The sequence below is a fragment of the Pantoea sp. SM3 genome (assembly GCF_000963995.1).
GTDB lineage: Bacteria > Pseudomonadota > Gammaproteobacteria > Enterobacterales > Enterobacteriaceae > Pantoea > Pantoea rwandensis_B.
In genome coordinates this window covers 57672-288357 of the sequence record NZ_JZRD01000008.1, presented here as the reverse complement: position 1 = coordinate 288357, position 230686 = coordinate 57672, and the positions used below count along the sequence as shown (strand labels likewise).

Here is a 230686-nt window from a genome sequence, read left to right as displayed (position 1 = left end):
AGCAATTCCCCCAAAATTGGCACCTGCGTCTTATCCCGGCACAGCACCAGCAGCGGTGAAGGGCAGGCGAGTTGCACCTGTTTCTTATTACTGGCGCGCCACACGCGGGCAATGGGCTGCACCTTCACAGGACGTTTGATTTTCAGTTTGGCATCGGCGGGCAGTGACAGGATCATGTCCAGCTCCTGCTGGACTTTCTCTGCCCACTGTTCGCGCGTCCAGGGCGATTGCGCACGGTTTGCCTTCAGGCTGCGTTCCAGTTGCTCGACCACGGCTTCACGCGTCAGGTTTTTAATGATGTTCTTGTTGGCCCAGCCAAAACGCAGGCTATCCGGCGCGTGCAGTAAGGTCACGCTACGGTAGGCGTTCAGAGTGATTAAACCGCGCAAATGCTGGTGAACAAACTCAAAGCGTGCCTCACTCGGCAGGCCTGATTCCACGGTAATCAGGTGCTCAAGGCGCAGTTTAAGCGCATTGATATCGGCCACCTGCTGACTGATGTGCTCGCTGACGGCTTCATCCGCTTCTATACAGATGGCGCCAGGCAAACGCACCGCAGCCTTGGTGCTGAGTTTTTCCGACTGGTGCTGCATAAACAGACGACAGTAGTGAGCCAGCGCCATGTCACGTGCTTTTTGCCCGAGATGTTGAGTGACGGCGATATGCTCAATCTCATCATTCTCGTGGCCTTTCTCGATTTCGGGCAAGCTGAATGCGCGCGCAATCAGCAACGGCTGTTGTTCGACCTGCTGGCGCAGAGTCGTTAGACCTTGTTCCAATGCGTTGACGCACTCGTGCAAATCAGCCACTAAATCATAGCGAGACATGTTACGCTCCGTAGTTACAACATACCATTTAACTTATCGTATTTGGTGCCAATCTTCCACTCTGTAAACGTGATTTCGCGAAGCAGGGCACACAAGCATTTTTCCAACAGGATGAACATGTTATAACAATGCTTTGCCTGCTAATGGAAACGTGTCGTGGAGCATCACCCTAAACCTGCGGTTCCTGCCATTGTGACATTGGGCGGGGTCCAAATCCTCTCATGGGGCGGATCCTTTTATCTCATGGCCGTGATGGCGAATCCGATTATCGCGGAAACCGGCTGGTCTCAGCAGTGGGTGTATGGCGCGTTGTCACTGGGCATTTTGGTTTCTGGCCTGTTAGCGCCCTGGAGTGGCCGCTTGATTGCTGGCAGCTATGGTCGCGTGCTACTGGCGTCGAGTGGAGCGATGATGGCATTGGGTTTGGTCATCATGGGATTGAGCCACCATTTACTGCTGTTTCTCTTTGCTTGGCTGATTATCGGCATTGGAATGGCGATGGGTTTATACGACGCCCTGTTTGCCACTCTTGGAACGCTGTACGGTGGACAGGCTCGCGGTGCGATCACCGGCATTACCTTAATCTCCGGCTTTTGCACCACGCTGGTGTGGCCGGGCACTGCGCTGCTGATTCACTGGCTTGACTGGCGTGGCGCCTGTTTCGCCATTGCCGCGCTGTTATGCCTCACCGTGCTGCCTGCCTACTGGTATGCCCTGCCTGCGCCAATTAAGCCCATCGTGAAAACGGCAACAAAGCAGCGTAACACCAGTGGTGATTTGGCACCCGCGCTGTTTTGGTTGTTATGCAGCATTTTTACCCTTGCTTCGGTGATCATGACTGCTATTTCGGTGCAGTTGATCAGTCTGTTACAGGCCAGCGGTCACTCGTTAACCGCCGCCTTGGCCACCAGCGCGATTCTGGGCCCTTGTCAGGTGGGGTCACGTATTGTGGATATCGCGTTCAAACGCGGACATCCGATCTGGACGACATTTTTCTCGGTGGGATTAGTGGCGATAGGGCTGCTGTTGCTGACCCTTTATCCTAAATTCGCACTGGTCAGCATGGTGCTCTATGGTGCCGGAAATGGCCTGCGTGCCATTGTGCGCGGAACTTTACCGCTAGTAATGGTCAAACCAGAGGCTTATGCCATTGTGGTTGGGCGCATGGCGCGCCCGGCACTGATTGGCCAAGCGTTAACGCCATTGGTAGGGGGATATGTTTTTCAGCAATTCGGCGCAAATGCCACACTAGGGTTGCTGTGCCTGCTGGCGATAATCAACGTGTTGTTGGTGGGGGTGTTGAAGCAAAAATTGCCTGCACTGAAGCCGAAAACGTAAAGGGGGGCGATAAACTAAGCAGCCTGTGCGCTTCTGCCTGATCAAATGATGAATACGTGCCTTGATCACAGTCGCTGGCTTCTAAAAAGCAACAGTGTTTGTTATATTTATTGCTCATTGATTACTCACTGTCGCGGTATGAAAACAATAAGATAGACCGCAAATCAGGATACAGAAATGCTAGATTACCGCTTCCCGACAGCTTTGCAGATGGTTTTGAGCGTAGCGATGGCGGAGCAACTGGGCAAACGCTCGACCAGTGCTATTTTGGCTTATGGTCTTGAAGCGAACCCCAGTTTCATTCGGAAACTGATGGTTCCGTTAACACGCGATGGCATCATCGTCTCTACGCTTGGACGTACCGGTTCGATTCATCTCGGTCGTCCAGCCGCGGAGATAACGCTGCGCGATATTTATACCTCGGTCATCGAAGATAAAAAACTCTGGGCATCACGCCCTGATGTTGCACCGCGCTGTCTTGTCAGTGCCAACTTGTGCTGGTATTTCAAGTCGATTGCCGAAGAAGCCGAAGAGGCTTCCCTAAAAGTGCTGGAAACCCGCACGGTGGCGGATGCACTGGCTGAGCTGAAGAAACACGACACCAGCAGTTGCGAAGAGTTACCCGAGCTTGAGATCGCGGAACTCTGCAAAAAAGCCCGCTGATTTACTTGGTGCGCCTTAGGGCGCATCTCAACCTATGCACTATCCTCCAGGTCGTCATTTTATGACGGCCTTTTTTGTTTCCACTACACAGGTAAAAATCTGGGATCAGTGGCCCGATGCTGTTCAGTTAAGCATGGGGTGATGACGCAGTCTGGCGCTGCTCAGGGGCTGGTGGTAGTGGTGATAATTTAGTCTGGCGCCGCTCAGAGGCTGGTGTTCAGGTGATAACGCAGTCTGGTGCCGCTCTGGGGCTGGCGGTAAAGTGATAACGCAGTCTGGTACCGCTCTGGGGCTGGCGGTATAGGTGATAACGCAGACTGGTGTCGCTCTGGGGCTGGCTGTCCTCGCGCCGCTGACGCGGTACCTTCACTTCACTCGTCCGCCTGACGGACCGGTGCAGACGTGACTTTCCCTGTCCCGGCTGCACCTTTCGCCAGCATCCATGCTGGCTCTCCTGGCTTCCTCATTCCGTTCAGCGCAGCGAAATGCCATCCCCAGAACGACACCAGTCTGCTTGCTAACTTCCGTTTACGCTGCTGGAAAGGGCACGATGACTCAGGCGATAGCGTTTTTACTGCTACAAAGGGCGAGATGGTTCAGGCGACAGCGCTTTTACTGCCCCAAAGGGCACAGTGTTTGAGGCCACAGCGCCTCTGATGCTGCAAGGGCTATTCGCAGCGCTGAGGCGGAGACGTTGTGCCAGGAGTCAGGCGCAGGGATTCGACAGGCAGTTCGGGTAGGCCAGGACGGCAGTACCCGAACGTTCCGGCCGGCACAATGTTGCAGCCGAGGGCACCGCGAAGCGGCGCGAGGACGGCCCGGCAGCAGCAGAGGTGGTGGGGCCCGCACTTAATCGCGCAAAAGAAAAGGCCGCCATCTTTAACAAAATAGCGGCCTTACCTGAACAGGACGTTAACTGATAACCCTTAGAGCTCAAGGCCCCATTGGTTTTTAACCACGATAAAACTACACTGTCTGCACTTCCGCATCCGGCTGTTTACGCGTGACCAGCTTACGCAACGTCACATAGAACACCGGTGTCAGGAACAGACCGAACAGCGTCACGCCCAGCATCCCGGAGAACACCGTAATCCCGGTAACACCGCGCACTTCCGCACCGGCACCTTCACCCAAAATCAGCGGAATGGTACCGGCGATGAAGGCGATGGAAGTCATCACGATCGGGCGCAGACGCAGGCGACAGGCTTCCAGCGCCGACTCGACAATCCCTTTGCCCTGCATCTCCAGCTCGCGTGCAAACTCGACGATCAGAATCGCGTTCTTACACGCCAGCCCCATCAGTACCACCAAACCAACCTGTACGAACACATTGTTATCGCCACCTGTCAGCCACACACCCACCAAAGCGGACAGCATGGTGACGGGTACAATCAGGATCACCGCCAGTGGCAGGGTCCAGCTCTCATACAGCGCCGCCAGCACCAGGAACGCCAGCAGCACCGCAACCGGGAACACGATAAACGCGGTATTGCCTTGCGTCGCCTGCTGGTAGCTCAGGTCGGTCCACTCAATATTCATGCCGTTTGGCAGTACCTGGCTCGACATCGCCTCCAGCTTTTCCATCGCCTGTGCCGAAGAGAGCACGCGTGGATCGGCATCACCAATCAGGTCCGCCGCCGGATAGCCGTTGTAGCGAATCACCGGATCGGGGCCGTAAGTGGTGGTGATGTTAACCATACTGCCAATTGGCACCATCTCGCCCTGATTGTTACGGGTACGCAGATTGGCAACATCCTGCACGCTGCTACGGAAATCACCGTCCGCCTGCGCCATCACACGCCAGGTACGACCAAACTTGTTGAAATCGTTGACGTAAGAGGAGCCGAGATACACCTGCAAGGTACTGAACAGGTCAGTCAACGACACGCCTTGCGCTTTGGCTTTATCACGATCAACCTGCACATCCAGTTGTGGCACGTTGGCTTGATACGAGGAGATCGGGAACATCATGCCCGGCGTCTGCATCACTGCACCGGAAAGGGTATTAATGGCGGTTTGCAACGCACCGTAACCTAAGCCCGCACGATCCTGCACATACAGCGAGTAACCCGAACCCTGACCCAGCCCCAGAATCGGCGGTGGCATAATCGAGAAACCAAAGCCTTGCTGGATTTTGGAGATTTTCGCGTTGATTTCAGCGTTAATCTCCGCAGCCGTACGGGTACGTTCATTAAATGGCTTCAGACCGAAGAATACGGTTCCGGTGTTCGGCGTATTGGTGAACTGCAAGGCATTCAAGCCGGGGAAGGCGACAGAGTAGGCCACACCTTCGGTGTTCATGCCGATTTCGCTCATCTTACGAATCACTTCATCGGTACGCGCCAGTGACGAACCTTCCGGCATTTTTACGCCGCCAATCAGATACAGCTTATCCTGCGTCGGAATAAAGCCGCCCGGCACGGTGTGGAACATAAAGCCCGCGCCCGCCAGCAGTATCACGTAAACGCCAAACACCGCACCGCGACGACGCAAGGTTTTGCCGACCATCGACTCGTAGCCATCCGAGCTGCGCTGGAAGAAGCGGTTGAACGGACGGAAAACCCAGCCGAGCAAGCGATCAATCAGACGCGTCGGCATATCTTTCGGTGCATCATGCGACTTCAGTAGCTTGGCCGCCAGCGCCGGAGAGAGCGTCAGTGAGTTAATGGCGGAGATCACCGTGGAGATGGCAATCGTCACCGCAAACTGTTTGTAGAACTGACCGGTTACACCGGACAGGAACGCCATCGGCACGAATACCGCACACAGCACTAACGCAATCGCGATAATAGGCCCCGACACTTCGCGCATCGCCTGATGCGCAGCCGCTGTCGGTGAGAGTCCCATCGCGATATTACGTTCGACGTTCTCCACCACCACAATGGCGTCATCCACCACGATACCTATCGCCAACACCAACCCGAACAAACTGAGGGTGTTGAGCGAGAAGCCCAGCAGGTAAAGCACGCTGAACGTCCCCACCACCGAAACCGGCACTGCCAGCAACGGAATGATCGATGCACGCCAGGTTTGCAGGAACAGGATCACCACCAGTACCACCAGTACAATCGCTTCAAACAGCGTTTGCACCACGGCACGGATCGAGTCACGCACGAACACGGTTGGATCGTACGGTGCTGCCCACTGCACATCATCCGGGAAACGAGTGGCCAGTTCGGCCATCTTGTCACGCACAGCATTCGACAAGTCGATGGCGTTGGCACCCGGTGCCTGGAAGATACCGATACCGACCGCATCCTTGTTATTCAGCTGTGAGCGCAGGGCGTAACTACCGGAACCCATCTCAATACGCGCCACGTCACGCAGGCGCACCAGCGAGCCGTCATCGGCGGTTTTCAGGATAATATTGCCAAACTGCTCTTCGCTCTCCAGACGGCCCTGGGTGTTGATCGACAACAGGAAGTCACTGGCCTTTTTGGTCGGCTCAGCGCCCAACTGACCGGCAGACACTTGCACGTTCTGTTCCTGCATGGCGCTAACCACATCCGAGGCGGTCATACCACGCGCCGCCACCTTGTTGGGATCAAGCCATACACGCATCGCGTACTCACCGGCACCGAAGATCTGAATCTGACCAACGCCCGGCAGGCGCGCTAGCTCATCTTTCACTTTCAGCGTGGCGTAGTTGCGCAGATAGAGTGAGTCATACTTGCCCTTCGGCGAGAACATGTGCACCACCAGCGTCAGCGTCGGTGACATTTTCTGCGTGGTCAAACCCAACTGACGCACTTCCTCCGGCAAGCGCGCTTCTGCCTGCGCCACACGGTTCTGAACCTGAACCTGCGCCTGATCGGGATCGGTACCCGGACGGAAGGTCACGGTGGTGACCAGCACGCCATCAGAACCGGCCACCGACTTCATGTACATCATGTTTTCGACCCCGTTGATCGCCTCTTCCAGTGGCGTTGCCACGGAATCAGCAATCACTTTGGGGTTGGCGCCAGGATATTCCGCGCGCACCTGCACGCTGGGTGGCACCACATTGGGGTATTCACTGATCGGCAGCAGCGGTATGGCGATCAGTCCGGTGGTAAATATCAAAATCGACAGTACCGCCGCAAAGATCGGTCGGTCGATAAAAAAGCGGGAGAAATCCATAACAGGCAGTCTCGATTATTATTGAGCGGAGCGCATTGCCACCGGCTGAGCTTTCACCGGCATGCCAGGCATGAAGACTTTCTGCAGGCCATTGACGATCACCTTGTCACCCGGCTTCAAACCGGATTGCACAATGCGCAGGCCATCAGCCAACTCGCCAGCCTGAATATCGCGACGCTCGGCTTTACCCTGCGCATCGACCACATACACGTATTTACGATCCTGATCGGTCAACACCGCTTTATCATCGATCAACAGCGCGTTAAACGCGGCGCTGCCGGGTAAACGCACGCGGGCAAACAGACCTGGGGTGAACTGACGTTCATGATTATCCAGCGTGGCGCGCATGCGAATGGTGCCAGTGCTGGCGGTCAGTTGGTTATCGAGGAAGTCAACGGTGCCACGATGCGGATAACCTTGCTCGCCGGTCAGCGCGATTTCCACCGGCAGCGAACCGCGATTTTGTCCCTGACGTGCCATCGCCTGATACTGCAGATAGGTGGCTTCATCGACGTCGAAATAGACGTACATACGATCCTGCGACACCAGCGTGGTCAGCACGCTGGCACTGTCACCGGCTGTCACCAGGTTACCGGTGGTGATCATCGCGCGGCTGGCACGGCCATCAATCGGGGCAGTGACGCGGGTAAAATCGAGATTCAGCTGCGCCATATCAACGGCGGCCTGCGCGGAAAGCACATTAGCTTGCGCCTGGTTTGCCGCCGATCGACGCTGCTCCCACTCTTCGCGTGACACCACATTGGTGCCAATCAGTTTATCGGTGCGCGCCGACTCACTGCGTGCCAGCGAGGCCTGACTGCGCGCGGTGGCGAGTTCAGCTTGTGCCTGCTCTAACGTCGCGCGATAGGTGCGGTCATCAATGGTAAACAGCACCTGACCCTTTTTCACGTCATCGCCTTCACGATAGTTAACCTGATCGATATAGCCGGAAACGCGGGGGCGCAGTTGCACACTTTGCACCGCTTCAAAGCGACCATTGAAGCTATCCCATTGGCTGACTTTTTGTTCGACCACCTGCGCGACACTCACTTCGGGCGGCGGTGGCGGGGCGTTTTGCGCCACACCCCGATCACAAGCGGCCAGCAGGCTTCCCAGCAACATCACTCCTGACAGGCATACTGCCCGACGAACCCCATATGTTTGCAGATGCATTGTTGTTATTCCGCGTTGGTGTGAAAAAAGAAAGGACATGTACGAAAAATCTGCAACTTTTAAGATTGCATTAAAACGCGATGAGTGTAGGCTGCTGCAAACTGCATCTGCAAGAATATCTGATACACTTTATGTGCTGTTTTGATCAATTCGTTTCAGAGGGGGGAAAGCCCCTACGGCGAGTGCGGCATTTAATGCAATAATAAAACTTGCATTAAATGTCATAGTCAGTCACCCTTAAAGTGTAATTGCAACTGATACTGATACTGTTCGTCAAGGCGACGGGAGAAAATGGGATGATGAGCGACGCATTTATTCACGATCTGATCGACTGGATTGATAACAACATTGAAGCACGTCTGGATCTGGACACCGTAGCAGGGCGCGCCGGTTATTCGAAATGGCACCTGCAGCGTATGTTCAAAGAGCACACCGGCTACCCGCTGGGTGAGTACATTCGTAATAAGAAACTGAAAAAATCGGCGGACCGTTTAACGACCACCAACGAACCTATCCTTAATGTGGCGATTTCACTGGGGTTTGATTCGCAGCAGTCGTTCAATCGCAGCTTCAAACGTCAGTATGGCGTGGCGCCAGGCGCATGGCGTCGACATGCCGTGCCATCAGCGAGTGCGATGCAGTAACACCTCCGCCAGGGCCAGCCATGCTGGCCCGCGTTCTTCTTCACGATAATCCTGCTATTATCGGCGTCCTGCACTTCGGGATGTCACTATGTCAAAAAAACTCTGGATTGGGCTCATTCTCGCGCTGGCCGCCACCTGGGCCGGGCTTAAGCCGCATTTAACCGGCAAAACCGCCACACACGGCACAGATATTGCCAAACTCACCGAAGCCCACACCGTGGCGCAGTGGTTACAGCAAAATCATCAGTTGCCGGATCTTTATCTCACCAAAAGTGAAGCACGCCGTCAGGGCTGGAACCCCAGCAAAGGCGACTTGTGCACGGTGTTGCCGGGTCGAGCCATTGGTGGCGATCGTTTTAGCAATCGTGAGCAACGCCTGCCAATGCAAGCGGGGCGGCAATGGTATGAGGCCGATGTGAATTACGATTGCGGCCACCGCGACGCCGATCGTCTGCTTTACTCTTCAGATGGACTGATCTTTCTGACTACCGATCACTATCGCAGCTTCAAACAGGTGAACTAACCATGTTGACGCTCTCTTTTGATTTCCAGCAATTGGCCAGCCGGCAGGCGTTCTACCGCGAGTTTGTGGCCCAAAGCGGCTGCAGCGGAGAGTTTGGCTGTAATCTGGATGCACTGTGGGATTGGCTGACGGGCGGGATTGCGCTGCCGGCTGAACTGCATTTGCATCATATTGCACAGGCGAACGAGGCGGAATTTGCACCGGTGCTGGCGCTGATGGAAGAAGCGGCGCAGCAGCTGCGAGGCGAGCTGCGCCTGATTCATGACTGATTACGCGTGCAGTGGCAGCAGTAGAATCGCCAGCATCTGACGGGCATTGGCGGGCAGGTCGCTGCCGCCGGTATAGCCGTTGTTTTCCACGATCACCGAATTTAATCCCACCAGCCAGTCATAAATATAATACGCGGTATGATTAGCGGGTGCGGCTGACAAACGCGTTAAACGCTGGCCTGGCGAGAAGCTCACGCTTGGCGCAGGCGGACGTGCGAAGATGGTTTGTCCGCGATTAACGCGACTCTCAGGCCGTTCACTCTCCGGGCGCTGCAGGAAGCCCAACCAGGCCACAAAATCCCCCAACACCGTCATCGCACGGGAAACCTGGCGATCGGTCCGCGCTTCATGCGCGCTGGCCTGAGCATCCGGTTCGTTAAGCGCGCTCTGCAGCTTGCTTAATACCTTCAGGCGGAAGCTGGCGGTAATCAGCTCTTCCACCAGCAATTCCATGGTCGGTTTATCCACGTTCAGCAGCGTCAGTAAACTCCGGCTCTCCGGCAACTGACGTAGGTGCTCAAGCCACAGCGCAAACACCTGCTGCGGAAATTGCTGATCGCGCTGGCCGCTGCCGTTACGCGGTTCCGCAGGGGCCACCGGTTCATCTTTAAACAGGTCAAACTCAAAGCCAATACCAAAATAGCTCTGCTCAGCCGCAGCGGTTTTCGCGCTGTGCTGCACGACATTGCCGCTGCTCTGGCTCAGCCACAGCTGGCGCACTGCTTCGCGCGAAGGCTGCAAGCGCTCCAGCAGTTCGCCGTGCAGGCCAGTGCGATGTTGCAGGCACTTCAGCAAGGTATCGGAAATCGCCTGCTTGCGTGCTGCCTGTTCTGGCGTGGCAGTGGATTCGGTCCACGGTTGCAAACGCTCCACCAGCTTTTGCTGCAAGGTGCTTAATTGCTGGGCCAGACGATCACGACGCACTTCTGGCTGCATTTCGTCCTGCAACCAACTGCCCATGCGATCGACACCGGCACGATCGAGTGCCAGCATGGAACCCCAGCTCTGTCCTGGTTGTCCGATCTGACGCTGTACGGCTTCATCCACATTAATCTGATGCTGCTGGTAACGCGCATCGTGCGGGGTAATCGCCCAAATCAGGCGGGGTTTTTCCCCGCTGGCGGCCACGGTTTGGTGGATATGCCATTCACGCAGCGCGTTAGCGGCAAGCTCGGTATCCTGACGCTGGCTGGCGGCAGTACAGATTAACATCAGATCGATACCCTGACGTGCGGCATACAGACCCGGCAGCAGCGCGCGTTTCTGCTCCAGCAGCGCAGCGCGCAAAGCATCGCGCTTGCGCAGTTGCGCTAAATCCTCTTGCTGGCCCGAATCAGCAGGCTGGCCGGGCGCAGGCAGTTCCAGCATATCGGCTTCATCATACAGCGCCTGACGCGGTGTCGAACTCAATGGAACGGTGATTTCCAGCGTCAGCAGCGCCAGTAAGCCCAGCGGCACTTGCTGCGGTTTGCCGACACGATTGGCGACGATCGGACAGACTTCAATCATTTCCTGCCAGTCGGCATCGTGGCTAATCAGTTTCTCCGCCGGCAGCGAGGCGTCATCGGTCAGCAGGCTGAGGGGGGCGAGCAGGCGCGGTGCCTGGCGCAACTGGTGACGCAGATGCATCAGATTGCGCAGCTGTTCGTTGAGCGCCACCTGGTTTGGCCACAGTAGCGCAAAAAGCTGAATGCGATCATCGACGTTTAACCACGGGGCGAGTTCCACCGCCTGCGGCCAGAAGTGGCGATCCATTACCTCGGCGTGACGATGCTGGCGGCGGCTCCACGCCCACAGTGTGATCAACGCATCGCTGTCGAGGCCTGGCTGCAGCTCGTCCTGGCGATGGCGCTGCAAGCGCTGCAGCGCAGCATCGATCACCGCACTATCCGGCTGCGCTTCGGTTTTGGCACAGGCCAGCACCAGACGAATCAGTTCTACGTCATTGAGCAGTGTCATTTCCAGCGGCCAGGCGCTGGACTGGGTTTCACGCTGGTGGCTGAAGCGGGTGGCAATAGCAAAATCGAGATTGCCGGGATTGATGTTCTGGAAATAGTTCACCACGCGATCGCCCAGACGCGCCATCAGCTGGCCCTGCGCATCGCCCACCATCTCACTTAACAGCCAGGCTTTGCCCGCCTGCGACTGGCCAAACAGCGCCAGCGTCACCGGACGCGCCAGTTGACGCGCCAGGGCGTGACTCTCCACGCGCGCGCGGCGCAGTTGCAGCCGCAGCGTATCCGCTTCCAGCGCCAGACGCGGTGCCTGCGCGTGGTGGTTTTCAATCCAGTTCAGTGCGCCATCCAGCGTCTCCTGCATCAGGCTCAGACGTTTGGCGGGCGTTACAGAGGTGGCTCTTTTGGCAGTTCTCATCGTTTGCAGACGCTCCCGCTGTCAATCCAATACTGCGCGTTGGCATTGCCGGTCGCAGACAGCGTGTTCAGTTTCAGACTCAGTTGCTCCAGTGGCACACGGGTGCCGTCATCCATACGGGCATCGCTCAGTACCAGACGCTCCGGGCCGAAGTTTTCTGGCCCCGGCTGCACCGCCAGCTTAATACGCAAGATGCTTTCGCCGGCGACTTTACGCGCCAGATGTGGGTCGGTGATGCTCAGACTGTAAAGGGGTGAAGCTGGCCAGCGGTCATTATCCAGCTGACGGAATCCGAGGCAGACGTTACCGCGAATGCGGAAGCTGCTTTTCCGATCCAGCGCGAAATCACCTTTATCGAGGTCAATCTCGCTGTAACACAGGTTGTCATCGCTCAGCGTGGCGTTCTCATCCAGCACACCCAGATAACGGATTGTGGAGTAAGGTTCGAAATCACCTGCACGGAACCAGAAGCTGCTGAGACGCAGATCGAGCGCCAGCAGACACAGCATCGCGCCCACGGCAGCAGTGGATTTCGGGTTATCAATGCGGCCTTGTTTGTTGAACGGATACCAGTCGCTGGTGTGATAGCCTTCCAGTGACAAAATACGGCTGCCCGGCAGCGGTTGCAGGTGACGCACCAACGCCTGAATGCCCGGGAAGCGCGAAGGACGGCCGGTCAACAGCAACACATCGCACTGATACAGCGACACCACTTCGCACATGGCGCGCAAGGCCGGGATGATCGCCATACGATGCTGCAGGAATTCACCGTGCAACTGCGCCATGCTCACCACCAAAGGCACATCAAGCAGATCGAAGCGGTTGTCGCCGCCCAGCGTGCGCTGGATTTCACCGTTTACAAACGCCAGCACGCTGCTGGCAGGCTTTTGCGGTACCAGCTCACCGAACAGCGCATTGATTTCGCTGTGGCTGTCGAGCGGGTCCCAGTTTTCATAACGCTCCAGTACTGCCTGTGCCAGCGGGATAAACAGCTGCAGGGTGACTTGCTGACGCAGCGTGGCTTGCCCATCCATGCGGCTGTCGTGACCGAACAGTTTGTTCATCAGCGGTTCGGCCAGCGTCAGGCCTGCTTTTTGCAGACTTTGTTGCAGCGCAGGCAGAATCCACAGTTGAATCACATCCAGCAGAATATCGTCGCCCGCGACTTTAAAGCCTTCACGGAACAGCAGGCGCGGGGTGATCTTGACGTTGTTGCCCTGGCCGTCATCAAGACGATATTGAGTGATCGCCAGATCGGTGGTGCCGCCACCGATGTCGATGGAAGCAATGCGCAGGCTTTTGCCCGGCACTTCGTCGGCTTCACGCGGACGATCCGGACGTGCCATGCTGCTGAAGAAATCTTCTGCACGCCCGGCAAAGTTCACCTGGGTTTCGTTGAACAGCCACACCATCTGTCCGCAGGTGGCTTCATCCCACTCCATCTGGACATCCGGCACCGGGCGCAGGCTTTTCGCCTGGCTTTGCATGCTGAAATCGTCTTCTGCGGGATGCCAGCCTTCAGCTTTCCACACCAGCGCGATGGCTTCCTGCATGCGGCGACGGAAAATTTCCCGTTCTGGTTTTGGCATCGCTGACGGCAGCGTGAGGATCACATGGCGCAACTGGCGCGGGGCCTGGCTCTGCGGCATACGCTGGCGCTGTGCCACGCTGTTCATCTGCATCATCGCCTGGGCCAGTAGCTCACACAGCATAAAAGTCATCAGCGAACTGCGGCTGTAGCTGGCAGAGAACACCGGCAGGCGATCGTCTTCAGCCAGCGCGTGCAACGGCTGGCCTTCATCGTTCAGCAGCAGGGTGAAAGGCAGCGCGGTTGCCTGTGGCTCGTCACTGCTGCCATGGGCGTTGAAGCGCCAGCCTGGCTGATAACGTGCTTCATCCCACAGATAACGGCGCGGGCTGGAGAGACCGGTGCTGCCCTCTGTGCCTGCGCGCAGCAGCGCAAGACGGCTGGCTTCGCGACCAACGCGCGTCAGCGATGGCCACATAAAGGCGTTTTCGCGGCCACTTTCCAGCGAGAAATTCGCTTTACCAAAGCGGGTTTCTGCGAATTCGAGACGGCTGTCAAACAGTTCGTTGTAGACCTGATGCGGTTCAGAGAGGTCGCGCAGTTGCAGTTCGTAAGTCTGGCGCAGACCGTTGCTCTCTTCGGCGTGGTCTTCTACCAAAATGCCGCAGGTGTGCGAGTTACCGACGTCAAGGATGATATCCACGTTCACCGCCGGGGTTTGCAGCGAAGTGGCCTGAATGTAGATCTCGGCCAGATCCAACTGCTCACCCAGCAGTTCCAGCAGGTTGAGATAGTGTGCCTGATACTCAAACTCACGCAGCGCCTGATTCAGCTCCTGCTCGCGGCGAGACTCCAGCGCGTTGACCTGCTGCGTAAAGGTTTCACGCAGCCAGCCATCCACCCAGGTGTGGTCCAGAAACTCACCCAGTTCATAGTTGTGCCAGGCAAGGGCGAAACTCACGCCGTTTTGCGCATCGGCTTTGCTCAGACCGTGCTGTTCGCCGCCGTCCTGTTCCGGCACGATGCGGGTATCAAACGCCAGCGTAATGCGATGGGTGTTACCTGCGGCATCAGGCTGTGCCAGCGCTGCCAGGTGCAGGCGCGCCCAGTTATCCGGGCCGCCGATAAAACGGCGACCGCTTGTGCAGCGCAGCACCGGCAGCGGCAGCCACTGGTGTGCCAGCAGCGTTAAGGAATCTGCCAGTGCAATGTCCGACTCGGGACGCACCACTTCTGCTGCACCGCCATCTTCGGGATAGAGCAAAAATTTGCCGCTGTTGCCGTCCACGTTCAGCCGCAGCAGCGGTCCGTTAGCGGTTTGACGAACGAACTGGCGGCGCGCCTGCAAGGCAGGCAGACGTAAGCCAAAATCGAGAAACTGCACACCGCTATCTTCAATCAGCGTGATTTTTTGTTTGTCATCGATGAGGGGAGCCAACATGTTTACTTACTCTCACGCTTAATCGTCAACGGGAAGACCTGATCTGCGCCGTACTGCGCAGTGCAACTGGCAATACCATCACCGGCTTTACACACCAGTTCCGGCATGCGGTAGCGCGATTTGTCGCTGCAGGTCGCAGTATAGCGGCTGCGAACCACCATGGTGCCGTCTACCGTCATCGCGGCAGTCACATCGGCTTTACAGCGGATGTTATCGCCCTGCGTAATGGTGGCGATGCCTTTACCGTTACGCAGCTGGTAACGCAGGCTCGGTGGCTTACCGGTTGGCAGGTTAGTTTGTCGTAATATGACGCGCCAGGTACCGTTGATAAACTTCACGGAGCCAATACGCGCATCTTCGGTGGTCATGACCAGGTCATCAGCCTTAGCCGGTTCCGTATGTTCAGCAATCACTTCTGGCGGGGCAGGTGGCGCGGCAGGCAACGGCGCGGCGCTGACGGTGGCCGTTTTTTGCGGCAGCGTCGCGGCCAGTTTTTCAGCTTTCGCGACCACCGGCGGTGGCGTGAAAACGGGTGCGGGTGCATCGGTAACCTGGGCTTGCGGTGCGGCTTCAGGCGGTGAGCTGTGCAGCCAGAACGCCACACCCGCTGCCGCCACGGCAGCGACCGGGAGCAGCAGCATCAGTGGACGCAGTGCGGAAGGGCGACGGACAGGGGGCTGCTCGACTTTCGGTTCAGGTGCAGGCACCGGCTGTGGCGCTTCAGGTTGAGGTTCAGGCTGGGCGATCTCGACGGGCTCTTCCACCACGGGTGCAGCAGCAACGGCAGGCACTTCAATCAAAGGCGCGATAACCGGTGCCACGATAACAGCGGCCGGTGGTTCAGGCAGCAACGGCGGTAAATCCTCTTCCAGGCTGTCGCGCAGGCAGGCCAGTGCGTCATCGCGTGAGCGCGCCTGCGGATCGACAAAGCCCCAGAAGGTGATGACGGGTTTGCCATCGACCAGATAAACGTACTGCTGATCCGGGAACTGCAGCGTCTTGCTCAGTAAGGCGCCAAACAGGCGCATCGCCGGATTCTCCGCGTCACGCGCGCGTAAACTTGCAGCCAGTAAATCCTGCTGATTGAGCGTCAGTAATTCCAGCGCTTTTTGTCGTTCGTGGTCGCTGGCGCCGCGCCAGGATTTCACTTTGCCGTTAAAGGGCGCATACCAGTCGAGGCGGTCACCACGCTCGTTGGCTTGGGGAATGGCGAGGCAGTTAGCCAGCGCCGTCTGGCGACGTAAACGCAGTGTTTCACGGATTTGCAAGGCAGAGGCCCAGACCGGCTGGCCGTTTTCACCCAGTGCCAGTACCGAATCCAGATTGCCGCTGCGCAGAAAAGTTTTTGCCACTCGTAGGGCCCTTATCGGTGGTTGCCTGAAGCAAAACAGTGTGTGTATTTGGCGATGCTGGTGATCTTAAGCCAAATGCAGGGAATCAAACGGCTGATAAAGGGGGAAAAACAGGGTGTTTTTCCCGCGTGTAGGCGTGAGTTGCTGAAATTTTAAGCGCGTGCGCGTTGGCTCAGGACCAAATGGGTGATCATCCCGCCAATTAATCCCCAGAAGGCAGAACCAATACCCAGCAGTGAGATACCACTGGCGGTGATCAAAAAGGCGACGATGGCGCTGTCACGGTGATCGGGTTCGGCGAGGGCGCGTTGCAGACTGCCGGAGAGGGTGGCCAGCAGCGCCAGACCGGCCAGCGTGGCGATCAGCACCTGCGGCAAGGCACTTAACAGAATGGCGATCAGCGCGCCGGTAAAGCCAGTCAGCAGATAGAAAATCCCGGCAATCGCGGAGGCCATCCAGCGTCGTTTCGGATCGGCATCCACATCGTCTCCCATGCAAATGGCAGCGGTAATGGCCGCAATGCACACCGAAAAACCGCCAAACGGAGACAAGACCAGCGCAATAAAGCCGGTCCAGCCAGTAAGAGCGGAAACCGGCGGTTGGTAACCATGTGCCTGAAGGGTCGCAATGCCCGGCGCATTTTGTGAAGCCATGGTGACGAGGAAATAGGGCAAACCCACGCCAATCAGCGAGGCCAGCGTAAACTGCGGCATGATAAATTCCGGCACGCTCAGCGTCAGCGCATGCGGTGGGAAGTGAATCGCCTGCTGACCCACCGCCACCAGCACGCCGGCGATCAGGGCCAGAATGATGGCATAGCGCGGCAGCCAGCGTCGGCTTAACAGCCACACCAGACACATACTGCCGCACAGCGCAAAGTTACCTTGTAAACCGGTGAAGGTGCCGATCCCGAAGCGCAGTAAAATCCCCGCCAGCATCGCCGCTGCCAAAGATTGCGGGATGTGGTTCATCAAGCGGGCAAAGAGTCCGGTCACGCCACTCAGTACGATCAGCGCATTGGTCGCCACAAACACGCCCACCACTTCATTCAAGGTCAGGCCCTGCACGCTGGTGGCTAACAGTGCCGCGCCCGGCGTCGACCAGGCAGCCAGAATCGGCATGCGTGTCCACACCGAAAGACCAAAAGAGGCGAGCCCCATGCCGATGCCGAGCATCGACAGCCAGCCGCCGATCTGTTCTGGCGAGGCGCCTGCGGCCTGAGCGGCCTGGAAAATCAATGCGGCAGTGCTGCTGTATCCCACCAGCACCGCAATAAAACCGGAAACCAGCATAGGGAAGGAGAAAGCATTGCGCGAAGTGGCGGTCATCATCGGATTGCATCCTGCTGTGCGTTATAGCGCACACTATTGCACGAGTGTGTTATAACGCACAAGTGCTACACTGCGCGCGAATTTGCCAGGAGATATCATGGAAAATCTGCATCAACATTTGAGTCAGGCGTTAAAACAATTGCGCCAGGCGAACGGCTGGAGCCTGACACTGGCAGCGGATCGCACCGGTGTCAGCAAAGCGATGCTGGGCCAAATCGAACGCGGTGAATCCAGCCCGACGGTGGCGACATTGTGGAAAATCGCCACCGGTTTCAATGTTCCTTTCTCGTTTTTTGTCCAGGGCAGCGATCAACCGCCGGGTAGCGCCGCGACGTTTAGCCAACCCAATGCGCAAATGCAGGTCAAGCCGCTGCTGCCGTATGATGCGGCGTTGCGTTTTGATCTGCTGGAAGTCACGCTTGCTGGTGGCGCGCAAAGCGATTCATCAGCGCACGAAAATGGCGTCATCGAGCAGGTGGTGGTGCTGGAAGGTGAACTGCTGCTGTGCGTGGAGGGCACCTGGCGTCGTCTGCAAAGCGGCGAAGCGCACCAGTTTGCGGCGGATGTCGCACACAGTTATCGTAATCCCCTCAGCACACCGCTGCGTTTTCACAGTTTGATTCATTATATCAAGCGGCCCTGAGTGCCAATTACAAATTGATACGAAGGTAAACTACACAGTTTGCCTTCGTATTTATATACTCGCGCTTCATCAGTAAGGAGAAGGTGCCATGAGCGACCTGAATAGCGCGGCTGCGACCTTACGCAGCGTGAATGGCAAACTGGCGCGACGTCTGCGCGAATCGGCCCCACCGGGCGATCTCACCTGGCCACAGGTTTCTGTGTTGGGTTATCTGGTGCGCGATGGCGCGATGACGGTAACAGAACTGGCCGGGTTAGAAGGCGTGCGCAGTCAGTCGATGGGCGCGACCGTGGCCAGCTTGCAGGCGCAGGGATTAGTGAAAGGGGAAGCCGATCCGCTGGATGGCCGTAAAACCCGTTATCTGCCGACGGAAAGCTGCCTGACGCTGATCGCCGCCAATCGTGCAAAGCGTGATGACTGGCTACTCCAGAGCATGGCAACCACGCTCAATAGTGCGGAGCAGAAAATTTTACTGGCCGCTATTCCCTTACTGCAACGTATCGCCGAACAATAATCCTGAGAGGAATTCCCATGGCTTTAACAACCTTAGACGCAAAAACCGCCCTGATTGTGATTGACCTGCAGCACGGCATTGTCCGTCTTCCTGTTGCGCCTTTGTCAGCCGATGATGTGGTTGAGCGTTGTGCACAGCTGGTTAAGGCGTTTCATGACAAAAACCTGCCGGTGGTGAAAGTGAATGTCGCCGGTGGCGCACCAGGCCGTAACGAGCAGGCACGCCACAGTGGCGAACTGCCAGCCGACTGGGCTGTGCTGGTGCCGGAAATGGCGCTGAAAGCCGATGAAATTGCCGTGACGAAAAAGACCTGGGGTGGTTTCCACAACACGGATCTGCACGATCAGTTGCAGCAGCGTGGTATCACTCAGGTGGTGGTGTGCGGTATCGCCACCAGCATTGGCGTGGAATCCACTGCGCGTCAGGCTTACGAGCTGGGTTACAACGTCACGCTGGCAACAGATGCAATGACCTGTCTGAACGCTGATACCCACCAAAACAGCGTGGAGCGTATCTTCCCGCGTCTGGGCGAAACGGGCTCAACGGCCGATGTGCTGGCTCTGCTGAAGTAATCTTCATTGCCATGGGCCTGCATTGACCGCGCCCGTATTGTCTCAATGGCATAAAAAAAGCCCTGCGATCTGAAGATGCTTGCAGGGCTTTTTCACAGGCGCGCGGTATCAGTTACTGAAACGCATAACTCACCGTCAGGCCAACGCTGTAGTTGCGCCCTGGCGCCGGTTCGTAATAGCGACCGTTGCTCTCATTGACGATCACAGAACCCACATAAGTTCGGTCGAACAGGTTATCTACGCGACCAAACAAGTCCAGTGTCCAGTTCTGTACCAGCCACTTATAACCCGAGTTCAGGCCAAATACGGTATAAGAGGGGGCTTTGACATCATTTTCATCGTCCGCTGCAATGTCGCTCATGTAGCGCACATCACCGCCGGCATACCAGCCTTGATCCGGCGCATAGGCTAATCCGGCATAGGCCATATTACGTGCGATGCCTGGAATACGGTTGCCGTCACAGCTGTCCGTGCCGCAGGCGTTGGAACGATAGCGCGCATCCAGCAGAGTCCACGCCGCTTTCAGGTGCCAGTCATAGCCAAACTCCTGATCCAGAGCCAGCTCCAGTCCGCGACGACGGGTTTCACCGGCATTTTTGTAGCTGGTGCGGCCTTCATAGCTGCTGTCAGAGACGATCTCGTTTTTGGTATCGGTCTGGAACACGGCTGCGGTGATTAAACCGTTACCAATACGTTTTTTGGTCCCGAGTTCAACGGTATCGCTGGTGGCAGGCTGGAGATTGAGGTTTAAACCAGACTGATCGGCTGAACGGTAAGACAACTCATTTAGCGTAGGCGTTTCAAAACCACGGCCCGCAGACACATAGGCATTCCAGCTATTATCAATCGCATATTTCAGTGAGGCAGCTGGCAGCCAGCGATGATAACGGCGATTACCGCTGTCATCGGGATCGCTTGAGGTGACGTAATAATCGTTGGAGTCGAAATTCACCGTACTCAAACGTACCCCAGCATCCAGTGACCATTTATCGGTGAACTGCCACGCTGTTTGCAGATAAGGATCGAGGTTCCACATCAGGTTGCGTTCATTGCGGCGCATATCACCCTGTACGCCATAGTCCGTCACGCCGTTGCTGGTGGTAAAGTTCTGATAGCCTTTACGCTTTTCGGTCATGGTTTCATAGTCGAGACCGGCAGTCAGCGTCACAGGAAGGGTGAACACCGTATCGCGATGCGTCCAGCGCGTATCAATGCCCTGATAGTGGCGTGCCAGCGAGATCACGCCGCCAGGGTAGCCCGCTTTCTGCTGGGTAGCCATGGGGATCGATTGATACTGTGTGGTTTCGCGCTCACCGGCGTACATCATCACGCTGAGATCGTCGTTCTCGCTCATCTGGCGCTGATAGTGCAGCCCAGCCTGCGTTTGGTCGACGGTTTTACGCGCGTTGTAGAGCGTCACGTTGCTGGCAACCTGACGCGGGTTATCTTTCCACTGCGCCTCGGTCAAACCGCCGGGATCCTGTGCATCCACGTGAACGCTGTTAAACAGCAGTGTCAGGGTGCTGACATCATCAATGCGCACCCCGAGTTTAGCGTTACCGAGGTTTTTCTGTGCCGAGCTGTGATCGCGATAGCCATGGGTGGTAAAGCGCGAAGCCGACACGGTGTAATTCACATCGCCTGCCTGGGTACCATCGCCGGTGGCCCCGCTGGCTTTGACGCTGTTGCGCCAGCTGCCATAGCTACCGTACCAGGTGCTGGCTTCCAGCGTGGTGGGTTGCTGACCGGTTTGGGTTTCGACATTAATCACACCACCCGACGAGTTGCCGTACAGGGCTGAGAAGGGGCCGCGCAGTACTTCAACGTGATCAATCGAACCAATGTCGATATTTGAGGTTTGTCCCTGACCATCCGGCATCGTGGCGGGAATGCCGTCGACATACAGGCGGATACCGCGCAGGCCAAAGGTCGATCGCGAGCCAAATCCGCGCACGGAAATTTGTAAATCCTGCGCATAATTTTGACGGTTCTGAATCTGCATGCCCGGCACGCTGGCGAGATTTTCCGAGAGGTTGACGCGTGGTGCCGCATGACGCATATCGTCACCGGACACCACACTCACCGCTGCGGGCGTATCCAGCTCTGACAAACCGGTGCCCGCAGGCGCGGCACTGACGACCATGGTATTGCTGGCATTATCCGCCGCCATCAGCTGCAAAGGGAATAATGCAGGCAGCATCAGCAACGGTGCCTGTCGCAGTAAAGCAATTTTCATTATGAAAGACCGTATAAAAGACGTGGAATGAACCAAGCGGAACATTAATCGCGCATATGTTAATAGTTTTGTCGATAAATGGTATTACATTTTCACGCTTTATATTAAATAAATGCTGTTATTTGACTGACATACTTCGGGCGGGGAGGTTGCTGTGACGTTGGGAGCGAATAGGCGGTTGGCTCACGGCTGTTTTCCTGGCAATGGGCTGAACAAGGTAAACATAAACGACTGAGCGGCCGCCTGGTAGATTCATTAGCCATAACGTTGGCGAAACTGCGATCACCTTGTCCTTACGCGTCTATCCCGTCAGTGTCATGGCGATAGTCGGTCTTATTAAAGAGACTTGGGTTGTCGGACAGGAGGATGGTCATTGAGCCATCGGCGAACAGCTTCGGTCTCTGATCCTACTTCTCGCACTGCCCGGGTAAGTCTTTCCTGCGTCGTATGCAGACTGAGCGTCCAGTAAGTGATTTGCCACTGTTCAGATAATTCTATTCGCGACAAATTTGACGGGATGCGGCGCTGTATAGGGTCTTTCATTTTTTATTATCCTCATGCCTTAATCATGGATTAAACACATAATTAATTCTTATCTGATGAGGGTGTGATTTTGTTTTTTTTCTGCGCCGGGGAAAGCAGATTATTCCCTATTACCTTGTTTTAGCCATTATTGGGATGTTTCTTATACAGAAACGAAAAAAATAAGCGTAACGGCAAGCCTTGGCGCAGGGTTTTATCGAATACAAGCAGGATGTCGGCGACACAAAACAGATGATTGCTCAAAATAGAGATATTAAAAGCAATCAAGCGGATGCGATTTTCATTTATAGTCTAACAAGACAACAGTTTTTTAAAAATATTTGAATAGTGCTTTCTAACTGATGATTCTTCAGTCTCATCCAGTTTTTTGAGCAATTCAAAACACAGTGTTTTACGACTGAGCGTTTTTCCCGCGCTTAGAATTTCGCCCACAATTCGCCCCAGGGCTTCCTCTTCTGAAATATCTATCGGTGATGTCATATTCTCCTCCATAACCGTTCTGTGACTCTTCGCTGCATCATTGATGCACATATCAATTCCTCTTAGGGATCACAGGCGTTCAGTGGAGCGCTATGATTAAATTTAATTAGGAAATGATTATTTCCTAATATGGCAAATAAACTAGTCCAGAACCTTCATCACCATAGTAATGGTTTTTTTCCCATTAGTCACATCCTGAACTTTACCCACCACACGCATGCCGAATGCTACGCACAGCAGTAAGCCTGCCGCAGTTTCAGCATCCAGTTGAGAGGAAATAGAACCGTCCTTCTGGCCTTCAATGATAAGCGAAACGAGAAAGTTTTGATTGCGCATCACGGCCTGCCTGACTAACTCTGACAATTCTTCATCCAGCGTTTGCAGTTCAACCGTACTCCCAACAACCAAACAACCTCTACGCCCTTCAATCTCAACCGCTGAGTCTAAATAAAATTGCAGTAATTCCTCAATCCGCGATCTGCCATCCGGGAAATGTTGCAACCGCTGACGTAAATCGGCATTACGCAGGGCAATGTAGCGTTCAAATACCCGCAAAAAGAGGGTGCGCTTATCACTAAACGCCTTATATATACTGCCAGCCGTTAAACTCATGGCTTCGCCCAGGTCGACTATTGAGGACGCGTGATAACCTTTCTTTCTGAATACTATCATTGCTTTATCTAAAACGTCGTCCATATCGAAGACGCGGGGTCTTCCACGTTCTCGAGTGACTTTTAAGCTTTGGTTTTCTGATGTCATCGGTAATTATTTATAGAGTGTTAGTTTCCCATTTATCATATGCGAACTTTTTCCAATAATCGAATAGCGATGAATACGAATGCTGGTGCCTTTGCCGCAATGATAAAATTAACCCGGTAAATTGTTATCCGATCCTCATTGCCAGGAAGGGCCCAGCGCTGTTTAAAAAGCATGCTGATTAACCCTGTATCTTGTTGGGGTTGAGATTAAAAAATCCCTTTCGGCGCACCTCTCGCCTGGCTGCGCGCAGAAATTTCTGTCAGTCTCACTGTTTTGTCTGAATGCATAAAAGGGAATCAAGATGAGTCAGCAACCCGTCGTGGCGGTATTAGGTTTGGGTGCAATGGGGCACGCGTTTGCCGCAAACTTACTGAAAAAAGATTTTGTGGTGCGCGGCTGGAACCGCACGCGTGCCAAAGGTGAAGACTTGCTGGATGCCGGTTTGCAACTCAGCGACAGCGCAGCGCAGGCCGTAGAGGGTGCCGATGTGGTGATCGCGATGCTGTCTGACGGCGACACCACGCGTCAGACCCTGACCGAAGCAAGCAGCGCATTGAAGCAGGGCGCGACCGTCTGCCAGATGGGCACCATTGGCGTGGAAGCTACTGATGCGCTGATCGCCGATCTGCAACACGCACGTCCGGATGTGCTCTTTATCGATGCCCCGGTTTCCGGTACCAAAGCGCCTGCCGAAAATGCGCAGATTCTGGTGATGGCCAGCGGCGATCAAAGCAAAGCGCAGGCCGCTGAGCAGGTGTTTGCGGCAATTGGTAAAGGCACACAGTGGCTGGGTGAGGCGGGTGCCAGCTCGCGTATGAAACTGGTGGTCAACAGCTGGCTGATTGGCCTGATGCAAAGTCTGGCGGAGAGTACACGCCTGGCGGAGCAGTTTGGATTCAGCACCGACGATCTGTGGAAAGTTCTGGATGGCGGCCCGCTGGCGGCACCGTACGCCAAAATGAAACTGGGTATGATCGCCAGTGGTGATTTCACCCCGCAGATGCACCTGGTATGGGCATTGAAAGATGCCAAACTGGCACTGGATGCGGCGGGTGAGAGCAAACTGCCCGCGCTGGAGAACATCGTCGATGTCTGGCAGCAGGCGGTCGATGCCGGTTACGGCGAGCAAGACCTGGCGGCGGTTTACCAATACCTGAAGCGCTAAATGAGCCAGCGCCTCAACTTCGATTTTAGCCAGCGTCCGCTGGTGCCTTATGCGCACGATTATGCGCACGGTGATGCTGAGTCGTGGCATCACCACGATTGTGCACAGTTAATCCATACCTTAAGCGGCGTAGTGAAAGTCGAAACCCGGCAGGGTAGCTGGATTGTGCCGCCGAGTCGTGGCGTGTGGTTACCGGCGGGCACCGGGCATGCACTGCACATAGTCGGAGCCGTGGCGGCACGCACGCTGTTTGTCGATCCGCTCGCACGAGCGGATCTGCCTGCCAGCTGTCAGGTGGTGCAGATTTCCCCGCTGCTGCGTGAGCTGATCGTCAGTGCACTGGCATTGCCGGACGCTTACGCCTCTGGCAGCCGCGCTGAACGCATTTATGAATTGATTCTCGATGAAATTCGCGTAATGGATGTGCTGCCGTTTGGCCTGCCGTGGCCGGAGAGTGAAAGGCTGCGCGCACTGTGCCAGCAAATTCACCAGCGCCCGGGCGAAAGCTGGACACTTGCGAGAGCAGCCAGCGAACTCTGTGTCGCTGAACGCACGCTGGCACGCCATTTCAACCGCGAAACCGGCTTGCAGTTCAGCGATTGGGTGCGTCGCGCACGCCTCAGCGTGGCGTTGGCGCGGCTGGCGCAGGGTGAAACGGTGTTAACGGTGGCGCTCGAACTGGGCTATGACAGCCCGAGCGCCTTCAGTGCGATGTTCCGACGCGTACTCGGCGTTACGCCGGCGAACTACTTTCCTGCGGCAGAAAAGCGTGGGCTGCGTTGAGTAGCGCCTGCAATGAGGCGCGTGTCACATCATTATCGATGCCCACACCCCAGGCACGTTCGCCGCGTGCATTGGTACAGCTAATGTAGGTGACAGAGCGGCTGTCGCTGCGTTTACCCAGCGTATGCTCGTGGTAATCCTCAATGCTGATGGCCAGATCATAGCGCTGACGCAGTGCCGCTACCGCTGCCGACAGCAGCCCGTTGCCTTTGCCCTCCAGCGTAAGCGTTTGTCCGCCATCCTGCAGCCGCGCTTTAAATCGCGTTTCACCTTTCTCATCGCTGTGGCTTTCCGCGTCCAGTAAACGACGCGCAGGCTGCGTTAAGCCGTAATGCTGGCAGAACAGTTGCCACAATGCGTGATGCGTCATTTCCTGGCCGTGCCCATCCGTCTGCTGCTGCACAATACGGCTGAAGTCTTGCTGCAGCCCACGCGGTAACTGCAGCCCATGGTTTTGCTCCAGCAGCCAGGCAGCTCCGCCTTTACCCGACTGACTGTTGACGCGAATCACCGCTTCATAACTGCAACCGATATCGACCGGATCGAGCGGCAAATACGGCATTTGCCAGATGGTTTCCTGACGCGCATTACGCTCGGCAAAGCCTTTACGAATCGCGTCCTGATGCGAACCCGAAAATGCGGTAAACACCAACTCACCGGCATACGGATGGCGTGGGTGAACCGGCAATTGGTTACAACGGGTCACCACTTCCAGCACCTGCTGGATATCGCTGAAATCGAGTTCCGGGGCCACGCCCTGGGTATATAAATTCAGCGCCAGCGTCACAATATCGACATTGCCGGTACGCTCACCATTACCAAACAAGCAACCTTCTACGCGATCGGCACCGGCCAGCATCGCCAGCTCGGCACAGGCCACGCCAGTGCCGCGATCGTTATGCGGATGCACACAAATCGCTACCTGTGAACGCTGGCTAAAGTGACGGCAGAAATACTCGATCTGATCCGCATAGACGTTCGGGGTATTCACTTCCACCGTAGCGGGTAGGTTGATAATCATCGGGCGATCCGGACCCGGTTGCCAGATCGCCGCTACCGCTTCACAGATCTCCAGTGCAAATTCCGGTTCAGTAAAGCAGAACGTTTCTGGCGAATACTGGAAGGTCCAGCCCGTATCACTTTGTACTTCACATTGGGCGCGGATTTGCCGGGCACCGGCGCAGGCCAGCTCAATGATCTCCGCCTTGCTCTGGCGGAATACGCGCTCGCGGAACAACGGCGCAGTGGCGTTGTACAGGTGAATAATCGCCTGCGGCGCGCCGCGCAGCGCTTCAAAGGTACGATCGATTAAATCGCTGCGTGCTTGTGTCAGCACCTGAATCGCCACGCCTTGCGGAATATGATGCTGTTCAATCAGCAGCCGTACAAAGTCGAAATCAGTTTGCGAGGCAGCAGGAAACGCCACCTCAATCTCTTTGAAGCCGCAACGCAGTAGCAGCTGCCAGAATTCCAGCTTGCGTGCGCTATCCATTGGCGTCGCCAGCGCCTGGTTACCGTCGCGCAGATCGGTGGAAAGCCAGCGCGGTGCCTGGGTGAGCTGGCGCGATGGCCACTGGCGGTCGGGCAAATTGATCACCGGGAAGGGGCGGTATTTTTCTGCAGCGTGGTTGAGCATGAGGTTCTCCTTATGGGTCTGTACTCAGTCTGGACCACATCGCCGCACGCTGCTCACGCATAACTGACAACTCGCGTTGCATAACTGACATATCGTTGTGAAGTTGCCGCAACAACCTGGCCCCACATTCTGTGAACCCTCTCTGTCCCAACCGTTCACAACAAATGTGGAGGGTGATGAGAATCGACGGCCAAAAGCGTTGTGCTGCTTATGCGCAGGATGATATTCCTCAGATGAAATCGGCATCTGGGCTTTTAGCACAACAGGGTAGTCTGGGGTTTTGCGCCAGAAGAGAAAATAGAATGAAAAGAACAGCTTTAGCCCTGTTTGTGATGCTTGCCAGTGGAACCGCTGCGGCGGAAACCGTCACACTGCGCATTGCCGACCAGAAGGGTAATATGCACGCCGAGATGGAAGCAGCGCAGCAGCTCAATAATCTCCATTATAAAATCGAATGGGCGGAGTTCCCGGCAGCGGCACCGCTGGCGGAGGCACTGAATGCGGGCGCCGTCGATGCGGGTATTATCGGTGACGCGCCGCTGCTGTTCTCGCTGGCGGCGGGTTCGCAGGTGAAAGCGGTGGCGGTAAGTATATCGGTGCCTGAAGGCTTAGCGGTATTGGTGAGCCCGGATTCAAAAATTAAAACTGTGGCTGATCTCAAAGGAAAAAATATTGCCACCGGGCGCGGCTCTATCGGCCATTTTGAAGCGCTGAAAGCACTGGAAAAGGCCGGTTTGACGGATAAGGACGTCAACTTTCGTTTCCTGACGCCCGCCGATGCGCGCATTGCATTGGCCAACGGATCGGTGGATGCCTGGTCAACCTGGGATCCTTACACCGCACTGGCGGAAGTGACACACACGGGCCGCGTGTTGATCAACGGTGTGGGCCTTTCCAGCGGTAACAGTTTCCTGGCGGCAACCGATGCAGCCCTTAATGATGAGGCCAAACGCGCGGCGCTGCAGGATTACGTTAATCGCCTTGCGGCGGCGGATCGCTGGGCGAACAGCCATGTTGATGCTTACTCCACCACGCTGGCGAAAATTATCGGCTTCCCAAAAGAAGCCGCGGCGAAGTCCTTTGCGCGGCGCAAGTCGCATTGGCAAGCTATCGATGATGCCACGATTGCGCAGCAGCAGGACACCGCCGACTTTTATCAAAAATATGGGCTGATTAAGCAGCGCCTCGACGTCAAACCTACCTTTTATCATGGCTTAAAGGTTGCACAGAACTAACGCTTTGTGCCCCTGTGTTTGGCGAATCAGCAGGGGGCGAGTAGCATAGCGTCCATGTTGTCTCGCTGTGTGACCCCCTATGTTATTTAAAACCTTCGATGGTCATAACGACCTGCTGCTTAACCTGTGGCTGCATCATCCTGATGATCCCGCTAATGCTTTTTTTGCCGGTATTGAGAATGGGCATCTGGATTTTCCGCGTATGCAGCAAGGCGGTTTTGCCGGTGGACTCTTTGCGCTCTTTGTTCCGCCGCAGCGCTACATCAATGAGGTCGCGCCGCAACGTGCAAACGAGCAGTGGCAGCCGCTCGATATTCTCTGGCAACAACTCGATATCCTCAAAACGCTGGCGGCACAATCCGCCGGGCGCGCCCGTTTATGCCTGACGACGGCGGATATTGCAGCCTGTCGCCACGAGGGTGTGCTAGCGATGGTCGCGCATATTGAAGGGGCTGATGGGTTCGATGCTGATGGCGAAGATTTGCATGCTTTCTATCAGGCTGGGGTGCGCAGTATCGGGCCTTTCTGGAATTTACCTAACCGTTTCGGTGAAGGGGTAAACGGCGCTTTCCCGCATTCGCCAGATACCGGAGCGGGCCTCACCACGGCTGGTGAGCAGTTGATCGCTGCCGCTAATCGCCATCGCATGATGATTGACGTGTCGCATATGAATGAGAAAGCATTTTGGGATACCGCGCGGCTCTCAAACGCGCCGCTGGTGGCCAGCCATTCTAATGCACACGCGCGTTGCGCGCAGCCGCGCAATCTTACCGACGAGCAACTGCGTGCCATTCGCGACAGCGGCGGAGTGGTAGGGATTAATTTTGGTAACGCTTTCTTACGGCCGGATGGCAAACGCGATAGTGATACGCCATTGATCGAAATTGTTAAACATCTGGATCATTTAGTTGAAATAATGGGGCCAGAAAACGTAGCATTTGGTTCGGATTTTGACGGCATCAGTGTGCCAGATGAATTGAAAGATGTGTCTGGGCTGCCGCGTCTGTATGCGTTGCTCACTTCGCTCAGCTATGATCAAACCATGATTGAGCAGTTTGCCTGGGGTAACTGGCAGCGAGTCCTGCAACAGATTTGGCAGGATTAGCACAATTCCCTTACCGAATCGGGGTTGATCTGACCGTTACATTGGCGCAACATCAGCCCGCGTCGTGCCTTGTTGCCAGAAAATTCGTTTCCTGGTGCAAGCATTTCCAGCAGAGCCTGCTCTGCGTTATTTGTTTTGAGGAAGAAAGTTATGTGGAAAAAACCTGAATTTGTTGACCTGCGTCTGGGCCTGGAAGTGACTCTGTACATCTCCAACCGCTAAGACTTTCTGCCCGCCACTCGTGCGGGCATTTTATTTTTCATTCTGGTTATCTCTCATGTTTATTAAAGTGCTCGGTTCAGCGGCAGGCGGCGGCTTTCCGCAGTGGAACTGTAACTGCGCCAATTGCAGCGGCCTGCGCAACGGTACGATCCAGGCTCAGGCGCGGACGCAATCCTCGATCATTGTCAGTGACAACGGCGAAGATTGGGTGCTGTGTAACGCATCGCCAGATATCAGCCAACAGATCGCCCACACACCCGAACTGAATAAAAAAGGGGTTCTGCGCGGCACCGCGATTGGCAGCATCATTCTTACCGACAGTCAGATCGATCACACCACCGGTTTACTCAGTCTGCGCGAAGGCTGCCCGCATCAGGTGTGGTGTACGCCCGAGGTACATGCCGATCTCACCAGCGGCTTCCCGATTTTCACCATGTTGCAGCACTGGAACGGCGGTTTGCAGCACCATGGTCTTACGCCCCTTGAACCGTTTCGCGTTGATGTGTGTCGCGACCTGCAGTTCACCGCTATCCCGATTCTCAGCAATGCGCCACCGTATTCGCCGTATCGCGATTGTCCACTGCCGGGGCATAACGTCGCGCTGTTTATCGAAAATACCGCCAATGGCCAGACACTGCTGTATGCGCCAGGTCTGGGCGAGCCCGATGCGGTGATCATGCCGTGGCTGGAAAAAGCCGATTGCCTGTTAATTGACGGCACCGTCTGGCAGGACGATGAGCTGCTTGCCACCGGCGTCGGTAAAAACACCGGCAAAGCGATGGGCCATCTCGCGCTGGCAGAGGAGCACGGCCTGATGGCGCTGCTGGCGTCATTGCCCGCACAACGCAAAATTCTGATTCACATTAATAACACCAATCCGATCCTCAACGAGCAGTCGCCGCAGCGTCAGTATCTGACGCAGCAGGGCATTGAAGTGAGCTGGGACGGGATGGCGATTCATCTGCAGGAGAGCGCATCGTGATCATTACCGAAGCCTTATCGCCGCAAGAGTTTGAGCAGGCGCTGCGTGCCAAAGGCGCGTTTTACCACATTCATCATCCCTACCATATCGCGATGCATAATGGTGAAGCGACCCGTGAACAGATTCAGGGCTGGGTCGCGAACCGCTTCTATTATCAGACCAATATTCCCCTGAAAGACGCGGCGATTATGGCGAACTGCCCGGATCCTGCAACCCGTCGTAAGTGGGTGCAGCGCATCCTCGACCATGACGGCAGCAACGGTCAGGAAGGCGGTATTGAAGCCTGGCTGCAACTCGGTGAAGCAGTGGGATTGGATCGTGAAGTCCTGCTGTCAGAAAAACTGGTGCTGCCGGGCGTGCGTTTTGCTGTGGATGCCTACGTTAACTTCGCCCGTCGCGCCAACTGGCAGGAAGCGGCCTGTAGCTCATTAACCGAGCTGTTTGCACCGCAAATCCACCAGTCGCGCCTCGACAGTTGGCCGCAGCACTATCCGTGGATCAAAGAAGAGGGTTACTTCTATTTCCGCAGCCGCCTGAGCCAGGCAAACCGCGATGTGGAGCACGGGCTGGCGCTGGCGCTGGAAGTGTTCACCACTGCTGAGCAGCAGAACCGCATGCTGGAGATTCTGCAGTTCAAACTCGATATTCTCTGGACGCTGCTGGATGCCATGACCATGGCGTATTCTTTGCAACGCCCGCCTTATCACACGGTCACCGATCAGGTGTCCTGGCACAGCACAAGACTGGTATAACATGATGAAAGATAATCTGATTCCGGCTTTCCGTCGTGGCTATCGCATGCAGTGGGAACCGGCGCAGGATAGCCATGTGGTGCTGTATCCCGAAGGCATGGCCAAGCTGAATGAAACCGCAACGGCGATCCTTGAACTGGTCACCGGCAAACAGGATGTGGCCGCCATCATCGCCATTCTCAACAGCCGTTTCCCGGAAGCGGGCGGCGTGGATGATGACGTGAAGGAATTCCTGCAATCCGCCGTAGAACAGAAATGGATCCAGTGTCGTGAACCTGAATAAAACTGCCACGCCGCCGCTGTGGCTACTGGCTGAGCTGACTTATCGCTGCCCGCTGCAGTGCCCGTACTGCTCGAATCCGCTCGACTTCTCGCAACAGGAGAAAGAGTTGACGACTGAGCAGTGGATCGACGTGTTCCGTCAGGCGCGCGCCATGGGCAGTGTGCAGATGGGCTTTTCGGGCGGCGAACCGCTGACGCGGAAAGATCTGCCCGAGTTGATCAAAGCGGCACGCGATCTCGGTTTCTACACTAACCTGATTACTTCCGGTATCGGTCTGACGGCGAAAAAACTCGACGCCTTCGCCGATGCGGGTCTGGATCATATTCAGATCAGCTTCCAGGCGAGTGATGAAACCCTCAACGCCGCGCTGGCCGGTTCGAAAAAAGCTTTCCAGCAGAAGCTGGAGATGGCGAAAGCGGTGAAAGCGCACGGCTATCCGATGGTGCTGAACTTCGTGCTGCATCGACACAATATCGACCAGATCGATAAGATCATCGACCTGTGCATCGAACTTGAAGCGGACGACGTTGAGCTGGCAACCTGTCAGTTTTACGGCTGGGCGCATCTTAACCGGCAGGGTTTGTTACCCACGCGGGAACAGATTGCCCATGCAGAAGCGGTGGTGGCCGAATACCGCGAACGTATGAGCGAATCCGGTAACCTCACTAATCTGCTGTTCGTCACGCCGGATTATTACGAAGAACGGCCCAAACCCTGTATGGGCGGCTGGGGCTCGATCTTCCTGAGTGTCACGCCAGAAGGCACGGCACTGCCATGCCACAGCGCGCGTCAGTTGCCGGTGGAGTTCCCGTCGGTACTGGAGCATAGCCTGGAAGACATCTGGTATAACTCCTTTGGTTTTAACCGCTATCGTGGTTACGACTGGATGCCGGAACCGTGCCGTTCGTGTGATGAGAAAGAAAAAGACTTCGGTGGTTGCCGTTGCCAGGCATACATGCTGACCGGCAATGCGGATAATACCGATCCGGTGTGCAGTAAGTCACCGCATCACGGTAAGATCCTGGAAGCGCGCCGCGAAGCCACCTGCAGCGATATCAAAATCGCCCAGCTTCAGTTCCGCAATCGCTCCAACTCTGAGCTGATTTTCAAGCAGCGAGTGACCTGATGACCTCGCGCCAGCTGGTGTTAGCCAATGGCTTGCGTTGCCACCTGCATCATCAGGCTGGTGCGCGTGATGCCGCCGCACTGATCCGCGTGCAGGCGGGCAGTTTGGATGAACCCGATCGCTGGCCGGGTCTGGCGCACTTGCTGGAGCACCTGTTGTTTTGCGGCAGCGAGCGTTTTAAAGATAGCGAGCGCCTGATGCCGTGGGTGCAACAGCGGGGTGGGCAGGTCAACGCCACCACGCAACTCAGTCACAGCGCCTTTTTCTTCCAGCTGCCAGCAGCGGATTTAGCTGAAGGTGTGCAGCGGTTAAGCGATATGATCGCCGCACCGCTGCTCGGCCAGCAGGCGATTCGGCAGGAAGTCGCGGTGATCGATGCAGAGTGTCAACTTCTGCAACATCATGCTGAAACGCTCAGCGAAGCCGCGCTGGTGGATACGCTGGGTGGGGCTTTTCAGCGTTTTCGCATCGGTAATCAACAGTCGTTTGGTGACAATGTCACTTTGTTGCAGACCGCGTTGCGCGACTTCCATCAGCGTTATTATCACACAAATACGCTGGAACTATGGCTACAGGGCCCGCAATCGCTGGATGAGTTGGCGCATCTTGCGCAACACTTTTCGGCGGTCAATTCAGAAAAAAACACCCCTTCATATGCCGCACCCACGTTGCCTTCGGGCGACGTGATGTTGCAGCTATCAGATAATGAGAGTTTCTGGCTGACGCTGATGTTATCGGGTGAGGAACCTGTTTTACGTGACAATGTCACCTTGCTCAGTGTGTTCTGGCAAGATGAAGCGCCGGGCAGCCTGTTGGCCGCACTCAGAGAGGCTGAATTGTGCGATACGCTGCAGGGACAATGGCTGTGGCAGGATAAGCAGCACGGATGGTTAGCGCTGCGCTTCACTGGGCCTAAAATCAGCGCGGAGCAGGCGCAACGCATTGAGCACTGCTTCTGGCAGCATTTAGCCGCCATCAAACTTTGCAGCCCTGAGCATCTCCAGCATTATTCCCAGCTGGCGCGGCACGATTTTGCCTGTCTATCGCCACTGGAGCAATTGCGTGGCCGGGCGCTAGGCTTTGCGCCTGCCGATTCCGTGCCGCAGGGTTTCAGCGCTTTTATCGCTGCGCTGGCGCAGAAGCCTTGCTCACGCTTGCTCACTCAGCAGCAACTGGACTCGCCAGAAAGCGTCCAGACGCAAGGTTTCACGCTGCGGCGCAAAAAAGGGCTGCCGCGCAGCCTGAGTACATTCTCAACGCCAGCATTTTCTTTCTATCCCGCTGCGCACCAGGCCGTATTGCCCACGTTGTCGCCGATAGCGATGCCTCTGCCGCGTATCGCGCCACGACAACAGGTTGAGACCTTGCTGTTGCGGCCGGCTTTTTATCACACGCTGAGTGACGAGGATGCGCAGGCGCGGCAAACACGGCTGCGTCCAGTGCTGGCGGCGTTGCGTCATGCCGGAGGAAGTGGCAGTTGGCAGCAGAAGCAGGGAATCTGGCAGTTGGTGCTGAATCTGCCTGTCTGTGAGTCACCAGCTTTGCTGGCCGTGCATCATGCACTTGAGGCATTGAATCTGGCTCCCGATGCAAAACCGCTGGCGCCTGCGCAAACGATCGTGATTCGACAGCTGCTCTCAGCCTTGCCTGTTCAATTGATTGCTCCCACCAGTGATACCCCATGGCTGGCGGCGTGGTGTGGCAAACACAGGCTATTACATCAGCGTGTGTCCCATCTGCTGAGCAACTTCGCGCCCGATTTGGTAAGCAGTGCACAGCCGCCGCGTTTGCAAAGAGGTATTAAGCCGATCCCTTGTACCGGAGGCGATCAGGCGCTGCTGCTGTTTATTCCGCTGCCGATTGCTGATGAACGGAATTTAGCGGCACTGCGCGCGCTCTCATTGTTTCTGGAACCGCGCTTTTTCCAGCGACTGCGGGTCGATCAGCAAATAGGCTATGTGGTGTCGGCGCGCTACCAGCGCGTGGCGGATGTCGATGGGCTGCTGTTGGCACTTCAGTCGCCGCAGGTTCCCTGGCAAACGCTGCTTGGACACTGCAAACGCTTTTTACGTGAGACCGTGGCTGATCTGGACGCTATCGCGCCGCCAACTTTCGCGGCCTGGCAAGCCACACTGCGCGAGCAGTGCGATATCCGCGATAACGCGGAAGCCGCACTGCAGGGGTTACGACAACAGCAGGCATTGCCGAATCTTACGCCTGATGCGATTGCATCCCTGACGCTGCCCCTTATCCAGCAGCTTTATCACCGCTTATTACGCGAACGCCGCCGCTGGCGAATACTGATTAATCAAAGTTGAAAAGCGATACCCTGCACCAGCGTCAGGATGCGTTTCAGCTAAAAATGAGGCGCTCTTTGGATCTGCCTTTATGCCCAATACTTCTTCTTACTGGTCTTGCCTACACCCGGATTGCAGCTGTTGGTCGGATCCAGTTGCTTCCAGTGCGCCACATGCTCGCACGATGCCTGATAGAGATGTCCTACATTATGCTCAGCCGGGTACTTCGCACCACGCTGTTCAAGATAGACTTTGACCGCTTCTTTAAACGCCTTCGCATCCACCCCTTCCTTCAGCACATAATCCTGATGATTCACATAACAGAAAAAGTGCCCGCAGCAGGAATCGACCTGCACCTGTGCGGCTAAGTGATCCGGCAAGGTTAAGCGCCAGGCATCGTCATTGCGGCGCAACGCCACGTCGAAGGCCACCAGCCTTTCGTTCGGGTTATAACCCAGCGCATCACAATAAGAGATGGTGCACCCGCCTACGCCAAAACGCACCAGAAATGCATCTGCGCCTTCGCGGGCATCGCAATGGAAAAAGCCGCCGGGATGTTCGGCAAAAAATTGCTGCAACAACGTCTGCAATTCGTTGGTCTGCTGCGCATCGACTTTGATCATCAGATGATGTTGATATTCGTCACGATAAGCCATGATGCGCGGGGCAATAAAGCTGGGTGTGAGCTGGTTAAAGCACTGCAGCGCCCGATCAACAAAATTGCGTGGCAGGAAAGGCAGATGACTGACACGGACATCCCATTTCGCTTTATTGCCCATCATTTTAGGAATGGCCTGTGGACCGAATTTACGGATCGCCAGATACATATGTTTGGCGTATCGCACGGTTAAATCGAACGCGTTACGATGAATGTACTCTGCCTGCAGCGGCAGTTCGCTCATTTCGGTGAGGAGAAAACGGCGTAACGCCACCAAAACACTCTCATCATGGGTGCCGACATAAAAGGTGTCGCTCCCCGCGCTCGCTTCAAAGGTGGGCAGCCGCACAGCAAACACCACCACTTTTCCTGCACTGCCAGAGCTGTCGTGCAGATAACGTAGGTCGCCGTTGAAGCGCGCAGGGGAATCAGCGCGGATATCCCGCAGACGGTCGGCGTAATCATCAGCCCAGATTTTGCCGTCCCAATCGGCCTGGTCGCCGGTCTGATACTGTTGCTCAGTCAGACTCTTCAGCATCGCCTCCGGCGTATCACCCAAATCGATACCAAGGTGATTGACCATCTCTAAGCGCCCATCATCATGGATACGGGCAAACAGTGATTTTTCAGTAAAGGCGGGGCCCCGGCGAATCAGTGAACCGCCCGAGTTGTTACAGATGCCTCCTACGACAGAAGCACCAATGCAGCTGGAACCAATCACCGAGTGCGGTTCGCGTCCCAACGGTTGCAGCGTGTGCTCCAGTTCGGTCAGGGTGGTACCGGGGAAGGCGATGACCTGTCGCGCTTGATCGATGACCTGTACGCCCTTGAGCTGGCGGGTGCTGATGATCACCACGTCGCGGTCATAATCATTGCCATCCGGGGTTGACCCGCCGGTCACGCCGGTATTCGAGGCTTGCATCAAAATAATGATGTCCTGTGCCACGCATACCTTTAGGCTTTGCCACAGTTGCAGCAAGTTTTGCGGCAATATCACTGCCAGTGCCTCACCGCGACCGACACGAAATCCCTTGGTGTACCAGGCTTTATCATCGGCATGGGTCAATACCTGTTTGCCGCCCACTATGCCAGCGAGCTGACGCAACATCTCCTGCGAGTTGGTCATGTTTTCTCTTCTTCGTCATTTATTTGCTGCGATATTGGACAGCCAGATAAACGTGACGTCAATCATTCATCGGTACTGATCAACAAATAACGCATTGAATCATTATCCCTTTATCCTTCATGGAGAAAAGTCGGCGAACTGATAAAAATGCGTGGGCAATCACAATTCAGATCGAAAGAAATTCTGATGAAAAGGCGATGGCAGGTTCGGTGCGTATTCTACGATTAAATAAATATAACCAAATGATTTTATTGGTTTTATTAAATAACGGCCAAAATTCGCAATGTGATTAATATCACAAAAAACAGCGCTTATTCATGCTTGTCAACGTTACGAGGAATGAAATACATGGCAAAAATGTGATCTTCGTTGCAAATAGAAAATCCGTTCACCGGAAGAATGAATGTCAGACGCGCAGCATACGGAGTGATGACAATGAGAATTGGCATAGTGATAAGCGGTGGCGATGTTACCGGAATAAATAACTTTGTGTTTCAGATATCACGTATGACGCAGGCGGATATGGTGTTATTTAATGGCGGCATTCCCGGTTTATTAGAAAATCGCCATCAGGAAATGTCGCAGCGCGATCTGGTGGATTATGCCATCACTTCAATTCCCGTGATGCAATCGGGACGAACCACGCGAAAATTAATTCGCCCTGAGTATGAGGTGATCGCCAAACAACTCAAATCGCTACGCATCGATGTATTAATTATGGCCGGGGGTGATGGCTCATTACAGTTTTTACATACATTAAGCGAATTCGGCGTGAATTGCTTTGGTGTAGGCATGACCATTGATAATGATGTTTTTGGCAGTGACTACACCATTGGTTTCTCTACCGCTTGTGAGCAAGTCTTAAAAGAAGTATCGAAATTAAGAAATACCGGCCGCGCGTTAACCGGTCGTGTATTTATGGTTGAGTTGCTCGGCGGCTATTGTGGCGAGTTGACGCTGCAATCGGCGATTAAATCGAATGCTGACTTCGCACTGATTCCAGAGTGTCAGATTCCGCCGCAGGAGCTGGCAGAACGCATCACGCAGCGACTTGCCGCGCAGAACAGCGTGGTGATTCTCTGCTCTGAAGGCTACACCCGCGAATACTCGCCGGGCTTTCAGGGCGCGATTGATACCTTAATTAAACAGATTGAGCCGCTGATAGGGGTACGAATTCGTAAAACTATTATCGGTTACGGCTTGCGTAGTGGTGACCCGACCTGTGAAGAGATTTATCAAGGCACCATTATGGCCAGTGAAGTTGCGCGCTGTATTCAGTCGGGGATGCGCAACAAAGCGGTGATTATTAATGGCAGTAATCGACCGATACCGATTGATCTTATAAGCATGAAAAAACGCCTGGTTGATACCGAAGGGCATCATTACAAACTCGCTAAACAACTGCATATTCTGTGAGGAAAACGCCATGCTGAAAATATTATGTGTCTGTGGATGTGGTCTGGGTTCTAGTTTCGCCATCGAAATGAGTGCCAAATCCGTATTAAAGAAACTCGAAATTGAAGCGGATATTGATCACACCACTATTTCAGAAGCCAATGCTTTTAAATCCGACATGATTCTCACGCAAAAAGCATTTGCGGATGTCCTTAACGCGGATGCCAGCCCGGAACAAATTAAACGGGTGATTATTCTCAACAAGCTGACCGATAAAGCTGAAATTGAGGAAAAAATCGTGGCGTTTATGAAAGAACGTAATCTGAAGGTTGCTAACCATGAATAGTGTGATCAACTTCCTGGTAAAAGACTTATTAGGGCAGGCATCAATTCTGATCGCCTTTATTGCTCTGATTGGTCTGCTACTGCAGAAAAAATCCGCAGGTAAGGTGGTGGAAGGCACCTTTAAAACCCTGCTGGGCTTTTTAATCATGATGGCGGGTATCAATATCATTGTCGGTACGCTGACCTTCCTGAATACCATCTTCACCCACGGTTTTGGCATGAAGGGCTATATCACCGATGTGGCCGCCATTGCCGGATTAGCAAGCCGCGAGTTGGGATCAGAAGTGGCGCTGACATTGTTGGTGATCTTTATCGTCAACATCATCATCGCGCGTCTGACGCCGTTCAAATACATCTTCCTCACCGGTCAGGCGCTGCTGTGGATGGCAACCATCGGAGCGGTGATTGGCTATAAAGCCGGGCTGACGGGTTTACCGCTGATCCTCACGGGCGGCATCTTCGGCGGCATTATGGCGGTCGTGATGCCAGCGCTGGCTCAGCCGGTGGTGCGCCGAATCACAGACTCTGATGACGTGGCACTGGGACACTTCTGCACCATCGGCTATCTGCTGACGGCGGCAGTGGCGAAGGTGGTCGGTAAAGGCTCGCGCTCAACGGAAGATCTCAAGCTGCCAGACAACTTCAAGTTCCTGCAGGACACCTATCTGTCGATGGCAGTGGTGATGGTCCCGATGTACCTGATCCCGGCAGTGGCAGCAGGCCCAGAATTTATCGGCCAGTACAGCAACGGCATGAACTACCTGATGTATGCCTTTATGCAGTCGATTCAGTTCGTCGCCGGCGTGTTCGTGCTGTATAGCGGCGTGCGTTTACTGCTCAACGAGTTGGTGCCAGCGTTCCGTGGCATTGCGATGCGCCTGGTGCCAGATGCAAAACCCGCGCTCGACTGTCCGGTGATGTTCCCTTACGCACCGAATGCCGTGATCGTCGGCTTCCTGGCGACAACTCTGGGTTCCGTGGTCGGTATGCTGGTGTTCCCCATGTTCGGTCTGGCGATGATTCTGCCTGGCCTGCTCACCAACTTCTTTGCCGGTGGCACCGCAGGTGTATTCGGTAATGCGCTGGGTGGACGTCGTGGAGCGATGATTGGCGGTTTTGTACATGGCCTGTTCATCACCTTCCTGCCGGCCATATTGGTGCCAATGCTCGAAAGCTACGGCTTCACCGGTGTGACCTTCAGTGACTCTGACGTCATCAGTACCGGATTGGTATTGGGCCATGCGTTCCAGGGCAACTGGTTGTTCGTCGCACTCTTTATTGTCTTCATCACTCTGATCGCCTGGTTTGTTAACGGAAAATCCCCTAAATCCCACGAGGAAAAGCTTCATGAAACTTTATAACTTTACCGATCTGTTACAGGTGGCTAAACAACGTGAATTTAAAGCGCTTGGTTCCTTTAATTTACACTGTCTGGAAATGTTACCGGCTTTTTTTAAAGCAGCAGAGAAAACCAACAGTCCATTAATGATTCAGATCTCAACCGGCACGGCGAAATATCTGGGACATAAATTATTAGTGGATGCGATTCGCTCCTTATCTGAAAGCCGTAATGTGCCAACGTGCCTGCATCTCGATCACTGTTCAGATCTCGATGCGATTCAAACGGCACTGGATGCAGGATTCAGTTCCATTATGTATGACGGCTCGCATTTATCGATCGAAGAGAACATTGCCAATACGCGTCGCGTGATTGATATGGCGCGCCCGTTGCAGGTCTCGGTTGAAGCAGAACTGGGTGCTATCGGTGGTTCAGAAGACGGTAAAGAAGTCGAAATGAACGATGCGTCCTTTACCACCGTAGATGATGCTAAGCGTTTCGTGGATGAAACCGGTGTTGATATGCTGGCCATCTCCATCGGTACCGTACATGGACTCTATACCGGTAAAGCGCATATTCAGCATCAGCGTCTGGCCGATATTACTGAAGCGACCAAAACCCCGTTGGTGTTGCACGGCGGTACGGGCGTGAGTGATGAAGACATGCGCCTGGCCGTGCGCAGCGGTATCGAAAAAGTGAACGTCGGCACGGAAATGAATGTGCAGTGGGTGGCAAACTGCAAGCAGACGTTTGAAAAAGGTAAAGTGAATGACAGCGTACGCAACTTCCTGGTGCCCGCTAATGATGCCGTCACCAATGTGCTGGTAGAAAAGATTTCACTGTTCCGTTAAGTACGACTCACTCATGACGTAATAAACCTGAGGTGCCCTGGCGCCATTCGGGGCAGGAGACGCTATGTTTGGATTCTTGAAAAAGGGCTCGGATAATAAGAGTCAGGATTCACAAGAAATAGATCTTCAGGCAGAAACCATCAGTGGAAAAATTAGCGAGCTGGAACAACAGCTCGCTATTAATCCGCAAGCGGTCGAAGCGCAGAAACAATTAATGCTGGAATATAATCGTGCATTAAATATCTTTGCGAAAAGCCGCCGTTTTCGTCAGGAAATTGATCCGCTGTTCGTTAAAATTGATGAACTGCGTAATACCATCCGCAAATCAATTTAAGGAGGCAGTATGAGTATTAAGCGACTGCTGCAAGAAGCGAATGCGATTCAGGTGGGGATCAGCGCCACGGACTGGCGCGAAGTGATCGCGCTGGCCGCACAACCGTTGGTGAGCGGTGGATATGTGAAGGATTCCTATCCGGAGGCGGTGATAGCCAATACCCTGACGCACGGCGCTTATTATGTGTTTGAGGAAGGGATAGCCATTCCGCATGCGCGTCCGGAAACGGGCGTGCTAAAAGATTGCTTCAGCATGATTGTGCTGGATGAGCCGATCTCTTTTGAGGGGAGTGACAAAGCCGATATCGTCATCATGTTCGGCGCGCGCGACAGCAATGCACACATCGAAGAGGGCATTCGCGCGATTGTCTCACTATTGGAAGATGAAGAGACGCTGGTGCGGTTACGTCAGGCCAGCAGTGTGGCGGAGGTGATAGAAATCCTATGACTTCTCACACTGAAGAAAAGATGGTGGTGCTGGTCAACGGCATTCCCGCGTCGGGGAAAAGCACCCTGACACGGGCTATGGCGGAACGGTTTGGTTTTCCGGTACTGACGCTGGACAGCCTCAAAGAACCTTTTATGGCCAGTTTCGCGCCGGTGGATCGCCTGCGTAACCGTCAGTTGGGTTGTGCGGCTTATCAGGCAATCTGGAAGGTGGTCGGGCAAGCTCCCACCTGCTGCGTATACCTGATTGACGCCTGGTTCGGCTTCCAGCCAAAAGAAGTCTTGCAGCAAGGATTAGAGCAAGCGGGTATCACTCGGGTGCTGGAGCTGTGGCTGGCGATCACCCCTGACGAAGCGGTAGCGCGTTATCAGTCACGACTGACCGATCGCATGCCGGGTCATCCAGGTGCCGAGTATCTGCCTGAGCTACGTAAGCTGGCGGAAACGGCGCAGCCGATGGCGCTCGGGCCGGTGTTGCAACTCAATGCCGCCGATCCGGATGAAGCGGCGGCGAGTGCCTGGTTGCAGCGTCAGCTGCGGCTGCCGGTGAGTGCTCAGCCCGCTTTGTCTGCATCAGGTTGAAAGAAGTCCGCCAGTAAGGCGCTGAACTGTTGATCGTGTTGGCGATCGTCAGCCAGCTGGCGGCAGATTTCCCCTAAGGCCCGATAGAGTTGATCGGTGGCCAGTTCGCCCTGATTAAGCGTGGCAATCTCATCCATCTCCGCCGCCCAGCGCCAGGCTTTTGGCAGCATATCCGGGGCGGCTTTTTCCATTCGCTTCAGTAACGCCTGCTGGCTCTCCTCCATCTCTTCACGCAGTGCATCGGCGGCACCCACACGGCTGGCATTGATCAGCATCGCTGAGGTCAGCAGAGTGATGCCTTTATTAATCCCGGCATAAGCCATCTTCAATGCTGAGGCGGCGCCGTTCTCAGCGCCCATCACCCGCACCCGCAACCCACAATCACTTAACTGCGCCAGTTTTTCGGCATGTGGTCCTGCAAACCAGAATCGCGGCCCGGAAGGATTTTGCTCGCCTGGTGGCAAGCCAATTATCGCCGCATCGACAAAAGGGGTACCGGTGCTTTCAATCACCTGAGCCACTCGTTTGAGCGTCTCCGGACTGATGGCGTTGCAATCCACATACAACGGTTTGTGCGCGGCGGCTTGTAAAAGCGGAGCCATCTGTTGTGCCCAGCTGAGTGCCGATTCGGGCGGCAGAATCGACAGAATCATATCGGCCTCACAAAGCGCCTGTGCGCTGCAGTTGGCGATATTGGCCTGTTGGGCACGCTGTTGTGACTGAGGTGAGCGTCCGTTCAGCGGAGCAATCACCCGCGCCCCATGCCGGGCAAGTACAGCACCGATGGCCGCGCCCATAGCGCCCGGTGCGGCGATAGCAATCGTCTTCATTACGGTCACTCCTTTAGGCATCAAGTTGTCAGTATGGATCGCGCTGAAGAGATTGTGCTTAGGGAAGTGCAAGCAAATACAACCGTCCACCTGCAGTAGTTTTGTCCGGCACGGTTATTGCTGCTGGCGGTGGCACAGCGGGTGATTTGGCGGGGCAGAAAGCAGGCCAGACACGCTTGTGCTAATTCACTGTCGTGATAATAACCGCATGATTTGACAAGGCATATTTCACACGCTCAACCAGGCTTGTTGAATGTTTTGCATGATATTGCCTATCCATCAAGGAGACTCTATGAACATTGATTTGCACGGTAAAACCGCGTTAGTGACGGCATCAACGGGCGGCATTGGTTTTGCGATCGCTCAGGGATTGGCTGAGAGCGGTGCCGAAGTGGTGCTTAATGGGCGCAGTGAAGACTCGGTGAGCCGGGCACGTGAGAAGCTGAATGGATTGGTGGTTGGCGCCAAAATTCATACTTTTATTGCCGATCTCGGCAGCGCACAGGGCGTAAAGCAATTGCTGAACGGATTGCCGCCCATTGATATTCTGGTCAACAACGCCGGAATTTACGGCCCGCAAGACTTCTACGCCACCGATGACGACACCTGGGAAGCTTACTGGCAGACCAACGTGATGTCGGGTGTGCGACTATCCCGCGCTTTGCTGCCGGAGATGGTGAAACGCGGTTGGGGGCGCGTGGTGTTTATCTCTTCTGAATCGGCGCGCAATATCCCCGCGGATATGGTGCATTACGGTGTGACCAAAACCGCGCAACTCTCCCTGGCGCGTGGGCTGGCGAAAGTCGCAGCAGGGAGCGGCGTGACGGTAAACAGCGTGCTGCCTGGCCCCACCATCTCAGATGGTTTTGCAGCAATGATGGAAGACGAAGTCAAACGAACCGGAAAAACGCTAGAAGTACTGGCGAAAGAGTTTGTGATGGCGCAGCGTCCGAGTTCGGTGATTCAGCGTGCAGCCACGGTGGAAGAGGTGGCAAATATGGTAGTATACGTGTGCTCGCAACAAGCTTCGGCTACCTCCGGCGCGGCACTGCGCGTCGATGGCGGAGTGGTGGATGATATTGTTTAATCCGCAGTAAATCGCCAGTCCGTGTCGCAGCGTAACGTATTACGTGCTTCTTAAGCCCCATGAGGGCTGAGTGGAGGGCATAGACTTCGCTGCGACAACGCCACGATTAACCTCAGCCAGACAAAAGTTTACACAGCAACGCTTGGTGTTTCTGCTGCATGTGCTTAAAATGCCCGCACTTTACTCTGGGGCGATGGCATGACCAAATCAGCACAACGCGCAAAATGGATTCTGGCACTGCTTTGTCTGGTGCTGGCATTTTGTCTCGCCCAGCGTAGCTTTAATCTGCCCAATGCTTCTCAGGCGCAGTTCAGCGCCTCGTCGTTCAGCGATCACGACCAAATCGGTGGCGAAAAAGTCTGTTCCATCAGCGCAAAATCACTCCACGCTGCGGCCCCGATTATCGACAGCGTCATGCCGTTTCTGTTGATGGTCATCGCCTTACTGACCACGCTCTTCTCGTCTAAATCCACATCAGGTTATCGTCGTGAGCCTCTCTTTCCGCCCGTACAGCGGCGGCATCTGACCTTCTGCGTCTTTCGGGAATAACGCTACGCATCCCATCGCGTAAACCTTGTTATTCACCGGAGAAAAATTGATGAATCTCTTTATCAGGAGCTTGTTGCTCCTGCTGGTCATATGCACGAGCATGGTGCACGCTGCCGACACAGGCTGGCTGCGTAATGCACAAAACAGCCATGCAGAAGTGCGCTTACGCAGCGCGAGTCATGGCGCTGATGCGCAAATATTACTGGATATCCGACTGGAAAACGGTTGGAAAACCTACTGGCGTTCGCCGGGCGAGGGTGGCGTGGCCCCGGAAATTCGCTGGCAAACGCCCGCCAGCAACGCCACATGGTATTGGCCTGCGCCTGCTCGCTTTGACGTGAGCGGGCTCACCACCCAAGGCTACAAAGGCAATATCACGCTGCCGATTGAGCTGAAAAAGGTGTCAGATAAAAAACTGGCCGGCACGCTCACACTCTCGACCTGTAGCGATGTCTGCATTCTGACCGATTTCCCCTTCACTCTGGATCTCGACCAGCAGGCTGCCCCCCATTTTGCCCGCGATTACGCCCAGGCGATGGGGCAGATCCCCGCTGAAAGCGGTTTGACCGATCAACTCGACGTCAGCAACGTCAATGGCGAACTCCAAATCCGCGCTCAGCGTCAGGGTGGATGGACTAAACCTGAGCTGTTCTTCGACTATCCACAAGGCAGCATGCTGGCTGCACCGCAGATCACGGTGAAGGGCGACATCCTCAGCGCGCGGGTTGCGGTCACCGATGAGTGGGGCGAAGCGGCAACCGATTTGCGCGGTAAAACGTTGTCGCTGGTGGTGGTTGACGCGGGTATTGCCCAGCAAAGTTCGGTAATCATCGGCGCTCAGCCCCTTGTCTCCGATAGCACATCACAAACCCTATGGTCAGTGATATGGCTGGCGCTGTTAGGGGGGTTGCTCCTCAACCTGATGCCATGTGTGCTGCCGGTGCTGGCAATAAAACTCAGCAGTCTGGTGCAGCAACAAGGCCAATCGCGGCGTCAGACCCGGCAGCAGTTTCTTGCCTCCAGCGCCGGAATCCTGTTCTCGTTCCTGCTGCTCGCGGCGTTGATGACCGGCCTGCGGCTCAGTGGCCAGGCGTTGGGCTGGGGCATCCAGTTCCAGAGCAGTGGCTTCCTGCTGGCGATGGTGCTGGTGATGTTCTTCTTCACTGCCAGTCTGTTTGATTTGCTGCATTTCCGTTTACCTTCAGGTCTTAACACCCGACTGGCAACGCAGGGCGGTAGCGGGCTGCTGGGGCATTTTGGTCAGGGGGCTTTTGCCACGTTATTGGCGACGCCGTGCAGCGCGCCGTTTCTCGGAACCGCAGTGGCCTATGCGCTTACCGCATCCTTGCCGCAGTTGTGGTTGCTGTTTGCCGCATTAGGTATCGGCATGAGCCTGCCATGGCTGTTGGTCGCGGCGTTGCCAGGTTTGGCGCGCTGCCTGCCTCGTCCGGGGCGCTGGATGGTTCATCTGCGTACCCTGCTTGGTCTGTTGATGCTGCTCGCCACTTTCTGGCTGGTCACACTGCTGATCCCACACTGGGGTGAATCTTTTGCCATGGTGCTGGGTGGTGTATTGCTGCTGGTGCTGTGTGGCTGGTTAATTCAGCGTCGGGCGCTGCAACAAGCCGGAGTGGTGTTTATCACCCTGACGTTGGTGGGGGCGGTATTCCTGATGATGCGCATTGAGCCAGAGGAGGAAACGCTCTACTGGCAGCCGCTGACCGAAGCGGCGATCAATCAGGCACTGGAGCAAGATAGGCGCGTGTTTGTCGATGTCACCGCCGACTGGTGCATTACCTGCAAGGTGAATAAATCCCGGGTGCTGAATCAACCTGACGTGCGCGCCGCGTTGAAAGCCGATGATGTGGTGCTGCTGCGCGGTGACTGGACTCAGCCTGACCCCGCGATCGGTGAATTCCTGCGCAAGCGCGACCGCGTTGCTATCCCTTTTAACCAAATTTATGGCCCGGCACTGCCGCATGGCCACATTTTGTCACCGCTGCTGAGTCGTGAAGCGGTGATTTCGACTCTCTCTGAGGCTAAAAAATGATGAAAAAATCCCTGTTACTGTCCCTGATGTTTCTGACCCTGCCTGCACTGGCGGCGGCACCGTTTACACCTGAACAAGAGGCACGCATCAAACAGCTGATTCGTGAAACGCTGGTGCAGAATCCGGCGATTCTGGCCGAAGCAGCTGATGCCTTTGATAAAGAAGCGGCGAAACAGCAGCAGAGCGTTGTCGCGCAGATGGTGAAGAAAAACCACGATGCCCTGTTCAATGATGCCGGCTCACCGCGCATCGGGGCAGAAAAACCGGCGCTGACGCTGGTGTATTTCACTGACTACAACTGCGTGTTCTGCAAGAAATTCGATGCGGATATTGAGAAGCTGCTGAAAACCTATCCACAGGTGGCGGTAGTATTAAAACCGCTGCCGTATCGTGCCGAAACCTCTTTGACATCCGCGCGTTTGGCATTGACGGTTTGGGAACAGCAACCTAAAAACTTCCTGAAACTCCACGAGCGCTTGATGGCGAAAAAGGGCAACCACGACGAAGCGAGCATTGCCGCGGCGCTGGATAAAACCGGTATCAAGCTGAAAGAACCCAGTAAAGCCAGCCTCGACACCATCAATGAGAATCTGACGCTGGCGCAGCAGTTAGGTGTGCAGGGCACGCCTGCTACGCTGGTGGGCAATGAGCTGATCAGCGGCGCGGTGCCTTATGCGCAACTGGAAGCCGCAGTGAAGGGCGCGTTGCAGGCGAAACCATGATGCGTCTCAAGCGCTGGCTGCGTGAAGCAGCAGTGCTGGTGCTAATCGCCGCGGCGATAATTTGGGGCATGGATTGGCTGCGCGCCCCGCAGCTGCCACCCGATCTGGCACAACAGCCGCTGACGACGATCAATAGCGAAGTTAACCTGGCCACGTTAAGTCAGGATAAGCCGGTGCTGGTGTATGTGTGGGCCACCTGGTGCGGGGTGTGCAAACTCACCACGCCCACGGTGGCTGCGCTCAGCCAGAACGGTAGTCAGGTGGTGACCGTGGCACTACGGTCGGGTAATGACCAGCGTGTCGCCACCTGGCTGGAGAAAAAAGGTCTGCAGGGCCCGGCGGTGAACGATGAAAACGGTGCAGTGAGTCAACGCTGGGATATCAACGTGACGCCAACCTTTATCGTGCTACAGCGCGGCAAAGTGGTCAGCACCACCACCGGTTGGAGCAGCGCCTGGGGACTGAAATTGCGGCTTTGGTGGGCGGAAAAATTTCACTAACGCGTAAGTGAGTGTCAGATCGCGCTCAGCAGCGTATTGACGCACAAATAAGGCTTTTGCTTAGTAAAGCTGTCACTTTTCGAAGTGGCAGCTTTTTTTTTGCGCACTGGGGCGGCTGCGATCTCGTCCATCCTGAGCTACCCGCCATATTTGTAGCCTTTTATCATCACGTACAGAAGTTAATGAGCGGCCCCAGACTGCGCTAACGCTGATCGTTTAACGGGCAAGCGGCAATCCAGCAGGCACGCATGCACTCTCCAGGGATGCAGCTGCATGTGTATCCGCTATCTACCGCGACCCGAGAAAATCCTCGCGCTGTGGCGTGAAGGTATCCAGCAGCGTACCCGCCTCCAGACAGACGCAACCGTGCACCACATTAGGCGCTTTATATAATGTGTCTCCCGCGCCGACTTCCTGCGTAACCCCATCAATCGTAAAAGCAAAACGGCCGGCCAACACATAGGTCAGTTGCTCATGGGGGTGATGATGCAGTGGCCCTACCGCATCCTTTTCAAAGGTCACTTCGACCGCCATCATCCGCCCCCCGTGGGCCATGACGCGCCGCGTCACGCCGTTGCCGAGGTCTTCTTTAGTCGTCGCGCTTTTATAAATAAACATCGGTTTTCCTCACCAGTGACTTCATCAATGTGTGACAGATCTCACATCGAAAGGGACATTTCAGGGCTGCATTTTAGCGCACCTTGATTAAAATGAAACGGTGTTTCAAATTAATCTGAGGATGGATCATGAAAATCGCTTTGATGATGGAAAATAGCCAGGCCGCTAAGAACGCAACCGTATGGAAAGAACTGCAAACTGTCTCGCAACCGCTCGGCCATCAGGTGTTTAACGTCGGCATGAGCGACGAGCAGGATCATCATCTGACTTATATTCACCTCGGCATCATGGCTGGACTGTTGCTGAACAGTAAAGCGGCTGACTTTGTGGTCGCAGGTTGTGGGACCGGGCAAGGAGCGTTGGTGTCGCTCAACCTGCATCCCGGTGTCGTGTGCGGCTACTGTATCGATCCCGCCGATGCTTATCTGTTCGCGCAAATTAACAACGGCAATGCGCTGTCGCTGCCTTTCGCCAAGGGTTTTGGTTGGGGAGCCGAGTTGAATCTACGGTTTATCTTCGAGAAAGCCTTCACCGGCGAAAAAGGTTTAGGCTATCCGCCAGAGCGCAAAGAGCCGCAGGTGCGTAATGCGGGCATTCTCAATCAGGTGAAAGCCACGTTGCTGAAAGAAGATTACCTTGATTCACTGCGCGCACTGGATCCTGAACTGGTGAAAGCCGCCGTTGTCGGTGCTCGCTTCCAGGCGTGTCTGTTCGAACACGGACAGAATCAGGACATCGTGCGCTTTGTTCGTGATCTGCTGTAACGATGGGCTGCGTTCAGCCGAGATAATTTTGTATCGGTATGCAGGTGTGATTAGTGCGGCCCTGTAAAATTTAACCCAGTATCTTATGACTGCTGCTTAGGGACTGGGGGTACAGATGATAACGCAGTCTGGTGCCACTCAGGGGCTGGCGGTCCTCGCGCCGCTGACGCGGTATCTTCACGTCATTCGTCTGCCTTTACGGACCGGTGGGGATGGAACATCCATGTTCCAGCCCCACCTTTCGCCCGCATCCATGCGGTCTCTCCTGGCAGACTCACTCTGTTCAGCGCTGCGAAATGCCCGCCCCTGAGTGGCACCAGCCTGCTTGCTAACATCCGTTTACGCTGTTGGGAAGGGCGCGATAGCTCAGGCGATAGCGTTTTTATTTTCACAAAGGGCACAGTGTCTGAGGCCACAGCGCCTCTGCTGCTGTAAAGGGCTATTCGCAGCGCTGAGGCGGAGACGTTGTGCCAGGAGCCAGGCGCAGGGATGCGACAGGCAGTTCGGGTAGGCCATGGATGGCCGTACCCGAACGTTCCGGCCGGCACGACGTTGCAGCCGAGGGTACCGCGAAGCGGCGCGAGGACGGCCCGGCAGCAGCAGAGGTGGTGCGGCCCGCACTAAATCGTGAAGGAAAAGGCTGTTATTCTTGAAAAACGGCAGCCTTATCCAGATAGAGTCTTAACTAACAGACATTACACCCTCAATAACACCCCATTATTTAAGCCCGGCTCGATTCCACCAGCATGCGCGTATAGGGCATCTGCGCACCATTCCCCACCAGGGTTTCCACATCTAATGTTTCTAACAGCTTGCCATGCTGCATCACCGCCACTCGATGACACAGATGCGCCACGACGCCCAGATCGTGCGTCACCATCATGTAGGTCAGGTTCTCCTGCTGCTGCAAGTCACTTAACAAGTTCAGAATCTCTGCCTGCACGGAGACATCGAGCGCGGAGGTGGGCTCATCCAGTAACAGCACTCGTGGTTCGAGAATCAACGCACGGGCTATGGCCACACGCTGGCGCTGACCGCCTGAAAGCTGATGCGGATAGCGGGTTTGCCAGGCACGATTGAGTCCAACCTTTTCCAACATGGCAATCACGCGTTGCGGACGTTGTCCGATACCGTGAATGTGCAACGGCTCTTCCAGGATGTCGCCAATGGTGTGGCGCGGATGCAACGAGCCATAAGGATCCTGGAACACCATCTGCACCTGGCGGCAGAGGGCACGGTCAATACGATGCTCCCGTTTTCGTCCTGCAATCGCGAGCTCGCCGTCCCAATGGGTAAACAGCCCGGCAAGACATTTCAGCACCGTGGTTTTCCCCGATCCAGACTCGCCGACCAGGCCAAAAATTTCTCCTTCACGCACCGACAAATTGACGTCATACAGCACCTGGTTGCGCTGCTCGTCCTCGCCAAAGCTGAGGTTGAGGTGACTCACACTGATCATCTCGGTCATGCTCTCTCCTTAAGGTTGTAACCAGCTGGCCTGGCGCTGCAGCACCGGTAATCGCGAGCGGCGTGCGTCCATATCCGGCAGCGAGGCCAGTAATCCCTGGGTATAAGGATGCCGGGCATGATCAAGCTGATCGGCGGCCAGCGATTCGACCACGCGGCCGGCATACATCACCAACACGCGATCGCAAAAACGTCGCACCAGATTGAGGTCGTGACTGATAAAGATCAGGCCCAGCCCGCGCTGCTGCACCAACTCATCCAGCAGCGTCAACACCTGCAACCGGACAGACACATCCAGCGCCGAGGTCGGCTCATCGGCGATCAGCAACTCGGGGTCGGTGATCAGCATCATGGCGATCATCACGCGCTGGCCTTGACCGCCTGAGATCTCGTGTGGAAAACATTGGTACACACGCTGTGGATCGCGAATCTGTACCACCTCCAGCATCTCCAGCGCCCGCTGGCGTGCCACCTCGCGCTGCCCCGGATGGTGACTGCGCCAGGCTTCGGCAATTTGTTCACCCACGCGTACCACAGGATTCAGTGAGTATTTAGGGTCTTGCATGATCATCGAAATACGTTTGCCGCGCACGGCACGCATTTGTGCAGGCGAAGCGCGTAGCAGATCGACATCCGCAAACTGCATGCGCTGAGCGGTCACTTGCGCGCTGCGCGGGTGCAGTTGCAACAGCGCCCGGCCGACCGTGGATTTGCCTGAGCCTGACTCACCGACAATTGCCAGCTTCTCTTTGCCTAACTGGAAGGAGATGCCACGCACCGCTGGCGTCATCTGGCGGCCATTGACGAAATTAACCTGAAGGTCCTGCACATCGAGCAGGGGAATAGCGCTATTCGCTACGGGGATCGAGGATGTCACGTAAGCCATCTCCTAAGAAATTAAACGCCAGACTGTTGATCAAAATCGCTAATCCCGGCACGGTCACCACCCACCAGCACTCCAGCATGTAAGTGCGGCCACTGGCGATCATCGCGCCCCATTCAGGATCGGGCGGCTGCGCACCCAAGCCAAGAAAACCGAGTCCGGCGGCGGTGAGAATAATGCCGGCCATGTTCATGGTGATGCGGATGATCACCGAGGGCAGACACAGCGGCACGATGTGTTTCCACAAAATGCGCAGGGAAGAGGCACCTTGCAGGCGCACGGCAGAGACAAAGTCCGCCTGACGCAGCGACAGCGCTTCCGCGCGCGCCAGGCGAGCAATCGGCGGCCAGGCGGTGAGGGTGATGGCCATCACTACATGTTCCAGGCCGGGACCCAGCGCCGCGACAAACGCCAGCGCCAGCACCAGACTCGGGAACGAGATGAAGATATCGGTGACGCGCATTAATACGCTGTCCACTTTGCCGCCGAAGTAGCCCGCAGTCACACCCAACAGCAGGCCTAATGGCCCGACGGTGATCGACACCAGCATGACGATGTACAAAGTAATGCGCGCCCCCCACACCAGACGACTGAAGATGTCGCGTCCAAACTCATCGGTGCCAAACCAGTGCTGTGCGTTTGGCGGCGTGAGTGCGTTATTCAAATCCTGAATCAGTGGATGGTAGGGAGCGATCCACGGTGCAAACAGCGCCACGATCAGCAGCAGTAAAATGATGCCCCCACCGATGGCCGTGAGGGGATTGCAGGCCATTTGCCACAGGAAATGGCCGATACGCGAGAGAGTACGGCGACAGCGTGCCACGCGTTCACGCGTGGTGCTGGCATGAAGCAGATCGAGAGAAACAGTCATACTTTGGTCCTCGGATCGAATACCTGATAAAGCAGGTCAGAGAGCAGGTTAAGCAGCACGAAAATCAGGCCGACCACCAATACGCAGCCCATCACCGCATTCATATCGCCGAGCATCAGGCTGCCCGTGAGATAAGAGCCAAAACCGGGCCAGGAAAACACGGTTTCAATCAATACCGCGCCTTCAAGCAGGGATCCATACGCCAGCGCCACCACCGTCAGCAGCTGCACCAGAATATTGCGGAAGGCGTGTTGCCAAATCACCTGCCACTCCGTCAGGCCTTTCACCCGCGCGGTCAAAATGAATTCCTGCGACAGCTGCGCCAGCATAAAGCTGCGCGTCATACGGCTGATGTAGGCGAGTGAATGGAAGCCCAACAAAGAAGCGGGCAAGATCAGATGATTGAGTGCGTTGCTAAACACCGTGAGATTGCCTGCCAGCAGCGCATCGATCAGCAACAATCCAGTGCGACGCGGCACAATGCCATCGAGACTGAAATCAACCCGACCGGCACCACCGACCCAACCCAGATGCGCGTAGAACAGCAGTAAACCGATCATACCGACCCAGAAAATTGGCGTGGAGTAGCCAGCCAGACTGATGATGCGCACCAGATAATCCACCACGCTGTTGCGCCGTGCAGCAGCCCACACGCCCAGCGGCACGCCCAGACCGGTGCCGAGCAGAATGGCGAGTGTGGCCAGTTCAACGGTGGCTGGGAACACACGCAAAATATCGTTGATCACCGGCTGTCCGGTGAGCAGCGCCAGCCCAAGATTGCCGTGCAGCAAGCCTTGCAGATAAATCCAGAACTGCACCCACAACGGTTTATCAAAACCCAGCTGGTGATAAACCTGCTGATAGGTGGCGTGATCGGCATCCGGTCCGACAATGGCCAGCACCGGATCCAGCGGCATCACGCGGCCAATAAAGAAAGTGAGTAGCAACAGGCCGAACAGCGTGATTGCGACCTGCAATACACGGCTACGCGCTCGCCGCCAGTGACGTTTGGTTAAGGTCATTGGGCACCTCCAGCCAGGCTGTCTGGCGTTTTCCACACATCGCGCAGGAAGGTGGTGGCGGAAGGGTGCGGCACATAATCCTGCACGCGATTGTTCACCACCACCGAATCGGTCATTTGAGAAATCGGCATCAGAGCCGGAATCAACTGGTCATAACGTCGTTGAATGGCAAAATAATCCTGCTGCTGCTTTTGTGTATCTCGTTCCAGCAGCGCCTGATCGATCATCTTGTTGAGCTGGGCATCGTAGAAACCGGTGCGCCAGCCTTGAAAATTCGTCAGCCGGGCACTGTCAGCATTATTCGGGTTGTACACCAGCGAACGCAGACTAGAGTGCGGGTGCGGTTCTACACCGCTGCCACCTCGACCGACCAGTAAATTAAACTGGCGTTCGCGCATTGCGCCATAAATCTGGTTACCGGTGCCGGTGATGATTTTGGCGCGAATGCCTGCCTGCATCAGTGTCGATTGAATGGCGATGGCGATGTTCAGGAAGGGTTGGTCGGCTAACACGCGCAAGGTGGTGTCGAAGCCATTAGGGTAGCCCGCAGCCGCCAGCAACGCTTTGGCGCGTGGCACATCGAGTCGATAGCCGGGATCGGGCAGTGTTTCAGGCATACCAGACTGGATCGGACGCTGATGCAAGGTGCCATAACCGGCCATCAGGGTTTTATTGATGCCCTGATAATCGACTAAGTAGCGCACGGCTTCGCGCACTTGCGGGTTGGCGAAGTGGTCATCCTTCATGCTCATTGCCAGGTAATAGAGCGTGCCTTTCTGCACCGCATCAATGCTGAGATCGGGATCGTGGCGCAGCGCCTGCACATCAGGAATGGCCATGTTACTGGCGATGTCGATATCCCCTTTTTGCATCATCAAACGCAGGGTTTGTGACTCCTGCAAATGGCGGAACACCACGCGGGTTAATCTGGCAGCGCCACGCCAGTAATTTTCATCCCTGCTCATGCGCAATACATCTTTGGCCTGCCACACATCAAGACGAAACGGGCCTGAACCGGCTTCGTGCGTGGTTAACCAGCGGTTGCCCCAGTCATTATTGACCGCATGTGCCTGCACCGTTTTGCTGTCCAGCACCACCATGCTGCCGAGTGCGGCCAGGGAATAGAGCACCAGCTGCGGATCGTTAGGCTTAGGCAACTGGATCACCACCGTGTGGGCATCGGGGGCAGTGATCATCTGATCCACATTGTCCTTGCTAAAGCCGTACGATTTCCACACTGAAGCTTGTGCCAGATTTAGATGCAGCACCCGACGCATCGACCAAATCACGTCTTCGCTCGTCAGCGGGTGACCGGAATGGAAATGCACGCCATCTCGCAGATGGAAAGTGAGTTGGCGATGATCGGCGCTGATCTCCCAACGTTCCGCCAGAGCAGGGCGCACGTGGGTGAGCTGGCGCGGGTCCAACTCGACGAGCCCATCATAGAGATTGACCACAATGCCCACCACTTCATTGCCGGTCATGGCAGCGGGATCGAGCGTCAATAGGTTGTTCATGTTCATGCCCACGATCAGCTGGTCGTCTGGCGTGGCGGCCAGCAGCGACGGGCTACCCGTGAGCAGCAGCAGCGTGGCACACCACGCTCTGCAATAACGAGAAATGTTCATAAGCAAAGTCCAGCAGGTCAGAGGTTTATAGTTGTTTGCCGTACTGCTTGTGTTCGACGCTTACCAGCGATTCACCGTATGCGTTTCAATCCAGCTGAAATTGATGTCCTCCCCGAGTCCAGGCCGCGTGGGTAGATGCACAAAGCCCTTGTCATCCATCGGATCGACCAGGCTGTTGAGATAGGCGGGCGGTTGTTCGTAATCGAGGAAAGGGTGCAGCAGTCCGCGCTCATACCAGCGGCAGTTACGAATCGCACCCACCACCGCGATGCTGGCCGCACCGTTGCCATGGACTTCACAATCCATACCGAAGGCTTCGGCCAGGCTGGCCACTTTCAGGGTGGCAGATATGCCACCGACACCGTTGGCCCCGGCCCGCAGGATGTCACAGGCTCCTGCACGCACCCAATCGGCACGGCTGTGGTGTTTGCCGCCGAGACTCTCCGGCCCAAGGACGTCAATGCTGAGGTTTTCCGCCAGCCAGGCATAGGAGGCCATGCTTTCCTCTTCCATCGGCTCTTCAAACCAGGCGAAGTTAAGCTTCTCCAGTGCTTTACCGATGGTGAGGGCCTCGCTGCGACTGTACCAGTGGTAGCCGTCCAGCATCAGGGCGATATCCGGACCTACCGCTTCGCGTACCGCGGCACAGGCTTTGATATCCATCGCGGTGCTGGGGGCAAATGAAACCGGCGGCATCCAGGTATGCAGTTTGATGGCTTGATAACCGCGTGCTACCAACTTCTCGGCAAACTGGGCGTACTCGTCCGGCGTTGAGAGGCCACCTTCAAGCTCATCGCCACACATGGTGCTGCCGTAAGCGGGGATTTTCTCGCGATAGCCGCCCAGCAGCTTATGCACCGGCTGTTTAAGTTTGCGGCCAATCAAATCCCACAGCGCTTGTTCCACGGCGGAGAGCGCTCGTTCGGTGAGCTGATGTGCGCTGCCGCGCTGCCAGTGCACCAGATCCTGCCAAAGACGTTCACGATCAAAGGCGTTTTGCCCAATCAGCACCTTACGGAAGAAGGCGTTGACCACGTGCGGCCGTATGACTTCTGCTGGCGCAAAGGCGTAACCACAATCGCCGTCTTCGCTGGTCAGGGTGAGCAGCGCCATTTGTGCATCGGTTTCTGCACCGGGATGGGAGTGCCCGGCGCTGTCGGAAACACGGCGCGTTGGGTAGGTAAAAAGAGTGACATCAATGGCGCTGATCTTCACGGTATGGCCTCCAGAACGATTTCCATGCTCAGGCTGAGCGTTATCTAAAAATTAAAACGGCGTTTCATTTCGTAATTTAGCCTTCACATTTTGTTTACGCATTAGCCAAAATGCGGGAAGAGCAGCCGATTAATTGGGCAGTTGCATGGCTTGCTGTGAGCATATTCACGGATGCGGGACGTTTTGTGAGCGATGGCACAGTGATGTGATGCGTTAACGGATGTAAAAAAATGTGTCCCAGGGGCTTTTCATTTCGCGTCTGCCAGGTAATAGTGACGCCGCGAAATTTTAATAATAATCATTATCATTTGTATGGGTAGACACAATGAAAAAATGGCTGTTAGCGCTGGGGTTACTGGCTGTGGCGGATTCCGCTTCGGCAAAAATCATCACTGACATTGCAGGACGTCAGGTTGAAGTTAAAGAGGAATCGAAACGCATTATTTTGGGCGAAGGGCGCCAGATGTATCTGTTGGCGGCTTTCGATACTGCTGCACCGTTCCATCGCGTGGTGGGCTGGCGTGATGACTTCCATAAGGCCGACTATGACGGTTATATGGCCTATGAGAAAAAGTATCCGGAAATTAAAAAGCTGCCGACCTTCGGTGGCGCAAAAGACGGTACCTTTAACGTTGAGCAAGCCCTGACGTTAAAACCGGATCTGGTGCTGATGAATCTGGAATCCAAAGCGGCGACGGATGAAGGCAAGTTGATTGAGAAGTTGCAGGCGGTTGGCGTACCGGTGGTGTTTATCGACTTCCGTGAGAAACCGATGGAGCACGCCGAGAAGAGCATCCGCATCATGGGCGAACTGGTCAATAACCCGCAGCGTGCTGAAGAGATCGTGGCTTTCCGCCGTGCGCAGATCGAAAAGGTGACCGATCGCCTGAAAAACTTCGCGGGTCCGCGTCCGAAAGTGATGATTGACCGTGCGGGCGGGTATACCGACGAATGCTGCATGTCGTTTGGAAACGAGAACTTTGGTCAGATGGTGGAACTCTCTGGCGGCAGCAATATCGCTAAAGATCTGATTCCAGGTACATTCGGTACCCTCAACCCAGAGCAAATCATTGCCAGCCGCCCGGATGTGGTGGTGGTGACGGGCGCAAACTGGAAGAACTACAACACCGTGGGTAAATGGGTGGGCGTGGGTCCTGGCGCTGATATACAAGAAGCCACGGCACGTCTGAAGTTGCTGATGATGCGCGATGCGTTTAAAACTTTGCCAGTAGCGCATAACGGTAATGCGCACGCCATCTGGCATCAGTTCTATGACAGCCCGTATCAGTTTGTCGCGATTCAGGCACTGGCCAAGTGGCTGCATCCGGACCTGTTCAAAGATCTCGATCCTGACGCCACCTTCCGCGAGTTTCATGAGAAGTTTCTGCCACTGCCTTATCAGCCAGGTTACTGGGTCACACTGCCGGCTGAGAAGTCATAATTTAGGCTATTTGCGGCAATAACGCGCATTACTCTTCATCTTTACTAATATTTTACAGGCGCCTGGCGGCGATTTCGGGGAAGCGAAATCGCCGCCATAGCCTGAATAATAAACGTAATAGGGAGAGTGAAATGTTGTATACCTCGGGACGTTCAGCGTTTGCTGTAGGGCTTTACGCTCTACTGGAACCGCTGCCGCTGGGCTTTTTTGTCGCCGCCTGGCTGTTCGATATCATCTATCTGCAAACCTTCGTCATCATGTGGACCAAATCAGCCAGTTGGTTGATTGCGATGGGTCTGGTGCTGGCGATCCTGCCAAGATTAATCAGTCTTGTTTACTTATTTCGCGGCCCTTATCCCAGTGAGAAGCTCCATTTCTGGCTGTCACTGCTGGCTATCCTCGTGGCTATCGCGAATGCCTTTATTCACAGTCGCGATGCTTACGCGGTGGTGCCACTTGGCGTCACACTCTCTACGGTGGTGGTGGCCTTACTGCTGGTCGCTAATCTGCAGCTCGCGCTGCGCGGACGCAGCACGTCAGGAGGTCGCGAATGAAGAAGATTCTTGGTGCAGTGACCCTGACAATGGTTCTGAGCGCCTGTGACGATGGTGCGTTGATCGATCCGCAAAAGCAAATTGGCCCCAATCCTGAGCTGCCGCAAGCACAAAACTTCTTTATGCCGCCGATGCAGGTGCCAGAAGCCATACCGTGGAAAGCGGGTGAAATGCCGAAGGTCGCGCAGGGGCTGAAAATTGAAAAGATCGCCGACAATTTGCAGCATCCTCGCCAGGTGCTGGTCCTTCCTAATAATGATGTGCTGGTCGCCGAATCCAACGGTACGCCGAAGCCGACCACGGCACCTAAAGATCTCATCACCGGTATGGTGAAAAATGCATCGGGTAAAGGCGGGGCTGGCGGAAACCGAATTACGCTTCTACGTAACGTGAACGGCAAATGGGAGCAACATCGTTTCATCGACAATCTTACCGCCCCCTTTGGCATGCAGCTGGTCGGAAACACGCTGTATGTCGCGAATGCCGATAGTCTGGTGAAGTTCCCGTATCAAACCGGGCAAACCGAAATTCACACACCGCCGGTGGAAGTTACTGAATTGCCTGGCGGGCCGATCAATCACCACTGGACCAAATCGCTGGTCGCCAGCCCCGATGGCAGCAAGCTGTATGTCGGCGTGGGGTCTAACAGTAATGTCAGTGAGAATGGCATTGGCGAAGAGTATCGTCGTGCGGCGGTACTGGAAGTGGATGCAGCCAGCGGAGCCAGTCGCATTTATGCCAGCGGTCTGCGCAATCCAACCGGTCTGCAATGGGAACCGCAAAGCGGCAAGCTATGGGCGATTGTCAACGAGCGAGACGAAATCGGCTCAGACCTGGTGCCAGATTACATGACATCAGTGCAGGAGAAAGGCTTTTACGGCTGGCCTTACAGCTATTATGGCCAACATATCGATGTGCGGGCGCAGCCACAGCGTCCCGATTTAGTCGAGAAGGCCATCAAGCCGGATTACGCGCTCAGCTCGCATGTGGCACCGCTTGGCTTGCTGTTCTATGGCGCAGATAACATGCCGCAGTATCGCGGAGGGGCATTTATCAGTGAGCACGGCAGTTGGAATCGTACGCCGTTGAATGGGTACCAGGTGGTGTGGGTGAAATTCGAAAACGGAAAACCGGTTGGACAGCCGCAGCCAGTCGTCACGGGATTCCTGACCGATGACCAAAAACAGGTACGAGGTTTGCCGGTCGGCCTGGCTTCAGACCAGCAGGGCGGTGTGTTGATCGCGGATGATGCCGGTAATGCCATCTGGCGTGTCAGTTCGGCAAACTGATTATCGCAGGCAATAAAAAAGGATTTGGCTATCACGCCAAATCCTTTTTTTATGTTCGCTAACTGGCTGGTAACCGCGCTGCGAACGGGGTGCTCAGCACTCCTCACAAAGCAAATCATAAAATGTGCGGGGGAATATTTCAAGTTTCGCAAAAATACTGTATGGTTATACAGGTGTTGAGTGGCGAGCGCAGTCTCATTGTTTTCTGATGACTCCCAGGGGCGCGGATTGTCAAATCCCGGCAGGTTTCAGGTGGTGCTGGCCTGTGGCTTCCACAATGAGTGGCGCTCAGCACTCCTCACAGCTGTGCTCAGGCCATCGGCGGGTGGAGTCAAAGCCCCGACGGCTGAAAGGCGCGCTCCTGTCAGAGGAGAAGGAAAGTGATGGAACTTGTTCGGTTACTCCTGGACCTGGTCCGGGTGATCCTGCAAATCATCGTTGCCCTTTTGCAACTGACCGGTCAGGCACATTGACCGGAACTTGAAGCAAGGCGGAGCTCACCCCTCCGCCTTTTTTCGTTCTTTGCCAGCAGTGATAATTTCGCCATATCCGTCGTTTCCTTCCGGTACTAAATTCTCTTTGCCAAACCGTGAAAATGTGATTATCAGCATAGCTAACTTATGTTATGAATTTAGCCTTAGAAAAATATAATCAGGTAAAGGTTTTATGTCGTCGCAAAAGTTATCCCATAACGTTAAACGCATTCATTCATCAGCCATTCGCGATTTATTGAAACACAGCAAAATGGAAGGGGTGATTTCACTCGGTGGTGGTATCCCGAATCCCGATCTGTTTGATACCGAAGGTCTGCGCATTGCCATGGACCGTGCGCTAACCCAGGATGGGCACAATGCGTTTCAGTATGGCTTGAGTGAAGGGGATCCGCTGTTACGTGAAGCGATCTGCCGCATTTCAGCCGATCGTGGTATCGATTGCACACCGGACGACGTTGTGGTCACTTCCGGGTCACAGCAATCACTGGATATCCTTGCGCGCGCGCTGATTAACCCAGGCGACGTGGTGGTGGTGGAGCGTCCGACTTATCTCGCCGCGTTACAGGTCTTCCAGTTGGCTGATGCGCAATTTAAGTCTGTGGGTACCGATGGCGAAGGCATGATCGTCGACGAGTTGGCAGAACTGGTCAAACAGACGCCAATCAAAGCCGTGTATATCGTTCCGACCTTTGGCAACCCAAGCGGTGTGACCTTATCAGAAGCGCGCCGTCAGCAGCTGGTTGCACTGGCGAAGCAGTATGATTTCCTGATTTTTGAAGACGATCCCTACAGCGAGATCAACTTCACCGACCAGACATTCCGCCCATTGAAATCCCATGCGCAAGCCATGGGTGCCAGTGAGAATGTCATTTATACCTCGACCTTTTCCAAAATTCTGGCGCCGGGTGCACGTGTTGGCTGGATTACCATGCCGGGTTGGTTGAAATCATCGGTGGTGAACCTGAAGCAGGCGACGGATCTGCACACCAGTGCCTTGTCACAATCCCTGACGCGTCATTATCTGGAAACCGGTCGCTTGCCGGAGCAGATTCGCTTGATCCGCGCGGCCTATAAGCAGAAGTGCGATGCACTGTGTGCAGCACTGGAGACGGAGTTGGGGGATAAGCTGCACTTCTATCGCCCGCTGGGTGGCATGTTCCTGTGGGCAACCTTCAAAGAAGCCTTCAACACCACCGAATGGCTGAAAACCACGCTGAGCAATGGTGTGGTGTATGTTCCCGGTGAGTTTTTCTACTGTGATAATCCGGATACTTCTACGCTGCGTATTTCGTATGCTTCAGTATCGGAAACCAATTTAGCTCTCGCAGCACAGCGTTTAAAAGCTTCGTTACCGCAGTAATCACCTGAAAGCCCTTGGTGACAAGGGCTCATGCTAGCCGTTGGCGCTGTCCAGCGGCCAGGATTCAAACAGGTAACCATCAAAATAGATGTCATCGACGTCTGAAAATTCCAGCAAGCGCTGTTTTACATTCTCCAGATGCTGCCACATGGCCTGCTTGGCGGCGCGTGCATCTTTCTTAATCAGCGTGGCGAGAATCTTCTTGTGGTCGTCCAGCCACTGTTTGCGGTAATGGGTGTTGACCAGATGACGATGCAGCTGGCTCCACATCACATTGTCTTCACGCCACTGCCAGGACTGCTTAAACAGTTCGACCAACATGCTGTTGTGGGTGGCTTCGGCAATCGCTAAGTGGAAATTACGATCGCCGTTCTCGCTCTCGTTGACCGCGCCAGAAGCGAGTTCTTTCTCTTCCAGTTCCAGCGCCTGTCGCATCTTAATGATGTCTTCACGGGTTGCCTGCAGCGCGGCAAACTCAGCAATATTGCTCTCCAGAAGCTGACGCGCCTGCAGCATTTCAAACGGCCCGGCATCATTGCAGGCCGCCTGCGCTGATGCTCGCGGTGTAGGACTGTCATTCACAACATAAATGCCTGCACCCCGGCGCACCTCAATCAAGCCTTCCAGTTCCAGCATAATCAGAGCCTCACGCACCAGCGTACGCGTGACATCCAGCAGCGCAGCCAGTTCACGCTCAGGCGGCAACCGCTCGCCCACGGCATACTGCTTTTGCGTAATCATGTTACGCAACATTTCCCCCACTTCCTGATAAGGGCGCTGTGCTGATGCTTGTGTTTTCATGAGCTCTTTTCTGCTGATTAAGAAGTTTACGACCACTGACGCTGCCATCAATTGCGCCCTGCACTATAGCACAGGGCGCAATTTTCAACGTGGATTGAGGGCAAAGTAGCGCTGTGCGTTGTTAAAGCAAATATCTTGCAGCATGCTGCCAAGTACGGCTTCATCGTGCGGCACAATGCCATCCTGCACCCATTGACCGAGCAGGTTGCACAGAATACGGCGGAAGTATTCGTGACGTGTGTAAGAGAGGAAGCTGCGTGAATCGGTCAGCATCCCGACAAACTGGCTGAGCAAACCGATTTGAGACAGTTGCTCCAACTGGCGCAGCATGCCATCGCGCTGATCGTTGAACCACCAGCCGGAACCAAACTGCACTTTTCCGGCGATGCCCGCACCTTGGAAGTTACCTGCCATGGTCGCCAGCACTTCGTTGTCACGCGGATTGAGGCAGTACAGAATGGTCTTTGGCAGTTGATCATTAACATCCATCGCATCCAGCAGGCGCGAGAGCGGCAAAGCAATATTGTTATCGCCAATGGAGTCAAAACCGCTGTCGGCACCGAGCAAACGGAACAGGCGAGTGCTGTTGTTGCGAATGGCACCGATGTGTAACTGCATCACCCAATCACGTCGTGCATATTCGGAACCCAACCAGACCAGCACCGCGCTGCTAAACTGCGCGATTTCCCGTTCGCTCAGCGTGTCGCCGTTGCGACGTTTCGCCAGAATGGCGTCCAACACGCTATCGTCGGGAACAGGTGCAAAGCGCAGCACTTCAATCCCGTGATCCGCTGCACGACAGCCATGGGCAGAGAAGTGATCTAAACGGCGTAACAGCGCGGTGCGCAACGCATCAAAGTCGGTGATCGCCACATCCGCTGCTGCCTCCAGCCGTCCCAGGTATTCAACAAAGCCTTCAAGCTCAATCTTGAACACCTTATCCGGGCGCCAGCTTGGGGCGACATCAATATCAAAGCTGCTGTCTTCAGCAATCTGACGATGATATTGCAGCGAATCAACCGGATCATCGGTGGTGCCAACCATACGTACATTCATTTGACGCATAATGCCGCGTGCAGAAAATGCCGGGGTTGCCAGTTTCTCGGCGCATTCGTCCCATACGCGTTGTGCGGTGTCCGGCCCAAATAACGTATTGGTGATGCCGAATGGGCGACGCAGCTCCAGATGCGTCCAATGGTAGAGCGGATTGCCCAGCGTTTTGGGCACGGTGTGGGCCCACGCGAGATATTTATCGTAATCGCTCGTAGATTTACCGGTGATCAGTGATTCATCCACGCCCGCAGCACGCAAGGCACGCCATTTGTAATGGTCACCTTCCAGCCAAATCTGACCGAGGTTTGCGAACTGACGATCCTCGGCGATCTCCTGCGGGTTGAGATGACAGTGATAATCGTAGATCGGCATATCGGCGGCAAAGTCATGGTACAAACGACGCGCAACGTCGCTTTGCAGCAGGAAATCGTCATCCATAAAGTGCTTCATTTCGGCTCCTGATTCAGGGATGCAACGGCGGCACGGGCACCATGCTGGCAAAGTTGCGCGTACACCTGTTGAAGATGGCTGACGAAGCCCGGATTGGCGGGCAAATCGTCTCCAAAAATGGTTCTCACGGCAAGCAGGGCGCTAACACGGGCATCGCCTTCTGGCGTGTGCTGGTTGATGTCTTTTAGCGTAGCAATTAATGGGTCAACCACATCAAATGCTTCACCTCGTTCATTTTGTCCGAGTACGTAACGCATCCAGCCAGCAATGCCCAGCATCAAGTGGCGATAGTCACTGCCCTGCAGCAAGTGATAGCGCACGGAATCGAGCCAGCGCTGTGGCAGCTTCTGACTGCCATCCATCGCAATCTGTTGCGTCCGGTGGCGCAGCGAAGGGTTGCTAAAACGCTCAATCAACTGGCTGGCATAGGCGTGCAGATCGATCCCCTCAGGCATCGACAGCGTAGGTGCCTGCTCTTGCATCATCAGTGCCAATGCCGCCTGGCGATAGGTCGGGAGTTGCATGGTTTCAGCGATGGTTTCACAGCCACCCAAATACCCGAGATAGGCAAGAAATGAGTGACTGCCGTTGAGCATCCGCAGTTTCATCATTTCAAAAGGCGCAACGTCGGCCACAAACTGCGCGCCAACGCGATCCCATTCTGGGCGACCGTTGACAAACTTATCTTCGATCACCCATTGCCGAAACGGCTCACAGGCCACGCCACAGGGATCGTCTACGCCCAGTAGCGCACGAATTTCCTGTTGAGTTTCGTCGGTCACTGCGGGAACAATGCGGTCAACCATGCTGCTGGGGAAAGTCACGTTCTCATCAATCCAATGCGCCAGTGCGGTATCGCGCAACTGCGCCAGGCCCACCACAGCGGCGCGCGCTACATGGCCGTTATCACGCAGGTTGTCGCAGGAGAGCACCGTAAACGGCCCAACACCGCGTTCACGACGAACACGTAATGCTTCGACGATGAAACCAATGGCAGATTTAGGCGTCGTGGGGTGCGCAATATCATGTTGTATCAACGTATTGTCAGCATCCAACTCACCGTTAGCACCTTGGGTGCAATAGCCTTTTTCCGTCACCGTCAATGAAACGATAGCGGTTTCCGGACGAGCCAGCGCGTCGATAATGCCGTCGTGTCCATCCAGCGCAGGGTGTAAGGCTTCTTTGATGGCCGCAACGAGGTGAACATCGTTCTGCTCGGCACCTTTTTCCGTCACGCTGTAGAGCAGATCTTGCTGGCGCAGTTGTTCGACCAACAGTTTGCCGCTCGCCGACATCAGGTTGACCTCACAAATGCCCCAGTCAGTGTCGCTGATTTCTAGCAGATGATGCAGATACAACGCCTGATGCGCGCGATGAAAGGCGCCACAGCCGATATGCACAATACGCGGTACCAGCCGCTGATGATTCCAGGCGGGGCGGGTGACGTTTAGCTCGCCATTGGCAAGGTTGTGTTCCATGTAAACTCCATTCGACCCGATGCGCATAAATGCGCACCCTACATCGGACCGATGCATGTAAGGGAGAGGCCCCATATGGCCTACCGGTGGATTTTGGGGGGATGTTCCCTACAGCCTACCGATGGATTATAGGGTCGCCATTTATGGCGACCACGACGGCGCTAAGCTTTCAGAAATAAGCGCGATGGATCGCCAGCTCCACACCGCGAATTTCCGCCAATCCTTTCAGACGACCAATGGCGGAATAGCCGGGGTTGGTTTTCTTTCTTAAATCGTCGAGCATCTGGTGACCATGATCAGGGCGCATCGGAATCAAATCCTCCTGACCGGCCGCTTTACGGCGATGTTCTTCTTCAGCAAGCGCTTTGATCACCGCGAACATGTCGACATCGCCGCCCAAATGCGCCGCCTCGTGGAAGGTGTTTGGATTCTCTTCGCGTTTGGTTGACCGCAAGTGCGCAAAGTAGATACGCGGACCAAAACGTTTCACCATGCCGGCGAGGTCGTTTTCAGCTAAGACGCCATAAGAACCGGTGCACATGGTGAACCCATTCGCCGGGCTCGGTACGGTATCGATCATCCACTGTAAGTCTTCTGCATGGGAGACAATACGCGGTAAACCAAGAATCGGACGAGGTGGATCATCCGGGTGAACAGCCATACGAATACCGGCTTCTTCTGCTACCGGAATAATGGCGCGCAGGAAGGTAGCGAAGTTTTCACGTAATTCAGCTTTGCCGATACCATCATAACGGGCTAATTGCGCACGGAACTGGTCCAGCGTGTAACCTTCTTCTGCACCCGGTAAACCCGCGATGATATTGCGCGTCAGGCGGGTTTTATGCGCTTCGCTCATGGTGGCGAAACGCTCAGCTGCCTGCGCTATTTCAGTGGCGCTGTAATCCTTCTCCGCACCGGGACGCTGCAAAATGTGCAGTTCAAACACGGCAAATTCGATCTGATCGAAACGCAGGGCTTTCGCGCCATCGGGTAACAGATATTCAAGGTCCGTGCGCGTCCAGTCGAGAATCGGCATGAAGTTGTAGCAAACTGTTTTGATACCGCATTGCGCCAGATTTCGCAGCGACTGCTGATAATGACTGATCCACTTCTGACACTCACCGCTGCCGGTTTTGATCTCTTCGTGAATCGGCACGCTTTCCACCACTGACCACACCAGACCAGCGGCTTCCACGATGGCTTTACGCTGCATAATTTCGTCCACCGACCACACTTCGCCGTTAGGGATGTGGTGCAGGGCGGTGACGATGCCGGTCGCGCCAGCCTGTCGTGCATCGGCAAGAGAAACGGGATCATTTGGGCCATACCAGCGCCAGGTCTGCTTCATGTTGTTACCTCTTCTCGGCCCTGAGATGAAACTCAAGACGATTCTTATATTGGTTGACCTATTTATCGGTTAGCGCACTGTTTATGACATGGATTGCGCTTTCAGGCCCTAAAATTCGACTCTTTGACAGCGGATGTCAACCTGGTTAGCCATTTTGGTTAACCAGATCACAAATGCGGCATCTTACTGGCGACCAGATTCAGCATCTGTGGTTCACTCCTGGCGGATGGTTAGAGATGACTTACTGAAGTCGCTCCTCAACAACAAGCAGCAATTCCTGTGCGGCAACCAGCGATATTTCCGGTTTATCAATAGCCCGCGCAAAGATCACAGGATTTGTAAGCTCATGATGTTAATAAAGATTGGAGAACCAGATGAACCGCAGTTTGAATCCAGGGATCGCTGCCGCTGGCAGCAAACGCACCTTCCGCAATTTGCGCTGGTGGGTATTGGTGTTGTTCTTAGCGGGCGTTACCGTCAACTACATCACGCGTAACTCATTGGGCATTCTGGCGCCTGAGCTGAAAACCAGCCTGGGCATCACTACTGAACAATATTCATGGATCGTCGGTGCGTTTCAGCTGGCGTATACCTTCTTTCAACCGATTTGCGGCTGGCTGATTGATGTGATCGGTCTCAAAGCCGGCTTCCTGATTTGTGCTTCGGTCTGGGCGGTTGCCTGTCTGTTCCATGCCGGGGCGGCGAGCTGGGTGCATCTTGCCATTCTGCGCTTTGTCATGGGTGGCGCGGAAGCTGCGGCAACACCTGCCAACGCCAAAGTGTTAGGCGAATGGTTCCCGAAAAAAGAGCGTCCGGTTGCAGCGGGTTGGGCCGGCGTGGGCTTCTCAATTGGTGCGATGTTGGCGCCGCCGATCATCTATTTTGCTCACGCTTCCTTCGGTTGGCAGGGCGCGTTCCTGTTTACTGGTTGTCTGGCGCTGGCGTGGGTGGTGCTCTGGTGGTTGCTGTATCGCGATCCGGAAATTCATCCCAATCTGTCTACATCGGAACTCGAATTCATTCGTCAGGATAATGAACCTCCCGCCGTCAAACTCCCTTTCTTCAAGGCACTGAAAAGCGTTTCAAAAAATAAACGTTTTTACGGTATCGCCATTCCTGCCTTTATGGCCGAACCGGCGTGGGGCGTACTGAGTTTTTGGGTGCCGCTCTATCTGGCGAAAGATCTCGGGATGGATCTCAAGCAGATCGCCATGTTTGCCTGGATGCCGTTCCTCGCTGCGGACCTCGGCAGTGTGGCCAGTGGCTATCTGACGCGTCTCTACACCCGTCTGTTTGGTTTTAGACTGGTCAACTCGGTGGTCGCCAGCTCGGTCACCGGCGCTTTCCTGATGCTCTCCCTCGCGCTGGTGGCGATGACCAAAGATCCCTACTTCGCGATTGCGCTGATCTCGATTGGCGGTTTCGGTCACCAGATCATCTCCTGCATGCTCAGCGCGCTGGTGGTGGAGAAATTCGATAAGGGCCAGATGGCCACCGTCAACGGTATGCGCGGTTCCTTCGCGTGGATCTCCAGCTTCCTGTTCTCACTGGTGATCGGCGTCACCGCCGACAAGATTGGCTTTAACCCGCTGTTTGTCGCCATGGGCTTCTTCGACCTGATTGGCGCGGTCTTCCTGATTGCATTTATTGCTGAACGTCGCGCCCAGCGCGCCTGAATAAAGTAGGTAACAATGAAAACCTTAAAAAATTGGTCACTCACACATTCTGATCAACACCATGTTGCATTAACCGTCGATGGAAAATACACGCTGAACCTGTATGTGCTGGAATCTGGCATGTTCCGTGTCTCGATTAAACGCCAAAGCGGCTATGCGCTGGACCGCACCTGGAGCATTGCGCCAGACAGCGATGTGCCGTGGGAAGGGCGTTCGCGTGACAGTCTGGCAGGCTTTACCCTGCCAGGATTCACCCTGGAAGAAGAGGGCGATACGCTGGTGGTCTCCACCGATGTGCTGCGCGTGATTGTCCATCAGCCGCTGGCGCTGGAGTGGCAACATCGTGATAGCGCTGGCGCCTGGCAACTGCTGACCTGCGACCGCCCAACCAGTGCCTATCTGATTAACGCGCACGGCGATGGCGTGGCGCACTACCAGCGTCGTATGAATGACGATGCCTATTACGGCCTGGGCGAGAAAGCCGGTGACCTGCAGCGCAATGGCAAGCGTTATGAAATGCGTAACCTTGATGCGATGGGTTATAACGCCTCTTCAACCGATCCGCTGTACAAACATGTACCCTTTACCATTACGCGCCGCAGCGATGTGAGTTTCGGCCTTTACTACGATAACCTCAGCAGCAGCTGGTTTGATCTCGGCAACGAGTTGGATAACTACCATCAGCCTTATCGCCGCTGGCAGGCTGAAAGCGGCGATATTGATTACTACCTGTTTGTTGGCAGCAAAGTGCTGGATGTCACCAAAGCCTTTGTGCGTCTGACCGGTAAAACGCTGTTTGGTCCGAAATGGAGCCTCGGCTACAGCGGTTCCACCATGCACTACACCGATGCACCGGATGCGCAAAATCAGCTGATGAACTTCATTCGCCTGTGTGAAGAGCACGACATTCCGTGTGACTCTTTCCAGCTGTCATCGGGTTATACCTCGATCAATAACAAGCGCTATGTATTTAACTGGAACTACGACAAGGTGCCGCAGCCGGAAGTGATGAGCCAGGCGTTTCACGATGCCGGTTTGCGCTTGGCAGCCAACATCAAGCCATGCTTATTGCAGGACCATCCGCGTTATGAAGAAGTTGCGGCGCAAGGCTTGTTTGTCCGCGATTCGGAACAGGATGCGCCAGAGCGCTCGGTGTTCTGGGACGATGAGGGTTCACATCTTGATTTCACCCATCCGCAGGCGGTGGCCTGGTGGCAGGAAAATGTCACCCAACAGCTGCTGGCGAAGGGCATTGACTCGACCTGGAACGACAACAACGAATATGAAGTGTGGGACGGCGAAGCGCGCTGCCACGGCTTTGGTACGCCCATCGCCATCAAGCATATTCGCCCGGTGATGCCACTACTGATGATGCGTGCGTCAATGGAAGCGCAGCAGCGTTTTGCTCCAGAGAAGCGTCCTTTCCTGATCTCGCGTTCTGGCTGCGCCGGCATGCAACGCTATGTGCAAACCTGGAGCGGTGATAACCGTACTAACTGGACGTCACTGCGTTACAACATCCGCATGGGCCTGGGGATGAGTTTGTCGGGACTGTACAACGTGGGTCATGACGTGGGTGGGTTCTCGGGTGATAAGCCGGATGCAGAATTGTTCGTGCGTTGGGTGCAAAACGGCGTGATGCATCCGCGTTTCACCATTCACTCGTGGAATGACGATCACACGGTGAATGAACCCTGGATGTATCCGACAGTTACCCCTGCGATTCGTGCTGCGATTGAACTGCGTTATCGCCTGCTGCCCTACCTCTATACCTTGCTGTGGCAAGCGCATGCTGATGATGAGCCGATGCTGCGTCCAACCTTCCTCGACCATGAGCAGGATAAACAGACCTTCGCTGAGTGCGATGAGTTTATGCTGGGTCGCGATTTGCTGGTGGCCAGCGTAGTGGAAGCCGGTCAGCGTGAACGCCGTTTGTGGCTGCCAGATAACCAAACAGGTTGGTATGACTTCGCAACGCAGCAGTGGTATAGCGGCGGCCAGTGGATCACCTTGCCAGCACCGCTGGAAACCCAGCCGATGTTGGTGCGAGCCGGCGCTGCATTGCCGCTCAGTCAGCGTTTGCGTCATGTGGATGCGCAAGCGGATGACCGCCGCACGCTGCAACTTTATCCATTACAGAGTAAAGGCGAGAGCAAAGGTCTGGTATTTGAAGATGACGGTGAGTCCTGGGGTTATCAGCAGGGCAACGCCTTGTGGTTAAGCTGGGAAATGCGCAGCGATGCCGAAGCGATTCACCTGAGCTTCCAGCGTAAAGGCGATTACCAGCCAGCCTGGGAAACGCTGCAGATCGCCTTGCCAGCCGGAGAACGACGCCAGCTTTATATTGATGGCGTAGCGGTTGAAAAAGCGGATGCGCAAAAGGTGATGGCGGACATCGCGAGTCACTAATTGCCAGCCTTAAGGAGGAGTGTGCAGCAATGCGCACTCCTCAAACTCACGGCGTCCGGCCTTAGCAGCGCGTCCTGGGAGTAACACGCAATAGCTTCATCAGTTCGCTATTCATAAACGGCGCCTCAAACTTAACTTTTAATTAATCTATCAACCCTTTCGCCCGCGCCAGCAAAAACGCGGTCACGGAGGTGGCATCGGTGACTTTCCCTGCCAACACCAGTTGCAGAAACTCGCTGATCTTCATTTTTCGCGCGGTCAGCCCAACTTCTTCCGCATCCAGGCTTTGTCCCTGATAGCGCAACTCGCTGGCAAGGTAGATGTGGTATCCCTGCGCTGAATATCCCTGTGCCAGTTTTTGATAGCCAACATACTGCCAGCGATCGGCAATTAACCCGGTCTCTTCTTGCAACTCGCCAGCGGCCAGCGCTTCGGGTGTGGCGCCAGGGTCGAGTTCCCAACTGCCCTGAGGAAGCTCAATGGTGCGTTCACTGATGGGATAACGGTACTGCTCCACCACGAAAATACTGTCCTGTTCTACCGGAAGAATCACCACAAAATCGTTCTTTTCAATCACTGAGTAGATGCCTTCACTGCCATCCGCCCGTTGAATTTTATCTTCTTTAAGGGTCATCCAGCGATTGCGATAGATTTCTGTCGATGCGAGGGTGTGAATTTCAGGTTTCAAGATGGGCCTCCATGAAGTGAATCATTGAATCAATGATTTAAGCCTATAACGGCGGCGCGAGAACAGGGTATTTATCTGTTTTTGTCCATTACTTGTTTCAGCGCATTAAGAAATACCGTCACGCGTGCGGGTAATTGTCGCGTGGTAGGGAACAGCGCCCAAACACCGAGCATCTGTGGTTGGGCATCGAGTAGATCGATGGCAACCAGTGTGCCTGCCGCCAGTTCTTCCCTTATGTCCCACTCGGATAACTGCGCAATGCCGCTGCCGGCCACACAGAGTGTACGCACACCCTCTACGTTACTGCCACTAAAACGCCCCTCCACGCTCAAGCTGGAAATATGTCCATCAATGATAAAGCTCCACTGCACCACACCGGAAAGTCGCAGGCAGTTATGCCTGTGAAGATCATTCAATGTCTGAGGCGTACCAAAGCGTTGCAGATAATCGGGGGAGGCGCACAGCATACGCGGGTTGTCAGCAAGACGATGAGCAACCAGACGGGAGTCACGCAGCGGTGCAATGCGAATGGCGACATCGTAGCCCAATCCCACCAGATCGGTCACATCATCACTGAGCTGAAATTCAATGCGCAGTTCGGGGTTCGCCTCCATTAAAGCAGGTAACAAAGGGATGATGGTGCGACGGCCAAATCCTGAAGGTGCCGTAATACGCAGTTGCCCGGTCGCACCTTGCTGGTGTGGGGAAAACAGATTGCGTGCGCTCTGCTCGGTTTCCGCCAGTGATTTAGCGTAAGGCAGAAACTCTTCCCCCTCTACCGTTAGCGCGATAGCGCGGGTGGTGCGGTGCAGCAGACGCACGCCGAGATCTTCCTCCAGCGAGGCCAGCCGCCGCGACACTGTCATCGGCGTGGTATTTAGCCGACGTGCTGCCTGCGTCAGGCTACGTGTTTGCGACACCATCAGGAAAACCTCAATATCTTTGGAATTCATCTTAACGATTTCCGTTATACAGACGTATCATCTTTGGCCATTTTTGCGCTTAATGCGACACACTATACTGCGCACTGACGATAATCAGGAAGCACAAGGCAAAATGGCCGATAAACACTTATTTCAGAGCGGCACGTTAAATCGCCTCGCATTGAAGAATCGCATCATGGTTGCGCCCATGACACGCATCTCTGCCACGGTGGATGGCGTGCCAGGCGAGCGTATGAAGCACTATTACACCCGTTTCGCTCGCGGCGGTTTTGGCACCATCATTACGGAAGGATTGTATATCGATGAAGCCTGGTCGCAGACTTACGCGTTCCAGGCTGGTTTGGTCAATAGCCGACAGGTCGCGGGCTGGCGTGCCATTACGGATGCTGTGCATCAGCATGGCGGCAAAATCATCGCGCAACTGATGCATGCAGGCGCGATTTCCCAGGGCAATATCTACCGACGCGATACCCTTGCCCCCTCAGCCGTGCAACCGCGCGGAGAACAGCTGGGCTTTTACCATGGTCATGGCGACTATGCGTTGCCGACAGAAATGAGCGAGGAGCAGATTCAGCAGGCAATTGACAGTTTTGCCGAGACTGCCGCGCGCGCGATTGGTGTAGCCGGATTTGATGGCATTGAAATTCATGGTGCGAATGGCTATCTGCTCGATCAATTCTTCACGGATTACACCAATCAGCGTCACGATCGCTGGGGCGGCGATATCACAGCACGCTTGTCGCTGACCCTGGCGGTGATCCGAGCGGTACGCCAGCGCATTGGTCAGGATGTCACCTTAGGTGTGCGTATTTCACAGGGTAAAGTGAATGATTTCCACCATAAGTGGCGGGAAGGGGAAGCGGGCGCAAAGCAGGTGTTCCGTCTGTTAGCGGAGTCGGGCATTGATTACCTGCACCTCACCGAATATGATGCGCTGCAACCCGCGTTTACTGACAATGCACGCTCGCTGGTGCAGCTTGCTCGCGAGGTGGCACCCAGTCTGACCATTGTGGCAAATGGCTCGCTGTCAGACTGCCATCGTGCCTCACAGGCACTGGAGCAGGGGGCTGATTTTGTGGCGCTGGGTAAAAGCGCGCTGGCCAATCCTGACTGGCCGATGCGTATCCGTGATACAGCGCCATTGCGTGAGTTCGATAAAAATCTATTAGCTCCTTCAGCAGATGTGAAGGATTGCGAGTTGGTGTAATTATTTAACCGCGCTAAAAGAGGGTGATAAGCACGGGTGTAATGCACACCCCGTGCTTGCCATTACTGTTTGAACGCCCAACCCAATTTGCCATCTTCAGAAATCAGCTTGTCCAATTTCTTCTCGTTCACCTTTTTCATTGCGCCGAGCTTTTCAGCGGTCAGCGCACCGCTATCGCTTTGCGCAATTACCGTGTCTTTGGGAATATCCGTGATTTTTTCGGCAATAGCACTCACTGCTTTGCCATAACCTTTGCGATCGTGCAGATCGAATGATTTCAGCGGCAGCTCAGTCTCCAGCCATTTACCCCAATAGAATTCAAGGAACGGCGGGGGATTGTCCTCTTTCTCGAAGCCGATATCGCGCACGAAATAGACCAGCGAACGATATTCGTCATCCTGCATATATTTACGGCCGAGTTCTTTCGGCAGGTCATGCGGGGTGATTTTGCCTTTGGGCGTATCCAGCCAGACCAGATGCGCGGCCTCCATTTGCTGCCAGAAAGCACTCATGGTTTTCAGATTGCGGAAATCATTGGTGATGCGCACCTGCACGCGTGTTTTCAAGCCACCAATGTCAGCAAAGTTACTGAAAGTGTGGTGACCATCCGTGAGGTAGAGTGCATTATCCGGGGCGATGACGGCGGTTTTCATCGGTCCTGGCTGCGCACCCACCGGGGTTTTACAGGTGAAGCTGTCTGGATCTGAGATGCGTGATTTGCTGTTGAACTTGTCTACGCCTTTCTGTCCCATGCTTTCACAAAAATCATCGAACAGCTTTTTGGGATCGGCCTGGTAACGGTGCAGTTTGTAATCCAACTGGCGGTACCCAATCGCGGCTTGCGTGGGATGCAATTGTGATAACTGCACCTGCACGATATCACCCGCTTTGATATCAGCAGGCAGTGCCGCTGACGCCTGACCAGAAGACCACAATAGTGCTAACAGTGACCACGGTGTTCTCATTCCCTTTCCTTAAATGGCCGATAACGAAGCCGCTACGATAGCATTTCTGTCATCTTGCCGCTTTAGTGTTGTGCTTCGCCGTTGACCTGATACATCCCGTTATCCAGACCTCTGACCACATTGGAGCTTGCTATGGCCCTTGCCGCTGTCCAACCGGCTAAACTGCAACACACCGTCATCGATCCTAGCGTGCGTATGCGCGAAACCCACATTGGTCAGCAATGTGAGATTCTCGCCGAAAGTTATCTTGAATATAGCGAATTGGGTGATTTTTCTTACCTGGGCGAGCACTGTTGTGTCGCTGATGCGCAGATTGGACGTTTCACCGCGATTGCCAATCAGGTGCGTATTGGGGCACCGAATCATCCGATGGATCGCGCCTCCCAGCATCGTTTTACCTACTGCCCGGAATATTATGACCCTCAGGCACAGCGTGATGCGGGTTTTTTTGCCAACCGTCGAGAGGACCGCGTCATCATCGGCAACGATGTGTGGATCGGTCATGGCGTGATTGTATTGCCGGGCGTGACCGTCGGCGATGGTGCGGTATTGGCTGCTGGCGCGGTGGTCACTAAAGATGTGGCACCTTACACCATTGTTGGCGGCGTGCCTGCGAAACCCATTCGTGGCCGTTTCACGCCGGACATCGCGGCTCAGTTGCAGGCGATTGCGTGGTGGAATTGGCCGCTGGAGAAACTGATGGCACATCTGGCGGACTTCCAGTCGCCAGACATTGCTGCGTTCTGCCAGCGGCACGCGGTATAGAAACTACATCGCCTGCGGTGCTGCTACTGCCGGTGCATCGGACTGCAGGCGTTTCTCGGGTTGCAACAGCGTCATCGCCAGCATACTGCCAAAAGCTATGCAGGCGGTGACGGTGAACATCGCGTTGTAACCGTAATATTCCGCTAACCAACCGCACAACATTGGAGAGATGATCGAGGCGAGATTGGCAATCGCCAGCGTCATGCCGCTATAAGCACCTACTGAGGCCTTCGGCGTCACATCAATCACTACAGACCAATACACGTTATTCACCAGCGCATTGAGCGCGTTACCCAGCGTCATCAGTGCGATGATACCTGTCGCTGAACTCATCCATGGAATCGCCATAAAACAACAGGCGGTCGCGCAGAGCGTGATGGCCGCAAAGACGTTCCTTGCGAGGCGAAGATTGTTAAAGCGTGCCAGCAGTCGATCGGCAATACGCCCGCCGAGCAGGACAGTGAAGCAGGCACCGCTCCACGGAATCATTGCCACGTACCATAACGAATGCAGATCGTAGTGGAAGTTATCCTGCAGATATTTAGGCAACCAGGTCACCAGGGTGAAGGTGATATAGAGGAAGCTGAAATAACCGAGCGCGTTGCACACCAGGGTACGGCTGGTGAAGAAGCGCCACCATGGCAGCGCGCCGTCATGTTGGTTTTCACGCTTTTGTCCATTGATAATCAGCTGCCGTTCAGCCACGTTGGCGCGCGGGTGCAACAGCGGCGTGTCAGTAAAGTTACGCGCAAACAACAGCATGGCCAGCAGAGAGAAAGCACCCAGCAGAATAAACATCATCCGCCAGTCGTTGGTTAACAGCAGCAGTCCTACGGCAATCGGGGCCGTTAACAGCGAACCGACCTGGGTGCTCAGCAAACCGATGCTCAAGGCAAAACCGCGTTCATTATCTGGCGCCCAGTGAGCAATGGTTTTGTTCATCAGCGCATAGGCTGGACCTTCGGAAAAACCAAACAGGATTCGTAACGCGGCAAACCCCATAATGGCTGAACCACCAAATATGGCCATGCCGACTTCTCCGGCCCATGCAGTAGCCATTTCCAGCAACGACCACAGGATGCCCGCCATCAGCCACACCTTTTTAGTACCAAGTCGGTCGGCAAGAAAACCACCACACAGCGAGCCAAACAGATAACCGAAACCGAAATAACTCAGCACCGCGCCCAGTTGGACTTTGCTGAAATGAAACTCTTGGGAGATGGCGTTAGCAGCAAAAGAGAGCGCGCCGCGATCAACGTAGTTAATCAGCGCGATCAAAAACAGCAGTGAAAAAATTGTGTAGCGAGTAGAGGATGCTTGCATAGCGCGACTCCTGAAAAAGAACACAGAAATCATTAAGCAAAGCTGATGCCAAAATGGTAAGGCTGCTAACAACTAGTGAGAGTCTGCAAGGAAAGCCCCAAATGTAATAAGGGTGATCAACAGGTTGCTCATGGTTAGACTCTTTGCACCAGCATGATCACATAAGCGTTCTTTTATAGTGCGGGGAGTCATCAATTTTTCATTTTTAAATGAATGCAATATTGGTAACCGCGCACTCTCTCAAGTAAACTCAAAAGTGACTATTTTTGAGATTGCTTGAGATGAGATTACGCCGCCCACCCAAACAACTGCTTGATACCCAGACCCACGCTGAGACAGTGGAACTGCTAAGCCGCTATGCTGAGTGGGATATGCGTTATCTGCATTTCGACGAGCTTAGCCGTCGTATCCGGGATGCTGATGAACGATTGGCCGCGTGGAGCGCGTTAAAATTTAAACGACAGAGTAGTGCTCAGCACTTCGTGATTGCGTCACAGGAAGTGAGTTGCAACTTTACCGCCAAAATTAACGCGGCCATTTCTCTGGTTGATCGCATGACCTTTGCGCGCAACGGTGAGCCGACTGATGAAGACGCGGCTTCCTACCTGATGTCCCAATTGATCATGGAAGAGGCGATTTCTTCCAGCCAGCTTGAAGGGGCCGCAACCACCTCGCGGGTGGCCATGGAATTACTGGCGGTAGGAAGGGAGCCCCGCAACGAAGATGAGAGCATGATCATGGGGAATTGGCGGCTGATGCAGCATATTGCCGCAATGGGCGAGGGGCCGCTGACCCGCGCCGATATCCTGCATATGCATCACATCGCCTGTTCCGGCATCAATGACGAAAAATATCGGCCCGGGGAAGTGCGCAGCAACAATGACGTATTTGTCGCCGGGCGAGATGGCGACATCATTCATCAACCGCCCGATTATGCCGCATTGAATGGCATGCTGGATGAGTTATGCGCTGAAGTTGAGTTTCTTGAACAGCAGGAGACACACCCGTTGCTGGTCGCGTGTATTCTGCATTTTGCCATTGGTTACATTCATCCCTTCAATGATGGTAATGGACGTACGGCTCGTGGCTTGTTCTATCATCATTTGATCCGTCGTGGCTATCACGCCTTTCGCTATATTTCGATCAGTAAACTCCTCAAGGCTGCCGCCGTTAAATACGGAATGTCTTACCTCTACAGCGAAACGGACGAGCTTGATCTTACTTATTTTGTCCAATTCCAATGTGAAGTCGTCATGCGCGCGGTGCACGCTTTCACAGAGCAAATTACCACGCTGCATCAGGAACGGGCGCGCCTGGTGCATTGGGTCGAAGAGAATATGTCGTTGGCGAAAGGTGAGCTGGATATCATGGCGATTGCGCTGCATGCGCCGGGTTCGCTGTTGAGCGCCGCAGGGGTCAAAGCAAGACTCGGTATCGCAGATAATACCGCGCGCAGTCGGTTAAAAAATCTGGCCGATCAAGGCTTATTGAGACCGATCAAAGAGGGTAAGGGCACGGTGTATCAAGCGCCGGTCTCCTTATGGAAACTCAAAGAGTGGCTGAAAAAACGTTGAGATATCGCAAGTAATCGCAAAAAGCATAACTTTTGCGATTGCTTGCGATCATCAGCGAACGTATCAATGAAAGCGATTAGCCGGCTTAGCAAGACCTAAACGTTCGCGCAGTGTGCCCGCAGCATAATCCTGATGAAACACCCCTGCATCTTGCAAACGCGGTACCACCTGGCTGAGGAATAGATCTTCATTTTCATCAATATAGGTGGGGAGAATGACAAACCCATCACAAGCCTGATGTTGATACCAATCGATCATCTGCTGCGCGATATGATCCGCCGTGCCAGTGGGTGAAGGGAACGACAGGCTCTCCGCATAACGTTTCGCCATCTCGCCAAGCGTCAGATTTTGCTCGATCGCGCTGGCAATGACATATTGGAAACGGCCTTTACTGCCGGTGATCTGTTCACGCAAATCGGGCACCGGTCCATCCACCGGATACTGTGACAGGTCGATATTCATGCTGGCAGAGACAAAACTAAGGCCGGATTCCACGGTGATCAGTGATTTGAGATATTCAGCACGATCGCTGGCATCCCGTTCGCTGTGGCCAACAATGGGCACTAAACCCGGCATGACACGGAGTTGATCGGGTTGGCGATGGTAGTGTTGCGCACGTTCTTTGAGGGTTTGATAAAATTGCTGCGCGCGTTCCCGGTTAGGTTGCACCACAAACAGCATCTCTGCATGTTGGGCGGCCAAATCGATAAAAGCCTCAGAAACACCGGCCTGAATCACCACCGGATGCCCTTGCGGCGGACGGGGCAGGTTTAGGGGACCCTGCACCTCAAACGATTCACCCTGATGGTCGAAGCGATGAAAACGCGCCGGGTCGGCAAAGCGTGCGCGGCTTTTATCTACCACCAACGCATCCTCTTCAAAGCTGTCCCAGAGGGTTTTCATCACGTCGATGAACTCTGCCGCTCGGCGATAGCGATCCTCATGGCTGAAGTGCTGGCTGCGGCCGAAATTACGTGCTTCGGCATGGGTAAGTGAGGTCACCACGTTCCATGCCGCGCGCCCATTGCTGATGTGATCGATGTTGGCCAACTGCCGCGCGGTGGTATAGGGTTCGGAATAGGAGGAGGAGACCGTACCGCCTAAGCCAATACGATCGGTGACTGCCGCCAGTGCGGCCAGTAAGGTGAGCGGCTCAGACCAACCCACCTGACGGTGCTGCACGGTATGTGCCAGATGTCCGCCATACACATCATCAATTGCTAACTTATCCGCCACAAAAATCATATCGAGTTTTGCCGCTTCCGCGCGTTGGGCAATTTTACGGTACAGCGGCCAGTTACGGCCGCCGGTCGTGGCGGCCTGCGGATGGCGCCAGCCCCCCTGATGAATGCCTGAGTCGAGATACAACGCCAGATTCATCATGGTTTAGACGCTCCCTGTTTTTCAAAGAATGATGCATCAACCAGGCTGCTTGCTTGCAGGCCGGGTTTGATTAATCCGCTGCGCGCGAAGGTATCAATGGCGGCCTGCTGGCGCTGTGCCACCAGCGCATAGTCTTCAACCGGGGCATTGTTTTCACGCTGAACTTTACTCAGGGCGACGTTATCAGGCAGGCGCAACAACGATGCGATGCCATTGGCATACTCCTGCGGGTGAGCCACGCCCCATGCGCGAGCGCGTATCAGGCGTTGCCGAAAATCACTCAGCTCCGTGCGTTTACTGCTGATCGCACTATCGGTGGCCACCAGATAGTTGGAGACGGGGGCCTCCTTACCGTCGATAGCGATGCGATCACCTGACTGAGCTACCGCAAAGGAGACATAGGGTTCCCATGTCGCCACGGCATCCACTGCGCCGTTATCCAGTGCTAATGTCGCTTCAGCAGGCGTGGTGAAAACAAAGTTAACGCTGTCATCAGGTAATCCGGCCTGGTGAAGTGCGTTGAGCACCATGTTTTGGCCTGATGAGCCTTTCACCGTGGCCACTTTTTTACCTCTGAGGTCGGCAATGTTACGAACAGTGCTGTCCTTTTTGACCAGCAATCCGTTGCCCAGATATTGCGAGGCCTGAATGGCGCGAATTTTAGCGCCTGCCGCTACCGCAAAAGCCAGCGGACCATCACCGACTAATCCCGCATCCAGATGCTGAGAATTGAGTGATTCAAGCAAGGGAGCGGCGTTAGGAAATTCGTACCATTTGATCTCATAAGGCAGATTGTTGAGTTCACCGGCGGCGGACATCACCGCTCGGGCGTTGCCTTTTTGATCGCCCACCACGAGTTCGGTTTTGGCAGCAAAAGCGTTGAAGGTGATGGCCAGCATTGCGCTGGCGATAAGCGTAACTTTCATCGTGTTTCCCTGAGAAAAAAGAAAACAGCGTAAGTTTTCCGCTACAGCAGGCGTAGTAACAAATCCGCGCAACGTTATGCAGTGAGCGCAAAAGCCGCAACGGGTAAAATATCACGCATCGGGCGTTATCAAAAAATGCGATTTATCCTCACTAATGATTAATTCTCACGACGAAAATTAAAACGTGATTTCAGTCACACATTGAACTCGGCGGGATTCATCAGTCATTAGCCCGGCTACATTCATAAGCGGAGCTAACGACACACTCAGCAACGGGTTTTTACTGTTCGATAACGTACGTTAAAATTCTGTTGAGTTTATGTAGGTTTATTTTGGGTGGTAATTGATGAAAAACGTTGAGGGATTGGCATGGTTAACAAATTAACCAGTATCGTGCTGGCGATTCTGGCATTAGCGCTGCTCTATATGGGCGGAAAATTGCTGATGCTGGGCGGCAGCGCGTTCTATGCACTGATGGCGGTGGGCTTGCTGATTACCGCTATTTTACTGTTCAGAAACCAGCGTAGTGCGTTGACGCTGTATGCGGTTCTGATGTGGATTACCCTGGCCTGGATTATCTGGGAAGTGGGCTTTGATAAATGGCAATGGATCCCTCGTGGCGATCTGTTTGGCGTGATCGGCCTGTGGCTGGCGATGCCGTGGGTGGTCAAACCGCTGTATCAGGGCGAACGCCACTTCCACTCCTTCCTGGGTGGCACCGTCATCGTGATGATTGTGGTGGTGATCGGTCTGTGCTTTTACGATCCGTTGCCGCAAGCGGGTACCATCAGCAATGCGCGTGAACAAGCCAGCGAGCAGGGTGCCGCTAACGACTGGACCGCATACGGCGGGACCACTGACGGTCAACGCTTCTCTTCACTGAATCAAATCACCAAAGAGAACGTGCAAAACCTCGAAGTGGCCTGGACTTATCACACTGGCGATTTGCGTCAGGATGCGGATGCCAGCGAATACACCTTCGAAGCCACCCCGGTGAAAGCCAATGGTATGTTGTACTTCTGCACGCCTCATAACGAAGTGCACGCACTCGATCCGGAAACCGGTGCGGTGAAGTGGAAGTACACACCAAATAAAGATCGTTCTTACCTGCAGCAGCACCAGACCTGTCGTGGTGTGAGCTATTACGAGCAAAGCCCGGTTGCTGCGCAAGATTCAGCTGCGGCTCCGGCTATCTGCCGTAAGCGCATCTTCAACGCCACTACCGATGCACAGCTGATTGCACTGGATGCCGATACCGGCAAACCTTGTGCTGATTTCGGCACTAACGGCGTGGTGGATCTGCATGCCAACATGGGCGAAGTGCGTCCGCATGCGTTGATGCAAACCGCAGCGCCTTTGGTGGCGGGCAAACTGGTGATTGTCGGTGGTTCAGTCATGGACAACGGCTTCAACAGCGGTAACCCGTCTGGCGTGATTCGTGCCTATGACGCCGAAACCGGTCGTCTGGTATGGAATTTCGATCCGTCGAACCCAGAAAATACTGCGCCAATCGCTGCGGGACAAAATTATCCGCAGGATACGCCCGTCGCCTGGGGCACGCTGAGCGCTGACCTGAAAAATGGTCTGGTGTATGTGCCGTTTGGTAACGCGTCTCCGGATGAAGTGGGTATCGAACGTGATGCCAACAGCAACACGGAGAAATTCCGTGATGCACTGGTGGCGCTGGATCTGCAGACCGGTGCGTTCAAATGGCGTTATCAGAGTTCGAACCACGATCTGTGGGATCGCGATAACCCATCGCAGCCGTCATTGCTGGATATCGATTATCAGGGCCAGAAACAGCCTGTGGTGATCCTGCCAACTAAAACCGGCAACCTGTTTGTCTTGAATCGTCTGACCGGTCAGCCGGTGTATCCGGTTAATCAGGTGAAGGTGTCCACTGAAGGCGGTGTGCCGGGTGAGAAGTTTGCCGCGACGCAGCCGGTTTCGAGCCTGAACTTCATTCCAGACCCGCTGACTGAGAAATCAATGTGGGGCATCACGCCGTTTGACCAGATGTCATGCCGCATGGATTTCCGTTCGCTGCGTTATGATGGCAACCCATGGACGCCAGCCACTGAAGCCGGTTCGCTGATCTTCCCGGGTAACATTGGCGTGTTCAACTGGGGTTCTGTGGCGGTTGATCCGCAGCGTCAGATGCTGATTGCCGCACCGGTGCGCCTGGCCTACAAATACAACCTGATCAAGCGTACGCCGCAGACCGAAACGCAGCGTCTGTTCACCAAAGATGGCCAGCCATACTGGAATGAAAACTTCCAGGGTGACTACGCGATTCACATTCAGCAGCTGGCGTCTGGCCTGGGTATTCCGTGTATTGCGCCACCGTGGGGTCGTATGGTGGGCGTAGACCTGAAAACCGGGAAAACCGAGTGGTTGCGCCGCGTGGGTGTGACTAAAAACCTGAAGACCAGCTTCCTGCCGGGTCGTTTCCTAATCGGCTTCCCGATGGGCATGGTGGCACACGGTGGCCCGTTGCTGACAGCGGGTGATCTGGTGTTCCATGGCGCAACCGCGGATAACTTCTTCCGTGCTTACGACAGCACCACCGGTGAGCTGCTGTGGCAGACCGAGCTGAGCGCGGGTGCGCAGGCCACACCGTCAACCTTTATGGGTAAAGACGGTAAGCAGTACGTGGTCATCGCGGCGGGTGGTCACGGTTCGCTGGGTACCCAGGCGGGTGACAGCGTGGTCGCGTTCCGTTTGAAGTAATGAAGTCGTTTAAAGGAGCGCACCTGTAAAGGTGCGCTTTTTTGTTTAGAGAAGGCTGCTTCTCCGTTGTCTTAAGGACTCCATCAAGCAGGGACGGAAAGCGCTTTTTGACTACGCGACCATACGCGATGAGCCTTCATTGCATCGACAAAGGCATTCAGTACCTTGTCGTCGGAAGTATCACCCTCCACGATCCCTTCTTCTTCTTCATCATCTTTGAGCGCGAATTGCGCCTTAAAACGACGAGCCTCTCCACTGAGGCCAATCACCTTAAGATGTTTATACGCTTCCAATAAGAAGTAGCGACTGTCTCCACTCAACAGCAGTGCATCAATGTTGCCATCTGGGACAAATACCGCATCAAATGTCAGTGAAGGTAGTCCAGCAAAAGTCGCGTCAATCGGTAACACTGACCCATCATCAGCACGAATCTGACCCATATGAGGTGCCAGTAATTTTGTGTGTACGCCAGCGGTTTTCAGTGTCTGCAATGTGGCCAGTACATCTGCCGATTTCACGCCATCGCTCAACAGCAGAGCAACCTGACGGCCTTTGATATCACCGTCGGGCACAGCATACAAACTCAGGCTACTGTCTTTCTTCAGGCCATTAACGTCTGGTGCGGGCGGCGTCTTCAATTGATCAGCCGTGAGGGCAATCCCGAGGTTATCGGCAACCCCTTGTGCTAAAGCGATATCAATATTCAACAGATGATCGACCACTCGCTCTCGAATGTAAGGGCGGGCAACTTTGCTCAACTCGAACGAATAGGCATCAATGATGTGCTGCTGCTCGACAGGCGTTTGGCTTAACCAGAACAATCTCGGTTGAGAGTAATATTCGCCAAAGGAGGGGCTGCGCTCCCGCACTTTATGTCCTTCCATTCGCTCCTGATAGCTGTCAAAGCCGCCACCTTCTGCTGCCGGCGGTGTTTCACGTGGCCAATTATCATTAATCGAGTTGGGCTCATAATTTGCTGGATTGGTATCAATGTCCTGACGGTGCATGCCTTGCCGTTGGAAATTATGGTAAGGGCAAACCGGACGATTGATAGGGATTTCATGGAAATTAGGCCCGCCCAGGCGGCTAATCTGCGTGTCGGTGTACGAGAATAACCTGCCTTGCAGCAACGGATCGTTGGAAAAATCCAGCCCCGGAACAATGTGTCCAGGATGGAAGGCGACCTGTTCCGTTTCTGCAAAGAAATTATCGGGATTGCGGTTTAGCACCATCTTGCCAACGATCTCTACCGGCACCAACTCTTCCGGAATCAGTTTAGTGGCATCAAGGATATCGAAATCGAACTTAAACTCGTCCTCTTCGGGGATAAGCTGCAGGCCTAATTCATATTCGGGGAAATCACCCGCTTCGATCGCCTCCCAAAGGTCACGGCGGTGGAAATCTGGATCACGCCCGGTTAATTTCTGCGACTCGTCCCAAAGTAAAGAGGCCTTACCTGCGACAGGCTTCCAGTGGAAGCGGACAAAAGTGGCTTTGCCTTCCGCGTTGATCAATCGAAAAGTGTGAATACCGAAACCTTCCATGGTGCGATAGCTGCGTGGAATCCCGCGATCGGACATCGCCCAGATGACGTTATGCAAGGTCTCGGGCTGCAGGGAAACGTAATCCCAGAAGGTGTCATGTGCACTTTGACCCTGAGGAATTTCATTGTGCGGCTCAGGTTTAACGGCGTGCACAAAATCCGGGAATTTATGGGCATCCTGAATGAAAAATACGGGGGTATTGTTACCCACTAAATCAAAAACCCCTTCATCGGTATAAAACTTAGTGGCGAACCCACGAATATCGCGCACGGTGTCAGCCGATCCGGCGCCGCCCTGGACGGTGGAGAAACGGACAAACACCGGGGTGATTTGTTCCGGATCAGAAAGGAAGTGCGCTTTTGTCAGTGCTGTTAACGCGTGATAAGGCTGAAAGTAGCCGTGAGCAGCAGATCCTCGGGCGTGAACGATGCGCTCAGGGATGCGTTCATGGTCAAAGTGCGTGATTTTTTCACGCATGATGAAATCTTCGAGCAAAGTGGGGCCACGTGTGCCCGCGCGCAATGAGTTCTGATCGTTGGCAATGCGCGTGCCCTGGTTCGTCGTGAGCGCCTGATGAGAACCGTTTTTACGGTTTATCTCCAATTGTTGGAGTTTGGCGCTTTGGGTTTCAGGCGTTTTGAGGCTGCCGGGTGCGGTAGGCTGTTTTCCAGGCGGTGTTGGTTCTGCGGGGGGTTGGTGCGAACCGTCTTCAGGCGCTAAAGATCCTAAACCGGGTTGGGATGATTCTGGCCCTTTAGTGGGGGCTCGATGGCTGAGTTCTTTTTTATTTGTTTCATTCGACATTGTTCCACTCCAGTATATGTTTAAAGACCTCGTTAAATATAGGACAACTAGAGAAATGGGCTGGGTTTTATTTAACCTATCGGTTTTATGAGGATTTTTCTTAAGAAGTGTATTTTTATGGTTAATTACCGTTTCGCTTGCGATGAGATTTAAAAATAAGCCAGGCGGCGCAGGTGTTGCTTGTTTTTAGTATCAAAGTGAGTAATTAGACTGCCATGGCCCATCACAAGACCATGGCAGTGGATAAAAGCTTTTACCCATTTCCCTTAATGGTGAACATTTTGGGTTAATACCTGACGTGGTTGTGTACGTCGAGCTATACGGCCAATAATAGCTGCCAGAACCGCTTCGATAAGTAATACAAAGAATGTGAACCAGCTTGCCTTGGCAGTGGCTGCGGCGGCTTTCTCTGCGGCCTCACGAGCCTTCTGTTCGGCCTGCTGTTTTAACTGCTGAAACTGTGCAACGGCTTTTTGATAGCTTTCGACCGTTTGGTTCACAATCTGGTCGGCTTCCTGATCGCTTTTTCCGGTGCGCGCTTTGATGATGTTCTTCAGTGCGTCCCGATCTGCGGCTTGCAGGGTATCAGAGTGACGACTCATCACGCCACGTACCCAGTTGATAATATCGGTATCGGCATTTTGCGGATTTTGCGCGGTATTGGCAGCCTGTTGCCTGGCCCCATTAGCCTCACTATTGACATCCTGTTGTAGATTTTCTGGCTGTAATTCTTGTTTTCCCGTTTGGCGCAAGGTGGTTTGTAATTCGTTTTGTAGCGAATCAAGATTGATGTTGTTTTCTTGCAACTTCTCTTTAGCCATATTCGCAACAGAAGGTGCAACAGCTGAGAGGCCATTTCCAACAACATTCGCTCCCGCACCAAGAATATTGAAGGCACCTCCTACCACTCCGCTGGCAAGCGAGAAAGCCAGCCAAAGCGTGATAAGCGTGCTCACACCAAACATAAGCAGTCCATGCAACGCACCTTCACGTTGCGCAAGGCGGCCTGCTACATAACTCCCCGCAGCAATGGCAATCAGCATACTTAAACCGGTCCAAATTAATACGCCTGTACCTAAGTGTGCCAGAGGGTTTTGATCTTGTTGAGGATCGATAACCGTCGCGCCAATTGCGGTTCCGAGTAACCCAAGGAATATATGGACAATAAGCGCAGCAATAACGCCTGCAAGAACGGCGCTCCAGGAAATTCGTTTTAATGGCAATCCAGTAACCGTTTCGGTTACGATCGCGGGATCGTTATTCCATGTTTCAGGCATCATCATTCTCCTCAAAGAAATAATGTTTTATGACGTCGAATCAGTCTTGATATAAATGAGGGTAGACTAAAAAAAGATTGCACATCATTTTTACGAGGAAATTATTTCCAATCTGTAAGTTTGAAAAGTAAATGATATTTTATTCAAGTAGAGTGACACCCCTTGAAAGGGTGGCTATTGGTAGTTTTGTGAGTCAGCTCTTAATTGTGGGGTTGATTTTGAGGGGTTAATGACTACGCGTTTATCTTTTATTAATACCTCGGAAATTGTTCTTTGTAATCATCACGGAAATCCTTTTAATGTCATAAAAAGCTGAACCAAATTGCTGATAGCAAAGAACACCAATATCAATCCCCCCCCGATATTGATGGCAATAGACAGCTTTCGAATATTGATTACTCGCGCCGAGGTCAGCAACGTAAAACAGATGATGACCAGCCACAGCGCCATGATGGCAACGTGTATGGAGGCCAGCAACAGATAATGCAGCAAGGCATGGTCGCGCCCGGCGAATTGCGATACCACGGTGAGATAGAGCATCACCGCTTTGGGGTTGAGCACATTGGCTAGCCAGGCATCTTTAATCCCCATGCGGGCACTGCGGTAAGAGGCGACAGGTTGGGAAATATGACGACCACGGCGCAACAGCTGTATGCCAAGCCACAGCAGATAAGCGGCACCCGCCACGCTTAACAGATTAAAGATAATAGGAGATCGCACTAACAGGGCGCTGATGCCCAAGCCAATCAGCAGCGCATGGGTATAAATACCCAGTGCGGTGCCAAGAATAATTGCCGCCAGCCCGCGCGTGCCTGCTACCAGCGTGTTGTTGATCGCGAGGGTGAAACTCGCCCCTGGCGACAAGGCCACCGGTAAGATCGCAATAATAAAGGCGAGCACGTGCAAGTTCATGAGGGTAACGGCTAAATATGTTAAATAATTTTGAATATTATTAGACGGTGAAGCAATAATCTACCACTGCAATCACGCCGCTGGGACTAAGCGGACTTTTCAATCGCACAACAATAAGGAAGCCCATGACCATCGCTTGCCTGCACACTGCCGCCAGCAATATCGCGCTGTTTGACCACGCGGCCCGATCACTTGAATTACCTGCTCATTCATTGAGTCATATCGTGATGCCGCACCTGCTGGCTGAAGCAGAGGAGAGCGGCGGAATGACGCAACAGCAGCAACAGCGTTTGGCACAGTTGCTGCACAGTTTCACTCCGTGGTTTGATGCGATAGTGATCACCTGTTCAACGCTGGGCCCCGTGGCCGACACCTTCATTCCACAGAACACGGGCTGCCCGGTATATCGCGCAGATCGGATGCTGGCAGATCAACTGCATCAAATGGCAGGGCCTGCATTGGTGCTCTGCGCGGCTGAATCAACTTTAGCGGCTACCCGTCTGTTGTTCTGTCCACCGACGCTGCCAGCGGATAAACAGCTGCAGGTCGCACTGATTCCTGACGCCTGGGCCGCATTTAAAGCGGGCGATCATCAACGCTATCACGCGCTCATCGCCGACGCGGTAAAACAGGGGCGCGAGCAGGGCGCACAACACGTAGCACTGGCGCAGGTCTCAATGGCAGCCGCCGCAAACAGCATGCCGGAGAGCGAGCGTCCATTGACGATACCGCAGCTGGCATTAGCCGCGGTGATCGCAAAGCGTTAATGTCGCGGAAGGGACGCCTGCACGTGGCGCCCTCCCTTTTTTACCCGCTAAATGGATAATCTCTTACGCTGTCGATACCAGGGAATGAAATAAATCAGCATGCTCCCCCAGAATATCCCCGCACTGATGCCGCTGATTGCACCGTGAATCAGATTAAATGACAGGGAAGCGATTAATTCTGAGTGCAAAGCCACAGAAACGGAAAGCGTATATTTGGCGGCAAAGCCTAATAACATAAATATTGTCAGTCTGTTACCACACGCCACGTCTATTATGCGCGTTGTAAAGCCATTAGTATCGCTATCGGCCTGTGTATTGGCATGTCGGGTTCCGCCGCCGCAAGAGCAACTTCTTTACTGATTCCCATATCAATTGCCTATTCGCCAGTTGCTTATAAGCACTCACGGAACTTTTTAAGCTCCCTGTTTGGCTCCGCACGTTTAGCTTAGCGCCGTTCTCTTTCTTTTCATTTTCCTGACAGTTGATCTATGGATGTTTTGGTAGACTGTGAGGTGAGAATGAACGTTCACTACAGGGTTATTCATGAAGAATTTTCAGCGCAGTGTGATCGCCGGACTGGTGTTGTTAGTCGCCGCTTGCGATCAAAGCAGCAATCAGCAAACCCACGCCACCACAACGGAAGTGGGTGTGAAAACGTTGCAAAACGAATCGGTTACGCTGGACAGCCAACTTGCCGGACGTGTGACCGGCAGTATGACATCCGAAGTTCGTCCGCAGGTTGAGGGCATTATCCTGAAACGCCTGTTTACCGAAGGCGACGAAGTGAAAGCCGGACAGGTGTTATATCAGATCGACCCGGCCAGCTATCAGGCCAGTTACGATCAAGCGCTCGCACAATTAAAGAACGCGCAGGCGTTGGTAAAAAGCAGCAAATTAAAAGCGGAGCGTTATGCAGCTTTGGTGAAAGAGAACGGCGTGTCGCGTCAGGATGCTGATGATGCTTTGGCAACCTATCAGCAAAACGTGGCATCGGTGGACCAATATCGTGCCGCTGTAGAAAGTGCGCGCATCAATCTGAATTACACCCAAATCAAAGCGCCGATCAGCGGTCGTATTGGCATTTCATCGGTGACACCAGGTGCGCTGGTGACCGCCAGTCAAACCACTGCGCTGGCGACGATTCGTGCTCTCGACCCAATTTATGTCGATCTGACGCAATCCAGCGTCCAACTGCTCAAACTGAAGCGTCAGCAGGCTTCCTTACAGCAGAGCACTGATGCCGTGCCTGTGACGGTGAAACTCGAAGATGGCAGTGCTTATGACCATCCGGGCAAACTGGAACTGACGGAGGTGTCGGTAGATGAAGCCACCGGCACCGTGACGCTGCGCGCTATCTTCCCTAATCCGCAACATGAGCTCCTGCCAGGCATGTATGTCCGCGCCAATGTGACGAACGGCGTAAAATCCGACGCAATCCTGGCACCGCAGCAGGGGATCACCCGTGATGCCAAAGGCAACGCCACGGCATTGGTGGTCGATAAAGAGAATAAAGTCGAAAGCCGTGAAGTGGTTGCCGATCGCGTGATCGGGAATAAGTGGCTGATCACCTCTGGCCTCAATAGTGGTGACAAGTTGATTGTTGAAGGCACGGGAAAAGTGCAGGCGGGCATGAGTGTTAAAGCCGTGGAAGTGACGCCAAACGATAAAGCCGCGACCAGCGAGGGTAACTGATATGTTGGCTCAGTTCTTTATTCGTCGGCCGGTATTTGCCTGGGTTATCGCCATCTGCATTATGATGTTCGGTCTACTCAGTATTAACAGCCTGCCCGTAGCGCAATATCCTGACGTCGCGCCACCGCAGATCAGTATTCAGGCAACGTACACCGGTGCGTCGGCGGAAACGCTGGAGAGCAGCGTCACCCAGGTGATTGAGCAGCAGCTCACCGGGCTGGATGGGTTGCTCTATTTTGACTCCACCAGCACGGCATCGACCGGGCAGGTAAAGATCAATGTGACCTTCCAGCAGGGCACCGATCCCGATATCGCCCAGGTTCAGGTACAGAACAAGGTTCAGCAGGCAGAGAGCCGTTTGCCTACCGCGGTCACCACGCAAGGTGTCACCGTGGAGAAAGCGCAGAGCGACTTCCTGCTGATTCTGGCGGTGTACGACAAAACCAATAAAAGCAGCTCTTCCGATGTCGCTGACTATATGGTCAGTAATATGGAAGATACGCTGGCGCGTGTTTCCGGCGTGGGTAGCGTGCAAGTGTTTGGTGCCGAGTACGCGATGCGCATCTGGCTGGACCCGAGTAAGCTGGCGTCCTATTCACTGATGCCGTCGGATGTCACTACCGCGCTGGAGAGCCAAAATACCCAGGTTTCTTCTGGGCAATTGGGCGCACAGCCAGCCAGCAAAGAGCAGCAGTTGGTGGCGACAGTACGTTCGCGTTCGCGTCTGCAAACACCAGAGCAGTTCCGCAACATCGTGCTTAAGAGTCAGTCTGACGGTTCGGTAGTGCGACTGAGTGATGTCGCGCGCGTCGAAATGGGCGATGAAGACTACAGTGCCAACGTGTTGGCGAATGGCCATCCCGCATCCGGTATCGCTGTGCAGCTGGCATCAGGTGCGAATGCGCTTTCCACCGCTGAGCAGGTGAAAGCCACCATCAATGAGTTCCGTAGCAGTATGCCGGCGGGCTACGAGATTGCTTATCCACTCGATAGCACCGACTTCGTCAAAATCTCGATTGAAGAGGTGGTGAAAACGCTGATCGAAGCGGTGATCCTGGTGGTTATCGTGATGTTCGTGTTCCTGCAGAACATTCGTACGACGTTGATTCCGGCGATTGCCGTGCCGGTGGTTTTACTGGGTACGTTCGGTGTGCTGTCGCTGTTTGGTTACTCGATAAACACCTTAACCATGTTTGGCATGGTGCTTGCCATCGGCTTGCTGGTCGATGATGCGATTGTGGTGGTGGAGAACGTTGAGCGCGTGATGCGCGAGGAGGGGTTACCGCCGCGACAGGCCACGGAAAAATCAATGAAGGAGATTACCGGTGCTTTGATTGGTATCGCGCTGGTGCTGTCGGCGGTGTTCCTGCCGATGACCTTCTTCAGTGGTTCAACCGGTGTGATCTATCGCCAGTTCTCGATCACCATTGTGTCGTCGATGGTGCTGTCGGTGATTGTGGCGCTGACACTGACGCCGGCACTTTGTGCAACTTTACTGAAACCTCATAACCACGAAAGCGGCACCCAAGGTTTCTTTGGCTGGTTTAACCGCAGTTATGAAAAAGTGCAGGGGCGCTATCAAAACGGTGTGGGCCATGTGGTGAACAGTTCAGTGCGCTACCTGCTGCTGTACGGCGTGTTGTTGATCGGTTGTGCTGTGCTGTATATGCGTTTGCCAACCGGCTTCCTGCCGACGGAAGACCAGGGCTATATCATGGTGCAGTATCAGCTGGCACCGGGTGCCACGGAAAACCGTACCAGTGAAGTCCGTCAGCAGGTACAGCAGTACTTTGCCACCAAAGAAAAAGATAACGTTAACGTTAGCATGCTGGTTAACGGTTTCAGCTTTGCCGGTAGCGGACAAAACGCCGGTATTGGTTTTATCTCGCTGAAAAACTGGAGCGAGCGTAAAGGCACGGAGAACAGCGCCGATGCCATTGCAGGCCGCGCGATGGCTGCGCTCTCCAGCATCCGTGACGCGCAGATCTTTGTACTTTCACCGCCTTCAGTATCGGGGTTAGGTCAATCGAACGGCTTTACCTTTGAATTACAGGCGCGCGGGGCCACCGATCGCGACCAACTGCTGAAAATGCGTAACCAGCTGATTGCCGAAGCCAATCAGGACCCGGTTTTGAGTGCGGTACGCGCGAACTCACTGCCAGATCTGCCGCAGTTGGATGTCAGTATTGATGATGCCAAAGCGCAATCGCTGGGGCTGACCATTAGCGACATTAACGACACGCTGAGTGCAGCGATTGGCGGGAGTTACATCAACGACTTCACCGATCGTGGTCGCGTGAAGAAAGTGTATATGCAGGGCGATCAACAGTTCCGCAGTAAGCCTGAAGATATCGACCAATGGTATGTGCGCGGAACGGATAGCAGCAGTAACACCACCATGGTGCCGTTCTCGTCGTTCGCCTCCTCAAAATGGGCTTACGGTCCAGATGTGTTGTCACGCTATAACGGCCTGGCTTCTTATGAAATTGAGGGATCGTCAGCATCGGGCAAGAGTTCGGGCGATGCCATCACCGCAATGGAAAAGCTGGCGGCCAAACTACCGGCTGGCACAACCTTTGCGTGGAGTGGACTCTCTTATCAGGAAAAACTTTCTGGCAACCAGGCGATGTCGTTGTATGGCATTTCCCTGATTGTGGTGTTCCTGTGTCTTGCCGCGCTGTATGAAAGCTGGTCGGTGCCGTTCTCGGTGATGATGGTGGTGCCGTTAGGGGTGATTGGATCACTTCTGGCGATTACGTTGCGCGGTCTGGAAAACGATGTGTACTTCCAGGTGGCGTTGCTCACCATCATCGGCCTATCCGCGAAGAACGCGATTCTGATTGTGGAGTTTGCGGAGGAAAATTACCGCAAAGGCGAGAATCTGGTGAAAGCTGCGATTCATGCCGCCACGATGCGTTTGCGTCCGATCATCATGACGTCACTGGCGTTCACTGCTGGGGTGCTGCCGCTGGCGATTTCTACCGGCGCGGGTGCTAACAGCCGTATTGCTATCGGGACAGGTATTATCGGCGGCACCCTGACAGCAACGTTACTGGCCATCTTCTTTGTACCGCTGTTCTTTGTTCTGGTCCGTCGCGTGTTTCCGGCGATTCCGCATGACGATGCACAGTCAACCGAATCAGCTGTGAAGGCGGAGGAGTAATATGTCTGCAAAATTATTAATGGTGTTGTTACCGTGCTTTCTCGCGGGCTGTGTGTCACTCGATCCGCACTACGATCGTCCCCATGATGCGGTCAGCACCAGCACGCCAACCGGCGATGCCTATCGTGGCTTGCAGGGCACGCCAGCGAATTATCGTGATATCAGCTGGCAGGATTATGTGCTGGATAGCAAGCTGCGTCAGGTGGTGGCGATGGCGCTGGACAGCAGCCGCGATCTGCGTGAAGCGGTCGCCAGTGTGAAATCGGCACACGCACAGTACGGCGAGCAGCGCGCCGATCTCTTCCCGACGATTAGCGCAGGCGTGAGCGGCACCCGTTCGCGTGCGTTGACGGGCGAGGGGAATCAAACCGCGCTCAGTAATACTTATTCGGCGGAAGGCAGCGTGAGCTCCTTCGAGCTGGACCTGTTTGGCAAGAATCAGAGTCTTTCGCGTCAGCAGTATGAAACCTATCTTGGTACGCTGGAGGGCGCTCGCAGCACGCGCCTGACGGTGCTGTATAACACGGTGGATTACTGGTTACAGCTGGCGGCGGATCGCAGTAATCTGGCGATCGCGAAAGAGACGGCAGAGAGTGCGCGTCAGTCGCTGGAGGTGACGCGCAAACGTCTGCAAAACGGCGTGGATTCGATGGTGGATGTGGCTTCAGCAGAAACGACTTATCAATCTGCACAGGCAGATGTGGCCAGCTATACCACCAGCGTGGCGCAGGATAAGAATGCGCTGGATTTGGTGGTCGGGAAGCGTGTGCCGGATAGCCTGTTACCCCAGGATATTGAGTCGATTGGCAATGCTTTGAAAACCGTACCTGCTGGCGTGTCATCGGAGGCACTGAACAATCGCCCAGACGTATTGCAGGCCGAGCACAACCTAAAAGCGGCCAATGCCAATATCGGCGCTGCGCGAGCCAACTTTTTCCCGAGCATTACGCTGACGGCAAGCGGAGGTGTTGGCAGTGCCGATTTGTCTTCACTGTTTAAAAACGGCGCAGGCATTTGGTCGTTTGCACCGAGCATTTCGCTGCCGATTTTCAAAGGTGGCTATAACGTTTCCTACCTGAACTACACCAAAGCGCAGAAAGAGTATTACGTTGCGGTGTATGAGAAGTCTGTGCAAACCGCTTTCTCTGAAGTCGCGGATGCGCTGGCACGACGTGGCACCATCAACGATCAGTTGACCAGCCAACGTAATAATGTTGCTGCATCGCAGACTTACTATCATTTGGCCGACCTGCGTTATCAGAACGGTGTTGATACCTATCTGAATGCGTTAACTGCCCAGCGTACGCTCTACACGGCGCGGACCAGTTTGGTCAGTGTTGAGCAGGCCTACTACCAAAACCTGAATACTTTCTACAAAGTATTGGGTGGCGGTACGGCATTGAAAGAATCTGAACTGAAACTGTAACGCTTTCCCGGGCCGGTAATGTATCGGCCCGGTGAAAAATGTAACCGGGTTTTTTATCACTATTTCAGTGAGAAACGCCTTCGCGTATCCTATGAAAAAACAATAATTACGCTGTGGACATTTTAGGAGTCATGATTGAGCAAATCAGAGAATGAAGAATTCTTTCAGCAACGACAGCAGCTGATTATTTCAGCGGCTAAAGTCTGCTTTAGTCAGTCGGGTTTTCATGGTGCCAGCATGGCGGATATTAGCCGTGAATCTGGCTTGGGAGCAGGGCAGATATATCGTTATTTTGAGAGCAAAGAATTAATCGTTAGTGAAACCATTAAGAGTATTGCTGTGAATTGGCGTCTGTTTCTGCAAAATAATCTTCCGCGTCAAAGTAGTACCGCTGATATTATCAATACGGAATCCGGCTTTTGGCAGGATTGGCCTTATCAGGATCGCTGTTTATTGCTGGAGATGTATTCGGAAGCATCGCGTAATCAAGCTGTGCGCGCAGTTCTGGCGCAGGAAGAACAATTATTAATTGCGGAGTTGGAGACATCATTATGCCAACAGAGCCCTGGCGTGAGTGATCAGCAGTGCAATGATCGTATTCAATTCTTATTGATGCTGGTGGATGGCGTTGCCTGTCGCGCCTTTGGCGATAATACCCTCGATCATCGGGAAAAAGGCAGGATCAATGGCATTCTTTCGCATCATCTGTTTGGCTGATATCAAACCTTATCATGTTGATTGATGTCACGTGTGATGGCATCGAAGAAAGGCATAAACCCGACAGGTACCTCACGCTGTTTCATGCAACGGCGGATGATCATGCCATCAATCACCAGTGAAATGATGTGCAATCGGGTATTGATAACGCTGGCATCCAGTGACGGATTAAGCGTCTGTTCCTGAGTAATAAAATTATTTTTCAATACCTGCCACGCATCATTCATAATCTGACGAATACGCTCATTACGTGTGGCTTCAGATGAGACTTCCATTAGTAAGACAATACTGTGCTCGACTTCAGGCGGCACAATGTCCTGCACCGAATGCGTCACGCCTCCTGCATGGGCAATTCGCTCAAAATCAGCATTTAATAATGCAATCATGCGTTGAACTACATTCGTTACCAACGCTTCAATAATGGCTTCTTTATTTTTGTAATATTTGTAGATTAAACCAATGCTAACGTCTGCCTGGCTGGCAATATTCTGAATGGAGGTTTGATGAAAACCTTTTAGGCGCATACACTGTTCGGCTGCATCAAGAATCTGTTCGCTGCGATTCATGTTATTTACTCATCACGGAAAAGTGTATTTTACGCAAAAATGTGCAGGCTGACTAACCCTGAATGCTGAAAGTTGGCGGTCTGAGTGATGTTTCTGTCTCTTATTATTGCTACGGGTTATTAATATTCAAAAATTTTGACATAAGCGAGCAAATCGAACACCTGTTCTGGGATTTTCTCGCCGCTATCATGATGTGCATAGCCACATTTTGAGGAGCAAACCATGAACGTGATGCGAGCCCAGCGCGACCAGTTGTTTGAATACGGTCCCTTTACCATCCGCCGGCAAAGACCCGGTGAGGCTTTTGGCGCGTTGGCGATTGTTGATCAGATGTCGTTGAAAATGGATGCGCGTATTCCGATGCATACACGGCAAGATGAAGAGATTTTTAGCTACGTCTGGCGCGGTTCCGCACAACACCTTGCTGAAAATGGCGACAAAATTGCGCTGAACGCCAAACGCGCCATGGTGGTGAGCGCAGGAAGTGGAGTGCGTTATGAAGAGTCTGCACCTTTTATTGAAACCGAGATGCTGCAGGCCTATATCCGTCCGGCTAAAAGCGGCGGTGCGCCACGCACCGTGGATTTCACTCGCGCGGATGGGTTGCCGCTAAACGCCTGGACTTTGCTGGCGGGGCCAGAAAGTAGCGATGCACCGTTGCCGTTGGGTCAGGACGTTTTTATTTATGATCTCAAAGTGGAGCGGGGCGCACAGGTTGAGGTGCCACATCTTGCCGGTTACTCAACCTGGCTAACATTACTGGATGGCATTGTGCGTGTTGGCGATGAGCGGTTGATGCCAGGGGATTCGATCAGTGAGCAGGGCGCTTTACCTGATGTGCGTGGCGAGCGTGACGCGATAGTGATCGCTTTTCTGGTGAGTGACGGTGTCACGTTGGGGTGAGCCTGGCTAGAAAAGGGCTCATGAGAAAGCGTGCTATGGCGAGGGCCATTAGGGCTCTTGGGTAGGGTTTGTTGTAGCAAATTGTTTGTTAAGGCGCATCCTAAGATTTTTGCCTGGTGTAAGGGCTGCCATTGATCAAGAAATGGCAGCCTTTTTTGTATGTGCCGGTGTGGGCCGTAGCACCGCTGCTGCTGCCGGGCCGTCCTCGCGCCGCTTACGCGGTACCCTCGGCTTCCACGTCGTGCCGACGGATCGTTCGGGTAAGGCCGTCCTGGCCAACCCGAACTGCCCGGCGCATCCCTGCGCCTGGCTCCTGGCACAACGTAAAAGCCTCAGCGCTGCGGATAGCCCTTGCAGCATCAGCGGTGCTACGGCCATTTAGATTATGCCCGCTTTGATAAAACCCATTGAAGGTATGGAACACCGGTCTGGATCATCACTAAACTCGGCAAACTCGGCAAACTCGGCAAACTCGGCAAACTCGGCAAACTCGCCAAACTCGCCAAAGTCGCCAAAGTCGCCAAACTCGCCAAATCAGCCAAATCAGCCAAACTCGCCAAATCAGACAAACCCACCCAGGAATCGTCATCTCCTGCGCAACCAAGTCTTCCAGCCAACCCCAAACTTTGTCATCCCCCCTTGGCTCGACCATAGGGCATTGCACCTTCAAGTCGCATGACAAATAAGCCATTGACAACCTACTTTTGGTAAGTTACCAATGGTAGGTCAATCAATCTCGGAGATGATTCCCATGCATACGCTTATCGTTACGGCCCATCCTGACAGCCATTCGCATACGCACGCTGTGGTCACACACCTTGCAGCAGGCATCACGGCGAGTGGTTTGCACAGTGTTGAAATCGCCGATTTAGCCGCTGAGCAATTCGACCCGCGCTTCAACCAGGCGGATTTCGATCAGTTCAAATCAGGCACTGTTTCACCTGCGGATGTGTTGGCTGAACAACAACGTCTGAACCGTGCGGATGCGCTGGTATTGGTGTATCCGATTTACTGGTGGTCGTTCCCGGCACAATTGAAAGGATGGATTGACCGCGTATTTACCCAGGGCTGGGCGTATGACGATACCGGTGAAAAGGTGATAAAGAAGTTGGGGCATCTTCAGGTGCATCTGCTGGCGCTGGGGGCGGCGAATACGCGCACGTATTTGCGACGCGGTTATTTCAGCTGTATGCGCAATCAGATCGATGAGGGGATCTTCGGCTATTGCGGCGCGCCTGTGATCACCAGCGAACTGTTGTTGCCGTCCGATGAGGTTTATCCTGATGCGCATTACGCGCTCGCCCGGCAGTTGGGACAGCGACTTTTCACTTTGAAGGAACCTGCATGAACTCACCAACGCGCCAGCGTATGACCTTTGACGAACGCCGCGAGCAGCTCATCAGCACGGCGTGGAACCTGGTGCGCTCGCACGGCAGTGATGCGCTGACCTTAGGACGGGTGGCGGTCGAAGCGGGTGTCAGTAAGCCCGTGGTGTATGAGCATTTTGGTACCCGACACGGATTGCTCGCTGCGCTGTATGAGGACTTTGACGTGCGGCAAAACGCTGTGATTGATGCGGCGATGGCAAAGGCGGGGGGCGAACTGACGGAACGTGCCAGCACGGTGGCGGCTTGTTATGTGAACTGTGTACTCACTCAGGGGCGCGAGATCCCCGATGTGCTGTCAGCGCTCAACAGCACGCCCGAATTGGCCGAAGTGAAGCGCAAATACCAACTCGATTTCATGGCGAAGTTTCGTTTGTGGTTTGCTGAGGCGAAGCTGCCGCAATCCAGCTTGTGGGGCTTACTGGGCGCGGCAGACGCCATCTCAAATGCCGTGGTGTGTAGCGATATTCGGCAACTGGATGGCGTAAAGGAACTGCAGGGACTGATTGAGGCGCTGGTGCAACGCCATCTTATCTGATGCTGTTCACCAGCCAGCTGGCCAATTCGTTGAGTTCCTTCTGTTGCTCCGGAAACGCCGCAATCAGTTCTTGCATGGCAGCCTGCAGGGATTCCGGGCGATACACCACACCTTGTAGCCTCATCGCCAGCGTTTCTAACGGTGCGGGATTAAGGCTATCGGTGAAAATCTGACTGCGGCTAATGGTGCCACGCTCAACATCAAAGTGCATTTCTACGCCGCCCCAGACAAAACGTTCCTGCAGCAGGTGCGAGAAATCCGGTGCCTGGCCAAAATTCCACTCCCAGCTGCTCTGTCGGGCAAACTGCTCCTTAAAGCCGGGAAGGTCTGGCAGCGCTTCAGGTGAAATATATTCGGGCTCGCAGGTTTCGCGGTAATGCGCGAAGTAGGCGGCAATCACTTCACGACGGATGTCAGCAAAACTGATCTCCGGGATAAAATCCGCAATATTAGCGACGCGTGAACGCACCGACGAGATCCCTTTAGCCTGAAGCTTTTTGATGTCCGGGTTAAGATAATCAGCAAGACGTGAAAGATCGGCGCTCATCAGGAAAGTGCCGTGGTGAAAACCGCGATCGGGCGTTTCACGATAGGCGGAACCGGAGATCTTGCGCATATCGCCATTCACATTGACCACGATGTCATTGCGACCGGAGGCTTCGGCGCGCATACCGAGCTTCTCAAGCGCCTGCAAAATAATCGCCGTCGAGACGGTTTTATCGTATTCAGGTTTACCGGCCATAAAGGTGAAACAAGCATTGCCCAGATCATGGAACACCGCACCGCCGCCGCTGCTGCGTCGCGCCAGTTTGATGCCATCTTCTGCCATCCTGCGCGTATTGCACTCTTTCCACGGATTTTGTGCGCGGCCAATGACCACCGTTTCGGCGTTTTGCCATAAAAACAACACGCGCTGGGTAGTGGGCATCTGGCGGAAGATGCACTCTTCCACCGCGAGATTAAACCAGGGATCGTGTGAGTCAGAGATCAGCAAACGTAGGGTGGACATGTTTCCTCCAGTTCCTTGAGAGAGGGGCGTAGCTTACGCGTTACGGCAAGGAAAGGTAAGAAAAACGCCCTTCCATTGAAGCGCGTTTTTTACCTCTTATGCCACCACTAAATCACTTAATGGCTGGCAAGAGCAGGCCAGCACATAGCCCGCAGCGATCTCTTGTTCGGTCAGGGTCAGCGTACTGCTGACGCTGTATTCACCGGCAAGCACCTGGGTTTTGCAGCAGCCACACACGCCTTCGCGACAGGCGGCATTTACCGCTACCTGATTGCTCTCCAGCGCCTGCAACAATGAGTCGCCATGGGCTGCAAAGAAGGTTTTCGCTTCAGACAGTTTGCTCACCTTCACGCCTTCACTCGCCGCGGGCGCCGCAGGGGTGAAGAAGGGCTCTTTAAAGACGTGTAAAACCCCCATTTCTCGCGCTGTGTTTTCTACCCATTCCATATAGGGTGCAGGACCACAGCAGAAAAGTGTCCGTTCGGCGAGGTCCGGAACGGCACTCAGCATCGCCTGTGTTAAACGCCCAGCCGCAAATCCTGCGCTTGCCTGATTCTCCGCCAACAGCGTCACGGGATAGTTCTGCCACTCATCTGCGAAAATCACATCCTGCGGTGAGCGCACGCTGTAGATTACCTGCACATCCACGTCAGGGCGATGAGCAGCCAGCCAACGGCGCATCGACATCACCGGCGTGACGCCGCAACCTGCTGCCAGTAATAGCAGTTTGTTGCTGGCGAGGGTGTCACAGGTAAATGTGCCCTGGGCATCCGATAGCCTCAGGTAGTCACCGCGTTTCACCTGCTGTGTGAGCCAGTTTGACCCAGCGCCGTTTTCAATACGTCTGACGGTCAGTGTGATGTATTCACTGACGCCCGGCGTTGACGACAGCGTATAGGCGCGCAGTGTCTCCTTTTGATGACCGATATTCACGAGGGCGTATTGGCCTGCGCGGTAGGGATAGTAATCATGGCATATCAGCGATAGCGTCCAGACATCAGGCGTTTCCTGGTAAATATGATGGACTTGCATGCGCCATGGGCACAGTGGGGTTGGCATGGTCATGGTGTCTCCTATGCGCTCAGCATCTGTTGCATATCTTGCTCAACGGTGGTGACCTGGCGCAGGCCAAATTTCTCATTCAACACGGCAAGCAGGTCCGGTGTCAGGAAGCCGGGCGCAGTGGGGCCGGTGACAATATTAGTGACACCCAGAGACAGCAACGTCAGCAGAATCACAATCGCCTTTTGTTCAAACCAGGACAGCACTAGCGAGAGTGGCAGTTCATTGACGCCGCAGCCCAGTTTCTCTGCCAGGGTTACGGCCAACATGATGGCTGAATAGGCATCGTTGCACTGTCCGGCATCCACCAGACGCGGTAAGCCTTCAATGTCACCGAAATCGAGTTTGTTAAAGCGATACTTCCCGCAAGCCAGCGTTAAGATCAGGCAATCTGCCGGCACCTGGGTGGCAAAATCCGTGAAGTAATTGCGTTCACCGCGTGCACCGTCGCAGCCACCGACTAAAAATACGTGGCGCAATTTTTCCCGGCTGACGAGGTCGATCAGCGTATCGACCGCGCCGAGCAGTGTTTGTCGGCCAAAGCCCACGGTGATGAGATGTTCAATCTCACTGTAAGGGAAACCGTTGAGCTGCAAGGCTTGTGAAATCACAGGGCTGAAATCGTCACCTTCCAGATGATTGACGCCAGGCCAGCCAACGATGCTGCGCGTCCAGATACGATCCTGATACGAGCCAACATGCGGATCGATGATGCAGTTGGATGTCATCACAATAGGGCCAGGGAAGCGCGCGAATTCAACCTGCTGGTTCTGCCAGCCGCTGCCGTAGTTACCCACCAGGTGTTTGAATTTACGCAGTTCAGGATAGCCATGCGCAGGCAACATTTCGCCATGAGTGTAGACGTTAACGCCTGTGCCCTCGGTTTGTTGCAGCAGGTGATAGAGATCTTTCAGGTCATGACCGGAAATCAAGATGCTTTTACCCGCGACCGCTTTGACGTTGACCTGAGTGGGGGTGGGATGGCCATAAGCATGGGTTTCACCCGCATCGAGGATTTGCATCACGCTGAAATTCATCTGGCCGATATCCATCGCACATTCAAGCAATGCATTCATCTCCGCTGGCCAGGTGCCGAGCCACGCCATGATGGTGTGATAACGTGCGTAGATGGCGTTGTCATATTGACCGAGGACATGCGCGTGTTCCATGTACGCCGCTGCACCCTTCAGCCCATAGAGACAAAGCAAGCGTAAGCCGAGAATGTTGTCACCGATGGCGGCTTTATCGCGGTTGGGGATAAAGGCCGCCGCTTGCCTTTGCAGATCGCCGAGGTCGTCACTGACCAGCTGTAAATCGGCCATTGGATGGTCGACCTGCGCATGGGCATCGAGCGCCAGGCACAGCGCTTTTAGTGCTTCACGTTTGGCTATCGCTTCACGCGCGTAACCGACGATGCGAATCGGATCAAAGTTGACGTTAGTGAGGGTGGAAAAGAAGGCGCGCGGGGCGAAGCTGTCGACCGCGTGGTCAATCAGGTCATATTCGCGCGCTTTGCAGGCCCATGCCGAGAGCCCTTGCAGCGTTGCAATCAATAAATCCTGTAAGTCGGAGGTTTCAGCGGTCTTGCCGCACATTCCCTGCGCGTAAGAACATCCGTTGGCCACGGGAGTTCGAATGGTTTGCTCACATTGCACACAGAACATAATCACACCTTGCGTATAAGTTGTATTTTAAATGCATCTTTAAGCTAGGCTTGATTTTGCTGACTGACCAGCGGATTTGCAGGTTACTTAAGGGGAGATTGATTTAGCGCAATTTCGTGCAGGGACATTCTAACGAGGTTTATTTGCGTATTGATGTGAGTGGCGAAAACAGCGCATCAAAAACAGGTGCGCAATGCGCACCCGGTATCGGCATCTGTAAGGCCGCCACGGTGGGCGACCGCTGATTACAGAAGAGATTTCGCGGTGTTCACCACGTTTTCAACGGTGAAACCGAACGCTTTGAACAGCAGCTCTGCTGGAGCAGACTCACCGAAGGTGGTCATGCCCACGATAGCGCCATTCAGGCCAGTGTATTTGAACCAGTAATCTGCGATACCCGCTTCGATGGCCACACGCGCTGCCACCGCTTTTGGCAATACCGATTCACGGTAGGCTGCATCCTGCTTGTCGAAAGCATCGGTAGAGGGCATTGACACCACACGTACTTTGCGGCCTTCCTGGGTCAGCTGCTCGTAAGCGGCAACGGCCAGTTCCACTTCTGAACCGGTGGCGATCAGGATCAGCTCTGGCGTACCTCCACTGTCTTTCAGTACATAACCACCGCGCACTACGTTGGCCAGTTGCTCCGCGCTGCGATCCTGCTGTGCCAGATTCTGACGCGAGAAGATCAGCGCGGTAGGGCCGTTGACACGCTCGATAGCGTATTTCCAGGCCACGGCAGACTCAACCTGATCACACGGACGCCACAGACTCATATTGGGCGTCACGCGCAGGCTGGCCATCTGTTCTACTGGCTGGTGCGTTGGTCCATCTTCGCCCAGGCCGATTGAGTCATGGGTGTAGACCATAATCTGACGCACTTTCATCAACGCCGCCATACGTGCCGCGTTACGTGCATACTCCACGAACATCAGGAAAGTTGCGGTGTAGGGCAGGAAACCACCGTGCAGCGCGATGCCGTTGGCGATGGCGGTCATACCGAATTCGCGTACGCCGTAATGAATGTAGTTACCGGCAGGATCTTCATTGATGGGTTTAGAACCCGACCACATGGTCAGGTTGCTGGGCGCGAGATCCGCCGATCCCCCCAGATACTCCGGCAGGATCTTGCCAAAGGCTTCAATCGCATTCTGCGACGCTTTACGGCTGGCGATTTTCGCTGGATTAGCCTGTAGATGCTGGATAAATTGTTGCGACTCGGTTTCCCAGTTATCGGGTAATGCGTCATTTATGCGACGGTTAAATTCCGCCGCCAGCTCCGGGTGAGCCTCGGCATAGGCCGCGACTTTAGCCTCCCACGCAGACTCTTTCGCCTGACCGGCTTCTTTCGCATCCCACTGGGCATAGATTTCTGTAGGGACTTCGAACGGCGCGTGGTGCCAGCCCAGATGTTGGCGGGTCTGGGCAATTTCGTCATCGCCTAACGGTGCGCCATGCACATCATGGGTACCGGCTTTATTCGGTGAGCCAAAACCAATCACGGTTTTGCACATCAGCAGGGAAGGTTTGTCTGTAACCGCTTTGGCTTCTTCAACCGCTTTCTTGATGGCTTCGCCGTCATGACCATCTACGCCGCGCACCACGTGCCAGCCGTAGGCTTCGAAGCGTGCTGCGGTATCATCCGTGAACCAGCCATCCACATGACCATCGATGGAAATACCGTTGTCGTCATAGAAGGCCACCAGTTTCCCCAGCTTCAGAGTCCCGGCGATCGAGCAGACCTCGTGCGAGATCCCTTCCATCATGCAGCCGTCGCCCATAAACACATAGGTGTGGTGATCGACGATGTCGTGACCAGGTCGGTTAAACTGCGCGGCCAGCGTGCGCTCGGCAATCGCGAAGCCCACCGCATTTGCAATCCCCTGACCCAGCGGCCCGGTAGTGGTTTCCACGCCCGGCGTGTAGCCGTATTCCGGATGACCCGGGGTTTTTGAATGCAGCTGGCGGAAATTCTTCAGTTCGCTGAGTGGCAGGTCGTAGCCGCTCAGGTGCAGCAGGCTGTAGATCAGCATCGAGCCGTGGCCATTCGACAGGACGAAGCGGTCACGGTTAGCCCACTTAGGATTGTTTGGATTGTGCTGTAAAAAATCGAGCCACAAAACTTCGGCGATGTCCGCCATGCCCATCGGGGCACCCGGATGACCTGACTTGGCTTGTTGTACGCCATCCATGCTTAAAGCACGGATGGCGTTGGCTCTTTCCCGGCGTGTTGACATAAGGTTCTCCAGAGGTAAGAAGTCGGTGATTATTTAGTATGTGAAACTTGTTCGTAGTAACCGATCTTCTCGACTTTGGCGGTGGAGCCGCCACCTTCAAACTCGGAGGCCAGCCAGGCATTGACGATATTTTTCGCCAGTTCAGGTCCGATAACGCGTGCACCCATGGTCATAATCTGGGCATTGTTGCTTTTACGCGCGCGTTCAGCGGAGAAAGTGTCATGACACTGTGCCGCACGTACGCCTTCCACTTTATTTGCCACGATTGCTACGCCGATACCGGTACCGCATAGCAGAATTCCGCGTTCAAATTCATTCTTCTGGATAGCCGTTGCCAGTGCAAAAGCCACGTCCGGATACATTGGACGGTCGTTTTGCGCGTCATTGGTGTAATCCGTCACCTGGTAATCTTTCTCTTCAAGCAGTTTTTTAATGATGTTTTTCAATTCGATAGCCGCATCATCGGCGCCGATTGCGATTGTTTTCATCGTCATTCTCCAGCAAGGTTTTGTTCTGACGCCTGAACGTTTGTTACGTAGGCGAGAAGATGTTCACTGACAGCCTGCCATAAATACAATCATATGTTCAATGGTTGTTCATATGTTTTGCGTGCTGTTTGGGTGATGAACCCCGTAGCAGGGGCTGATGCCACGCGGATTGCGCCGCATTTCTGCGTATTTTTCCGATTCAGGGCCAAAATCAAATCTCATGAGCAGGCTCACATTTTCAATCATTGCAGTTGAGAGATGAGCATTTATACGTGTAGTGTTCATTTGTTCGCATAACGATACCAATGTACAAGAAGACCCCTTGAGGACTCGAACATGTGTCATTTACACCGTACCTCTCAGTACACCTGCAGCCAGCGCTCTTTTGGCGTCTGGTCAACACCAAACAACCGTTTTAACCACGCACGTCACGGAGGTGCGTTATGAGTCAGCAAAACATGACGGCGATTGAGAAATCCGCTATCAGCAAAATCTCCTGGCGTCTGGTGCCTTTCGTGGCACTGATGTTCTTTATTAACTTCCTTGACCGCACCGCAATTTCTTTTGCTGGCCCCAATGGCATGACTCAGGACCTCGGTCTGACAGGTGTGCAGTTTGGTCTGGCATCCGGCATCTTCTTTATCGGTTATATCCTGCTGGAAGTGCCGAGCAACCTGGCGTTGCATAAGTTCGGCGCACGTCGCTGGCTGGCACGCATCATGATCAGCTGGGGTATTGTCTCGCTGCTGTTCACCTGGGTGAGCAGTGTCGAAGGCCTCTATACGCTGCGCCTGCTGCTGGGTATTGCTGAAGCGGGCTTCTTCCCGGGCGCGATTCTTTATCTGAGCATGTGGGTACCGGGACGTCATCGCAGCAAAATCCTGTCCTTGTTCTATCTGGCACAGCCGCTGACCGTGGTATTCGGTGCGCCCCTGGCGGCAGGCTTGATTGAGCAACACGGTCTGTTTGGTCTGGATGGCTGGCGCGTGATGTTCCTGGGTGTTTCCATCCCGGCGATTCTGATCGGTATCGTGGCGCTGTTCTGGCTGGTGGACTCACCGCGTCAGGCGAAGTGGTTAACCGCAGATGAGAAGACCTGGCTGACCAACGAGCTGGAAGCGGAGCACCAGCAGAAGCAGGGCCATAAGAAACACAGCCTGCGTTCAGTGATGGGCAACGGCCGTGTGTGGACGCTGTGCCTGATCTACTTCGGCTTTATCTATGGCCTGTATGCGCTTGCCTTCTTCCTGCCAACCATTATCGGCGGCTTCCAGCAGCAGTTCGGAACCACCTTTAACGTAATGCAGAAAGGCTTAATTACCGGCGTGCCATACCTGATTGCTGCCGCAGTGATGTACTTCTGGTCAAAAGATGCCACCCGTCGTGGTTGCAAAACCTGGCACATCGCGATTCCAGCGCTGGCCGGTGGTATCAGCGTGCCACTGGCGCTGTATATGGATTCACCGTTCACCACCATCATGGTGATCGCGATTACGGCCAGCTCCATCTTCGCTGCCTTGCCTAACTTCTGGACGCTGCCAACGCAGTTCCTGACCGGCGCATCAGCCGCAGCGGCTATCGCACTTATCAACACCTTAGGAAACGTGGCGGGCTTCTCCGCGGGCTACATCACTGGCGCACTGCATGACGCCACCAACAGCTATGTGTTACCGATGTTCGTGGTCGGTGGCTTCATGCTGCTGTCAGCCGTCCTTATGCTGTTATTGAATCGCCAGCGCCCGCAGTCTCAGCCGACCTCTATCGCACAGGAGCACTAAAATGACGTACCTGTTTAACCAACCTTCAGCCTTTGCTGCTGAACTCATTGAAGGCTTTGTCGCCGCCAACGCCGATAAAGTTCGTCAGGTCACCGGTGGTGTGGTGCGCAGCACGCGCAGCCAACCTAATACGGTTGCGGTGATTGTGGGCGGCGGTTCCGGTCATTATCCGGCCTTCGCCGGGTTGGTTGGACAAGGTCTGGCACACGGCGCAGCCATGGGGAACCTGTTTGCTTCGCCGTCTGCTCAGCAGATCTACAACGTGGCCAGAGCGGCGCATAACGGCGCGGGCGTGTTGCTGATGTTCGGAAACTATGCGGGCGATGTACTGCACTTCGGCCAGGCTTGCGAACGCCTGCGTGCCGAGGGCATTGCCTGTGAAATTCTGGCTGTGACGGATGATATCTCCAGCGCCAGTAAAGACGAACGGGCCAAGCGCCGTGGTGTGGCGGGTGATTTATGTGTGTTTAAAGCGGCGTGTGCAGCGGCGGAAGCGGGCGATGATTTAGCCACCGTGCTTAAGAAGTCACAGCATGCTAACGATCGTACGCGGACTTTCGGTGTGGCATTTGGCGGATGTACCTTGCCGGGTGCCACCCATCCACTGTTTGAAGTTGAAAAAGGGCGCATGGCGCTGGGGCTCGGCATCCACGGTGAGCCGGGCATCAGTGAAACCGATGTGCCCAGTGCCGACGAACTGGCCGAGCTGTTTGTTGAACGTCTGCTGAGCGAAGTGCCTTCCGACGTCAGGCAGATTGAGGGGCAGCGCGTTGCGGTGATCCTCAATGGTTTGGGTTCCGTAAAGTATGAAGAGTTGTTCGTGGTGTATCGCCGCGTGGCACAGCTGCTGGCCGCCACAGGATTGCAGGTGGTTCAGCCGGATGTCGGCGAGTTTGTCACCAGCTTTAATATGGCGGGCGCATCGCTGACGCTGATGTGGTTGGATGATGAGCTGGAGACGCTGTGGTGTGCCCCAGCAAACGCACCCGCCTATCGCAAAGGTAGCGTGTTAATCGCGGAACCGTTGAGTGCAGAAGAGCGTGAAGAGAGCACGGAAGAAGCACTGCCACAGGCTTCTGCAGAGTCACAGCAGAGCGCACAGCGCGTGTTACATATCCTGGAATCAGTGGCAGATTTGTTACAGCGTAACGCGGAAAAATTAGGCGATATCGATGCCGTGGCCGGTGACGGTGACCATGGTATCGGTATGGAACGTGGTGTGCTGGGCGCGGTAGAGAAAGCGCGTGAAGTGGCGACGCGCGGCGCAGGGGCAGGCAGCCTGTTGTGCCGTGCTGCGGATGCCTGGGCAGATAAAGCCGGGGGCACATCGGGTGCACTGTGGGGCGTCGCACTCACGGCGCTGGGGACGGCCATTGGCGATCAGCAGTCACCGAATGCGCAACGCGTCGCAACCGGCGTACGTGAAGCCAAAGAGGGCATTATGCACTTTGGCAAAGCGAAGGTAGGCGACAAAACCATGGTCGATGTGTTGGTGCCGTTTAGCGACAGCCTTAACGCTGCAATCGCAGAGGGTGCTTCACTGACCGATGCCTGGTTGGCGGCGGCGCAGGTGGCCGATATGGCCGCACAAGACACCGCTCAGCTGGTGCCGAAAATGGGTCGTGCGCGTCCGCTAGCCGAGAAAAGTGTCGGTACGCCAGATGCGGGTGCGATTTCACTGGCGATGATCGTCAATACCGTTGGCGATCTGCTAAAAGAACACAAAGCCTCTCAGCAAGGAGCGTAATGATGTCTCAGCCCAAAATCTGGCTTGGCGTCAGCCTGAAAATGTATTTCGGTTACCAGCAGACACTGGACTGGTGCCGCAAAGTCGCCGGATTGGCACAGTTGCCGGCGGTGAAAAACGGTGATGTTGGGTTGTTTGTACTGCCCGCTTATCCGGCTATTCCCGCTGTGGCTGACATTTTCGCAAAAACACCGGTGCGCTTTGGCGGCCAGGATGTGTGTCAGGCTGAGAACGGCGCCTGGACCGGTGAGGTCAGCGCCAGCCTGTTGCAGGAACTCGGTTGCTCACTGGCCGAAATCGGTCACGCTGAGCGTCGTCGCCACTTCCATGAAGACAAAGCGCAGATTGCTGCCAAAGTGGCGATGTCATTGCGACACGGATTAACACCGGTGCTGTGTATCGGCGAAGAGCAGCAGGCCGGGCCGGATCAGGCTATCGCACTGTGCGAACAGCAACTGGCGGAGGCATTGGCTGATGCAGTGCAACAAGGTCTAAAAGGCGAGGTGTTTTTTGCCTATGAGCCGCAGTGGGCGATTGGTGCGCCACAACCTGCACCGGATAGCTATATCCGCGCGGTCTGTTCAGGCCTGCAACAGCTGAAAACGCCGGAGGGTATCACCTTGAAAATTATTTATGGTGGCAGCGCCGGGCCGGGGTTGATTCAGCGTCTGGGGACTGACGTTCATGGTCTGTTCCTGGGCCGTTTTGCCCACGACCCGAATGCACTGGCGCAAATCATTGAAGAGGCCAGCGTGCTGGCGAAGGAGATCCGTTAATGAGCCGTATCGGACTCAGTACTTATGCCTTTTTCTGGCGCATGTCCAGCAAAGTGCCCAACCCGCTGTCGCTGGAGCAGATGCTGCAGCAGACCGCTGAACTGGATATCTCGGTATTCCAGATTTGTGATTATCCGGCGATTGAAAGTTGGTCAGATGAGCAGTTGCAGGACCTTCGCCAACTGGCCGACAAGCTGGGAATTACGCTGGAGCTAGGCACACGTGGCTTAGGCACTGCGCACCTGCGCCGCTATCTGCATATGGCGAATATTCTCGATGCCCATGTCGTGCGTTCAATGTTCTACACCGCCGATCACCGTCCTTCACTGGATGAAGCCGCAGAATTGATTGCTGCGGTGCTGCCTGATTTCGCTCGCCAGCAGGTACGTCTGTGTCTGGAGACGTATGAGCAGGTCAACAGCGGCGCGATGATGTCGGTGATCAATAAGTTCCTCTCGCCGTGGTTATGTGTGTGTCTCGATCCCGCTAACTGCGTAGCAGGGCTGGAATTGCCTGAACAGGTGATCGCCAATACGGCGGCGCGCGTCGGTAACCTGCACATCAAAGATTTTGCTTTTACGCGTCGTGATGGCTGGGTCGGCTTTACCTTTGCCGGCTGCCTGATGGGCGAGGGCCTGCTGGACTATGACCGGATGATCGCCAGTGTGCGCCCGGCAGAAAGAGAGATTAATCAAATCGTTGAACACTGGTTGCCGTGGCAGGACGATGCCGTGCTGACCTGCGAGCGCGAAGCCGAATGGACGCGCCGCACCGTTGAATTCTTACGTAGTAAACAAGATCAGGAGTTATACAAATGAGCAATGCATTGAAAACCATCACTGTAATTGGCGCAGGCGGCAAAATGGGTATGCGCATTTCTGCCAACTTCCAGAAAAGCGATTACCAGGTGTTTTACGTTGAGAACTCACCGAAGGCGCAGGAACAAGTGACGGCGCAAGGCCGTGAGTTGTCTGATGCTGCTTCCGTTGTGCCGGTCAGTGACGTAGTGATTCTGGCCGTACCGGATATCGTTCTGGGCAAAGTGTCTGAGGGCGTGGTGCCGCAGATGAAGGCCGGTGCGATCCTGCTGACGCTGGACCCGGCTGCGGCCTACGCAAACCTGATCGCGCATCGTGACGGCATCGAATATGCGGTGGCGCACCCTTGCCATCCATCAGTGTTCCTGGAGCGCTACACCAAAGAAGAGCACGCGGATGCCTTCGGTGGCATCGCGGCTGTACAGCACGTCGCGGCTTCGTATGAAACCGGCTCAGATGCGCAGAAAGCCGAACTGAGCAAAGTCATCAGCGTGATGTACGGTCCGGTAGAGGAAGTGCATTGGGTCACAGTGACGCAGCTGGCCTATCTGGAGCCAACGCTGGTGGAAACCGTAGCCTGCATGGTGGGTGCTTTTATGAAAGAAGCGCTGGATGAGACCGTCAAGCACAGCGGCGTGCCGGAAGAAGCCGCCAAAGCGATGCTGTATGGTCATATTCAGATCGCACTGGCCGTGGCCTTCCGCGCCACCAACCCATTCTCTGATGCCTGCATGATCGCCATGGAATACGGTCGCGAGAAGATTGTTAAGCCAGACTGGAAGCAGATCTTCGATCAGAAAGAGCTGGATATCGTCATTGCCCGCATGCTGAAAATCGACGCCATTAAGCGTTAAGCGTGATGCAACCTGCGACTCGCCTTGCTGCTGTCTGGCGAAGCGAGTCGTATCAATGATATAACTCCTTCCTTAAATCAGGTGTCACGATACAAGACAGGTAACGGATGGAAAAAAACACGCTCTCTCAGGACTCCGAGCTGCTGACAGAAATTGCGGTGGCCTATTATCAGGACGAAATCACCCAGGAGGAGATTGCGCGTAAGTTTGGGATATCCCGCATTAAAGTTGGCCGACTGCTCAAACGTGCGCGTGAAGAGGGCATCGTCGAAATTAATGTGCGCTACCATCCGGTGTTCAGTACGCGCCTTGAACAACAACTGCAAAGCCGTTTCCCGCAACTACAACGTGCGCTGATTGCCCTGGATTCGCCGGACGATGAAGAGCAGCGTCGTCAGGTGGCGGCGTTAGTTTCAGCCCATCTTGCGCAATCATTAAAAGACAATGCGATTGTCGCTGTGGGTCAAGGGCGCAACGTCGCCGCTGTTGCCGATTATCCCGGTCAGGTGCCGACGCGTAATTGTCTGTTTATCAGTGGTATCGGTGGGACACATCGTCCCGGTGATGCGATTAACGCCGATCATATCAGCCGTCGTCTGGCTAAGAAGTTTGGCGGTATCAGCGAAACCCTGTATGCCCCGGCCTATGTTGAGAACCGCGCACTCCGTGACGCCTTTATGCAAAACGGCACCATCAAAGAGACGCTGGACCGGGCGCGTAAGGCCGATGTGGCGATAGTGGGCATCGGTGATATGAATGAAAACAGCTATATGGTGAAACTCGGCTGGTTTACGCCGCATGAGATCATTGATGCGCACGTGAATCAGGGCGTCACCGGGGATGTTGCGGGTTACGACTTCTTCAATGCCCAGGGGCAACACGTGGATACGGTGATGAATGACCGTGTCATTGGCCTCAGCATCGAAGAGTTACGTAAGATCCCCTGCGTGATCGCTATTGCTTCAGAAAATACCAAAGCCATGGCCATTCTCGGTGCATTGCGCACGGGGGCCATCGATATTGTGGCGACGACAGCACAAAATATTCGGACGATTTTGAGTATGTCGCAGTAGGGTATTATTTCATGGCGGCACCACGCGGTGTCGCTCTTTTATCACCCTCCAATTTTCTTACTGCGCAAACTATTACGCCCATTCTCAGCTAACACTCCTTTACTGTCATGTTATCTGAGATTTATTTCAGTCACCCAACCGTCACCCCAGCAACATAAATCCTTCATTTCCCTGAGCTAGCTTACCGCCATTCTGTTTTCAGGACTGCGGATGCATGAGCCACCTTTCGCTACATCACATCACTAAAGCCTGGGGGGAAAAAATTGCCCTCAATGACATTACCTTTGATGCCGCAGAAGGGAGCTTTGTTGCGCTGCTTGGGCCATCAGGCTGTGGAAAATCCACACTACTGCGCACCATTGCCGGGCTGGAAACCGCCGATCGCGGCGAGATCCACTTTAAACACGCTGATATCACCCATTTGCCACCCTCGCAGCGCAAACTCTCGATGGTTTTTCAATCCTATGCGCTTTTTCCACATCTGAATGTCCGCGAGAATTTGCTGTTTGGCTTAAAAGCGCGTGGGGAAGACAAGCAGACATTTGCGAGCCGACTGGATGACGTCAGCAAGCTGATGGAACTGGATAAGTTGCTCGATCGCCTGCCATCTCAGCTCTCGGGGGGCCAACAGCAACGTGTGGCGTTGGGAAGGGCGGTTATCGCGAATAACAACCTGTGTTTGATGGATGAACCGCTGTCCAACCTTGATGCCAAACTGCGCCAAAGCATGCGACGTGAGATTCGTGCCTTACAGAAGAAACTGGGGCTCACCATGCTGTATGTCACGCACGATCAGACCGAAGCGATGAGCATGGCGGACAGTATTATTTTGCTGAATGACGGTCATATCGAGCAGCAAGGCACACCGAACGATCTCTATAACAACCCCGCCACGGTTTTTGCCGCGCAGTTTATCGGCGCGCCACCCATGAATATCCTGCCGTTGCACAACAAAGAGAACCGTCATTACCTGAGCCACTTACAGGCGCCGGTGGTTGAGCATTGCGATGAGGTGGCATTGAGTCTCGGTTTACGAGCGGAAGATATTCAGCTGATTTCACCTGAACATGCGGCGCTTAAAGCCCGGGCAATCAGCTACGAATACATGGGTGCTGATACCTTGCTGGTGTGCCAACTCGCGGGCCTGGCCGATGCCATCACCGTGAAAGTGCCCGGCATGCAGCATTTTGCCGAGGACAGCCAGGTCGGCTTGCAGTGGTCCGCAACCCGTCAATATCTGTTCTCCACCACAACCGGCAAGCGCTGTTTGTCTGCCGAGCAACAGATGTTTGTTTCACAGAAAAAATACGCTGTTTAACCGTTGTTTTTCGCCCAAGGGATAATCATGTCTGCGATTCGTTACTCACGCCTGGCCTCTGCTTTACTGCTCTGTACTACGGTTTCCGCTTTTGCCGCCGATCCGGTTAAATTGCAGATGTACTATCCGATCGCGGTCGGTGGCAAAGTCAGCCACACCGTTGACGCGCTGGTGGCTGATTTCGAAAAAGTGCATCCGGAAGTGAGCCTTCAGCCGGTGTACACCGGTGATTATGCGACAACGGTCACCAAAGCCCTGACGGCGTTCCGTGGTGGCAATGCACCGCAGCTGGCGGTCATTGGTGACATTGAGGCTTATTCCCTGATTGATGCGGGCGCGATTGTCGCCGCCAGCGATCTGGCAACAGGTGATGAAGGCAAAAAATGGATCGACGGCTTTTATCCTGCCTTCCTGCGTCACATTGACGGCAAAGTGTGGGGTGTACCGTTCCAGCGTTCTACGGTGGTGATGTACTGGAATAAACAAGCATTCGAAAAAGCGGGGCTGAATGGCGACACGCCGCCGGCTAACTGGCAGCAAGTGGTCGAGTTCAGTAAAAAACTGACCATCAAAGATGCCAATGGTGTCAGCCAGTGGGGGATTGAGATTCCGTCAACGCCTAACGGCTACTGGAACTTCCAGGGATTGTCTGCCACCAATGGCGGCCGTCTGGATAACGGTAAAGGCACGGCTGTGCATTTCAACACGCCAGGTAACGTTGAGACACTGCAATGGCTGACCGACCTTGGGCAGAAAGAAGAAGTGTCACCGAAAGGCGCCATCGCATGGGGTACCACACCACAGGACTTTATCAGCGGTAAAACCGCCATGATGGTGACCACCACCGGTAACCTGACCAACGTGCGCGATAACGCCAAATTCCCGTTTGGTGTGGCAATGCTGCCAGAGAAGACTCAGCGTGGCAGCCCAACGGGCGGCGGTAACCTCTATGTCTTCAAAAATGCTTCACCGGAGCAGCAAAAAGCCGCGATGGAATTTATCCGTTGGGTGACGTCACCGGAGCAGGCCGCGCGCTGGAGTATCGCGACCGGCTATGTGGCTACGTCTCCAGCGGCATGGGATACCACGGTGATGAAAGACTACGTGAAAGAGGTCCCTCAGGCGCTGGTCGCCCGTGAGCAGTTGAAGTATGCCCAGCCAGAACTCTCGACCTACAACAGCGTACAGATTCAGGATGCGTTGAACCATGCTGTCGAAGCTGCGGTGACCCAGGCAAAAACCCCGGCAGAAGCGCTTGAGGGTGCGCAGAAGCAAGCGGATCGCCTGTTAAAGTCCTACCAGTAACGGAAGCGCTATGAGCACGATAATTGCCAGTACGCCGCAGCGTCGTCCCGCATTCTGGTCGACGCAGCTTTATGGTTACCTGCTGATTTTGCCAGCACTGAATTTTTTACTGCTGTTTACGCATTATCCCGCGGTGGCGACGATCTGGGAGAGTCTGTTCAGCGCTTCCCGTAATAATCATCCGGCCCACTTTGTTGGGCTGGATAATTACATGGCGTTGTTGGATGACGATATTTTCATCCAATCGCTCTGGAACAACGTGTTATATGCACTGATCACCATTCCACTGGCCGTCACGCTGGCTTTGATGATGGCGCTGGCCGTGAACCGACGATTGGCAGCGAATTCGCTGGTCCGCGCGGCCTTTTTTATCCCATCATTGCTCCCCATGATTGCCATCGCCAATCTGTGGCTGTTTTTCTACACTCCGCAGCTGGGGCTGTTGAATAAGTTGCTGGCGCTGTTCTCGCTGCCTGCTGTGAACTGGCTCGGTGAGCCGGGCACATCCCTCTATTGTCTGATGGCGGTTTCTGTCTGGCGTGAAGCGGGCTTCTTTATGATCTTCTATCTGGCTGCCTTGCAGCAGATCGATCCCCGCCTCAATGAAGCGGCAGCGATTGAAGGGGCTTCACGCGGCTACTTTTTCCGTCGTGTGCAATGGCCACTGTTGATGCCAACGACGCTATTTGTGTTGATCAATGCTTCGATGAACGCCTTCCGCATTGTCGATCAGGTGATTGCCATGACCAACGGAGGCCCCAGCAACAGTAGTAGTCTGCTGTTGTTCTATATCTATCGCACCGCATTCAGTTTCTGGGATATGCCTGCTGCTGCGGCCATGACCGTGGTGTTATTGGTGATCCTCGCGGCGATTGCGCTGATCAAATTTACGTTGCTGGACAAGCGAGCCCATTATCAATGAATAAGACGAACTCGTTGGGTGGCTGGTGCCTCAATCTTACCATCTGGCTGGCAGCGCTGCTGTGGCTGCTGCCGATTCTGGTGGCACTGTGGGTGGCGATCCATCCCGCATCCGATCAGGCCAGTTTTTCGCTTTTCTCGCCGCTGACCTTCGATAATTTTATCAAGGCCTGGCATGCCGCGCCTTTTGCCCGCTACTTCCTCAATACCACGTTGCTGGTGCTGATGATTGTGGTGGTGCAGTTGATTTTAGCGACCATGGCGGCCTATGCGCTGGTGCGTTTCAAAATGAAATTCTCAGGGGTTATCTTCGCGCTGATCCTGCTGCAATTGATGATTAGCCCGGATGTTTTGATTTTGAACAATTACAAAACCATCGGTGCGTTTGGTCTGCGCGATACCTTAACGGGGATAGCATTGCCGTATTTCGCCTCTGCTTTTGCCATTTTTCTGCTGCGTCAGACGTTTAAAAGCATCCCGCTGGTGCTGGAAGAGGCCGCTATTGTCGAGGGCGCCAGCCGTTTTTATATCTTACGTAAGATATACATCCCGCTTGCCCGGCCGATCTACATCGCTTTTGCCCTGGTGTCGATTAGCTTCCACTGGAATGATTTCCTGTGGCCGCTGGTGATTACCGATTCCGTCAACGTAAGACCGCTTACCGTCGGATTGCAATTGTTCTCGGCGCCAGAGCAGGGCGTACAGTGGGCGCTCATTGGTGCCGCTACCTTGATGACCACCTTGCCGTTACTGGTGCTGTTCCTGATTTTCCAGCGCCAGTTTATTCAGTCGTTCATGCGTGCTGGTATTCGCTAAGGAGTGTTTTCCGTGACTCATCCGCATCCATTGACATCCTTGCAGCGAGAACTCCTCGGCGATGTGGCCGAGCTTTATGCTTTGCCTGATTTACGTCCTGCGATGAGGGATAACGTGCTGCGTTTTGGTGTGATTGCTGACCCGCAGTATGCCGATGTCGAAGCTGATATCGATAATAACCTCTACTACCGTCATGCACTTGATAAGTTACCGCAGGCAATTGAAGCCCTGAATCAGCAGCCGCTGGATTTTGTTGTCACGCTGGGGGATTTGGTTGACCGCGATTGGGCCAGCTATGCCGCCATTCTGCCGCTGTATGACCAGTTAGTGCATCCGCATGCGGTGGTGTTGGGTAACCATGATGCGCAAACCCTCGCTCAACATCTGAATAATCGTGCGGCACTCCCCAAAAGTTATTACGCGTTTCGTTTAGCGGGGTGGCGGTTCATCGTTTATGACGGTAACGATGTCAGTTTGTACTGCAATGCGCAGAATGGTGACGACTACTACCAGGCGGAGAACCTGCTGGCGGAATTAAAGGCGCAGCGACAGCCGCAGGCTCAGCCATGGAACGGTGCCGTAGGGCAGCAGCAGCTGAACTGGATTGAACAGCAATTGATTGAAGCTCAGCAACGGGGTGAGAAAGTGGGAGTGTTTGGTCATTACCCGCTGGCGCCTCCCACCACGCATATACTGATGAACGCCAGTGTGCTGGTGGACCTTCTATCTAGTTACAACATACAATTTTGCTTTTCAGGACATGACCACCGCGGCAACACTGCATACATCGGTCAAACAGGGTTTTATACCATGAAGGGCATGCTTGATGGTTCAAGCGAAGTGCCCTTTGCGGTGGTCGAAGTGGATGATAATGGTGTAAGGATTCACGGCTTCGGTGGGGAGATTAGCCGAGGTCAGTGTTAATGCGGTCAGCAGGCGAGGCTCATATCGCCTGCGATTTAACTGGCGCGCTTCAGGGGCTGTGGCGGTAACTGTTGCCGACGACGTGCAATCTCTTCAGCGCGCTGTAACAACTGCTGCAAATCATCCTCGTCAATGTCGAGAAGCTGGCCGTTCTCCAGTGCCTGATGCAGATCATCGCGAGTGATTGGCATTTCAAGCGCCACTGAATTCGTTTTAGGTTCGTTTGCAGCCAGCGGGTGCGGGTAGCGGCGACCCGCAAGATTATTAAAAATGATTGCCAGTACAGCAAGACACACGGAATTCAGCAGCACGGGGGAGAGAATAAACTGATATCCCAGTTGCTGAACGCCACCGCCGCCCAGAATCGCTGTCAGCGCCACCGCACCGCTAGGAGGATGCAAGCAGCGCAGCTGAAACATCACGGCAATCGCCAGACAAGCCGCAATGCCGCACGCGACGGCGGGATAGGGCACATACATCGCGGTTGTCACGCCTATCACGCCTGCGACCAGATTCCCGCCAACAATTGACCAGGGCTGCGCCAACGGGCTATTGGGTAAGCCGAAAAGCAGCACTGCAGACGCCCCCATCGGTGCCACAAACCATAAGTTGACCTCACCAAGCAGCCAATGGCTGGTCAGGCTGGTGATCATCAGGCCGAGGCCCGCACCGATGCTGGCCATCACTCTCTGCTTTTTGGCGACCGGCAACGGATGCGGCCAAAGACGGGCAAGGAAAGTCCGCAGCGATGTTATCCAGCTGGCGCGACGCAGGTGTGTCATGAAGGTCATACTCTGTCATAAGAAAACACGATGGATGGCGATTGTCGCTGATCGATTCCTGAGGAACAACCACAATGTTAGTGTGCTGTTACCAAACGGTGATGAGGGTGCAAGCTGGAACAATGATGTTTAACCGTGTCTTACACAACGTCTAAGGTTGTTGTATAGTCCGTTTTTTTTCGGAGGAACCATGCTGCCCAACTCATCCACGCGCCTGAACAAATACATTAGCGAGAGCGGAATCTGCTCACGACGTGATGCCGATCGTTACATCGAACAAGGCAACGTTTTTATTAACGGCAAGCGCGCGACCGTTGGCGCACAGGTCTTTGCCGGGGATGAAGTGAAAGTGAATGGGCAGTTGATCGAGCCGCGTAACGAAGAAGATTTAGTGCTGATTGCGCTCAACAAGCCTGTGGGCATTATTACCACGATGGAAGAGGGTGAGCGCGATAACATCGGTGATTTTGTTAACCACAGTAAACGCGTGTTCCCGATCGGCCGTCTGGATAAAGACTCACAAGGTCTGATTTTCCTCACCAACCACGGTGACCTGGTCAATAAGATCCTGCGCGCCGGTAACAACCACGAGAAAGAGTATGTGGTGACCGTGGATAAGCCGATCACCGACGAGTTTATCGCCGGAATGGCGGCGGGTGTGCCGATGCTGGGTACCGTGACCAAAAAATGCAAAGTGAAGAAAGAGTCGACCTTTGTGTTTCGTATCATCCTGGTTCAGGGGCTAAACCGCCAGATTCGCCGAATGACCAAGCATTTTGGCTTCGAAGTCACAAAGCTTGAACGTACCCGCATCATGAATGTCAGCCTGAAAGGCATCCCACTGGGCGAATGGCGTGATTTAACCGATGACGAATTGATTGAGTTGTTTAACTTGATCGAGGATTCTTCATCCGAAGACCAAAAAACGCAGCAAAGCCAGGCGAAAAAGAAACCGGCAACAACGGCGAAAAAAGTCGCATCGAACGGTGCAAAGATTCCTGAGAAATCCGCAGCTAAACCCGCAGGACGTCAGCGTTTCACACAGCCTGGCCGGAAAAAGAAAGGGCGCTAATCGCCATTGTTTCGCCATCACTGATTAAACCCGGAACAAATTTTATAATCTGCTCACTATTTGTTCCGTGTTTATCCCTCCATACTTTTCTTAACAAAGGAGGGAACAATGAACAACGCAAACTGGTTATATGAAATGCAGCATCTCTATGTAACTCAGCCGCGTCCGGCATGGGTTCCACGCATGTTATGGCTGACCAAAACGCAGCGTCATAAAATTTTGACGGAACTCTTGTTGCCGCAGGCCAAACAGCGATAGCGCCGCTATTAAGCCGGTTATTGAATGTTCAGAATAACCGGCCCCCATCACTCTTCTTCAGCCACTTTGACCACGGTCTTACCAAAGTTTTTGCCCTTCAGCATATCGAAGAACGCCTGCGGTGCGTTTTCCAATCCATCAATCATGTGCTCGCGATAATGTATTTTCTGCTGTTCGACCAACGGCGTCATCGCCTGCAGGAATTCCGGATATCGATCACCGTAATCCTGGAAGATAATAAATCCCTGCATACGGATTCGGCGCTTCAATATCCCACTCAGGATTTGTGGCGTACGGTCAGGGCCAGCGGGAAGGGTTTTGCCACTGTTATAGGTTGAGACCAGCCCACAAACCGGTACGCGTGCGGCGGTGTTCAACAGCGGGAATACGGCATCAAACACTTTGCCGCCAACGTTCTCGAAATAGATGTCAATCCCGTCCGGGCAGGCATTCGCTAACTGTTCAGCAAAATCCTCGCGATGGTGATCGAGACAGGCAGAGAACCCGAGTTTTTCAATCGCGTAGCGGCATTTCTCTTCACCACCGGCAACGCCAACCACATGACAGCCTTTTAGCTTACCCAGTTGTCCGACCGTGGCACCCACCGGGCCCGTCGCGGCGGCGACCACCAGGGTTTCGCCCGCTTTTGGCTGCCCAATATCCATCAGCCCCATGTAAGCGGTGAAGCCGGGCATCCCCAGAATACCCAGCGCCCAGGATGGGTGGGGCAGATCGCCGATTTTCGCCACGCCGCTGCCATCCGAGACGGCATAACGTTGCCAGCCGCTGCCAGCCAGCACCCAATCCCCGGTTTTAAAATCGGGATGTTGCGATTCCACCACCTGGGAGACGGTACCACCGACCATCGGCTGATTGAGTTCTGCCGGAGGCGCATAGGATTTACTGTCATCCATGCGTCCTCGCATATAAGGATCCAGTGAGAGGTAAACCGTGCGGAGCAGCATTTCACCCGTTTTAATGGAGGGAATAGGTTGTTCAACAAGCTGAAAATTCTCTTTAACCGGTTCGCCATCCGGGCGCGATGCCAGTAGCCACGCTTGATTGCTGTCAGGTGATTGCGTCATGTAAACCTCTTTACTCAATTGAATCAGGCAAGTGTAGTTGAAAGCTGTTTAAAAGTTTGTCGCAATCTTAAAATGTTGCTATATAATAACAATTAGGTCTTTTTCATATGAATGTTGCTATATAACAACGTCTGGAGGCGTATGCTGCCCGGCATGCAAGATATCGGCATAAAGTGCCAGGAAAAACGTAAAGCGAAAAGGTGGACGCAAGCCACCGCAGCCTTACATTCAGGTGTGCACCGCACAGTGATTTCACAGATTGAGAACGGCTTTTATTCAGGGTCGCTCAAAGTATTGACGTTGTATCTCAATGCGCTGGAATTAAAACTTTCCGTGCAGTCAGCGGGCATACCGCAACTGGATGAACTGGAGGCGCTGTTTAACGATGACTGATTTTAACCAACTGGCAAAACCGCTCCGTTACATTGACGTGTTTAGCGGAGGGCAATACAGCGGCAGATTGCTGCATGAACGGGGGAGTTATAACTTCAGTTATTTTTCTGAAAGGGCGCGCCCCGTATCGCTAACCATGTTGGCGGACAATCGCATCAGCTATAACGGGAGTCGATTGTTTAATATTTTCGAGATGAACATACCTGAAGGTTATGTTCGCTACCATATCGCTGAACGTTTACGCCGTTATGTGGGGAGCGTGAGTGATATGCTTTTTCTCGCATTACAGCAGGATACTGGAATTGGCGCATTATCGTATAAAAGTGAGATCGATTTCCCCCGGCCTTCACCCGAAAAACTGGACGATTTGCTGCGCTGGGATCATAAAGAAAGTGCTTTTCAATATTTGCTGAATAAATACCTACTACAAACCTCCATTTCGGGTGTGCAACCTAAAGTGATGATCAGTACTGAGAATCGCGGCACCGTTTTGTACCCCAATCTTATAGCGAAAACGGGTGATGAGGAGTATCCACGATTAGCCGAAAATGAATTTATTTGTATGTCGCTCGCGAAGCTTTGTGGCTTGCCAGTTGCCGATTTTTGGCTTTCTGATAATAAAGAACTTTTTATTATGGAACGCTTTGATATTCAGCATGATAGTCGTCTGGCTATGGAGGATTTCTGTGTGCTATCGGGGAAAACATCAGACCATAAATACAGTGGTTCTTATGAAACCGGTGGGAAAATTGTGAGTTTGTTTACGCGCGATCAGTCCCAGGTTGAGTTGTATTGGCGCTACGTCCTCTTTAGCTGCATGGTAGGAAATGGCGACGCGCATTTAAAGAACTTTTCATTACTGTATGCCAGTGAAAATAATGGATCACCCAAGTTGTCCCCACTCTATGACGTGGTCAATACAGATATTTACCCAACAACAGACAAAGAACTGGCGCTTAAATTAAACAAAAGCAAATCATTCCCCAATCGAGATGCTTTACTGAAATTTGCGCGTGAACTTAAAATCATCAAGCCTGCTGATGTCATTGAACAATTCGCAGATGTCATCAGTGACCAAATAAATAATAACCCGATTTTCGATGATTTCCCTGAACTCAGGGATTCCATCGCCCATTCTCTGACTCGCAGCGTGGCGACTAACGATGTATTTTTAACCACTGACGTCAAACGACCTAAAAAACGAAAAACTGACTCGTTACTTTGATAGCGTTGGGAGGAATATGTCTCCCCAGTGAGCCAGCGCACAAACCCAGACAAAACTTTACGCTGGGAAAACCGCTAACGCATTGAACATAAAACTCCCTTCAACATTTGCACAAACGGTCTCGGGCATTCTCACATAACCGCTCTTTAATCGACTGCGTATACCTATAGCGATGCTATTAACCCAATAGGTGACGCATGACGGTTCAACAATCTTATGATTTAGCAGCAGATCACGACGCGCATATCGCTTCCGCAATCGCTAAGTTTTTCCACCGTATTATTCCAATGCTGGCGCTGATGCTGATTGTTAACCAGATCGACCGAGCCAACATCGGATTCGTCAAAGCTGAATTACAAACTGATGCGGGTATCAGTGCTGCTGCATTTGGTCTGGGCGCCGGCCTGTTCTTTATTGGCTACGCGCTGTTCGAAGTCCCCAGCAACATGATGTTAAAAAAGCTTGGGGCACGCGTGTGGCTGACGCGCATCATGATCACCTGGGGCATCGTGGTGGTGTTAACCGGTTTTGTGAGCACACCGCTGCACTTCTACGTACTGCGATTTTTATTAGGCGTGGCAGAAGCCGGGTTCTTTCCTGGCGTGCTGTTCTATTTCCGCCAGTGGGTGCCTAACGCATGGCGAGGTCGTGCCACCGCGATGGTGTTGAGTGCCACCGCTAGCGCCTTCTTGTTTTCCGGTCCGCTGACCGGCGCGATTCTGCTGCTGCATGAAGTGAATGGGCTTGCCGGTTGGAAATGGGTGATGTTCCTGGAAGGAGGGGGATCCATTGTGATTGGTTTGCTGGCCGCGCTGGTACTGGTCTCGAAACCTCAGGATGCCAAATGGCTTAACCCAGCAGAGCAACGTGCGCTGCAAGCACAGTTAGCGTTAGAAGACGCAGCACGTGACGTACATGCTAAAGAGTATGGCCGCTGGGGTTTATTGCGCGATCGCAGCTTGCTGTTCTATTGCCTGATTTTTTTCACCATGACCATGACCGGTTACACCCTGGTGTTCTGGCTACCGCAAATTATCCAGCGCATTCAGGGTTACAACAGTTTTGAGATTGGTTTGCTGACCGCCGTTCCCTGGTTATGTGCCATTGTTGCCTTATTCCTGCTGGGTAAAACCACCGATCGCTATCGCGATAAGCTGGACAAAGGGCTGGGCATTGCCATGCTGATTGCCGCGTGCGGCACCTTTATGGCGACCACCGGGACACCCTGGTTTGGGTTTGTCGCGATGATAGTTGCCTGTATTGGCTCGAAAGTCAGCGCGGCCTTTTTCTGGCCGATGCCGCAAAGCGAATTACCTGCTTCAATCGCCGCGCCCGGCATTGCCCTGATCAACTCTATCGGTAACCTCGGCGGTTTCTTTGCCCCCACCGTGTTTGGCTATCTTGAACTTCATACCGGCAGCACCACCGGTGGACTGTATGCGCTGACCAGCGTGTCGGTTATCACCGGTGTCTGGCTGCTGCTGCGTCGTAAACCTGTTCCCCCTGCATTCGGTCACACGGAGAGAAACCATGTCCGACACACCAGTCATTAAATCAATGCGCATCGTTCCGGTTGCCGGATACGACAGCATGCTGCTGAACATCGGCGGGGCGCATAACTGCTACTTCACCCGTATTCTGGTGCTATTGACTGATTCAGCGGGCAACAGCGGCGTGGGGGAAACACCGTGCCACGCTTCAACGTTGCAACTGCTGGAACAGTTTCGCCCTCTGATCATTGGCAGCTCGCTGATGCGCGCTAACGCCACGCTCAGTCAACTCTTTGCCAGCGACACGCGGCAGCAGCAGACTTCGCACACCAACGACATTCATATTCCGCAGATGAATCCAGAGAAGTTTTACAACGCGGCAGCGGCCATTGAGGCAGCGTTGCTCGATCTGCAGGGTAAATTCCTCGATCTGCCCGTGGCAGAACTGCTCGCCAGCGGTAAACAGCGGGAGCGCATTCCGGTGTTGGGCTATCTGTTTTATATCGCCGACCGTCAACGCACGGATATGCGCTACCGTTCGGGAGATGACGAAGCGGATGGCTGGTTCCGGTTACGTCATCAACCGGCAATGAACAGTGCAGCAGTGGTGCGGCTCGCAGAGGCCGCAGTAGAACAATACGGCTTTCGTGACTTCAAGCTAAAGGGCGGCGTCCTGCATGGCGAGCAGGAAGTCGAAACCGTGGAGGCCTTGCTGGCGCGGTATCCACAATCTCGCGTCACCGTGGACCCGAATGCCAGTTGGTCGCTGGATGAAGCGATTCGCTTTGGTAAGCAGTTGGCAGGCAAAGTGCCGTATCTGGAAGATCCTTGTGGCGCAGAGCAGGGGTATTCCGGGCGTGAAACGCTGGCCGAGTTCCGTCGCGCCACTGGCGTGCCGGTGGCGACCAATATGATCGCCAATGACTGGCGGCAGTTGCAGCATGCTCTGCAGCTCAACGCCATCGACATCCCGCTTGCCGATCCCCATTTCTGGACGATGCGCAACGCTAACGTCGTCGCACAACTGTGTAACGAATGGGGCCTCACTACCGGTTGCCATTCCAATAATCACTTTGATGTTTCCCTGGCGATGGTGGCCCATCTTGGTGCCGCAGCGCCTGGCGATCGTCAGACCGCCTTCGATACACACTGGATATGGCAAGATGGCCAGCAACTCAGCCACCAGCCACCGCAAATCCGTGATGGCTACCTGGAGCTGCCGCCAGGCCCAGGATTGGGCATTGAACTGAATATGGAGCGCGTCGAACAGGCGCACGCACTCTACAACGCACTGCCTGATAAGAACCGCAACGATGCACTTGGCATGCAGTTTTTGATTGATAACTGGCGTTTTGACGCAAAACGTCCGGCTCTGGTTCGCTGAGGAAATTAAATGAAGAAAACCTTTCAGATAGCCACATTACTCACGGCGATGGCGCTCAGCGCTCCATTGCTGGCAAAAACCTTTGTTTACGTCTCAGAAGCCGATGATGGCACCATCGCGCGCTACGTACTGGATGATCAATCCGGTGCATTGCAACTGCTAGGTCGTACCCAGGCCGGCGGAAAAGTGATGCCGCTGGCGCTGAGTGCCGACCACCAGCATTTATATGCGGCCATTCGCAGCAAGCCACTGCAACTGGTGAGCTGGCAGATCGATCGCGCCACCGGCGATCTTCATCAGAGAGCTGAAGTCCCTGCTACCGCCAGTTATCCGTACATCAGCACCGACAAGCAAGGGCGATTCCTGTTGGGCGCCTCCTACGATGGCGATGTGGTGCATGTCTATCGGCTGGCCAAAGATGGCAAGGTGATAGCGCCGCCGGTTGGCAGTTACAAGACGGGTCATGCGGCACATTCGGTCATTGTTGATGATGCCGGTAAAACCGCCTACGTCGGTAATCTCGGCACTGACCGCGTGTTACAGCTGAAATTGAATGAGGAGGGGGAACTCAGCGCGCTGGGTAACGGTTATGTGAAAACCGCCGATGAAAACGGCCCGCGTCATTCGGTCTTATCGCCGGATCAGCGCTATCTGTATAACGTCGGCGAGATGGGCGGCATCATCACTCAGTTCCGCCGTGAACCGAGCGGCGAACTGGTCAAAGTCAGTGAAACACCCAATGCAGTAGCCGAGGAATTTAAATTGCAACATGGGCGTGAGCGTCCAGCGGGCTATAGCGATACCACGCCACGGATCTGGTCAGCCGATATTCATCTGACGCCAAACGGTCACTTCCTGTATGTGACCGAACGGACCAGCAGTACGGTGAGTGGCTACCGCGTTGATCCACACAGTGGCAACCTGACGCTGATTGGCAGCTGGTCGGTTGAGAAGCAGCCGCGCAGCATTGCTATTACCGCAGACGGAAAATGGTTGATTGCCAGCGGTGAAAAAAGCGCGGTAACAGGAAGCTACGCCATTGATGCCAAAAGTGGATCGTTGAAGCGTGTAAGTGAAGCGCCTGCCGGCAAAGATGCGAACTGGGTAACAGTGGTGAGTAACTGAGTTTCACCCTGCGATGATCTGGCGCAACACTGTGCGCCAGATTGCGCGAAATGTTTTTATGGAGCCGTTGTAATCATTGAGGTTATTTAGAAAAGTGTGATCCAGAACACATTTATCTGACTGATGACAGGCTGTGAAGCAATAGGCTTATAAATCAGAGAGATTCTGTAAAAAAGGGCTGAATTCGCACTTAGTCCATTAGTAACCCTTAATAATTACCCTGTTATTGATTACCTGCCAATATCACCAATTTTGATGCTGTAACAACCTGACATATTTATCGCCGTGAGTAGATTGAATATTCTGGCAGGATACGCCGCACTTAGTGCCGTCTGGTCTCAATACTGTCATGCAGTGGTTTTCAAAAAACGCCGTTTTTTTTGCTGTAAAAACCTGTCTGGCTGCCTTTTTGGCATTGTACTTCTCACTGGAACTCAACCTGGATAAACCCGCCTGGGCCATTACCACGGTTTTCATTGCCTCTCAGCTTTACTCTGCGTCCACCATTTCGAAATCACTGTTTCGTATGCTCGGCACCTTGTTAGGCGGCGTGTTTATCTTCTTTGTTTTTCCCGTCACTGTTGAACACCCCTTACTTTTTAGCTTTGTTATCTCGCTGTGGGTCAGTGTGTGCCTGTATCTCTCCCTGCACGATCGCACGCCGAAAAGCTATGTGTTCATGCTGGCAGGTTACAGCGCTGCCATCATGGGATTTCCCGAGGTGATGACGCCGCTGTCGATCACCAATACCGTGTTATCCCGTATTGAAGAGATCGCGGTAGGCACAGTATGTAGCAGCCTGGTGCATGCGTTATTGTTTCCGGTCTCGATGCGTAGTTTGCTGGAACAGAGTGTCAGCCAGTGGTATTTAAATGCGCGCAAGCTGTGCCACGATTTGCTGTCAGGTATTCCGGGCGATAAGTCTCCCGAGCGCGATGACATTCTGACGCGTATGGCGACCAATCCGCAGCAAGTGGAAATTCTGATTACGCACTGTGTTTACGAGGGTGATGCCGCGCGCCGTTTGATTCGTCTGGTCAGCGTGCAGTATCAACATCTCTCTTATTTAATCCCTACGCTCACCGCCATTGAGCTGCGTCTGCAGCGTTTATCGGCACTGCAGATTACGTTCCCGGACAACGTCGCGGTGGCGTTTCGTCTGTTTTTGCACTGGCTTAACGATGGTGAAGCCGTTGGCGAAACCAGCGGTATCCAGCTGGAATTAAGCCGTTGTCAGAATGATATCAACCAGGCCTGGCGTAGCGGGGAGCTGCCGATTGAACACTGCCTGCTGTTTACCGGTTTGCTGGAGCGTATGGCCGACTTCGTGCGCATTGCGGGCGCGTATCAAAGCGTCGGCGGATTGGTCAGCGATCTCTCGGGCGACACCACACCCGCACGCGGTAAACGCACTCATCGTTTCTATGACAAAGGGCTGATCAGGCTTTCTGCTTTAACCGCCTTTTGCGCGATTTTTGGCTCCTGTTTGCTGTGGATGGGCACGGGGTGGCACGATGGTGCCTCAGCACCGGTGATGGCCGCCATCCTGAGTTCGCTTTTTGCCAGTATGGATACGCCACTGACTTCGATGAAATTGTTCGTGCGTGGTGTGATTGTCGCCATTGTTATCAGCGTAATTTATGTGGCGTTGCTGTTGCCGCAGGCGACCTCATTTGAAGCGTTGATTATTTGTCTGGTGCCGGGCTTGCTGATACTCGGCCTGATGATTGCACGTCCCTCAACCAATATGATTGGCATCAGCGTGGCTATCCAGATTCCTGGCTTTATCGGTTTGGGCCATCATCTGAAACCCGATTTGGTACTGCTCATTAACAACGCCATTGCATCACTGACGGGCGTACTTTTTGCCGTGATAGCCACCGTGCTGATGCGTAACAAACGTCCTTCATGGACGGCGCGGCGCGCGGTTCGTCAGGGTTTACGTGAGCTGTTGCGTTTTATTAAAGAGCTTGAACGTACGGGGTCGTCACTGCTTGGCAGGCAACGTTTTATCAGTTTGATGCTGGATAAGGTCAACGTGGTGTTACCCCGTTTACGGCTCGATCCACAGCCGGATATGTCGACCGCCGGGATGTTATTAACGGAGGTGTGGCTGGGCGTGAACAGCTTTGATTACTACGCCCGACACAAAGATCTGCTGGCAAAACATCAGTTGGACAGTGGACAAATGTTCCACGAGCTCGCCTTGTTCCTGAAACGGCGTCTGAAATCGTTGCAAACCCGACCACACCAGGATTTGCTGGATGAACTCGACTGGCTGTTGCTGCTGCTGGAACGGCTGGCAAAGCAGGATGACGGGTTACTCACACCGCTGTTTCATCTGTTTAGCATTCGTCTTTACCTGTTTCCGCAGCAAGCGTGGCCCGTTGCCACGCCGCGCCAGCTGGAAAGAATGCAACTGCAGGATTATCGTCAGCGCGCTTATTAACCGTACCAACTGTAACCTTTGGGGACACGGGAAAAACCTGCCTCTTTTAACGCCGCGAGCAGGTTGGATTGTCCGACGGGTCGATCGTTAATCCGTTCCAGCGTGAAATGAAGATGCTTTTCGCGGCTTAACGCCTGGCCCAGCGCAACCAGTGCGGCATGAAGATCTTCGTCGCTGTCCTGCGCATGAAAAGTCATCAACTCTTTGCCACCGGGTGGCAGGTAAAGCATCACGCGACCCCTGACGATCACCGCGAAAGCACCCGCGCGGCGCGTGGGTTTGGTTCCCGTGATACTGATCGGCCATGGCAGTGTTAACCCGAAGGGATTGACAGGGTCAATGGCTGATAGCACAACGGGGGCATGCCGCGCTGACTTGTCGGCATCGAGTTGACGCAGTCGATCGATAGCAGAGTTATCAGCAAACTGCGCGGCGCCCATGCCTGCAATAAAACGCCCGCGCAACAGTCGGCCCGCATCTTCCATAGCGCGCAGCACCGGTTGTAGCGCCGGAAAACCACCGGGAATCTGTTCGGCGATTGCGGCACCTCTTGTTATGACACCAAATCGGTCGAGCATATTTTCTGCCATTGACAGCGCGCGTTCGGTGTCGGCAATCGGCTGGCGAGGAATCAACGACCAGCGACCGGCCATAGCGTGAAGTGAGAGTCGTGATTCGACCGGGCGGCTGGCGCCAAAACTGGAGCGACTGTGCCGTCCGTGACGAGCACGAACAGGGCGCGGTTTGGGCGTGCTGGCAATCTGACTGAGATTACGCAGTGCCGACCAGGTATCGATGGTCAGGACTCCGCGCCAGATAAGTTGCCAAAGAGCCTGATACACGTCTGTCGGCTCAATCAGTTCATCGCTATCCATGGTTTCAGTGATGCGCGGCATCAGTTGTCTGACGAACCAACCCGCGCCGTCCTGCATCAGCGCCACTAATCTGCTTTCAATAGGTGACAATGTCACTGAATGATCCAGGGCAGGCAAGGTTTCGCTGGCGAATTCACTTAAATGCAGGGAAACCAAGCCGTCCTGTAGGTTTGATGAGGGATGACCGACCCAAATAATCTCTCCCGATGAGAGCAATTCATCCAGCATGGCTGGCTGATAATCCCGAACGCGTGCAGGGAAGATTTGCGATTCCCACAGTGATACCGGCAGCACCACGCCTGCCAGTTGTTCAACGACGCTCATTACGCCATTCAGACCGGAGAAAGCGCCTTGTGTCTGACGCGCGCTCGCATCACTCAACAGCCCCTGGCGCTCAAGCAGAAACGCCACGTATGCGGTCGGTGCAACGGGTTGAGTGGCGTCGCGTGCGGACTGTAACGATCGTACACGCAAGCGGCGAAACACGCTTTCTGCTGCCCACTGCGCGGACTCATCAGCTCCAGAGGCGAGAAAATCGCCTTTAAGTAACTTATTTTGCTGGCGAAGCTGATCCAAAGCTTCATCCACAACGGCGCGGCCGAGGCCAAAGCGTTGAGCCACCTGCAAACTGGAAAATACGGCGTGGGTGCGGGCGTAGCGCCCCAATAGATCCTGCAATGGACGGACGACCGGTTCGAGCAGTGCTGCCGGGAGGCCTACAGGTAACACGCAACCCAGCGCATCGTGCAGACGCACCGCATCTTCAGCCACTGCCCAGCGTGCGATACCCGCGATTGTCACACTGACAATCCGCTGCGCCTGTTGCAGCGCGTGTAAGCCGGGCTCAAGGGGCTCATCGCCATTGAAGCGTGCAACAAGTTCTTCGGTTGATAACGGACCCAGTTCGCGCAGCATATCCACCAGAGCCTCAATACTGCGCGCCTGATACTCCGCCACGCAACGCTGTAACTCCTGTTCAACACGTGCAATCACGGCGGGTTCCAGCAACTCACGCATCTCCGCCTGACCCAGGAGATCACTCAGCAGATTGCTGTCGAGCGCCAGCATTGAAGCGCGTCGTTCTGCCTGCGGTGCATCACTGGCATACATGAACTCGGCGACGTAGCCAAACAGCAGCGGTGCGGCAAACGGCGAGGGCGTTTCGGTGGTGACTTCTGTCAACCGCACATCACCCTGATGTAATCGCGCCATCAGGTGATGCAGCGCAGGCAGGTCGTATACGTCCTGCAAACATTCGCGTGCCGTCTCAATCAGGATCGGGAAGTCTGCAAACTGACGCGCCACTTCCAGCAACTGGCTCGCGCGTAAACGTTGTTGCCAGAGAGGAGAACGTTTGCCGGGATTGCGGCGTGGCAGTAGCAGGGCACGGGCAGCACATTCACGAAAACGAGCGGCGAACAGTGCCGAATGCCCGACTGATGCCATGACGATGCGTTGCAGTTCATCCGGTTCGAATAAAAAGAGCTCGGCACCCGGCACCCGACCGTCGCTATCGGGGAAGCGTGCCACGATACCATCGTCGCTGGCGACCACAGCCGGATCGATCCCCATGATGCGGCCAATGCGTTCTGCCACCGCCAGCGCCCAGGGAGCGTGCACGCGCTGCCCATAAGGGGAGTGCAGGATCACGCGCCAGTCGCCGGTTTCATCCTGACAGCGCTCAATCAACAAGCTGCGGTCGGTGGGCAACTCGCCGGTTGCCTGAATTTGTTCTGCGACCAGGCTTTTAATATTGTGTCGGGCATTGGCGTCAAGACTGTCGCCGGGCAGTGACACCTCATGACTGGCGTGTCGCAAATAACCGCCAATCGCTTCCCCCAGTGTCGCTGAACGGCCGAGGCTGTCGCCATGCCAGAAGGGCAAACGTGCTGAACGGCCCGGTGCAGGCACCACCACCACCTGATCGTGGGTGATTTGCTGAATGCGCCATGATGTCGCGCCCAGGGTAATGATGTCGTTAATCCGCGACTCATAAACCATCTCTTCATCCAGTTCCCCGACGCGCCGTGCCCCCGTCTGTTCTTCACCTTCAGGCAGCATAACGCTAAACATGCCGCGATCCGGAATGGTGCCACCGCTGGTGACGGCCAGATGCTGCGCACCAGGCCGCCCGGTGAGGGTATTGTTCTGTCGGTCCCAAATGATGCGGGGGCGCAGGTTGGCGAACTCATCGGAAGGATAACGCCCGGCTAGCATATCCAATACGGCGTCAAATGCGTTACGCGGTAACGTTTTGAATGGTTCTGCGCGCCGCACCAGCTCAAACCAGCTGTCTATTTCCAGCGTGTCCATTGAGGCGGCGGCGACCGTATGCTGAGCCAGCAGATCCAGCGGATTGTGTGGCAGGGTTATCGCATCAAGTTCACCCGCCATCATCGAGTCGACGATGACGGCCGCATCCACCAAATCACGTCGGGTTCGCGGCCAGATGATACCTTTGGGTGTGCCACCAACCTGATGACCCGCTCGCCCGACGCGCTGGAGCGCACTGGCAACCGAAGGGGGCGCACCCACCTGAATTACAAGATCGATATCGCCCATATCAATACCCAGCTCCAGGCTTGATGTGGCGACCACGCAGCGCAATTCTCCCGCTTTGAGCGCGTTTTCAATTTCCAGCCGTTGTTCTTTAGAAACAGAACCGTGGTGGGATCGAGCCAATAAGTCATTCGGTGTGACGGTGCGTTTTTCTGTGCCGCCGGTAAAGGAACCGTAGGCAAATAATGCTTCTGGCGCAGTGGGCTTTTCTCCGAGACGACGCGTGTAGAGCTCATTCAGCCTCGCGGTAAGTTTTTCAGCCAACCCGCGAGAATTGGTAAACACCAAAGTGGCGCGATGGCGTAACACCTCATCCAGAATCCCGGCTTCAATATGTGGCCAGATGGATCCCGCGGACAGTGTGGCATCCTGTACTGAACGGCTATCGGGCCGCTGCTGAATATCCGTCATATCTTCAACAGGGACCCTAATGGTTAACGCTAATGGGCGCTGAGCGGGAGGATTAACGATCAGTGTTTCGCGACTTCCGCCAAGAAACTGTGCGACAACTTCAGGTGGTTTTACCGTGGCGGAGAGGCCGATACGCTGCGCAGGGTGCGTTAGCAGCGCATCCAGCCGTTCAAGGCTGAGCGCCAGATGCGCGCCACGTTTGCTGCCTGCGATGGCATGTACTTCATCAACAATCACCGTAGAGATGCCACGCAGCGTGTCGCGGGCTTTTGATGTCAACATCAGAAACAAAGATTCGGGCGTAGTGATCAAAATATCCGGTGGGCGACGCTGTAATTTTGTCCGCTCGCTGCTGAGTGTATCGCCAGATCGCATGCCCACCTCCAGGGTGATCTCGGCTTCACCGCGTTTGCGCCGCTCGTCAGCCACTCCCGCTAAAGGCCGTTGCAGATTGCGCTGAACATCTGCCGCCAGCGCTTTCACCGGAGAGAGGTAAAGAATGCGTGTTCTGTGGCTTCGTTCGGGGAGATCTCCGGCGCTGCGTTCACGAAACAGGGCATCAATCGCATAGAGAAATGCCGCCAGCGTTTTACCAGACCCAGTAGGTGCAATCACCAGACAGTTTTTACCGCTCGAAATGGCTCGCCAGGCTTCCTGTTGTGCGGGCGTCGCCGCTCTAAAGGTGTCGCGAAACCATTGCTGCGTGGCAGCGGTAAACAACGCGAGTGAAGAGGCTGGCATCCAATGCTCCTGCGTTTCAAAGAGGACTTTCAGCAGTGTAGTCTGCGGCATGAATGTGATCAGGTTATATACTTGATGTTTTGGCTGATTTTTTCATCAACAGGAGTGAGAAATGGTGATGTTCAAACGCGCACTATTATTGGCGCTGCTTCCGGGAAGCGTGTTGGCTGCCCCGGTCTTTACGCTGCAATCATCGGATTTTAACGACAGTGCCATGCTGAATAAAACCTTTGCAGGCAACAACAAAAGTAACCCGTCATGCACCGGCGACAATGTGTCGCCGGCTTTGAGCTGGTCGAATGCACCCGCCGGCACCCGCAGTTTTGCACTGATGCTGACCGATCCCGTAGGGGGAAAAGGGTTAGGCGTGACACATATGGTGGCCTATAACATCGCGGCGGATCGCACGCAGTTTGCGCAGGGCGAGTTGAGTAAAGGCGAAGGTTACACCGGAGGTAAGAATTCACCGGGCACCACAAGTTACTACGGTCCTTGCCCGCCGGTGGGAAGTGGCATACATCATTATAACTTCGTGATGGTGGCTACAGATTTGCCAGTAAATCAATTGCCTGGCGGACTGACACATGATGAGTTGATCGCCAAATTGAAAGGCCATACCTTGGGGGCTGCCACCATTGTGGGGCGATTTACTAAAGATAAGTAAGTGATACGGCCGCCAGTTGAGGCGGCCGTGACAACGTCACTCCGCAGGGTGGAACGATCTTTCCAGCGTGCCACGGCGATCCCACCGACGTGCAGCTAACCACAGCAATGCGGTGACAAACCAACCAATAATCCACGACACATCATTACCCGCAAATATCCAGGTTAATGAGCCATGGTGCAGCGGATTATCAATAAACGGCAGCTGCACCCATACGCCCAGGCAATACACCACAATCCCAACCCAGTTCCAGCGACCGTAACGGCCATCAGGTTGTGAAAGTGCCGGAATATCGACGCGTCCTTTGGTGATCAGATAAAAATCGGTAAGGCTGATTGCGCTCCACGGAACAAAGAAGGCCAGCAGGAACAACAGGAAATGGGTAAACGACTTGAGGAAGGCCGGTTCGCTGATCAGTGCGATGATGCAGGCTATCGTCACCATCAGCACCACAAACACAATACGACCACCACGACTGAGAGACGTTTGCTGCCGGAACCCTGACACAATAGTGGTGAGTGACATAAAGCTGCCGTAAGCATTCAGGGTAGTGAAGGTAATTTTGCCAAAACAGATAGCGAAGTAGATCACCATAGCCATGGTCGCGCTACTGCCCAGACCAACGATATATCCCACTTCATTGCCGGAAAACGCTTTTCCTGCAATAGCCGCCACAATCACGCCCAACGTCATTGAGGCCTGTGTGCCTAATACGGTGCCGAAAAACACCGAGCTGAACAGCTTGTTCGCCGATACGTCAGCCTGCAGGTAGCGTGAGTAATCAGAGACATAGGGGCAAAATGCTATCTGCCAGGAAGAAGATAGCGAAACGGCCAGCAGGAAATTGGCAATCGTGAAGTGCTGATTTTGCCATACGGCGGACAAATCATGCGTGGAAAGCAGGGTGATAAACAGGTAAGCAAAAGCCAGCACCCCGATGACGCTCGCCACTTTACCCAGCTTGTGAATCACCCGATATCCAAGCACCGCAATCACGACAATGATGGCGCTGAACAGGACCATCCCGGTCGCGTTGCTAACATTAATCAACTTTGCCAGTGCCTGACCGGCCAACACGGTGCCGCTGGCCGAAAATCCGACATACATAATACATACCAGTACCAGCGGGATCACCGCACCATACACGCCAAACTGCATGCGGCTGGTGATCATCTGTGGTAAGCCAAGGCGCGGGCCTTGAATAGCATGCAACGACATGATGGCGGCACCAATAATCTGGCCTACCAACAGACCCACAAGCGACCACACCACATCGCCGCCCAGCACCACGGCGAGCGCACCGGTGACAATGGCGGTGATTTGCAGATTACCGCCAAACCAGAGTGTGAACTGGCTAAAAGGGTGGCCATGGCGTTCGCGGAGCGGAATGTAATCGATGGAGCGGGTTTCAGACAGGCGCTGGTTTTCTTTGCCTGAATAATCGGCTGCAGGTGATTCGGCTGACATAGTTTCCTCGCTGAAACAATGAACGCAGTGCGTTATGTTATTTTTGTTTATCAGTTGTGTTTGCAATGGGCGATACATGTATATACATGTATCGATATTGTCACGCGAGAAATGAAGTTACAAGGCAGCCTATCATTGGAAAATGTGATGACGCTGGCAAGGTTGTCCAAAAGGAAAGGGCGAGCAGAGCGTCAGCCGCTGTGGTTATTTGTAGCCCTGGGTCCAGGGATTAAAGCCACTTTCCACCGAATCTTGTTTGGCGGGTTCCTCAAGAGATTCGAGGTAGAGCGCTTCCACTTCAGCACGCGCCCAGGGTGTGCGGCGCAGGAATTTGAGGCTGGATTTTACGCTGGGATCGTTTTTAAAACAGTTGATATTGATGAGTTTACTAAGTTCGACCCAGCCATAATGTGCCACTAACGCATTAACAATCATCTCGAGCGTCACGCCGTGCATGGGATCTTTAGAAGAGTGAGCGGTCATATTACGTCCTAATTGGCAGGCGGATGATTGGCGGGCAAGATTACAAGAAAGCCGCGCCGGCAGCAATGGTGTAGACTTGAGCTTAGCCATTTACTGAGGAAATAACGCGATGAGCGATAAGAAAATGATTTCAATCGATCAGTTTAATGAAGCCGAACGAATTGAAGTGGATGAGATCTTCAAAGGGTTAATGGAAAAACATCGCCAGCGCAGCGGTAAAGAGCCTGATGCGAAGAAAGAGAAAGAATATACCGCAGACGCGCGTCAGCAAGTGATGACCATCAAGCTAGCCAAAGAAAAAGCCAAAGCGGACAAAGCCAAAAAAACACCGACGCGCCGCAAGAAACCTGAAGCGCAATCTGCCAGCGAAGTCAGTGACTTCAACTGGTCTGCCTCAATTAATAAAGGGCGTCGTTAAGGGTTAACTCAGCAATCCGGCGCCGACATTCACCGACAATCCCAGAATGGCCAGATTGAAAATAAACGAGATCACCGATTGCAGCAGCGCCAGCTTGCGCATTTCGGTGGTACCGGTTGCCACATCAGCGGTCTGCGATGCAACTGCGATGGTGAATGAGAAATAGAGGAAATCCCAGTAAGCCGGTTCGTCCGGTTTTTCCGGGAAAATCATGGGTGTGACATCCTGAGTGCGACGCAAATAGTGTTGGTGTGCGTAATGCATGGCAAATGAGCTCGGCAGTAATGCCCATGAGACAACCAACGTCATCGCGGTTAATAACAGATGTAATACGCGCGGCGTGCCATTGAGATTTTTTAGTGCCGGGAGTTCGCTCATGATCGCTACGATGCTGATCATGCAGGCCACAATGACCATGCCCAAGACCAACGCAGCACTCTGATCTTGCATCTGGGCGATACGCTTGATCTCGCCAGCATCGGTACGCAGCATGCGAAACCAGATAAACCACAGATAAAGCCACGCCAGCACATTCCATCCAATCAATACGCGTTGCAACTCGCCCAGTTTTGCAGGGAGCAAGAAATAGCAGACGACACCGGCAACAATCGAGATTAACAGACGTAGCCGCGCGAACAGATGTGTGGTGAGAGAAAAGGGCATGATGTCTTTTTTGCTGGGGTTTGAATCAGTTAACTGTAGTTGATGGCAGGAAAAACGCCTGAGATAGCTGTTACGAATCCTATCGGGATTTGAATGCTTGTCGGTTTAAGACGCTGGCTGAACGCTGCATTCTCAGACGTCGCTACGTGAATTCTGAGATTTCATGTGAGGGATTATTGCTAAAGATTGGCGTAGCGACGCCTTAATTTGATGGTGTTTTATACGATTTTTGAAGGGGGCATTGATATCTCGCTTAGGCTGGACAGTTTCAGCGATCAAAAACTAAGTCTACTCGAAGGCTGCATTCATGGTGTTTTCATGTTTACCTGACGTTTTGAAAATCAATGCATTAGAGTGAGAGGTAAAGCCCATGATGAGTCATTTATTATGTGAGCCATCGAACAGCATGGGAGGTTTGATGGCTTATACGCAATTGAAGACGGTTAGGCCAGTGCGGGGGATTAACCATTTCCTGTATTGCCATAAACGATCAGCAGGATGTCGATTGGCAGTCGAGACAGTCTGGCAGGACAAGACAATGGAGAGCGGGTGAGCATGGTGTACAGCTTCTGGTGCGCCTCCAGGCACCTTATTTAACATAATATACATTATGCGCCCTTTGGTTGTCTGGCTAAGATAAGATGACCGCCTCTAATATGCGTGTGTTTTGTTGAGCTGTGCGTTCTACTGGCGCTGCTGTTTCAAGCGCGGAACATTTATGTGAGATGAAATTGAAGGATTTAAACCAGATTGGATTTCCCGCCCGCTACACGTCAGCGATGATGACATGCCACCGACGGGAAATGATAAATTACTTCTTTCCGTTGCCAGCTTCCCGCGCTTTCAGACGACAGGCTTCTACCACCCAGGCTGAGAAGTTTTGAATGTTTTCGCTCTTCATACTCTCTTCGATTTGATCAATCAGCAGATGTGGGAAACGAATATGTTTTCTTCGGGTTTTGGAGTTTGTCATTTTATCCATGGTGATCCCTGGTCAGTTGTCTCACAAGTTTATTTTTGTATTGATTAAGCATCTGCTCAGGTTGACCCTAAGCAGATGTAAATAAACCAAAAAACAGATCCCTGCTCTTGTTATTGTTTATCGAGCAGTAATCGACTGTCCGCGAGGGAAAGTGGCTGGATCTGATGGGTCACCAGCAGCGTGGTTTTACCCTTAATGAGTTCTTTCAAGCAGTTAAGCACTAATTCGGTATTTACTGCGTCTAGCCCTTCGGTGGGCTCGTCCAGCAACACGATCGGCGCATGGGAAAGATAGGCGCGGGCAATCCCAATCCTGCGGGCCTGACCACCAGACAGACGCCCTCCTAACTCTCCCACCAGGGTGTCGAGCCCCAGCGGAAATGCGCGGACTTCGTCGTCTAAAGCGGCGCGCGCCAGTGCATCCCATAAAGCCTCATCATCCGCATCCGGAGCAACCAGGCGCAGGTTGTCTCGAATCGATGCGTTGAAGAGATAGGTTTTCTGGCCAACCACCGAGATCATCTGACGCAGTGTATCTTCAGAAAGCGTCCTGACCGGACAACCGCCAATAGTGACATCTCCCGCTGTCGTTTCCCAGAATCCCTGCACCAGATTCAATACGGTGGTTTTACCCGCTCCGCTGGGTCCCAAAATCGCCAGGCAATGGCCGACGGGCACGGTAAAGCTCAGTTTATCCAGTACGTTAGGAGCATCAGGTGAATAACGCATCGTGACTGAATTAAATGACAGCTCACTGCTTTCCGGTACTGAGCTGGTTTCAGGCAAGACGATCGCCGGTGTCAGTTCGGTCATCGAGAACAATCGGCGTGCCGCTGCGCGCGTAGTACCAAGGGCGGCAAAGGCAGCGGGCAACCCAGCCACCGCTTCAGTGCTCGCCAGTATGGTGAACAGCAACATCACGATTTCACTGGCAGAAATGCCGGTTGCATGGCCAGTGTTAAACAACAGGATAAAGGCAAAAAATAACCCGAGCTGCCCCATTAAGGCGCAGAGCGCCCCGCCGCTGGCACTAATCCAGGCTTGCCGACGCTGTGCGCTAATCAGTTGTTGAGAAAGCTGGCGCAGATGATCGGTTTGGTGACTAACGGCGCCAACCAGCTGTAACTCTGCTAATCCCCGCACCAAATCGGTGGATGCGGCCTGAACAGATGAGCGCAGGGTAGCAATCTGGTTGCCACTGGCTTGCGTCAGCGATGCCACAATCCAGGGCACGATCACGCCCGCAAGCATCAGCACCACGGCATCAATCAATGCCACTGAAGGTGAGAACCAGCAAATTCCTGCCAAAATGATGAGCGACGAAATCAGCCCTGCAATGGCCGGCGTCAGAATACGCAGATAGAAATTGTCGAGGCTATCAATATCAGCGCGAAAACGTGCCAGCACATCCCCATCGCGGAAATCCTGCAGTCGTGCAGGCGCAAGATGCGCTAATTGTTGATAGAACCAGACACGTAAAACCGACAATAAGCGCAACGTTGCATCGTGCGTGACTAATCTTTCCAGATAACGCGCGAAAGTACGTAATACCGCAAGGCCACGAATCGCCGCAGCCGGAGTGAAAAACTCCAGTGCCAGAGAGCCTACGCCAGCCAGCGCCATGGAGGTGATAAACCAGCCTGACAAGGCAAGCAGTGCAACGTTGGAGAGAATCACAATCACAGAGAGCAATATCCCCACCGCCATGCGGAAACGCCATGGGCGCGCCAGGCGCAAGAGATGGCAAAGATCCTTCATGCGAGATCTCCTGTTTGCAGACGCTCGAGTTCAGCGAATACCCCAGACTGATCGCGCAATGCCTGCGGCGTTCCCGACTCGACCACACGCCCTTTCGCCAGCACGATAACCCGGTCAGCCGTGGCAGCGATCTCCGTATCGTGGGTGATGATCAAGCGTGCGCTATCCGGTAATGTGTCACTCAACGCGGTAATCATTTGCTGTGCTGTCTGACGATCCAGCGCCACCGTGGGTTCATCAAGAATCACCACCGCTGGCGCACTCAATACGGCGCGCGCCATCGCAATACGCTGGATCTGCCCACCGGACAGCCCTTTCCCACCGTCGCCCAGCAGGTATTCATACTGCGCCGGCAGTAACTGGATAAACGTGTCAGCCTGAGCCAGCTTTGCTGCTGCTTCAACCTCTGCATGGCTGATACCTGAACGCGACAACAGGATATTTTCCGCAATCGAACCGGCAAAGAGGGTCGGCCGCTGCGGGAGCCAGCCAATCTGTTGCTGCCATGCGGGAAGATCTAATGATGAAAGATCGCTGCCATCAATGACGATGCGTCCAGAGTTTGGGGTAATAAAGCCCAATAACAGGCGCGATAACGTCGTTTTACCGGCGCCGCTGGTGCCGACAATCGCCAGTGTTTCCCCGCTTCGCAAAGTCAACGAGACATCCGCGACTCCGCCGCCCTCTTCATACTGATAGCTCACGCCTTCCACGTTGATTTCACGCGGTTTTGCCGGGAGTTCGGCGTGGCCTTGCGACGATGCAGGCACTTCAGCATTCAGGATCGCCAATAGACCTTCCGTCGCGCCAATGGCATCCATTCGGGCATGATAGTGCGTGCCCAAATCGCGCAGGGGACGGAAAAATTCTGGCGCCAGCAACAAGGCAAACAGCCCAGGCAGGAAGCCCATCTCGCCATAGAACAGACGGAATCCAACATATACCGCCACCATCGCGGTGCTGATGGTGGCAAAAAATTCCAGCACTAATGATGAAAGAAATGCGAGTCGCAACACCTTCATGGTGGTCTGACGATAGCTGTCTGAGATCGCGGCGATAATGTTCGCTTGCCGACGCGCCGCATTGGTCTGACGAAGCGTTGTCAGGCCAGCAATCACATCAAAGAAGTGGGCACTCATCAGACTGAGTTTGTGCCACTGCTTCAGGCTCATTTTCTCTGCGCCCTTTCCTACGACGATCATGAACAACGGCACCAGCGGCGCGGTGATCAGCATAATCAAGCCGGAGACCCAGTCAAAAGGAAAAAGCGCCACCAGAATGGCTAGCGGCACAATGCCGATGATGATTTTTTGCGGAAGAAAACCGGAAAAATAGGCTTCGATAGCTTCGACGCCTTCGCCAAGGGAGCTGGCGATACTGCCCGTACGTTGATGCTGGCTCCAGGCTGGACCCAACGCAGCGATGCGATCTAACAACATGCCGCGCAGTCCCTGACGGATACGTGCAGAAGCTTCAAATGCAAAGCCCTGCCGCAGGATATCGATCCCTGCGCGCAACAACATCACCACCGGGAGCCACAAGAGATAAGGCAGGAGTGCAGTAAAGTTTTTACCGCCGAGCACAGCGTTGTTGATCAGCCAGACTAACAGCCAGCACTGTGCAATCATCAGTATGGCATTGAGCGCCGCCATACTGATGGACAGTGAAAATAAACCGCCCGCCTGGCGACGCAGGCTCGAAAGCCAACGTTCCGCCAGGCGGGCTGCCATTCCACTTGGAGGGGAACTCGCAGACATGATGTCTTAGTGTCCCCCGTGACCAACCAGCTTGGAGATACGGCCGCGGAATACCCAGATCTGATACCAGTTATACATCAGCATCACCGGCACAAAACCGCCCATGGTCATGGTGAAGGTAATCAGCGAAACCTGTGGGCTGGCGCCCGCCCAGATGGTCCAGGTGCCTGGCACGATCCATGGGAACATGGTCAGTAACATACCGAAGCCCAGAATGAATGCCGCGCCATTGAACCACATCACCGCTGCAAAATCTTTGTCCTTCAGAGTGTCACGACGCACCTGATCAATACAGACCAGTGCGATTAAGCCAAACAGGCCCCAGATCCAGAAATGCGGACCAAACCATTTCGCACGTGCCCAGTCGAAGATCACCGCACTCCACACCCAGGTAATCACCACGGCAGCAATCGCTAACCAGAAGATCACCGCGGTCCAACGTGCTGCATCCTGACGAATCGGTTCATTTTTCTCGAAGCGAGCACGCACGAACAGTACGCCTGCCAGCGTCATTGCCACGCAGGAAGCCACACCGGTCCAGATGGAAAACGCTGAAATAAAGTTAAATGCACCGCCCACATAGGTGGGGACCCCCTGAGCTGGTGAATCCATCTGGAAACCTTGCAGCAACGCGCCAACGCTCATCCCACCAAAGAAGGTGACCGCGAGGCTGGCGACACCGAAGATGCCGTCAGAAAACTTCTGCCAGAATGGCGAGGCCAGGTGACGGAATTCCAGGGCAACCGCACGAGACATAATACCCCACAGTACCAGCGCCATCGGCACCATCAGATAGCTAAACGCCGAACCGTACACAAACGGGAAGGTGCCGAACATAATCCCGCCGGCGACGATCAGCCAGGTTTCGTTGGCATCCCAGGTGCCGGCCATTGCCGACATGATCGCGCCACGTTCATCATGGTCGCGGACGAAGAGCGAGAAGATCCCTGCCCCCAGGTCGGCGCCATCCAGCGCGATATATAAAAGAACACTGATACCAAAGGCTAACCACCAGGCGATGATCAGGAAGTGCTGAGTCGAATTAAGCATGTCCATGGATTTATTCTCCCATCAAACCGGACGGATATATTCAGGATGGTCAGCATGACCACTGGCAGGCATTTCAAGATGACCCAAATGCTCATGCCCCTCGCCCGGTATTTTGCTGGTCAAATCAGGACCAATACGCACCACTTTCGCCAGGAACCAAATGGTGCCCGCGACCACCGCAGTTTCAAAGATGGCAAAGCCCACCAGCCAGAAGATCGCCAGACCCAGGTTCATTGGACTCATGCCGTCTTCGGTGCGCATCAGGCCATAAACGATCCACGGCTGACGGCCAATTTCGCGCGTCCACCAGCCCGCAATCACGGCGATATAAGGCAAGGCCACCATAATGACGGCCAGCGCCAGGAACAGCTTATTGCGCGGAGCCCGCTCAGCGGTCATGCGACGACGTGCAATCAGCCAGACGCCCCAGAGGCTCACCAGCAACATGGCACCAGCGGCACCTGACATGGCGCGGAAAGCGTAGAACGGCAACACCACAGGTGGTTGCTGATCTTTCGGGAAGCTGTTCAGGCCCGTTACCGTACCGTTCCAGGTTTTGGTTTCAATCAGGCTTAAACCGTGCGGGATATCGATAGACCATGCGAGGCCAGTGCCTTCTTTGTTTGGCCAACCCAGAATATGCCAGGCACTGTTGACGTTACCCGATGAATCATAAGTATCGTAGTGCCCTTCCATTGCCGCCAGCGCCGCCGGTTTATGTTCCAGCGTTGCTTCACCCAGCACGTCACCCATATAAATCTGAACGGCGGCGACCACGGCCAGCGCCATCAGTGAATACTTCAGGGGTTTCAGGAACAGGTCCACATGACGTTGTTTCAGCACATACCAGGCACAGGTTGCCACCACGAAGCAGAGCGACAACTCAAAACTCGCCAGCAGCATGTGCGGGAAGGCACTGCGCGCATTCGGGTTAAACAGTGCGGCCAGCCAGTCGGTCACAATGAAGATGCCGTTATGCAGTTCAACACCGGTGGGTGTCTGCATCCAGGAGTTAGCCACCAGGATCCACATCGCAGAAAGCGTCGAAGAGAGCGCCACGTTAAAGGTCGCAAACAGGTGCATCCCTTTACTGATCTTGCCCCAGCCAAAGATCATCAGGCCGATAAAGCCGGCTTCGTACATAAAGGCGGTGATGGTCTCATAGCCGAGCACCTGACCAAAGAACGGGCCAGCAGCCTGCGAGAAGCGGCCATAAAGAATACCAAAGGCCATTTCCATGGTGACACCGGTTGCCACGCCAGCACCGAAGTTAACGATAAACAGCTTTTCAAAGAAGCGACACAGGCGATACCACTGCTCATCTTGCTTCCTGACCCACATCAGTTCAGAAATGAACAACAGTGCAGCCAGTCCGATGGTTAGCGGGGGGAAAATGATGTGAATGGATGAAATTAGCGCGAAGTCAATACGCGTGATCAGCGATGTAAGATCGTTACTTAGCATGACTATCTTCTTTTTTTGAGTGACCGAATTAGTTAACGGCAATCCAGCGCCATTTCACGAGTTATGAAGTGAGATTGGTGCATAACAAGTTGAAATCGGTGCCGCACTGTCGTCTTTCTCTTAACTACGAGCAACAACCACAGTATATTTTCCAGACAGATGACGACTGGAGAATAGGTTATTCACTTCGGCGTTCGTTCCGGAGAAAGAACGGGGAAAATAAATCATGATTGTTAACGAAATGTCTGTCGATAACACTTGCAGGCGTAGGTATCGACACCGCTCGTAATAAGAATTTTTCTGTAAATTATTCTATATTTTCGTTTACACAAAGGCATCCTAATTAAAGGGGTAACTTGTAACAAAAAGCAAAAAATCGCGCTATAAATGAATGATTTTCATGTGAATTAAATGTAGCGACACAGTTAACCCAGAAATAAACTTTGATTTTTATCAACTTAATTCAAGGTTTTAGCTTGGTTTTGAGCGTTAATTATGTTGCATTCAAAGGAGAAATCATCAGTGTTTATCCCGTAATGATGCGATTATCTTATTATTTAGCAGGGTTACAATTACCGTAGACATACGGTCAACATCAATAATACGGAATTTTAACAAGCATTGAGTTATTGTATTTTAATAACAGCCAGAATGATTTAATTTAACAAACCAAAAACAATTGTCACTTTTAGAACACTTTATTCCTGCGCCATTAAATCTTTAAAAATCTCTCTATTAAATATACCGACTCGTAACATTAAAGACACACCGTGCGCACACTTGTCACATTAATAATGAATCAGGCGACATTTATTTAAGGCAAATAAAGGGCTGGCGAGGCAGTGTGAGTGGGAGCAAGAAGTCACGCGCAGAAACGAAAATTTTTGAGAGCGAATGGAAAATGCCGGCAACCCATAAGGTTGTCAGCATAGGAGAACGTCAGCGTGCAGGGTATTTCGTGTTTTAGCGTGAGGCTGGAATGGCGACCCGTCCGTCAAATAACAGTCGTGCCGTGCGTATCAAGCCGCTTTGCATCACCTTCCCTGCCTCATCACAGGTCAGCATCACGCTAAACTCACCGCTTGGATGTTCCACCGCCAGACGCTGCTGCCTGCCATCGGTAATCTGCGCGATTCCCTTCGTCACGGAACCGGGGATCAGGCAGGCCGTGGCCACACTCACCGCACCCAGTACACCAATAGAAGCGTGACAGCGATGCGGAATAAACGTCCGCGTCGATAGCGCACCGCCATTAACGGGCGGTGCAATAAGGGTCATTTTCGGCACAGTTCGTTTGGTCACGTCTCCGAGGTTCATCAAAGGACCCGCTTGTAAGCGGATGGATTCCAGACGGGCTTTTAACTCAACGTTGCTTTCAAGCTGCTCGCGGGTCTCCTGGCCAGTGCATCCCACATCCTCAGCACGCAGGATCACCACCGGCATACCGTTATCAATGCAGGTCACCTCAATCCCGTCAAACCGATTACGCGCCTCACCGGTCGGTAACAGCGATCCGCAGCTGGACCCTGCAATATCCTCGAATTGCAGAATTTGCTCTGCACCAAAACCTGGTACGCCGTCTATCTGCGTATCGCCCTGATATTCCACCGTGCCATCGGGCGTGGCAAGTTGCGCCACCGCGATTTGCCCGGTGTTAACCATAAAGATGCGCACGCGCGTGATGTCATGCTGCGCGTTTATCAGGCCTTTCTCGATGGCAAACGGCGCCACGGCGGCAAGAATGTTGCCGCAGTTCTGTCCATAATCGACCACCGCTTGATCCACGTTAACCTGTGCAAACAGGTAATCGACATCGGCATCACAACGCGTGGACGGAGAAATAATCGCCACTTTACTGGTCAGCGGATCGGCACCGCCGATGCCGTCAATTTGACGTGGATCCGGTGAACCCATGACGGCCAGCAACACGCGGTCTCGCTGCGTTCCCGCTTCCGGCAGATCGCTGGCAAGGAAACACGCGGCTTTGGAGGTGCCGCCTCGCATCAAAACACAGGGTATCAGCGTCTGTTTCATAGTGAACTCTTTTGCAGAGCATCCAGAGACTCCACGTAGCGCAATCCCTTCTCCGCTAACGTGCCACGCATCTGATAAATATCCAGTCCAAGCTCCCCGGCAGCCAGTCTTACTCGCTTACTCTCCTCATTGGCGACCCGCTGCTGGGTTGTCCCGGCAACAGTTATCGCCTCTGCTCGCGGCACAATCACTACGCCATCATCATCGGCAACCACCATATCGCCAGGATAAACCAGCTGACCGGCACAGATAATCGGCACATTCACCGAACCCAGCGTGGCTTTTACCGTTCCCTGGGCGAACACCGCACGTGACCAAACCGGGAAACCCATCTCACGCAGAGTCTGGCTGTCACGGATACCGATATCGCCGACCAGCGCCACCACACCGCGCGCTTTAAGCGAGGTGGCCAGCAGATCACCAAAGAAGCCATCATGGCAATCCGAGGTCGGTGCCACCAGCAGTACATCGCCAGGCTGACACTGTTCGACGGCAACATGAAACATCCAGTTATCACCGGGAGAAACCAGCACCGTGACCGCACTGCCGGCTATCGATACGCCCTGCTGGATCGGTCGTATCCGCACATCAAGTAGACCTTGTCGCTGTTGCGCTTCGTGGACGGTTGCCACTCCGGCACGGGCGAACTGCGCGATCAGAGCGGAATCGCCCCGCTCAATCTTCGTAACAACAATGCCTTTCTGGTTCACCGCGATCATGAGAGATCCTCCGTTACCCGTGGGAACAGGCTCTGATAGCCTTCGCCGTGTGTGATGACGCGCGTCGAAGCAATCCCCGTATTACGTTTGGCCTGCACGCCCCGCTGTAGCGCCACGCGCGTGTAGTATTCCCACAAATGTTCCTGCCCGGCCATGCACTGAATTGCCTGGTATTTCTTTTCCCAAACTGAGGTGATATCCAGCAGCACATCCGGTTTCCACAGGCATTGTTCAGGTTGATGCGGTTCAAAACAGTAAACCGGCGGCGCGCCGATAATCGGTTCTCCCGGACGATACCCTTCTGCCTGCGCAATGATGCGTGCTTCCTGCGTAAGATTCGCCGCCAGCGGATGATCGTAGTTATAAGGATCGGCAATCGAGTGCGTCAATACAAAGTGTGGCTGCACGCGGCGAAACACATCGGCCAGGCGGAACAGCGTATCCTTATCTGCGCGTAGGGGATAATCGCCAAGATCGAAGAACTCAATGCTCGCTCCTAACACATCCGCGGCCCGTTCGGCCTCGGCCTGCCGGTGCTGCTTAACGGTCTGCTCGGTCATGTTGCCTTTGCGCCACAGTTTTGCCGACTCACCGCGCTCCCCGTAAGAGAGGCAGACAACGTGCACGTCATAGCCGCTCGCACTGTGCAAAGCGATAGCACCGCCTGCGCGCCAGACAAAGTCAGCGGAATGGGCACTGACCACCAGGGCACTCTTTTTCACTGTGTTTTCCATTGTGTTCCCCTTCTGTTGCGTTTTTTTCATCCTGACACGCAGCATCCAGACCGAATAATGCCTTTCGTTGTGCGAGCTATGATTTTTATTTATGTTGTGATCATTATCAGAGGCTCAGGAGCAGAAGGCATGCTGGCAAGTGAAGACGCTAACCACATTAAAATCATGCAGCTAAGATCACTTTGTATGATTGCCGAACGGGGAACTGTCTCGGAGGCTGCAGGAGATTTATTTCGCACGCAATCGGCAGTGACGCGATCGATACGTGATCTGGAACACACTCTGGCGACGCCTTTGTTTGAACGTCATGCCAGCGGGATGCTGCTCACCGAGAAGGGAAAATGCGTGCTACCCCGCGCCCAGCGCGCCCTTCAGGAACTCAAACAGATACCCGCACTTCTCGCCCGATTTAAACAGCGCGAATCTATGCGTGATGAAGCCGAACCGATTTGGTTGTTCAACGTCAGACGCCTGCAGATATTTTTACGGCTGTTTCATCTGCAGCACACGCAAAGCGTGGCCAGCTCGCTGGCTATCAGCCAGCCCGCCGTCAGTGCCGCGTTAAAGGTGCTGGAGAAAGGGGCCAATATCGTGCTGTTCCAGCGATCCCCGCGAGGCATGCAGCCGACGTCCGCCGCACGTGAAATGGCGCCACATATCAGCCGCGCCCTGAATGAAATTCGCCATATCCCGGAAGATCTTGCCGCTCAGCAAGGGGTTTTGCAGGGCACCGTTCATATTGGTGCCCTGCCATTGTGTCGCAGTGTGTTATTGCCCCGCGCGATCACCCGCTTAGTGACGGCACATCCGGCAATCAAAGTCGTGACCAATGAAAGTGCCTTTAGCACGCTGATTACCGAACTCCGTGCAGGTGACGTTGATCTGATTGTCGGTGCCTTACGTCATGACAGCAACGTTAATGATATCGATAATCGCCGGCTGTTTAGCGAAGAGCTGGTGCTGCTCGCCAGGCCACAACATCCATTAGTGGGTCGAGCATTAAGCGCTGCCGATCTCGCCGACACACAGTGGATTTTGCCGCGTGAAAACAGCCCGGCCCGCCATCTGTTAGAACACGCCTTTGCCACATTGGACATTCCGGCACCCAAACCGGTGGTGGAGAGCGGTGACCTGGCGATCGTGCGCGGTTTATTAATGGACTCCGATATGGTGGCAGCCGTGTCATGGCACCAACTGGAGTACGAATTGAAGTCGGGCACGCTCAAACCTTTATCCTTTACTCTGCCCGATACGCGTCGTGATATTGGTATTACATTGCGCGCGGGTGCGCTGCATTCCCCGGCCACGCTGGCACTGATTAAGTGCATCAACGCCGAAGCTCATACAACAGCGACCTAAACGAAATTCATACAATGTTGGTACGCCGTTCACTCATATCCCCCTTTCCAGCGGTCAGCACAAACCCGAATTTAGACCGTGGATTATGACAACTCGCTCACAATATAAACGTAACTCATACCGCTAAAAGCCTTTTTTGACAGACAGTCTGCGGCACTGTGCTTACCGTTGAGTTGGATGAGTTAATCATGACTCGTCATTCAATAGACTTTGCGTGCCCGTAGAGAGAGCGAACGTATGAATACAAATAAGCTGGTCGACATCAAAGCCTGGATTGATTCACGACCCATTTCCGCCTTTCAATGGCGCGTGTTATTTCTCTGCCTGATCATCATTATGTTCGACGGTTACGATGCCGCCGTGATGGGATTTATTGCGCCGGCGCTGATAGAGCAGTGGCATATCTCACGCGCCGCAATGGGGCCGATTCTGGGGGCAGCGATGTTTGGCGTGGCGATTGGCGCATTGATCGCCGGTCCTTTGTCCGATCGCTTTGGCCGTAAAAAAATCATCCTGCTTGCGGTACTGATGTTCTCCGCTTTCAGTCTGATCTGCGCCTTCGCCACCACGCCGCTGCAAATGGCGATGATGCGATTCATTGCCGGGCTCGGGCTGGGCGCAGTCATGCCCAACTGTGTCACGCTGCTGGCAGAATATATGCCTGAGCGCCGTAAGGGCGTGATGATTACCCTGATGTTCAGCGGCTTTAATATCGGCTCCGGGCTGGGTGGATTTATTGCGGCGGCGTTGCTGGCGCACTATCACTGGAATGCTGTGCTCATTTTCGGCGGTGCACTGCCGCTGCTGCTGCTTCCCTTGTTAAGTTATCTGCTGCCTGAATCTGCGTTGAATTTGGTGGTGCGCCGGGCGCCACGCGCGAAGATTGCCGCGCTGCTTAATCGCATGGGCGGCCAGTTTCAGCAGGATGCGGCGTTCGTGCTCAACTCTCCCCGGATCCATCGTAACAGCACCATTTCACAGCTCTTCCACCACGGTTTTGCCCGCGGCACGATCATTTTGTGGGTGACCTACTTTATGGGGTTGTTTGTGATTTATCTGCTGAACGGCTGGTTGCCGACCATTATGCGCTCGGGCGGCATTTCCCTCGAACAGGCGGCCATTCTGGCGGGATTGTTCCAGTTAGGCGGTCCACTTGGCGGTATTCTGGTCGGTGCATTGATGGATAAGTGCAACGCCAGAGTGGTGATTGGCGTGGTCTATCTGCTGGGTTGTCTCTGCTTGTTAGCACAGGGTATCTTCGCGTTTTCCGGGGTGGCTCTGGGCGTATTCATTTTCGTTATCGGCATGTGTATTAATGGCGCACAGAATGGTCTGCAGGTTTATTCTCCTGCTTATTACCCTACTGAAATACGCGCCACCGGCGTGAGCTGGATGCACGGCATTGGCCGCACCGGTGCCATCCTCAGCTCTTCGATTGGCGGATTGCTGATGGGCGCGTTCCCGGCGCAGTCGGCGATTTTCTATGTTCTCGCTCTACCCGCTTTACTGGCCGCGATCAGTATTGTGCTTCATCGTAACGTTTCTCTGTCTCTGAAAATAAAGGGCGCAGCGCTGGATGACCTTCCGGCGCTGTCACAAACCCTCAATAAATAGGATTGGCATCATGACATCTCAACCTTCTGAACCCTGCTTCGATATTGCGCATCTTGCTCACGTGGAGCTTTACACCGACAAGTTTGAAGAGAGCCTCAACTTCTTTGTGAATGTCTATGGCTTAACGATCACCGCGCAGGACGACGATCACGCCTGGCTGCGCGCCTGGGATGATTATGAGTTTCACAGCCTGAAACTCACGCGTCATCACACTACCGGCGTGGGGCACATTGCTTATCGCGCCGCTTCGCAGGCTGCGCTGGAACGGCGTGTTGCGGCGATTGAAGCAAGCCCCTATGAAGTGCTCGGTTGGGTCAACGACGATCAGGGCCACGGCCAGGCATTTCGCTTTACCGATCCCTTTGGCCACATTTTTGAGATCTATTACGACACGGTCCGATATCAGGCACCTGACGATCAACGTCCGTCGCTGAAAAACCTGTCCCAGCGTTACCACGCACGTGGCGCCTGTCCGCGCCGTCTCGATCACCTCAATCTGTTGGCAGCCGATGTCAGTGAATTCAAACGCTTTATGGAAATTTGTTTAGGCTCCCGCGTAACAGAGATGATTCAGCTCGATAATGGCCGCATTGGTGGCTGCTGGTTCACCATCAATAATAAAACCTATGATTTGGCCTGTACCGAAGAGCACGGTGGCGGCAACGGGCGACTGCATCATGTGACCTACGCCACCGACACGCGGGAAGACATTCTGCGCGCGGCCGACATCTTCCTGGAAAACGACGTGCACATTGAAACCGGCCCACACAAACATGCCATTCAGGGCACATTTTTCCTCTATGTCTGGGAACCGGCAGGAAATCGGGTTGAGCTGGCCAATTCCGGCGCACGTCTGATTCTGGCGCCAGACTGGCAGACCGTGGTCTGGACGGAGAGCGAGCGTAAGAAAGGCCAGGCGTGGGGCCTGAAGACCATTGAGACCTTCCATACTCATGGCACACCGCCGATGCCCACGCAAAATCATTAACCCTTCAACAGAACATCGGATAGCGATGCTGTCCGATGCGTCATTACTTTTCTCCATAGTTATCAGTGGAAAAAATCACAGCACAGCGCTTATCGCTCCTCTAGGGTAAATCTCCCCTACAAGGAGAAAATAACGTATGAGCCTCATGACTTCCGGCAACCGCCGTGACTTTCTTTCCGCTGGCATCAAACTGACGGCGGCAGGCACGCTGCTCGGCGCCGGATTAAGTGGCCGCACAGCTGTAGCGGCAGCCTGTGCGCCTGAAAACCTGACGCATATCGATGTTAGCCACTATCTGTTGCGCAATGTAAGCCTGGAAGAAGGCTTTGTTCCGGTATGGTCCGGCACGGATACTATTGCCGACCACTGGCAACCCTTTGGCAGCGGCAGCATGCTGGAAAAAGCCAATGTCTATGCGCAGTTGTATCGTGGCCCGGATGAATTCTCATTGAGTCGTGCTTTGGGTATTGCCACCAATGAGGTGCTGCCGCTGAATAGCCAGGGAGAACAGCAGTGGCCGAAGGCACAAGACAGCGCAACGATGATGTTGGTCGCGGCGAGTTGTTCTGCAGAAGCCGTGGCGCATATTGCACCGGTGATGGCGACATTCCATAACGGCAAACAGGTGTTTGGCCAGTTAAAGAAAATTTAATGGAAGAATAAAGACGACGTTATAAAAGATTTTATTTCGTCGCGCATTCAGTGCGCGACGAAATAGATCAGCAGTATGGATCAACGGCTCACTTCATGACCAATCAAACCACCGATGGCCGCACCACCCAGCGTACCAAAGGTACTGCCGCCGGTTAATACCGCACCGCCCACTGCACCGACACCCGCACCAATCGCCGTATTACGACCACGATGCGACATGCCACAAGCGGTAACAGATAAACAGACTAAAGCGACAATGGCAAAACTGCAGCTGCGTTTTAAAAGCATCGAAATCCTCATTACCATTAAAAAATGGAATGCAATTGTTTTTAATTTGATTGTTGTTAAGACACCAAATCGTTGGCGACTTGCACTGCTCGTCGGCGCTAATTTAAGAGGATTTGTTAAACGGCGAAAGGTAAAAATTCCTATTTTCGGGCGGTACTGGCGAAGCGGTGAGAAACCAGCCGATGCAGCACTTTCAGGGCATTGAGAGGCGTTTAAACCTGCGGTGCTTTACTGAGAATCCATCCCTTGACTGCCAGCCTACCAACTAGTAGATTAATGTTTATTCAGCTGACTTTAGCGACATATTTCAGGGGGCAATGTGAGTGTGATTCATTTTCCTAACCAACATCCCGTTTGCCGTTCTTCGGCTGCTGAATCAACGGAATTGGATAAACAAACCCTTCGCGACTTTGCGTTAAATATTGCCGCGCAGTTACGCGATGACCCTGAATTAAATAAACAGGCGCCTTATCTGGTGGATAAAGTGATTTTGTTGCTGATGAAAGAGTCGCGAGGCTAAATCTCCGCGAGGCAATTAGGCGGTAATAACCAGATTGTTCAACACCGGTTTAATCATGGGTAAAAACAGTTCGGGGTTATTAAACGCGCGCGCGGCTATCATGGCACCATGCACCGTGGCCATCAGCGATTTGGCTTCCCTTTCCGCTCCTTCACGCAGAATAAACACCCCACGCTTTTCCCCCTTCTGCAACACACCGGCCAGCCACGCGGACAGATCGGCGAAATGTCCGGTCACCTCGGCCGCCACTTCTTCCGGTAAGGTCGGCAGTTCCACTGCCAGCATCACGCAAATACAGAACGGCGAGCTGTTTTCTTTAATGCAGGTAGCCCAAAAATTCACATAACCGTTCAGCTCAGCCAGCGGATCATCACTGAAATGCTCACTGGTCGCGGCCATTCCGGCTCGCGCCTCCTGACGATAATCATTGACCACGGCCAGCACCAGATCGGCTTTGCCAGGAAAATGATGATGAATACTGGCTTTACGGATTTGCACGCGTTCTGCCAAATCGGCATAGCTGAAACTTTTATAACCACCCGCAGTGAGCAACTCTCGGGTGTGGTTAATAATTTCAGTGGCTTTAGGCGAACGTTCAACGGTCATGCAGGGCTCCGGCAGCAAAGATGAAATGGCTGCAAATCAGTAAATTGGCACTGAACCTACTGACCTGCAGCCGGGATGTCAAGGCGCTTCAGAACGCTTACGGCGGCCGGTCATACTCCTGAATACGCCATCACGCAGAATCAGCGCATGGAACAACGCGGCAGCAAGATGCAGCATGACCGTTATGAACAAGGCTAAGGCCACCCAGCTATGCAGCGGACGCAACCAGGCATAGAGATCATTACTGATCGGCGTGATGGGCGGCAGCACCAGACTGCCTCCCAGACTGATCGGATAGCCTGCCGCCGACAGCATCGCCCAGCCGATAAGAGGCTGCGCCAGCATCATTGCGTACAATGCCCAATGCGAAAGGTGTGCCAGCGCTTTTTGCCCGTTTGATAACGTCTCCGGCAAGGCCGGTTTAGCTGTGGTAAAACGCAGCCACAATCGCACCACCACCAACAGCAATATCATTAAGCCCAACGGCTTATGGATCGCCACGAGAAAGCTGTGCAGTGACGATACGGTGGCGACCATGGCCACACCGATAAACAGCATGGTCATAATAGCGGCAGCCATCAGCCAGTGAATCGCGCGCAACGCCGGATGGAAAGTCTCTGTGTGTTTCATCAGTGTGCTCCTGCCTGTTCACGGGTACGGGCGTTGTAGGATTTGGCATAAGCCGATGAACGTGCATTGAGGATCGGATCGTCTGAAGCGGTGATACCCTCTGGCAGAATCAGCGGATCGTAATTGATGTCGTTACAGGCGCCCTGCTGCTGTGGCGTGGTTTGGTTGATGGTCAGGGTTCCCGCATTGATGGTCTGCCGGTCCGCTGGCCAGGCAATCGAAGCATCGCTACTGCTATCCTGCGCATCAGCGACGGTGATAATCAGATCCCATTGCAGCGCCCCTTTAGCAAGACGTTGTTGCAGATCGCTCTGCAGGAAGTTGCTGTCATTCTTATCCGCAGCATTGATTGGCTGATACTCGCTGTGCGGTACCATGCTCCAGCGAACCACGTGGCTCTTACCGGCCGAATCAACAAAGTTAAAGGCATTGAGGCTGTTAAAGCGATCGCTCGCCCAACTCGATGAAGGCACATACTGTTGCGCCCAGCCGAAGAATGGTTTGATTTCGGGATGTTTTTGAACGAAGGCCTGAATTTTCGCGGGATCGGGCTTACCTGTTTTCGCATCGGGCAGCGTGGCGATTTGCAGATCGTAAAACCCTTCCACGCTCTTCACCGGAAACATCGGCATGGCATTCATCCCAGTACGCCACTGCTGACCATCTTTTTGGTAAAACGCTAACGCCATGCTGCGCACCGGCACGGCATAATCCGGGGCGTTCGGATTGCCACCGGCAATAGCAAAGCGCCCGATCACCGGGGTTTCGCCCGGTGCAAACAGCCCGGCACGCGACAGCACGCTGGCTTTGCCGTTAGCGGCAAAGCTGCCGTTTATGCAGACGCCTTTGGCATGATTGCGTCGGTAGCCGGGATGCTCCCCGCCTGATTTTTGTAGCACGGTAATGAGCTTATCGGAGGTCAACTTATCCGGTGTTAACCAGCCGCCAGCCCAGAGAAATAATGCGATGACTATCAATGGTACCACTGCAATAGCGGCCAGACGGATGAGTGTCTGGCCGGTCGAAAGAGAAGGCTTGTTCATAGGTTCGCTCAACATTGCATAAATTAAGACAAGGCACTTACCCGAGCCGAATCAATAGCGCGTAGTAATCAACGGCGCCGTCCTGGTTGACGGTAGCAGGTGCAGAGCAATCAATCTACTAGTAGGTAGATTGTATTGTCAAACGCATTTGCACAGGCAGAAGCCCCACTGTCGCGGCCAACAGTGAGCACCTCCGGTTATCTGAGGGAATAAATTCGCAGGGGTAATCAAACTTCTTCGCGTGGGGTTGTGTGGATCTTCATGGGCGCAACCACGACGTTCACGCCCAGATCCTGCATCCGTCGCAGCACGGGCACCGGCGTACCCTGGTTAACAATCACCACATCGAACTCGCTGAGATGGGCAAAACGATGCAGCGCCCGGCGTTCAAATTTGGTGTTATCCATCATCAAAATACGTTTCTGTGCAGCATCAAACATCGCTCGTTTGGTTTCGACGGTTTCAGCTGACTGATGAAAGACCGTGTCATCAATGATCGCAGACATACTGACGAAGAACACATCGGCGCGCAGACTGGCAATCTCTTCTCGCGTCATGCGGCCCATAAACGCATTGCACCAGTGATAAAACTGACCGCCTAATCCCATCAGCGTGATATCGCGTCCGTTGCGTAACTCATTCATCAGCGTCAGTGAGTTGGTGATCACCGTTAACGGGGCGCGCGCGTGTAGCAGGCGAGCCATCTGCAATACCGTGGTGGAATCATCAAGGAAGATCGCCTGTCCTGGCTCCAGATAAGTGGCAGCCACTTCAGCGATGGCTTGCTTCTCTTCCAGTTGACGCGTCGCACGGTAGATATCGCTGGACTCGACCAGGCTGGTTGGCGTAGCAGAGACCACCCCACGCGATTTATGCAGCAATCCGCGTTCGACCATCTCATCAATATCACGGTGCGCGGTCATCAGACTGATGCCGAAACGGTCGGTGATATCTTCAATGCGAATTGCGCCTTCTGCCATCACGGCTTCCGCGATCAACTGGCGTCGCGCCAACTGCCGCGCCTGACGACTGTCGCTGGGTAAGGGTTCGGCCATGAAGACGTTAAGAGAAGAGTCCTGCGGGTTGTGCGCCATATTTCGTCCAGAAAGTGATGCAGAAATGCGGGTTCCAGGTGATTACAACGCGGAAACGCGCCTTTTGCAAATGATGTGGTGTTTGGACTCACGAGAAGGGTTACAGCGACGCACCGGAGTGCGTCCGCTGAGCAGTGTGCGGCCCGAAAGCCGCACGTCATGCATTACTGCTTCAGTACAAATGGTGATACGAAATTGCCCGCGTTCTCTTTGGTGATCAAAATGCAGTCAAACAGCTGTTTTTCCGATGCTGCGCCGGTTTTACCGGTTTTCAGGAAGCTGTCAGCCTGCTCTACCGCTTTCTGCGCGAACTGCGCCACGGGCTGCATCACGGTATACGCCAGCGTACCGGCTTTTACGGCATCAACAGCATCCGGCGAGCCATCAAAACCACCCACTTTGATCTGGTTCAGCTTGCCGGCTTCTTTCAACGCGGCAATCGCCCCCAGCGCCATTTCATCGTTGCCGCTGATCACGCCTTTGATATTCGGGTTAGCCTGCAGCAGTGACTGCATCTTGTTGAAGCCCTGGGTACGGTCCCAGTTGGCGACTTCCTGACCCACTTTCTTCAGCGTCGGGTACTGTGACAGCACGGTATCAAAACCATTGGCACGCGTTGCCGCGTTGTTATCGGATGGCGGGCCCACTAATTCAACATAGTTGGCGGTATCGCCCACCTGTTTCACCCACTCCATTGCGCCCACCGCCGCGCCCTGCGCATTGTTAGAAACCAACTGCGCTTTGGCCAATCCGCTCTGATTCAGCTCGGCGTTAATGATAAACACCGGGATGTTCGCCGCGATGGCTTTTTTCACTGAACCGACAGAACCGTCGGCGTTAGCCGGATCAAGAATGATGGCCTTGGATTTGTTGGTGATCGCCGTATCAATCAGCTGGCTTTCGGTGTTGGTATCACCTTTGTGCGCGCTGACTTTTGCGCTGTAGCCAAGTTTTTCAGCCGCTTTTTGCGCGACCTGGCCTTCTGTCTGCCAGTAAGGGTTGGAAGGATCGTTGACGATGATGGTCATCAACCCGTTATCCGCCCAGGTCGGTGCAGCGAAGGTGGTGATAGCCATCGCTGCGGCAGCAATAAACAGACGTTTTGTGAACATAGGTGCTCCGTTATTATTTAGGGTACAGGTTTTACGGATAACCGCGCGCTGCCAGACAGCGCGCGTGAGTTAGCGACTGCGTTTGCCGTATTGCAGGGTGTTGAGCAATACCGCCAGCACAATCACGGCGCCAGTGAACACCGTCTGCCAGTAGGCAGAAACGCCGATAATCACTAAGCCATCAGAGAGAAAACCGATTACAAAAGCGCCCAGCAGCGTGCCGCGCACATTACCGCGACCACCGGTCAGGGCCGCTCCGCCAATCACCACCGCAGCAATCGCGGTCAGTTCATAGGTGGTACCCGCCGTTGGGCCGGCAGAGGTGAGCTGTGAAGAGAGCACCAGTCCCGCCATCGCGGCACAGATACCCGACAAAACGTAAACGCTGATCTTGATGCGTTTCACCGGCACGCCGGAAAGATCGGCGGCGCGCTCATTACCACCAGAGGCATAGAGCCAGCGGCCAAACGCCGAACGACTCAGCAGGAAACCACAGGCCAGTGCTACCACACCCAGCACCAGCACACCGACGGGGATATTGAAGATGCGATTGAAGCCGAGCCAGTCAAAGCCGGTGTTGCCCAGCGCATCACTTCCAGAGAGTTTGTTGTAGGTCAGACCATTGGTGATCAGCAATGCGATACCGCGTGCCACATACATGGTGCCGAGCGTGGCAACAAACGCCGGAACGCGGAACCAGGCAATCAGCACGCCATTCACCAATCCCACCAGCGCGCCAATCACCAGCGTTAATATCGCCACCGCCCACACCGGCAGATACAGCACCACGCCCAGCGCTTCAAGGTTGATGCCCTGCATCATAAAACCGGCCATCACCCCGGCCAGACCCAGCGTCGAGCCCACGGACAAATCAATCCCGCCATTGAGGATCACCAGCAGCATGCCAATCGCCGGTAAGCCAAAAATCGCCACGTGCGAAGCCATGGTCAGGAAGTTGGCGCCGGTAAAGTAGTTAGGCGAGAGCAGGGAAAAGGTGGCAATAATCACCAGCAGCGCAATAAAGGCGCGCCCTTCCAGCAGCAATCGCGCCAGATTGAGACTTTTATCGGCCTTCTTTTTGCTCGCGACGGGCGGCGAATCCAGCGTGTGTGTTCTGTCTGTCATACCGTTTGCTCCGTTTTTCATGTCATGCCACCAGAGACTCGCCTGAAGCGGCCATAATGCGTTCTTTGCTCACGCTGGAATCGAAGATGGCGTTAATGCGCCCTTTGCTCATCACCACAATGCGATGCGCGATACTCAGGCATTCCCCCACTTCCGAGGTGGTGTACACCACCGCCAGCCCCTTTTTGGCGTTCTCCGCCAGCAGACGAAACACTTCCGCTTTGGCGCCGATATCGATGCCGCGGCTGGGTTCATCCAGCAGGATCACTTTTGGACGGGTGGCCAGCATTTTGCCGATCACCACTTTTTGTTGATTGCCACCGGAAAGCGAACCGATGGCCGCCTCACCGCCAGCGGTTTTCACCGTGACGTTGCGAATACTGTCTGTCACCAGCTGCTTTTCACGCCGGGGTGACAGCACCAGACCGCGCACAAATTCGCTGATACTGGCGAGCGACAGGTTTTCGCCCACTGACATGGTTTGCACCAGACCGTCGCGTTGCCGATCTTCCGGTACCAACGCAAGGCCGATTTGAATGCGCTGTTGAATGGTTAAGCCGCTGACATCGGTGTCTTGCAGCAAAATGTGTCCCTGGCTTTGATGAATACGCCCGGCGATACACTCCAGCAGTTCGGTGCGCCCCGCGCCCATCAGGCCATAGATGCAGACAATTTCACCGGCTTTCACTGCCAGCGAGAGGTTATCCACCAGCCGAATCCCGGTTTTGCTTTTCACCGTCAGGTCTTGCACGGTCAACGCCTGGGCGCCAAAGTCATACCCTTGCGGGGGCGAACCCAGGTCAAAGTGGTCGCCCACCATATTGCGCACGATCCATTCGAGATCGATCTCATCGCGTTTCGCGTACGCGGTCATCACGCCATCACGCAGTACCACGGCGCGATCGGTGATCTCCAGTGCCTCTTCGAGATGATGTGAGATGTAAACAATGGCCACGCCCTGACTGGTGAGATCGCGGATCACCTGAAACAGCACCGCCACTTCCGCGGCACTGAGCGCCGATGTCGGTTCATCCATGATCAGAATCTGTGAATTCACCGACAACGCGCGGGCGATTTCGACAATCTGCTGTTGGCCCAGACGCAGGTTTTCCACCGGCGTCAGCGGATCAATTTCTTCCTCCAGCGCCGCCATCAGATGGGCGGTTATGCGGGCTTCTTCCGCGTAATCCACCCCACCCGGCTTCATGATTTCGCGCCCCATGAAGATGTTGTCGCGCACGTTCATGTTGGGAGCGAGATTCAGCTCCTGATGGATAATCGAGATGCCGCAATCGCGTGCTTCAGTGGCGGAGCGAAACACTTTCTCTTCACCGTTGTAGAGAATTTCCCCGGATGTTGGCGTAATCACGCCTGACAAAATTTTCATTAGCGTGGATTTGCCTGCGCCGTTTTCACCAAACAACGTAGTGACTTCCCCGCGACGGATCTCAAAATTCACGCCCTTGAGTGCATGGGTCGATCCATAGATCTTGCTGATGTTGCGCGCTTCAAGGATCACTTCGCCTTTTAGTAGCGCCGGGTTAACGTTGAACGGTTTCATTTCACCTCCAGACTGACTGGCGTCACCATCCAGTTATTCGGCGCGAGCAACCGGAACACCCCCACCACCTGCACGGTTTTACCGGGCAGCGCATCGCGATCCAACTTATCCAGTACTTTGGCTTTCATGGCGCGATTGATCGCCGAACCGGCGTTTTGATACTCAATCTGGTTGGTAAAATCACCGAACTGGATTTTTCCGCTGGCATCACGCAAGTCGGTGCCGGTGATAGCCGGGCCCGTTTGCAGGCGAATCACATTTCCTTCCGGTAAGCCGGCCACTTTCAGCGGGAAGATGCCCATCTGCCCTGACTGAACCACACCCTCCAGCTTGACGGGGATGACCGGAAGCAGCGAACCCACACCGTATTGCTGTACCGCGGCTTGTTGATTGGCTTTCAATGCATCGGCGAGGGTTTTTGCATCCACCGCCCGCGCTTCAACATCCTGCTGAATACCGGGGAAGGTTTTCTCCCCGTAGCTATCCGGCGAGAAACCTTGCTCTTGCACATCTTGCTCGGAACCGATTTTCACCACTTTTGTGTCAATGGCCATGGCGGCAATCACCGCAACCACCACAACACCGATGATGCTGTAGCGGCGAATGCGCTTTCGGGAGAGCTGCTGTGCCAGCATTGAGACATCGGACATAACGTGACCTCTCACTGTTATCTGCTGCGATAATCGCTGCATTAAATGTTATAAATGTGATAACTCTTGTGATGAGGATTGTGCTGATGTGACTAAATTGTCAACAGAGGGTTCACGAATATTTCAGGAGCGCGATCTGGATCGCTAAATTCACACCTTAGTCCCTTTCCAGCTAATAAAGTCCCGCCATACAAGCCTTCTTCTTGTGATATCTCATTTCACCCTGTCGTGTGCCACCGCCATTTTCGTGATCAAACTCGCTAACTGAAGTGAAATTTATTCGTTTTATCGAAAAATAATACAAGAGATATGTTATCTCCATGGGAAGTGGTGTAAGACATTATTTAGCAAATTCATCACAGGGAATTAACACGACGTGATGGGTCAACTTTTCTTCCCTTCGGAGGTGTACGTGGGTAACAGCGATATCATTCTGGGTCTGGATTCCGGCACCTCCGTGGTGAAAGCGGTGGCGTTTGATCTGGAAGGCACACAGCTGGCGTGCGCCTCCGTGCGTAACCGCTATTACCGCAGCGAAGGCGGTGCCGCGCAGCAATCCATGACGCAGACCTGGCAAGATGCCGTGGACGCGATAAGGAAACTGGGCGAGCGTGTGGAAAACCTCTCTTCCCGCGTGGTGGCCGTGGCTGTTACCGCACAAGGGGATGGCACCTGGCTGGTCGGTGCCAACAACCAGCCGGTGGAGGATGCCTGGATTTGGCTGGATGCGCGTGCGGCACACACCGTCGATGCCCTAAACCAGCACGCCCTTGCAGCCGAGCGGTTTAAGGCCACCGGTACCGGGCTGAATACCTGCCAGCAGGGTTCGCAGATGGCGCATATGGACCAGCACTTTCCGGATCTGCTGGCGAACAGCGAAGTGGCGCTGCATTGCAAAGACTGGCTTTACCTCAATCTGACGGGCGTACGTGCCACCGATCCTTCTGAGGCCAGCTTCACCTTTGGTAACTTTCGCACCCAGCGTTATGACGACACCGTCATCGCGGCGTTGGGACTGGAACATCGCCGCCATCTGCTGCCCGAAATCATTGATGGCACGCAAATCACCCATCCATTGACCGCTGAGGCCGCAGCCCTCACCGGCCTGCGCGCGGGCACACCGATATCGCTGGGTTATGTGGATATGGCGATGACCGCGCTGGGCGCAGGCGTGCACACCGGCGAAGCCCATACCGCCTGCTCAATTGTCGGCTCTACCGGCGTGCATCTGCGCAGCGTGACCATTGATGAGGTGTGGCTGAATCCAGCGCAAACTGGCTATGTGATTCCGCTGCCCTGGCCGGGCTATGTGACGCAGGTGCAAACCAATATGGCGTCTACCCTTAATCTCGACTGGCTGTTGAATGTGGCCAGTGAATTGCTGAGCGGATTCGGCTGTGAAATCGATCATGCGCGGCTGGTGGCACATATCGACCAGTGGCTCAACAAAGCCGAACCCGGCACCCTGCTGTTCCATCCCTACATCTCGATTGCCGGTGAACGCGGGCCGTTCGTCAACGCCGACGCGCGCGCCAGCTTCACCGGACTTAACTATCAGCACAATTTTGCCGACCTGGTGCGTGGTGTGATTGAAGGCATCGGTATGGCTGCGCGTGATTGTTATCAGGCGATGGGCAGCACCCTGCCGGGTGAGATTCGTCTCACGGGCGGTGCGGTGCGTTCCCAGCCGCTACGCCAGATCCTCTCTTCCTGCATTGGCGCGCCGGTGCGTATCAGCCAGCGTGATGAAGCCGGTGCAGCGGGCGCCGCGATGATGGCAGCGGTGGCGATTGGCGCCTATCCCTCGATGGCGCAGTGCGTGGAAACCTGGGTGCGCCCGCTGCTGGATGCGCCTGAACCGCCTTCCGCTGAACTGTCGCAGCGTTATAACCAACTGTTTCCCCATTATCAGCAGATCCGCAGCGATCTCCCTGCCGCCTGGCATGCACTGAATAAGTTTTAAGGAGTACACCATGAGTGAAAATACGCTGGATCTGTTTGTCATTGGCGGTGGCATTAATGGCGCGGGCATCGCACGTGATGCGGCCGGGCGCGGCTTGTCCGTGATGATGTGTGAAAAAGACGACCTTGCACAGGGTACCTCCTCGCGCTCGGGCAAACTGGTACACGGCGGGCTGCGCTATCTTGAATATTATGAGTTCCGCCTGGTGCGTGAGGCGCTGATCGAGCGTGAAGTGTTGCTGAATGCCGCGCCGCACATTATCTGGCCGATGCGCTTTGTGTTACCGCACAGCCCGTCCGATCGTCCGGCGTGGCTGGTGCGTCTGGGGCTGTTCCTTTATGACAACTTAGGTGGGCGCAAAAAGCTGCCCGGCACGCGATCGCTCGATCTGATGCGCGATCCTGAAGGCGCGCCCCTCCTCGATAGCTACAGCAAAGGCTTCGAGTACTCCGATTGCTGGGTCGATGATGCCCGCCTGGTCGCACTCAATGCGGTGGATGCCGCGGAGCGCGGCGCAACGATTTTGCCGCGCACCCGCTGTGTCTCCGCCAAACGCATCAGCGGCAAGTGGGAAGTGACCCTTCAGGATGCGGCCAGCGGCGCGCAGCGCACGGTATTCGCCAAAGTGCTGGTGAATGCAACCGGGCCGTGGGTACTGGATATCGTTAATCAGGTCACGCAGACCAAAAGCAATCGCAGCGTGCGGCTGGTTAAAGGTTCACACATCATCGTGCCGAAATTTTGGGAAGGCCAGCAGGCGTATCTGGTGCAAAACACTGATAAACGCGTCATTTTCATCAACCCTTATGAAGGCGATAAAGCCCTGATCGGCACCACCGATATTCCGTGGCAGGGCAAAGCGGAAGCGGTGACCGCAGACGACAGTGAGCAGCAGTACCTTATCGATGTGGTCAATCGCTACTTCAAAGTGAAACTGCGCGCCAGTGATGTGATTACCCGATTCTCGGGCGTGCGTCCGCTGTTTGACGATGGCAAAGGTAACCCTTCTGCCGTCACGCGTGACTACGTGTTCGATCTCGACGATCAGCAAAACGCCCCGCTGCTGCATGTGTTTGGTGGCAAAATTACCACTTTCCGTAAGCTGGCAGAACACGCTATCCAGAAGCTCGCGCCCTTCTTCCCCAATATGGGAGAAGACTGGACACGCGAGGCCACTTTGCCGGGCGGTGATATGGCAAATGGCGATTTCGAGAGTTTCCTTGAGCAAGTGAAAACGCGCTGGCCATGGTTACCGGCGCCGCTACGCAAACACTATGCGCGTTTGTATGGCACGCGCATTGAGAAAGTGCTGGGGCACGCTCGTGAGCTCAACGATCTGGGCCGCCATTTCGGCGCGCAGTTATATGAAGCCGAAGTGCGCTACCTGGTGGAAAATGAGTGGGCGCAGCAAGCGGAGGATGTGCTGTGGCGCCGCACCAAACATCAGCTGCATCTGACGGCAGTGCAGCAGCAGGCCTTTAGCCAATGGTTTGATGCGACCTATGCTGCGGCCGTGCCGCTGCGTAAGGAGGCGTAATCATGCCCTTAACGCTTTCGCTCAATACCAACCCACTGGTGAATCGTTTTGCCGATCCGCAGGATCTGATTCACACCGTGGCACAACAGATCCGTATCCGCGATCTGCAGTTAACTCATGAATTTATTAATCCCGGCTGGCCAGCCGCCACCATCAACCGCATGTCGCGCCAGATGCAGAAGGCGCTGCGAGAAACTGGGGTGCGCGTGACATCGGGTATGACAGGCCCCTATGGCCGCCTCAATCATTTTGGTCATCCGGACGTTGAAGTGCGGCGCTACTATGTTGACTGGTTTAAAACCTTCGCCGATATCACCGCAGAACTGGGTGGCGAGGCGGTTGGATCGCAGTTCGCCATTTTCACCCAGCAGGATTTCAACGATGCGGCGCGGCGGGATGCCTTAATCGAGATCGCGATAGACTGCTGGGCCGAGGTGGCGGAACATGCCCAATCCGCCGGCTTGAAATACCTGTTTTGGGAACCGATGAGCATCGGACGCGAGTTTGGTGAGACCATTCCGGCTTGCCTCGCACTGCAGCAGCGTTTGAGCAGTGAGTCCTTTGCCCTGCCAATGTGGATGATGGCGGATATCGATCACGGCGATGTGACTTCAGCCGACCCGCGTGATTACGACCCTTACGCGTGGGCAGAAGCGGTGCCGCGCTACTCGCCGATTATTCATATAAAACAAAGCATGATGGACAAAGGCGGCCACAGACCCTTCACATTGCAGTACAATGCGGGCGGCCGTATTCAGCCCCAGCCGCTGCTGGACGCGCTGGCGCGCGGCGGCGCGCACGATAACGAAATCTGCCTCGAACTGAGTTTTAAAGAGCGTGAACCCACTGACCGCCAGGTGGTGGCGGATATCGCGGAAAGCGTCGCGTTTTGGGCATCGCACATTGATACGGGCGTGCAGGATTTGCATCTTGCTTCCTAAGCCTATTGATCAGGAAATGAAACATGAAACCGGCTCCTACTCCCGCTGAACGCGATGACTCTTTAGCCCTGCGTGCCGCCTGGCTGCACTACGTGGGCGGTCTGACCCAGGCTGAAGTCGCCAAACGTCTGGGATTACCGTCTGTCAAAACCCATCGCATGATTGCCAAAATGGTCGCGGAGGGTGCGGTGAAGGTGTCGATTGATGGCGATATCATGGCGTGCGTGGCGCTGGAAGATCAGCTGCGCGAAAAGCACGGACTGCGTTTTTGCCACGTTGCGCCTGACCTTGGTGAAGAGGGATTGCCGGTACGAACGCTGGGTATGGCAGGCGCGGATTACCTGCGCAATCTCCTCACGTCGCAGCCTGCGATCACCCTGGGGCTGGGACACGGCCGCACCCTTTCCGCCGCCATTCACCAACTCCCGCGCATTGACGCCCCGCATATGCGCTTCGTTTCTCTGCTGGGCTGTTTGACGCGCAACTATGCGCTCAATCCGCACGATGTCATGCATCGCATTGCCGAAAAGACCGGTGCGCAGGCGTATATGATGCCGGTGCCGTTCTTTGCCAATACTCAGGAAGACCGCGACGTGCTGCTTAAACAGCGCGGCGTCAGCGAAGTGTTTGCCATGGCCGCACAGAGCGAGGTGAAACTGGTGGGGATCGGTACCGTGGAACCGGCCGCGCAATTGGTTGAAGCCGGCATGATTGATGAAGCCGAGATCAACGATATCTCAGCTTCTGGCGCTGTCGGCGAGCTGCTCGGTCATTTCTTTGACGCCAGCGGGCAGATGATTCACAACAGCCTGACGGCGCGCACGCTGTCGGTGGATTTAGAGCTTGCCCACCGCGCCGAGATTGTGGCGCTGGTGGGGGGATTAAGCAAAGTCGACGCGATCCGCGCGGTATTGGCCAGCGGTTTGGTGACGGGATTAATTACCGATGAGTTAACGGCACAGGCGTTAATCGCAGGCTAGAGTGGCCTCCATTCGTCCGCGAATAATCCAAAGACCCAATCGTCCCGCCATTCACCGGCGAGATGATAGCTTTTCCGCAAGGTGCCCTCCTGCTGGAATCCCACTTTTAATAGTGTCCTGCGTGAGGCTTCATTTCCTGCGGTCACAGTGGCAATCAGCTTGCGAAAGCCCAGTTCATTCAGCGCATAACGCGCGATATCGTGAAGTGATTCCGAACCCAATCCTTTGCCTTGAGCCTCTGCTGCCAGTAAAAAACCGACTTCCGCTATACCTGCACCGCGATCAATCAATCCGGTGAGGCCTAACGGCGCAGAGTGCCCCTTTTCTAGGATGACCAGACAGAGCCAATGCGCACTGCCTTTTTGCCAGCGTGGCAATCTTATCTCGAACCTGTCACGTCGAATCTCGTCTTCAGGCTGCGGATCGGCCACATAACGCATCACGCGCTCATCCTGCTGCAGCGAGAGAAAGAATCGCCAGTCATCGGCAACTAACTGGCGATAGTGCAGTTTTTTAGAGGTGATGTTAGGGAACATGGAATCCTTCTTTATGACAATGATGATGGATCCTCACTGGCGGTGCCGCTAAATCAGCGTTAATTCCATTGGCTGCTGGCGCAATATCTCCTGAAACGCCGGGGACAGTTGGTTATCGGTGATCACCTGCTTAAACGGCAATGTCGGCGCCAGGGCGAAAGGATGGATCTGACCAAATTTAGAGGAGTCGGTGAGCGCGACAGTGTGCGTCTGCTTTTCCATGATCGCGTTGACCACATCGCAGCGCAGCATATCGCGACCGGTAAATCCGGTAACGGCATCCCAGCCGTCGATACCGATAAACGCTTTATGAAAATTGAGGTGCTGAATGCACAAACGCGTCAGCGGCCCAACCACGGACTCACTGCTTTTTTGGAACAGCCCGCCGAGAATGATCACATCACCGCCCTTTTCTCTCAACAATCCAGCGATGTAATGGCTTACGGTAATAATCGTGATATCACCGCGTTCACTCAGTTCGCGCGCCAGCAAAGCGTTAGTACTGCCGCCCTCGATAAACACCGTTTCACCCGCGTTAACCAGCGAAGCGGCGTACTCCGCGAGGCGTTTTTTGACGGTAAAGCGGGTCTGCATACGTGCACCAACATCATCGCTTTCTGGCGCCACGGCAGAACCGTGCACGCGGCGCAGAAAGCCGCCTTTCTCCAGAACATTTAGATCCTGACGCACCGTCACTTCAGAAACGCCGGTGGTTTGCGCCAGTTCATTAACGCTGACGCTGCCGCGTTCGCTAACCAGTTGGATAATGTGCTGATGACGTGCGTTCATAATGCCTGCTTCATTTTAAATTTTACTCAGCTTACCAGAAACTGACTCTAAGCCGAGACTGCGACGACCGTTGCTATTTAACGCGTCCAGGGTAAACCGGTCACGCCAGTGGGTTTCATAGTCCTCTTTCGGGAAATCACCCGGTGAAGCACCGGTGGCCAATGCCTGAGCAACCTGAGTGGCATAGGCAGCATTCTTCTCGCACAGGGGCGCAGCAGGGATGTACATCACATTGCCCCAACCCTGTTGATCCTCAACCGGAGCAACCGAGTGAATCACATCACAATGCCACCACACAGAATCACCCGCCTCCATGGCCGGAATCGAGCACAATCCCTCAATCAGTTCCGGATGCCACTGCTGTGAGATGGGCAGCACTTTGCCCGGTGCAACACCGCAAAGCTCATCCTCCGGCACATCTTTTAGCAGTGGACGCAGCAACAGATAAGCCATCGCTTCCGGTACGGGCACCACATGCAGTAATCCCTGATGCAATTGCATATCAGACAGCGCTGTCCATCCCTGGAAAGTGCGGAAAACTGAACATTTGGTGGTCGTGCCGGCCTGATATTCGTTCACTTCGGTGCGATGCGCCGCATCCCAGGGATCGTATTGATCGAATTGGTTATTGAAGATTTTGCTGAACACCTGTTGGTAAGCCGGCAGTAACCAGCGTTCCAGCGCACCGGAATCAGTATGCGCGCCCAGCCCTTTTGATGTCGTGCCAGGTAAACGACGGCGAATACGATCGGGGTAGATAATGCTGACATCAGGGTCAAACCAGCGCGTTCCGTTGGATTCGAAGGTCCACAGGCGATTCAGGAAGGATTGGGTTTGTGCCATGGCGTCGCTCTGGCGCGCAGACATCTGTGCTTCGCTCCAGTAGATCGGGTAAATTTCAGGACGTGATGCATCGAGGCTGCCAAAGAAGTTGTCACCCGGCCCCTTATAGACTTCATCGAAATCATTTTTATCAAGGTATTCCAGCATTGACGCATCCCAGCCCAGCGCCTGCTCGCGCGTAAAGGTTTGCCTGACCACCACACACCCGCGACGACGAATGTGATCCTTCACTTCATCGGAAATGCGCCCAGCGGCGATGTCATCCCAACGTACCTGTGGCCATGCCGTGCCGTTTCGCGCTTCTTCCTCGCGTGCTGCAGCAATTTCGCTGAGGATTTTGCTTCTGACCTGCTCAAACAGGCCCTCAACATCGCCGATTTGCGCTCTGAGCACTTGTTTCATCAAGCGGATATGGTGCTTTGCATCTTCAGGTTGTTGTAAAGAGGTAAAAGATGTATTCATGTTGTCGCTCCGATTGTTTCGAATGAAACTTATCTAAGCTTCATTCATAACAACCTGGCGATATTTCACCTAACCTCAGCGCACGATTTTATGAAATACATCACAAAAAACTGAGAAAAACGCCCAACCGAAAGCGCACCGGAGTGGCTCTCCGGTGCCGGGAAATGAAGAGAAATGACGGGAAATAAAGAGGAAGAAGACGGTAATGTGTGGGAACGAAATGGCTGGGCAGGTGCTATTCCAGCCAGGCGTGATAACGCTGATGAAGTTCAGCCAGATTTTTTACATTGAGTTTGCGCATTGCAGACTGTTTTTGGCTGCTAATGGTTTTAATACTTTTGTCTTTGGCAACAGCAATATCCGTTACGGTACGGCCGCGATAGATGGAGCGGATGATCGTTCTTTCCGTGGTACTGAGTGAAAGCATCGCTTCTTCATACATTCTCGATGAGAATACCTGTCGAAGAGATGAACCCTTTTGCGGTGCAGCGGGTTTGACTTCAAATCCCCAAACCCGATGTTCAAGTACTGCCGTCACCGCATCTTCAACCTCACGCTGATTGCTTTTCCTGTTTAATATCGCTTGCACACCTGATTTTTTATATTTTTGTAATAGTCTGATATCCGATGCGCGGGTTAAAATGATGACAGATGCCGTGGGCAAGTAAGATTTTATCAGCATAGAAATAACATCTGCATTGCCAACCTCAGTGTCGATAATAATCAGATCCAAGTCTTTATCAATGATGTTGATCTGTTCATCATGGGTTTGGATGGGATGGTGAGTCACCGTCACAGCATTTAATGTTGTCAACATGGCGCGAATACCATAATAGGTGATCGCGCTGGGTGTCATGATAGCGATATTTTTATTTTTAAGTTTGCTTGTTGTTATTTTAATGACGCTATGCATTGTTGATATTCCTCAATTGTAATCACGCCAATATGCAATTATTACAGATTCATCTGATCGATATTATCCGATGCCATGCGATTAATCCGATGCGCATATTATTCGCTAGATTGAAGGCTTTCAATACGCTGGCGAAAATGTCACTTAAAAGTCACCAGTATGAATGTTATTTCTATATTAATCAAAGAGATAAGCCTGTGACAAGGCTGTTACCATTCCTGAATGGCATCATCAGCATGCCGTTTTGTCAGACCGTGTTATAATCAGCCGAATGAAAAGTGTGCGTTGAAGATGCACCATGGGGACCAGGCAGAAGTGACCATTATTTTTTTTACCGATACCGGTCTGATCAGGCTGGGAGATAAAGAGATTATTCTTAGCAGGCAAAGTAAACTATGCCTGACGTACATGTGTGAGCATGAAGGTAATATCGTTTCCAAAGAAGCCTTACATGACGCCTGCTGGAAAAACCATGGGGCTGTGGTCTCCGATAATACTGTGCGACAAACCCTTTTTCGCATCAGGAAATCACTCGCTTCACTCGATGTGGAAGGCGAAATTCTTGAAACACTGGGATACATGGGATATCGCTTAAAACCCGGTTGCATTACCCTGGTATCAGACTCACAAAATTATTCGTTACCGGAATGCCAGGATAGTGTGAATCAAAAGCAAGAGACATCAGCGTTCTCGGTTTCTGATACATCGAAATCAGCCGTTAAGAATAAACCGGCGAACATAAAATTAAAGGTACTTACGCTGCTGCTCTGCTGCCTGTTCTTTATCGCGGGCGCTCTGATTCGTGGCCAACAACTTATCCACCCATTGCGATATGGCGAATCACTCCAGCTAAATGGGCACACCATTCTGTTTTCTCAATACGTGGAAAATGACAAACATGAGTCTGCAACGCGCGTGAATTACTGGCTTAACAAAATGCAGGTTTCCATCACGCCGCAAAGCAAAATCTACATTAATGCCGATCGTGGCAACGCGATTAATTTCTTTGTGTGCAATGGCGAAATTGAACTGGCGACAACCTTTTGCCAGACATTTGCGGTTATCGGGAGAAACCATCCATGAGAATGGCTTTTTCTGCGGCATGTTGCCTGTTGGCATTGTTGCTGGGTTGGTTTTCGCTGCCCTATTTTGTACGGCCATTTTCTGGCGATTGCCGGACCGAGACGTTTATTATCTATGATGAACCAGACCGGACCGTGGTAAGCCATGGCTATTGGGATATATTAAGCGGCAGTCGTGAAGGCCATCTTAATGCTTATCTGGCGTTTATGTCACCGCAGGGGTTGGAAAGCAGAATGAGTGTCGATCGCACTGTGAACCTGGATTATGACTACCACTCCGATTCCGTTACGGTATCCACCCGCAAATCTTTTCGCATTGCGGGTCCCGATACGCAAGATCCCGCTGTCGGGAAATATATTGATCCGCTGGCGGACGAGAATTTCACCGCCCGCATCTACCTGTTTAAAGTGGGAAACCAGGTCATTTCTGGCTTCCATTATCGGCCGCTTAACCGGTGTTTGAAACCTGGGTTTTGAGGCGAGTAAGACCGGTCGATCATTTGTTCTGGTAAAGATCCCAACGGTTGCCGTACAAATCCTCGAAAACCACAACCGTGCCATACTCCTCTTCGCGGGGTTCTTCACAGAAAGTGACACCATTGGCTTTCATTTGCTGGTAATCACGCCAGAAGTCGTCCGTTTGTAAAAACAGGAACACGCGGCCGCCGCATTGATTACCAATAAACCCTTGCTGGCGCTCATTCGATGCCTGCGCCAGCAGCAAGTTACAATCGCTCTGCGGATTAGGATTGACCACCACCCAGCGCTTGCCCGGCTGCGGGGTATCTTCGATTAAATGGAACCCCAGTTTTTGCGTATAGTATTCAATCGCGCGGTCATAATCATCGACCACAATAGCGACGTAACCCATGCAACGCTTTTGTGTTCTCATTCTGGTCTCCTTTATATTCTGACGCGGAATCTCATATCAAAATCTACAAATAAAAAGCAGACCGAAGTCTGCTTATTCTCTTCACGCATTGCCACCCGCGACTTTGCGTAATGCCACCACTTCAGCGTGTTCTAGCAGCGGTTCAAGATCCGCGAACAGTTTAACGATGTGTGGGGCATTCAGGTGCTTATCCAGTAATTCCTGGCTTGCCCACTCTTCGGTCCAGACAAAGCGGCGCGGATTTTTGCTATCGATGTTGAGCTGATAGGTCATACACCCTTCTTCGCGCAGCGTCTCTTCAATAACACCACGAAATAAATGCTCAGCTTTGTCTTCGCAACCCGGTTTCGCCGTTAGCAGTGCCACTACAGGAACGGTCATTTTCATCTCCCTTTTAAATAAAATAAGCCAAGCCAAACTAACGCAGCTTATTCCTGTTGTCAGTCTGAAAACGTGCGTTGCCTGATATGCCAGGTTCACGCCATAATTGCGAAAATAACGCGAGGAGTGTTGCATGCCAGAACTGTCAAGTTGGTTAGCGTTTTCATTGGTGGCATTGGGATTGGTGCTAACACCGGGCCCCAATATGATTTACCTGGTTTCACGTTCGCTGTGTCAGGGCAAACGGGCGGGTTATATTTCCCTCGGCGGCGTGGCGTTAGGTTTTGTGTTTTACATGCTGTGCGCGGCGCTTGGCATCACCGCCTGGCTATTGGCGGTACCCTGGGCCTATGATGCGTTGCGTTTCGGTGGCGCACTCTATTTACTGTATCTGGCGTGGCAGGCACTCAAGCCCGGCGGCCGCTCGCCATTCGCCGTGCGCGATCTCCCTGCCGACAATCCGCGTAAATTGTTCACCATGGGTTTCCTCACTAACCTCGCCAACCCAAAAATCGCCATGATGTTTCTGTCACTGTTACCGCAGTTTATTAGCCCGCATCACGGTAGCGTGCTGACGCAGTCGCTGGTATTGGGCGTCACCCAAATTGTGATTAGCCTGACGGTCAATGCGATTTTCATTACTACTGCTGGCCAGGTGTCGACATTTTTACTGGCACGCCCCAGCTGGCAGCGTTTGCAGCGCTGGTTGATGGGGACGGTGTTGGCGGGAATGGCCGTCAAACTCGCTCTGGATGCACGAAAGTAGCGTGCCGTTTAACGTGGCGCGCCGGGGCGCGCCCATTCGTTCGTTAATGACTCAACGCCTGAATGATGTTGTCCGCTGCCATAACGCGATCGTCATTTGGGAACCATTTATTCGCCAGCATAATCACCGCAATTTTCTGTGATGGAATAAACACCGCGTAGGTCGAGAAGCCATTAGTCGAACCGGTTTTGTTATACCACGCCTGTTGTGGCGCAGCCTGCGGTGGCGTGATCAACGTGGCCGACATCCCTTTCATGATGCGCTGGCCGCTGTTGCCGTCCACCAACTGCTGGGCTGAAACGGGCAGCGGATAGTATTCCCACATCATCGCCTGGGTAAACGCGGCGGTTTTGTAGTAGCCCTGATGCGTGGCGTCAATCGCCTGCTGCCACTCCGTCGCCACCTTCTGTTCATCGAGTTGGATCGCCAGCCAGCGAATCAAATCCGCTGATGTCGATTTCAGTCCATAGGATTCAGCATCCAATGGGCCTGGCGTCACACGCACTGGCTTGTCCTGCTTGTTATAACCTTGCGCATATTGGCCCATCGCCGATGCGGGCACCTGAATATAAGTGTGATGCATGCCCATTGCAGGCAACAGTTGCTGTTCCATCGCGCGGATAAATGGCTGATGTAAACTTTTGGCGGCGATCATGCCGAGCATACCAATTCCAAGATTGGAGTAGACACGCTGGGTGCCCGGCTGAGCCGGTGGCTGCCAGTTTTTGTACCAGTTCATCAACTGCTGCTGATTGGTGACATCGTCGGGAACAAACAGCGGCGTACCCGATGTGTGGGTCGCGAGGTTAAGCAGTGACACCTGATCAAACGCACTGCCCTTCAGTTCCGGCAACCAGGTGCTGGCTTTATCACTAAATTGCAGTTTTTTCTGCTGAGCAGCATAGCTCGCCAGGGTGGCGGTAAAGGTTTTGCTGAGTGACCCGATTTCAAACAAGGTCTGCGCGGTAATCGGCTGACGTGTCTCTTTGGATGCCACGCCGTAATTGTAAAACTCGGTTTTGCCATCGTGCAAAATAGCCACCGCCATGCCCGGAATCTGATACTGCTCCATCAACGGTTTAATAATGGCGTCAGGTGAAGGGGTTTGTGCGAAAACGCTACTGCTGGTCAGCAAGCCAATCGCACCGACGATCTTCGAGAAATTCATGATAATCCCTTAATTTTAGTTAAGTCATTATTTTGACACGAAACTAATTTCAGCTCTAATTCAGGTACGACTGCGTCCTCACACTTACACCGTCTTTGTGAGAGCAATCACAACTTTTGAAAATCCCATTAACGATAACTCCTTTTTACGTCAACGATTTAAATCTCACAATACGCTTTACCGCTACGGGTATGGGAAAGGTGACACTCTTTCTTATTCAAGCGTGATCAGTCACATCTACCACAGCAGGTGTACTCGAAATGGCCGCGAGCCGGGGAGCAATCCATGGAGAATAATGCAACACGCGAGCAGCGACTCAGCGCTTTACGACAACGCACGTCGACACCGGTGCTCATTATTGGTGGCGGCATTAACGGCATCAGTACCTTTCGCGAGCTGGCATTACAAGGTATTCCAGCGATTCTGGTGGAAAAAGGCGACTGGTGTCAGGCGGCCAGCGGTGCCTTATCGCGCATGATCCACGGCGGACTGCGCTATCTGGAAACCGGCGAGTTTGCGCTGGTCAAAGAGTCGGTGATTGAGCGCGACCGGCTGCTGAAAAATGCCGCGCACTATGTTTTTCCGCTGCGCACCACCGTCCCGATCGATAATCTGGGGGGTGGACTCATCAATGCCACGCGGCGCTTTCTGCGTCTGAGCGATAAACCCACGCGGCGTGGTGCACTGCTGATCAAAACCGGTCTCAGTCTTTACGATGTTTACACCAAACAGTACGGCTCCATGCCGAAACATCAGGTACGCGCCGAGGCGGCTACGCGCGACCGCTGGCCTGGGTTCGCCTCCTGGGTGAAATACAGCGCCAGCTACTACGATGCCTGGATCAGTGCACCGGAACGACTGGGTTATGAATTGATAGAGGATGCTGAGCGCGCCTGTCCGGACGCACTGGCGCTGAATTATCTGCAACTGGTGAGTGCCGATGGCGAATCCGTTACCTTACAGGATGCACTCAGCGGTGAGCACTTTACTCTGCAGCCGCATGTACTGGTGAATGCCGGCGGCGCGTGGATAGATCAGCTTAATCATCGCCTGGCGCCCTCTGGGCATTTCACCAAACTGATTGGCGGGACTAAGGGTTCGCATCTGATCATCGATCACCCCGAACTGTTACAGATGCTCGATGGGGAAATGGTCTATTTCGAAAACCAGGAAGGCCGCGTTTGCATCATGTTTCCCTGGTTTGGCAAGGTGCTGCTGGGTTCAACGGATATTCGCGTTGACGACCCGGATAGCGTGGTGTGTGAGGAACAGGAAAAAGCCTACATTCTTGAGTCGCTGCGCTTTGTTTTCCCTGACGTCGTGGTGCCGGAATCGTCCATTCTGTACACCTTCTGCGGTGTGCGTCCACTTCCGGCCAGCGACGCCAAAGTTAACGGGCAAATCTCCCGCAATCACTCGCTGGTGCTGCTGCCCCCCGCTGCCGCACATACTTACAGCCTGCTTTGTCTGGTCGGTGGTAAATGGACCACCTTCCGTCAGTTTGGTGAAGAAGCAGCGGACCGGGTATTGCGTCTGATCGGAGAAAAACGCCGGGTATCGAGCGGCGATCTGCCGATTGGCGGCGGCCGCGATTTCCCAGCACCTTCCGGGCAAACCGCGTGGCTTACCCAGCTCGCACAGCAGTATTCCCTGCCACTGCCCCGCGTGTCGCAGTTAGTCCGCCGTTATGGCAGTCGTGCTCTGCCGATCCTGCACCTGATCCAGCAACAGGGTGAACAACCGCTGCAACATCATGCAGGTTACAGCGCGCTGGAACTCCGTTACCTCATTGAGCATGAGCAGGTTCAGCTGCTTGAGGACCTGCTGGTGCGCCGCACCTCGCTGGCGATTTGCGGCGAATTAACCCCCGCACTGGTAGCAGAAATTGCTGAACTGATGGCCGACTTGCGCGGCTGGAACGCCACTCAACGACAACACCATTTACAAAGCAGCTGCGCCAGTCTGGCGCGTCAGCACGGTCTGACCGGTCTTAACCCCACTCTTTTTCAGGAGGAAACACGCCATGTTAGTCAGCAATAAAGTCCGGATGAATCGTCTGTTTCAACACGGCAAATGCCTTGATGTGGCCATCGACCACGGCATTGCTAACGAGCCTGATTTTCTGATTGGGCTGGAAAATATTGAGGGGGTCATGAAAAACCTGATTGCCGCACAGCCGGACGCGATTCAGGTGAATTACGGCCAGGCGGATCTGTTGCAACAGGTCGCAGGCCGTAAGCCAGCATTGGTGATGCGCACGGATGTCGGTAACGCTTACAACGTGGCACGCCATCGTGAGATGTGGGCGGTGTTGCACAACCCTGATGAGCCCATCCTCGCTGCATTGCAGATGGATGCGGCTGCAGTGGTGGTGAATCTCTATCTGATTCCTGATGAACCCGGCATTTTCCGCATGTGCGTGGAAAATATCGGCCGTCTGCGTCAGGCGTGCGATCGTTACGCCATGCCGTTGATGATTGAGCCTCTGGTGATGGCCCCCGCCGGACAAGGTGCGGCTTATGGTTCACTCGGTGATGTCGGGAAAATCGTGCCGCTGGTGCGGTTGGCGCGAGAGCTTGGCGCTGACATCATTAAAGCCGATCCAACGGAAAATGTAGAAGATTTTCACCGCGTCGTGGAAGCAGCGCGCTGCCCTACGCTGGTGCGAGGAGGCGGTAAAGGTGAACTGGCACCGGTACTGGCGAAAAGCGCTGCGTTAATGGCACAAGGTGCCAGCGGTATGGTGTACGGCCGGAACGTGTATCAACACGATAATCCGTCTCGCGTGGTGAAAGCGCTGATGGCAATCATCCACCAGGGCGCCAGCGGCGCGGAAGCCCTGGACATTTATCAGCAGGGTTGAGTTTTACCTGCACCGGCGCTTAAGCGGTGCGCCGTCTTCGTCTGTGAATCGGAGTCGGATATGAGTCAACTTCTCGGCATAGATGCCGGAAACACCATGATCAAAGCGGTACTGTTTGATCTCAGTGGACGCGTGCTGTCGGTTGCCGAATGTGCGGGAGAAACCCACCAGCCGCAGGAAGGTTATGCGGAGCGTCCGGTAGAAGATATCTGGCACGGGGTCAGCGTGGCTGTCACGTGCTGCCTGCAACAGGCGGGCAGCGCGGCGAATGAGGTGATTGCCGTGGGCGCGGCGGGTCACGGTAACGGTCTGTATGCACTTGATAAGCAGCAACAGCCCTTGTTCGGCATTCAATCTATCGACCATCGCGCCGTGGAAACCGTGCAGGACCTGGAAGCCAGCGGCGCCGATAAAGCCATCTATCAACTTTCGCTGCAGAAGCCCTGGCCCGCTGCCACGCCTGTGCTGATAAGCTGGATCAAACAGCATCAGCCCGATCGCTGGACGCAGATCGGCCATTTGTTGTGTGCTAAAGATGTCATCGCCCATTTCCTCTGCGGGGCTATCAGCGCTGAGGTTTCCGATGCCGCCGGGGCTGGATTAATCGATTATCGACAGCGCAATTACAGCCGCGAGTTGATGGCGCTGTATGGCATTGAAGAGGCGCTCAACCTGCTGCCGCCTCTGCGCGAGTCTTGTGCGGTGGTCGGACACGTGACCGCACGCGCCGCGCAACTCACCGGATTACCGTCAGGCATACCGGTGGTGGCCGGCATTTTCGATGTGGTGGCCAGCGCCATTGGTTCTGGCGTGGTGAAAACCGGTGAGGCTTCTATCGTCGCAGGCACCTGGAGCATCAATCAGGTGGTGGTCGATAAACCGGATTACCAGCGGCCCGTGTTTATGAATTCAATTATTGAAAATGATCGCTTTATGGCGATTGAAGCCAGCGCCACTTCGGCCGCCAATCTCGACTGGTTCCTGCGTGAGTTCGATGATGGCCGCGCCGGCAGCGGCGCGGCGCACAGCAGTGATACCGTGGCCCATGTTGATCCCAACCCGCAGTTGCCGCTTTATCATCCTTACCTCTATTCCGGTCGTAAATCTGAGCCCGCAAAAGCGGGGTTTTACGGATTGAGCGGCTGGCATACGCGCGCGGATATGCTGTTTGCGCTGTTTGAAGGCGTGATATTTGCCCATCGCGCGCACATCGATCGCTTGCGCGCGGCAGGGATCCCGTTTACCCACGCAATCCTCTCGGGTGGCGCGGCGCGCAGTTGTATCTGGCCACAAATGTTTGCTGATGTGTTAGGGATTCCGATTCGCGTGGCGGAGTGCAAAGAGACTGGCGCGCTGGGTGCTGCGCTTTGTGCGGGCGTCGGCGTGGGTGTCTGGCCCGATCTGGCCACGGCGGCACAGCACGCAGTACTCCTTAATCCCGGCGAGTTACAGCCACGCCCGGAATGCTTTGCGTTTCATGATGTACGTTATCGGGTGTTCAAAAGGCTGGAGCTGGCGATGAGCGAAATGTGGCATGAAGTCGGTTGAATTAACTGGTTATTTTTATGCCAGGCGGTAATGTTGTGTTCTCGTCGAATTCAATAGGGATAGCGTCGTGCAGATCAATCAATTACCGTTTGGCATTACCGACTGGAGCGCCCTCGAAACCGAAAAACATCCGGGCGACAGCGGGTTTGCGCTGTGGCGCACTCAGCGTTTTGGCGATATTCGTGTGCGTATGGTGGAGTATTCGCCGGGTTATCTCGCCGATCACTGGTGCAGCAAAGGTCATATATTGCTGTGTCTGGAAGGCGAAATGATCACCGAACTGGAAGATGGCCGCACTTTTACTTTGACGCCGGGCGTGAGTTATCAGGTTGCCGATAATGCCGAAGCACATCGTTCCTCCACGACACACGGTGCGAAGCTATTTATCGTCGATTAGCTCCCGGGCCGCGGCTATGCAATGCGGGCATACGGTAGTCTGAGAAGATAATGCGCGGTTTCTTCTGACTAATTCGCTGTTGCTGCAGTCATCGCGTTAACCCTTTCTACGCGCTTCGCATTTGATCACCGTAACAAGAACGCAAATCCGTAAGTTGCGGGCACCGACGTATTGACGACGTCAGTGCCCGCGTCAGGATCACTTCGCCATGGCGTACGCGGCGGTGAGATCGACGCGCTGCCAGAAGGATTGCTCAGCATTACCCGACAACGGATAACCGTTTGGTAAGGCGGTTTTCACCATCAGGCGTCGAATCTGCGCGTCAGACAGATGCGGCAGCGCCGTTTTCAGCAGGATCTCTGCGCCCTGCGGTATCTGAACCGGCGTATTTTTCACATTGGCTTTGGGCAGATTGTAGCTCATCGTGAAACGATAGAACTGCTTCATATCCGGCGCGCGGTAAGGATCGTCCTTGCCGGTCGAACGTGCGCATTCAGCCAGTGAGGTGCCGCACTCTTTCTCTAACGCGGTACGCAATTGATCGCGCGCCTCTTTGAACAACACCTGATAGCGAGCATCGTTAAGGTAGGTCGCCACGTTGCGCTCTGCCACCATGCGTGAACCCATCACGTCCAGCGGATAGTGCACGCCCAGCACCAGACGCGAATAACCATAACGCGCACCGCGTGTCACCAGCGCTTCAAAGCGTTCTGGCACCATTTCGGCCATCAGCAGCGCATCGGTATAACCGGTATTGGTGTGCCCGCTGGGGAACGATCCGCCGTCCGCGGTATATCGCACATTGTATTTAACCACCACATCATCCGGTACCAGATGTATGGTGTTGCCTTCATGCAGGAACGGGCGCGGGTAGTTGAAATGTTTTTTAGCGGCGCTGGTGCTGACCTCACTGGCTTTAATCAGCGCAGCAGCTTTATTGATTTCACCTTTGTCATAAGCCGCGATGAAAGCTTTGCCGAGACGCGGCCCCATCGCATCAGACAGGAAATAGAGCGAGCTGATCGCTTCCGCATCCTGTAACGCCTGATGGCGCATGTTCTGCGTGGCATTCAGGTTGATATCGGTCACGGTGGCGCGGTTAGCCGTCAATACGCTGTCCGGCAATGTGCTGAAACCTGATAACAGCGCGATGCCAGCCTGCTGATTTTGCTTGACGTTAAAATCGTAACCGCTGCTTTTGAGCCACGCTTTGTCTGCCTGCGTGCTGGTCTGTTTAGCTTTTTCCAGTTGCTCACGTTTCAGTGTCGCACTGTCACCTTGCAGCCAGGCGCGCTGAGCCTGTAGCGACTGCTGTTCCAGCTGCGTATAGCCTGGGGTTGAACCGGTTGACGTTTGCGCGGCCAGTGCCGCTGCCTGCGGCAGCGTTGCCGCATGAGCTTGTTGAGCGAGCAGTAAAACCGTTGCAATCAGTGTATAGCGGGTTTTCATTATTTTCCCTGTTATCAGAATATTACCTTGCCGGGGAAACACGCTAGCACCCTGTTATGACAGATTTATTTCATTTATCGGCACTCGTTCGAACAGTTTTGTACGCAAATTTGTGCGAGCGATCCACAGCCACCGCCGTTGTCATTTTTGCATTGCGACTGCTGGATGTAGCAATTCTGCTGACAAGACGAGAGGTCGCATTTGGCGGCAACCGGCGTCAACTGCGCCACCGGCACTTTCTTATCCGGTTGCCATTGGGTTTGCGCTATCGCACAGGCACTGAACAGCATGACCAACACCATTATCCACTTCATATGACGCTCCTCGCGAAAAGGTTCTACATAGTATGGCGTCTCCTCTGCCAAACGCCATATTGCAACATTCGATTCACCTTCGGCTTTAGGCGCCCTATTGTCGTGCAAATTGTTGCGCGATAACGGTGCAGCACACACTTTGCGGAATCAAATATAACTCATTTAAATCAATGAAATACACAATAAGCACGCGAAGAAAACTTAATGGTACGAAAGTTGCAGGAGACATCAGGTAGACAAAGGAGACAGTGATGAAAGCGATTGTGATTGGAGCGGGTATTGGTGGCATGAGCGCGGCGATTGCGCTGGAGAAAGCGGGATTCGAGACCGCCGTATTTGAAGCGGTTAAAGAGATGAAGCCGGTCGGCGCGGCCATCTCTATCTGGCCCAACGGCGTAAAATGCCTGAACGCGCTCGGCATGAAAAAGCAACTGCGGGCTCTGGGCGGCAATATGGCGTTTATGGCCTATAACGATGCGCACACTGGCAGCACCCTGACCCGCTTTAGCCTGTCACCCCTGGTGCAGCAGGTGGGAGAATACCCTTATCCAGTGGCACGCGCCGAGTTGCAGGCGATGCTGATTGATACCTATGGTCGCTCGCGTATCCAGTTTGGCAAACGCGTGACGCAGGTCGAGCAAAGCGCGATGGGCGTGACTGCATGGTTTGATGATGGCAACCAGGCTGAAGGCGATTTCCTTGTCGCTGCTGACGGTACGCATTCCGTGATCCGCCACTATGTGTTGGGAGAACATGTCGAACGACGCTACGCCGGCTACGTTAACTGGAACGGTTTGGTCACCGTCGATGAAAGCATCGCCCCAGCCGATCAGTGGACAACCTTTGTTGGCGAGGGTAAGCGCGTCTCGTTGATGCCGGTGAGCGGCAATCGCTTTTACTTCTTCTTTGACGTGCCTTTGCCCAAGGGCTTAGCCGAAGATCGTTCCACTCTGCGGCAGGATCTGAAGAATTACTTCAGCGGCTGGGCCGATCCGGTGCAGCGTCTGATCGACACTATCAATCCCGACACCACCAATCGGGTTGAAATTCACGACATTGAACCCTTTAGCCGTTTCGTCAAAGGTCGTGTGGCCTTGCTCGGCGATGCCGCCCACAGCACCACGCCGGATATCGGCCAGGGCGGCTGTGCCGCGATGGAAGATGCGGTGGTGCTGGCGCAGACGCTGGCCTCGCATTCGCTGGGTATCGAAGATGGATTGCAGCGCTACGAGGCGCGCCGCGTGGAACGCACCAAAGATTTGGTGCTGAAAGCACGCAAACGCTGCGATGTAACGCATGCGAAAGATGCGGAAGTCACCGCTGCGTGGTATGCCGATTTGAAAAACGAAACCGGCGAGCGGGTGCTGGCCGGGATGTGTGACACCATTGAAGGTGGCCCGTTGGGTTAAAGCTTGGGCGCACCGCCAGGAATGACCCCATACTCGTTGGAACGATGTCCAACTTTCGGGGTTCACTTCACGCCGTGCGCCCTGCTTATCACGCCTCTTCTAAACCGCGATTCTTCAGCATCGGACCAATCTCCGGTGCTTTTCCACGCCATGCCAGCCACAGATGTTGCAGATCGCTGCTGTTACCGCGTGAAAGAATATGATCGCGGAACTGCTGGCCATTCTCGCGACTCAACCCGCCACGTTCAACAAAGGCCTGGTAACCATCATCGGCTAACATCTGCGTCCAGATATACGCGTAATATCCGGCCGCATACCCTCCGCCCCAGATATGGCGGAAATAAGTGGAGCGATAACGCGGTGGTACGGTCGCTAACGCGATCTGCTCTGCCGCCAGCGCCTGTAGTTCAAAGTGACTGACATCCTGCGGATTGTCCTGCGTGGTCAGCGAATGCCATTGCAGATCCAGCAACGCCGCCGCCAGCAGTTCGGTCATGTCGTAGCCCTTGTTGAATTTAGCTGCGCGCACCATCTTCTCGCGCAGTTCCACGGGCATCGCATCGCCACTCTGATAATGACGGGCATAGTTGGCGAACACTTTTTCATCGCTGGCCCAGTGCTCGTTAATCTGCGAAGGGAACTCGACGAAATCGCGTGGCGTAGCGGTGCCGGACAGGCTTGGATAACGTTGAGTCGCAAACAGTCCGTGCAGCGCATGGCCGAATTCGTGGAACAGTGTGATCACCTCATCCCAGCTGAGCAACGCAGGTTGCCCAGCCTGCGGTTTGGTGTAATTGCAGACGTTGTAAATCACCGGTTTGGTGCCAAGCAGCGTCGTCTGATCAACGAAGTTGCTCATCCAGGCGCCGCCGCTTTTGTTATCACGCTTGTAGAAGTCGGTATAGAACAACGCCAGTGGCGTATCGTCAGCATCGAAGATTTCATAAACGTTGACGTCCGGATGATACACCGGCAGATCGTGACGCTGCGCGAAGCGAATACCAAACAGCTGGCTGGCGGACCAGAACACGCCCTTTTCCAGTACGTTATTCAGTTCAAAGTACGGGCGGATTTGGCTCTCATCCAGGGCATATTTAGCTTTTCTCACTTGTTCAGCATAGAAATTCCAGTCCCAGGCGCGCAGCGGGAAATTGTGGTGCTGCTGCTCAATGATCTGCTGGATGTCCGCGGCTTCTCGCTCGGCGCGGGCGCGCGCCGCCGGGACGATATTACGCATAAACGCAAAAGCAGCATCCGGCGTTTTCGCCATCTGATCCTGCATACTCCACTCCGCGTAAGTATTGAAACCCAGCAGTTTCGCCTGTTCTGCGCGCAGCTGCGCCATGCGTAACACAATCGCACGCGTATCGTTTTCATCGCCCTGTTCGCTGCGCGTCAGTGCCTGATTGAATAAGGCTTCGCGCGTGGCACGCACTTCCAGCGACTGCAAGGCGGGCTGTTGCGTGGTGTTTTGTAACGGCAGCAGCCATTCGCCGTGTAATCCACGCGCTTCCGCTGCGGCTTTAGCATGGGCTAACTCTTCTTCACTCAATCCTGCCAGCGCCGCCACACTGCTCACCGTATACGCGCCCGCTTTGGTCGCCGCCAGTAGCTTGTTGCCAAAACGGGTACTCAGCGTGGCGAGTTCCTGATTACAGGCACGCAGCTGAGCTTTATCCGCATCGCTCAGACTGGCACCGGCCAGCTGGAAGTGCTGCCAGGTGACTTCCACCAGACGCATCGACTCTGCATCCGGGCAGGCAGAACCGCGATGCTGGTACACGCTGTCGAGACGGGCAAACAGCTGGCTGTTCAGATGGATTTCATCACTCAGCGCGGTGAGTTTAGGGGTGATCAGTTCATCCACTTCCTGCAACAAATCACTGGTATTCGCCGAGGTCATGGCCCCAAACACCAGATTAACGCGGTTTAGCAATTGCCCGCTGCGCTCCAGGGCTTCATAGGTGTTGGCAAAAGTGGCCGGTTCAGGATTATTGGCGATGGCTGCAATTTCCTGACGTTTTTCTTCGATACCCGCTTCGAGAGCCGGGAGAAAATCGGCTTCCTCAATCAGGTCAAAAGGCGGAGTTTGATAGGGCAATGCACTGACGGTGAAAAACGGATTGGCTCGTGAAGTCATTATCGCTCCTGATAATCAGCAACGCCGCAACCAGTGCGGCGGGATGCTTCTATCCTGGCAGTTTCAACGTCACTCAACAACCGCTCTGCTGGTGCTGATACACAGAGATGATTTCGCCCGCCACCGCCACGGCAATTTCGGCTGGCAGTTTGCCTTTGACATCCGGCAGGCCGAGCGGGCAGCGCAGCCGCGCCAGTGCATCCGCCGCGATCCCTTTGCCTTCCAGCCGATAGCGAAAGCGCTGCGCTTTGGTCGCAGAACCAATAACGCCGGCATAGCGAAAATCACCGCGCCGCAAAATGGCTTCACTGAGCGCCAAATCGAGCGGATGGTCGTGGGTCATCACAATGAAATAGCTGTCCGGTGCAGCCTCTTTGACGCAATCGATCGGGTCTTCCACCTGACGCACGGTGACGCCCGGTGGCACATGGCGAAACTGGGCGGCGCGGCTATCAATCCAGGTTATGTGACAGGGTAACGTTGCCAGCAAGTTAACCAGCGCCTGCCCGACATGGCCCGCGCCATACAGCTGGATTTCAGGCTGCTGATGCATCAGCGGTTCAAACAGCAGCGTGGCATGCCCGCCGCAGCACTGGCCGAGCCGCGCGGCCAGGGCAAACTCTTCACTGCGCGGCTGCTGACAACGCTGCTCCAGCATGTCGCGCGCCAGCGCAATGCACTGATATTCCAGATGGCCGCCGCCGATAGTGAGATAAGTTTCGCTGGCGCTGACCACCATTTTACTGCCGCGATCGCGCGGTACAGAGCCGCGTTGGGTCAGCACGGTGACTAAAACGCAGCTCTCACGTTTCTCTCGCAAACTGTGCAATACAGCGATCCAGTCATGATAAATCATCATCCGCTCCTGAGAGGCGCTGCACGCCCCAGAAAACGCGCTCGGGCGTGGCGGGGGCATCCAGCTGCGGATGGCGGCGATAGTTATCCACGCTGGCAACCGCGTCCTGTAATGCACACCACACCGCAATGCCCAACATAAATGGCGGTTCACCCACGGCTTTCGAGTGGAACACCGTGTCCTGAGGATTTTTGCGATTTTCAACCAGTGTGACGCGCAAATCGTGGGGGACATCGCTGATGGCGGGAATTTTGTAACTCGCCGGGCCGTCGGTAAGCAACTTGCCCTGATCGTTCCACACCAGCTCTTCGCAGGTTAACCAGCCCATGCCCTGCACGAAACCGCCCTCCACTTGCCCAATATCCAGCGCCGGATTGAGCGAAGCACCGACGTCATGCAGGATATCCGCACGCAGCAAACGGTATTCGCCGGTTAAGGTATCCATCAGCACTTCACAGCACGCTGCGCCATAAGCGAAGTAATAGAAGGGTTTGCCACGCCCGGCGTTGCGGTCGTAATGGATGCCGGGCACTTTGTAAAATCCGGTGGCGGATAAGGGCACCTGATTCAGCCATGCCTGTTGCGCCACCTGGGCAAAGGTAAAGTGCTGCTCGCCCACGCGCACAATCCCATTGCTGAAGGAGACGGCGTCGGCCAGGCACTGGTGCTGCTGACAGAGCATCTCTGTCATGCGATCGCGCAATATCTGCGCGGCGTTTTGCGCGGCTTTGCCGTTGAGATCAGCGCCGCTGGAGGCCGCCGTCGGTGAAGTATTAGGGACTTTACCGGTATCGGTTGCCGTGACCTGAATCTGGCTGATATCGATTTGCAGCACTTCCGCGACAATCTGCGCCACCTTGGTGTTCAATCCCTGGCCCATTTCGGTGCCGCCGTGATTGAGCTGCACCGTGCCATCGGTGTAGATCAAAATTAAGGCACCGGCCTGATTAAGGAAGCTGGAGGTGAATGAGATACCAAATTTCACCGGCGTTAAGGCCAACCCGCGTTTCATAAAACGATGACTGGCGTTAAACGCTGTGATGTCCGCGCGGCGTGTCGCGTAATCGCTGCTGGCTTCAAGCTGTTCGGTTATCTCCATCAGCAGATTATCTTCCACCTGCTGATGGTAATGGGTGATGTTGCGATCCTGCTTGCCGTAATAGTTGCGCTTACGCAGTTCGAGCGGGTCCAACCCGCGCTCGCGGGCGATATGGTCCATGATCTGCTCAATCGCCACCATGCCCTGAGGCCCGCCAAAACCGCGATAGGCAGTATTAGACGCCGTGTGGGTACGGCAGCGATAGCCGGTGATCAGTGCATCACCCAGATAGTAGGCATTGTCTGCGTGAAACATCGCACGATCGACGATCGATCCGCTCAGATCGAGGGAGTAGCCGCAGTTTCCCGCCAAATCGATTTTGACACCACAGAATCGACCTTCATCATCAAAGCCCACATCGTAACGCACAAAGAAGGGATGGCGCTTACCGGTGATACGCATATCATCGCGTCGCGCCAGACGCATTTTTACCGGACGCCGCGTCTGGCGCGCGGCAATCGCACACAGGCAGGCCACACCCGCAGCCTGCGTCTCTTTACCGCCAAACCCGCCGCCCATCCGGCGCATATCAATGGTGACTTTGTTCATGGTGATGTCCATCACCTCGGCCACCAGCTTCTGCACTTCCGTCGGGTTTTGCGTCGAAGAGAAAACCTGCAGGCTGTCGTCTTCGCCTGGGATCACTAACGCGGTCTGGGTTTCCAGATAGAAATGCTCCTGTCCGCCAATATGGAATTCCCCCTGAATGCGATGTGGCGCACGCGCCAGCGCTGCATCAGCATCACCCCGTTGATGAACGTGCGGTTGCTGCACAAAGTGACGCTGTTCCAGCGCCTCGCGCACATCCAGAATCGCCGGTAAAGGCTGATATTCAATGATAGCGGCGGCGGCACCGGCGCGCGCGGCTTCGGGTGAATCCGCTGCCACCGCAATCACAATTTGCCCGAGATACTCCACGCTTTCCTGAGCCAGTAAGGGATCGCCCGGCTCCAGCGGGCCGACATCATTCAGGCCCGGTATATCGCGCCAGGTCAGTACGCTCACCACGCCGGGTACGGCATAGCAAGGCTGCACATCGATATGCGTGATACGCGCATGTGCATGATCACTAAGACGTGGGCAGAGATGCAGCAGGCCAGGCAGATCCGGCCTGTCATCAATGTAGATTGCCTCGCCCGTAACGTGTTTATCGGCGCTTTCATGCTTCTGACTGCGGCCCACGCCGGTTTTCATGTCGCTGGCAAACTGGCTTTTTAACAACGTTTCGCTTAATGCAGGTCGGTTATGAGACATAGCGCGCTACCTCTGAAATGGTCAGTTCGCCACAGGTATGTGCGTAATAACGACGTAGCAAATTGCGTGCAACCTGTAAGCGGTAGTCGGCGCTGGCGCGGAAATCGCTGAGCGGCTGGAAATCCTGGCTGAGTGCCGCGCAGGCTTGCTCGATGGTAGCGGGGGTCAGTGGCTGACCGATCAGGGCAGCCTCGGCTGCGATTGCACGCTTCGGCGTTGCTGCCATCCCACCAAACGCCAGCCGTGCCTGCTCTACCACGCCATCCTTGCACTGAATGTTGATGGCGATAAACACCGCCGAAATATCATCATCCATACGCTTTGCCACTTTCCACGCCACGAAATCAGGTGACACCGTCACTTTGGGTATCACTATCGAACGAATAAATTCTCCTGGCTGCATCACGGTTTGCCTGTAGCCAGTGAAGAACTGGTCCAGCAGCACTTCACGTAGACTCTCCCCCTGCTGCAACACCAGGCGCGCATTGAGTGCCAGCAGCATGGGCGCACAATCTCCGATGGGTGAGGCATTGCCGATATTGCCGCCGAGCGTACCCTGATTACGAATCTGCAATGACGCAAAGCGTTCCAGCGTGGCACTGAAGGCAGGAATTTTCGCCGCCAGGAAGTGATAACAATGATGAAGCGGCGTAGCGGCCCCCAGATGAATCTCTCGATCATCTTCAGAACAGACGCTTAATTCCTCAACCTGTTCCAGCGCAATTAACAGCGGTAAACGTCGATACTGCTGGGTAATTTGCAAGGTGAGATCAGTACCGCCTGCCAGCAGTCGCGCTTCAGGATACTGCTGATACAGTGCCGCAAGCTGCGCCAGGGTTTTAGGGACGAAACAACGACTGCCGTCGGCTTCCAGTATTTGGACTTCCCGATGATTCAGCGCCTGTAAGCGCTGCACCAGTGCGGTTTCATCGGCTGTAAAGTTGTCTTCTGTGTGTTGCTCACAGGCTTGCTGTGCGGCGGCCATAATCGGCCGATAACCCGTACAGCGGCATAAATTGCCAGCCAGCGCTTGTTCGGCCTGTGGCTGGTTCCAGCCCTGAGTATTTTTCTGCAAAGTGAACAGCGACATGACAAAGCCAGGCGTACAGTAGCCACACTGTGAGCTGTGACAATCCACCATTGCCTGCTGCACGCGATGCAGTTCACGGCCCTGCTTCAGATCTTCCACGGTGATCAGCTGCTTGCCTTGTAAGCTACTCACCAACGTCAGGCAACTGTTGATGGCTTGATACTGCATGCGCCCCGCCACCACTTTTCCCAACGTTACCGTACAGGCGCCGCAGTCACCTGATGCGCAGCCCTCTTTGGTTCCCCGCCGCTGTTGATGGCTGCGCAGGTAGTTAAGCACGGTCAGGTTCGGGTCTAAGGCTATTTCGGTGACCAGCCGATTATTCAGCAGGAACTGGATCATGCAGTGACCTCCTCACGATCGCGCTGCCACACCGGTTTACCGCTGACCCAGGTTTGCGCAATGTTGCGATCGTCTCCCAGCGTCATCATCACAAACAAGCGTTCCCAGATATCTTTGCTGTTGGCGCTACGCAGTTTTTGCAGCGGTGAAACCGCGGGATCGATCACCACGAAATCCGCTTCTTTACCAGGATTGAAATTGCCAATTTTGTCGTCGATATCCAGTGCATGCGCGCCACCCAGCGTTGCGTGGTAAAAGGCTTCGCAGGCGCTGAGCTTGTACTGCTGTAACTGCCCAACTTTGTAGGCTTCCCCTAGCGTTTGCAGCATATTGAAGGTGGTGCCGGCGCCCACATCCGTTCCGATGCCCATGCGCACGCCCTGCTGCCAGCAGCGTTTAATATTAAACAGGCCACTGCCGAGGAACAGGTTCGACGTCGGACAAAAGGCGATAGAGGAATCCGTGTCGTGCAGGCATTGCCACTCGTTCTCTTCCAAATGCAGACAGTGAGCAAAAACGCTGCGTTTGCCGGTGAGCTGATGATGATGATAAACGTCGAGGTAACCATCCCGCGCCGGGAACAGCGATTTGACCCAGGCAATTTCCTGCTGATTTTCACTCAGATGCGTATGCAACCAGGTATCCGGGAACGCTTCGCGCAGCTGACGGACTTTTTCCAGCAGTTCTGGCGAGGAGGTCGGCGCGAAACGTGGCGTCAAGGCATAGCTCAGACGACCACGCTGATGCCAGCGTTCAATCAGTTCACGTGAATCCTGATAGCTCTCTTCCGGCGTTTCTGTCAGATACTCTGGTGCGTTGCGGTCCATCATCACCTTTCCGGCAATCAGACGCATATCCAGCTGTTGCGCGGCATGAAACAGCGCATCGACCGATTGTTTGTGCACCGTGCCAAACACCAACGCCGTGGTGGTGCCGTTAGACAGCAATTGTTGCAGGAAGAAGGCCGACATTTGTGCTGCGTGATCCGGACAGTGATACTGACTCTCGACCGGGAAAGTATATTGGTTCAGCCACTCCAGCAGCTGTTCGCCGAATGCGCCAATCATCTCGGTTTGCGGATAGTGAATATGGGTATCAACAAAGCCCGGCACGATCAGCTTGCCGCGCAGATCGACGACCGTGGCGGCATCAACGCGCCCTTCTGCGATCTCCCAACTTTCAAGCGACACCACCTTACCCTCGCGCAATGTCAGCAAGCCGTCTTCGAGGTAGCGCGCATGCGCAACGATATCATCGGGCTGAGAAGCCAGTGCGGTGAAATCAAAAAAGCTGGCGCGCAGTAGCGTTTCAGAGGCGTAAGGCATAACGGTTCCTTGATAAGTAAAATTGCAATGAGTTGCCTTGAAGGTGTAGTGCAAACACTATGCCAACGCGAAAATTAAATAATGTTGTTACTTTTCAATGTGTTGTTCATTTTTTGTAGCGCCGAAACCGTTTCTTAATCGCAATCGAATGCGCAACCGTTTGCTCACATTAGCAACCGATTGCGGAGTGATTCAAAGCCAGGTTGACGGTGACTACTCGACGAATAGAGGCTAATAACAGCCATTTTTATGCGTCATTTAGGTGCAGCGTCGCACGGTTTCCGTGCAGATTTTTTATCAGGGATGGGTAACGCTGGGCTGGAAGCGAGATATGGCTAATTGGAAAAGATCAATTTATGAAAACCCATAAATTGTTGACAATGATAAATATGAAAGGACGGAATGAATCCAATAATGCTAAACATCGCACTGGCACACGGATGTATTAGCCTAAGAAAAACCCGATAAAAATCGTCTTGTTAAAACTCAAAAAAGAAGATTATTGTCTGCTTTTCCTTAAATCACGTTGATATTAATTGGGATTTATCTCTATTAAAACTAATATCAGCCCTCCAGGGTATACCACCACATAAGAGCGACGTTTATGTTTAATCGCACGATATCAGGAGTGGCCAGTGCCATTCTGTTAACTTTGTCACCCTTAACGCACGCAGCCAGTTCATTACCCACGCCAACAGAAGCTGACTGGACCGCTAAAGAATTTAGCTTTAATAGCGGTGAAAAATTAAAAGACGTGCGCATCCATTACATTACTTTAGGTGATAAGAATAAACCAGCGGTATTATTACTTCACGGAACCAATCAACCCCTCAGCGCATTGCTGGCACCGGGATTTGCCGGAGAGTTATTTGGCCCGGGACAGGCGCTGGATGCCAGCAAGTATTTTATTATCATTCCGGAAGGAATTGGATCAGGAAAATCCACTAAACCTTCTGATGGCTTGAGAATGGCATTCCCGCATTACGATTATGACGATATGGTGACCGCGCAATATCGGCTGATTAAAGAAGGCCTGGGCATTTCCCATTTACGCCTGGTGATGGGTTATTCCATGGGGGGCATGCAGACCTGGCTTTGGGGAGAAAAATATCCCGGCATGATGGATGCGCTGGTCCCGATGGCATCGCAGCCGAATGAGTTATCGGGCCGCAACTGGATGCTACGCCGTATGCTGATTGAGTCGATCAAGGGTGATCCTGCCTGGGCCGAAGGCAATTATCAGCAGCAACCCCCTACTTTAAAAACCGCGAATATCATGTTCAGTATTGCCACCACCGGCGGCACGCTGGCTTATCAACACAAAGCCCCAACGCGCGCACTGGCGGATAAACTGGTGGATACACGCCTTGCTGCACCTGTCACCGCGGATGCCAACGATTTCATTTATATCTGGGGTTCATCGGCGAATTATAATGCCATGCCCGGATTAAGCCGTATTACAGCACCGATGCTGATCATTAATTCAGCAGATGATGAACGTAATCCGGTTGAAACCGGCATTATGCAGAATGAACTGCATCAGATTAAGAAAGCAGAATTATTGCTTATTCCAGCCAGTGCTGAGACCAGCGGCCATGGCACTATGATGCAAGCAAAGTTTTATCATAAAAAACTTCAGACCTTCCTGGCTGAGACTGCCAGCCCCTAGCATTTGAGTTAAGTCAGATCGCCGACTGGAAGTCATGTTCATGGCTTCCCGTTTTCATTAAAAATTCATTTTCACTACGCCTTCATCTTTTTCAATTAAACGTTCTCAGGGAATAGTCCATGTTTCGTAGAATAAAGATCCGTACCGCCCTCAGCATCATGGTTTTTTCATTAACGGCATTATTGCTGTTCGTCGGTATTTTAGGGTTATTTGCCGTACAGTCTGGCAATAAATCCTTTGCCACCGTCGATACAGAAGTCCTGCCAGGCCTGGTGGCACTTAATGAAAGTTCAGAATTATTACTGCGCGGGCGCCTGGACTTGCGTTTATATGAATCACTGGTGGGCAGTGGTGATACCGAAAAAGCCAAAGTCGCACTGGAACGCGCCAGAGGTAAAATAGATAACGCCAGCGCTAAGTGGCAGGAATATCTTAAATATCCGCAATCATCAGCGGAGAAGCCGATTGCCGCTGAGATGGCCACCACGCGTGCTGCACTGATGAAAGAGTTTATTGATCCGGCTTTTGCCGCGCTCGAAGCAGGCAAACTGGATGAGTATCGCCAGCGTGCAGGGAAATCAACTGCGTTATACGGCGCCTTTGATAAAGCCTCTAAAGCGCTGGTCGCATTCAAAATTAAAAGTATCGATGTCGCCTATAGCGACTCCAGCGATCGCGTTCAGCGCATGGCGTTTACGCTCTACTTTTGTATTGCCTGCGCGCTGGTGCTGGCTGGCTTAGCCTGGTCGGTGATGACCCATCTTGTCGTTAAGCCGCTCAATCATGTGATTAATGTGTTTGACCGCATCGCCGAAGGAGACCTGCGTGCGCGTATCGACATCTCTGGTAAAAACGAAATAGCGCAATTGTTTGCCGCGGTACAACGTATGCGCGATGGCCTGGTGAACATGGTGCTGATGGTACGCCATGGCACCGATGCCATCGGCTCCGGTGTAGAGGAGATCGCCACTGGCAATATTGACCTCTCCAGTCGTACTGAGCAACAGGCTGCCTCGCTGGATGAGACGGCTTCCAGCATGGAACAGATTATGGCGACAGTAAAAAACAATGAGGACAATACGCGCAAAGCTAACGCCCTGTCGCAGAAGGCCTCTGACTCTGCCTCGCGGGGTGCAACGGTCGTCTCTGAAGTGGTCACCACCATGAGTTCTATTGAGAAAAGTTCAGCTAAAATTGGCGACATCGTTGGTGTGATTGACGGCATCGCCTTCCAGACCAATTTGCTGGCCTTAAATGCAGCCGTTGAAGCCGCTCGCGCCGGTGAAGCGGGACGCGGTTTCGCGGTGGTCGCTTCGGAAGTTCGGGTGCTTGCTCAGCGCAGCGCCACCGCTGCGAAGGAAATTGGCCTGATGATCAATGACTCACTCAGCAACATTGAGCAAGGTTCAGGCTTGGTTAAAGATGCTGGCGTCACCATGAATGAAGTGATGCTCGATGTGAAGAAAGTGGTCGATATCATGGATGAAGTGATGCTGGCCTCCGGCGAGCAGACTCGCGGCATCTCACAGATCAATATCGCCATCCAGCAAATGGATGGCGTGACGCAGCAGAATGCTTCGCTGGTGGCTGAAGTCGCTACCGCAGCGAGTTCTCTGCAACAGCAAGTGGTGAATTTGCAGCAGTCGGTGACACAATTTCAGGTTGATGAGGACGCCACACCGGTGACTTCTGATCGTTATTCCGACGCACATCAGGTAGCACTCATCCCGCTAAGTTAAGCATTTACGCGGCGCGAGTGCCCTCACCTTTAACCTGCCCGTCCCCTTTACATGTGAGACGGGCAAAATCACTCATCTCAAACGCCCTGATCTCTTCCTTTCGCACCCAATACGCCTCACTACAGTTTTATGCTGGGTTACCGATAACAGATACGTATTCGGAATTTTCAGTGACGCAGGACGCATTCTGGAAAAATAAACCTCAAATGTGATCCAGTTGGGTGGAAGGTCAATCATGTTAAAAACATTACGCTCGCGTTTAATCGCTATCAGCGTGGTTATTACGGCAGTATCCCTTATCGCACTTGCCACTTTTACTTACACCACCGTGCGTGGCAAGACACTTGAGAGCATTGATGAGCGGATTGGCCAGCTTTCGCGGATTCATGCCGCCGAACTGGCTGGCTGGGCAGCAGAAAAACAACGTATCACCGGATCGATCAAAACAGCGTTTGGCCGTCACGACGATGCTGTTCCTTTTCTCCGTGCTGCGATCGAAGCAGGCGAGTTTGATGATGCCTACATCGTCTATCCTGAGCCGCATTCCCATGTGTTCGTGCACCCTATGCCAGCAACCTATGATGGCAGCCAACGTCCGTGGTATCTGGAAACCGTCAAAGCCGGCCATCCGGTGTTACTGGATCCGTATGTCGATGCCTCAACGGGCAAGCTGACCATTACCTTTGCTCAGCCGATTGTGGATAACGGTAAAACATTGGGTGTAATAGGCAGTGATTTGCACCTCGATACCGTCTCCAATACGGTGAGTGCCATCCATCCACTTGAGAAGAGTTTTGCCTTCCTGGTCGACAGCAGCGGTAAACTGATTGCCGCGCCGCAAGCAGATCTGATTCTTAAGCCAGTGACCGAGTTATCACCTTCACTCGATATCAACACTATCCATAATCTGGCCAGCAATGGCGGTCATGCCGAATTGACCATCGGTGGCGAACAGCAGTTTGTTTACGCGTCTCCCGTTAAAGGGACGCCATGGTCACTGGTGATCGCCGTTGATCGTAATGAAGTGACGGCATCACTGACGACATTACAGCGTGAAAGCATCCTCATTACTCTGGTGAGTCTGATTATTACCGCGCTGATTGCCGGGCTGGTATTCAACCAGCAGTTGCGTCGCCTCGCCATTTTACGTGACGCCCTGGAAGACGTGGCTTCAGGGGAAGGTGACCTGACGCGTCGCCTGGATGTGCGTGGCGGAGATGAGCTGGCGCAGATATCAGCGGCGTTCAACCGTTTTGTTGAAAAACTCTCGGGCGTGCTGCTTCGCGTGCGTGAAGGTGCAAACAACATCGCGCTTGCCTCCAGTGAAATCAGTGGCGGTAATAATGACCTGGCCTCACGCACCGAGGAGCAGGCATCGAGCCTGGAAGAAACGGCAGCTACGTTAGAAGAGCTGACTTCAACGCTGAGCAATACCGCCAATAATACCGAACAGGCACGCCAGTTTGTCAGCGGCGTAGCTACGGCGGTCAGAGATAACGGCACCGTGATGAACGCTGTATCCTCACGGATACAGGAGATTTCGAACGATTCGCAGAAGATGTCCGAAATCATCAAGGTGATTGATGGCATTGCATTCCAGACCAACATTCTGGCACTGAATGCCGCTGTTGAGGCTGCGCGCGCCGGAGAATCAGGCCGAGGCTTCGCGGTGGTCGCCAGCGAAGTCCGCAGTCTGGCTCAGCGAAGCGCAGGTGCCGCGCGTGAGATCAAGACACTGATTGATGACACGGTTTCACGCGTGACTTCAGGCAGAGAACTGGTCGTCAAAGCCGATCAGGGTATGACCAGCATTGTGTCTGATATCCACAACATGACGCAGTTGATTGAAGAAATCGCCCATGCCAGCCGCGAACAGAGTGAGGGTATCGGTCAAATCAATATCGCAATGGGACAAATTGACACAACCACGCAGCAGAATGCAGCGTTGGTTGAAGAGTCCGCCAGTGCCGCCCTGTCGATGTCAGAGCAGGCTGCAGTGATGGCAGAACTGGTCAGCACGTTTAAATTGATGGATAGCACTGATGCCATGACACCGAGATCTGAAAGTTTCGTCAAAAAGCCGGTTCTCTCCCCGCTAAAATCGCGCGCAGCGCTGGCAACAGCGGGCACCTCCTCGGAGGATAACTGGCGTTCCTTCTGATTCACTGAGCCAAACAGGCACCTGGTGTCGGGGTGATAAACTTCGATGCCAGGCTTGCTTTCCTTCATGACGAGGAAACAACAGACATGAATTGAATACCTCTCACCGCCAGCCAGATCGCACACGTCAGACTCAGCAAGTAATAAAAGCAGCTGCATGCCTTAATTCAACCAAATCAGGCAACCTGTTAGCATGAATTGACCCACGTAACACAGCGCTGCGCCCGTGCCTCCTCCCTCCGCAAAGCCAGATTGTTGTGCATGTTAAATGCCCTCCACGGTGGCTAATCCCACATTTATCGCAACGCACAAAGACCATGAGCCTGCATAGATGGTTTATGATGTATACGGTTTATGGATTGGAGAGCTGAGTGCTGCCGGGTAAATTTGCTCAACCGGGCACTCGCAAAATGATCATGCTTCCCCCGCCCATAACTCGTAGAGTTTCATTGTTGGTTTTTTAAATTTAAAATCAATTGGTTAACATTGACGTACAATTGTTTAAGGAACAGTGAGATGATTATTTTTGTCACTGGCGCCACCGCCGGTTTTGGTGAAAGCATCACCCGTCGCTTCATCGCTAATGGTCATAAAGTGATTGCCAGCGGACGCCGCGCTGAGCGTCTGAAAGAGCTGAAAGATGAGTTGGGTGCCAACCTTTACACCGTTCAGTTGGATGTGCGTAATCGCGCCGCTATCGATGAAGCTATCGCTGCGCTGCCCGCAGAGTGGCGTGATATCGACGTGCTGGTGAATAACGCCGGTCTGGCATTAGGGATCGAGCCCGCGCATAAAGCCAATATTGAAGATTGGGAAAACATGATCGACACCAACAACAAAGGTTTGGTGTACATGACGCGTGCCGTGCTGCCCGCCATGGTGGAGCGCAATGTCGGTCACATCGTTAACATCGGCTCCATCGCTGGCAGCTGGCCTTATCAGGGCGGCAATGTTTATGGCGCGACCAAAGCGTTTGTGCGCCAGTTCAGCCTTAATCTGCGTACCGATTTACACGGCACCGCGCTGCGCGTCACCGATATCGAGCCGGGCTTAGTGGGCGGCACCGAGTTTTCTAATGTGCGCTTCAAAGGCGATGATGGGCGTGCAGATGCCGTTTACGAAGGCACCACCGCGCTGACAGCGGAAGATGTCACTGAAGCGGTGTATTGGGTCACGACACTGCCTAAACACGTCAATATCAATACGCTGGAAATCATGCCGGTCTCCCAGACGCTTGCGGGTCTGAAAGTGCATAAAGGCTGATTATTGTCATGGGCGCACAAGTTGCGCCCTTCGCTTATGCCCGGCCCCAACCGGCAACAATAATTAACATGCCGCTAAACGCCACCAACGCGCCAACCCAATCCCACGTACTCAGTTTGACGCCATCCACCACGCGCAACCAAATCAGCGCCGTCACAACATAAACACCACCGTAAGCCGCGTATACCCGGCCGCTTGCCGCCGGATGGAGGGTCAGTAGCCAGACAAACAACGCCAGACTCACCGCTGCAGGAAGTAATAGCCACGCGCTCATTCCCTTCTTCAGCCACAGCCACGGCAGGAAACAGCCGACAATTTCGGCAATTGCAGTCAAAAAAAACAGCAAAGTGGTTTTCACCAGCATAGAAAATCTCTCTCTCGCCTAAACAAAAGGCTCACCGCTGGTGAGCAAAGTTGCAGCGATGATATACTAGCCCTCATGGTTGTAACAGCCGGGTTTCTGGCTGTGCTGGTGTTAACTAAAGGAAATCACAATGAAAAACCTGTTTTCTCTCCTGCTGACTGTGACGTTAACCTGCGGTGCGCTGCTGACTGCACCGCTGGCATCGGCCCAAACTGACCGCCTGATCATTGAGAATGGCAACAGTGCTTCCAGCAACGAAGCCGCGCGTCAAAGTAAAGAGCAGTGGAACGACACCAAAAATCTGCGCAACAAAGTGAATAAGCGCGTGGAGAAAGAGTTCGATAAAACCGATAAGGCTTTTGACACCCGTGATAGCTGCGAAAAGAGCTATAACGTCAATGCGTATTGGGAACCGAACACCTTGCGCTGCCTTGATCGTCGTACCGGCCGTACGGTCGCACCTTAATTCGCTGTTGCTGCTATAGTTTTCAAGGGAATTCAGAACCAAGGAGAGTGTGATGAAAAAGCGTAATGCAGTGATGTTGATGGCAATGCTGGTGTTACCGGTGCTGGCACAGGCTTCCTGTGAAAGTGTCAAAGCAGATATCAGCAAGAAAATCGTCAGTAATGGCGTGGCCGAATCAGACTTCACGCTGGATATTGTGCCTAACGATCAGGCCGATCAAGCGGGCGGTCAGGTGGTGGGTCACTGCGAAAATGACAGCCAGAAAATCGTGTATAAGAGAAACGGCCGCGACAGCGAAAGTGATGTCCCGGCCAGCGCAGGCAGTTCACAGGATGCCCCTGCGCAGTAATCGTGAATGGGCGACCGATGGCCGCCCTTTTTCATTCCGCTTCAGGCCGCTGGCGCGGCATTAACCACGCAATCCACAACGTCAACATCGCAATGGCTAACGCCACCACAAATACCCAGTGCAGCGAAGCGGCGATCTGATTTGTCCACTGATGCAATGTCGCTTCGGACAGTGACTGACGGCTTTCATGTGACATGATTTGCTGCATTGGATCGTGGGCCTGCGGCAGACGCTGTGCAAGATTGAAGTTCAGCACCGCTCCCATTAACGCAGTACCAATCGCCGAACCCAGCATTCGACTAAACATAATTGACGCAGTGCAAATGCCACGAATATCGTAATGGGCATGGTTTTGCACCGACACCAGGAAGGTGGTGCTGGTCATGCCCATACCCGTGCCGATGACAAAGGCAGTCAGCCCGGCTTGCATAATCGAACTGTCGGCTCGCAACAGCAGTAGCAGCGCGCTGCCCGCAATCAATAACAAGGCTCCCAGCTGCGCGGTAAAGCGATAGGACGTGACTAACATCAAACGACCACTCAGCGTGCTGGCTAACGGCCAGCCTATCGACATCATCGCCAGCGCACTCCCCGCCTGCAGCGGTGTACCGCCAGTAATACCCTGAATCCACGTTGGCAGAAAAGCGCTGATGCCCATCATGGTGGCGCCAATAATTAGATTGCCGGCATTGCCTGCCAGAATGAGACGGCTGCGCCAGATGGCGAGAGGAAACAGCGGCGCCTCAGCACGTTGCTCGTGCTGCTTTAACTGCCAGCCCGCCAGAAGCGCTAACAATAAGAAAGCCAGCAGCCAATAGCCAAGGGCATCCGCCTGCAATAGCGCAACCAATAACGCGGTGACGCAGATCATCAGCCAGCAGCTGCCGGTAAGATTCAGGGTTGCCCCTTTGTGATGTTCACGCGCCGGTAAAAAACGCGCTAACAGCAGCATGGAAAACAGGCCAATCGGCACGTTCACCCAGAAAATCACCGACCAGTTAAAGTGCTGTACCAGCCAGGCTCCGCTCAGTGGCCCAATGATAGCCGCGACACCCCAAACGCTGGAGAGCCAGCCCTGCACATTGGCTCGTTCACGCGGAGAATAGATGTCAGCCACAATGGTGCTGGTGAGCGGCATAATCGCGCCTGCCCCCAGCCCCTGAAAGGCGCGGAACAGTATTAACCACGTCATGGTGTGCGCAAACCCGCACAATATCGAACCCATCAGGAACAGCGAGACGCCAATGAAGAAGAGCCGTTTGCGGCCCCACATATCAGCGAGCCGTCCATACAGTGGTACGCTCACCGCCTGCGTCAGCAAATAGATCGAGAAAACCCAGCCAAACTGCGAAAACCCACCGAGTTCAGCAATGATGGTTGGCATCGCGGTCGCCACAATGGTGACTTCAATCGCAGCCATAAACATGGCTAGCATGCAGGCGATAAGGATCCAGTGGCGATGTTCCGTGTTCAATTCTGCAGTTTCAGTCATACGTCTCCCTTTTTTCTCTCAAGGCTAGCTGATTTTCCATCAGATGAGTTTCCTCTGTGTGCGCCTGCAAAGTGACAATGTCACTCAATTCGATGAATTTTTTTTATTGTCAGATGATGCCTTGTTTCATGCGGGTTAAGCAGGTTTTACCCCCTTTTCTATCTGTCTGATTTTGCCGTAAAAACTGGCGCATTGCGCTAAGTATTGCTATAGCTTTTAACAGCAATTTCCAGTTATTCACTGGAAAAGCAGCATCTAACAGTCATTTTATCTGCAATTTGATGCGGTTCAGGACTTTCGTATGTGATGCTTTCTTCACTACACCCTCAACCGTGAAATGACATAACAAGATCGAGCAATTTGTCGAATCAGGGAGACTCTCGCATGCACAATGCATCGCTCATCAGTAGAGCCGGGCTGGCACTGCTGGCCATCGTCGCGGTGATTGCCCTGCTGGTTTGGGGAATCGGGCTGAATACGCTGCGCGACCGGCAAGAAGACTTAATCTATCTCGGCCAACAGCATCTGTTTTTAGTGTTTTGGTCAATGTTTTTTGCTCTGCTGATTGGTATTCCGAGCGGGGTTTTACTGAGCCGCCCGTTCGCCCGCCGCTGGGCTGAATATGTGATGCAGATCTTTAACGTCGGAAATACGTTGCCGCCGCTGGCGGTATTGGCATTAGCCATGGTCATCGTCGGGATTGGTGATCGACCTGCGCTAATCGCCCTGTTTCTCGCCTCATTGCTGCCGATTGTGCGTAATACCTTTGCCGGTTTGAGCGCGGTGCCGCCGTCGCTGATTGAAGCCGCCAACGGTATCGGCATGACCAAATTCCAGCGTCTACTTCAGGTGGAAATTCCCAATGCACTGCCGGTGATTCTGGCGGGCGTACGCATCGCGACTGCCATTAACGTGGGAACAGCGCCGCTGGCGTTCCTGATCGGTGCCAGCAGCTATGGTGAACTGATTTTCCCCGGCATTTACCTCAATGACTTCCCAACGTTGATCCTTGGTGCCGTGGCCACCGCCCTGTTTGCACTGATCCTCGATTTGCTGCTGGCAGCCCTCGGACGTTTCCTCAGCCCGCACTCTGCGGCTTAACACAAGGAGCTAAGTGATGGGTATCACGTACAACTTAACGCGCTGGATGAAGCACTCCGCGCTGGCACTGGCCGCCACACTGGCCATCAGCCAATCCGCCGCTGCGGCCACACCGATTGTGATGGCAACGAAGAGCTTTACCGAACAGCACATCCTGTCTGCCATGACCGTGCTCTGGCTGCAAAAGAAAGGTTTTCAGGTGGTCCCCAAGACCAATATCGCCACGACTATCGGCCGCAATGCGATGATCAACAAGCAAATTGACATGACCTGGGAGTACACCGGTACTTCGCTGATCATCTTCAATCACATCAACAAACCGATGTCCTCAGAAGAAGCCTATAAAACCGTCAAACAGCTCGATGCCAAACTGGGGCTGATCTGGCTTGACCCCGCGCCAATGAATAATACCTATGCATTTGCCATGCAGCGTGACCGTGCAAATAAAGAAGGCATCAGCACCATGTCACAGCTGGTGGCGAAGCTGGAGCAGGTGCGCAAAACTGATCCAGACCACAACTGGAAACTCGGTCTCGATTTAGAGTTTTCTGGACGCTCCGATGGTCTCAAGCCATTACAGAAAGCCTATAACATGCCGCTGGATCGCCCGCAGATTCGCCAGATGGACCCGGGATTGGTGTACAACGCGGTACGCGATGGCTTTGTCGATGCGGGCTTGATTTACACCATTGACGGACGAGTCAAAGGCTTTGATCTCAAGGTATTGGAGGACGATAAGCACTTCTTCCCGAGTTACAACGTCACGCCTGTCGTGCGCCAGGATGTGCTGGAAAGCCATCCGGGATTGGATGCGGCCCTCAATCAACTCTCACCGCTGATCACCGACGAAGCGATCACCGAGATGAATAAACGTGTTGATATCGATCACCAGTCACCGCAGCAGGTGGCGCGTGATTTCCTTCAATCGAAAAACATGCTGTAAGGAGGCGTCATGGAGACTTTGCATTACATCATGAGTAACTGGCACACCCTGATGGCGTTAACCTGGCAGCATACCTGGCTGGTGCTGGTGGCGGTGGGATTCGCCATCATCGTTGGCGTGCCGTTGGGTATTTTGATTGTGCGTTTCAAATGGTTGGCAACGCCAGTGCTCGGTATCGCCACCATTGTGCTGACCATTCCGACCATTGCGCTGTTTGGTCTGATGATTCCGCTGTTTTCCATGATCGGTCAGGGTATTGGTGCCTTGCCCGCTATCTGCGCGGTGTTTCTCTATTCCCTGCTGCCGATTGTGCGTAACACCCATACCGCACTGGAGAATTTGTCACCGGGCTTGCGTGAAGCCGGCCGCGGTATTGGCATGACATTCTGGCAGCGCCTGCGCTGGGTGGAGATTCCCATGGCGCTGCCGGTGATCTTCGGCGGTATTCGTACTGCCGTGGTGATGAACGTCGGCGTCATGGCGATTGCCGCAGTGATAGGCGCAGGTGGATTGGGCTTACAGCTGCTTGATGGTATCAGCGGCAGTGACGTGCGCATGCTGATTGCGGGCGCACTGATGATTTGTTTATTAGCGATTGTGCTTGATTGGCTACTGCACCGTTTGCAGTCGGCGCTGACTCCTAAGGGGATTCGATAATGATAAAACTGGAAAACCTGACGAAAACCTTTACGCAAAAGAACGGCACCGCGTTTAACGCCGTGGATAACGTCAGCCTGGAAGTGCCTGCCGGAGAGATGTGTGTGCTGCTCGGCCCTTCCGGTTGCGGCAAAACCACCACGCTGAAGATGATCAACCGTCTGATTCCTGCCAGCAGCGGTAAGATATTGATCAACGGCGAAGACACCAGTGGACAGGATACCGTCACGCTGCGTCGTAATATTGGCTATGTGATTCAGCAGATTGGTCTGTTTCCCAATATGACCATCGAAGAGAACATAACAGTGGTGCCGCGCATGCTGGGCTGGGATAAAAAGCGCTGTCGTGAACGAGCGACTGAATTGATGAGCATGGTGGCGCTCGACCCCAGCAAATTCCTGCATCGCTATCCACGAGAGATGTCAGGCGGTCAGCAGCAGCGTATCGGCGTGATCCGCGCGCTGGCGGCTGATCCACCGGTGCTGCTGATGGATGAACCTTTCGGTGCCGTCGACCCGATCAACCGTGAAGTGATTCAGAATGAATTTCTCGAGATGCAGCGTCAGCTGAAAAAAACCGTGATGCTGGTGAGCCATGATATCGATGAAGCACTCAAACTCGGTGACCGCATCGCGGTGTTTGGTCAGGGCAAGATCGTGCAATGCGCCAGTCCCGACGAACTGCTGGCGAAACCGGCCAATGATTTCGTCGGTTCCTTTGTGGGCCAGGACCGTACGCTGAAACGCCTGCTGCTGGTGCAGGCAGGCGACGTCACCGATCAACAGCCGACCATCACCGTTAAGCGCAGCACTCCGTTGCAGGAGGCTTTCGCCACTATGGATGACAACGATATGAGATCGGTCACCGTGGTGGATAATGATGGCAAGCCGCTGGGGTTTGTGAAGCGTCGCGAAGCGCGTAATGCCGCCGGAAGCTGCGAGGAGATGCTGCATACCTTCAAGGTGACGGGCAAAGCGGAAGAGAACCTGCGCGTGGTGCTATCCAAGCTGTATGAGCACAACACCGTCTGGATGCCAATCGTGGATGAGGAAGGTCGCTACAGCGGTGAGATTTCGCAGGATTATATCGCGGATTACCTCAGCTCAGGACGTACGCGCCGTAGGTTGAATCCTTAGCAAACGCACAATGGCTGAATCTTAAGGAACAGTGCACGACAGCCCGAATGCAGATAAACCGCACAACAGCTGAATTTTAGGGCAAATCGCACGAAAGCCCGAACGCAAACAAACCGCACGACAGCTGAAACGTTGGAAGAGGCGGCAGAGGAGTAAAGCGTCCTGCGCCAGGGATGGCGCGGGCCGAGCCCCAGGGATGGTTAACGGCGTCTTTACGATCTGCCGCCTCTTCCGACGTACGCACCGACTCACAGTCAGTGGATTAGATCCCCACCTCTTCCGACTTACGCACCGACACTCACAGCCAGTGGATTAGATCCCCACCTCTTCCGACGTTCGCACCGACTCACAGCCAGTGGTTTTGATCCCCAACTTTCCTAACGCAAAATCAGTGATTTTCCTCTACCGCCCCGATAACCCGTTCATCCCCCCGCTCCGATGGCAGCACAATATTCAACAGCATCGCCAGAATGCCACCCGTGGTCACCGCATGACCAAACAGATTACTCACCAATGATGGCAACTGTTTCAACACCTCGGGTACCGCTTCCACACCTAAGCCAATGCCAAATGACACCGCGACGATTAACATCTCACGGCGGCCCAACGGTGATTGCGTCATCACCCGAATACCTGCCGCCACCACACTGCCAAACATCACCAGGGTCGCGCCACCAAGGACTGGCGCAGGGATTTGCTGCAGCACATTGCCGATCACCGGAAACACGCCCAACAGTAACAACATCAGCCCAATCACCATGCCAACATAACGACTGGCTACGCCGGTCATCTGAATCACGCCATTATTTTGCGCAAAAGTCGTGTTGGGGAATGCGGAAAACATCGCGGCGAACAGGCAGCTCATACCATCTGCCAGAATGCCGCCCTGTAAACGACGCTGAAAACCTTCGCCCTCAATCGGTTGTTGTGAGATCAGGCAATTTGCTGTCAGATCCCCTACCGCCTCAATCACGCAAATCACCGACACCAGCGCAATCGGCACGAAAATGCTCCAGCTAAAATCAAAGCCAAAGCGGAAGAAAGAAGGCAAAACCAGCCAGTGACTGGACATCATCGGTTTGATGGGCAGATGGCCAGTCAGTGCCGCCGCCAGACAGCCAACCACGATGCCTGCCACTACCGCGACAAGGCGCATCCAGCGATTTTGGGAGCGGTTAAGCACAATGATCACCAGCAGCGTCAGCGCGCCCAGCGCCAGATTCCCCGGAGCGCCAAAGTCAGCGGCGTTATGCCCGCCTGCCCAATCGGTGATGCTAACTTTAATCAGGCTGATGCCGATCAAGGTAATCACCGTGCCGGTCACCACCGGCGTCAGCACTTTCTTCAACGGCGCCACACAACGGCTGATCAGCATCGGAATAAACGCTGCCACGAAGTTGCAGCCCATGATCATCGCCATCACAGCTTCCGGTGAACCGCCCTGCGCTTTCACCATCAAACCACCAGACAAAATGACACCCAGAAAGGCAAAGCTGGTGCCTTGCAGGCAAATCATGCCCGCCCCAATCCCCATAAAGCGACGCGCCTGCAGAAACGTCCCTAAACCGGAAACCAGCAAAGACATGCTGATCAGGTACGGAATGTAAGTCTGCAATCCGAGGATTGAACCAATAATCAGTGGCGGCGTAATGACCCCCACCACGCTGGCAAGGACGTGCTGCAACGCAGCGAAAAAGGCGGGAACAGGACCAATACGGGCATCAAGCCCATACAATAAACCTTTTGGGGAGTGTGACATAAGTGTGCTCCGGCAGAATATTCATCAGCAGGGCTGATGCATGATTCACGCCATTGGCACTCATAATGAGGAAAAAATTTTATAACAGAATGAAAATAATAGGATTTAAGTAGGATGTTCTCGGATGCTGAATCCGAAACCTTAGATTCAGCCACCGATCATTTGCATCACTTCGTTTCATCCTGCCGCAAGCTGCGCACTGTCATCGTGCATCAGTGTCTCGTCCAGCAGAGAAATATCCAGATAACCGCTCAGCTCGCGCTGCTCAGCACGGGGCAAATAAGGCAACTCCCCCAGCAGTGGCGCACCCAGCTTTTCACGCAGAACATCAATAATTTCAGCGTAATGCGCTAACCCCGGATTAATACGATTGGCCACCCAACCCGCTAAAGGCAGACCATCGCGTGCAATGGCATCGGCGGTCAGTAAAGCATGGCTAATGCAACCTTCCTTAATGCCCACCACCAGGACGACCGGCAGTTGTTCCTGTTGAACCCAACTGGACAACGGTTGCAGATCATTCATCAGACTGCGCCAACCACCGGTTCCTTCCACCACTACCCGCGCAGCCTGACTTTTTAACTGCTCAAGGCTGCGGCTCAGCAACGGATAATCCATTCGCACCGATGCGCTGGTACTGATTTCATCTTCTTCCAGCGTAATGGGATTCACCGCATAGTACGGCAGGTCAAGGCCCGACGCCTGCTGCAACAGCAAAGCATCCTTATTACGCAACCCGTCAGGCGTTTGCTGTGCACTCTTGGCAACAGGCTTGTAGCCCGCGGCACAGAGGCCCGCTTTGGCAAAACACTGCAGCAGTGCGCGTGACACGACGGTTTTACCCACCGCAGTGTCGGTACCGGTGACAAAGATTGTTTTCACCTTACTCCTCCTTCGTTGAAGCGATGTGTAACCTGCGAAGAAGGCAGTTTAAGGAAATGTCTCGGATGGCAGATTGCGTTAGCGCAAACTTAAGGCGAGCAGTGATTAGCCCTGCAACAGTTTTACCAGCAAATGACCGCTATAAAGTGAGTCTTTGATCAGCGCGGCGGCACCAAAAGTACCCGGATCGCTAAAGCTGGTAGGGGCAAGTTGGATCTCATGACTGTACGCGGGTAACGCCTGCTGACGAATAGTGCTGCTGACGGCAGGAAACAGCACATCAGCGGCTTGATTAAGCGGAGAACCAATCAGGATTTGTTGTGGGTTGAAGATATTCACCATCATTGCCAGCATGCGACCAATGTGGTGGCCCACCCCGGCAATGACGTCACGCGCCAGCCGATCGCCTTGCTGTGCAGCGGCACATAAACTGGCGATGGTCAGGGGCTCCCGATGCAGCAAACTGTCGGGTTGCGAAGACAAACGCTGTGCAGCCAATTGCAATAAACTGCCGGTGCTGGCTACAGTTTCCAGACAGCCATGATTGCCGCAGTAACACTGCTGGCCGTAAGGATCGATCTGCGTATGTCCAATTTCTACCAGCGCACGACCACGTTTGTGCAAAAGCTGGCCCCCGCTGATCACGCCCGCACCTACCGTTTCATCAATCACTATCTGAATCACATCCTGCGCACCGCGCGAAGCACCGAACAGCGCTTCGGCCAGCGTCCAGGCGGAGATGTCATGTTGCACAAATACCGGTAAACCCGTGAGCGAGGAAAGTGTTTCACCTAACGGCATTTCCTGCACATCATAGCCCGGCATGCGATGCACCACACCTGATGCCGCGTTGATTAAACCGGGTAAGGTGATGGCAATCGCGGTAAGACGCTCAAGTTTGTTTTGATGGCGGACGAAGAACTCATTGACCCTATTCTGCAGTGTTTGCAGCAGCGGCTGGTCAGCGCTGGCAGGCAGGGGTAAACGATCTTCCTGCAACGCACGGCTGCTAAGATCGCGCAGCGTCAGCGTGATCTGTCCCGGTTGAATTCGTATGGCAAGATAGTGCCAGGCGAGCGTATCCAGAATCAAACCAATGGCCGGGCGCCCTCGGCTGCCCGGCTCCTGGAATTCAGTTTCCTGCACCAGATGCGCATCGAGCATTTCCCGCACGATTTTGGTGATGCTGGCAGGCGCCAGCTGGGCACGTTTAGAAAGCTCAATACGCGAAATCGGGCCGTAATGGTCAATCAGTCGGTAAACCACGCCTGCGTTGGTCTGTTTTATTTGGTCAATGTGGCCAGGCTGACTGTCCAGATTCACGCCCTGCTCCCGGATATTTTCGCGCTTCTAAATAAACAGCAGCTATGGTGATGCAGATTGGCAGGCAGCGTCAAATATTTGATTAGAAATGTGATTTATCGCACATAAAGATCGGGCCATTGATCATCAGACGATTTAAATTTCGGCATTCTGCATCATCAATTGCATCATATTGTGCATTTGCGCAGTGGGTTGCCGCGTGGCTGACCAGACCAGCCAGACTTCAGAAATGGCATCGTGCTCTTGCAGGGGAATCCACACCACATCAGCCAGTCGCGCACGTCGAAATGAGGCCGGCAATATGGAAACACCCAATCCGGTTGCGACCAGACCGAGAATCGTCATCGCCTCGCCCACCTCCTGAGTAATAAAGGGTTTGATTTGATAACGGTGCAGCAGCGCCAGTGTATCCCCGTACAGCGCGGTCCCCCCCTGCGGATCAAAAAACACGAAGGGCTCGTTGGCCAGTGCCTGAATGGAGATCGATTCGGCATCCGCCAGCGGATGTGCCCAGTGCACCAGCGCGCACAACGGCTCGCGTAGCAGTACCCGATGCTGTAAATCGCTTGGCAACGGTGTGTTGCGCATCACACCTAAATCCAGCCGACCTTCGTGCAGCGGTGCTAACTGCTGACGCGTGTTATTTTCCTGCATCGAAATGTGCACTTCCGGCCAACGCTGACGAAATTGATAAAGCGCATCGGAGACCAGACCGGTGAAGGGTGCGGAAGAGGTGAAACCAATGCGCAGCTCGCCTTCCTGTCCACTGTGCACACGCGCAGCCCGACTGGCGGCTTGTTCAACCTGCAGCAGAATGACGCGCGCATCCTGTAAAAACAACTGACCGGCAGGTGTGATCTGCACGCTACGATTGGTTCGGGTAAACAGCTGTGCACCAATCTCCTGCTCCAGCTGCTGAATCTGTTGGCTGAGCGGCGGTTGGGAGATATTTAGCCGCTGTGCCGCGCGGCCAAAGTGCAGCTCTTCCGCAACGGCGATGAAATAACGCAGATGGCGCAACTCAACATTCATACTTTAAACGTCTCATTTGAGATTATTAATATATTGTACAACCTATTCTTATTTTCCTACAGTAATCAGACCGTTTCTCATCTAAGGATATTCCGTGAGTCGCTCTTCCCAGGCAGTGACAATTCATGAAGACGAGTTGTCCGTTCAGCCTGCTTCAACCGTCGCCCCCTCAGAATGGATTGAGCGTGGTTCACCGCAGTTTATGCGTGTCACTCTCGCATTATTCTCCGCAGGGTTGGCCACCTTCGCACTGCTGTATTGTGTTCAGCCGATTCTGCCCGTGCTGTCGCAGCAGTTTGGCGTCTCTCCCGCTGAGAGCAGTATTTCACTGTCACTCTCCACGGGATTGATGGCGCTGGGCTTGCTGGTGACCGGCCCGCTCTCCGACGCCATCGGGCGTAAATCAGTGATGGTCACTGCCCTGATGCTCGCTGCCATTTGCACCCTGATTTCGGCCACCATGACCAGCTGGCAAGGCATTCTGATGATGCGTGCGCTGATTGGTTTGTCTCTTAGTGGCGTTGCGGCGGTCGGTATGACCTATTTGAGTGAAGAGATACATCCCCGCGTCATTGCCTTCTCGATGGGTCTGTATATCAGCGGTAACTCCATTGGCGGCATGAGCGGTCGCTTGCTGACCGGCGTGCTAACCGATTTCTTCTCATGGCGTGTGGCGATTGGGGTGATCGGTTGCTTTTCGCTGGCGGGCGCACTGATGTTCTGGAAGATTTTGCCGGCGTCACGTCATTTCCGTCCCGCCTCGTTACGTCCGCGCAGCTTGTTGATTAACTTCCGGCTGCACTGTCGCGACAAAGGGTTACCCTTCCTGTTCGCAGAAGGTTTCCTGCTGATGGGCGCGTTTGTGACGCTGTTTAATTACATCGGCTACCGTTTGTTGAGCGCACCCTGGTCGTTGAGCCAGGCGGTGGTGGGCCTGCTGTCGGTGGTTTATCTGACCGGTTCGTGGAGTTCTCCCAAAGCGGGCGCGATGACCAGTCGCTTTGGTCGTGGTCCGGTGATGATTAGCGCCACGGCTATTATGCTGGCCGGACTGTTGCTCACCGCCTTTCATTCTCTCTGGCTGATACTGCCCGGTATGATGCTGTTTACGGCGGGCTTTTTTGCCGCGCACTCTGTTGCCAGCGGCTGGATTGGTCCGCGCGCACGCCGCGCCAAGGGCCAGGCCTCGTCACTCTATTTGTTCAGCTATTACGTGGGTTCCAGCGTGGCGGGCACGCTAGGCGGTGTGTTCTGGCACAGCTATGGCTGGACGGGCGTGACACTGTTCATCACTGTGTTGCTGTTGCTGGCCTTGTTCGTCGGCTGGCGTTTGCAGTGCCGAAAACTGTAATACCTTTCATCTAAACAACGGGGCCGCTGCGCCCCGCTTCTCGTTTAAGCCGTCAGAATCGCGCTTTCAAATAGTCCCACTTAAAACAAAACGACAATTCGTCGCTATAATCCTTTTTATTCCAACAATAGTTAGATTTTCTTTTTTCACAGCAATGAGGACGTTAGATGCAACTCTATTATTACGTCGATAAGCACGCAGGCTATAACGACAACCATGTGGTACATGCAACAGGCTGCCCGTTCCTCCCTTCTGATGGTGCACGGCGCTTTCTCGGGACTTTCTACACGGCCACTGCCGCCATTCAACAAGCCCGTAAATTTTATTCCAGTGCGATGGGATGCGAGCATTGTTGCCCGGTGGCGGTAAAAAAAAGCCTGACCACTCAGCATAGCGTGGCGCTAAAACACATGGTGCAACTCTGATAATGCTGGTCTGACAATCGCGTAGCGCTTAAGGCGTGTTGTTAAGTACGGCTGTCACATCGTTCTCATACAGAAACAGCCGACTTCCTCATCACGGGATCGTAAAGCGCTACGCCTTGATGGTTCTTGCCTGCTTTCACCCTTTAGCCAAAAAGCAAGAATTGATAATAACCTCAGGCTATTAACCTGGCCTTCAGCGATAAAAAATATTCAGGAATAAAAACGGTCTATATGGTTTTCATCCGCTCATTAATGCTCCACAATAGCCCCAATTTGTGATGCAGGTCACTTAACCGGGCTCGTTTCGCCCCCTCACTCGCTGTCAGATCGATTTGAACCCCATGCAACCAACTACCGTCTCACGTAAAACAGCCTGGCTACGCGTTGTGCTGCTGGCGATTGCCGCCTTTGTTTTTAATACCACTGAATTTGTCCCTGTTGGCCTGCTGTCGGATATCGCGGCGAGCTACGCCATGAAGACCGCTGATGTCGGTATTATGCTGACCATTTATGCATGGGTCGTTGCGCTGTTATCCCTGCCGTTAATGCTGCTGACGCGCAATATTGAACGCCGCCTGCTGCTGTCGGTGTTGTTCATTCTGTTTATCGCCAGCCATGTGCTTTCGTCCGTAGCATGGGATTTCACCTCGCTGGTGATTTCGCGCATCGGCATCGCACTGGCGCACGCGGTGTTCTGGTCGATTACCGCATCACTCGCGATTCGAGTTGCACCGGCTGGCAAGAAAACCCAGGCGTTGAGTATGCTGGCAACCGGTACCGCATTGGCGATGGTGTTGGGCGTGCCCATTGGCCGTATCGTTGGGCAATATCTCGGCTGGCGCACCACTTTCGGCATGATCGGCTTGTCAGCGTTGGTGCTGTTGATTTTGCTGGTGCGGATACTGCCACGGCTGCCGAGCGAGCACACTGGCTCACTGAGTAGCGTACCGATGCTGTTCCGCCGTCCGGCGCTGGTGGCAATGTATATTCTGGTGACGCTGGTGGTTACCGCGCACTACACCGCTTACAGCTACATCGAACCCTTTATGCAGGTGGTCGCGAATGCGGATGAGAACTTCACGACCTTACTATTGTTGCTGTTCGGTTCCGCCGGGATTATCGGCAGCGTGCTGTTCAGTACGCTGGGCAACAAATTCCCCTCAGCGATGTTACTTGCCGCAATTGGCATCATCACGTTGAGTATGGGGCTTTTGCTGTTCGCCGCCGTGCGCCCGGCAGCCATTTCGCTGCTGTGCATTTTCTGGGGCATGGCAATGATGATGATAGGCCTGGCGATGCAGGTTCGTGTGCTGTCACTGGCACCGGATGCCACCGATGTGGCGATGTCATTGTTCTCAGGCATTTATAACATCGGGATTGGTGCGGGTGCCCTGCTGGGTAACCAGGTCAGCCTGCATATGAAAATGTCGGATGTAGGTAACGTAGGTGGGTTAATTGGACTGGTTGCGTTGTTCTGGTGTATCACCATCTTCCGTCGGTATCCGCAACTTCGCTCTAACGGATAATTCGCTTCACGACCAGGGGCACACATCGGTGCGCCCCTGCGCCATTCTTTGCGCTGTGGTGATTAGTTATAAATTACCGCTGTGCCATTTAGCTTGTTGTTGCCAGAGGTCGAAGTGATGCGGAACGACTTTGCTCCGGCAGCACTCGCCTTCTCCGATAGCTGATGCTCCAGTGAAGTCAGGTTAGTGCTACCTGATGCACTGACCACACCAATTTGCTGCTGGTTCAATGGTGCCTGATTCACTAATTCGGCAGCCATGCTACCAAACGCGATGGATGACAGTGCGACTGCGGCTAATACCATTTTGATGCTTTTCATGATCGTCTCTCTTATGCAGATGAAAGGGGTCGGCTGAATTAAGTTAACAACCGTTAATTAAATGCTAGCCCCGAAGCGGGTATCTCGTCAATCGTTTTATTAACGGTCGTTATTTTATTTGCAAGTGGCGTGATTATGGGCTTTAGCGCCCTTTTTCACTTATCGATATGAGTGTTGTGCCACAGGTAAAGCACAAACGGGCAAAGTGAATGAGGGAGAATGTCGGCTGCGCTTGCATATTTAGTTAGCGATCGGTAATTTAATCACATGTTCTTCATGCAGAGAGGTGTCCCTATGACGCAAATGACCGACACGCTTAATCGCAAAACGCGTGGTCGCCCCAAAGTATTTGATCGCAACGATGCGCTGGATAAAGCATTAATGTTGTTTTGGGCACACGGTTATGAAGGCACCTCGCTGTCAGATTTGGTGAACGCGACGGGGGCGAAAGCGCCGACGCTTTACGCGGAGTTTGAGAATAAGGAAGGCTTGTTCCGCGCAGCAATGCAGCGCTATATCGACACTTTCAGCGCGCAGCGTCAACAGGTGCTTAACGGTGAAACACTCGATGTCAAAGCCGCGATTGAAGCCTATTTCCGTGCCACTGCAGCCTGTTTTACCGAGTGCGATAAGCCCGCTGGCTGTTTCTTTATCTGCACGTCCAGTGCGCTCTCTTCAGGCTCAGACGAGATTGCACAGATGCTGGCTAAGCAGCATCATGCGCAGGAACGGGCTTTGCAGCAATTTCTGAATGGCCGGCAGCAGCGCGGTGAATTGCCGCAGTGTGCCAACAGCGGTACGTTGGCCAGCTATCTGGCCTGCGTGTTGCAAGGCATGTCGGTGCGCGCCCGTGAAGGCGCAAGTCGTGACGATCTCGATGGAATAGTCGATACGCAGATGGCCATCTGGCCCGCTCTGGCAGGCTACTGCGCGTTAAACGCGTCATAGCATGCTGACCCGTGATGTTTTCTCATCCTGAAGTCAGGTGCGACCTTCAGGCCGCCCCTGACTTTGACCAAAGTGCCATGTTTGAAAGCCTTACGGCATAAAAAACATCGGTTTCAACGCCTGGCTGATCGGGCTGTTGTTCGTATTCGATGGCATCAGGTCTTACATAGATGCCCACCAACGCTGGCACACTTCCGTGTTCGCGACCGCCTCCCAACGCGCTTCTGATTCAATCTCCACGCTGGCAAACAATAAATTACGCTCCGCATCGAGCCAGATCGCATAATTGTGCGCGCCGTGGGCTTTCAACGTCTGCTCCAGCTCAGGCCAGATCGGTGAATGGCGACGCAGATATTCATCATGACAGTGCGCATGCACCTGCATCACAAAGGCTTTACGCAACATCGCTGCGCTCCGCATCCAATGCCGCCTGCCACGGATGAACACTGAAGCGTTCACCGAGTGCCACCAGCTGTTCGGTGGTGATGCTCTGGCGAATCCCGCCCATCGACAAGGCTTTGACCACCACTTCTGAAGACTTCTCGGCCGTGTCGATCAAGCCAAAAGTTTCATCCAGATTCGGACCGGCACCGAAAATGCCGTGGAACGGCCACATCACCAGGCTGTGTGAGGCCATGGCATCGGCGGTGGCTTGACCAATCTGATCGGTTCCCGGCACTATCCACGGCAGGATACCGACGCCATCCGGGAACACCACCAGACATTCGGTGCTGCCTTCCCATAGCAAACGCGTGAAACGGGCGGAATCCAGATTCACCACGTAACTCAACGCCATAAAATTGGTGGCATGGCAGTGCATAATCACGCGGTCAGCCCCGTTAGATACCTGCTTACGCACGCTGTGCGACTGAAAATGCGCCGCCAGTTCCGAGGTCGGTAACCCGCCGTTGCTGAGCCCCCAGTGGATTTTGTACGACAGCCCTTTGTCGTCCACCTGTAACAGCGCCAGACAATCGGCGGGATCAAGCTGGACGTTACGGAAGAACTTGCCAGAACCGGTGACCAGGAACCAATCGTTGGCCAGGGCCGGTGCCGGTTGGGTTAACTCAATACAGCGCGGTTCGGCATAAAAATCAGCTGACCAGGCTTGCGCTTCTTCCGGCAGCAAACGCAGGCTGACATTGCCGCCATTGCGCTCATCCCAGCCTTTCAGCCACATATCACTGGTCGCCTTCACCATGTCCTGAACGAATGAAGAAGAGAGAATATTTTGCATGGTCGATCCCTTAACGTAGACGCAATGTTTGTTGTTCATAGTGACGCACTTCGCTCAGCCAGCTGGCATCGGCGGGCACATCATGGCGCAGACACCAGGCTTCCCAGACCGCCTGCCAGGGTAACGATTTCTGCTCTTCCAGCAGCGCCAGGCGCGCGGTGTAATCCCCTTCCTGCTCACATTTCCGCAGCTGATCGCTGGGTTCCAGCAGTGCGCGCAGCAGCGCTTTTTTGGCGTTGCGGGTGCCAATCACCCAGGCTGCGATGCGGTTTATCGAGGCGTCAAAGAAATCCAGGCCGATATGCACTTTGTCGAACAGTTGATGGCGGGCGATCTCCGTGGCGATGGCCTGGGTTTCATCATCGAGCAGCACCACATGATCGCTATCCCAACGTACCGGGCGGCTGACGTGCAGCAGCAAACGCGGCACATACAGCATGGCAGTGGATATCTTGTCGGAAATCACTTCGGTTGGATGGAAATGTCCGGCGTCTAACGTCAGCGCCGTTTGACGGCTGGCGGCGTAGCCGAGGCAAAACTCGTTGGAGCCCACGGTGTAACTCTCCGCGCCGATACCGAACAGTTTGCTCTCCACCGCATCGATATGATGACGGGGGTCGAGCTTCTCACTGATCACCTCATCCAGCGCGCTGGCCAGACGCTCGCGCGGTGCCAGACGATCGATGGTGAGATCTTTCATGCCATCCGGCACCCAGATGTTCATCACCGATGGTGTCCCGAGCTGTTCACCAAAGTGCGCTGAAATACGGCGGCTGGCTTTGCAGTGGTCGATCCAGAACTGGCGAATCCCTTTATCCGCATGGGACAGCGTAAAGCCGTCGGCGCTCAGCGGGTGCGAGAAGCAGCTGGGGTTAAAATCCAGTCCTAACTTGTTGGCTTTTGCCCACTCTACCCAGCTGCTAAAGTGCTTCGGCTCAATGGCATCGCGTTCAACCGGCGCATCGCTTTCCAGATAAATGGCGTGCAGATTAAGGCGTTTGGCGCCGGGGATCAGTGACATCGCTTTCTCAATGTCAGCGCGCAGTTCATCTGCATTGCGAGCGCGCCCCGGATAGTTACCGGTGGCCTGAATGCCGCCCGTCAGTTCGCCATTCGGGTTTTCAAAGCCACGAACATCATCCCCCTGCCAGCAGTGCATGGACACCGGGATGCCATCCAGTTTCGTCATGATCTGGTCCACATCAATACCCAACGCCGCGTAGCGTTGTTTCGCCAGTTCAAAGGCTTGTTCAATCAGCTTTGTCATATGCAAGTTCCTTAGCAGGTTGGCTCAGTGCCGCAAAGCGTGCCTGGTGGGCAGCGAAGATGCTGGCGTTCTGAGGTACAAACGTTTCTAACGGGAAATTCTTGTCGATGCAGCGGCGCAGTTCGGCCACATCGCGCAGTTCACCTAACGCCATCAGCTGACAGCCGACATTACCGAGCGTTGAGGCTTCAATCGGACCGGCCAGCACCGGCATTTCGCAGGCATCGGCGCATAACTGGTTCAGTAATGGGTTCTGACTGCCACCGCCAACCACATGTAACTGGCGAATCGGTGCTCCGCGCAGGTTGCCCAGTTCGCCTATCACCTGGCGATACAGCAGCGCCAGGCTGTCGAAAATGGTGCGCGCCAGCGCTGCAGGGCTTTGTGGAATCGGCATGTGCTGCTCGGCGCAGGCGTCCTGAATCTCCTGCACCATGCTGGCAGGATTGATAAAACGCGGATGATTGGGATTGATCAGGGCACGACAGGCAGGTTCATTTTCCGCTGCGTCAATCAATGTGCAGAGATCTGAAATGTGCAATTCACCGCAAACGCGCTGTAACAACCACAGGCCCATGATGTTCTTCAACACCCGATAGCCCTCCGCGCCTCCTTCATTAGTGATGTTGGCATCGAGCGCAGTGCGGCTTACGCAGGGTTGCAGACTTTCTATGCCCATTAAGGACCAGGTGCCAGAGCTGAGATAAGCGGCGTCGTCTTGCATGAGCGGCGTGGCCAGCACTGCGCTGGCCGTATCGTGCGTGGCAACGGCCACGACCGGAATTTTTTTACCGCTGGCATTGATCCAGTTGCCTACGGTATTGCCCGGTGCAGTCGATTTGCCAAACCAGTCGGCTTCGATCCCTGCCCACGACAGCAACTCGCTATCCCACTCGCCAGTTTCAATGTTCAGCATCTGCGTAGTGGTGGCGTTGGTGTACTCCCAGTTCATGTTGCCGGTCAGACGATAATGCAGATAATCCGGGATCATCAGTGCATGTTTGACCTGTGCCTGCCAGTCCGGCTGTTGCTGGTGCAGCGCACGCATCTGATACAGGGTATTGAAGGGCAGAAATTGGATACCTGTGCGCTGGTAAATGGCGGCTTTACCCAGCTCATTGATCGCTTGCGCCATCAATCCATCGGTGCGCGAGTCACGATAACTGACCGTTTCGCCAATGCGTTCTCCGTTGGCATCCAGTAGCACCAGATCCACGCCCCAGGTATCAATGCCGATGCTATCCGGCACGATGCCCTCATCATCTAATTGCGCCAATCCTGCGCGAATCGCCTGCTCAAGGCCGTCGAGATCCCAGCAGTCATAACCGGCGCGACGAATACGCTGATTGGCAAAACGGCACACTTCACGCAGCGTGATGCGCTGGTTAGCCGAGGTCCATTGTGCGAGCATCACGCGCCCGCTGGATGCGCCTAAATCAATGGCAACAATGTTACGCATACTCATGGCGTTTCTTCCTGTGATGAGATGGCTATAGCGTATAAATACAGGCGCCTCGCCACCTTCCCCTTACTGCCAGCGCGTGATAGTCGCTGGCAGGCTGGCAAAGATGATCGTGAGAAAGCTCACAGAACCGTGGAACAACAGAGTTGTGAGCTTTACCGCAATTCCATCAATCACCTGGCCGATCTTGAATAATTCGCCATTTTCCTGCGCTGTGCGGTTTAAATTTCAAGGTAAGGTGCACAGCGCCTGCGTAGACTCGGTTACAAAATTGTTAATCGAGAGGCGCATCATGACCGTTCTGCACAGTGCTGATTTCTTTCCGGAAGGAAACTACGCGATTGCCATTGAGCCGCGCGTACCACAGCAGGCCTTTCCTGAGCATCATCATGATTTCCATGAAATCGTACTGGTTGAGCAAGGTTCCGGTATTCACGTGTTTAACGGCCAACCGCAGACCCTGTGCGCCGGTTGCGTGTGCTTTGTACGCGATCACGATCGCCATCTGTATGAACAAACAGAGAATCTGTGCCTGACCAATGTGCTGTACCGCAGCCCGGCAGCGTTTCGTTTTCTCTCCGGTTTACAGTCATTGCTGCCCGGAGATGAAAACGGCAGCTATCTGTCGCACTGGCGTATCAATCACAAGGTGATGGCGCAGGCGTTGCAGATTGTGACGCAGATGAAACAGCAGGAGGTCTGGTCGCTGGAGCGTCAGGCGCATCAGGAACAGTTGTTCTTGCAACTGCTGGTGCTGTTGCGCGAAGCCGGTCACAACGATCAGGCGCAGGATCAGGAAGCACGCCTGCATCGGTTGCTCGACTGGCTCAATGAGCACTACAGTGAAGATATTGAATGGGATGCGCTGGCCGACCGCTTCTCGCTTTCGCTGCGCACCCTGCATCGCCAGATGAAGCAGCAAACCGGCAATACGCCGCAGCGCTACCTGAATCGGCTGCGTTTATTGCAGGCCCGGCATTTATTGCGTCATAGCGATATGCGCATAACGGACATCGCCTATCAGTGTGGATTCGGTGACAGCAACCACTTCTCCACGCTGTTTCGGCGGGAATTTGGCTGCGCGCCCCGAGCGGAGCGCCAGCAGATGTTGTAATTGGAGTGGTTACCATGTCGCTGATTTTGACGCGCGAAGACTATTTCCCGGCCACCAATCTGCCGATTGCGGTGGCCGAACGCATGCCTCAGCCCTCCTTCCCACCGCATCGTCATGAATTCAGTGAAATTGTGATCGTCTGGCGCGGTAACGGCTTGCACGTGCTCAATGATCGCCCGTGGTTGATCACCTGCGGCGATGTGTTCTATATCCGTGACAATGATTGCCACAGCTATGACAGCGTCAACGATCTGGCGCTGGATAACATCCTCTATTGCCGCGATCGCTTTCGCCTGAGTCTGGACTGGAGCCAGCTGCTGCCCCCGCAAGACGATGATGCACCAGGCTGCTGGCGCTTAACCACGCGCGGCATGGCGCTGGCACGAGGGGTAATCAGCCAGCTGGAACGGGAAAGCCGTAAAAGCGATTCGTTGTCGATTCAGCTCTCTGAAGCCCTGTTCCTGCAGCTGGCGTTGATCTTGCGTCGCCATGGTTATGCCGCCGACCGTCCATGGGCGCTGCCGGAAGGTGAACAGCTTGATTTGCTGATGTCTGCCTTACAGGGTGCACTGCATCGTCCGTTCGACTTAGCCGATTTTTGCCAACAAAATGAATTAAATGAGCGTGCACTGAAGCAGCTGTTTCGTCAGCAAACCGGCATGACAGTTGGCCACTACTTGCGACAACTGCAATTATGCCAGGCAAAATATTTGCTGCGTACGCAGGATGGGTTAATCAGTGAAGTGGCCGCACGCTGCGGCTTTGATGACAGCAATTACTTCTCGGTGGTGTTTACGCGGGATACGGGTTTGACGCCGAGTGCCTGGCGCCAGCGCTTTCTCCCGCAACGCACATCACTGACCGATAAAATAAAAGCCTGATGCACCTTGCCGTGCGTCAGGCTTTATAGCAAGGCGAGTTAATTAACCGTTGGCCATGCCTAATCCAACGATGTTGGCCGCGATGATGATCACCACACAACCCAACGACAGCACGCGAACCGGGCGCTGCCCTACCGCTTTCCACTCTTTCAGCACCAGGCCGACTAATCCGCCGCACAGCACATACAGGCTCATGTGCAGCATCCAACTCACAAAGTCATATTGCGCAGGGATTTTCGCGTGGCCCCAGGCGTAGAAGAAGAACTGCAGATACCACATGGTGCCACCGAGCACGGCGAATGCCACGTTGGCCATCAGCATCGGTTTTGCCACTGAAAAATCGCGACGTACCGACAGTTCCGGTTTGATCGCCAGGCGGATAAAGCAGTAGGCCAGATTCACTAACGCGCCGCCGCCCATGATCACCACATAGCTGGGTAAGGCCACGTACAATGGATTGATACCCAGGTTAGCTGCCGCTTCATGCATCGGTTTCGCCGCATCCATCGCGAAAGACATTCCGGCTGAGAAGATGCCGCACAGTACCGCCAGCACCAGCCCTTTCTTCAAATTAAACTCTTCTGCATTGATGCCGAGTGCGCGCTCTTTCAACAAACCGGCACGTGAAACGATCGCCACACCCACCAACGCCACCAGTACGCCTAACAACGTCATTCGTCCGCCCGGCGAGCTGAATAGCTCAACAAAGCGTCCCTGCAACAGCGGCGTCATCAGGGTGCCCACCACGAGCGTGATACCGATGGCGATACCAATGCCCATCGACATGCCGAGATAACGCATGGTCAGGCCATAGTTAATATTCCCGACGCCCCACATGGCACCAAACAGAAACACCGGCAGCAGCTGTGAGAAGCTAAAACTACCGTAATACGCCCAGAAGTTGGGCAGCAGCACCGCGCTGACCGCCCAGGGCAGAATCAGCCATGACATCACGCCGCCGACTGACCACATTGTTTCCCATGACCACTTTTTTACCTGCTTAAACGGAGCATAAAAACATGCGGCACTGGCGGCACCCACCAGATGCCATAAAATACCGGCAAGAATGGCACTGTTCATTGTTATTCCTTCGTAAGGTTGAGGCCCACAGGAAACTGACAGTTTCCCGATTAGCAGCAGTCTACGGTGCGCAGCTTTTCATCAGCCTTTGGATGGCTGCCGGAAAGCGCGCGGTGCTGGCAAAATTCGGCGGGTCTTCAACATGAGGATCACAAAATTGCATTTGCAGGCATCAATCGGGCTGGTTTTTATAAGTCACTTATTATTGGGGATATTTTTTATTTTTGTTGTGTTGATCGACACAGTTTTTGACTGACTGCCAGCCTGCTGTTTAACATGGCAGTCACACAAAGCCGCCCGATGAGCTTTCCCCGACGTGGCGAATTCCGTATAACGTTGGAAAAATCATCGCAACGAAGGAATGAGATGAATAGCAAAAGGTTGACGCTGCTGTTGTCGCAGCCGGTGAGCCGCGTGATGCTGGATGATATCCGCGCCATTGTGCCGCCTCAGGCGTTGAACGTTTTCATTAATGGATTGGATGAAGAGCGTTACGCCACACTTGACTGCATTCAGAGCGAAGAGAACTGCGCCCTGCTGGCTTCGGCCATCGTGGTGTGGCGTCAACTCGGTCATATTCACCGCATTCGTTATCAGAAAGGCGAACATCTGCGCGAGGTGGATGACGCCAGCCAATTCCAGCTGTTCAGTATGATGAAAACCCATCGCGCCATTGTTCAACTCGCTTAACGATCAGGATATCTATGAAAATCGGATTGCTCTTCCCTATTGCCATCATCATTGCTGGCGTCAGTTTCCTCGCGTGGTTTATCGCCAGCGGCGCGGCGGTGCCGGGTTCCTGATCTTTCTGCATAAAATTTTTTCTTGCTAACACGCTGAATACGCGGCATTTCATCAGGAATGCTGCGTCTGTCGTATCGTTCTTCCCTTCTCTGCCATCCCGTCATCCGCTCTGGCACTGACAAAAAGGTGCTACACCTTGATCTGTTTCACTCTCGATTCACACCATGCTAACGAAACCGATCGCGGAGACCCTACAGATGACAACACACCATCAACACTACATTAATGGCGCGTTTGTAAACGATCAGAACGATAAGTGGATTGAGGTCATCAATCCAGCAACTGAAACGCTGCTGTCACGGGTGCCGCAAGGCACACAGCAAGATGCAGCGCAGGCAATTGCAGCGGCAGAAACAGCACAACCCGCATGGGAAGCATTGCCCGCCATTGAGCGCGGTAACTGGTTGCGTAAAATTGCTGCTGGTATTCGCCAGCGTGAAGCCGAATTGACGGCCACCATCGTGGCGGAAGGCGGTAAAACTCAGGGGCTGGCGCAGACTGAAGTGCTGTTCACCGCAGATTACCTCGACTACATGGCCGAATGGGCGCGTCGTTATGAAGGTGAAATCGTCAATAGCGATCGCCCAAATGAAAATATCTTCGTGTTCAAGAAAGCCATCGGTGTCACCACCGGCATCTTGCCCTGGAATTTCCCCTTCTTCCTGATTGCGCGTAAAGCCGCTCCGGCGCTGATTACCGGCAACACTATCGCCATCAAACCCAGTGAACTCACCCCTAACAATGCAGCGATTTTTGCGCAGATCATTCATGAGATCGGCCTGCCGAAAGGCGTGATCAATTTCGTGTTTGGCTATGGCCCCGAAGTCGGTCAGGAGATGGCCGCCAACCCGAAGGTCGGTTTAGTGAGCCTGACCGGCAGCGTGGGCGCGGGCATTGCTACGATGCAAGCCGCCGCGAAAAACGTCACCAAGGTGTCGCTGGAACTCGGCGGTAAAGCGCCAGCCATTGTGATGGATGATGCGGACCTGGATCTCGCTGTGAAGGCCATTGTCAGCTCTCGCGTAATCAATACCGGGCAAGTGTGCAACTGTGCGGAACGCGTGTACGTCCAGGAAGGCATTTATGATCGCTTCATCAGCGCACTGACTGCAGCAATGAAACAGGTGAAGTTTGGCAACCCAGCCGAGCAAACCGATATCGACATGGGCCCGCTGATCACCGCCGCCGCACTGGAACGCGTGGAGCAGAAAGTGGCCAAAGCGGTGTCTGAGGGCGGAAAAGTGGTTCTGGGTGGCAAGCGCGTGGGCGATAAAGGGTTCTACTTCGAACCGACGATCATTACCGGTGTGCGTCAGGAGATGGAGATCATGCGCGAAGAGATCTTTGGGCCGGTATTACCGGTGATGACCTTTAAAACTCTGGATGAAGCCGTCGCGCTGGCTAACGATTGTGAATATGGCCTGACCTCTTCGATCTACACGCAAAATCTGAACACGGCGATGATTGCGTTGCGCCAGTTGAAGTTTGGTGAGACCTATATCAACCGCGAGAACTTCGAGGCGATGCAAGGGTTTCATGCGGGTTGGCGCAAATCGGGTATTGGTGGTGCAGATGGACGTCATGGACTGGAAGAGTATCTGCAAACCCACGTGGCCTATTTGCAGTTTTCCTGAGTGAAGTACCTGGCTGGATAAGCTGCCAGCCAGGCATTGCCATGAGGTGAAACTGCACCAGGAATGGCGCCTTTTAAAGGCTGCGCAATGGCACGCGCAGCCACGCCTCTAAGCTGTACGCCTTCAGGTACGGCGCAAAGCTGTTTCACTCAACTGTCTTTACGCGATGCGCTTCTGACTGCGCAGTAAGGCTAATCCACTCAGTACCGACATCGCCATCAGGTAATAGCCTGGCGCGAGGCTGGTGCCAGTGGCACTGATCAACAGCGTACAAATCAGTGGTGCAAAACCACCAAACACCGTCACCGCGACGTTATAGCTGATCGCCATCCCGCTGGCGCGAGTACCAATGGGGAACAGGTCGGCCATCACTGAAGGGACCGTCGAGAAATAGATCGATTTCAGCAACGCCATCCAGCACACCAGAATGATCAAGGTGGTCGGCGTGGTGTGATTCACCACCAACTTAAACGCCGGATAAATGGTGACGATTAGCATGATCAGCGAGCCCCACATCAACGGCACACGGCCCACGCGCTCCGCTAACAGCCCCATCAGCGGCGTCACCACCGTCAGGATCACCCCTGCCAGCAACGTCGCGGTGAACGCGGCAGAACCCGGCAGATGCAGGTTTTTGGTAGCGTAAGTTGGCACGTAGTTGAGCATGTAGTTCACGGCGGTGGAGATCACCATCAGGCCAATCGCCAGCAGCATCAGCTCTTTTTGGCGACCAAACAGACGCTTGAGCGGAGCGGCCTCAGGCGCTTGCGCTTCAAAACTGGCAGGCTCATGCACATGACGGCGGATATAGATGCCCAATGGGCCAATCAGCAGCCCGAAGGCAAACGGGATACGCCATCCCCAATCCTGAATCTGACTTTCCGTGAGGATCTGCGTCAGTCCCAGACCAAACGCCGAGGCCAGCAAGGTACTTGCGCCCTGGGTGGCAAACTGCCAGCTGGCGATAAACGCCCTGCGCTCCGGGAAATGCTCGACCAGAAACGCTGTCGAGCTACCGAATTCCCCCCCCGCCGAGAAGCCCTGCACCAGACGCGCCAGTAAAATCAGCAGCGGCGCTATCAGGCCAATGCTGGCGTAACCGGGCATAAAGGTGATGACCGCACCGCCCAACATCATCAGGTTGATCGATAGCAGCAGCGCCTTTTTACGCCCGTGGCGATCGGCATAGTTGCCGAGCACAATCGCGCCCAGCGGACGGATCAGGAACGAGACGCCGAAGCTGCCAAAGGTCAGCAGCAAGGAGACGGAGGGATCGCTGGTGGGGAAGAACGCATGGGCAATGTAGCTGGCAAAGAAGCCATACACCGCAATATCAAACCATTCCAGCGCATTGCCGATACAGGTGGCAAACAGTGTTTTATGCAGATTCGGTTTGGTGCTGCTCAATGGGGCAGCTGTGTTAAGCGTGCTCATGCAGCACCTCCTGCGTGCTGACGGTGTTTAGCCACCAGCTCGCTACCTTGCTCGCCAAGATCCCACAGCAGGCGTGTCATAATTTGCAGACCTTCACGCGCAATCGACTTCAGCATATGTTCGTTGACGCCATGCTGACCGCAGGCCGGGTAAGAGTGCGGCACCCACAATGTCGGCAGTCCGAGAATGTCAGAGAATACTTCGTTCGGCAGTGAGCCTCCGAGATTCGGCAGCAACGCCGGTTTTTTGCCGCTGGTCTCTGCCATGCTCGCCAGCACCCAATCCACCAGCGGATCGGTAGGATCGAGTCGCGTGGCCGGTGACCCGCGCATAAACTCCACTTTCACGTAGTCAAAACCGTGCTGCGCCAGATGCTCGCTCACATGCTGAGCCAGGTTTTCCCAATCGGTGCCGACCACAAAGCGCAGTTGGCACACCGCCGTGGCTTCACCGGGAATCGCATTCATCGGACGTGCCGGATTGCCCGTCAGGAATGCGAGGACTTCCAGCGTATTCCAGCCGTAGAGTCTTTCTGTCGGAGAGAGCGTCGGCTCGCCCCAGGTGGTATCAATCTCGGGATCCCCTGGCATCCCGCCCACTTCGATGTCGCTGAGGATGTCGCGCACTTGTTGAGTGAGAGAGTCAGGTTTCAGCGTCTCAACCTGCAGCACGCCCTTTTCGTTCACGAGGCAAGCAATAGCGTTGGCTAACTGTGTGCCTGGATTAGTCAATAAGCCGCCCCAGTTACCTGAGTGATAGGCGTTGTCACGCGCGGTAACGGTGAGACGGAAGTTAACCGCACCCCGGGAGCCAAGGAACAGGGTTGGGCGCACCGCATTGAGACGCGGGCCGTCAGACGCGATAAACAGATCGGCTTTCAGCAGTTCAGCATGATGCTGGCACAGTTGAGCCAGGCCCGGCGAGCTGATCTCCTCACCCATCTCAAACAGCATTTTGCAGTTGAAACCGAGTCGTCCACCGCGTGCTTTGAACACCTGTTCGAGTGCCGCGAGGTTCACGCAGTGCTGGCCTTTATTATCCGCGCTGCCACGGGCGTACCAGCGGTCGCCCTCTTCCACTAACTGCCACGGCGATAACCCCTCACGCCAGTTTTCGTCGTCACCGAACACCACATCGCCATGTCCATAACTCAACAAGGTCGGGAGTGCCGGATCTTCGATGCGTACCGCCACCAGGAACGGGCGATGGGCGGCTTCAGGGTTATCGATAAAGTGCAGCGTGAACCCCAGCGCAATCAGCTGTGGGCCAATTTCATCCTGCAGATAACGCTGTAATTCGTTGTCGCGATCCTGGCGCTGGCTTTCGGTGCGTTGCGCCACACGTCGAGCCAATGTTTCCTGAAATTCCCCGCTGTCGAACCAGGCGGTGGCTTGTTGTACCGCTTGTTGTGCTGTCATGTTTGCATGTCTTTTATTGGTATTTTGGTTTTGTCATCTTTGCGGAAACCTTGCTTTGCCACAATTATCAATTTATCGAGTATGATTTGCTTTTTTGGCAAAGCTCCGCTGCCCGATTTCGAGGCATGCACCAGTATGAGGCATCCGCATGATAAGCAATGAAATCCGCTATTTCCTGGCCGTTGCCAATACGGGTTCGCTCAGCGCGGCCAGTGAACAGCTGTTTGTGGCGGTGTCTGCCATCAGCAGACAAATTCAGCGACTGGAAAACCAGGTGGGCGTGCCCCTGTTTGACCGGCATGCGCGCGGGATGGTGCTGAATGAAGCCGGCGAAATTTACGCCCATCACGTACGCAAAACGATGCTGGAGATGGAGTACGCGCTGGCAGAAATTAAGGGGCTGAAGGCCGTGCGACGCACCCTTATTCGCGTGGCCTGTACCGATGGATTAGCCTTTACGCTGCTGCCGCGCATGATTGCCGCCTTCCGTGAGGATAATCCCGGCGTGCTGTTTGATATCAAAGTGGCAAGTACGCAAGGTGTCGCTGAACTGCTGCGCAGCGGCGAGTGCGATCTGGCACTGCAATTCAGCCTGCACGCTGAACGCGGCGTGGAAGTCATCGGTTCCTGGCCCGCCCCGGTGCTGCTGGTGATGCATCAGAGCCATCCGCTGGCCAGCGCCGCACACGTGACCCTGAACGATGTCAGCCACTATCCGCTGGCTTTGCCGCAGCAGAACACCACCGTGCGCCAATTGTTTGAGCTGGCGAGCCACATGAGCGGTAATTTGATTGAACCGGTGATCACCTGCGATACCTTCTCAACGTTGTTCCACTTTCTGCTGCGCACTCCGCTGGCTCTGACGATTTGCAGTGCCTTTACCGTATTACAAGAAGCGGAAACGCACGGCTTGATATTGCGCTCGGTGGGGATCGATCAATTGAGTCAGCGCAACTTGCAGTTACAGGCGCAATCAGGGCGACCTCGCAGTGCCGCCCTGAATGTGTTTATGACGTTTTTACTGCAGCAAATGAACGCGCTGGAGGAACCATTGCGTCAACGCTGGAAGCCTTGACACGCCACGCGCGCTCAACACAACGTGCCGCCTTTGAGCGGCACTTGCCCGTCATCAATTCTTGATATCGACCGGATAGAAAATGTGTTTACCAAACGGATCGACGGTATATCCGCTCACCGTTTTGCGCACCGGCTCGAAAATCGTTGAATGGGCGATCATCACGGCAGGCATTTGATCGTGCATGATCTGCTGAGCTTCACGATACAGCGTGACGCGCTTGTCGTGATTTTGCTCCGCGCGCGCTTCAGTGATGATCTTCTCGAACGGCTGATAGCACCATTTGGAGGAGTTGGAGCCGCCATTGGCCGAGGTGCAGCTGTAGAGCGGGCCAAAGAAGTTATCCGGATCGCCCGTCGCCGTGGTCCAGCCCATAAGCGCCGCCTGATGCTCACCGCCCTTCACGCGCTTCAGGTATTCACCCCACTCATAACTGACGATATTGGCTTTAATGCCCACCTGCGCCCAATCGGCCTGAATCATCTCTGCCATTCGTCGCGCGTTTGGATTATAAGGGCGCTGCACCGGCATCGCCCATAGCGCGATTTCAGTGCCGGGTTTTATACCTGCTTCCTGTAGCAGTGCTTTGGCTTTCTGCGGATCATAATCGTAATCCTTCAGATCCTTATCTGCACTCCAGACACCCGGCGGCAGAATATTTTTCGCCACCGTGCCAGTGCCTTTGAATATCGCGTCAATAATCGCCTGCTTGTTAATGGCCATCGCCAGTGCCTGGCGAACTTTCACGTTATCCAACGGCGCTTTAGTGGTATTGAACGACAGGAAACCGGTGTTGAGCCCCGACTTCTGCTCCAGCGTCAGATCCGGGTTGCTGCGCATTTTTTCCAGATCGGCAGGATTCGGGAACGGCATCACCTGACACTCGTTTTTCTCCAGCTTGGCATAGCGTACCGAAGCGTCCGGGGTGATGGAGAAAACAATGCGATCCAGTTTCGCTTTGCCCTGCCAGTAATCCGGGAAGGCTTTGTAGAGGATGCGTGAGTCTTTTTGATATTGCACCAGCTCAAAGGGACCGGTGCCGATCGGCTCCATGTCGACTTTCTCTGGTGTGCCCGCTTTTAGCATCTGATCGGCATATTCCGCAGAGTGAATGGAGGCGAAGTACCAGGCCAAATCCGCGAGGAATGGCGCTTCCGCATGCGCCAGCGTGATGCGCACCGTATTGTCATCCACTTTTTCTATATTCTTGATCAGCTTCGCCAGTTCCAGGCTATCGAAATTGCTGTAGTTGCCACCGGAGACGTTGTGGTAGGGATTTTTGGCATCCATCTGACGCATAAACGAGAAGATCACGTCATCGGCATTCAGGTCGCGCGATGGTTTAAACAGTTTGTTGCTCTGGAATTTAACCCCTTTGCGTAAGTGGAACGTGTAAACCGTGCCGTCCGGGCTGATATCCCAGCTTTCAGCCAGACTTGGCACCAGTTCCGTAGTGCCGGGCTTGAAGTCCACCAAACGGTTGAAAATAGGCACTGCGCTGGCATCAACGCTGGTACCTGAAGTGTAAAGTTGCGGATTGAAATTCTCAGGCGAACCTTCGGAACAGTAAACCAGCGTTTTTGCCGATACTCCGCCTGCCACCGCTAAACACAACGCACTGAGTGTGAACTTTGCCATCATCTTTTTCATTGTGATCCTCGTTTTTGTTGACTTCCATGAGCCCGCATCGGTATTTATTGATAAATAACACGATTTATCCGAGGTGTGTAATGCACATCGCGCAAAGCTAATAAGGAAATGTGATGACAGACCAACTCGCTCGCCAACTGACTCAACGTTTTTACCGTTATCTGGCGGTTTCCAGCCAGAGCGATGCCAAATCCACCACGCTGCCCAGCACCCCTTCACAACATGCGATGGCGGAGCTACTGGCGCAGGAACTGCGTGAGTTTGGGCTGCAGGATATCGTCATCGATCAGCATGCGACGGTGACGGCGGTGAAACCGGGCAATCGACCAGATGCACCACGCATCGGCTTTATTACCCATATCGACACGGTGGACGTGGGTTTATCAGCGGATATCCACCCGCAAACCCTGACGTTTAACGGCGATGATTTGTGTCTGAACGCGCAGCAGGATATTTGGCTGCGCGTAGCGGAACACCCGGAGATTGCGCCCTATCACGGTCAGGAGATCATCTTTAGCGATGGCACCAGCGTGCTCGGCGCCGACAATAAAGCGGCGGTGACTGTGGTAATGACGTTGATGGAGAATCTGAAAGGCGATCATGGCGACATCGTGGTGGCATTTGTACCGGATGAGGAAATTGGGCTGCGCGGTGCCAAAGCGCTGGATTTGGACACTCGCTTTAACGTCGATTTTGCCTGGACTATCGATTGCTGTGAGTTGGGCGAAGTGGTGTATGAGAACTTTAATGCGGCGGCGGCGGAACTGGTGTTTACCGGCGTGCCGGCGCATCCGATGTCCGGCAAAGGCGTGCTGGTTAACCCACTGCTGATGGCGCACGACTTCATTTCACGTTTCGATCGCCTGGCAACGCCAGAGCATACCGAAGGACGTGAAGGCTATATCTGGTTTAATGATATCAATGCCAATGCCAGCCGTGCGGTGCTGAAGGCATCGATTCGCGACTTTGATTTACAGGGTTTCGATCAGAAAAAACAGCAGTTGGTGGAAGTCGCAGATGAGATCGCCGCGCTTTACCCCACCGGGCATGTTTCACTCACCATTAACGACACCTACAGCAACATCAGTAATGCCATTGGGGAAGATCGTCGTGCAATTGACTTGATATTTGCGGCGCTCGAACAAGTGGGCGTGGAGCCGAAAGTCATCCCGATGCGCGGCGGCACAGACGGTGCGGCTTTATCGGCAAAAGGATTGCTGACACCGAACTTCTTTACCGGGGCACACAATTTCCATTCACGCTTCGAGTTTTTACCGGTGCCGTCGTTTGTGAAATCGTATCAGGTAGCCGAAGCGCTGTGTTATCTGGCGGCGAAATAAGCCCGATCTTTACCGGCAGATCTTAACGCTGTCAGCGGCCCGGCAACCGCTGAGAGGCGATGCCACCGACACCGACGTAAACGAAAAAGGCTGCCATGGGTGAACAATGGCAGCCTTAATTCAATCCGGTTTTAACGGAGCAGCGCGCCAGTATGGCGCTTGAAGTTATTTCGCTGCGGTCACATCAATGCCAGGGAAGAATTTCGCCGCCAGCTTGGTGATGGTGCCGTCAGCCTGCACTTTCGTGATAGCCGCATCCAGTTCACCCTTCAGCTTGGCATCACCTTTACGCAGACCAAAACCGATACCTGAACCGAGGATGGTGTCATCTTCAACCGGCTTGCCGACAAAGGCGAAACCTTTGCCCTGTGGCTTATCAAGGAAACCAGACTGGCCTGCAGCAGACATCACCAGCGTGCCATCAAGGCGGCCCGCAACCATGTCGTTATAAACCTGGTTCTGGTCCTGATAAGAGGTCACGGTCACACCCTGCGGCTCCCAGTGCTTCTTAGCGTAAGTTTCCTGGATAGAACCCTGCAACACACCGATGTTTTTGCCTTTCAGCGACTCGGCGGTTGGCAGCAACTTCTCACCCGCTTTGACGATCAGCATGGTGGGAATGCGGTAGATAGGTTTGGTGAAATCGATGCTTTTAGCACGCGCTTCGGTGATATTCATCGCCGAGTTGATCGCATCAAACTTTTTCGCCTGCAGTGCCGGGATCAGCGCATCAAAGCTGCTTTCCACCCACTTACAGTCAAAGTTGCCGACCTGGCAAATCGCTTTGCCCAGTTCGATATCAAAACCTTCCAGCTCGCCCTGTACGTTGCGGCTTTCAAACGGCGGATATTGTGACTCCAGACCGTAGCGTAAGGTTTCCTGTGCCAGTGCGTGTGCTGAGGTCAGCATGCCGAGCGCCACAAACAGTGCGTTTAATTTTTTCATTATTCTTCCCCTAATTACCCTTTAACACGGCACAGCGCTTCCGCGCCAGCCTGCAGTGTTGCGTCGTCTTTCGCGAATGACAGGCGAATTAATTTATTGTCAGTGCCGTCCATATAAAACGCCGACAACGGAATGGTGGCCACACCGTGATCGACGATGAGACGTTTTACCATTTCACTGTCGCTTTCGTCACTGAAATGTCCGTAACTGGCCAACATAAAGAAGGATCCCGCGCTCGGCAGCAGCTTAAACGGCGAATCTTGCATCAATGACAGCAG

Annotated in this window: 202 protein-coding genes and 2 pseudogenes (2 of these 204 only partly in view); 110 read left to right on the top strand and 94 right to left on the bottom strand. The window is 54.1% G+C overall.

Annotation, left to right across the window (positions count from 1 at the left end; all coding sequences use genetic code 11):
* Window positions 1-827, bottom strand: partial view of a DNA replication terminus site-binding protein gene (tus, locus tag VI01_RS05985; protein ID WP_045814361.1) — the 5' portion only. It extends 100 nt beyond the left edge of the window; 827 of the gene's 927 nt are visible here — the first part of the coding sequence; its start codon is at window positions 825-827; its stop codon lies beyond the left edge, outside the window.
* 156 nt (window positions 828-983) lie between these two features.
* Here tus and VI01_RS05980 point away from each other — a divergent pair, with 156 nt between their 5' ends.
* Window positions 984-2165: an MFS transporter gene (locus tag VI01_RS05980; protein WP_045814360.1), complete on the top strand. Its 1182-nt coding sequence runs from the start codon at window positions 984-986 to the stop codon at window positions 2163-2165.
* A gap of 177 nt (window positions 2166-2342) precedes the next feature.
* The gene (locus tag VI01_RS05975; protein ID WP_045814359.1) at window positions 2343-2828 is read left to right on the top strand and encodes an Rrf2 family transcriptional regulator; all 486 of its coding nucleotides are present in this window, start codon (window positions 2343-2345) and stop codon (window positions 2826-2828) included.
* 966 nt (window positions 2829-3794) lie between these two features.
* Here the strand turns inward: VI01_RS05975 and oqxB are convergent.
* Together oqxB and VI01_RS05965 are read right to left on the bottom strand one after the other, a co-directional pair.
* On the bottom strand, window positions 3795-6947 hold the full coding sequence (gene oqxB / locus VI01_RS05970; RefSeq protein WP_045814358.1) for a multidrug efflux RND transporter permease subunit OqxB: 3153 nt from the start codon (window positions 6945-6947) through the stop codon (window positions 3795-3797).
* Window positions 6948-6965: 18 nt separating this feature from the next.
* Window positions 6966-8120: an efflux RND transporter periplasmic adaptor subunit gene (locus VI01_RS05965; protein WP_045814357.1), complete on the bottom strand. Its 1155-nt coding sequence runs from the start codon at window positions 8118-8120 to the stop codon at window positions 6966-6968.
* 296 nt (window positions 8121-8416) lie between these two features.
* Between VI01_RS05965 and VI01_RS05960 the strand changes: the two genes are divergently transcribed.
* The 3 genes from VI01_RS05960 (at window position 8417) to VI01_RS05950 (ending at window position 9556) form a co-directional block, all read left to right on the top strand.
* The gene (locus VI01_RS05960; protein WP_038647181.1) at window positions 8417-8764 is read left to right on the top strand and encodes a helix-turn-helix domain-containing protein; all 348 of its coding nucleotides are present in this window, start codon (window positions 8417-8419) and stop codon (window positions 8762-8764) included.
* Window positions 8765-8852: 88 nt separating this feature from the next.
* The gene (locus VI01_RS05955; RefSeq protein WP_038647179.1) at window positions 8853-9287 is read left to right on the top strand and encodes a ribonuclease domain-containing protein; all 435 of its coding nucleotides are present in this window, start codon (window positions 8853-8855) and stop codon (window positions 9285-9287) included.
* Between the two features lie 2 nt (window positions 9288-9289).
* Window positions 9290-9556, top strand: a complete 267-nt coding sequence (locus VI01_RS05950) for a barstar family protein (RefSeq protein ID WP_045814356.1) — start codon at window positions 9290-9292, stop codon at window positions 9554-9556.
* Here VI01_RS05950 and VI01_RS05945 read toward each other — a convergent pair whose 3' ends face one another.
* The 4 genes from VI01_RS05945 to VI01_RS05930 all read right to left on the bottom strand — a co-directional run bounded on the left by VI01_RS05945 (window position 9557) and on the right by VI01_RS05930 (window position 17581).
* Complete coding sequence (locus tag VI01_RS05945) at window positions 9557-11929, bottom strand: virulence factor SrfC family protein (RefSeq protein ID WP_045814355.1); 2373 nt, start codon at window positions 11927-11929, stop codon at window positions 9557-9559.
* Window positions 11926-14898 carry a virulence factor SrfB gene (locus VI01_RS05940; protein ID WP_045814354.1) on the bottom strand — a complete coding sequence of 991 codons (2973 nt, stop codon included), beginning with the start codon at window positions 14896-14898 and terminating at the stop codon, window positions 11926-11928. The genes VI01_RS05945 and VI01_RS05940 overlap by 4 nt, the downstream gene beginning before the upstream one ends.
* 2 nt (window positions 14899-14900) lie before the next feature.
* Window positions 14901-16250, bottom strand: a complete 1350-nt coding sequence (locus VI01_RS05935; protein ID WP_045814353.1) for an SrfA family protein — start codon at window positions 16248-16250, stop codon at window positions 14901-14903.
* Window positions 16251-16402: 152 nt separating this feature from the next.
* Complete coding sequence (locus VI01_RS05930) at window positions 16403-17581, bottom strand: benzoate/H(+) symporter BenE family transporter (protein WP_081946733.1); 1179 nt, start codon at window positions 17579-17581, stop codon at window positions 16403-16405.
* Window positions 17582-17678: 97 nt separating this feature from the next.
* On the opposite strand from VI01_RS05930, the gene VI01_RS05925 reads away from it, so the two are divergent.
* The 3 genes from VI01_RS05925 to VI01_RS05915 all read left to right on the top strand — a co-directional run bounded on the left by VI01_RS05925 (window position 17679) and on the right by VI01_RS05915 (window position 19310).
* Entirely contained in the window at window positions 17679-18224 is a 546-nt protein-coding gene (locus VI01_RS05925) for a helix-turn-helix domain-containing protein (protein WP_038647169.1), read from the top strand.
* A gap of 88 nt (window positions 18225-18312) precedes the next feature.
* Window positions 18313-18738 (top strand): MarR family winged helix-turn-helix transcriptional regulator, encoded by a 426-nt coding sequence (locus VI01_RS05920; RefSeq protein WP_045814352.1) that lies wholly within the window; start codon window positions 18313-18315, stop codon window positions 18736-18738.
* Between the two features lie 17 nt (window positions 18739-18755).
* Window positions 18756-19310, top strand: a complete 555-nt coding sequence (locus VI01_RS05915; RefSeq protein ID WP_045814351.1) for an isochorismatase family protein — start codon at window positions 18756-18758, stop codon at window positions 19308-19310.
* Between the two features lie 112 nt (window positions 19311-19422).
* On the opposite strand, the gene pqqU is transcribed toward VI01_RS05915, so the two are convergent.
* The 4 genes from pqqU to VI01_RS05900 all read right to left on the bottom strand — a co-directional run bounded on the left by pqqU (window position 19423) and on the right by VI01_RS05900 (window position 23328).
* Window positions 19423-21546, bottom strand: a complete 2124-nt coding sequence (gene pqqU, locus VI01_RS05910; RefSeq protein WP_197079567.1) for a TonB-dependent receptor PqqU — start codon at window positions 21544-21546, stop codon at window positions 19423-19425.
* A 336-nt stretch (window positions 21547-21882) separates the two neighbouring features.
* Window positions 21883-22089, bottom strand: coding sequence for a DUF3606 domain-containing protein (locus tag VI01_RS24690; RefSeq protein ID WP_075564076.1), 207 nt, complete (start codon window positions 22087-22089; stop codon window positions 21883-21885).
* Between the two features lie 291 nt (window positions 22090-22380).
* Window positions 22381-22620 (bottom strand): biofilm development regulator YmgB/AriR family protein, encoded by a 240-nt coding sequence (locus tag VI01_RS05905; protein ID WP_045814350.1) that lies wholly within the window; start codon window positions 22618-22620, stop codon window positions 22381-22383.
* Between the two features lie 90 nt (window positions 22621-22710).
* Window positions 22711-23328, bottom strand: a complete 618-nt coding sequence (locus VI01_RS05900) for a TetR/AcrR family transcriptional regulator (protein WP_045814349.1) — start codon at window positions 23326-23328, stop codon at window positions 22711-22713.
* Window positions 23329-23629: 301 nt separating this feature from the next.
* On the opposite strand from VI01_RS05900, the gene VI01_RS05895 reads away from it, so the two are divergent.
* Together VI01_RS05895 and VI01_RS05890 are read left to right on the top strand one after the other, a co-directional pair.
* Complete coding sequence (locus VI01_RS05895) at window positions 23630-24493, top strand: NAD(P)-dependent oxidoreductase (RefSeq protein ID WP_038647159.1); 864 nt, start codon at window positions 23630-23632, stop codon at window positions 24491-24493.
* Complete coding sequence (locus VI01_RS05890; RefSeq protein ID WP_038647157.1) at window positions 24494-25276, top strand: helix-turn-helix transcriptional regulator; 783 nt, start codon at window positions 24494-24496, stop codon at window positions 25274-25276. It begins immediately after the preceding gene.
* Here VI01_RS05890 and leuA read toward each other — a convergent pair.
* Window positions 25227-26912 (bottom strand): 2-isopropylmalate synthase, encoded by a 1686-nt coding sequence (leuA, locus tag VI01_RS05885; protein WP_045814348.1) that lies wholly within the window; start codon window positions 26910-26912, stop codon window positions 25227-25229. The genes VI01_RS05890 and leuA overlap by 50 nt on opposite strands.
* A 302-nt stretch (window positions 26913-27214) precedes the next feature.
* Between leuA and VI01_RS05880 the strand changes: the two genes are divergently transcribed.
* The 8 genes from VI01_RS05880 to pqqF all read left to right on the top strand — a co-directional run bounded on the left by VI01_RS05880 (window position 27215) and on the right by pqqF (window position 34935).
* On the top strand, window positions 27215-28147 hold the full coding sequence (locus tag VI01_RS05880; protein WP_045814347.1) for an ABC transporter substrate-binding protein: 933 nt from the start codon (window positions 27215-27217) through the stop codon (window positions 28145-28147).
* A 79-nt stretch (window positions 28148-28226) separates the two neighbouring features.
* On the top strand, window positions 28227-29252 hold the full coding sequence (locus VI01_RS05875; protein ID WP_045814346.1) for a dipeptidase: 1026 nt from the start codon (window positions 28227-28229) through the stop codon (window positions 29250-29252).
* 150 nt (window positions 29253-29402) lie between these two features.
* Window positions 29403-29474: a pyrroloquinoline quinone precursor peptide PqqA gene (pqqA, locus tag VI01_RS24685; protein WP_010617686.1), complete on the top strand. Its 72-nt coding sequence runs from the start codon at window positions 29403-29405 to the stop codon at window positions 29472-29474.
* A gap of 55 nt (window positions 29475-29529) precedes the next feature.
* On the top strand, window positions 29530-30456 hold the full coding sequence (pqqB, locus tag VI01_RS05870; RefSeq protein WP_045814345.1) for a pyrroloquinoline quinone biosynthesis protein PqqB: 927 nt from the start codon (window positions 29530-29532) through the stop codon (window positions 30454-30456).
* A complete protein-coding gene (gene pqqC, locus VI01_RS05865; protein ID WP_038647148.1) occupies window positions 30453-31208 on the top strand; it encodes a pyrroloquinoline-quinone synthase PqqC in 756 nt (251 codons plus the stop codon). Before pqqB ends, pqqC begins: the two co-directional genes overlap by 4 nt.
* 4 nt (window positions 31209-31212) lie before the next feature.
* Window positions 31213-31491, top strand: coding sequence for a pyrroloquinoline quinone biosynthesis peptide chaperone PqqD (gene pqqD / locus VI01_RS05860; protein WP_038650139.1), 279 nt, complete (start codon window positions 31213-31215; stop codon window positions 31489-31491).
* Complete coding sequence (pqqE, locus tag VI01_RS05855; RefSeq protein ID WP_045814344.1) at window positions 31478-32617, top strand: pyrroloquinoline quinone biosynthesis protein PqqE; 1140 nt, start codon at window positions 31478-31480, stop codon at window positions 32615-32617. The genes pqqD and pqqE overlap by 14 nt, the downstream gene beginning before the upstream one ends.
* The gene (gene pqqF / locus VI01_RS05850; protein ID WP_045814343.1) at window positions 32617-34935 is read left to right on the top strand and encodes a pyrroloquinoline quinone biosynthesis protein PqqF; all 2319 of its coding nucleotides are present in this window, start codon (window positions 32617-32619) and stop codon (window positions 34933-34935) included. Before pqqE ends, pqqF begins: the two co-directional genes overlap by 1 nt.
* Before the next feature lie 68 nt (window positions 34936-35003).
* Here pqqF and dld read toward each other — a convergent pair whose 3' ends face one another.
* A complete protein-coding gene (gene dld, locus VI01_RS05845) occupies window positions 35004-36698 on the bottom strand; it encodes a D-lactate dehydrogenase (protein WP_045814342.1) in 1695 nt (564 codons plus the stop codon).
* A gap of 435 nt (window positions 36699-37133) precedes the next feature.
* Between dld and VI01_RS05840 the strand changes: the two genes are divergently transcribed.
* The 7 genes from VI01_RS05840 to VI01_RS05810 all read left to right on the top strand — a co-directional run bounded on the left by VI01_RS05840 (window position 37134) and on the right by VI01_RS05810 (window position 41990).
* Window positions 37134-38114 (top strand): 6-phosphofructokinase, encoded by a 981-nt coding sequence (locus VI01_RS05840; protein WP_045814341.1) that lies wholly within the window; start codon window positions 37134-37136, stop codon window positions 38112-38114.
* Between the two features lie 10 nt (window positions 38115-38124).
* Entirely contained in the window at window positions 38125-38439 is a 315-nt protein-coding gene (locus tag VI01_RS05835; protein WP_034827292.1) for a PTS sugar transporter subunit IIB, read from the top strand.
* Window positions 38432-39799, top strand: coding sequence for a PTS sugar transporter subunit IIC (locus VI01_RS05830; RefSeq protein ID WP_034827290.1), 1368 nt, complete (start codon window positions 38432-38434; stop codon window positions 39797-39799). Before VI01_RS05835 ends, VI01_RS05830 begins: the two co-directional genes overlap by 8 nt.
* A complete protein-coding gene (locus VI01_RS05825; RefSeq protein WP_045814340.1) occupies window positions 39786-40628 on the top strand; it encodes a class II fructose-bisphosphate aldolase in 843 nt (280 codons plus the stop codon). The genes VI01_RS05830 and VI01_RS05825 overlap by 14 nt, the downstream gene beginning before the upstream one ends.
* 64 nt (window positions 40629-40692) lie before the next feature.
* Window positions 40693-40962, top strand: coding sequence for a hypothetical protein (locus VI01_RS05820; protein ID WP_045814339.1), 270 nt, complete (start codon window positions 40693-40695; stop codon window positions 40960-40962).
* A gap of 9 nt (window positions 40963-40971) precedes the next feature.
* Window positions 40972-41409, top strand: a complete 438-nt coding sequence (locus tag VI01_RS05815; RefSeq protein ID WP_038647128.1) for a PTS sugar transporter subunit IIA — start codon at window positions 40972-40974, stop codon at window positions 41407-41409.
* The gene (locus VI01_RS05810; protein WP_045814338.1) at window positions 41406-41990 is read left to right on the top strand and encodes a glucokinase; all 585 of its coding nucleotides are present in this window, start codon (window positions 41406-41408) and stop codon (window positions 41988-41990) included. The genes VI01_RS05815 and VI01_RS05810 overlap by 4 nt, the downstream gene beginning before the upstream one ends.
* Here the strand turns inward: VI01_RS05810 and VI01_RS05805 are convergent.
* On the bottom strand, window positions 41963-42820 hold the full coding sequence (locus tag VI01_RS05805; RefSeq protein ID WP_045814337.1) for an NAD(P)-dependent oxidoreductase: 858 nt from the start codon (window positions 42818-42820) through the stop codon (window positions 41963-41965). The two genes, VI01_RS05810 and VI01_RS05805, sit on opposite strands and share 28 nt — an antisense overlap.
* 292 nt (window positions 42821-43112) lie before the next feature.
* Between VI01_RS05805 and VI01_RS05800 the strand changes: the two genes are divergently transcribed.
* From VI01_RS05800 to VI01_RS05780, 5 genes are all read left to right on the top strand, one after another.
* Entirely contained in the window at window positions 43113-43907 is a 795-nt protein-coding gene (locus tag VI01_RS05800; protein WP_038647122.1) for an SDR family NAD(P)-dependent oxidoreductase, read from the top strand.
* Between the two features lie 198 nt (window positions 43908-44105).
* Window positions 44106-44456: a hypothetical protein gene (locus tag VI01_RS05795; RefSeq protein WP_045814336.1), complete on the top strand. Its 351-nt coding sequence runs from the start codon at window positions 44106-44108 to the stop codon at window positions 44454-44456.
* A 49-nt stretch (window positions 44457-44505) separates the two neighbouring features.
* A complete protein-coding gene (locus VI01_RS05790; protein ID WP_082082034.1) occupies window positions 44506-46506 on the top strand; it encodes a protein-disulfide reductase DsbD in 2001 nt (666 codons plus the stop codon).
* Window positions 46506-47228: a DsbA family protein gene (locus tag VI01_RS05785; RefSeq protein ID WP_045814387.1), complete on the top strand. Its 723-nt coding sequence runs from the start codon at window positions 46506-46508 to the stop codon at window positions 47226-47228. The genes VI01_RS05790 and VI01_RS05785 overlap by 1 nt, the downstream gene beginning before the upstream one ends.
* Window positions 47225-47728: a protein disulfide oxidoreductase gene (locus VI01_RS05780; RefSeq protein WP_045814334.1), complete on the top strand. Its 504-nt coding sequence runs from the start codon at window positions 47225-47227 to the stop codon at window positions 47726-47728. The genes VI01_RS05785 and VI01_RS05780 overlap by 4 nt, the downstream gene beginning before the upstream one ends.
* A 288-nt stretch (window positions 47729-48016) precedes the next feature.
* Here the strand turns inward: VI01_RS05780 and VI01_RS05775 are convergent, their stop codons facing one another.
* A complete protein-coding gene (locus tag VI01_RS05775) occupies window positions 48017-48346 on the bottom strand; it encodes a cupin domain-containing protein (protein ID WP_038647114.1) in 330 nt (109 codons plus the stop codon).
* Window positions 48347-48474: 128 nt separating this feature from the next.
* Between VI01_RS05775 and VI01_RS05770 the strand changes: the two genes are divergently transcribed.
* Window positions 48475-49110: an RpiB/LacA/LacB family sugar-phosphate isomerase gene (locus VI01_RS05770; RefSeq protein ID WP_045814333.1), complete on the top strand. Its 636-nt coding sequence runs from the start codon at window positions 48475-48477 to the stop codon at window positions 49108-49110.
* Window positions 49111-49831: 721 nt separating this feature from the next.
* Here the strand turns inward: VI01_RS05770 and VI01_RS05765 are convergent.
* The 6 genes from VI01_RS05765 to VI01_RS05740 form a co-directional block, all read right to left on the bottom strand.
* The gene (locus VI01_RS05765; protein WP_045814386.1) at window positions 49832-50569 is read right to left on the bottom strand and encodes an ABC transporter ATP-binding protein; all 738 of its coding nucleotides are present in this window, start codon (window positions 50567-50569) and stop codon (window positions 49832-49834) included.
* 18 nt (window positions 50570-50587) lie between these two features.
* Window positions 50588-51454 carry an ABC transporter ATP-binding protein gene (locus VI01_RS05760; protein WP_045814385.1) on the bottom strand — a complete coding sequence of 289 codons (867 nt, stop codon included), beginning with the start codon at window positions 51452-51454 and terminating at the stop codon, window positions 50588-50590.
* Entirely contained in the window at window positions 51426-52331 is a 906-nt protein-coding gene (locus VI01_RS05755; RefSeq protein ID WP_045814332.1) for an ABC transporter permease, read from the bottom strand. The genes VI01_RS05760 and VI01_RS05755 overlap by 29 nt, the downstream gene beginning before the upstream one ends.
* Window positions 52328-53353, bottom strand: coding sequence for an ABC transporter permease (locus VI01_RS05750; RefSeq protein WP_045814331.1), 1026 nt, complete (start codon window positions 53351-53353; stop codon window positions 52328-52330). Before VI01_RS05750 ends, VI01_RS05755 begins: the two co-directional genes overlap by 4 nt.
* On the bottom strand, window positions 53350-54876 hold the full coding sequence (locus VI01_RS05745; protein WP_369801862.1) for an ABC transporter substrate-binding protein: 1527 nt from the start codon (window positions 54874-54876) through the stop codon (window positions 53350-53352). Before VI01_RS05745 ends, VI01_RS05750 begins: the two co-directional genes overlap by 4 nt.
* 165 nt (window positions 54877-55041) lie before the next feature.
* Window positions 55042-56196 (bottom strand): mandelate racemase family protein, encoded by a 1155-nt coding sequence (locus VI01_RS05740; RefSeq protein WP_045814329.1) that lies wholly within the window; start codon window positions 56194-56196, stop codon window positions 55042-55044.
* Window positions 56197-56521: 325 nt separating this feature from the next.
* Here VI01_RS05740 and VI01_RS05735 point away from each other — a divergent pair, with 325 nt between their 5' ends.
* The 4 genes from VI01_RS05735 (at window position 56522) to VI01_RS05720 (ending at window position 61334) form a co-directional block, all read left to right on the top strand.
* On the top strand, window positions 56522-57637 hold the full coding sequence (locus VI01_RS05735) for an ABC transporter substrate-binding protein (protein ID WP_045814328.1): 1116 nt from the start codon (window positions 56522-56524) through the stop codon (window positions 57635-57637).
* 131 nt (window positions 57638-57768) lie between these two features.
* Entirely contained in the window at window positions 57769-58191 is a 423-nt protein-coding gene (locus VI01_RS05730) for a DUF2231 domain-containing protein (protein ID WP_045814327.1), read from the top strand.
* Window positions 58188-59480: a sorbosone dehydrogenase family protein gene (locus VI01_RS05725; protein ID WP_045814326.1), complete on the top strand. Its 1293-nt coding sequence runs from the start codon at window positions 58188-58190 to the stop codon at window positions 59478-59480. Before VI01_RS05730 ends, VI01_RS05725 begins: the two co-directional genes overlap by 4 nt.
* Before the next feature lie 666 nt (window positions 59481-60146).
* Window positions 60147-61334 carry a PLP-dependent aminotransferase family protein gene (locus tag VI01_RS05720; RefSeq protein ID WP_045814325.1) on the top strand — a complete coding sequence of 396 codons (1188 nt, stop codon included), beginning with the start codon at window positions 60147-60149 and terminating at the stop codon, window positions 61332-61334.
* 33 nt (window positions 61335-61367) lie between these two features.
* On the opposite strand, the gene uxuR is transcribed toward VI01_RS05720, so the two are convergent.
* The 4 genes from uxuR to uxuA all read right to left on the bottom strand — a co-directional run bounded on the left by uxuR (window position 61368) and on the right by uxuA (window position 66464).
* Window positions 61368-62135, bottom strand: coding sequence for a Uxu operon transcriptional regulator (uxuR, locus tag VI01_RS05715; protein WP_045814384.1), 768 nt, complete (start codon window positions 62133-62135; stop codon window positions 61368-61370).
* Between the two features lie 84 nt (window positions 62136-62219).
* Window positions 62220-63638 carry a glucuronate isomerase gene (gene uxaC, locus VI01_RS05710; RefSeq protein ID WP_045814324.1) on the bottom strand — a complete coding sequence of 473 codons (1419 nt, stop codon included), beginning with the start codon at window positions 63636-63638 and terminating at the stop codon, window positions 62220-62222.
* A complete protein-coding gene (locus tag VI01_RS05705) occupies window positions 63635-65116 on the bottom strand; it encodes a fructuronate reductase (RefSeq protein WP_045814323.1) in 1482 nt (493 codons plus the stop codon). Before VI01_RS05705 ends, uxaC begins: the two co-directional genes overlap by 4 nt.
* Window positions 65117-65285: 169 nt before the next feature.
* Window positions 65286-66464 carry a mannonate dehydratase gene (gene uxuA / locus VI01_RS05700; protein ID WP_045814322.1) on the bottom strand — a complete coding sequence of 393 codons (1179 nt, stop codon included), beginning with the start codon at window positions 66462-66464 and terminating at the stop codon, window positions 65286-65288.
* A gap of 374 nt (window positions 66465-66838) precedes the next feature.
* Here uxuA and VI01_RS05695 point away from each other — a divergent pair, with 374 nt between their 5' ends.
* Together VI01_RS05695 and VI01_RS05690 are read left to right on the top strand one after the other, a co-directional pair.
* A complete protein-coding gene (locus VI01_RS05695; protein WP_045814321.1) occupies window positions 66839-68140 on the top strand; it encodes an MFS transporter in 1302 nt (433 codons plus the stop codon).
* 15 nt (window positions 68141-68155) lie between these two features.
* Window positions 68156-70549 carry a TIM-barrel domain-containing protein gene (locus VI01_RS05690; protein WP_045814320.1) on the top strand — a complete coding sequence of 798 codons (2394 nt, stop codon included), beginning with the start codon at window positions 68156-68158 and terminating at the stop codon, window positions 70547-70549.
* Between the two features lie 142 nt (window positions 70550-70691).
* Here VI01_RS05690 and VI01_RS05685 read toward each other — a convergent pair whose 3' ends face one another.
* Together VI01_RS05685 and VI01_RS05680 are read right to left on the bottom strand one after the other, a co-directional pair.
* On the bottom strand, window positions 70692-71237 hold the full coding sequence (locus VI01_RS05685; protein WP_082082033.1) for an NUDIX hydrolase: 546 nt from the start codon (window positions 71235-71237) through the stop codon (window positions 70692-70694).
* A 71-nt stretch (window positions 71238-71308) separates the two neighbouring features.
* Window positions 71309-72190 carry a LysR family transcriptional regulator gene (locus VI01_RS05680; RefSeq protein ID WP_045814319.1) on the bottom strand — a complete coding sequence of 294 codons (882 nt, stop codon included), beginning with the start codon at window positions 72188-72190 and terminating at the stop codon, window positions 71309-71311.
* Between the two features lie 103 nt (window positions 72191-72293).
* Between VI01_RS05680 and VI01_RS05675 the strand changes: the two genes are divergently transcribed.
* A complete protein-coding gene (locus VI01_RS05675; RefSeq protein WP_045814318.1) occupies window positions 72294-73388 on the top strand; it encodes a tRNA-dihydrouridine synthase in 1095 nt (364 codons plus the stop codon).
* Between the two features lie 62 nt (window positions 73389-73450).
* Here the strand turns inward: VI01_RS05675 and VI01_RS05670 are convergent, their stop codons facing one another.
* Window positions 73451-74353 (bottom strand): ParB/Srx family N-terminal domain-containing protein, encoded by a 903-nt coding sequence (locus VI01_RS05670; RefSeq protein WP_045814317.1) that lies wholly within the window; start codon window positions 74351-74353, stop codon window positions 73451-73453.
* 132 nt (window positions 74354-74485) lie between these two features.
* On the opposite strand from VI01_RS05670, the gene VI01_RS05665 reads away from it, so the two are divergent.
* Window positions 74486-75118 carry a DapH/DapD/GlmU-related protein gene (locus VI01_RS05665; protein WP_045814316.1) on the top strand — a complete coding sequence of 211 codons (633 nt, stop codon included), beginning with the start codon at window positions 74486-74488 and terminating at the stop codon, window positions 75116-75118.
* Window positions 75119-75121: 3 nt separating this feature from the next.
* Here VI01_RS05665 and VI01_RS05660 read toward each other — a convergent pair whose 3' ends face one another.
* Window positions 75122-76441: an MFS transporter gene (locus tag VI01_RS05660; protein WP_045814315.1), complete on the bottom strand. Its 1320-nt coding sequence runs from the start codon at window positions 76439-76441 to the stop codon at window positions 75122-75124.
* 281 nt (window positions 76442-76722) lie between these two features.
* On the opposite strand from VI01_RS05660, the gene VI01_RS05655 reads away from it, so the two are divergent.
* Entirely contained in the window at window positions 76723-78015 is a 1293-nt protein-coding gene (locus VI01_RS05655) for a Fic family protein (protein ID WP_045814314.1), read from the top strand.
* 63 nt (window positions 78016-78078) lie between these two features.
* Here the strand turns inward: VI01_RS05655 and VI01_RS05650 are convergent, their stop codons facing one another.
* Together VI01_RS05650 and VI01_RS05645 are read right to left on the bottom strand one after the other, a co-directional pair.
* Window positions 78079-79398, bottom strand: a complete 1320-nt coding sequence (locus tag VI01_RS05650) for an NtaA/DmoA family FMN-dependent monooxygenase (RefSeq protein WP_082082032.1) — start codon at window positions 79396-79398, stop codon at window positions 78079-78081.
* A complete protein-coding gene (locus tag VI01_RS05645; RefSeq protein WP_045814313.1) occupies window positions 79395-80324 on the bottom strand; it encodes an aliphatic sulfonate ABC transporter substrate-binding protein in 930 nt (309 codons plus the stop codon). The genes VI01_RS05650 and VI01_RS05645 overlap by 4 nt, the downstream gene beginning before the upstream one ends.
* A gap of 369 nt (window positions 80325-80693) precedes the next feature.
* On the opposite strand from VI01_RS05645, the gene VI01_RS05640 reads away from it, so the two are divergent.
* Entirely contained in the window at window positions 80694-83054 is a 2361-nt protein-coding gene (locus VI01_RS05640; RefSeq protein ID WP_045814312.1) for a membrane-bound PQQ-dependent dehydrogenase, glucose/quinate/shikimate family, read from the top strand.
* A gap of 83 nt (window positions 83055-83137) precedes the next feature.
* Here VI01_RS05640 and katE read toward each other — a convergent pair whose 3' ends face one another.
* The 3 genes from katE to VI01_RS05625 form a co-directional block, all read right to left on the bottom strand.
* The gene (gene katE, locus VI01_RS05635) at window positions 83138-85402 is read right to left on the bottom strand and encodes a catalase HPII (protein ID WP_045814311.1); all 2265 of its coding nucleotides are present in this window, start codon (window positions 85400-85402) and stop codon (window positions 83138-83140) included.
* Window positions 85403-85668: 266 nt separating this feature from the next.
* Complete coding sequence (locus VI01_RS05630; protein ID WP_045814310.1) at window positions 85669-86679, bottom strand: TIGR04086 family membrane protein; 1011 nt, start codon at window positions 86677-86679, stop codon at window positions 85669-85671.
* Between the two features lie 282 nt (window positions 86680-86961).
* A complete protein-coding gene (locus VI01_RS05625) occupies window positions 86962-87579 on the bottom strand; it encodes a LysE family translocator (RefSeq protein ID WP_369801860.1) in 618 nt (205 codons plus the stop codon).
* A gap of 137 nt (window positions 87580-87716) precedes the next feature.
* Between VI01_RS05625 and VI01_RS05620 the strand changes: the two genes are divergently transcribed.
* The 5 genes from VI01_RS05620 to VI01_RS05595 all read left to right on the top strand — a co-directional run bounded on the left by VI01_RS05620 (window position 87717) and on the right by VI01_RS05595 (window position 95356).
* On the top strand, window positions 87717-88358 hold the full coding sequence (locus VI01_RS05620; protein ID WP_045814308.1) for a hypothetical protein: 642 nt from the start codon (window positions 87717-87719) through the stop codon (window positions 88356-88358).
* A 543-nt stretch (window positions 88359-88901) separates the two neighbouring features.
* A complete protein-coding gene (locus tag VI01_RS05610) occupies window positions 88902-90050 on the top strand; it encodes an efflux RND transporter periplasmic adaptor subunit (protein ID WP_045814306.1) in 1149 nt (382 codons plus the stop codon).
* A 1-nt stretch (window position 90051) separates the two neighbouring features.
* Window positions 90052-93213, top strand: a complete 3162-nt coding sequence (locus VI01_RS05605) for an efflux RND transporter permease subunit (RefSeq protein ID WP_045814305.1) — start codon at window positions 90052-90054, stop codon at window positions 93211-93213.
* A 1-nt stretch (window position 93214) separates the two neighbouring features.
* Window positions 93215-94639, top strand: coding sequence for an efflux transporter outer membrane subunit (locus VI01_RS05600; RefSeq protein WP_045814304.1), 1425 nt, complete (start codon window positions 93215-93217; stop codon window positions 94637-94639).
* Between the two features lie 135 nt (window positions 94640-94774).
* Window positions 94775-95356, top strand: coding sequence for a TetR/AcrR family transcriptional regulator (locus VI01_RS05595; protein WP_045814303.1), 582 nt, complete (start codon window positions 94775-94777; stop codon window positions 95354-95356).
* Between the two features lie 2 nt (window positions 95357-95358).
* Here VI01_RS05595 and VI01_RS05590 read toward each other — a convergent pair whose 3' ends face one another.
* Entirely contained in the window at window positions 95359-95922 is a 564-nt protein-coding gene (locus tag VI01_RS05590; RefSeq protein WP_045814302.1) for a TetR/AcrR family transcriptional regulator, read from the bottom strand.
* A gap of 222 nt (window positions 95923-96144) precedes the next feature.
* Here VI01_RS05590 and VI01_RS05585 point away from each other — a divergent pair, with 222 nt between their 5' ends.
* The 4 genes from VI01_RS05585 (at window position 96145) to VI01_RS05570 (ending at window position 98748) form a co-directional block, all read left to right on the top strand.
* Entirely contained in the window at window positions 96145-96825 is a 681-nt protein-coding gene (locus tag VI01_RS05585; RefSeq protein ID WP_045814301.1) for a pirin family protein, read from the top strand.
* A gap of 142 nt (window positions 96826-96967) precedes the next feature.
* Window positions 96968-97207, top strand: coding sequence for a hypothetical protein (locus tag VI01_RS05580; RefSeq protein ID WP_045814300.1), 240 nt, complete (start codon window positions 96968-96970; stop codon window positions 97205-97207).
* Window positions 97208-97576: 369 nt separating this feature from the next.
* A complete protein-coding gene (locus VI01_RS05575; RefSeq protein ID WP_045814299.1) occupies window positions 97577-98173 on the top strand; it encodes an NAD(P)H-dependent oxidoreductase in 597 nt (198 codons plus the stop codon).
* Entirely contained in the window at window positions 98170-98748 is a 579-nt protein-coding gene (locus VI01_RS05570; protein ID WP_045814298.1) for a TetR/AcrR family transcriptional regulator, read from the top strand. The genes VI01_RS05575 and VI01_RS05570 overlap by 4 nt, the downstream gene beginning before the upstream one ends.
* Here VI01_RS05570 and VI01_RS05565 read toward each other — a convergent pair.
* The 5 genes from VI01_RS05565 to VI01_RS05545 form a co-directional block, all read right to left on the bottom strand.
* A complete protein-coding gene (locus VI01_RS05565) occupies window positions 98741-99757 on the bottom strand; it encodes a lipoate--protein ligase A (RefSeq protein WP_045814297.1) in 1017 nt (338 codons plus the stop codon). The two genes, VI01_RS05570 and VI01_RS05565, sit on opposite strands and share 8 nt — an antisense overlap.
* A 96-nt stretch (window positions 99758-99853) precedes the next feature.
* The gene (gene hcr / locus VI01_RS05560) at window positions 99854-100822 is read right to left on the bottom strand and encodes an NADH oxidoreductase (RefSeq protein WP_045814296.1); all 969 of its coding nucleotides are present in this window, start codon (window positions 100820-100822) and stop codon (window positions 99854-99856) included.
* 8 nt (window positions 100823-100830) lie between these two features.
* Complete coding sequence (gene hcp, locus VI01_RS05555) at window positions 100831-102483, bottom strand: hydroxylamine reductase (protein WP_045814295.1); 1653 nt, start codon at window positions 102481-102483, stop codon at window positions 100831-100833.
* A gap of 245 nt (window positions 102484-102728) precedes the next feature.
* Window positions 102729-104720, bottom strand: a complete 1992-nt coding sequence (gene tkt, locus VI01_RS05550; RefSeq protein WP_045814294.1) for a transketolase — start codon at window positions 104718-104720, stop codon at window positions 102729-102731.
* A 29-nt stretch (window positions 104721-104749) separates the two neighbouring features.
* Complete coding sequence (locus VI01_RS05545; RefSeq protein WP_038647043.1) at window positions 104750-105208, bottom strand: RpiB/LacA/LacB family sugar-phosphate isomerase; 459 nt, start codon at window positions 105206-105208, stop codon at window positions 104750-104752.
* Between the two features lie 443 nt (window positions 105209-105651).
* Here VI01_RS05545 and VI01_RS05540 point away from each other — a divergent pair, with 443 nt between their 5' ends.
* The 11 genes from VI01_RS05540 to VI01_RS05490 all read left to right on the top strand — a co-directional run bounded on the left by VI01_RS05540 (window position 105652) and on the right by VI01_RS05490 (window position 117538).
* Window positions 105652-106986 carry an MFS transporter gene (locus VI01_RS05540; RefSeq protein ID WP_045814293.1) on the top strand — a complete coding sequence of 445 codons (1335 nt, stop codon included), beginning with the start codon at window positions 105652-105654 and terminating at the stop codon, window positions 106984-106986.
* A gap of 1 nt (window position 106987) precedes the next feature.
* Complete coding sequence (locus tag VI01_RS05535; RefSeq protein ID WP_045814292.1) at window positions 106988-108733, top strand: dihydroxyacetone kinase family protein; 1746 nt, start codon at window positions 106988-106990, stop codon at window positions 108731-108733.
* Window positions 108734-108735: 2 nt separating this feature from the next.
* Window positions 108736-109509: a triose-phosphate isomerase family protein gene (locus VI01_RS05530; protein ID WP_045814291.1), complete on the top strand. Its 774-nt coding sequence runs from the start codon at window positions 108736-108738 to the stop codon at window positions 109507-109509.
* The gene (locus tag VI01_RS05525) at window positions 109509-110327 is read left to right on the top strand and encodes a sugar phosphate isomerase/epimerase (protein ID WP_045814290.1); all 819 of its coding nucleotides are present in this window, start codon (window positions 109509-109511) and stop codon (window positions 110325-110327) included. Before VI01_RS05530 ends, VI01_RS05525 begins: the two co-directional genes overlap by 1 nt.
* Window positions 110324-111181, top strand: a complete 858-nt coding sequence (locus VI01_RS05520; RefSeq protein ID WP_034823572.1) for a phosphogluconate dehydrogenase C-terminal domain-containing protein — start codon at window positions 110324-110326, stop codon at window positions 111179-111181. The genes VI01_RS05525 and VI01_RS05520 overlap by 4 nt, the downstream gene beginning before the upstream one ends.
* Window positions 111182-111288: 107 nt before the next feature.
* Complete coding sequence (locus tag VI01_RS05515; protein WP_038647033.1) at window positions 111289-112254, top strand: sugar-binding transcriptional regulator; 966 nt, start codon at window positions 111289-111291, stop codon at window positions 112252-112254.
* 214 nt (window positions 112255-112468) lie between these two features.
* A complete protein-coding gene (locus VI01_RS05510; RefSeq protein WP_045814289.1) occupies window positions 112469-113572 on the top strand; it encodes an ABC transporter ATP-binding protein in 1104 nt (367 codons plus the stop codon).
* 27 nt (window positions 113573-113599) lie between these two features.
* Window positions 113600-114877, top strand: coding sequence for an ABC transporter substrate-binding protein (locus VI01_RS05505; protein ID WP_045814288.1), 1278 nt, complete (start codon window positions 113600-113602; stop codon window positions 114875-114877).
* A 10-nt stretch (window positions 114878-114887) separates the two neighbouring features.
* Window positions 114888-115799: a carbohydrate ABC transporter permease gene (locus VI01_RS05500; protein ID WP_045814287.1), complete on the top strand. Its 912-nt coding sequence runs from the start codon at window positions 114888-114890 to the stop codon at window positions 115797-115799.
* The gene (locus VI01_RS05495; RefSeq protein ID WP_045814286.1) at window positions 115796-116614 is read left to right on the top strand and encodes a carbohydrate ABC transporter permease; all 819 of its coding nucleotides are present in this window, start codon (window positions 115796-115798) and stop codon (window positions 116612-116614) included. The genes VI01_RS05500 and VI01_RS05495 overlap by 4 nt, the downstream gene beginning before the upstream one ends.
* 12 nt (window positions 116615-116626) lie before the next feature.
* The gene (locus tag VI01_RS05490) at window positions 116627-117538 is read left to right on the top strand and encodes a metallophosphoesterase (protein ID WP_156149335.1); all 912 of its coding nucleotides are present in this window, start codon (window positions 116627-116629) and stop codon (window positions 117536-117538) included.
* A gap of 35 nt (window positions 117539-117573) precedes the next feature.
* Here the strand turns inward: VI01_RS05490 and VI01_RS05485 are convergent, their stop codons facing one another.
* Entirely contained in the window at window positions 117574-118320 is a 747-nt protein-coding gene (locus VI01_RS05485) for an HPP family protein (protein WP_045814381.1), read from the bottom strand.
* 190 nt (window positions 118321-118510) lie between these two features.
* On the opposite strand from VI01_RS05485, the gene rluF reads away from it, so the two are divergent.
* Together rluF and VI01_RS25325 are read left to right on the top strand one after the other, a co-directional pair.
* Window positions 118511-119392 (top strand): 23S rRNA pseudouridine(2604) synthase RluF, encoded by an 882-nt coding sequence (gene rluF / locus VI01_RS05480; protein WP_045814284.1) that lies wholly within the window; start codon window positions 118511-118513, stop codon window positions 119390-119392.
* Between the two features lie 108 nt (window positions 119393-119500).
* Window positions 119501-119650 carry a hypothetical protein gene (locus VI01_RS25325; protein ID WP_156149334.1) on the top strand — a complete coding sequence of 50 codons (150 nt, stop codon included), beginning with the start codon at window positions 119501-119503 and terminating at the stop codon, window positions 119648-119650.
* A gap of 47 nt (window positions 119651-119697) precedes the next feature.
* On the opposite strand, the gene VI01_RS05475 is transcribed toward VI01_RS25325, so the two are convergent.
* Window positions 119698-120735 (bottom strand): NADP-dependent oxidoreductase, encoded by a 1038-nt coding sequence (locus VI01_RS05475; protein ID WP_045814283.1) that lies wholly within the window; start codon window positions 120733-120735, stop codon window positions 119698-119700.
* 111 nt (window positions 120736-120846) lie between these two features.
* Here VI01_RS05475 and VI01_RS05470 point away from each other — a divergent pair, with 111 nt between their 5' ends.
* From VI01_RS05470 to VI01_RS05445, 6 genes are all read left to right on the top strand, one after another.
* Window positions 120847-121128, top strand: coding sequence for a helix-turn-helix domain-containing protein (locus VI01_RS05470; protein WP_369801859.1), 282 nt, complete (start codon window positions 120847-120849; stop codon window positions 121126-121128).
* The gene (locus tag VI01_RS05465) at window positions 121121-122353 is read left to right on the top strand and encodes a type II toxin-antitoxin system HipA family toxin (RefSeq protein WP_045814281.1); all 1233 of its coding nucleotides are present in this window, start codon (window positions 121121-121123) and stop codon (window positions 122351-122353) included. The genes VI01_RS05470 and VI01_RS05465 overlap by 8 nt, the downstream gene beginning before the upstream one ends.
* Before the next feature lie 197 nt (window positions 122354-122550).
* Window positions 122551-123906, top strand: a complete 1356-nt coding sequence (locus VI01_RS05460) for an MFS transporter (protein WP_045814280.1) — start codon at window positions 122551-122553, stop codon at window positions 123904-123906.
* Window positions 123884-125227 carry an enolase C-terminal domain-like protein gene (locus tag VI01_RS05455; protein ID WP_045814279.1) on the top strand — a complete coding sequence of 448 codons (1344 nt, stop codon included), beginning with the start codon at window positions 123884-123886 and terminating at the stop codon, window positions 125225-125227. Before VI01_RS05460 ends, VI01_RS05455 begins: the two co-directional genes overlap by 23 nt.
* A 9-nt stretch (window positions 125228-125236) precedes the next feature.
* Window positions 125237-126352: a beta-propeller fold lactonase family protein gene (locus VI01_RS05450; protein WP_045814278.1), complete on the top strand. Its 1116-nt coding sequence runs from the start codon at window positions 125237-125239 to the stop codon at window positions 126350-126352.
* 349 nt (window positions 126353-126701) lie between these two features.
* Complete coding sequence (locus VI01_RS05445) at window positions 126702-128801, top strand: FUSC family protein (protein ID WP_038650120.1); 2100 nt, start codon at window positions 126702-126704, stop codon at window positions 128799-128801.
* Here the strand turns inward: VI01_RS05445 and VI01_RS05440 are convergent.
* Window positions 128798-133387, bottom strand: coding sequence for an ATP-dependent helicase (locus VI01_RS05440; RefSeq protein ID WP_045814380.1), 4590 nt, complete (start codon window positions 133385-133387; stop codon window positions 128798-128800). The genes VI01_RS05445 and VI01_RS05440 overlap by 4 nt on opposite strands.
* A 112-nt stretch (window positions 133388-133499) precedes the next feature.
* Here VI01_RS05440 and VI01_RS05435 point away from each other — a divergent pair, with 112 nt between their 5' ends.
* Window positions 133500-134051: a YbhB/YbcL family Raf kinase inhibitor-like protein gene (locus VI01_RS05435; protein WP_045814277.1), complete on the top strand. Its 552-nt coding sequence runs from the start codon at window positions 133500-133502 to the stop codon at window positions 134049-134051.
* A 36-nt stretch (window positions 134052-134087) separates the two neighbouring features.
* Here VI01_RS05435 and VI01_RS05430 read toward each other — a convergent pair whose 3' ends face one another.
* Together VI01_RS05430 and VI01_RS05425 are read right to left on the bottom strand one after the other, a co-directional pair.
* Window positions 134088-135518, bottom strand: coding sequence for a cytosine permease (locus tag VI01_RS05430; RefSeq protein WP_045814276.1), 1431 nt, complete (start codon window positions 135516-135518; stop codon window positions 134088-134090).
* Between the two features lie 204 nt (window positions 135519-135722).
* The gene (locus VI01_RS05425) at window positions 135723-136001 is read right to left on the bottom strand and encodes a VF530 family DNA-binding protein (RefSeq protein WP_045814275.1); all 279 of its coding nucleotides are present in this window, start codon (window positions 135999-136001) and stop codon (window positions 135723-135725) included.
* Between the two features lie 109 nt (window positions 136002-136110).
* Here VI01_RS05425 and VI01_RS05420 point away from each other — a divergent pair, with 109 nt between their 5' ends.
* Window positions 136111-136419, top strand: a complete 309-nt coding sequence (locus tag VI01_RS05420; protein ID WP_038647003.1) for a hypothetical protein — start codon at window positions 136111-136113, stop codon at window positions 136417-136419.
* Window positions 136420-136422: 3 nt separating this feature from the next.
* On the opposite strand, the gene VI01_RS05415 is transcribed toward VI01_RS05420, so the two are convergent.
* The 9 genes from VI01_RS05415 to VI01_RS05380 all read right to left on the bottom strand — a co-directional run bounded on the left by VI01_RS05415 (window position 136423) and on the right by VI01_RS05380 (window position 147579).
* On the bottom strand, window positions 136423-137082 hold the full coding sequence (locus VI01_RS05415; RefSeq protein ID WP_045814274.1) for a DUF1345 domain-containing protein: 660 nt from the start codon (window positions 137080-137082) through the stop codon (window positions 136423-136425).
* Window positions 137083-137893: 811 nt separating this feature from the next.
* Window positions 137894-138064, bottom strand: coding sequence for a YlcI/YnfO family protein (locus VI01_RS24675; RefSeq protein ID WP_072050617.1), 171 nt, complete (start codon window positions 138062-138064; stop codon window positions 137894-137896).
* Window positions 138065-138174: 110 nt separating this feature from the next.
* The gene (gene cydC / locus VI01_RS05410) at window positions 138175-139821 is read right to left on the bottom strand and encodes a thiol reductant ABC exporter subunit CydC (protein WP_045814273.1); all 1647 of its coding nucleotides are present in this window, start codon (window positions 139819-139821) and stop codon (window positions 138175-138177) included.
* Window positions 139818-141578 (bottom strand): thiol reductant ABC exporter subunit CydD, encoded by a 1761-nt coding sequence (gene cydD / locus VI01_RS05405; RefSeq protein ID WP_045814272.1) that lies wholly within the window; start codon window positions 141576-141578, stop codon window positions 139818-139820. Before cydD ends, cydC begins: the two co-directional genes overlap by 4 nt.
* 6 nt (window positions 141579-141584) lie before the next feature.
* Window positions 141585-142634, bottom strand: coding sequence for a cytochrome d ubiquinol oxidase subunit II (locus VI01_RS05400; protein ID WP_034823522.1), 1050 nt, complete (start codon window positions 142632-142634; stop codon window positions 141585-141587).
* A 15-nt stretch (window positions 142635-142649) separates the two neighbouring features.
* Window positions 142650-144092: a cytochrome ubiquinol oxidase subunit I gene (locus VI01_RS05395; RefSeq protein WP_045814271.1), complete on the bottom strand. Its 1443-nt coding sequence runs from the start codon at window positions 144090-144092 to the stop codon at window positions 142650-142652.
* Window positions 144093-145055: 963 nt separating this feature from the next.
* Window positions 145056-146126, bottom strand: a complete 1071-nt coding sequence (locus VI01_RS05390) for a 4-oxalomesaconate tautomerase (protein WP_045814270.1) — start codon at window positions 146124-146126, stop codon at window positions 145056-145058.
* Window positions 146123-146845 (bottom strand): 4-carboxy-4-hydroxy-2-oxoadipate aldolase/oxaloacetate decarboxylase, encoded by a 723-nt coding sequence (locus VI01_RS05385; RefSeq protein ID WP_045814269.1) that lies wholly within the window; start codon window positions 146843-146845, stop codon window positions 146123-146125. Before VI01_RS05385 ends, VI01_RS05390 begins: the two co-directional genes overlap by 4 nt.
* Complete coding sequence (locus VI01_RS05380) at window positions 146842-147579, bottom strand: PIG-L deacetylase family protein (protein WP_045814268.1); 738 nt, start codon at window positions 147577-147579, stop codon at window positions 146842-146844. The genes VI01_RS05385 and VI01_RS05380 overlap by 4 nt, the downstream gene beginning before the upstream one ends.
* 129 nt (window positions 147580-147708) lie before the next feature.
* Between VI01_RS05380 and VI01_RS05375 the strand changes: the two genes are divergently transcribed.
* From VI01_RS05375 to VI01_RS25320, 4 genes and pseudogenes are all read left to right on the top strand, one after another.
* A complete protein-coding gene (locus VI01_RS05375; RefSeq protein WP_045814267.1) occupies window positions 147709-148938 on the top strand; it encodes a LysR substrate-binding domain-containing protein in 1230 nt (409 codons plus the stop codon).
* A 237-nt stretch (window positions 148939-149175) separates the two neighbouring features.
* Window positions 149176-150552, top strand: coding sequence for an aromatic acid/H+ symport family MFS transporter (locus VI01_RS05370; RefSeq protein ID WP_038646986.1), 1377 nt, complete (start codon window positions 149176-149178; stop codon window positions 150550-150552).
* Window positions 150553-150562: 10 nt separating this feature from the next.
* A complete protein-coding gene (locus tag VI01_RS05365) occupies window positions 150563-151540 on the top strand; it encodes a VOC family protein (protein ID WP_045814266.1) in 978 nt (325 codons plus the stop codon).
* Window positions 151541-151874: 334 nt separating this feature from the next.
* Window positions 151875-152192 (top strand): annotated as a pseudogene (locus VI01_RS25320) (deaminase); the annotation flags it as partial.
* Window positions 152193-152272: 80 nt separating this feature from the next.
* Here the strand turns inward: VI01_RS25320 and VI01_RS05355 are convergent.
* A complete protein-coding gene (locus VI01_RS05355; protein WP_038646981.1) occupies window positions 152273-152482 on the bottom strand; it encodes a glycine zipper 2TM domain-containing protein in 210 nt (69 codons plus the stop codon).
* On the opposite strand from VI01_RS05355, the gene VI01_RS25550 reads away from it, so the two are divergent.
* Both VI01_RS25550 and VI01_RS05350 read left to right on the top strand, forming a co-directional pair.
* Window positions 152412-152687: a hypothetical protein gene (locus tag VI01_RS25550; RefSeq protein ID WP_197079570.1), complete on the top strand. Its 276-nt coding sequence runs from the start codon at window positions 152412-152414 to the stop codon at window positions 152685-152687. The two genes, VI01_RS05355 and VI01_RS25550, sit on opposite strands and share 71 nt — an antisense overlap.
* 114 nt (window positions 152688-152801) lie before the next feature.
* Complete coding sequence (locus VI01_RS05350; protein WP_045814264.1) at window positions 152802-153002, top strand: hypothetical protein; 201 nt, start codon at window positions 152802-152804, stop codon at window positions 153000-153002.
* Window positions 153003-153017: 15 nt separating this feature from the next.
* On the opposite strand, the gene VI01_RS05345 is transcribed toward VI01_RS05350, so the two are convergent.
* From VI01_RS05345 to VI01_RS05310, 8 genes are all read right to left on the bottom strand, one after another.
* A complete protein-coding gene (locus VI01_RS05345) occupies window positions 153018-153608 on the bottom strand; it encodes a TetR/AcrR family transcriptional regulator (RefSeq protein WP_045814263.1) in 591 nt (196 codons plus the stop codon).
* Between the two features lie 78 nt (window positions 153609-153686).
* Window positions 153687-154238: a cytochrome b gene (locus VI01_RS05340; RefSeq protein WP_045814262.1), complete on the bottom strand. Its 552-nt coding sequence runs from the start codon at window positions 154236-154238 to the stop codon at window positions 153687-153689.
* Window positions 154238-155281, bottom strand: a complete 1044-nt coding sequence (locus VI01_RS05335) for a catalase family peroxidase (protein ID WP_045814261.1) — start codon at window positions 155279-155281, stop codon at window positions 154238-154240. The genes VI01_RS05340 and VI01_RS05335 overlap by 1 nt, the downstream gene beginning before the upstream one ends.
* Before the next feature lie 227 nt (window positions 155282-155508).
* Window positions 155509-156375, bottom strand: a complete 867-nt coding sequence (locus VI01_RS05330) for a DeoR/GlpR family DNA-binding transcription regulator (RefSeq protein ID WP_038646971.1) — start codon at window positions 156373-156375, stop codon at window positions 155509-155511.
* Between the two features lie 164 nt (window positions 156376-156539).
* Window positions 156540-157487, bottom strand: a complete 948-nt coding sequence (locus VI01_RS05325) for a D-ribose ABC transporter substrate-binding protein (RefSeq protein ID WP_045814260.1) — start codon at window positions 157485-157487, stop codon at window positions 156540-156542.
* Window positions 157488-157556: 69 nt separating this feature from the next.
* Complete coding sequence (locus VI01_RS05320) at window positions 157557-158612, bottom strand: ABC transporter permease (RefSeq protein ID WP_045814379.1); 1056 nt, start codon at window positions 158610-158612, stop codon at window positions 157557-157559.
* Between the two features lie 22 nt (window positions 158613-158634).
* Window positions 158635-160173, bottom strand: a complete 1539-nt coding sequence (locus tag VI01_RS05315) for a sugar ABC transporter ATP-binding protein (protein WP_045814259.1) — start codon at window positions 160171-160173, stop codon at window positions 158635-158637.
* Window positions 160170-160823, bottom strand: a complete 654-nt coding sequence (locus VI01_RS05310) for a DUF2291 domain-containing protein (RefSeq protein ID WP_045814258.1) — start codon at window positions 160821-160823, stop codon at window positions 160170-160172. The genes VI01_RS05315 and VI01_RS05310 overlap by 4 nt, the downstream gene beginning before the upstream one ends.
* 379 nt (window positions 160824-161202) lie before the next feature.
* On the opposite strand from VI01_RS05310, the gene VI01_RS05305 reads away from it, so the two are divergent.
* From VI01_RS05305 to VI01_RS05290, 4 genes are read left to right on the top strand one after another with little or no spacing between them, the layout of a single operon-like run.
* On the top strand, window positions 161203-162786 hold the full coding sequence (locus VI01_RS05305) for an FGGY-family carbohydrate kinase (protein WP_231638464.1): 1584 nt from the start codon (window positions 161203-161205) through the stop codon (window positions 162784-162786).
* Window positions 162787-162796: 10 nt separating this feature from the next.
* Entirely contained in the window at window positions 162797-164323 is a 1527-nt protein-coding gene (locus VI01_RS05300) for a glycerol-3-phosphate dehydrogenase (RefSeq protein ID WP_045814257.1), read from the top strand.
* Between the two features lie 2 nt (window positions 164324-164325).
* Entirely contained in the window at window positions 164326-165264 is a 939-nt protein-coding gene (locus tag VI01_RS05295; protein WP_045814256.1) for a sugar phosphate isomerase/epimerase, read from the top strand.
* A 23-nt stretch (window positions 165265-165287) separates the two neighbouring features.
* Entirely contained in the window at window positions 165288-166244 is a 957-nt protein-coding gene (locus VI01_RS05290) for a sugar-binding transcriptional regulator (RefSeq protein WP_038646961.1), read from the top strand.
* Here the strand turns inward: VI01_RS05290 and VI01_RS05285 are convergent.
* The 4 genes from VI01_RS05285 to VI01_RS05270 form a co-directional block, all read right to left on the bottom strand.
* A complete protein-coding gene (locus tag VI01_RS05285; RefSeq protein ID WP_045814255.1) occupies window positions 166241-166780 on the bottom strand; it encodes a GNAT family N-acetyltransferase in 540 nt (179 codons plus the stop codon). The two genes, VI01_RS05290 and VI01_RS05285, sit on opposite strands and share 4 nt — an antisense overlap.
* Window positions 166781-166828: 48 nt before the next feature.
* Window positions 166829-167569 carry a DNA-binding transcriptional regulator YciT gene (locus VI01_RS05280; RefSeq protein WP_045814254.1) on the bottom strand — a complete coding sequence of 247 codons (741 nt, stop codon included), beginning with the start codon at window positions 167567-167569 and terminating at the stop codon, window positions 166829-166831.
* 15 nt (window positions 167570-167584) lie between these two features.
* Entirely contained in the window at window positions 167585-168874 is a 1290-nt protein-coding gene (locus tag VI01_RS05275) for a DUF1479 domain-containing protein (protein WP_045814253.1), read from the bottom strand.
* 235 nt (window positions 168875-169109) lie between these two features.
* The gene (locus tag VI01_RS05270) at window positions 169110-169787 is read right to left on the bottom strand and encodes a LuxR C-terminal-related transcriptional regulator (protein WP_045814252.1); all 678 of its coding nucleotides are present in this window, start codon (window positions 169785-169787) and stop codon (window positions 169110-169112) included.
* 315 nt (window positions 169788-170102) lie between these two features.
* Here VI01_RS05270 and VI01_RS05265 point away from each other — a divergent pair, with 315 nt between their 5' ends.
* Complete coding sequence (locus VI01_RS05265) at window positions 170103-170870, top strand: winged helix-turn-helix domain-containing protein (RefSeq protein WP_197079566.1); 768 nt, start codon at window positions 170103-170105, stop codon at window positions 170868-170870.
* A complete protein-coding gene (locus tag VI01_RS05260) occupies window positions 170867-171346 on the top strand; it encodes a hypothetical protein (protein WP_038646951.1) in 480 nt (159 codons plus the stop codon). The genes VI01_RS05265 and VI01_RS05260 overlap by 4 nt, the downstream gene beginning before the upstream one ends.
* Before the next feature lie 19 nt (window positions 171347-171365).
* On the opposite strand, the gene VI01_RS05255 is transcribed toward VI01_RS05260, so the two are convergent.
* Window positions 171366-171761, bottom strand: coding sequence for a VOC family protein (locus tag VI01_RS05255; protein WP_038646949.1), 396 nt, complete (start codon window positions 171759-171761; stop codon window positions 171366-171368).
* Window positions 171762-171842: 81 nt separating this feature from the next.
* On the bottom strand, window positions 171843-172142 hold the full coding sequence (locus tag VI01_RS05250) for a putative quinol monooxygenase (RefSeq protein ID WP_045814250.1): 300 nt from the start codon (window positions 172140-172142) through the stop codon (window positions 171843-171845).
* Between the two features lie 133 nt (window positions 172143-172275).
* Between VI01_RS05250 and VI01_RS05245 the strand changes: the two genes are divergently transcribed.
* The gene (locus VI01_RS05245) at window positions 172276-172908 is read left to right on the top strand and encodes a LysE family translocator (RefSeq protein WP_045814249.1); all 633 of its coding nucleotides are present in this window, start codon (window positions 172276-172278) and stop codon (window positions 172906-172908) included.
* 43 nt (window positions 172909-172951) lie between these two features.
* Here the strand turns inward: VI01_RS05245 and ampC are convergent, their stop codons facing one another.
* Window positions 172952-174079: a class C beta-lactamase gene (gene ampC / locus VI01_RS05240; protein WP_369801861.1), complete on the bottom strand. Its 1128-nt coding sequence runs from the start codon at window positions 174077-174079 to the stop codon at window positions 172952-172954.
* 282 nt (window positions 174080-174361) lie between these two features.
* On the opposite strand from ampC, the gene VI01_RS05235 reads away from it, so the two are divergent.
* The 4 genes from VI01_RS05235 to VI01_RS05220 all read left to right on the top strand — a co-directional run bounded on the left by VI01_RS05235 (window position 174362) and on the right by VI01_RS05220 (window position 178884).
* On the top strand, window positions 174362-176116 hold the full coding sequence (locus VI01_RS05235) for a glycerol-3-phosphate dehydrogenase/oxidase (protein ID WP_045814248.1): 1755 nt from the start codon (window positions 174362-174364) through the stop codon (window positions 176114-176116).
* The gene (locus tag VI01_RS05230; protein WP_045814247.1) at window positions 176100-176939 is read left to right on the top strand and encodes a class I fructose-bisphosphate aldolase; all 840 of its coding nucleotides are present in this window, start codon (window positions 176100-176102) and stop codon (window positions 176937-176939) included. Before VI01_RS05235 ends, VI01_RS05230 begins: the two co-directional genes overlap by 17 nt.
* Window positions 176940-176999: 60 nt before the next feature.
* Entirely contained in the window at window positions 177000-178487 is a 1488-nt protein-coding gene (locus VI01_RS05225) for an FGGY-family carbohydrate kinase (RefSeq protein WP_045814246.1), read from the top strand.
* 67 nt (window positions 178488-178554) lie between these two features.
* A complete protein-coding gene (locus VI01_RS05220) occupies window positions 178555-178884 on the top strand; it encodes a DHCW motif cupin fold protein (protein ID WP_045814245.1) in 330 nt (109 codons plus the stop codon).
* A 198-nt stretch (window positions 178885-179082) separates the two neighbouring features.
* On the opposite strand, the gene VI01_RS05215 is transcribed toward VI01_RS05220, so the two are convergent.
* On the bottom strand, window positions 179083-180333 hold the full coding sequence (locus VI01_RS05215; RefSeq protein ID WP_045814244.1) for a phosphatase PAP2 family protein: 1251 nt from the start codon (window positions 180331-180333) through the stop codon (window positions 179083-179085).
* Between the two features lie 74 nt (window positions 180334-180407).
* Window positions 180408-180647 (bottom strand): hypothetical protein, encoded by a 240-nt coding sequence (locus tag VI01_RS05210; protein ID WP_045814243.1) that lies wholly within the window; start codon window positions 180645-180647, stop codon window positions 180408-180410.
* Between the two features lie 251 nt (window positions 180648-180898).
* Between VI01_RS05210 and hpxO the strand changes: the two genes are divergently transcribed.
* Entirely contained in the window at window positions 180899-182056 is a 1158-nt protein-coding gene (hpxO, locus tag VI01_RS05205) for an FAD-dependent urate hydroxylase HpxO (RefSeq protein ID WP_045814242.1), read from the top strand.
* Window positions 182057-182144: 88 nt separating this feature from the next.
* Here the strand turns inward: hpxO and dcp are convergent, their stop codons facing one another.
* From dcp to guaD, 5 genes are all read right to left on the bottom strand, one after another.
* Entirely contained in the window at window positions 182145-184196 is a 2052-nt protein-coding gene (gene dcp, locus VI01_RS05200; RefSeq protein WP_045814241.1) for a peptidyl-dipeptidase Dcp, read from the bottom strand.
* Window positions 184197-184269: 73 nt separating this feature from the next.
* Window positions 184270-185052 carry a xanthine dehydrogenase accessory protein XdhC gene (gene xdhC, locus VI01_RS05195; protein ID WP_045814240.1) on the bottom strand — a complete coding sequence of 261 codons (783 nt, stop codon included), beginning with the start codon at window positions 185050-185052 and terminating at the stop codon, window positions 184270-184272.
* A complete protein-coding gene (xdhB, locus tag VI01_RS05190) occupies window positions 185039-187405 on the bottom strand; it encodes a xanthine dehydrogenase molybdopterin binding subunit (RefSeq protein WP_045814239.1) in 2367 nt (788 codons plus the stop codon). The genes xdhC and xdhB overlap by 14 nt, the downstream gene beginning before the upstream one ends.
* Window positions 187395-188837 carry a xanthine dehydrogenase small subunit gene (gene xdhA / locus VI01_RS05185; RefSeq protein ID WP_045814238.1) on the bottom strand — a complete coding sequence of 481 codons (1443 nt, stop codon included), beginning with the start codon at window positions 188835-188837 and terminating at the stop codon, window positions 187395-187397. Before xdhA ends, xdhB begins: the two co-directional genes overlap by 11 nt.
* A complete protein-coding gene (gene guaD, locus VI01_RS05180) occupies window positions 188834-190162 on the bottom strand; it encodes a guanine deaminase (protein WP_045814237.1) in 1329 nt (442 codons plus the stop codon). Before guaD ends, xdhA begins: the two co-directional genes overlap by 4 nt.
* A gap of 604 nt (window positions 190163-190766) precedes the next feature.
* On the opposite strand from guaD, the gene VI01_RS05175 reads away from it, so the two are divergent.
* The 4 genes from VI01_RS05175 to ydfG all read left to right on the top strand — a co-directional run bounded on the left by VI01_RS05175 (window position 190767) and on the right by ydfG (window position 196993).
* Window positions 190767-191831: an alpha/beta fold hydrolase gene (locus VI01_RS05175; protein WP_045814236.1), complete on the top strand. Its 1065-nt coding sequence runs from the start codon at window positions 190767-190769 to the stop codon at window positions 191829-191831.
* 119 nt (window positions 191832-191950) lie between these two features.
* Window positions 191951-193570, top strand: a complete 1620-nt coding sequence (locus VI01_RS05170; RefSeq protein WP_045814235.1) for a methyl-accepting chemotaxis protein — start codon at window positions 191951-191953, stop codon at window positions 193568-193570.
* A gap of 235 nt (window positions 193571-193805) precedes the next feature.
* On the top strand, window positions 193806-195731 hold the full coding sequence (locus VI01_RS05165) for a methyl-accepting chemotaxis protein (RefSeq protein ID WP_071845614.1): 1926 nt from the start codon (window positions 193806-193808) through the stop codon (window positions 195729-195731).
* 515 nt (window positions 195732-196246) lie between these two features.
* Window positions 196247-196993: a bifunctional NADP-dependent 3-hydroxy acid dehydrogenase/3-hydroxypropionate dehydrogenase YdfG gene (ydfG, locus tag VI01_RS05160; RefSeq protein ID WP_038646916.1), complete on the top strand. Its 747-nt coding sequence runs from the start codon at window positions 196247-196249 to the stop codon at window positions 196991-196993.
* Window positions 196994-197027: 34 nt separating this feature from the next.
* Here the strand turns inward: ydfG and VI01_RS05155 are convergent, their stop codons facing one another.
* Window positions 197028-197357, bottom strand: a complete 330-nt coding sequence (locus tag VI01_RS05155) for a YnfA family protein (protein WP_075564075.1) — start codon at window positions 197355-197357, stop codon at window positions 197028-197030.
* A gap of 130 nt (window positions 197358-197487) precedes the next feature.
* Between VI01_RS05155 and VI01_RS05150 the strand changes: the two genes are divergently transcribed.
* Both VI01_RS05150 and VI01_RS05145 read left to right on the top strand, forming a co-directional pair.
* Window positions 197488-197823, top strand: a complete 336-nt coding sequence (locus VI01_RS05150; protein ID WP_045814234.1) for a DUF1283 family protein — start codon at window positions 197488-197490, stop codon at window positions 197821-197823.
* Between the two features lie 52 nt (window positions 197824-197875).
* Window positions 197876-198172, top strand: a complete 297-nt coding sequence (locus VI01_RS05145; protein ID WP_045814233.1) for a DUF1161 domain-containing protein — start codon at window positions 197876-197878, stop codon at window positions 198170-198172.
* A gap of 31 nt (window positions 198173-198203) precedes the next feature.
* On the opposite strand, the gene VI01_RS05140 is transcribed toward VI01_RS05145, so the two are convergent.
* Window positions 198204-199664, bottom strand: a complete 1461-nt coding sequence (locus VI01_RS05140; protein WP_045814232.1) for an MDR family MFS transporter — start codon at window positions 199662-199664, stop codon at window positions 198204-198206.
* A 384-nt stretch (window positions 199665-200048) separates the two neighbouring features.
* Between VI01_RS05140 and VI01_RS05135 the strand changes: the two genes are divergently transcribed.
* Genes VI01_RS05135 through osmV form a run of 4 tightly spaced genes read left to right on the top strand, consistent with a single transcriptional unit; the run spans window position 200049 to window position 203501 of the window.
* On the top strand, window positions 200049-200765 hold the full coding sequence (locus VI01_RS05135; RefSeq protein WP_038646907.1) for an ABC transporter permease: 717 nt from the start codon (window positions 200049-200051) through the stop codon (window positions 200763-200765).
* A 46-nt stretch (window positions 200766-200811) separates the two neighbouring features.
* Complete coding sequence (locus tag VI01_RS05130; protein WP_197079568.1) at window positions 200812-201708, top strand: glycine betaine ABC transporter substrate-binding protein; 897 nt, start codon at window positions 200812-200814, stop codon at window positions 201706-201708.
* 9 nt (window positions 201709-201717) lie between these two features.
* Window positions 201718-202365, top strand: a complete 648-nt coding sequence (gene osmW, locus VI01_RS05125) for an osmoprotectant ABC transporter permease OsmW (RefSeq protein WP_034823432.1) — start codon at window positions 201718-201720, stop codon at window positions 202363-202365.
* Window positions 202365-203501, top strand: coding sequence for an osmoprotectant ABC transporter ATP-binding protein OsmV (osmV, locus tag VI01_RS05120; protein ID WP_045814230.1), 1137 nt, complete (start codon window positions 202365-202367; stop codon window positions 203499-203501). Before osmW ends, osmV begins: the two co-directional genes overlap by 1 nt.
* A gap of 388 nt (window positions 203502-203889) precedes the next feature.
* On the opposite strand, the gene VI01_RS05115 is transcribed toward osmV, so the two are convergent.
* The 4 genes from VI01_RS05115 to VI01_RS05100 form a co-directional block, all read right to left on the bottom strand.
* Complete coding sequence (locus VI01_RS05115; protein ID WP_045814229.1) at window positions 203890-205260, bottom strand: nucleobase:cation symporter-2 family protein; 1371 nt, start codon at window positions 205258-205260, stop codon at window positions 203890-203892.
* A gap of 177 nt (window positions 205261-205437) precedes the next feature.
* The gene (gene bioD, locus VI01_RS05110; RefSeq protein ID WP_045814228.1) at window positions 205438-206142 is read right to left on the bottom strand and encodes a dethiobiotin synthase; all 705 of its coding nucleotides are present in this window, start codon (window positions 206140-206142) and stop codon (window positions 205438-205440) included.
* Between the two features lie 105 nt (window positions 206143-206247).
* The gene (locus VI01_RS05105; protein ID WP_045814227.1) at window positions 206248-207465 is read right to left on the bottom strand and encodes an ROK family protein; all 1218 of its coding nucleotides are present in this window, start codon (window positions 207463-207465) and stop codon (window positions 206248-206250) included.
* 135 nt (window positions 207466-207600) lie between these two features.
* Window positions 207601-208497 carry a LysR family transcriptional regulator gene (locus VI01_RS05100; protein ID WP_045814226.1) on the bottom strand — a complete coding sequence of 299 codons (897 nt, stop codon included), beginning with the start codon at window positions 208495-208497 and terminating at the stop codon, window positions 207601-207603.
* A 94-nt stretch (window positions 208498-208591) separates the two neighbouring features.
* Between VI01_RS05100 and VI01_RS05095 the strand changes: the two genes are divergently transcribed.
* The 3 genes from VI01_RS05095 to VI01_RS05085 all read left to right on the top strand — a co-directional run bounded on the left by VI01_RS05095 (window position 208592) and on the right by VI01_RS05085 (window position 211799).
* Window positions 208592-209848 (top strand): MFS transporter, encoded by a 1257-nt coding sequence (locus VI01_RS05095; RefSeq protein WP_045814225.1) that lies wholly within the window; start codon window positions 208592-208594, stop codon window positions 209846-209848.
* Window positions 209849-210015: 167 nt separating this feature from the next.
* A complete protein-coding gene (locus VI01_RS05090) occupies window positions 210016-210273 on the top strand; it encodes a hypothetical protein (protein ID WP_038646892.1) in 258 nt (85 codons plus the stop codon).
* 341 nt (window positions 210274-210614) lie between these two features.
* A complete protein-coding gene (locus VI01_RS05085; RefSeq protein WP_034831177.1) occupies window positions 210615-211799 on the top strand; it encodes a sugar transporter in 1185 nt (394 codons plus the stop codon).
* A 62-nt stretch (window positions 211800-211861) separates the two neighbouring features.
* On the opposite strand, the gene VI01_RS05080 is transcribed toward VI01_RS05085, so the two are convergent.
* Entirely contained in the window at window positions 211862-212119 is a 258-nt protein-coding gene (locus VI01_RS05080) for a YdgH/BhsA/McbA-like domain containing protein (RefSeq protein WP_038646891.1), read from the bottom strand.
* A gap of 294 nt (window positions 212120-212413) precedes the next feature.
* Between VI01_RS05080 and VI01_RS05075 the strand changes: the two genes are divergently transcribed.
* A complete protein-coding gene (locus VI01_RS05075; protein ID WP_045814224.1) occupies window positions 212414-213067 on the top strand; it encodes a TetR/AcrR family transcriptional regulator in 654 nt (217 codons plus the stop codon).
* A gap of 90 nt (window positions 213068-213157) precedes the next feature.
* On the opposite strand, the pseudogene rhaM reads toward VI01_RS05075, so the two are convergent.
* The 4 genes and pseudogenes from rhaM to rhaB all read right to left on the bottom strand — a co-directional run bounded on the left by rhaM (window position 213158) and on the right by rhaB (window position 217036).
* Window positions 213158-213472: pseudogene (rhaM, locus tag VI01_RS05070) on the bottom strand (L-rhamnose mutarotase).
* Window positions 213462-214304 (bottom strand): rhamnulose-1-phosphate aldolase, encoded by an 843-nt coding sequence (gene rhaD / locus VI01_RS05065; RefSeq protein WP_045814223.1) that lies wholly within the window; start codon window positions 214302-214304, stop codon window positions 213462-213464. Before rhaD ends, rhaM begins: the two are co-directional and overlap by 11 nt.
* Window positions 214305-214314: 10 nt before the next feature.
* Window positions 214315-215571, bottom strand: coding sequence for an L-rhamnose isomerase (locus VI01_RS05060; RefSeq protein ID WP_045814222.1), 1257 nt, complete (start codon window positions 215569-215571; stop codon window positions 214315-214317).
* On the bottom strand, window positions 215555-217036 hold the full coding sequence (rhaB, locus tag VI01_RS05055) for a rhamnulokinase (protein WP_045814221.1): 1482 nt from the start codon (window positions 217034-217036) through the stop codon (window positions 215555-215557). Before rhaB ends, VI01_RS05060 begins: the two co-directional genes overlap by 17 nt.
* Before the next feature lie 289 nt (window positions 217037-217325).
* Between rhaB and rhaS the strand changes: the two genes are divergently transcribed.
* Both rhaS and rhaR read left to right on the top strand, forming a co-directional pair.
* Window positions 217326-218147 (top strand): HTH-type transcriptional activator RhaS, encoded by an 822-nt coding sequence (gene rhaS / locus VI01_RS05050; protein ID WP_045814220.1) that lies wholly within the window; start codon window positions 217326-217328, stop codon window positions 218145-218147.
* Between the two features lie 14 nt (window positions 218148-218161).
* Window positions 218162-219028 carry an HTH-type transcriptional activator RhaR gene (rhaR, locus tag VI01_RS05045; RefSeq protein WP_045814219.1) on the top strand — a complete coding sequence of 289 codons (867 nt, stop codon included), beginning with the start codon at window positions 218162-218164 and terminating at the stop codon, window positions 219026-219028.
* A gap of 42 nt (window positions 219029-219070) precedes the next feature.
* Here the strand turns inward: rhaR and rhaT are convergent, their stop codons facing one another.
* Entirely contained in the window at window positions 219071-220108 is a 1038-nt protein-coding gene (rhaT, locus tag VI01_RS05040; protein WP_038646875.1) for an L-rhamnose/proton symporter RhaT, read from the bottom strand.
* A gap of 366 nt (window positions 220109-220474) precedes the next feature.
* On the opposite strand from rhaT, the gene VI01_RS05035 reads away from it, so the two are divergent.
* The 3 genes from VI01_RS05035 (at window position 220475) to aldA (ending at window position 222546) form a co-directional block, all read left to right on the top strand.
* Window positions 220475-220798 (top strand): hypothetical protein, encoded by a 324-nt coding sequence (locus tag VI01_RS05035; protein ID WP_038646873.1) that lies wholly within the window; start codon window positions 220475-220477, stop codon window positions 220796-220798.
* 14 nt (window positions 220799-220812) lie between these two features.
* Window positions 220813-220911 (top strand): YoaK family small membrane protein, encoded by a 99-nt coding sequence (locus tag VI01_RS25315; RefSeq protein ID WP_141399000.1) that lies wholly within the window; start codon window positions 220813-220815, stop codon window positions 220909-220911.
* Window positions 220912-221109: 198 nt separating this feature from the next.
* On the top strand, window positions 221110-222546 hold the full coding sequence (aldA, locus tag VI01_RS05030) for an aldehyde dehydrogenase (RefSeq protein ID WP_045814218.1): 1437 nt from the start codon (window positions 221110-221112) through the stop codon (window positions 222544-222546).
* Window positions 222547-222705: 159 nt separating this feature from the next.
* Here aldA and VI01_RS05025 read toward each other — a convergent pair whose 3' ends face one another.
* Window positions 222706-223980 (bottom strand): MFS transporter, encoded by a 1275-nt coding sequence (locus VI01_RS05025; RefSeq protein WP_045814217.1) that lies wholly within the window; start codon window positions 223978-223980, stop codon window positions 222706-222708.
* The gene (locus VI01_RS05020; protein ID WP_045814216.1) at window positions 223977-225398 is read right to left on the bottom strand and encodes a M20 family metallopeptidase; all 1422 of its coding nucleotides are present in this window, start codon (window positions 225396-225398) and stop codon (window positions 223977-223979) included. The genes VI01_RS05025 and VI01_RS05020 overlap by 4 nt, the downstream gene beginning before the upstream one ends.
* 148 nt (window positions 225399-225546) lie before the next feature.
* On the opposite strand from VI01_RS05020, the gene VI01_RS05015 reads away from it, so the two are divergent.
* Entirely contained in the window at window positions 225547-226473 is a 927-nt protein-coding gene (locus VI01_RS05015; RefSeq protein WP_038646865.1) for a LysR family transcriptional regulator, read from the top strand.
* Window positions 226474-226527: 54 nt separating this feature from the next.
* Here the strand turns inward: VI01_RS05015 and VI01_RS05010 are convergent, their stop codons facing one another.
* Window positions 226528-228123, bottom strand: a complete 1596-nt coding sequence (locus tag VI01_RS05010) for an ABC transporter substrate-binding protein (protein ID WP_045814215.1) — start codon at window positions 228121-228123, stop codon at window positions 226528-226530.
* Between the two features lie 113 nt (window positions 228124-228236).
* On the opposite strand from VI01_RS05010, the gene pepT reads away from it, so the two are divergent.
* Window positions 228237-229463: a peptidase T gene (gene pepT, locus VI01_RS05005; RefSeq protein WP_045814214.1), complete on the top strand. Its 1227-nt coding sequence runs from the start codon at window positions 228237-228239 to the stop codon at window positions 229461-229463.
* Between the two features lie 165 nt (window positions 229464-229628).
* Here pepT and VI01_RS05000 read toward each other — a convergent pair whose 3' ends face one another.
* The gene (locus tag VI01_RS05000) at window positions 229629-230408 is read right to left on the bottom strand and encodes a transporter substrate-binding domain-containing protein (RefSeq protein ID WP_045814213.1); all 780 of its coding nucleotides are present in this window, start codon (window positions 230406-230408) and stop codon (window positions 229629-229631) included.
* Between the two features lie 14 nt (window positions 230409-230422).
* Window positions 230423-230686: the 3' portion of a methionine aminotransferase gene (locus VI01_RS04995; protein ID WP_045814212.1), read on the bottom strand. Its footprint extends 903 nt past the window's final position; only the last 264 of its 1167 coding nucleotides appear in the window; its start codon lies beyond the right edge, outside the window; its stop codon occupies window positions 230423-230425.

What these genes read in the sequence shown, in the direction of transcription:
- VI01_RS05785 (WP_045814387.1), top strand. Translation starts at nt 46,506, where the DNA reads ATGAAAAAATCCCTGTTACTGTCCCTGATGTTTCTGACCCTGCCTGCA.
- VI01_RS05640 (WP_045814312.1), top strand. Translation starts at nt 80,694, where the DNA reads ATGGTTAACAAATTAACCAGTATCGTGCTGGCGATTCTGGCATTAGCG.
- leuA (WP_045814348.1), bottom strand. Translation starts at nt 26,912, where the DNA reads ATGCTCAACCACGCTGCAGAAAAATACCGCCCCTTCCCGGTGATCAAT.
- VI01_RS05515 (WP_038647033.1), top strand. Translation starts at nt 111,289, where the DNA reads ATGGAAAAAAACACGCTCTCTCAGGACTCCGAGCTGCTGACAGAAATT.
- VI01_RS05680 (WP_045814319.1), bottom strand. Translation starts at nt 72,190, where the DNA reads ATGAATTCCAAAGATATTGAGGTTTTCCTGATGGTGTCGCAAACACGT.
- VI01_RS05290 (WP_038646961.1), top strand. Translation starts at nt 165,288, where the DNA reads ATGAAACCGGCTCCTACTCCCGCTGAACGCGATGACTCTTTAGCCCTG.
- osmW (WP_034823432.1), top strand. Translation starts at nt 201,718, where the DNA reads ATGGAGACTTTGCATTACATCATGAGTAACTGGCACACCCTGATGGCG.
- VI01_RS05000 (WP_045814213.1), bottom strand. Translation starts at nt 230,408, where the DNA reads ATGAAAAAATTAAACGCACTGTTTGTGGCGCTCGGCATGCTGACCTCA.
- tkt (WP_045814294.1), bottom strand. Translation starts at nt 104,720, where the DNA reads ATGTCAACACGCCGGGAAAGAGCCAACGCCATCCGTGCTTTAAGCATG.
- VI01_RS05305 (WP_231638464.1), top strand. Translation starts at nt 161,203, where the DNA reads ATGGGTCAACTTTTCTTCCCTTCGGAGGTGTACGTGGGTAACAGCGAT.
- uxuR (WP_045814384.1), bottom strand. Translation starts at nt 62,135, where the DNA reads ATGAAAACACAAGCATCAGCACAGCGCCCTTATCAGGAAGTGGGGGAA.
- VI01_RS05575 (WP_045814299.1), top strand. Translation starts at nt 97,577, where the DNA reads ATGCATACGCTTATCGTTACGGCCCATCCTGACAGCCATTCGCATACG.
- VI01_RS05310 (WP_045814258.1), bottom strand. Translation starts at nt 160,823, where the DNA reads ATGTCCGATGTCTCAATGCTGGCACAGCAGCTCTCCCGAAAGCGCATT.
- VI01_RS05790 (WP_082082034.1), top strand. Translation starts at nt 44,506, where the DNA reads ATGAATCTCTTTATCAGGAGCTTGTTGCTCCTGCTGGTCATATGCACG.
- VI01_RS25325 (WP_156149334.1), top strand. Translation starts at nt 119,501, where the DNA reads ATGAACAACGCAAACTGGTTATATGAAATGCAGCATCTCTATGTAACT.
- VI01_RS05835 (WP_034827292.1), top strand. Translation starts at nt 38,125, where the DNA reads ATGCTGAAAATATTATGTGTCTGTGGATGTGGTCTGGGTTCTAGTTTC.
- VI01_RS05395 (WP_045814271.1), bottom strand. Translation starts at nt 144,092, where the DNA reads ATGCTAAGTAACGATCTTACATCGCTGATCACGCGTATTGACTTCGCG.
- VI01_RS05275 (WP_045814253.1), bottom strand. Translation starts at nt 168,874, where the DNA reads ATGAATACATCTTTTACCTCTTTACAACAACCTGAAGATGCAAAGCAC.
- VI01_RS05565 (WP_045814297.1), bottom strand. Translation starts at nt 99,757, where the DNA reads ATGTCCACCCTACGTTTGCTGATCTCTGACTCACACGATCCCTGGTTT.
- VI01_RS05915 (WP_045814351.1), top strand. Translation starts at nt 18,756, where the DNA reads ATGGCTTTAACAACCTTAGACGCAAAAACCGCCCTGATTGTGATTGAC.
- VI01_RS05955 (WP_038647179.1), top strand. Translation starts at nt 8,853, where the DNA reads ATGTCAAAAAAACTCTGGATTGGGCTCATTCTCGCGCTGGCCGCCACC.
- VI01_RS05370 (WP_038646986.1), top strand. Translation starts at nt 149,176, where the DNA reads ATGAATACAAATAAGCTGGTCGACATCAAAGCCTGGATTGATTCACGA.
- VI01_RS05825 (WP_045814340.1), top strand. Translation starts at nt 39,786, where the DNA reads ATGAAACTTTATAACTTTACCGATCTGTTACAGGTGGCTAAACAACGT.
- VI01_RS05585 (WP_045814301.1), top strand. Translation starts at nt 96,145, where the DNA reads ATGAACGTGATGCGAGCCCAGCGCGACCAGTTGTTTGAATACGGTCCC.
- rhaS (WP_045814220.1), top strand. Translation starts at nt 217,326, where the DNA reads ATGACCGTTCTGCACAGTGCTGATTTCTTTCCGGAAGGAAACTACGCG.
- VI01_RS05430 (WP_045814276.1), bottom strand. Translation starts at nt 135,518, where the DNA reads ATGTCAGCCGAATCACCTGCAGCCGATTATTCAGGCAAAGAAAACCAG.
- VI01_RS05830 (WP_034827290.1), top strand. Translation starts at nt 38,432, where the DNA reads ATGAATAGTGTGATCAACTTCCTGGTAAAAGACTTATTAGGGCAGGCA.
- VI01_RS05225 (WP_045814246.1), top strand. Translation starts at nt 177,000, where the DNA reads ATGAGTCAACTTCTCGGCATAGATGCCGGAAACACCATGATCAAAGCG.
- VI01_RS05720 (WP_045814325.1), top strand. Translation starts at nt 60,147, where the DNA reads ATGTCGTCGCAAAAGTTATCCCATAACGTTAAACGCATTCATTCATCA.
- pqqD (WP_038650139.1), top strand. Translation starts at nt 31,213, where the DNA reads ATGAAAGATAATCTGATTCCGGCTTTCCGTCGTGGCTATCGCATGCAG.
- VI01_RS05465 (WP_045814281.1), top strand. Translation starts at nt 121,121, where the DNA reads ATGACTGATTTTAACCAACTGGCAAAACCGCTCCGTTACATTGACGTG.
- VI01_RS05795 (WP_045814336.1), top strand. Translation starts at nt 44,106, where the DNA reads ATGACCAAATCAGCACAACGCGCAAAATGGATTCTGGCACTGCTTTGT.
- VI01_RS05470 (WP_369801859.1), top strand. Translation starts at nt 120,847, where the DNA reads ATGTTGCTATATAACAACGTCTGGAGGCGTATGCTGCCCGGCATGCAA.
- VI01_RS25550 (WP_197079570.1), top strand. Translation starts at nt 152,412, where the DNA reads ATGCCACAAGCGGTAACAGATAAACAGACTAAAGCGACAATGGCAAAA.
- VI01_RS05440 (WP_045814380.1), bottom strand. Translation starts at nt 133,387, where the DNA reads ATGCCAGCCTCTTCACTCGCGTTGTTTACCGCTGCCACGCAGCAATGG.
- VI01_RS05330 (WP_038646971.1), bottom strand. Translation starts at nt 156,375, where the DNA reads ATGGCGCACAACCCGCAGGACTCTTCTCTTAACGTCTTCATGGCCGAA.
- guaD (WP_045814237.1), bottom strand. Translation starts at nt 190,162, where the DNA reads ATGCCTTACGCCTCTGAAACGCTACTGCGCGCCAGCTTTTTTGATTTC.
- VI01_RS05285 (WP_045814255.1), bottom strand. Translation starts at nt 166,780, where the DNA reads ATGTTCCCTAACATCACCTCTAAAAAACTGCACTATCGCCAGTTAGTT.
- VI01_RS05965 (WP_045814357.1), bottom strand. Translation starts at nt 8,120, where the DNA reads ATGCATCTGCAAACATATGGGGTTCGTCGGGCAGTATGCCTGTCAGGA.
- pqqU (WP_197079567.1), bottom strand. Translation starts at nt 21,546, where the DNA reads ATGAAAATTGCTTTACTGCGACAGGCACCGTTGCTGATGCTGCCTGCA.
- cydC (WP_045814273.1), bottom strand. Translation starts at nt 139,821, where the DNA reads ATGAAGGATCTTTGCCATCTCTTGCGCCTGGCGCGCCCATGGCGTTTC.
- VI01_RS25315 (WP_141399000.1), top strand. Translation starts at nt 220,813, where the DNA reads ATGAAAATCGGATTGCTCTTCCCTATTGCCATCATCATTGCTGGCGTC.
- VI01_RS05725 (WP_045814326.1), top strand. Translation starts at nt 58,188, where the DNA reads ATGAAGAAGATTCTTGGTGCAGTGACCCTGACAATGGTTCTGAGCGCC.
- dld (WP_045814342.1), bottom strand. Translation starts at nt 36,698, where the DNA reads ATGACCAACTCGCAGGAGATGTTGCGTCAGCTCGCTGGCATAGTGGGC.
- VI01_RS05960 (WP_038647181.1), top strand. Translation starts at nt 8,417, where the DNA reads ATGATGAGCGACGCATTTATTCACGATCTGATCGACTGGATTGATAAC.
- VI01_RS05520 (WP_034823572.1), top strand. Translation starts at nt 110,324, where the DNA reads ATGAGCAATGCATTGAAAACCATCACTGTAATTGGCGCAGGCGGCAAA.
- oqxB (WP_045814358.1), bottom strand. Translation starts at nt 6,947, where the DNA reads ATGGATTTCTCCCGCTTTTTTATCGACCGACCGATCTTTGCGGCGGTA.
- VI01_RS05940 (WP_045814354.1), bottom strand. Translation starts at nt 14,898, where the DNA reads ATGTTGGCTCCCCTCATCGATGACAAACAAAAAATCACGCTGATTGAA.
- VI01_RS05820 (WP_045814339.1), top strand. Translation starts at nt 40,693, where the DNA reads ATGTTTGGATTCTTGAAAAAGGGCTCGGATAATAAGAGTCAGGATTCA.
- cydD (WP_045814272.1), bottom strand. Translation starts at nt 141,578, where the DNA reads ATGTCTGCGAGTTCCCCTCCAAGTGGAATGGCAGCCCGCCTGGCGGAA.
- xdhB (WP_045814239.1), bottom strand. Translation starts at nt 187,405, where the DNA reads ATGTCTCATAACCGACCTGCATTAAGCGAAACGTTGTTAAAAAGCCAG.
- VI01_RS05420 (WP_038647003.1), top strand. Translation starts at nt 136,111, where the DNA reads ATGAGCGATAAGAAAATGATTTCAATCGATCAGTTTAATGAAGCCGAA.
- VI01_RS05655 (WP_045814314.1), top strand. Translation starts at nt 76,723, where the DNA reads ATGAGATTACGCCGCCCACCCAAACAACTGCTTGATACCCAGACCCAC.
- VI01_RS05295 (WP_045814256.1), top strand. Translation starts at nt 164,326, where the DNA reads ATGCCCTTAACGCTTTCGCTCAATACCAACCCACTGGTGAATCGTTTT.
- VI01_RS05895 (WP_038647159.1), top strand. Translation starts at nt 23,630, where the DNA reads ATGAGTCAGCAACCCGTCGTGGCGGTATTAGGTTTGGGTGCAATGGGG.
- pqqF (WP_045814343.1), top strand. Translation starts at nt 32,617, where the DNA reads ATGACCTCGCGCCAGCTGGTGTTAGCCAATGGCTTGCGTTGCCACCTG.
- VI01_RS24690 (WP_075564076.1), bottom strand. Translation starts at nt 22,089, where the DNA reads ATGAAAGACCCTATACAGCGCCGCATCCCGTCAAATTTGTCGCGAATA.
- VI01_RS05335 (WP_045814261.1), bottom strand. Translation starts at nt 155,281, where the DNA reads ATGAACAAGCCTTCTCTTTCGACCGGCCAGACACTCATCCGTCTGGCC.
- rhaR (WP_045814219.1), top strand. Translation starts at nt 218,162, where the DNA reads ATGTCGCTGATTTTGACGCGCGAAGACTATTTCCCGGCCACCAATCTG.
- VI01_RS05775 (WP_038647114.1), bottom strand. Translation starts at nt 48,346, where the DNA reads ATGTTTATTTATAAAAGCGCGACGACTAAAGAAGACCTCGGCAACGGC.
- VI01_RS05340 (WP_045814262.1), bottom strand. Translation starts at nt 154,238, where the DNA reads ATGAAACACACAGAGACTTTCCATCCGGCGTTGCGCGCGATTCACTGG.
- VI01_RS05230 (WP_045814247.1), top strand. Translation starts at nt 176,100, where the DNA reads ATGTTAGTCAGCAATAAAGTCCGGATGAATCGTCTGTTTCAACACGGC.
- uxuA (WP_045814322.1), bottom strand. Translation starts at nt 66,464, where the DNA reads ATGAAGCAGACCTGGCGCTGGTATGGCCCAAATGATCCCGTTTCTCTT.
- pqqB (WP_045814345.1), top strand. Translation starts at nt 29,530, where the DNA reads ATGTTTATTAAAGTGCTCGGTTCAGCGGCAGGCGGCGGCTTTCCGCAG.
- VI01_RS05390 (WP_045814270.1), bottom strand. Translation starts at nt 146,126, where the DNA reads ATGAAACAGACGCTGATACCCTGTGTTTTGATGCGAGGCGGCACCTCC.
- VI01_RS05260 (WP_038646951.1), top strand. Translation starts at nt 170,867, where the DNA reads ATGAGAATGGCTTTTTCTGCGGCATGTTGCCTGTTGGCATTGTTGCTG.
- VI01_RS05605 (WP_045814305.1), top strand. Translation starts at nt 90,052, where the DNA reads ATGTTGGCTCAGTTCTTTATTCGTCGGCCGGTATTTGCCTGGGTTATC.
- VI01_RS05620 (WP_045814308.1), top strand. Translation starts at nt 87,717, where the DNA reads ATGACCATCGCTTGCCTGCACACTGCCGCCAGCAATATCGCGCTGTTT.
- VI01_RS05140 (WP_045814232.1), bottom strand. Translation starts at nt 199,664, where the DNA reads ATGACTGAAACTGCAGAATTGAACACGGAACATCGCCACTGGATCCTT.
- osmV (WP_045814230.1), top strand. Translation starts at nt 202,365, where the DNA reads ATGATAAAACTGGAAAACCTGACGAAAACCTTTACGCAAAAGAACGGC.
- VI01_RS05355 (WP_038646981.1), bottom strand. Translation starts at nt 152,482, where the DNA reads ATGCTTTTAAAACGCAGCTGCAGTTTTGCCATTGTCGCTTTAGTCTGT.
- VI01_RS05670 (WP_045814317.1), bottom strand. Translation starts at nt 74,353, where the DNA reads ATGAGAACACCGTGGTCACTGTTAGCACTATTGTGGTCTTCTGGTCAG.
- VI01_RS05475 (WP_045814283.1), bottom strand. Translation starts at nt 120,735, where the DNA reads ATGACGCAATCACCTGACAGCAATCAAGCGTGGCTACTGGCATCGCGC.
- VI01_RS05950 (WP_045814356.1), top strand. Translation starts at nt 9,290, where the DNA reads ATGTTGACGCTCTCTTTTGATTTCCAGCAATTGGCCAGCCGGCAGGCG.
- VI01_RS05570 (WP_045814298.1), top strand. Translation starts at nt 98,170, where the DNA reads ATGAACTCACCAACGCGCCAGCGTATGACCTTTGACGAACGCCGCGAG.
- VI01_RS05100 (WP_045814226.1), bottom strand. Translation starts at nt 208,497, where the DNA reads ATGAATGTTGAGTTGCGCCATCTGCGTTATTTCATCGCCGTTGCGGAA.
- VI01_RS05015 (WP_038646865.1), top strand. Translation starts at nt 225,547, where the DNA reads ATGATAAGCAATGAAATCCGCTATTTCCTGGCCGTTGCCAATACGGGT.
- VI01_RS05690 (WP_045814320.1), top strand. Translation starts at nt 68,156, where the DNA reads ATGAAAACCTTAAAAAATTGGTCACTCACACATTCTGATCAACACCAT.
- VI01_RS05840 (WP_045814341.1), top strand. Translation starts at nt 37,134, where the DNA reads ATGAGAATTGGCATAGTGATAAGCGGTGGCGATGTTACCGGAATAAAT.
- VI01_RS05315 (WP_045814259.1), bottom strand. Translation starts at nt 160,173, where the DNA reads ATGAAACCGTTCAACGTTAACCCGGCGCTACTAAAAGGCGAAGTGATC.
- VI01_RS05815 (WP_038647128.1), top strand. Translation starts at nt 40,972, where the DNA reads ATGAGTATTAAGCGACTGCTGCAAGAAGCGAATGCGATTCAGGTGGGG.
- VI01_RS05975 (WP_045814359.1), top strand. Translation starts at nt 2,343, where the DNA reads ATGCTAGATTACCGCTTCCCGACAGCTTTGCAGATGGTTTTGAGCGTA.
- VI01_RS05600 (WP_045814304.1), top strand. Translation starts at nt 93,215, where the DNA reads ATGTCTGCAAAATTATTAATGGTGTTGTTACCGTGCTTTCTCGCGGGC.
- VI01_RS05530 (WP_045814291.1), top strand. Translation starts at nt 108,736, where the DNA reads ATGTCTCAGCCCAAAATCTGGCTTGGCGTCAGCCTGAAAATGTATTTC.
- VI01_RS05450 (WP_045814278.1), top strand. Translation starts at nt 125,237, where the DNA reads ATGAAGAAAACCTTTCAGATAGCCACATTACTCACGGCGATGGCGCTC.
- VI01_RS05090 (WP_038646892.1), top strand. Translation starts at nt 210,016, where the DNA reads ATGCAACTCTATTATTACGTCGATAAGCACGCAGGCTATAACGACAAC.
- VI01_RS05880 (WP_045814347.1), top strand. Translation starts at nt 27,215, where the DNA reads ATGAAAAGAACAGCTTTAGCCCTGTTTGTGATGCTTGCCAGTGGAACC.
- hcp (WP_045814295.1), bottom strand. Translation starts at nt 102,483, where the DNA reads ATGTTCTGTGTGCAATGTGAGCAAACCATTCGAACTCCCGTGGCCAAC.
- VI01_RS05580 (WP_045814300.1), top strand. Translation starts at nt 96,968, where the DNA reads ATGGCAGCCTTTTTTGTATGTGCCGGTGTGGGCCGTAGCACCGCTGCT.
- VI01_RS05075 (WP_045814224.1), top strand. Translation starts at nt 212,414, where the DNA reads ATGACGCAAATGACCGACACGCTTAATCGCAAAACGCGTGGTCGCCCC.
- VI01_RS05250 (WP_045814250.1), bottom strand. Translation starts at nt 172,142, where the DNA reads ATGACCGTTCCTGTAGTGGCACTGCTAACGGCGAAACCGGGTTGCGAA.
- VI01_RS05505 (WP_045814288.1), top strand. Translation starts at nt 113,600, where the DNA reads ATGTCTGCGATTCGTTACTCACGCCTGGCCTCTGCTTTACTGCTCTGT.
- VI01_RS05155 (WP_075564075.1), bottom strand. Translation starts at nt 197,357, where the DNA reads ATGCTGGTGAAAACCACTTTGCTGTTTTTTTTGACTGCAATTGCCGAA.
- VI01_RS05325 (WP_045814260.1), bottom strand. Translation starts at nt 157,487, where the DNA reads ATGTTCACAAAACGTCTGTTTATTGCTGCCGCAGCGATGGCTATCACC.
- VI01_RS05800 (WP_038647122.1), top strand. Translation starts at nt 43,113, where the DNA reads ATGAACATTGATTTGCACGGTAAAACCGCGTTAGTGACGGCATCAACG.
- VI01_RS05525 (WP_045814290.1), top strand. Translation starts at nt 109,509, where the DNA reads ATGAGCCGTATCGGACTCAGTACTTATGCCTTTTTCTGGCGCATGTCC.
- VI01_RS05175 (WP_045814236.1), top strand. Translation starts at nt 190,767, where the DNA reads ATGTTTAATCGCACGATATCAGGAGTGGCCAGTGCCATTCTGTTAACT.
- VI01_RS05060 (WP_045814222.1), bottom strand. Translation starts at nt 215,571, where the DNA reads ATGACAAAGCTGATTGAACAAGCCTTTGAACTGGCGAAACAACGCTAC.
- VI01_RS05245 (WP_045814249.1), top strand. Translation starts at nt 172,276, where the DNA reads ATGCCAGAACTGTCAAGTTGGTTAGCGTTTTCATTGGTGGCATTGGGA.
- VI01_RS05165 (WP_071845614.1), top strand. Translation starts at nt 193,806, where the DNA reads ATGTTAAAAACATTACGCTCGCGTTTAATCGCTATCAGCGTGGTTATT.
- rhaB (WP_045814221.1), bottom strand. Translation starts at nt 217,036, where the DNA reads ATGAGTATGCGTAACATTGTTGCCATTGATTTAGGCGCATCCAGCGGG.
- VI01_RS05545 (WP_038647043.1), bottom strand. Translation starts at nt 105,208, where the DNA reads ATGAAAACAATCGCAATCGGCGCCGATGATGCGGCTATCGAATTGAAA.
- VI01_RS05375 (WP_045814267.1), top strand. Translation starts at nt 147,709, where the DNA reads ATGCTGGCAAGTGAAGACGCTAACCACATTAAAATCATGCAGCTAAGA.
- VI01_RS05755 (WP_045814332.1), bottom strand. Translation starts at nt 52,331, where the DNA reads ATGACTGTTTCTCTCGATCTGCTTCATGCCAGCACCACGCGTGAACGC.
- VI01_RS05540 (WP_045814293.1), top strand. Translation starts at nt 105,652, where the DNA reads ATGAGTCAGCAAAACATGACGGCGATTGAGAAATCCGCTATCAGCAAA.
- VI01_RS05890 (WP_038647157.1), top strand. Translation starts at nt 24,494, where the DNA reads ATGAGCCAGCGCCTCAACTTCGATTTTAGCCAGCGTCCGCTGGTGCCT.
- VI01_RS05280 (WP_045814254.1), bottom strand. Translation starts at nt 167,569, where the DNA reads ATGAACGCACGTCATCAGCACATTATCCAACTGGTTAGCGAACGCGGC.
- VI01_RS05925 (WP_038647169.1), top strand. Translation starts at nt 17,679, where the DNA reads ATGGAAAATCTGCATCAACATTTGAGTCAGGCGTTAAAACAATTGCGC.
- VI01_RS05400 (WP_034823522.1), bottom strand. Translation starts at nt 142,634, where the DNA reads ATGGACATGCTTAATTCGACTCAGCACTTCCTGATCATCGCCTGGTGG.
- VI01_RS05345 (WP_045814263.1), bottom strand. Translation starts at nt 153,608, where the DNA reads ATGACCGTTGAACGTTCGCCTAAAGCCACTGAAATTATTAACCACACC.
- VI01_RS05270 (WP_045814252.1), bottom strand. Translation starts at nt 169,787, where the DNA reads ATGCATAGCGTCATTAAAATAACAACAAGCAAACTTAAAAATAAAAAT.
- VI01_RS05170 (WP_045814235.1), top strand. Translation starts at nt 191,951, where the DNA reads ATGTTTCGTAGAATAAAGATCCGTACCGCCCTCAGCATCATGGTTTTT.
- VI01_RS05705 (WP_045814323.1), bottom strand. Translation starts at nt 65,116, where the DNA reads ATGGAACACAACCTTGCCAATGGCGAGCTAAACGTCACCCGCCCCGCC.
- VI01_RS05020 (WP_045814216.1), bottom strand. Translation starts at nt 225,398, where the DNA reads ATGACAGCACAACAAGCGGTACAACAAGCCACCGCCTGGTTCGACAGC.
- aldA (WP_045814218.1), top strand. Translation starts at nt 221,110, where the DNA reads ATGACAACACACCATCAACACTACATTAATGGCGCGTTTGTAAACGAT.
- VI01_RS05945 (WP_045814355.1), bottom strand. Translation starts at nt 11,929, where the DNA reads ATGAGAACTGCCAAAAGAGCCACCTCTGTAACGCCCGCCAAACGTCTG.
- VI01_RS05035 (WP_038646873.1), top strand. Translation starts at nt 220,475, where the DNA reads ATGAATAGCAAAAGGTTGACGCTGCTGTTGTCGCAGCCGGTGAGCCGC.
- VI01_RS05875 (WP_045814346.1), top strand. Translation starts at nt 28,227, where the DNA reads ATGTTATTTAAAACCTTCGATGGTCATAACGACCTGCTGCTTAACCTG.
- VI01_RS05210 (WP_045814243.1), bottom strand. Translation starts at nt 180,647, where the DNA reads ATGAAGTGGATAATGGTGTTGGTCATGCTGTTCAGTGCCTGTGCGATA.
- VI01_RS05770 (WP_045814333.1), top strand. Translation starts at nt 48,475, where the DNA reads ATGAAAATCGCTTTGATGATGGAAAATAGCCAGGCCGCTAAGAACGCA.
- ydfG (WP_038646916.1), top strand. Translation starts at nt 196,247, where the DNA reads ATGATTATTTTTGTCACTGGCGCCACCGCCGGTTTTGGTGAAAGCATC.
- VI01_RS05495 (WP_045814286.1), top strand. Translation starts at nt 115,796, where the DNA reads ATGAATAAGACGAACTCGTTGGGTGGCTGGTGCCTCAATCTTACCATC.
- VI01_RS05365 (WP_045814266.1), top strand. Translation starts at nt 150,563, where the DNA reads ATGACATCTCAACCTTCTGAACCCTGCTTCGATATTGCGCATCTTGCT.
- katE (WP_045814311.1), bottom strand. Translation starts at nt 85,402, where the DNA reads ATGTCGAATGAAACAAATAAAAAAGAACTCAGCCATCGAGCCCCCACT.
- VI01_RS05380 (WP_045814268.1), bottom strand. Translation starts at nt 147,579, where the DNA reads ATGGAAAACACAGTGAAAAAGAGTGCCCTGGTGGTCAGTGCCCATTCC.
- VI01_RS05630 (WP_045814310.1), bottom strand. Translation starts at nt 86,679, where the DNA reads ATGCCTGAAACATGGAATAACGATCCCGCGATCGTAACCGAAACGGTT.
- VI01_RS05130 (WP_197079568.1), top strand. Translation starts at nt 200,812, where the DNA reads ATGAAGCACTCCGCGCTGGCACTGGCCGCCACACTGGCCATCAGCCAA.
- VI01_RS05765 (WP_045814386.1), bottom strand. Translation starts at nt 50,569, where the DNA reads ATGATCAGTGTGAGTCACCTCAACCTCAGCTTTGGCGAGGACGAGCAG.
- VI01_RS05485 (WP_045814381.1), bottom strand. Translation starts at nt 118,320, where the DNA reads ATGACACACCTGCGTCGCGCCAGCTGGATAACATCGCTGCGGACTTTC.
- VI01_RS05150 (WP_045814234.1), top strand. Translation starts at nt 197,488, where the DNA reads ATGAAAAACCTGTTTTCTCTCCTGCTGACTGTGACGTTAACCTGCGGT.
- dcp (WP_045814241.1), bottom strand. Translation starts at nt 184,196, where the DNA reads ATGACTTCACGAGCCAATCCGTTTTTCACCGTCAGTGCATTGCCCTAT.
- VI01_RS05590 (WP_045814302.1), bottom strand. Translation starts at nt 95,922, where the DNA reads ATGAATCGCAGCGAACAGATTCTTGATGCAGCCGAACAGTGTATGCGC.
- VI01_RS05645 (WP_045814313.1), bottom strand. Translation starts at nt 80,324, where the DNA reads ATGAAAGTTACGCTTATCGCCAGCGCAATGCTGGCCATCACCTTCAAC.
- VI01_RS05085 (WP_034831177.1), top strand. Translation starts at nt 210,615, where the DNA reads ATGCAACCAACTACCGTCTCACGTAAAACAGCCTGGCTACGCGTTGTG.
- VI01_RS05665 (WP_045814316.1), top strand. Translation starts at nt 74,486, where the DNA reads ATGGCCCTTGCCGCTGTCCAACCGGCTAAACTGCAACACACCGTCATC.
- VI01_RS05460 (WP_045814280.1), top strand. Translation starts at nt 122,551, where the DNA reads ATGACGGTTCAACAATCTTATGATTTAGCAGCAGATCACGACGCGCAT.
- VI01_RS05235 (WP_045814248.1), top strand. Translation starts at nt 174,362, where the DNA reads ATGGAGAATAATGCAACACGCGAGCAGCGACTCAGCGCTTTACGACAA.
- VI01_RS05510 (WP_045814289.1), top strand. Translation starts at nt 112,469, where the DNA reads ATGAGCCACCTTTCGCTACATCACATCACTAAAGCCTGGGGGGAAAAA.
- VI01_RS05745 (WP_369801862.1), bottom strand. Translation starts at nt 54,876, where the DNA reads ATGAACATGAACAACCTATTGACGCTCGATCCCGCTGCCATGACCGGC.
- VI01_RS05750 (WP_045814331.1), bottom strand. Translation starts at nt 53,353, where the DNA reads ATGACCTTAACCAAACGTCACTGGCGGCGAGCGCGTAGCCGTGTATTG.
- VI01_RS05300 (WP_045814257.1), top strand. Translation starts at nt 162,797, where the DNA reads ATGAGTGAAAATACGCTGGATCTGTTTGTCATTGGCGGTGGCATTAAT.
- xdhA (WP_045814238.1), bottom strand. Translation starts at nt 188,837, where the DNA reads ATGATCCAGTTCCTGCTGAATAATCGGCTGGTCACCGAAATAGCCTTA.
- VI01_RS05455 (WP_045814279.1), top strand. Translation starts at nt 123,884, where the DNA reads ATGTCCGACACACCAGTCATTAAATCAATGCGCATCGTTCCGGTTGCC.
- VI01_RS05135 (WP_038646907.1), top strand. Translation starts at nt 200,049, where the DNA reads ATGCACAATGCATCGCTCATCAGTAGAGCCGGGCTGGCACTGCTGGCC.
- pepT (WP_045814214.1), top strand. Translation starts at nt 228,237, where the DNA reads ATGACAGACCAACTCGCTCGCCAACTGACTCAACGTTTTTACCGTTAT.
- VI01_RS05445 (WP_038650120.1), top strand. Translation starts at nt 126,702, where the DNA reads ATGCAGTGGTTTTCAAAAAACGCCGTTTTTTTTGCTGTAAAAACCTGT.
- VI01_RS05010 (WP_045814215.1), bottom strand. Translation starts at nt 228,123, where the DNA reads ATGAAAAAGATGATGGCAAAGTTCACACTCAGTGCGTTGTGTTTAGCG.
- VI01_RS05115 (WP_045814229.1), bottom strand. Translation starts at nt 205,260, where the DNA reads ATGTCACACTCCCCAAAAGGTTTATTGTATGGGCTTGATGCCCGTATT.
- VI01_RS05145 (WP_045814233.1), top strand. Translation starts at nt 197,876, where the DNA reads ATGAAAAAGCGTAATGCAGTGATGTTGATGGCAATGCTGGTGTTACCG.
- VI01_RS05930 (WP_081946733.1), bottom strand. Translation starts at nt 17,581, where the DNA reads ATGATGACCGCCACTTCGCGCAATGCTTTCTCCTTCCCTATGCTGGTT.
- VI01_RS05025 (WP_045814217.1), bottom strand. Translation starts at nt 223,980, where the DNA reads ATGAGCACGCTTAACACAGCTGCCCCATTGAGCAGCACCAAACCGAAT.
- VI01_RS05425 (WP_045814275.1), bottom strand. Translation starts at nt 136,001, where the DNA reads ATGACCGCTCACTCTTCTAAAGATCCCATGCACGGCGTGACGCTCGAG.
- VI01_RS05080 (WP_038646891.1), bottom strand. Translation starts at nt 212,119, where the DNA reads ATGAAAAGCATCAAAATGGTATTAGCCGCAGTCGCACTGTCATCCATC.
- VI01_RS05255 (WP_038646949.1), bottom strand. Translation starts at nt 171,761, where the DNA reads ATGAGAACACAAAAGCGTTGCATGGGTTACGTCGCTATTGTGGTCGAT.
- VI01_RS05695 (WP_045814321.1), top strand. Translation starts at nt 66,839, where the DNA reads ATGAACCGCAGTTTGAATCCAGGGATCGCTGCCGCTGGCAGCAAACGC.
- VI01_RS05320 (WP_045814379.1), bottom strand. Translation starts at nt 158,612, where the DNA reads ATGACAGACAGAACACACACGCTGGATTCGCCGCCCGTCGCGAGCAAA.
- VI01_RS05650 (WP_082082032.1), bottom strand. Translation starts at nt 79,398, where the DNA reads ATGATGAATCTGGCGTTGTATCTCGACTCAGGCATTCATCAGGGGGGC.
- VI01_RS05435 (WP_045814277.1), top strand. Translation starts at nt 133,500, where the DNA reads ATGGTGATGTTCAAACGCGCACTATTATTGGCGCTGCTTCCGGGAAGC.
- VI01_RS05610 (WP_045814306.1), top strand. Translation starts at nt 88,902, where the DNA reads ATGAAGAATTTTCAGCGCAGTGTGATCGCCGGACTGGTGTTGTTAGTC.
- rhaD (WP_045814223.1), bottom strand. Translation starts at nt 214,304, where the DNA reads ATGCAAAATATTCTCTCTTCTTCATTCGTTCAGGACATGGTGAAGGCG.
- hcr (WP_045814296.1), bottom strand. Translation starts at nt 100,822, where the DNA reads ATGACCATGCCAACCCCACTGTGCCCATGGCGCATGCAAGTCCATCAT.
- VI01_RS05780 (WP_045814334.1), top strand. Translation starts at nt 47,225, where the DNA reads ATGATGCGTCTCAAGCGCTGGCTGCGTGAAGCAGCAGTGCTGGTGCTA.
- VI01_RS24675 (WP_072050617.1), bottom strand. Translation starts at nt 138,064, where the DNA reads ATGGATAAAATGACAAACTCCAAAACCCGAAGAAAACATATTCGTTTC.
- VI01_RS05415 (WP_045814274.1), bottom strand. Translation starts at nt 137,082, where the DNA reads ATGCCCTTTTCTCTCACCACACATCTGTTCGCGCGGCTACGTCTGTTA.
- VI01_RS05805 (WP_045814337.1), bottom strand. Translation starts at nt 42,820, where the DNA reads ATGAAGACGATTGCTATCGCCGCACCGGGCGCTATGGGCGCGGCCATC.
- VI01_RS05215 (WP_045814244.1), bottom strand. Translation starts at nt 180,333, where the DNA reads ATGAAAACCCGCTATACACTGATTGCAACGGTTTTACTGCTCGCTCAA.
- uxaC (WP_045814324.1), bottom strand. Translation starts at nt 63,638, where the DNA reads ATGAAGCACTTTATGGATGACGATTTCCTGCTGCAAAGCGACGTTGCG.
- VI01_RS05905 (WP_045814350.1), bottom strand. Translation starts at nt 22,620, where the DNA reads ATGTGCATCAATGATGCAGCGAAGAGTCACAGAACGGTTATGGAGGAG.
- VI01_RS05810 (WP_045814338.1), top strand. Translation starts at nt 41,406, where the DNA reads ATGACTTCTCACACTGAAGAAAAGATGGTGGTGCTGGTCAACGGCATT.
- rhaT (WP_038646875.1), bottom strand. Translation starts at nt 220,108, where the DNA reads ATGAACAGTGCCATTCTTGCCGGTATTTTATGGCATCTGGTGGGTGCC.
- VI01_RS05920 (WP_045814352.1), top strand. Translation starts at nt 18,313, where the DNA reads ATGAGCGACCTGAATAGCGCGGCTGCGACCTTACGCAGCGTGAATGGC.
- VI01_RS05730 (WP_045814327.1), top strand. Translation starts at nt 57,769, where the DNA reads ATGTTGTATACCTCGGGACGTTCAGCGTTTGCTGTAGGGCTTTACGCT.
- VI01_RS05660 (WP_045814315.1), bottom strand. Translation starts at nt 76,441, where the DNA reads ATGCAAGCATCCTCTACTCGCTACACAATTTTTTCACTGCTGTTTTTG.
- xdhC (WP_045814240.1), bottom strand. Translation starts at nt 185,052, where the DNA reads ATGATTTATCATGACTGGATCGCTGTATTGCACAGTTTGCGAGAGAAA.
- VI01_RS05385 (WP_045814269.1), bottom strand. Translation starts at nt 146,845, where the DNA reads ATGATCGCGGTGAACCAGAAAGGCATTGTTGTTACGAAGATTGAGCGG.
- VI01_RS05500 (WP_045814287.1), top strand. Translation starts at nt 114,888, where the DNA reads ATGAGCACGATAATTGCCAGTACGCCGCAGCGTCGTCCCGCATTCTGG.
- rluF (WP_045814284.1), top strand. Translation starts at nt 118,511, where the DNA reads ATGCTGCCCAACTCATCCACGCGCCTGAACAAATACATTAGCGAGAGC.
- VI01_RS05535 (WP_045814292.1), top strand. Translation starts at nt 106,988, where the DNA reads ATGACGTACCTGTTTAACCAACCTTCAGCCTTTGCTGCTGAACTCATT.
- VI01_RS05900 (WP_045814349.1), bottom strand. Translation starts at nt 23,328, where the DNA reads ATGACATCAGAAAACCAAAGCTTAAAAGTCACTCGAGAACGTGGAAGA.
- VI01_RS05675 (WP_045814318.1), top strand. Translation starts at nt 72,294, where the DNA reads ATGGCCGATAAACACTTATTTCAGAGCGGCACGTTAAATCGCCTCGCA.
- VI01_RS05735 (WP_045814328.1), top strand. Translation starts at nt 56,522, where the DNA reads ATGAAAAAATGGCTGTTAGCGCTGGGGTTACTGGCTGTGGCGGATTCC.
- hpxO (WP_045814242.1), top strand. Translation starts at nt 180,899, where the DNA reads ATGAAAGCGATTGTGATTGGAGCGGGTATTGGTGGCATGAGCGCGGCG.